Raw genomic sequence first — 224,890 nt, forward strand, 5'->3', positions numbered from 1 at the left:
CCGATCCCCTAGGGAACCCCGGGGCCGGGCCTCAGCTCTCCGGTGGAGAGAAGACCACCAGAACCCGCAGGTCCTCGCTGATGTGGTGGAACTTGTGGGCGACCCCGGCCGGGACGTAGACCACGCTGCCGCGGGCGACCTGGGTGGTCTCCATGCCCACGGTGATCGCGGCCCGGCCGCTCACCACGAAGTACACCTCGTCCTGCGCGTGCGGCTTCTGCGGGTCTGTCGTCCCCGCGTCGAGGGCGTACAGGCCGACCGACATGTTCCGCTCCCGCAGGAACTGCAGATAGGCACCGTCGTTGGCGGCGCGCTCCGCCTCCAGTTCGTCCAGCCGGAATGCCTTCATCGCCTCGTCCGCCCCTGCCTCACCGCTCGTGTCCGATCGCGTCTGCCACGATCAGACACATGAAGAATTTCCTAGTCAAGACGATCGCCAACGCGGGCGCCCTCGCGGTCGCCGTGTGGCTGCTCGACAAGATCACCCTGACCGGGGGCAGCACCGGGGAGAAGGCGGTCACCCTGATCGTGGTCGCCCTGGTGTTCGGCCTGGTCAACATGGTGGTCAAGCCGATCGTGCAAGTGCTGACCTTCCCGTTGTTCATCCTGACCCTCGGCCTGTTCACCCTGGTGGTCAACGCCCTGATGCTGTTGCTCACGTCGTGGGTCGCCGACAAGCTCGACGTGAGCTTCCACGTCGACGGGTTCTGGACCGCCGTCCTGGGCGGCCTGATCATCTCGATCGTCTCCTGGGCCCTCAACGCGTTCCTGCCCGACGGGGACTGATTCCGATGACCTACCGCGTCTGTTTCGTGTGCACGGGCAACATCTGCCGCTCCCCGATGGCCGAGGCCGTCTTCCGCGCGCGCGTGGAAGACGCCGGGCTCGACGACCTCGTCGAGGCCGACAGCGCCGGTACCGGCGGCTGGCACGAGGGCGAGGGCGCGGACCCGCGCACCGTGGCCGTCCTGGCGGCGAACGGTTACCGTCTCGACCACACCGCCCGGCAGTTCCAGCAGTCCTGGTTCTCCCGTCTCGACCTGGTCGTCGCCCTCGACGCCGGGCACCTGAGGGCCCTGCGGCGGCTCGCCCCCACGGAGCGGGACGCGGCCAAGGTGCGCCTGCTGCGGTCGTACGACCCCGCTGCCGAGGACGGTGACCTGGACGTCCCGGACCCGTACTACGGGGGCCAGGACGGCTTCGAGGAATGCCTTGAGATGGTGGAGGCGGCGAGCACCGGACTGCTCGCCGCGGTACGCGAGCAAGTGGAAGGACGGGCGGCATGAGCGATTCCGCTACGAACGACAGGGCCAACGCGGGCACGGAGAGATCCGCTTCCGGCCCCGGTGACGGCACACGCGCGGTGCGGGCCGGGCTGCCCGAACCCGTCAAGCACGAGCCCACCCTGCCCGGGCCGGTGTTCGCCGCCCACTTCCACCTGCCGGGCGACCCGACCGGCCCGTACACCTACGGCCGCGACGAGAACCCGACGTGGACCCGTCTCGAGAGCGCCATCGGCGAGCTGGAGGCGCCTGGAGAGGCCGGCGTGGAGACACTGGTCTTCGCCTCGGGCATGGCCGCGATCTCCTCGGTGCTCTTCTCCCAGCTGCGCGCCGGCGACACCGCCGTCCTGCCCGACGACGGCTACCAGGCGCTGCCGCTGGCCCGCGCGCAGCTGGAGGCGTACGGCATCGAGGTGCGCACCGCGCCGACCGGCCAGGACGCCCAGCTGGACGTCCTGGACGGGGCGAAGCTGCTGTGGATCGAGACGCCGTCGAACCCTGGGCTCGACGTGTGCGACGTACGGCGGCTGGTCGAGGCGGCGCACGCGCGTGGCGCCCTGGTCGCCGTCGACAACACCCTCGCCACCCCGCTCGGACAGCGCCCGCTGGAGCTCGGCGCCGACTTCTCGGTGGCCAGCGGCACCAAGCAGCTCACCGGCCACGGTGACGTCCTCCTCGGCTACGTGGCCGGCCGCGACCCCGGGGCGATGGCCGCCGTACGGCGCTGGCGCAAGGTCGTCGGTGCGATCCCCGGCCCCATGGAGGCCTGGCTCGCGCACCGCTCGATCGCCACCCTCCAGCTGCGCGTGGACCGGCAGGACGCCACCGCGCTCAGGGTGGCCGAAGCGCTGCGGGCGCGGCCCGAGATCACCGGCCTGCGGTACCCCGGGCTGCCCGACGACCCGTCCCACAAGGTCGCCTCGCAGCAGATGCTGCGCTACGGCTGTGTCGTCTCGTTCACGCTGCCCTCGCGCGCGCGTGCCGAACGGTTCCTCGACGCCCTGCACCTCGTCGAGGGCGCGACGAGCTTCGGCGGGGTGCGGTCCACCGCGGAGCGGCGTGGACGCTGGGGCGGCGACGCGGTGCCGGAGGGCTTCATCCGGCTCTCGGTCGGCGCGGAGGACCCGGACGACCTCGTGGCGGATCTGCTGCGTGCCCTGGACGAAACGGCGGACTGAGGCCGGCGCACGGACGGTCCGAGCCTCCCCCCTCGTGGCTCGGACCGTCCTCCGGTTCCGCGCGCGAAGAACCGCGCGACCAAGGCTAGTTGACTCAGTGTCAGTGTCCAATCACAGTAGCGACAGCGACCTATCGACATATTTATAGTTGGGCGCGGCTGGGGGCGGGAGAAGAACGGAAGAGAAGAACGGAAGAGGGGACGGGTAGCCGTGGATCTGGCCTTGCTCCGCACCTTCGTCACCGTGCACCGTGCCGGTTCCTTCACCCGCGCCGCTGCTCTGCTCGGCCTCTCCCAGCCCGCCGTCACCTCGCAGATCCGCACACTGGAGCGCCAGCTCGGCCGCCCGCTGTTCCTTCGGCAGGCCCGCGGTGTGACCCCGACGACCATCGGTGACGAGCTCGCCCACAAGACCGCACCGCATCTCGACGCCCTGGTGGAGATCGCCGAGACCGGGCTGACGGACGACTCCTCCCTGCGCACCCTGCATCTGGCCGGACCACCCGAGTTCACCGCCGAACGGGCGCTGCCCGTGCTCACCGAGCTCACCGGCGACGACGGCCGCGCCTTCGCCCTGCGCGCCTCGTTCGGGACCGCCGAGGAGACCCTGGAAGGACTGTCTGCCGGACATCACGATCTGGCCATCGGCACGGCCCGCCCCCGCGGCGCGCTGCTCACGGCGACTCCGCTCTGCGACGAGGTGCACGTCCTGGTGGCGGCGCCCCACTGGGCGGAGCGGGCGGGCGTCGAAAAGCTCCGCGACACCGATGCGCCCGCTCTCCGGCACGTCCCCGTGGTGGAAGTGCACGAGTCGCTGCCCTTCGTGGCCCGCTACTGGGCCTCCGTCTTCGACGCCCGGCCGTCCGCCCCGGCCACGGTCGTCGCCCCCGACCTGCGTGCGGTCCTCGCCTGCACGGTCGCGGGCGCGGGGCTCGCCGTCCTGCCCCGCTATCTGTGCGCTGATGTGCTGGAGCGCGGGGACGTCGTCGCCCTGCACGATCCGCCGGTGCCGCCGCTGCGGACGTACTTTCTGGTGGTGCGCACCGGCACGTTGGCGATGCCGCACATCGCGCGGGCCCACGAGTGGCTGCTGCACGCGGCCGCCGACTGGAACTGAGTCTGCGCACTCTCGAACCGGGCACGCGTCACGATGTTTCACGTGGAACCAGCCGGGCCACATTTCTCCCATGACCGTCCGACCCGTGGTCAAGCGCACCGCTCGTGCCGTCCTGCTGGACGGCGACCACCTGATCCTGATCAAGCGGACCAAACCCGGCGTCGATCCGTACTGGGTCACTCCCGGCGGCGGGGTGGAGCCGGACGACACCACCGTCGTGGACGCCTTGCACCGCGAGGTGTACGAGGAACTCGGCGCCAAGATCAGCGACGTGGTCCCCTGCTTCGTGGACACCGTGGAGCACATCGGTGAGGACGGCGGCGCGACCGGCGTGAAGGTGCAGTACTTCTTCGTCTGCCACCTGGAATCCATGGACCCGTCCCTGCGGCACGGTCCCGAGATCGAAGAACCCGCCGGTGAGTACGAGATCGTCAGAGTGCCGTTCACCCGGGTCGGGATCGCCTCCGTCCACCTCGTTCCGCTGTCGCTGCGGCATTACCTGGACGGCAACATCGAGGGTGTGCGCGCCCTGCACGCCCCCGACCTCGGCTGAACCGGCATGGCCGAAAGCCCGCATGTTTCCCGGGAAAGCGGTGGACGCGGACGGCCACCGTCGGACAGCCTGACCTGCGTGCCGACACCTTTCCTCGCCTCTGCTCCGATCCGCCGTCTGACGCTCCGCGATCTCACCGCCTGCGCCGACCTGTCCGAGGACCGGGGGTGGCCACGCGAGGAGCACAAGTGGGGGTTCCTCCTGACGGCCGGGAAGGGGTACGGCATCGACGACCCCGGCGGTGGTCTCGTCGCCGCCTGCACCGTCACCGAGTACGGACCGCAGGAGCGCCCCGCGCTCGCCGGCATCGGCATGGTACTGGTCGCCGAACGGCACGCCCGCCAGGGCGTCGGACGCCGTCTGATGCGCCACATCGTCTCCGGCCTGGGCACCGTTCCGCTGACCCTGCACGCGACGCCTTACGGCCGGCCGCTCTACGAGGAGCTCGGCTTCAAGGTGACGGGCGGGGCGGAGATGGTGCGCGGCCGTTTCGTCCCGGGCGGGCCGGAACCGAAACCCTTCACGCGTGCGGCCACCGCCGAGGATCTGCCCGCGATCCTCCGGCTCGACGAGGAGGTGTTCGGCGCGGACCGCACCCACATCGTCACGCGGCTGCCCGCCTTCGCCGACCAGCTGCGCGTCGCCGAGGCGGACGGCCGGATCATCGGGTACGCCGCGGCCTGGCCGAACATGGACACCCACGTGGTGGGCCCGCTGATCGCCCGTGACACCGAGACGGCCAAGGCCCTGATCGGCTCGCTCGCCACCCGCACCGACCGACCGCTGCGCACGGACATCGACGTACGGCACGAGGAACTGCTGGCGTGGGTGAAGGAGCGCGGCCTCGCCGGGGTCTCACGCAACGCGGTCATGACCTATGGGATCACCGAGCTGCCCGGGGACTGGTCCCGGCGCTTCGCCCCGCTGACGGTGGCGGCGGGCTGACCCCGGGACAGCCCCGCCGTCGGCGAAAGCCGCGGGTCAGGCGAGCGCCCGCACAGCGGCCGAGGCGAAGCCGTGGTCCTGCTCGGGCGCGCCGCCGCCCACTCCGATCGCTCCGATCAGTCGGCCCTCCCGGTGCACGGGCACGCCGCCGGCGATGAACAGCAGCGGCCGGTCGAGGGCGGTGGGCAGGGTGTGGAAGGGACCTCCGGGCTGCACGGCGTCGACGAGGTCAGCGGTGGGAGCGTTCAGCTGGAGCGCCGTGTAGGCCTTGCGCGTGCTGGTCTCGCCGGAGATCAGCACGGCGCGGTCGTCGCGCCGGAAGGCAAGCAGGTGGCCACCGGCGTCGAGGACGGTGACACTGACGGTGACGTCGGCCGCCTCGGCGGCGCGGTGGGCCGCGGTGACGAGGTCTTCGGCGTCCTGGATCGTCAGCGGGGCGACGGCGGTGGTGCTCATGGGTGCGGCGGTGCTCATGGGTCTTTCTCCTTGGTGATGGTTCAGTGGTGGAGGGCGGCGGCCCGCTCCTCGGCGGGCACGGAATCCGCGACGACCGTGCCCGGAGCACTCCCGCGCCGTTCCAGGGCGGCCGAGAGGACGGCGAGGACCAGCGCAGCCGCGGCAAGTACGGCGCCGACCCAGTTGGGTGCGGTGTAGCCGAAGCCCGCGGCGATGACGACGCCGCCGAGCCAGGCGGAGAGCGCGTTGCCCAGGTTGAAGGCACCGATGTTCACCGCGGAGGCCAGCGTCGGAGCGCCGTGGGCGTGGTCCAGGACGCGCTTTTGCAGCGGAGGAACGGTGGCGAAGCCCAGGGCCCCGATCAGGACGACGGTCACGGCGGACGCGATCTTGTCGTGCGCGGTGAGGGTGAAGAGGGCGAGGACGACGGAGAGCGCGCCCAGGGAGATGTACAGCATGGGCATCAGGGCACGGTCGGCGAACCGGCCGCCGACGAGATTGCCGCCCACCATGCCGAGGCCGAAGAGGACCAGCAGCCAGGTGACCGAGCCATCGGCGAAGCCGGCGACATGGGTCATCATCGGCGCGATGTAGGTGATGGCCGCGAAGACCCCGCCGAAGCCGAGGACGGTCATGGCCATAGCGAGCAGGACCTGCACGTTCTTGAACGCGGCCATTTCGTGGCGCAGCCGTACGCCTTCGGCCCTGGGCACGTCGGGGACCAGCTTGGCGACTCCGGCCAGGCCGACCACTCCGAGCGCGGCGACGAGGGCGAAGGTGACGCGCCAGCCGGCGGACTGCCCGATCAGCGTGCCCAGCGGGACGCCGACGACATTGGCGACGGTCAGGCCGGTGAACATCATCGCGATGGCACCGGCCTTCTTGTGCGGAGCGACCAGACCGGCCGCGACGACCGACCCGATGCCGAAGAAGGCGCCGTGGGCGAGCGAGGCGATCACGCGGCCGATCAGCATGACGGAGAAGGCGGGGGCGAGGGCGGAGACCAGGTTGCCGACGATGAACAGCCCCATCAGCAGCATCAGCATCCGCTTGCGAGGAACCTTGGTGCCGAGCACGGTCATCAACGGGGCGCCGAGCATGACACCGAGCGCGTATCCGGTCACCAGATAACCGGCGGTGGGGATGGAGACCCCGTAGTCGCTCGCGACCTCGGGCAGCAAACCCATGATCACGAACTCGGTCGTTCCGATCCCGAAGGCCCCGATCGCGAGGGCCAGAAGCGCGAGAGGCATGGAGGGGTACACCTTCCCAGGTAATTGCAGGGGCGCTTTACGATCGGCCACAATACTTGCATACGCGGGTTATCTGCAAGCGCTGACAATTGCGGCGCTGGTCTACCCTGGTCTCAGCCGCTCCTGGACGGAGGAACCACATGACAGCGACAGACCCCGCGCTCACCGCCCTCTCCCAGGGCTGGTGCGCCCTCTCCCTGCTGCACGGAAGGATCGAGGCTCACATCGAGCGCGCTCTGCAGGCTGGGCACGACCTGAGCGTGCGCGAGTACTCCCTGCTCGACGTGCTCAGCCGACAGCACGACGGCGACGGGGGGCATCTGCAGATGAAGCAGGTCGCCGACGCCGTCGTCCTCAGCCAGAGCGCGACCACCCGGCTGGTCACCCGGCTCGAGGACCGGGGCCTGCTCGAGCGCTACCTGTGCCCCACCGACCGGCGCGGCATCTACACCAACGTCACCGCGGCGGGCCTGCGGCTGCTGGACGAGGCGCGGCCCACCAATGACGCCGCCCTGCGCGAGGCCCTCGACGAGGCGGCCACCAACCCCGACCTGGCACCGCTGGTCCGGGCGGTGGAGACCCTGAAGGCGCCGGTGCCCGCCTAGAGCGTATCTAGAGTGCAGGCATGGGAGATCTCGAAATACGCCCCACTGCCGCCGAGGACATTCCGGCGGTCGTCGCGATGCTCGCCGACGACCCGCTGGGCGCACAGCGCGAATCACCGGACGATCTGGAGCCGTACCTGGCCGCGTTCGAACGACTCAGGGCCGACCCGAACCAGCAGCTGGTGGTGGCCGTCCGCGACGACCGTGTCGTCGGCACGCTCCAGCTGACGGTCGTCCCGGGACTGTCCCGACGCGGCGCCGTCCGTTCGATCATCGAAGGTGTGCGCATCCACGGCGACGAACGTGGCAGCGGACTGGGTACCCAGCTCATCGAGTGGGCGATCGAGGAGTCCCGGCGGCAGGGATGTCACCTCGTGCAGCTCACCTCCGACAGGACCCGTACCGACGCCCACCGTTTCTACGAGCGTCTCGGCTTCGCCGCCTCGCACACGGGCTTCAAGCTCCAGCTCTGAGTGCGGGGGCTGACGCCGCCCTCCCCCAACGGCGCGCGGCCCTGTTTCACGTGAAACAGGGCCCGCTTTTCTGTGGGCGGCTGCTAGCCGATCCCCCGCCACCCCTGCGGGTCCACTCCTCCCGGCACAGCAGAACCCTCCTCGTACGGCTGACGCGTGAAGACGAACGACCCGAGGTCCAGATGACTCACGCTGCCGTCCGGACGCCTCACCGCACGCAGCGACTCACCCGCGTAGTACCCCTCCAGTCCCGTCCAGCTGCCGTCACCGTTCGCCCGAAAACGCGAGCGGCGCCCCTGCCCCGACAACGGTCCCAGTGAGATCCCTCCCTCGGGCGTCAGGCGCAGCGCGAAGGCGTGCGTCCCCCAGTACCACTGCCCTGCCAACTCCAGTACGGAGGAGTCGACCTCTCGCAGTGGCCGCCACGGTTCGGGGATCCGGGGTTCCGCCTCGGCGACGATGCGTACGAGGTCGGCCCCGACCCCGGCCAGCAGCGGTCCCGAGGTGCAGTTGGTCAGGACGACCGCGGCCACGTCGTCCTCCACACCGATGGTGAGGTTGGCCAGGAAACCCGGCAGGGAGCCGGAGTGCCCCACGAGCAGCCTTCCGCGCTGGCTTTGGATCTGCAGGCCGAGCCCATAGGCCGCGCCGTCCACGACGTCCGCGGCCTCGGCCGGTGCGGCGGGCGCCCGCATCTCCCGCACGGTCTCCACTCCGAGCACCTTGTCGTCCCCCTGCGTCAGAAAGACGGCGAACCGCGCCAGGTCCCCGGTGGTCGACCAGAGCTGGCCGGCCGGGGCCATCCGCCCGAGGTCCTCGGCGGGCTCTGCCAGCATCACGTCGGCCCATGGATGCACCGCCCAGCCACCGGCATGCGGGGCGCTCGGCCGAGTGGCCGTACGCTCCAGCCCCAGCGGGTCCAGCACCTCCCGCTGCAGCACCTCTTCCCACGGAGCGCCCCGCAGCTTCTCGACCAGCGCGCCAAGCAGGGTGTAGCCCGGGTTGGAGTAGTGGTGGCGGCGGCCCACCGGGTGCAGGAGCGGCCGATCGCCCAGCACATCGGCCAGCTCGGGGCGCAGCGAACCCGGTGTCCTCTCCCACCAGGGCGCCGGCGACTCCGCGGCCAGCCCGCCCGAGTGCGCGAGCAGCTCGGCGATCGTGGCCTCGCCCGCCCCGGTGCCCGGCAGATGCTTCTCCAGTGGGTCCCCGAGATCGAGCAGGCCCTCGTCGCGCAGCCGGAGGACCAGGACGGCGGTGAAGGTCTTGGTGATCGAACCGATCCGGTACTGCACGTTCTCGTCCGGACCGTGCCCGTCGACCGAGGTCCGCGCACCGTGCCACACGGTCCGCCCACCCCTGACCACCGCCGCGACGAGCGACGGCGTACGCCCTTCGGCCTGGGCCACAGCGATCCGGTGCGTCAGCGCCCGACGGGTGGCGGGAAGCAACTCTTCCTGAGGTGTCGTCATGTGCTCAGTCCATCGGCCGGCGCCCCTCCCGTCGAGCCGATTTCGCCGTGGCACCGTCTCCGGTCAGGGGGAACAAGCCCACCTGACCGACTGTCAGGTCTGAGCCATGTCCACGAAGCGTGAGTAGTGGCCCTGGAAGGCGACCGTGATGGTCGCCGTCGGACCGTTACGGTGCTTGGCCACGATCAGGTCAGCCTCGCCCGCGCGCGGCGACTCCTTCTCGTAGGCGTCCTCACGGTGCAGCAGGATGACCATGTCCGCGTCCTGCTCGATCGAACCGGACTCACGCAGGTCGGAGACCATGGGCTTCTTGTCGGTCCGCTGCTCCGGACCACGGTTCAGCTGGGAGAGCGCGATGACCGGGATCTCCAGCTCCTTCGCCAGGAGCTTGAGGTTACGGGACATGTCCGAGACCTCCTGCTGCCGGCTCTCGGCACGCTTGGAACCGCCGGACTGCATCAGCTGGAGGTAGTCGATGACGACCAGCTTGAGGTCGTTGCGCTGTTTGAGGCGGCGGCACTTGGCGCGGATCTCCATCATCGACAGGTTCGGGGAGTCGTCGATGTAGAGGGGCGCGGCCGACACGTCGGGCATCCGGCGCGCCAGCCGGGTCCAGTCGTCGTCCGTCATCGTGCCCGACCGCATGTGGTGCAGCGCGACGCGGGCCTCAGCGGACAGCAGTCGCATCGCGATCTCGTTGCGTCCCATTTCGAGCGAGAAGATGACGCTCGGCAGGTTGTTCTTGATCGAGGCGGCCCGCGCGAAGTCCAGCGCGAGGGTCGACTTGCCCATCGCGGGACGTGCGGCGATGACGATCATCTGTCCAGGGTGCAGGCCGTTGGTCAGCGAGTCGAAGTCCGTGAAGCCCGTCGGCACACCGGTCATCTCGCCGCTGCGCGACCCGATGGCCTCGATCTCGTCGAGCGCGCCCTCCATGATGTCGCCGAGCGGCAGGTAGTCCTCACTGGTGCGCTGCTCGGTGACCGCGTAGATCTCGGCCTGGGCGCGGTTGACGATCTCGTCGACGTCGTCGTCGGCCGCGTATCCCATCTGGGTGATCCGGGTGCCGGCCTCCACCAGGCGGCGCAGGACGGCCCGCTCGTGCACGATTTCCGCGTAGTACGCGGCGTTCGCGGCCGTCGGCACGGTCTGGACGAGGGTGTGCAGATACGAGGCGCCGCCGACCTTGTTGATCTCACCGCGCTTGGTCAGTTCGGCGGCGATGGTGATGGGGTCGGCCGGCTCGCCCTTGGCATAGACGTCGAGGATGGCCTGATAGACCGTCTCGTGGGCCGGTTTGTAGAAGTCGTGGCCCTTGAGGATCTCGACGACGTCGGCGATGGCGTCCTTGGACAGGAGCATCCCGCCGAGGACGGACTGCTCGGCGTCCAGGTCCTGCGGCGGCACCCGCTCGAACGCGGCGCCCCCGCCGTCCCATCCGTTGTCCGGGCCGCGCTCGTGCTGCTCGTCCCGACTGCGGCCCCCGTCGCCGCGTCGGCGGGAAGCAGGCAGACGATCACTGGGGCCGCTGTCGGCCCACGGGTCGTCCAAGGGCTCGGAAATGCTCACCGAGCCACCTCCTCCCGTCCGCCGAGCGGACCTCGCCGTGCCCTTCATTTCTACGGCACGGCACTGACAAATAAGACGCCCAACTCCGGTTCTGGCGCGTCGGTTTTGTGATGGTTCACCGGCCGACGGACGGAGCGGGCGCCGGATAACCGTAGGCCCGCGGGCACCGTCAGCCAATCTGGTTATCCACAGGCCATGTGGACGACTGGCCAGATGCTGTGGAGAACTCCGCCAAACCTGTGCACGACCCGGTGGACAGCCCTGTGAACAAGCCTGCCCCCTGATTCGGAAAGCGCTTCTGAACTGCACCTTTACCGTCCACCGCCTGTGCAGAAGAAAAACTTTCCCGGTCGGATCAAGATCACTTCGAACCGTACCCAGAAGTACACGGCGCGAGAGCAATCGTAAGGGTTGCCATGGCTTTGCATCTCTTACCTGTGGACGATTAGATTGGTGCTCATGACACAGGCCCCCGCGCGTACCCGGACCGACCGGCGCCGACACGACCGAGAGATCGTCGCGCTGGCCGTCCCGGCCTTCGGCGCGCTCGTCGCCGAGCCCCTTTTCGTCATGGCCGACAGTGCCATCGTCGGCCATCTCGGAACCGCTCAGCTCGCCGGGCTCGGCATCGCCTCGGCCCTGCTCACCACAGCCGTCAGCGTTTTCGTCTTCCTCGCCTACGCCACCACCGCGGCCGTCTCCCGGCGCGTCGGCGCGGGTGATCTGCAAGCAGCGATCCGCCAGGGGATGGACGGCATCTGGCTCGCACTGCTGCTCGGCGCCGCCGTCATAGCGGTCGTTCTGCCCACCGCGCCCTCTCTCGTGGAACTCTTCGGCGCCTCCGAGACCGCGGCCCCCTACGCCACCACCTATCTGCGGATCTCCGCCCTCGGCATCCCCGCCATGCTCGTGGTGCTCGCCTCGACCGGCGTACTGAGGGGACTGCAGAACACCCGGACCCCCCTCTACGTGGCCGTGGCCGGCTTCATTGCCAACGCCGTCCTCAACGTCGTGCTCGTCTACGGCGCGGGACTCGGCATCGCGGGCTCCGCCTGGGGCACCGTCATCGCTCAGTGCGGCATGGCCGCGGTCTATCTGTGGGTGGTCATCCGCGGAGCCCGACGACACGGCGCCTCCCTGCGCCCGGACCTGGGCGGGATCAGGGCTTCGGCCCAGGCCGGGATGCCGCTGCTCGTGCGCACGCTCTCCTTGCGGGCGATTCTCATGATCGCCACGGCCGTGGCGGCCCGGCTCGGCGACGCCGACATCGCCGCGCATCAGATCGTCCTGTCCCTGTGGAGCCTGCTCGCCTTCGCTCTCGACGCCATCGCCATCGCCGGGCAGGCCATCATCGGGCGTTATCTGGGTGCGGGCGACGCCCAGGGGGCACGCGATGCCTGCCGCAGGATGGTGGAGTGGGGCGTCGCTGTCGGAGTCGTACTGGGCCTGCTCGTGGTGCTGTCCCGTCCGGTGTTCCTGCCCCTGTTCACCGGCGACTCCATGGTCAAGGACGCCGCGCTGCCCGCCCTGGTGATCGTGGCCGTCGCACAGCCGATCTGCGGCGTGGTCTACGTCCTGGACGGTGTCCTCATGGGTGCGGGTGACGGCCCCTACCTTGCCTGGGCCATGCTGCTGACCTTGGTGGTCTTCACTCCCGTGGCGCTCCTCGTCCCGACGCTCGGCGGTGGGCTCACCGCCCTGTGGGCATCCATGACGCTGATGATGACGATGCGACTGGTGACGCTCTGGCCGCGTACCCGATCGGGCCGCTGGATCGTCACGGGCGCGACGCGCTGACCGTTTCACGTGAAACGGTGAAGGTGAACGGTGACGTACGACGTTCCACGGGAAACACGGCTGCGCAGACGGTAACGAAGAGGGGCCGCATCTCCCGTCGGGAGATGCGGCCCCTCTCATCGTCTCAGCGAGAGCAGTGCTCAGGCAGCGACGACCTCGATGCTGACCTTGGCGTCAACCTCGGGGTGCAGACGCACGGACGTCTCGTGGGCGCCCAGGGTCTTGATCGGCGAGCCCAGCTCGATGCGGCGCTTGTCGACCTCGGGACCACCGGCGGCCTTGATCGCCGAAGCGACGTCGGCCGGGGTGACGGAACCGAAGAGACGACCGGCGTCGCCGGAGCGGACGGCCAGACGGACCTTCACACCCTCGAGCTGGGCCTTCACCTGGTTGGCCTGCTCGATGGTCTGGATCTCGTGGATCTTGCGAGCACGACGGATCTGCTCGACGTCCTTCTCGCCACCCTTGGTCCAGCGGATCGCGAACTTCCGCGGGATCAGGTAGTTGCGAGCGTAACCGTCCTTGACGTCGACGACGTCGCCCGCGGCACCGAGGCCGGTGACCTCGTGGGTGAGGATGATCTTCATGTTTCGGTCACCCTTCCCTTATCGCGCGGTGGAGGTGTAGGGCAGCAGCGCCATCTCACGGCTGTTCTTCACAGCCGTGGCGACGTCACGCTGGTGCTGGGTGCAGTTGCCGGTCACGCGGCGGGCACGGATCTTGCCGCGGTCGGAAATGAACTTCCGCAGCATGTTCGTGTCCTTGTAGTCCACGTACGTGACCTTGTCCTTGCAGAACGCGCAGACCTTCTTCTTCGGCTTGCGCACAGGCGGCTTAGCCATGATGTTTCTCCTGTGTGATCAAGAAGTGTGGGTAGAGCCCGCCTAGAAGGGGGGCTCGTCCGAGTAGCCGCCACCGCCGCCGGAGCCGCCGCCCCAGCCGCCGCCACCCTGGCCGCCACCGCCCTGCTGGCCACCGGCGGGAGCACCGCCGGTCGCCCAGGGGTCGTCGGCCGGAGCACCGCCGCCCTGCTGGCCGCCACCGGGGCCGCCGCCCCAGCCGCCGCCACCCTGGCCGCCACCGCCGCCGTAACCGCCCTGGCCTCCGCGGCCCTGGCCCGAGGTCTTGGTGACCTTGGCCGTGGCGTTGCGCAGGCTGGCACCGACCTCGTCGACGTCCAGCTCGTAGACCGTGCGCTTGACGCCCTCACGGTCCTCGTAGGACCGCTGCTTCAGCCGGCCCTGCACGATGACGCGCATGCCTCGCTGGAGCGACTCGGCGACGTTCTCCGCCGCCTGGCGCCAGACCGAGCAGGTGAGGAAGAGGCTTTCGCCGTCCTTCCACTCGTTCGTCTGGCGGTCGAAGGTGCGGGGGGTCGACGCGACGCGGAACTTCGCGACGGCCGCACCGGACGGGGTGAAGCGCAGCTCGGGGTCGTCGACAAGATTGCCGACGACCGTGATGACGGTCTCGCCTGCCATGGGGAACCTCTCGGCGGGTTTGCTGCTCTGGCTGCTTGGTTGCTGCTACTCGAATCCCGGTATCAGCTGAGCGGGAGTGCTCAGTGGGTCTCGGGACGGAGGACCTTGGTCCGGAGGACCGACTCGTTCAGGTTCATCTGGCGGTCGAGCTCCTTGACGACCGCAGGCTCGGCCTGCAGGTCGATGACCGAGTAGATGCCCTCGGGCTTCTTCTTGATCTCGTACGAGAGACGACGACGGCCCCAGGTGTCGACCTTCTCGACCTTTCCGCCGCCGTCACGGACGACAGAGAGGAAGTTCTCGATCAGCGGGGAGACAGAGCGCTCCTCGAGATCGGGGTCGAGGATGACCATCACCTCGTAGTGACGCATGTGGAACCCACCTCCTTTGGACTCAGCGGCCACGGTCGTTCCGTGGCAGGAGGGTTGCGATGCGTTCGCACCGGCATCAATGAGTAAACCAGGACCCACTGACAATCGGGCCTCCTCCGAGGAGGTGGCCCGGTCATGGCCGGCAACAGACACCGGTGCGGAAGGTACAGCGTACCCGGCCGCGCCCTTGCGGTTGAAATCCGGCCCCGAGGGGACACAATCGGTACTCAGGGATGTGAGGGCTAAAACACACTGCCTTCGGCAGGAGGTTCTCCATGGCACAGATCATGCGACCCGCCAGGCCCCGGACCGGCCTGCTGGCCACCGACGGCAAACGACACCCCCTCCAGGACTCGCTTCTGGCCGTGACCGCGGTGCTGGGAGTGCTGGCCCTCGCCACGGCGAGCTTCCGCGGGCTGCACGTCCTGACCTCCTGGGCGGGGCTCATCGGTGTCCTGACCGGCGGATACGGCCAGTACGTGTCCGAGACGACACGGGAGCGCTTCGGCCTGGTACTGGGACTCGGCGCCTCCGCACTCGGCCTGTTCTTCGGGATCTACCACGGTGGCCTCGTCGGCTGATCCGCGCCGCCGGCCGCCCGCCGGAGAAGCCCTTCCAGCCGTACGCCGGACGGGGCGCTCACAGGGCGCAGTAGGCTTCGCGCGAGAGCCGGAGCCCCTGTACCCATGGGGACACACCAGCCCGAGGAGCGCCCCGAATGAGCCTGACCCTGAGGACCATCAGTCGCGAGCAGCATCTGGCCTACATCCAGAGTCTGCCGGCGGCGAGTCACATGCAGGTCCCGGCATGGGCGGACGTCAAGGCGGAATGGCGCTCGGAGAACCTCGGCTGGTTCGACGACCGGACCGGCGAGCTGGTCGGTGTGGGGCTCGTCCTCTACCGGCAGCTGCCCAAGATCAAGCGTTACCTCGCCTACCTGCCCGAGGGTCCGGTCATCAACTGGTTCGCGCCGAACCTCCAGGACTGGATGGAGCCGATGCTGGCGCACCTCAAGCAGCAGGGCGCCTTCTCCGTGAAGATGGGCCCGCCCGTGATCATCCGGCGCTGGGACGCGACGTCCATCAAGAAGGGCATCCAGGACCCCGACGTCAAGCGCCTGCGGGACATAGAGGCGGACCACATCGAACCGCGCGCCTTCGAGGTGGCCGACAAGCTGCGCCGCATGGGCTGGCAGCAGGGCGAGGACGGCGGCGCCGGCTTCGGTGACGTCCAGCCCCGCTACGTCTTCCAGGTCCCGCTCGCCAACCGCTCCTTGGAAGAGGTCCACAAGAACTTCAACCAGCTGTGGCGCCGCAACATCAAGAAGGCTGAGAAGGCCGGTGTCGAGGTCGTCCAGGGCGGCTACCACGACCTCGAGGAGTGGCAGCGCCTGTACGAGATCACGGCCGTGCGCGACCACTTCCGGCCGCGCCCGCTCTCGTACTTCCAGCGCATGTGGGCGGCGCTCAACAACGAGGACCCCAACCGCATGCGGCTGTACTTCGCCCGGCACAACGGGGTGAACCTGTCGGCGGCCACCATGCTGGTCGTCGGCGGGCACGTCTGGTACTCCTACGGCGCCTCCGACAACATCGGCCGCGAGGTCCGGCCGTCGAACGCCATGCAGTGGGCCATGCTCCGCGACTCCTACGCCCTGGGCGCCACCGTCTACGACCTGCGCGGCATCTCCGACTCGCTGGACGAGAGCGACCACCTCTTCGGTCTGATCCAGTTCAAGGTGGGTACGGGCGGTCAGGCGGCCGAGTACCTCGGCGAGTGGGACTTCCCGCTGAACAAGCTGCTCCACAAGGCGCTCGACATCTACATGTCGCGCCGCTGACCGCACAGCCCCTCCCCGATCCGCACCTCTGACAGCCACGAGAAAGGTTCCAGGTCCGGCCATGGCGCTCACGCTCTACGTCGACACCGCGCGCTGGCGGGCGCACCACAAGCACGTGCAGGAGCAGTTCCCCGGGCTGGTCCCGGTCTGCAAGGGCAACGGCTACGGATTCGGCCACGAGCGGCTGGCGGAGGAGGCCACGCGGCTGGGCTCGGACGTGCTGGCCGTCGGCACCACCTACGAGGCCGCCCGTATCAAGGACTTCTTCGGTGGTGACCTGCTGGTCCTGACGCCGTACCGGCGCGGTGAGGAACCCGTACCGCTGCCCGACCGGGTCGTGCGCTCGGTGTCCTCGATCGACGGCGTGTACGGCCTGGTGGGCGCGCGCGTGGTCATCGAGGTGATGTCCTCGATGAAGCGGCACGGCATCAGCGAGCAGGACCTGCCGCAACTGCACGCCGCCATAGAGAACGTCCGGCTGGAGGGCTTCGCCATCCACCTGCCGCTGGACCGCACCGACGGCTCGGACGCCGTCGAGGAGGTCATCGGCTGGATGGACCGGCTGCGCGCGGCCCGGCTGCCGCTGCACACCATGTTCGTCAGCCACCTCAAGGCCGACGAACTGGCCCGGCTCCAGCAGCAGTTCCCGCAGACCCGCTTCCGCGCCCGGATCGGCACCCGGCTGTGGCTGGGGGACCACGAGGCCACCGAGTACCGCGGCGCGGTCCTGGACGTCACGCGCGTCGCCAAGGGCGAGCGTTTCGGCTACCGGCAGCAGAAGGCCGCCTCGGACGGCTTCCTGGTGGTCGTGGCGGGCGGTACGTCGCACGGGGTGGGACTGGAGGCTCCGAAGGCGCTGCACGGCGTCATGCCGCGCGCCAAGGGTGTCGCCCGGGCCGGTCTCGCCACGGTCAACCGGAATCTCTCGCCGTTCGTCTGGAGCGGCAAGCAGCGCTGGTTCGCGGAGCCGCCGCACATGCAGGTGTCGATCCTGTTCGTTCCCTCGGACGCGTCGGAGCCCAAGGTGGGTGACGAGCTGGTGGCCCATCTGCGGCACACCACCACGCAGTTCGACCGCATCCTCGATCGCTAGCGAGCGGTCCATACCCGCGACAAGGCCGTACACGACGTCTTCCTGACCCTCGTGTACGGCCCTTTCACTCGTTGGCTCAGATCGAACCGTTCGGCTGCCGGCTCTTGCCCCAGTGCACCGGTGGCCCTTCGAAGTGGGCCGCGGGCTGCTCGGTCCGGGCCGCGGGGCCCAGGACGAAGACGTCCTCCGCGCCGTCCAGCACACCGCCCGACGGATCGTCGTCGCCCGTGCGTCGGACCGGGTCCCGGTCCGGCATCAGGATGTCGCGCACCACCATGGCGCAGAGGAACAGCGTTCCCAGCAGGTGCAGGCCGATGGCCCAGTGGTAGCCGTCCGTCGGCAGGCCCTTGTGGGCGTCGCCGCTGGTCGTGTACGCGAGGTACATCCAGATGCCGAGGAAGTAGGCCACCTCGCAGGCCTGCCAGATCAGGAAGTCCCGCCACTTCGGCCGGGCCAGCGCGGCCAGCGGCACCAGCCAGAGCACGTACTGCGGCGAGTAGACCTTGTTGGTGAGAATGAACGCCGCGACGATCAGGAAGGCCAGCTGGGCGAAGCGCGGGCGCCGGGGTGCGGTCAGTGTGAGCGCCGCGACGGCGCCGCAGCACAGCAGCATGAGCAGCGTGGCGAGGGTGTTGACGGTCTCGGTGCTGAGCGGGTTGTCGGAGTTCTGCCCCAGGATCAGCCAGAAGGACCCGAAGTCCACGCCGCGTTCCTGACTGAACGTGTAGAACTTCGACCAACCGTCGAAGGCGAAGAGCATCACCGGCAGGTTCACCACGAGCCAGGCGCCGGCCGCCCCTCCCAGCGCTGCCCCGAACGCCCGCCATTTGCCCGCACGCCAGCACAGGACGAGCAGGGGGCCGAGGATCAGGAAGGGGTAGAGCTTGGCGGCCGTGGCCAGGCCCAGCAGCACGCCGAAGGCCAGCGGACGCTCCCGGGACCACATGAGGACGGCGGCGGCCGTCAGGGCGACCGCCAGCAGATCCCAGTTGACGGTGGCGGTCAGCGCGAAGGCGGGGGCCAGAGCGACCAGCAGACCGTCCCAAGGGCGTCGGGTGTGCGTCCGGGTCACGCAGACGGCGATCACGGCCGCACAGACCATGAGCATCCCGGCGTTGACCATCCAGTACCACTGCTCCTGGTCCTGGATGGTGCCGCTGCCCGGCGTGAGCCAGGACGCGACCTCCATGAACAGGCCGGTCAGGACGGGATACTCCAGGTACTCCATGTCGCCGGGGAGCTTGTCGAAGTACGGCACGAGTCCGTCGACGAACCCGCGGCCCTGGTAGAGGTGCGGGATGTCCGAGTAGCACGCGTGCGTGTACTGGGAGCTGGCTCCGAAGAACCACGCGCCGTTGTAGCAGGGTGCCTTCTGGACCAGTCCTAGGGCGAACATGCCGATCGACACGAGCGCGATCACCCGCACGGGGGTCCACCAGGACGTGCCGAGCAGGGCGCGTCGGCCCAGCGGGCCGCCGATCAGCTCGCTGCCGGCCGCAGCGACCGTGTCCTCCCTGGTCGGCCGTACCGGGTCCGGCTCGTGCACGCTCGCTGGCGTCGATTCTGCACTGGGCATGGGGCACATCCTGCCGTACGTACCTGGGAACACGCCGGGGCCGCCGCACCCTCGTGGATGCGGCGGCCCCTGTTTCACGTGAAACGTGCGGGCGTTTCACGTGAAACGCCCATTCGCAGCGACTCCGGCCTGGCTAGCCGTTCGGGCCCAAGATGGTGTTGCCCCGGCTGTTTCCGTTGTTGCCGCCGTCTCCCTCCGTCTCGGTGGCCGACGGTGATGGCGATCCGCTGCCCTCCGAGCCACCTGGGCCGCTGCCGCCGTTGTTGTTGCCGGCGTTGTTCCCGTCGTCGCAGTTCCAGTCCCAGACACCGCAGGTCTCGGTCACGGAGGGGGAAGGACTGGGCCCGGTGTCGCTGGGCGACGGCGACGGTGACGGGCTGGTCTCCTTGGTCTTGGAAGCGGAGGGCGAGGGGGAGGGCGTGGGAGTCGGCGGCGGGGTGTCGTTGATGACCTCGCCGATGGGCTCCGGCTTCGGGAACTTCTCCACCTTCATGTTCTTGACCGCATCGGACATGTAGTCCTGCCAGATCGTGGACGGGAAGGAGGCACCGTGGATCTTCTTCTCGCCACCGGTTCCGAACATCTCCAGGAACGTGCGGTTCTTGATGGTCTCGTCGTCCGGGTAGCGGTACATGCTGATCGCGGTCGACAGCTGCGGGGTGTAGCCGACGAACCAGGCGGACTTGTTGCCGTCGGTGGTACCGGTCTTGCCGGCCACCTCACGACCGGGGAGCCTGGCGTTCTTACCCGTTCCCTTCTCGACGACTGTCTTCAGGACGTCCGTGACGTTGTCGGCGACCTTCGCGGTGAATGCCTGCTTCTCCTCGACCTTGTGCGTGAAGATCGTGCCGTCCTTGTTCGTCACCTTCGTGACGGAGTACGGCTCGCGCTGCTTACCGCTGTCGGCGAAGGTGGCGTACGCGCCGGCCATGCGGATGGCGCTCGGGTCCGAGACACCGATGGAGAAGGACGGATAGCCGGAGCCGGCCAGGCTGTCCTCCAGGAGCCCGGCGTCGACGGCGGACTCCTTCACCTTGTCCAGGCCGACGTCCATGCCGAGCTGCACGAAGGCGGAGTTCACCGACTCCCGCATGGCCTCACGGAGGTCGATCTTGTAGTCCGGCGGGCTACCGACGTTGTCCTGACCGTCGTTCTCCTGCCGCCACTGCTCGCCCTTCTCGTTCTCCCAGATCGACCCGTCGTAGTTATTGATCTTGAGGTCGTTCTTGCCGCTGTAGAGGCTCTTCGGAGAGACGACCGTGCGCTCGTCCTGCGCCTGGACCTCACCGAGGTCCGGGTCGCGCACACCCCACTTCATCGCGGCCGCGAGCACGAACGGCTTGAAGGTCGAACCGACCTGGGCACCGGTCACGTCGGCGTTGTTGGTGAAGTGCTTGGTGGCGTCCTCGCCCCCGTAGATGGCCTTGATCGCCCCGGTCTGGGTGTCGATGGACGCACCGCCGAACTGGACGTGGGTGTCCGTCTTGGGGCGCTTCTTGGGGTCGATCTTCTCCTTGTAGACCTTCTGGACCGCCTTCTCGAGCTCGTCGACCTTCTTCTTCTCGAAGGTCGTGTAGATCGAGTAGCCGCCCTTCTCCAGCTGCTGCTCCGTGACCTTGCCGCTCTTGAGCACGGAAGACTTCGCGAGCCTGACGAGGTAGCCGATCTGGCCGCCCAGCTTCGCGTTCGACTGCGGGTTCTGGGTGGCGGGGAGCTCGGTGTACTTGGCCCGTTCCGTCTGACTCAGATGCCCGTATTCCACCATCTTGTCGAGGGTGTCCTGCATCTGGGAGTGGGCCCGCTTCCTGTTGGCCTCGGGCGTGGCTCCCACCGGATCGATCGAGACCGATCCCGCCGGGTCGTAGTAGGTGGCGCCCTTGAGCACCGCCGACAGGAAGGCACACTGTCCCGGGTTGAGGTCGACGGCGTCGACGTTGAAGTACGCCCGTGCGGCGGCCTGGATGCCGTAGGCGCCGCGGCCGTAGTAGGCGGAGTTCAGGTAGCCCTCGAGGATCTTGTCCTTCGGCTCCTCGGCGCCGACCTTGATCGATACGAAGATCTCCTTGACCTTGCGGGAGATCGTCTGCGACTGGTCGTTGAGCATCGCGTTCTTCACGTACTGCTGGGTGATGGTGGAGCCACCCTGCGTCTCGCCGCCCTTGGCCATGTTGAACACGGCACGGGCGATGCCCTTGGGGTCGACGCCGCTGTCGGAGTAGAACGTCTTGTTCTCCTGCGAGATCACGGCGTTGCGCATCGCCTTGGGGATCTGCGAGAGATTGACGTTCTGACGGTTGCGGTCACCGCCCGTGGCCACCATCTGGGTGTTGTCGGCCCAGTAGTAGACGTTGTTCTGCGCCGTGGCGGAATCGTCGACGACTGGCACGCTCACCATGGCGTACGCGAGACCGGCGGCACCGACCAAGCAGCCGAAGAACGCGATGCACAGCCCGGAGACGAGCCTCCAGGACGGCACCCAGCGGTGCCACCCGTCCTTGTCGTGGCGCGGGTAGTCGATCATCCGCTTCTTGCCGGGCGCCGCGGCTCGTCCTCGTCCAGGCCCTGCCGAGCCGCCGGGTGCCCCTCGCCGGCCACGGCCCGGCTCGGCCGCTCTGCGACGGCCGCCCCCGTTCCGCTGTGCCGCGCGCCGGGCTTCGGCGCGACTCGCGTACGGCCGCTGCTCCTCGTCCGGACCGTACGAGCCGGACGGAGACCCTGTGGCGCCTCGCGGTGCCGCACGGCGGCCGGAGGACGAGCCGGACTGACCACGTCGGGCCGCGGCACGTCCGCCTCCCTGCGGCTGCGGCGGTTTGCGACGGTGCTCGCTCATCGAACGACTACTCCTCGGGCAGGCGCACCTTTGCGCGCCTGGTAAAGGCGGCTGGTTTCCGGTCCCCCCGAAGTACGGATGCGGCCCCTTCCGCATTCACCCGTACTGCACCGGGGACAGGGACGCCCCCAGACGTCACTCGGTTCCCGGTGGTCTGCATGGCGCACACACTACGCACCGTCAAAACCCCCGCGGCCCGAAGTTCACCTCAAATCAGGCAACTTGCTCGCGATGAAACCCTGATGTGACCCCGTTCACCAGTTCCCCCCTTGTCGCACGCAGAAGCTCGTTCTATCGTGCTGATGTATCGAGTCGATACATCAGCGCGGCATAAGGGCGAGAGGAGGCGACGATGAGCCGGAGATCCGGCATCCTCGAGTTCGCCGTACTCGGCCTGCTCCGCGAGTCCCCGATGCACGGCTACGAGCTGCGCAAACGGCTCAACACGTCACTGGGTGTGTTCCGGGCGTTCAGCTACGGGACGCTCTACCCCTGCCTCAAGACGCTGGTCGCCAACGGCTGGTTGATCGAGGAACCTGGGAACGTCGGCGAGGCCGCCGCTTCCCTCACGGGACGCCGCGCCAAGATCGTCTACCGGTTGACGGCCGACGGTAAGGAACATTTCGAGCAGCTCCTCTCCCAGACGGGCCCGGACGCGTACGAGGACGAGACCTTCGCCGCTCGCTTCGCGTTCTTCGGCCAGACGTCGCGAGACGTACGCATGCGCGTGCTCGAGGGCCGGCGCAGCCGGCTGGAGGAGCGCCTGGAGAAGATGCGGTCCTCACTGGCCCGCACCCGGGAGCGACTCGACGACTACACGCTTGAGCTGCAGCGCCACGGAATGGAGTCCGTGGAGCGCGAAGTGCGCTGGCTGAACGAGCTCATCGAGAGCGAGCGGGCGGGGCGGGACCTGAGGGGTTCCGCCGCCGAGGGGACCGCTCAACAGGACACGACATCTGGAGCGACGGGCGGCCTGCCCCGGCCGGGGGACGACCCCCGACCGGATACGCCCGGCGACACCGCCACGTGAGCGCCCAGTCAGGGCCTCACTCGTACACACAGGGAGCAACCGGAATGGGTTCGGTTCGCGTAGCCATCGTCGGTGTGGGCAACTGCGCCGCATCGCTGGTGCAGGGCGTCGAGTACTACAAGGACGCCGACCCGGCGGCCAAGGTCCCCGGCCTGATGCACGTCCAGTTCGGCGACTACCACGTCAGTGACATCGAGTTCGTCGCCGCCTTCGACGTGGACGCCAAGAAGGTCGGCCTGGATCTCGCGGACGCCATCGGCGCCTCCGAGAACAACACCATCAAGATCTGCGACGTGCCGAACAGCGGCGTCCAGGTCCAGCGCGGCCACACGTACGACGGTCTGGGCAAGTACTACCGCCAGACCATCGAGGAGTCCGACGAGGCGCCGGTCGACATCGTCCAGGTCCTCAAGGACAAGCAGGTCGACGTGCTCGTCTGCTACCTGCCCGTGGGTTCCGAGGCCGCGGCGAAGTACTACGCCCAGTGCGCCATCGACGCCAAGGTCGCCTTCGTCAACGCCCTTCCGGTCTTCATCGCCGGCACCAAGGAGTGGGCCGACAAGTTCACCGAGGCGGGCGTCCCGATCGTCGGCGACGACATCAAGTCGCAGGTCGGCGCCACCATCACGCACCGCGTCATGGCGAAGCTGTTCGAGGACCGGGGCGTCGTCCTGGACCGCACGATGCAGCTGAACGTCGGCGGCAACATGGACTTCAAGAACATGCTCGAGCGCGAGCGCCTGGAGTCCAAGAAGATCTCCAAGACGCAGGCCGTCACCTCCCAGATCCCCGACCGCGACCTGGGTGCGGACAACGTCCACATCGGCCCGTCCGACTACGTCGCCTGGCTGGACGACCGCAAGTGGGCCTACGTCCGCCTCGAGGGCCGCGCCTTCGGTGACGTCCCGCTGAACCTGGAGTACAAGCTCGAGGTCTGGGACTCGCCGAACTCGGCCGGTGTCATCATCGACGCCCTGCGCGCCGCGAAGATCGCCAAGGACCGCGGCATCGGCGGTCCGATCCTGTCGGCGTCGAGCTACTTCATGAAGTCCCCGCCGGTTCAGTACTTCGACGACGAGGCCCGCGCCAACGTCGAGAAGTTCATCGCGGGCGAGGTCGAGCGCTGAGCAGCCGCTGACCCCGGTCTGCCGAGGGGTCCCCGGGTCGCATGACCCGGGGACCTTTCCCGTATGTGAGGCTGTGCCCCATGGCCGTCGTCCGTGACCTGCGCGTCCTGCTGCGCCTGAAGGGGTTCCGGCGCCTGCTCGCCGTCCGCCTGCTCTCCCAGGGGGCCGACGGCGTCTACCAGGTCGCGCTCGCCACCTACGTCGTCTTCTCGCCGGAGAAACAGACCTCGCCCGCCGCGATCGCCTCCGCGATGGCGGTGCTGCTGCTCCCCTACTCCCTGGTGGGCCCCTTCGCCGGGGTCCTCCTGGACCGCTGGCGCCGCCGTCAGGTCTTCCTGTACGGCAATCTGCTGCGCGCCGGGCTGGCCTCGGTGACCGCGGTGCTGATGATCGCTTCCGTCCCCGACTGGCTCTTCTACGTCTCGGCGCTCTGCGTCACGGCCGTCAACCGCTTCGTCCTCGCGGGCCTGTCCGCCGCGCTGCCCCGGGTGGTCGACGCCGATCGCCTGGTGATCGCCAACTCGCTCTCCCCGACAGCCGGCACCCTGGCCGCCACCGCGGGCGGCGGCCTCGCCTTCGTCGTGCGCCTCGTGGTCTCGGACTCCGACGCCGCCGTGGTGCTGCTCGGCGCCACCCTCTACCTGTGCGGGGCACTGGCGTCGCTGCGGATCGCCGTGGAACTGCTCGGTCCCGACCCGGCTCGCGTACCGCCCAGGCTGGCCTCGGCGCTCACCGGCGCCGCCCGCGACCTGGTGGCGGGCGTACGCCACCTCGCGGCACCCGCCCGCCGGGAAGCGACCTGGGCGCTCGCGGGCATGACGCTGATGCGGTTCTGCTACGGCGCCCTGCTGGTCATGCTGTTGATGCTGTGCCGGTACTCCCTGACCTCGGACACGGAGGAGGGGCTCGCCTTGCTGGGGCTGGCGCTGGGGGTCTCCGGGGCGGGCTTCTTCGCGGCGGCGGTGGTCACCCCCTGGGCGGCGGGACGGCTGGGGCCCGGCCGCTGGATGGCCGTGTGCGCGGCGGTCGCCACCGTGCTGGTGCCGGCGCTGGGCCTGCCGTTCGCCACGGCGCCCCTGCTCGCCGCCGCGTTCGTGTTGGGCCTGACCACACAGGGGGCGAAGATCGCGACCGACACGGTCGTGCAGTCCTCGGTCGACGACAGCTTCCGGGGCCGGATCTTCTCCGTCTACGACGTCCTGTTCAACGTGGCCTTCGTCGGCGCGGCCGGGGTGGCCGCGCTCATGCTGCCGCCCGACGGCCGGTCGGTACCGCTGGTCCTGACAGTCTCCGTGATCTACGGAGTGGTTGCGGCAGCTATGGCCCGGTTTGAGAGCCGGCAACTGTCACATCAGTGACACAGAGCCCCACCGGGCTACGGAGTTGTCAGTGGGACCCGGTAGCTTACGTGCGTCTTATCTCGCGGCATGTCCGCGACACGCATCTATTTCAGGGGGACCCCCAGTGACCACCCAGCCGCCGCCTCAGGGCAACCCGTTCGCGCAGAACCAGCCGCAGGCTCCGCAGCAGCCCCAGGGGCAGAACCCCTACGCCCAGGGGCAGCCGGGCTTCCCGCAGCAGGCCGGCCAGCCCGGTCAGCCCGGTTTTCCGCAGCAGGGTGCCCCGTACGCTCCGGTGCCGCCGCAGCCGGCCCGCCGCAAGCCGAGCTTCAAGACGATCAAGAACATCGTCATCGCGGTGGTCGTCGTGGGTGTCGCGGTCGGCGGTTACATCGCCAGTCGGGACGACGCCGACACGGCCGCGGTCGGCGACTGCATGCACCGCGGCAGCACCAGCGACACCGACCCGGACCTCGAGGTCGTCGACTGCGGCGACTCGAAGGCCCAGTACGTGGTGCTGGCGAAGATCAAGGGGTCCTACTCCGCTCTCACCGCTGAGAGCAAGTGCACGGAAGCGGCCAAGGACTTCCAGTACTCCTACACCGAGAGCGGCAGCGGCAGTGACTTCCTGCTCTGCCTGAAGGACAAGTAGGGCGCAGTCTCACACGGCGAAGGGGCAGCGATGTTTCACGTGAAACATCGCCCCTTCGCCTGTCCGTCACCTCCGGGTCACGACGCCTGAACGGCCCACCACTCCTTCAGCGCCGCCACCGCCGCGTCGTACTCCATCGGCCCGTGTTCCAGGCGAAGCTCCAGCAGGTGCTTGTACGCCTGCCCGACGGCCGGCCCGGGGCGGATGCCGAGGATCTCCATGATCTGGTTGCCGTCCAGGTCCGGACGGATCGCGTCCAGCTCCTCCTGCTGCTGAAGCTGCGCGATCCGTTCCTCCAGGCCGTCGTACGCACGGGAGAGGGCCGCGGCCTTGCGCTTGTTCCGCGTCGTGCAGTCCGACCGCGTCAGCTTGTGGAGACGGTCGAGCAGCGGTCCTGCGTCCCGGACGTAGCGGCGGACCGCGGAGTCCGTCCACTCACCCGTGCCGTAGCCGTGGAAGCGCAGATGCAGCTCGACCAGGCGCGAGACGTCCTTCACCAGCTCGTTGGAGTACTTGAGCGCGATCATGCGCTTCTTCGTCATCTTGGCCCCGACCACCTCGTGGTGGTGGAACGAGACCCTGCCGTCCTTCTCGAAGCGACGGGTGCGCGGCTTGCCGATGTCGTGGAGCAGCGCGGCCAGCCGGAGGGTGAGGTCGGGCCCCTCGCTCTCCAGGGCCATCGCCTGCTCCAGGACGATGAGTGTGTGGTCGTAGACGTCCTTGTGCCGGTGGTGCTCGTCACGCTCCAGCCGCAGGGCCGGCAGCTCGGGCAGGACCCGCTCGGCGAGGCCCGTCTCCACCAGCAGACTCAGTCCCTTGCGCGGGTGGGGGGAGAGGATGAGCTTGTTCAGCTCGTCCCGGACCCGTTCGGCGGAGACGATGTCGATGCGCCCGGCCATGTCGTGCATGGCCTTGACGACCTCCGGCGCCACCTCGAAGTCGAGCTGTGCGGCGAAGCGCGCGGCCCGCATCATCCGGAGCGGGTCGTCCGAGAACGAGTCCTCGGGGGTTCCGGGGGTGCGCAGCACGCGGGCCGCGAGGTCGTCGAGTCCGCCGTGCGGGTCGATGAACGCCTTCTCCGGAAGCGCGACGGCCATCGCGTTCACCGTGAAGTCACGCCGGACGAGGTCCTCCTCGATGGAGTCCCCGTAGGACACCTCGGGCTTGCGCGAGGTGCGGTCGTACGCTTCCGACCGGTAGGTGGTCACCTCGATCTGCCAGCCGTCCTTCTGCCCCCCAACCGTGCCGAAGGCGATCCCGACCTCCCAGACCGCGTCCGCCCAGGGACGCATGATCTTCAGTACGTCCTGGGGGCGGGCGTCGGTCGTGAAGTCCAGGTCGTTGCCGAGCCGCCCGAGCAAGGCGTCCCGGACCGAGCCGCCGACCAGGGCGAGCGAGAACCCGGCCTCCTGGAAGCGGCGGGCGAGATCGTCGGCGACAGGGGCGATCCGCAGCGGCTCACTCACCGTGCGCTGCTGCTCCTGGCTCAGGGCGCTGGGGCTGACTTCGTTGGCGTTGGGCACAACAGAACAGGGTACGTGGCCCGGGCGGAGACAGGCGCCCCGTTTGATCGCGCACCGAATCCCCCGCTTCCGTACCGCTCCCTTTATAGACGCACATAGCGGGAAGCCCGGCCCGGCCGCGGATCTTGTGGCGTACTCCGCGGCACTTCCCCTCGGCGCACATCGTTACCATGCGTGGACGCACATTCCGACGACCACTGATCACGACGAGGGACGGGCGAGCGCGTGGCCGAGGCGGCAGACTTCCAGGGGACCAGTGCCTCACCTGCCCGCCGGTGGCTGCGGCGCACCACGGCACTGCTCGCCGGGGCGCCGCTGCTGGCCGGCCTGGTCCAGCTGCCCGCCGCCGGCGCGGCGCACGCCGAAGAGGCGACCGCCGCCCTGACCGAATCCGACTCGGGTTCGGTGGCCGTGGCCGTCGACTCGCTCACCCCCTCCGCGCCCACGGACGGGGACACGGTGACCGTGTCGGGCACCGTGACCAACCGCGGCAAGCAGGCCGTCACCGACGCCCATGTGGGCCTGCGCGTGGGCCCACCGGTGGACACCCGTTCTTCGGTCGACGCGATCGCCAAGGACAGCGACGATCTCCAGGGTTCCATCTCCCCGGAGATCGACGACAAGTACACCGAGAAGTTCTCCAAGCTCGCCCCCGGTGTCGCCGAGCACTTCAACATCTCCGTGCCGGTCGACGATCTGAACCTCGGCAACGACGGCGTCTACGAATTCGCCGTCTCGCTGTCCGGTGAGACCTCCGCGCAGCCGTGGGAGCAGATCCTCGGCATCCAGCGGACCTTCCTGCCGTGGCAGCCCGACGAGGCCGACACCCGGACCAAGACCACGGCGCTGTGGCCACTTGTCTCGACGACGCACATGGCCGCCGAGACGGGACCCAACGAGGAGCAGACCCCGGTCTTCCTCAACAACGACCTGGCGAAGGAGATCTCCCCCGGCGGCCGCCTGAACCAGATGGTGGCACTGGGCAAGGACCTCGACATCACCTGGGTGGTCGATCCGGACCTGCTGGCCTCCGTCGACGCCATGACGGGCAGCTACCGCGTCCGGGACGGGGACAAGACCACCGCCGGCACTCAGCAGGCGGTCGCCAAGCAGTGGCTGGCCGACCTGCAGGACGCGGTGGCCGACAAGGAGGTCGTCGCCCTTCCGTTCGCCGACCCCGACCTGGCGTCCCTGGCCCACAACGGCACGGATGTCACCGGTTCGCTGAGTCAGCTCAAGGACGCGACGGACGTCGTCGACAACACGGTCGAGCCGATCCTCCATGTGAAGCCGAACACCGACTTCGCCTGGCCCGTGGACGGCGCGGTCGACCGCTCGATCGTCAAGGTCGCCACCTCCGCGGGCGCCGACAAGGTGATCGCGCGCAGCGACAGCCTCCAGGAGACCAACGGCCTCTCCTACACACCGTCCGCCGCCCGTCCCATCGGCGGCGGCACCACGGCCGTCGTGGCGGACGCCCGGATGTCCACGGCCTTCGAGGGCGACCTGACGAACGCGTCCGCGTCCACGCTCGCCGTGCAGCGCTTCCTCGCCCAGAGCCTGGGCCTGGGTCTGCAGACCGGCAAGCAGCGCAGCGTCGTCATCGCCCCCCAGCGGACACCCACCGGGAGTCAGGCACGGGCGATGGCCGAGGGGCTGCGGGCCCTCCAGAGCGGCACCTGGTCCCAGTCCCAGAAGCTGACGGAGGCCTCCGCGGCCAAGCCGGACCCGGACGCCACTACCAAGATCCCGGGAACCTCCTCCTACCCGTCGGCGCTGCGCAAGAAGGAGCTGCCCCGGTCGGCCTTCGTGGAGAGCGCGCGGACGCAGGACGCGCTGGACAGCTTCAAGGTCGTGCTCTCGGACCCGTCCCGGGTGGTGACCCCCTTCGGACGCGCCCTGAACCGGGAGATGTCCGTGTCGTGGCGCGGCCGGGCCGCCGAGGCGCAGTCGTTCCGCGCCGGAGTGAAGTCGTACCTCGACGGACTGGCCGGCCGGGTCAGACTGATCGACAAGTCGGAGACGAAGCTCTCCGGCCGCAGCGCCACGATCCCGGTCACGGTCCAGAACAACCTCGTGCAGGACGTGGGGCCTCTGGTCCTGCGGCTCACCTCGATGAATCCGACCCGTCTCGAGATCGACGGCGCCGACTACGAGGAGCAGCCGATCTCGGTCTCCGGCGGCCACAGCCAGTCGGTGAAGTTCACCACGTCGGCCAACGCCAACGGCCGGGCGACGGTGATCGCCCAGCTGTACACGAAGGACGGGCGGCCGTACGGCGAGCCCGTCACCTTCGACGTGAAGGTCACCGAGATCACGGCCACGGTGATGCTCGTCATCGGCGGCGGCGTCCTGCTGCTCGTCCTCGCCGGGTTCCGGATGTACACGCAGCGCAAGCGTGCCGCGGCCCGTGCCGCCGAGAAGGGCGAGGACGGCGACTCCGATGAGCCGGAGGCCTCGGACGACTCCGAGAACGGCCCGGAGAACCCGGAGGGGCCCGAGGGGCGTCTCAGGGAGGAGTCCGCGGCACCGGCCCGGGCAGGCGACCCCGAGCAGCCGAGTGACCCGACACCGGACACCGCAGCGGAAAGCACCGACCCGTCCGGCACGGGTGAGAGAGTGGACCGTTGAGGATGTCGTGGCCGGTCGGCCCGGGACGATGAGGTGGGGTAACCATGAACGCGCCGTACGACGGTGACCGCGGTCAGGCCGTGGACGGCTCGGGTCACCCCCAGGGTCCGCCGCCGGATCCCGGACAGACGCCGCCGCAGCAGCCCGCGGACATGTACCTCCAGGACGCCTACGACCAGGATCCCTACCGGGCGCAGGACCTCTCCGCCCAGGACCCGGTCACCGAGGCGCTCTACGACCGCGCCGCGCATCCCCCTCCGCCCCCGGGCACCTACCCGCCTCAGCAGCCGCTGTACTCCCAGCCCTCCCAGTCGCCCTACGCCCCCGACCCCCGCGTCTGGGCCCCGCCCCCGGCCCCCGAACCGGAGGGCCCGACGCAGTACCTGCCGTACGGCGACGACCCTCGGACCACCCAGTTCGTGGGCGTCGACGACCTGGTCGGCCAGGCCGGTGAGCAGCGTCACGAGCCGGACGCCTTCGCGCACCTCTTCCGCGACCAGCAGCAGGGCGGCGGCCACCCCTCGTACGACGACCAGGCGGCCGTGCCCGCCCCGGCCCCGGCGCCGGGACCGTACGGCGGTCCGACGGGGCCGGGGCAGTACGGCACGACGCCGGCCCCGGGGCAGTACGGCGGGCACCAGGGGCCCGGCCCGTACGGGAACGCTCCGGCACACGGCCAGTACGGCGATCCCGCTCCGGCACAGGGGCAGTACGGGAACGCTCCGGCGCACGGACAACACGCGGCGCCCGCACCCGGCCAGTACGCGATGGCACCCACGCCCGAGGCGGCCGAGGCTCCGCTCCAGGAGCCCGCGCCCGCAGCCACCCCGGCCGCGCCCAAGAAGGGCGGGCGCGCGGGGGGCCTGCTGAAGTCGAGCGCCGTGATGGCGGCGGGCACGATGGTGTCGCGGCTCACCGGGTTCATCCGGTCGGCGCTGATCGTCTCGGCTCTGGGCGTCGGGCTGCTCGGCGACACTTTCCAGGTCGCCTACCAGTTGCCCACGATGATCTACATCCTCACCGTCGGCGGCGGCCTCAACTCGGTCTTCGTTCCGCAGCTCGTCCGCGCCATGAAGGACGACGAGGACGGGGGCGAGGCCTACGCCAACCGTCTCCTGACCCTCGTCATGGTTGCGCTGGGCGCGCTGACGGTGATCACGGTCTTCGCCGCGCCCCTGCTGATCCGGCTGCTGTCCAACCCCGTCGCCAGTGACCCGGCCGCCAACGAGGTCGGCATCACGTTCGTCCGCTACTTCCTGCCGTCCATCTTCTTCATGGGTCTGCACGTGGTGATGGGGCAGGTCCTCAACGCCCGCGGCAGGTTCGGCGCGATGATGTGGACTCCGGTCCTGAACAACATCGTCATCATCGTGACCCTCGGGATGTTCATCTGGGTCTACGGCACCGCGGAAAGCTCGGGGATGAAGGTGACGAGCATCCCGCCGGAGGGCGAGCGTCTGCTCGGCATCGGGGTGCTGCTGGGCCTCATCGTGCAGTCCCTGGCCATGATTCCCTACCTGCGGGAGACGGGCTTCCGGCTCCGGCTGCGCTTCGACTGGAGGGGACACGGGCTGGGCAAGGCCGTCACCCTCGCCAAGTGGACGGTCCTGTTCGTTCTGGCCAACCAGGCGGGCGCCATGATCGTCATCCAGCTCTCCACCGCGGCGGGCAAGGCCTCGCCCGTCGACGGCACCGGCTTCGCGGCCTATGCCAACGCACAGCTGATCTGGGGACTGCCGCAGGCCATCATCACGGTCTCGCTGATGGCCGCCCTGCTGCCCCGTATCTCACGCTCGGCATCGGAGGAGGACGGGGGAGCGGTCCGGGACGACATCTCGCAGGGCCTGCGCACGACGGCCGTGGCGATCGTTCCCGTCTCCTTTGGCTTCGTCGCGCTCGGCATCCCGATGTGCACGCTGATGTTCGGCTCCTCGGGCACCAGCGAAGCCACCAACATGGGCTACATGCTGATGGCCTTCGGCCTCGGTCTCATCCCGTACTCCGTGCAGTACGTCGTCCTGCGCGCCTTCTACGCCTACGAGGACACCCGGACGCCCTTCTACAACACCGTCATCGTGGCCGTGGTCAACGCCGCCGCCTCGGGCCTGTGTTACCTCCTGCTGCCCTCGCGCTGGGCCGTCGTCGGCATGGCGGCCAGCTACGGCCTGGCCTATGTGATCGGCGTGGGCATCGCCTGGCGCAGGCTGCGCAAGCGGCTGGGCGGGGACCTGGACGGTGCCCGGGTGCTGCGGACCTACGCCCGGCTGTGCATCGCATCCGTACCGGCCGCCCTGCTCAGTGGCGCCGCCTGCTACGCGATCAGCCGCGCGCTCGGACAGGGCGTCTTGGGATCGTTCGCCGCGCTGCTGGCCGGCGGGGTGCTGCTGTTCGGGGTCTTCTTCGTCGCCGCCCGCCGCATGCGCATCGAGGAAGTCAACTCTCTGGTCGGCATGGTGCGCGGACGCCTGGGACGCTGAGACCCGGGGTAGGCGCACAACCATCGTCCGCCGCTGTGTGTCGTGCATAGCGGCGGACTGTGGGCACAATTGGGTTCGGCGTCGGACGCGCGGATCGGGACTCGGCCGACGCGCACGGATTGGGGAGGCAGGAACGACGGTGGCGGAACGGAGCACAGCTGCCGTCGACGTGGCAGACAACGGCGGCGATGAGCCGCTGACCGCACAGGCGGACCAGTCCACGGCCGACGGGGTGGCCAACAACCGGGAGCGGGACACGGACAGCGACGAGGCACAGGGGAACCCCACGAGCGAGGTATCCGGCAAGGCCTCGTCTCCCGATCTGCACAGCGGGCACAAGCTCGCCAGACGCTACCGCCTCGAGGAGTGCGTCACCCGTCTGGACGGCTTCAGCAGCTGGCGGGCCGTCGACGAGAAGCTGCGCCGCGCCGTGGGAGTCCACCTCCTCCCGGCGGACCACGCGCGAGCCCGGTCCGTGCTGGCGGCGGCACGCTCGTCCGCCCTGCTCGGCGACCCCCGCTTCGTCCAGGTACTGGATGCCGTCGAGGACAACGACCTCGTCTACGTCGTGCACGAGTGGCTCCCCGATGCCACCGAGCTGACCGCGCTCCTCGCCTCCGGACCGCTGGAGGTCTACGACGCCTACCAGATGGTCACTCAGGTCGCGTCGGCCATGGCGGCCGCCCACCGCGAGGGCCTCGCCCATCTGCGTCTCAACCCCAACGCCGTGCTGCGTACGTCGACGGGCCAGTGGCGGATCCGCGGGCTCGCCGTCAACGCCGCGCTGCGCGGCATCAGTTCCGACACTCCGCAGCGCACCGACACCGAGGCCATCGGCGCCCTGCTGTACGCCACGCTCACCCAGCGCTGGCCGTACGAGAACGACGCGTACGGCCTGGCGGGGCTGCCCAAGGACATCGGGCTGATCCCGCCGGACCAGGTGCGGGCCGGTGTCCACCGCGGCCTGTCCGAACTGGCGATGCGGGCGCTGGCCAACGACGGCGCCACCGCCTCCCGTCATGAGTCCCCGTGCACCACGCCGGAGGAACTGGTGAAGGCGATCGGCGAGATGCCGCGCATCCGCCCGCCGGAGCCGGCGTACACCGCACCGCCCCAGTACCAGCGCACGGCCTACCAGCAGGGCGCGTACGGCCGCCCGGCACCGCGTCCCGGTGTCACCCAGCCGGTGCCGACGCCGCCGCCCCCGCTGCAGAGCCGTACCGGCAAGGCCCTGAAGTGGAGCGTCTCGGCCCTGCTGATCGCCGCGCTCGGTCTCGGAAGCTGGCAGCTCGCGGACGCCCTCATGGAACGGGGCGGCAAGGCGGACGACCCGAACAAGACGCAGACGGTGGACGGCGACAACGACAAGAGCCCGAAGCAGCCGGCCAGCCAGCCGATCGCCATCGCGGGAGCACATGACTTCGACCCGTTCGGGTCCGACGGCTCCGAGTACCCGGAGAACGTCGGCAAGGCCTACGACGGCGACCCCGCCTCCTACTGGCAGACGAGCCACTACGCGAGCGCCGACTTCGGCCGGCTGAAGCCGGGCGTGGGCATCGTGGTCGATCTCGGCAAGGTGCAACAGGTCGGCAAGGTGGCCGTCTCGTTCGGTGGGGACACCTCGGTGGAACTCCGCGCCGGCGGAGACACGGACTCGGAGCCGCAGTCCTTTGAGGGCTACACGAAGGTCACCGAGGCGAACGGCACGTCTGTGGAGCTCAAGCCGGACAAGGCACTTCGCACCCGCTACCTTCTGGTCTGGTTGACCAAGCTTCCGGTGACGGACGGGCAGTTCCGGGGCCGTGTCGCCGACATCAAGGTGACCAGCTGAGGGTCGTCGGCCGCAGAGGGGAGGATCCGATGGCGGAGGGCGCCGGATGTGACGGAGTGACCGACCAGGACCTCCTCGCCCGCCACGTCGAAGGCGACCCCGATGCCTTCGGTGAGCTCGTGCGGCGGCACCGGGACCGTCTGTGGGCAGTGGCCCTGCGAACGCTGGGGGATCGTGAGGAGGCCGCCGATGCCGTCCAGGACGCGCTCGTCTCCGCCTACCGGGCCGCCCACACCTTCCGCGGTCAGGCAGCCGTCACGACCTGGCTGCACCGGATCACGGTGAACGCCTGTCTCGACCGTGCCAGAAAGGCGGCCTCGCGGAAGACCGCGCCCGTCGATGACACCGAACGCCTGGAGCAGCTTCTGGAGCCGCACGAGTCGGCCTCCGCTCCCGCCGAGCGCAATGATCTGCACCGCCAGCTGCTGGAGGCCCTGGGTACCCTGCCGGCCGACCAGCGGGCCGCTCTCGTACTCGTCGACATGCAGGGCTATCCCGTCGCGGAGGCCGCCCGTGTCCTCGACGTACCGGCCGGAACGATCAAGAGCCGATGCGCCCGGGGCAGAGCCAGACTCCTGCCGCTGCTCACCCACCTGCGCCCGGACGGCAGTGGCGAGGGCAGGAAGCCCGGCCCGGAGCGGAACCGGACGCAGGGGGCATCCGTCCCACCCGCAGCGGGACCGTCGGAAGCGAAGCCGACGGAAACAGGGCCGAGCGATTCGACCGCAGTGAAGGGCGGAGGTGGACGAGCGTGACGTCGTCGACGACAGACATGACCGGGCACCCTGACGTTGCGGAGATCGCCGACCTCGCCGAAGGCATCCTCCCGGACGCACGGACCGCCGACGTACGGCAGCACCTGGAGCACTGCGCGCTCTGCGCGGACGTCTACGCGTCGCTGGGGGAGATCCAAGGGCTGCTCGGCACTCTGCCTGGGCCAGAGCGCATGCCGGACGACGTGGCCGCCCGCATTGACGCCGCACTGGCAGCCGAGCCGCTACCGGACACCACCACCCGGGAACCACAGCCCGCGGGCGACGGGCCCCGCAGCGACGGCGCGCGTGTTTCACGTGAAACATCGGCACCGGCCGACCGTCCCGCCGGGCACGCTCGCTCCTCCTCCACCGGTCCCGGCCGCAAGGACCGCCGAGGCGGGCGACGCAGGATCGCCGTACTCGGCGCGGTGGCCGCCGCTGCCGCCATCGGGCTCGGCTCGGTCATCGTGTCCTCACTCACCGGGGAGAGTCCCTCCGGCGACACCGCCCACGAGCAGCAGACCGCACTCGCGGACACCTTCTCCGAGGGTCGGCTCAAGGACAAGGTGTCCACCCTCATCGCGGACGGGAGCCCCCAGAACGGGTCCCGCACCCCGCGCAGCTTCGGCATGGAGTCCGAGAACGGTGGCGAGACCACCGAGAACCATGTCTTCAAGCAGCCGACCGTTCCGGAGTGCATCCGGAAGGGAATCGGCCGCGACGACGCGGTGATCGCCACGGAACCGGGCGTCTACCAGGGCAAGGAAGCACTGCTGGTGGTACTGCCCGACGCCGCCCACGACACCCGGGTCACCGCCTATATCGTCGAGTTGGCGTGTGTGGATCAGCCCGCGGTCGGCAAGGCCAAGATCCTTCTGAAGCATTCCTACGCACGCTAGTAGCGCCCTGGACCCCTCCTCTTAAGGCAGGCCGGTCCTGACGCCGTGTGCCCGGGCACAGCGGGAATGCGCGCCCCGTAGGATCCGTTAGGTGGGGTGAGAGTTCCGAGTGCAGCTCCACCCGGCCCTGAAGACGCAGTCCAGAGACGAGGAATGAAGCCGTGAGCGACGTCCGAAACGTGATCATCATCGGCTCCGGGCCCGCCGGCTACACGGCGGCGCTCTACACCGCGCGAGCGTCGCTGAAGCCGCTGGTGTTCGAGGGAGCCGTCACCGCGGGCGGAGCACTGATGAACACCACCGAGGTGGAGAACTTCCCTGGCTTCCAGGACGGCATCATGGGTCCCGAGCTCATGGACAACATGCGCGCCCAGGCGGAGCGCTTCGGTGCCGAGCTGATCCCGGATGATGTCGTGGCCGTCGACCTCAGCGGTGAGATCAAGACCGTCACCGACACCGCGGGAACGGTCCACCGCGCCAAGGCCGTCATCGTCACCACTGGTTCTCAGCACCGCAAGCTCGGTCTCCCGAACGAGGACGCGCTGTCCGGCCGCGGTGTCTCCTGGTGCGCGACCTGTGACGGCTTCTTCTTCAAGGACCAGGACATCGCCGTGATCGGCGGCGGTGACACCGCGATGGAGGAGGCCACGTTCCTCTCCCGCTTCGCGAAGTCCGTGACGATCGTGCACCGCCGGGACACCCTGCGCGCCTCCAAGGCGATGCAGGAGCGTGCCTTCGCCGACCCGAAGATCACGTTCGTCTGGGACAGCGAGGTCGCCGAGGTGCTGGGCGAGCAGAAGCTGGCGGGTCTGAAGCTGCGCAACGTCAAGACCGGCGAACTCTCTGATCTTCCGGTGACCGGCCTGTTCATCGCGATCGGCCACGACCCGCGCACCGAGCTCTTCAAGGGCCAGCTCGACCTGGACCCGGAGGGCTACCTGAAGGTCGACGCGCCCTCGACCCGCACCAATCTGACGGGTGTCTTCGGGGCGGGCGACGTGGTCGACCACACCTACCGACAGGCGATCACCGCTGCGGGCACCGGCTGCTCCGCCGCTCTCGACGCCGAGCGCTACCTCGCCGCCCTCAGTGACGAGGACAAGGCGGAGCCCGAGAAGACCGCCGTCTGACCACCCCATCCCCCGCACCAACCAGTTAAGGAGCCCGCCGTGGCCGGCACCCTGAAGCATGTGACCGACGACTCCTTCGAGCAGGACGTCCTCAAGAACGACAAGCCCGTCCTGGTGGACTTCTGGGCCGCCTGGTGCGGTCCGTGCCGTCAGATCGCGCCGTCCCTCGAAGCGATTGCCGCCGAGTACGGCGACAAGATCGAGATCGTCAAGCTGAACATCGACGAGAACCCGGGTACGGCTGCCAAGTACGGCGTCATGTCCATCCCGACCCTCAACGTCTACCAGGGCGGCGAGGTCGCCAAGACCATCGTCGGTGCGAAGCCGAAGGCCGCGATCGTCCGCGACCTCGAGGACTTCATCGCCGACTGACGATCGTCGACTGACGTTTCACGTGAAACACGAATGGGCCGGCCCTGACGGGTCGGCCCATTTGGATGAGTGCACTCCCCGGTGCCGTCATTACAGCGGACGCAACGCCGGTTCCTTCTGAACGGCGCCGAGCAGACGGTCCAGCGCCATCTCCACGTCTTCTTTCCAGGAGAGCGTGGACCTCAGATCCAGCCGCAGTCGCGGATGCCGGGCATGCGGCCGGACCGTCTTGAAACCCACCGCCAGGAGATGGTCCGCCGGCAGCACACAGGCAGGCTCCTTCCAGCGGGCATCCCCGAACGCCTCGATTGCCTTGAAACCACGGCGCAGTAGATCCTTGGCGACCGTCTGGACCATCACCCGGCCCAGTCCCTGGCCCTGGTACCCCGGCATCACGAACGCGGTCATCAGCTGGACGGCGTCAGAGGAAACCGGACTGGTGGGGAAAGCAGCCGAGCGCGGTACATACGCGGGAGGCGCGTAGAGAACGTAGCCCACCGGCACGTCATCGACGTAGACCACCCGCCCGCACGACCCCCAGTCCAGCAGAACGGCGGAGATCCATGATTCCTTCTCCAGGGCCGGTGTGCCCGCCTTTACCGCGGCCTCGCCACTGACGGGGTCCAGTTCCCAGAAGACGCACGAGCGACAGCGCTGGGGAAGGTCCTGAAGGTTGTCCAGCGTGAGCGGTACGAGCCGGCGCCCCATGAAGGCTGTTCCTCGCTTCCTTCCCCTGCCGCGTCGCGGGCGGCTGTCAGAGCGCTCCGTTCCCTGAGCAGGCTGCCGATGAACCCACCGACCGCGCCCAGCCCCAAGCCCGCGCTCACTAGTCCGGTGCGGCTCATCGTTCGCATGGCCCCTGCCTTCCTCTCAGAGGTACTGCCAGGTGACAACGCCATCTCGATCGCATCGTATCCACGATGCGGTGGACCCGACACCGACGCACAGCAAAGGGCGGACCGTGTTCCGGTATACACCGGACACGACCCGCCCTTGAGGCACCCGAAGCACCCCTGGGTGCTCCCGCTGCCGAGCATCAGGACTCGGCGTCGCCGTCCTCGTCCTCGTCGTCCAGAAGACCCTTCTGCAGGACGGGGCCTTCGCCGGGGGCGAGACTTCCGAGGATCCGCTCAAGATCGTCCATGGAGGCGAACTCGACGGTGATCTTGCCCTTCTTCTGTCCCAGGTCGACCTTCACACGGGTCTCGAAGCGATCGGACAGCCGCGTCGCCAGCTCCGAGAGGGCCGGGGACACCAGAGAGCCGGCCCTCGGGCCCTTGGCTCGCTGCGGCTTCTGCGGCCGGGAACCCATCAGGGTCACGATCTCCTCGACCGACCGCACCGAGAGACCTTCGGCCACGATGCGATGTGCCAGCCGATCCTGCTCCTCCGGGTCGTCCACGGACAGCAAGGCTCGCGCGTGGCCCGCGGAGAGCACACCCGCGGCCACCCGGTTCTGCACCTTCGGAGAAAGCTTCAGCAGACGCAGTGTGTTGGACACCTGCGGGCGGGAGCGACCGATGCGGTCCGCCAGCTGGTCATGCGTGCAGTTGAAGTCCTTCAGCAGCTGGTCGTAGGCGAACGCCTCCTCCAGCGGGTTCAGCTGAGCACGGTGCAGGTTCTCCAGGAGTGCGTCCAGGAGGAGCTTCTCGTCCTCCGTCGCCCGCACGATCGCCGGGATGGCGTCCAGTTCCAACTCTCGGCAGGCACGGAAGCGGCGCTCACCCATGATGAGCTCATAGCGCCCGGGCTCCGTCGGCCGTACGACAACCGGCTGGAGAAGGCCAACCTCCCTGATGGAGGTGACCAGCTCGGCCAGTGCGTCGTCGTCGAAGTCCTTGCGTGGCTGCTTCGGGTTCGGCGTGATGGCGTCGAGAGGGACTTCGGCGAAGTGCGCCCCCATGGGCGGCCGGAGGCCCTCCGTGCCGTGCAGCGCGGTCGGCTCTTCCGTTTCACGTGAAACATGCGGCAGCGTGGCCACCTTCGCCGCAGCCACTCCGCGCTCGTTCGGCAGCAGCGGCATGGCCCCGGGGGACGCGGAAGCCGCCGTCCCCAGCGCCGCCGAGGCAACCGACTTCTCGGTCGGGGCGTTGGGGATCAGTGCGCCCAGACCACGGCCCAACCCCCTCCGTCGCTCACTCACTGGATCCCCTCCACCATGTTCGGATCATTCTGGGCGCCGAGGTGAGCGTGGGTCGCGTCATAGTTGACGCCCACACCCCTCAGCGCGATCTCACGGGCCGCCTCCAGATAGGAGAGGGCTCCACTTGATCCTGGATCGTAGGTCAGTACCGTCTGCCCGTAGCTCGGGGCCTCGGAGATACGGACCGAACGGGGAATGCTCGTCCGCAGCACCTCCTCGCCGAAGTGGCTGCGCACCTCGTCCGCGACCTGCGACGCGAGCCGAGTCCGCCCGTCGTACATGGTGAGGAGAATCGTCGACACATGCAGCGTGGGGTTGAGATGTCCCCGGACCAGGTCGACGTTACGCAGTAGCTGTCCCAGCCCTTCCAGGGCGTAGTACTCGCACTGGATCGGGATCAGCACCTCTTGGCCCGCAACGAGGGCGTTGACGGTCAGCAGACCCAAGGAGGGCGGGCAGTCGATGAGAATGTAGTCCAGCGGCTGTTCATATGCCGTGATCGCCCGCTGAAGACGGCTCTCGCGTGCGACCAGAGAAACCAGTTCGATCTCCGCACCGGCGAGATCGATCGTGGCGGGCGCGCAGAACAGGCCCTCGACATCGGGGACCGGCTGGACCACTTCCGAGAGCGGTCGGCTCTCGACCAGCACGTCGTAGATGGAGGGGACATCGGCGTGATGGTCGATACCCAGCGCGGTGGAGGCGTTGCCCTGCGGGTCGAGGTCGACGACCAGGACTCTCGCTCCGTGCAGGGCGAGTGAGGCGGCAAGATTGACGGTCGTCGTCGTCTTGCCCACACCACCCTTCTGGTTGGCCACGACCATGACCCGGGTCTGCTCGGGTCGCGGCAGCCCCTCGCCGGCGCGGCCCAGAGCCTCCACCGCGAGTTGGGCAGCACGACCGATCGGAGTGTCGTCCATCGGAGGCGGTGTTTCACGTGAAACATCCGCTCCCATCGACTCGGTACGGGGACCGGGGACCGGATCGGTCATCGGTCCCGCGATATTGGCGTCGGACCGCAAGGATTCACTCTCCTCGACTTCAGGCTCGCAATGAACAGAGCCTCCCATGCCTTCGGGGTCATGAACCAGTGAGGCCTGGTCTTCTGTGGAGAAATCCACCTCTGTGGACAACTCCGTACCCTCTCCGAGCGACCCGAGAGGCTTTCGGTCGCGGGGGTCAGCCGCGGCGCGGCCGCGGCTGATGATGCCGTGCAACAGTGAGCGACGTTTCACGTGAAACACGATGCAGCGCAGCCGACGCCTAGCTGCCGCGACACTCCGGCATACGCAAGCAGGGCAGCTTGTGTGGAGTACGGCGGATCATCGGGGCTATCCGCGACGTCGGCGTGTCCGTCCGGTCCGGGCGGCCTTGGCTCGCTTGGCGGCGAAGCGCACACCACCGGGGCTCTCGCCAACCTCGACCCGCACCACGGTGGACATGGGGTCCACGACACCCTCTCCGACATGGAGGATGGACGTCTCCTCCGCACCGAGCTTGCTCAGCGCAGCGGTCGCCGCCTTCAGCTCTTCCTCGGCCGTGTCGCCCTTGAGAGCGAGCATCTCGCCGTACGGGCGCAGCAGCGGAATGCCCCAGGTGGCGAGGCGGTCCAGCGGAGCGACGGCACGGGCCGTCACCACATGTACCGGCGGCAGCTTGCCCATGACCTCCTCGGCCCGGCCGCGCACGACGGTGACATGATCCAGGCCCAGCAGCTCCACGACCTCGGTGAGGAAATTCGTGCGGCGCAGCAGTGGCTCAAGAAGGGTGATCTTCAGGTCCTCCCGGACCAGCGCCAGCGGGATCCCGGGAAGGCCGGCTCCCGAGCCGACGTCGCACACCGTCACTCCCTCGGGCACGACCTCGGAGAGCACGGCGCAGTTCAGCAGGTGCCGCTCCCAGAGCCGGGGAACTTCACGCGGACCGATCAGGCCGCGCTTCACCCCCGCCTCGGCAAGCAGTTCCGCGTAGCGGACCGCGTCCGCGTAGCGATCACCGAACACGTCACGTGCCTGCTCGGGTACAGGGGGGAGCTCCGCTGCCTCCGACACGGGGACCGTCCTTCCGTACGGCACCGGCGCCCCGGGCGTCGGTACCAGAACCACCAGAACTATCAGGCTGACAAAATTCGGCCCCGCCTGCGCAACAGACGGGGCCGGAGAACCAGAGAACCGATCAGGCGGGAAGCACGACGACGAAGCGCTCCGGCTCCTCGCCCTCGGACTCGCTGCGCAGTCCGGCGGCCTTGACCGCGTCGTGCACGACCTTGCGCTCGAAGGGCGTCATCGGCTTCATCCGCACGGCCTCGCCGCTGCTCTTGACCTCGGCCGCGGCCTTGGCGCCCAGCTCGGACAGCTCGGCGCGCTTGTCGGCCCGGTAACCCGCGATGTCGAGCATCAGTCGGCTGCGGTCACCGGTCTCCCGGTGCACGGCCAGGCGCGTGAGCTCCTGCAGAGCCTCCAGCACCTCGCCATCCCGGCCGACCAGCTTCTGCAGGTCCCTGCTCTGGCTGTCGCTGATGATCGAGACGGAGGCGCGGTCGGCCTCGACGTCCATGTCGATGTCGCCGTCGAGGTCGGCGATGTCGAGCAGACCCTCCAGGTAGTCCGCGGCGATCTCGCCCTCCTGCTCGAGGCGGGTGAGGGTGTCTGCACCCTCGGCAGCGGCGGAGGTGATGCCTTCCGTCACGGGATGGACTCCTTCTTACTTCTTCGACGGGGACTTGGGCCGCTGCGGGCCCTTGCGCTGTCCGGACTGGGCCTTGCTGCGGCCACCGCCGCCGGACTTCTGAGCCGGCTTCTTGGCACCGGAGGCAGGCTTGGCGTCCTGCTCGCCGGCCGGCTTGGCGTCCTGCGGCTCGTCCGACTTGGTCAGCGACGTCTTCGGCTCGGCCTCGCCGGCGGGCTTGGCCTGGCGCTGGGACTTGCTCTGCCGCTTGGGCTGCTGGCGCTTGGGCTGAGCCGCGGTCGTCACGGTCGAGCCGTCCGCGCTCTGGGCGGCCACGGCGGTGTCGCTCTTCACCACGTTGCCGTCGGCCTGAGCCGCCAGGCCCGCCTTGTTCAGACCGTTGATGAACTTCCGCTCGGCCTCGTTGCGGTCCCGGCCCTTGGCGACGATGGCCTTCACGATGGCCTTCTCGCCCCGGCGACGGGTCTTGCCGTGCTCGGTGACGCTCTTGTGCAGCCGCTCCAGGTAGGCGGCCTGCGCCTTGGAACCCGGCGTCGGGTTGTTGCGGATGACGTACATCTGCTGGCCCATGGTCCACACGTTGGTGGTCAGCCAGTAGACGAGGACACCGACGGGGAAGTTGACGCCGAAAACGGCGAACATGACGGGGAAGACGTACATCAGCATCTTCTGCTGCTGCATGAACGGCGTCTTCACCGTGGTGTCGACGTTCTTCGTCATCAGCTGGCGCTGGGTGAAGAACTGCGAGGCCGACATCAGCACGATCATGATCGCGGTGACGACGCGGACGTCGGTCAGGGAGGCGCTGAGGGCGGCGACGTCGCTCTCGCTGCTGAAGAACTTGGAGGCCAGCGGGGCCCCGAAGATGTGCGCCTTCTGCGCGCTCTCGAGCAGGTCCTGGTTGACCGCGCCGATGGTGTCACCGGACGCGATGCCGTTGAGCACGTGGTACAGGGCGAAGAAGAACGGGGACTGCGCCAGGATGGGAAGGCACGAGGAGAGCGGGTTGGTACCCGTCTCCTTGTACAGCTTCATCATCTCTTCGGACTGACGCTGCTTGTCGTTCTTGTAGCGCTCCTGGATCTTCTTCATCTCCGGCTGGAGCGTCTGCATTCCGCGCGTCGCCTTGATCTGCTTCACGAAGAGCGGGATCAGGCAGATACGGATGAGGATCACCAGGGACACGATGGACAGGCCCCAGGCCCATCCGGTGTCAGGTCCGAAGATCGCCCCGTACACCGTGTGGAACTGGACGATGACCCAGGAGACGGGCCAGGTGATAAAGCTGAAGAGGCTGGCAATCGTGTCCACTAATCATGCTCCTTGGGCATGGGGCGAGGTCTCTGCGGCCGGGCCCGAAGGATCGGACGAGCTCGGATGAGCAGGCCTTCCTTCGGTGGCCGGTTCGGCGGCGGAGGTCCCGCCCTTGCGTGCCCGCCAGGCGGCACGCAGCATTTCGTGCCACCGCGGGCGCTTGCGCGGCGGAACATGGTCCACGCCGCCCAGCGACCACGGATTGCACCGCAGGATGCGCCAGGCGGTGAGTGCCGTGCCCTTGACGGCTCCGTGCCGGTCGATGGCCGTGTAGCCGTAGTGGGAACACGACGGGTAGTACTTGCACACCGGCCCCAGCAGCGGACTGATCGTCCACTGGTAGAGCTTGATCAGAGCCAGCAGCGGGTACTTCATCGCGCGCCCCCTCCCAGTAGCCGCGCCAGGGCGGCGTCCAGGTCTCGGGCCAGCTGTGCATGGTCGGCGTCACCCGCACCGGGCAGCGCTCGTACGACTACCAGGCTACCGGGGGGCAACAGGTCGATCCGGTCGCGCATCAGATGGCGAAGCCTCCGCTTCACCTTGTTGCGCACGACCGCACCGCCCACGGCTTTGCTCACGACGAAACCCGCACGTGTCCGGGGAGCGCTCTCCCCAGGCGCGTGCGGGTCCGTGGCACCGCTTCGAAGGTGGACGACGAGGGCCGGACGGCCGGCCCGGCGTCCTCGTCGTACCGCGGTCGCGAAGTCCTCGCGCCGCCTCAGCCGGTTCTCGGTGGGCAGCACGATGTCATGACCTGACCGGGATCAGGCGGACAGACGGGCGCGACCCTTGCTGCGGCGGGTCGCGAGAATCGCGCGGCCGGCACGGGTACGCATACGCAGCCGGAAGCCGTGGGTCTTCGCGCGGCGACGGTTGTTCGGCTGGAAGGTGCGCTTGCTCACTCGGGGGCTCCAGAAAGAATCGGGGTTGGCGGGGTGCCGTCCTGGCTGTCACCGTGCGCCCACGAGTAGCTCGCGTTACGCCCGAGTGCACCGCTTTTCGATCACCTTGGACGTGACCTGTGCCCATCGGAGGCAGGCGGCAGCAGCCATCGACAACTCGACCTGGTTACGGTACGTGCGACTGCGCCATTCGGTCAAACCAGCGGTGACCGGGAGACACTTGTCCACAGGCTGGGGACAACAACTTGAACCCTACCCGTTGCGCTGACTACCGTGACTGGACTCCGATTCGTTCCCTTATCCCTGCCCCACCCGAGTTTCATCCCGACCCGTCCCCGAATCACACCTTCGAGGGACTCGTGAGAGAGCGTGCCCTGTGGCTGACGTACCTGCCGATCTTGCCGCAGTGTGGCCACGCGTATTGGAGCAACTTCTCGGAGAGGGCCGCGGGCAGGGCGTCGAGTCGAAGGACGAGCACTGGATCCGCCGCTGCCAGCCGCTCGCGCTGGTCGCCGACACCGCCCTGCTCGCCGTACCGAACGAATTTGCGAAGGGCGTACTGGAGGGCCGTCTCGCACCGATCGTCAGCGAGACCCTGAGCCGCGAGTGCGGGCGACCGATCCGCATCGCGATCACCGTCGACGACACCGCGGGCGAACCGGCCGGGCCCGCCCCCCAGGCACCGCCCTCCCGCCCCCAGCCCCGCTACGAGGAGCCCGAGCTTCCCGCCCCCGGCCAGGGCGGCCGCGAGGAGTACCGCGACGAGTACGAGGGGTACGGCCGCAACCGCGCCGACCAGCTGCCCAGCGCCAGGCCCGCCTACCCGCAGGAGTACCAGCGCCCCGAGCCCGGCTCCTGGCCCCGCCCCGCGCAGCAGGACGACTACGGCTGGCAGCAGCAGCGCCTCGGCTTCCCCGAGAGGGACCCCTACGCCTCCCCGTCGCAGGAGCCGTACGGCCAGGAGCCGCCGCCCTACTCCCGCGAGTCCCAGGCCCCCTACCAGCAGGACTACCGGCCGCAGCCCCCGGAACGCCCCTCGTACGACAGCCAGCGCGGCGAGTACGAACAGTCCCGGGGCGACTACGACAAGCCCCGCGGCGACTACGAACAGTCCCGGGTCGAGTACGACAATCCGCGCGGGGACTACGACCAGCAGCGCGGCGACTACGAGCAGCGCGGTCCGCGCCGTGAGTTGCCCGAGCCCCCGGCCGGGTCCGGACACGTCCACCGCGGCGGCCCGGTCGGCCCCGGGCCCGCGACCGGGGCGCCCGGACCGCTGGCCGCACAGCCCGCGCCGGCGACCGGCCCCGGCGAGCCGACCGCGCGCCTGAACCCGAAGTACCTCTTCGACACCTTCGTCATCGGCGCCTCCAACCGCTTCGCCCACGCGGCGGCCGTCGCCGTCGCCGAGGCGCCCGCGAAGGCCTACAACCCCCTGTTCATCTACGGGGAGTCGGGACTCGGCAAGACCCACCTCCTGCACGCCATCGGGCACTACGCGCGCAGCCTCTACCCGGGCACGCGCGTGCGCTACGTCAGCTCGGAGGAGTTCACCAACGAGTTCATCAACTCCATCCGCGACGGCAAGGGTGACAGCTTCCGCAAGCGCTACCGCGAGATGGACATCCTGCTCGTCGACGACATCCAGTTCCTCGCGGACAAGGAGTCGACGCAGGAGGAGTTCTTCCACACCTTCAACACCCTCCACAACGCCAACAAGCAGATCGTGCTCTCCAGCGACCGGCCGCCCAAGCAGCTGGTGACCCTGGAGGACCGGCTCCGCAACCGCTTCGAGTGGGGGCTGATCACCGACGTCCAGCCGCCGGAGCTGGAGACGCGCATCGCGATCCTGCGCAAGAAGGCGGTCCAGGAGCAGCTCAACGCCCCGCCGGAGGTACTGGAGTTCATCGCCTCGCGGATCTCGCGCAACATCCGCGAGCTGGAGGGCGCGCTGATCCGGGTGACGGCGTTCGCGTCGCTCAACCGGCAGCCGGTGGACCTGGGCCTGACCGAGATCGTCCTCAAGGACCTGATCCCCGGCGGCGAGGACTCGGCCCCCGAGATCACGTCCACGGCCATCATGGGCGCGACCGCGGACTACTTCGGCCTCACGGTCGAGGACCTGTGCGGCACCTCGCGCGGGCGGGCGCTGGTGACGGCCCGGCAGATCGCCATGTACCTGTGCCGTGAGCTGACGGACCTCTCGCTGCCGAAGATCGGCGCGCTGTTCGGCGGCCGGGACCACACCACGGTGATGCACGCCGACCGCAAGATCCGCAATCTGATGGCCGAGCGGCGCTCGATCTACAACCAGGTGACCGAGCTGACCAACCGCATCAAGAACGGCTGACGGCCGCCGGCACCGGCCACGAAGGCGCCTCCGGGACTCCCGGGGGCGCCTTTCGCATGGGCCCCGCACGTCTCCCGCACGTCTCCCGCACGTCTCCGGCAGCTCTCCGCGCCCTCCCCGCACGTCCCGGCGGCGCCACCGGCTCGTACGGCTGTCCTGGCCGCTGTTCGAATACCTGCCGGGTTACGGGCGTCCTCCACAGATTGGGCCGGTTTTTTCCGTCCACACCTTGGGGACTGGGAAGTTGTCCCGATCCTGTCCACAGGCCAGGCCGATGAGGGATCATCAGGGCAGGTCAGCTCCCTGTGGATTCGTGGACGAACGATCTCCACAGGCTGTGGACGAAGAAATGATCCACAGGCTGTGCATTGAGTTGTCCACGGGCAACCCACAGGCTGGACGGGGTTGTCCCCAGCGATCCCCAGCTTCTCCACATGGCTGTCCACTGTTCGGCAACGTGACGCGCCCCGTCACCGCGTCGAGTGAAAGGCGTCACACCAGGCTGCCTGGTTGGGCTGTGGGAAACGTGGGTAAAGCTGGGGACGGCGCTGGGGAGAAGTCGCCTCTCCCTGTGCACGGTGTGTGCAGAACTTTCCGTTCTCCACAGAAGGGCTCGGTTGTCCACCGGCTCCGCCCACAGGCACGGTGGACAAAATTCCCGGCCTGACCTGGGCAAACGAGGTTATCCACGGTATCCACAGGCCCTACTACTACTGACGACTAGAGAGAGAGCGGAATTCGTTTCGAAGCGGGTCCTGTGCACAACTCGCCCTCTCGAGCCCGACCGCCCCTCGTCACGACTTGACCCCGAACGGCACCTACTGTCAGTGGGGTGCGTCAGACTGGTCCCCGGTGTTCTGCCCCTCACAGCGGCGGACGACACCGGTCAGACGACGAAGGCGAAGCAGGGCGAGCAGCGCCGGCAACAGCAGGAGGCGGCAACAGTGAAGATCCGGGTGGAACGCGACGTACTCGCGGAGGCAGTGGCCTGGGCGGCTCGCAGCCTCCCGGCCCGTCCGCCGGCGCCGGTCCTCGCGGGCCTGCTGCTGAAGGCCGAGGAAGGGCAGCTGAGCCTGTCCAGCTTCGACTACGAGGTCTCGGCGCGGGTCTCGGTCGAGGCGGAGATCGAGGAGGAGGGCACGGTCCTCGTCTCGGGTCGGCTGCTCGCGGACATCTCCCGCGCCCTCCCCAACCGGCCGGTGGAGATCTCCACAGACGGTGTACGGGCGACGGTGGTCTGCGGCTCCTCGCGGTTCACCCTCCACACCCTGCCGGTGGAGGAGTACCCGGCGCTGCCGCAGATGCCGGAGGCGACGGGCACGGTCCCCGGCGAGGTCTTCGCCTCGGCCGTGCAGCAGGTGGCCATCGCCGCGGGCCGTGACGACACGCTGCCCGTCCTGACCGGTGTGCGCATCGAGATCGAGGGCGACTCGGTCACGCTGGCCTCCACGGACCGCTACCGCTTCGCGGTCCGCGAGTTCCTGTGGAAGCCGGAGAACCCTGACATCTCCGCGGTCGCCCTGGTGCCCGCCAAGACGCTCCAGGACACCGCCAAGGCGCTGACCAGCGGTGACCAGGTGATCCTGGCGCTGTCCGGCTCGGGCGCGGGCGAGGGTCTGATCGGTTTCGAGGGTGCGGGCCGCCGGACGACGACGCGTCTGCTGGAGGGCGACCTCCCGAAGTACAAGACGCTCTTCCCGACGGAGTTCAACAGCGTCGCGGTGATCGAGACCGCCCCGTTCGTGGAGGCCGTCAAGCGCGTGGCCCTGGTCGCCGAGCGCAACACCCCGGTGCGGCTCAGCTTCGAGCAGGGCGTGCTCATCCTGGAGGCCGGCTCCAGCGACGACGCACAGGCTGTGGAAAGGGTCGACGCCCAGCTGGAGGGCGACGACATCTCGATCGCCTTCAACCCGACCTTCCTGCTGGACGGTCTGAGCGCGATCGACTCCCCGGTCGCCCAGCTGTCCTTCACGACGTCCACGAAGCCGGCCCTGCTCAGCGGCAAGCCCGCGGTGGACGCCGAGGCGGACGAGGCCTACAAGTACCTGATCATGCCGGTGCGGCTGAGCGGCTGAGCCAGGCTTCGCACCGTCGGTCGCCGTCCACAGGGTGGGGACGAACCCGCAGGTGGGGGCGTACGTCTGAGCGCGTATGCCCACAGCTGTGCACGGGCGGGCGGGTTTAGGCTCGACGCGGGTACGAAAGTGCCGCGGCACGCATCCGGCGGGTTCGGAGGTGCCGCCTTGCCACCTCGCACACCTAAGGAACGCAACTGATGGAGCTCGGTCTCGTCGGCCTCGGCAAGATGGGCGGCAACATGCGCGAGCGGATCCGCCGCGCGGGCCACACCGTCGTCGGATACGACCGCAATCCCGACCTCGCCGACGTCCACAGCCTGGAAGAGCTTGTGGGCAAGCTCAGTGCCCCGCGCGTGGTCTGGGTGATGGTCCCGGCCGGGGAGGCCACCCAGGCCACCGTCGACCGGCTCGGCGAGCTGCTGGAGCCCGGCGACGTCGTCGTGGACGGCGGCAACTCCCGCTGGACGGACGACGAGAAGCACGCCGAGGAGCTGGCCGCCAAGGGCATAGGCTTCGTCGACTGCGGCGTCTCCGGCGGCGTGTGGGGCCTGGAGAACGGCTACGCGCTGATGTACGGCGGGGACGCGGAGAACGTCGCCAAGGTGCAGCCGGTCTTCGACGCCCTCAAGCCGGAGGGCGACTTCGGCGCCGTGCACGCCGGCAAGGTGGGCGCGGGCCACTTCGCGAAGATGGTCCACAACGGCATCGAGTACGCGATGATGCAGGCCTACGCCGAGGGCTGGGAGCTGCTGGAGAAGGTCGACTCCGTGGAGAACGTCCGCGAGGTCTTCCGTTCCTGGCAGGAGGGCACGGTGATCCGGTCCTGGCTGCTCGACCTGGCGGTCAACGCGCTCGACGACGACGAGCACCTGGACGGGCTCCGGGGTTATGCACAGGACTCCGGTGAGGGACGCTGGACTGTGGAGGCGGCGATCGACAACGCGGTGCCGCTGCCCGCGATCACGGCCTCCCTCTTCGCGCGGTTCGCGTCCCGGCAGGACGACTCGCCGCAGATGAAGATGATCGCCGCGCTGCGCAACCAGTTCGGCGGCCACGCGGTCGAGAAGAAGTAGGCAGCACCCGAGGGCCACGCGCCCGAGGGACGAACACCCGGGAGGTCGGCGCACGACCATGCACGTCACGCATCTGTCGCTGGCCGACTTCCGTTCGTACGCCCGGGTCGAGGTGCCCCTGGACCCGGGCGTCACCGCCTTCGTCGGTCCGAACGGGCAGGGCAAGACGAACCTGGTCGAGGCGGTCGGCTACCTCGCCACCCTCGGCAGCCACCGGGTCTCCTCCGACGCGCCGCTGGTGCGCATGGGCACCGAGCGCGCCGTGATCCGGGCCCAGGTCCGGCAGGGCGAGCGGCAGCAGCTGATCGAGCTGGAGCTGAACCCGGGCCGGGCCAACCGCGCCCGCATCAACAGGTCCTCGCAGGTCAGACCGCGTGACGTGCTCGGCATCGTGCGCACTGTGCTGTTCGCGCCGGAGGACCTCGCGCTGGTGAAGGGCGACCCCGGTGAGCGGCGCCGTTTCCTGGACGAGCTGATCACCGCCCGTTCCCCGCGGATGGCCGGGGTGCGCTCCGACTACGACCGGGTCCTCAAGCAGCGCAACACCCTGCTGAAGTCGGCCGCGCTCGCCCGCCGGCACGGCGGCCGCACGATGGACCTGTCCACGCTCGACGTCTGGGACCAGCACCTCGCGCGCGCGGGCGCCGAGTTGCTCGCCCAGCGGCTGGACCTGATCGCGGCCGTGCAGCCGCTGGCCGACAAGGCGTACGAGCAGCTGGCCCCGGGCGGCGGCCCCGTCGCCCTGGAGTACAAGCCGTCGGCGCCCGGTGAGGCGCACACGCGCGAGGACCTGTACGAGCAGCTGATGGGGGCGCTCGCCGAGGCGCGCAAGCAGGAGATCGAGCGGGGCGTCACGCTGGTCGGTCCGCACCGGGACGACCTCCTGCTCAAACTCGGCTCGCTGCCCGCCAAGGGCTACGCCTCCCACGGCGAGTCGTGGTCGTACGCGCTGGCGCTCCGGCTGGCCTCCTTCGACCTGCTGCGGGCGGAGGGCAACGAGCCGGTGCTGGTGCTGGACGACGTCTTCGCCGAGCTGGACGCGCGGCGCCGGGAGCGGCTGGCCGAGCTGGTGGCGCCCGGGGAGCAGGTGCTGGTGACGGCCGCGGTCGACGACGACGTACCGCATGTGCTGGCGGGGGCGCGGTTCACGGTGGCGGAGGGGACGGTGGAGCGCGTATGAGCGCGGACGCGCCGGACCCGGGTCCCGGACAGTCCCCGGGCGGGCCCGAGGGAGGCCAGGAGCCGTCGGGGGTCGACCTCGCGCGCGTGGCGCTCAGGGCGGCGCGGGAGGCGGCACGCGCGCGTGGGGACGCGGCCCAGCAGAAGAAGCAGGCGCGGCGCGGGGGGCTGCGCTCCGGGGCGCGGGCCGACGGCCGTGACCCCATGGCGCTGGGTTCCGCGATCAACCGGCTGATCACAGAGCGCGGCTGGGAGACGCCGGCCGCGGTGGGCGGGGTGATGGGCCGCTGGCCGGAGATCGTCGGCGAGGACGTGGCGAAGCACTGCGTGCCGGAGCGGTACGACGAGGACGAGCGGGTGCTGGTCGTGCGCTGCGACTCGACGGCGTGGGCGACGAACCTGCGCTTGCTCGCGCCGACGCTGGTGGCCCGGCTCAACGAGGACCTGGGGCACGGGTCGGTGCGGATGATCAAGGTCCTGGGACCTGGTGGCCCGGATGGTCCGGGCCGGCGTTACGGACCGTTGCGGGCGCCCGGCAGCCAGGGCCCGGGCGACACCTACGGGTGACGTGCGGGCGTTCTGGCACCCCGTCAGTGATGCGTGATGTACCTCACAAAAATGTGCGCCCCCGGTCGAAGTGAGCCGTCGGGGCGCCCTGTGCCGTACCCCTCTGCGAGGCGTCGGAGCGGGATCTGACTCCCAAGTAGCAAAGGGTTGACGCCTCGAAGCGCTGAGTGCCGTTGTGAGCCTCCTGGGGCCCCCATCCGCATATCGGGAGTCGGACGAGCCTCGTTCAGGGCGGCACATGCGGACTCAGGTACCGGCAAACCCCCATCAGTGTCAGTGGTACCGGTAGAATGAGAGAGAATCCCGCCCCGAACGTGGGGACCGTCCGGGACTAGCTGAGCAACGCTGATCAAGGCTTACCAACGCAACATGCCGCAGCCGCTCCGGCAACCTGCCGACGAGCCCGGCTCGTGCTGTGCCAGAAAGGGCGCTTCGTGGCCGATTCCGGCAACCCCAACGAGAACAACCCGTCCACCGACACCGGCGTGAACGACGCGGTGAGCACCCCGCACGGCGATGCTGCCGCGTCGTACGACGCCAGTGCCATCACCGTCCTCGAGGGTCTGGACGCGGTCCGCAAGCGACCCGGTATGTACATCGGCTCGACCGGTGAGCGGGGCCTGCACCACCTGGTGCAGGAGGTCGTGGACAACTCCGTCGACGAGGCGCTGGCCGGTCACGCGGACACGATCGACGTGACGATCCTCGCCGACGGCGGCGTCCGGGTCGTCGACAACGGCCGTGGCATCCCGGTGGGCATCGTCCCCTCCGAGGGGAAGCCCGCAGTCGAGGTCGTGCTGACCGTGCTGCACGCGGGCGGCAAGTTCGGCGGCGGCGGCTACGCGGTCTCCGGTGGTCTGCACGGCGTGGGTGTCTCCGTCGTCAACGCCCTCTCCACGAGGGTCGCGGTGGAGGTCAAGACGGACGGCTACCGCTGGACGCAGGAGTACAAGCTGGGTGTCCCCACGGCGGCGCTCGCCCGGCACGAGGCCACCGAGGAGACCGGCACGTCGGTCACCTTCTGGGCCGACGGCGACATCTTCGAGACCACCGACTACTCCTTCGAGACGCTCTCCCGGCGCTTCCAGGAGATGGCCTTCCTCAACAAGGGCCTCAGGATCAACCTCACCGACGAGCGCGAGTCGGCGAAGGCCACCGCCGGCGCGGACGAGGCGGGCGAGGACGAGAAGCACGAGGACAAGAGCGTCTCGTACCACTACGAGGGCGGCATCGTCGACTTCGTGACGTACCTCAACTCCCGCAAGGGAGAGCTGGTCCACCCGACGGTGATCGACCTGGAGGCCGAGGACAAGGACAAGAGCCTGTCCCTCGAGGTCGCGATGCAGTGGAACGGCGGCTACACGGAGGGTGTGTACTCCTTCGCCAACATCATCCACACGCACGAGGGCGGCACCCACGAGGAGGGCTTCCGCGCGGCGCTCACCTCGCTGATCAACAAGTACGCGCGGGACAAGAAGCTGCTGCGCGAGAAGGACGACAACCTCACGGGGGACGACATCCGCGAGGGTCTGACCGCGATCATCTCGGTCAAGCTGGCGGAGCCGCAGTTCGAGGGCCAGACCAAGACGAAGCTGGGCAACACCGAGGTGAAGACCTTCGTCCAGAAGGTCGTCTACGAGCACCTGACGGACTGGCTCGACCGCAACCCCAACGAGGCCGCGGACATCATCCGCAAGGGCATCCAGGCGGCCCACGCGCGCGTGGCGGCCCGCAAGGCCCGCGACCTGACGCGCCGCAAGGGCCTGCTGGAGTCGGCCTCGCTGCCGGGCAAGCTGTCCGACTGCCAGTCGAACGACCCGACCAAGTGCGAGATCTTCATCGTCGAGGGCGACTCCGCCGGCGGCTCGGCCAAGTCCGGCCGTAACCCGCAGTACCAGGCGATCCTCCCGATCCGCGGCAAGATCCTCAACGTCGAGAAGGCGCGCATCGACCGGATCCTGCAGAACCAGGAGATCCAGGCGATGATCTCCGCGTTCGGCACGGGTGTGCACGAGGACTTCGACATCGAGAAGCTCCGCTATCACAAGATCATCCTGATGGCGGACGCCGACGTCGACGGCCAGCACATCAACACCCTGCTGCTGACCTTCCTGTTCCGCTTCATGCGGCCGCTGGTCGAGTCCGGGCACGTGTACCTGTCCCGCCCGCCGCTGTACAAGATCAAGTGGGGCCGGGACGACTTCGAGTACGCGTACTCCGACCGGGAGCGCGACGCGCTGATCGAGATGGGCCGCAACGCGGGCAAGCGCATCCGTGAGGACTCCGTGCAGCGCTTCAAGGGTCTCGGCGAGATGAACGCCGAGGAGCTGCGCATCACGACCATGGACCAGGAGCACCGCGTGCTCGGCCAGGTCACGCTCGACGACGCCGCGCAGGCCGACGACCTGTTCTCGGTGCTGATGGGCGAGGACGTCGAGGCCCGGCGCGCGTTCATCCAGCGCAACGCCAAGGACGTCCGCTTCCTCGACATCTGAGTCGGTCTCAGCTGACCGCACCAGGAAGGACCTTCACCAGCAATGACCGACGAGAACACTCCTGTGACCACGCCCGAGGGTGACGCCCTGGCGATGCGTGTCGAGCCCGTCGGGCTCGAGACGGAGATGCAGCGCTCGTACCTCGACTACGCGATGTCCGTCATCGTCTCGCGTGCGCTGCCCGACGTCCGCGACGGCCTCAAGCCCGTGCACCGCCGGGTGCTGTACGCCATGTACGACGGCGGCTACCGCCCCGAGCGCGGCTTCTACAAGTGCGCCCGCGTCGTCGGCGACGTCATGGGCAACTACCACCCGCACGGCGACAGCTCCATCTACGACGCCCTGGTGCGCCTCGCGCAGCCCTGGTCGATGCGGATGCCGCTCGTCGACTCCAACGGCAACTTCGGCTCGCCGGGCAACGACCCGGCGGCGGCCATGCGCTACACCGAGTGCAAGATGGCGCCGCTGTCGATGGAGATGGTCCGTGACATCGACGAGGAGACCGTCGACTTCACGGACAACTACGACGGACGCTCCCAGGAGCCGACCGTCCTGCCCGCGCGCTTCCCGAACCTGCTGATCAACGGCTCGGCGGGCATCGCGGTCGGCATGGCGACCAACATCCCGCCGCACAACCTGCGCGAGGTCGCGGCCGGCGCCCAGTGGTACCTGGAGAACCACGAGGCCTCGCACGAGGAGCTGCTCGACGCGCTCATCGAGCGCATCAAGGGCCCCGACTTCCCCACCGGTGCCCTGGTCGTGGGCCGCAAGGGCATCGAGGAGGCCTACCGCACCGGCCGCGGCTCGATCACCATGCGCGCGGTCGTCGAGGTCGAGGAGATCCAGAACCGCCAGTGCCTGGTGGTCACGGAGCTGCCGTACCAGACCAACCCGGACAACCTCGCGCAGAAGATTGCCGACCTGGTGAAGGACGGCAAGATCGGCGGCATCGCCGACGTCCGCGACGAGACCAGCTCCCGCACCGGTCAGCGCCTGGTCATCGTGCTGAAGCGGGACGCGGTCGCCAAGGTCGTCCTGAACAACCTCTACAAGCACACCGACCTGCAGACCAACTTCGGCGCCAACATGCTGGCCCTGGTCGACGGCGTGCCGCGCACCCTGTCGCTGGACGCGTTCATCCGCCACTGGGTGAACCACCAGATCGAGGTCATCGTCCGCCGTACGCGCTTCAGGCTGCGCAAGGCGGAGGAGCGGGCGCACATCCTGCGCGGTCTGCTCAAGGCGCTGGACGCCATCGACGAGGTCATCGCGCTGATCCGGCGCAGCGACACCGTCGAGATCGCGCGCGGGGGCCTGATGGACCTCCTGGAGATCGACGACATCCAGGCCAACGCCATCCTGGAGATGCAGCTGCGCCGTCTGGCGGCCCTGGAGCGGCAGAAGATCGTCCGCGAGCACGACGAGCTCCAGGCGAAGATCACCGAGTACAACGAGATCCTCGCCTCCCCGGTCCGCCAGCGCGCGATCGTCGGCGAGGAGCTGACCGCCCTCGTCGAGAAGTACGGCGACGACCGCAAGACGAAGCTGATCCCCTACGAGGGCGACATGTCCATCGAGGACCTGATCGCCGAGGAGGACATCGTCGTCACGGTCACGCGTGGCGGTTACATCAAGCGCACGAAGACCGACGACTACCGGGCGCAGAAGCGCGGCGGCAAGGGGGTGCGCGGCGCGAAGCTCAAGGAAGACGACATCGTCAACCACTTCTTCGTGTCCACCACGCACCACTGGCTGCTGTTCTTCACCAACAAGGGCCGCGTCTACCGCGCGAAGGCCTACGAGCTGCCGGACGCCGGCCGGGACGCGCGCGGCCAGCACGTGGCGAACCTGCTGGCCTTCCAGCCGGACGAGACGATCGCCCAGATCCGTGCGATCCGCGACTACGAGGCGGTTCCGTACCTGGTCCTGGCCACGAAGGCCGGACTGGTGAAGAAGACGCCGCTGAAGGACTACGACTCCCCGCGCTCGGGTGGTGTCATCGCCATCAACCTGCGGGAGCAGGCGGACGGAAGCGACGACGAACTGATCGGGGCCGAACTCGTCTCTGCCGAGGACGATCTGCTGCTGATCAGCAAGAAGGCGCAGTCGATCAGGTTCACCGCGTCGGACGACACGCTGCGTCCGATGGGACGTGCCACCTCGGGCGTCAAGGGCATGAGTTTCCGCGAAGGGGACGAGCTGCTCTCGATGAATGTTGTTCGAGCCGGTACGTTCGTGTTCACTGCCACCGACGGCGGTTACGCGAAGCGGACCTCCGTCGACGAGTACCGCGTCCAGGGTCGCGGTGGCCTCGGCATCAAGGCCGCCAAGATCGTCGAGGACCGCGGGTCGCTCGTGGGCGCGCTGGTGGTCGAGGAGCACGACGAGATCCTCGCCATCACACTCTCGGGCGGTGTGATTCGTACGCGAGTCAACGGGGTCAGGGAGACCGGCCGTGACACCATGGGCGTTCAACTGATCAATCTGGGCAAGCGCGATGCCGTCGTCGGCATCGCACGCAACGCCGAGGCGGGACGCGAGGCGGAGGAGGTCGACGGCGATGTGGCCGTCGACGAGACCGCCGAGGGTGCCGCGACCACCGGCACGGACGAGGGTGAGGCGCCCTCGGCCGAGTAGCACGAGGAGAGAGTCATCGTGAGCGGAGCCACGGGCGCCGGATCGGCCGGTACCCCCACGGGTACGGAAACGGGCGGCGGTGGCCGTGGCTCGGCCGCGCGTGCGACGGATTCGCACACGACTCAACTGCGCAAGATCGACGACGGAGCGACCGACTCGCACTCGGGGAGCTCGTCCACAACGCATGGATCCCAGGGGGGAACTGTGACGGACACCCGAGGCCAGCAGACTCAGCAGGCTGCCTCGCCGCTGCCGGGAGAACGGCAGCCCCAGCAGCCCGGTGGGCCCTACCACCCGCCGCAGGCCTACCAGACCCACGGCGGCAACGCGTCGGCCGTGCGCCGCCCGCGCACCGGCGCCCGCACCACGCCCCGCGTGCGCAAGGCGCGCCTGCGCGTGTCGAAGGCCGACCCGTGGTCGGTGATGAAGGTCAGCTTCCTGCTCTCCGTCGCGCTGGGCATCTGCACCATCGTCGCGTCCGCCGTGCTGTGGATGGTCATGGACGCCATGGGCGTCTTCTCGACGGTCGGCGGCACGATCGCCGAGGCCACCGGCTCCAACGAGTCCAACGGCTTCGACCTGCAGTCCTTCCTGTCGCTGCCCAACGTGCTGCTCTTCGCGACGGTCATCGCGGTCATCGACGTCGTCCTGGCGACGGCCCTGGCCACGCTCGGCGCGTTCATCTACAACCTGTCCGCCGGCTTCGTCGGCGGTGTGGAGCTGACGCTCGCCGAGGACGAGTGATCCTCGCCCCGAGGCCCCGCGACAACCGATTTTGGGACTGCCCGCCTCGTGCGCTAATCTTCAGGAGTCAGCGCGCGGGACATACACCGCAGAGCGCGGCGGGGCTATAGCTCAGTTGGTTAGAGCGCATCCCTGATAAGGATGAGGCCACAGGTTCAAATCCTGTTAGCCCCACCAGCACGAAGACCCCCAGCCGAATTCGGTTGGGGGTCTTCGGCGTTCGTGGGTGGGGGTTCGCGGGTGTCTGTCCGGCGGGGCTCTGGGGTGGGCAGGAAAAGACCCGACCGCTGGCGACGGGGGATGCGCCAGCGGTCGGGCTGTGGTCAAGGCTAACAAGGCCCGGTGTCCGGTGGGTGCCGACTGGTCGGTCGGGTGTCGATGATGTGACAGGGATCACGTGTGCGGTGGTGGTTTCACCGGCCGCAGGGCGGTTCGTAGTCCAGGCGCGGCAGGTACTCGTGCCACTTCTCCTCGGTCAGCACTCCGCGGGTGGCCGAGCAGATGCGCTCGATGGCGTCGTCCACGCCCAGGCTCCACAGCCGGACCGTGTCCGTGCCGCTGGAGACGCCGAGCATGTGGTGCACGGGGCTGAAGGACAGGAAGCTGCCCGCCTTGGCGTTGGGGCTCATCGCCTGGCCGATGGGGGCGGCCTCGGCGGGGTCGGTGACGCTCCAGATCCGGACCGTGTTGTCGTTGGCGCCGCTGGCCAGGGTGGAGCCGTTCCGGCTGAACGTCAGCGACACCACCGAGTCGGTGTGACCGGCGAGCGTGGTCTCGGCCCCGGATGCGCCGCCCGGCCCGGTGGCATCCCAGAGCCGGACCGTGCCGTCGTCGCTGCCGCTGGCCAGGGTGCGGCCGTCGGGACTGTAGGCGAGGACGTTGACGGGGCCCAGGTGCCCGGTGCGGGCCGCACCGAGGCGGGTGGCGTGCGCGGGGTCGGTGACGTCCCAGAGGCGTACGGCGTCGTCGGCGCCGCCGCTGGCGAGGGTGCGGCCGTCCGGGCTGAACACGAGCGTGTTGACGTATCCCGTGTGGCCGGCGAGCGGCTTGCCCAGACGGCGGGGGTGGGACGGGTCCTCGGCGTTCCACAACTGGATGGTGCGGTCGTCGTGGGCCGTGGCGAGGGTGCGCCCGTCGGGGCTGAACGCCAGCGTGTCGGGGCCCGCGTACCGGGTGCGCAGCGCCACGGGCGGTCCGTGGGCCTTGGGCCGGGCCGGGTCCGTGACGTCCCACAGCTGCAGCGCACGGCCCGCCACGAGCACCGCGAGCGTGTCGCCGTCCGGGGAGAACACCAGTGACCGTATGTCTCCCTCCCCCGGCTTGAAGGGGGCGCTCAGCGACACGGGCCGGGAGGGGGACGTCACGTCCCACAGTCGGACCCGGCCGTCGCGGGCCGCCGTGGCCAGTACCCGCCCGTCCGAACGGAAGGCTCCCGTACGGCCGATCACGTCCGACGTCGGCAGCGACCACAGGCGGACCTTGCTGTCACCGCTGCCGGTGGCGAGGGTGTGGCCGTCGGGGCTGAAGCCGAGGGCGTACATCTCGCCGCTGCCGCCGGCGAGGGGGACGCCGACCTGCGAGGGGTAGGCCGGGTCGCTGACGTTCCACAGGCTCGCCGTGCTGTCCGCGCTGCTGGCGGCGAGCATGGCGCCGTCCGGGCTGAACGTCACCGCCCAGACGGGTCCGCTGTGACCGGTCAGCGGTGCGCCGACGGGCTTCGCCCCGGCGGGATCGGTGACGTCCCAGAGCCGTACGGTGTCGTCCGCGCTGCCGCTGGCCAGGGTGCGGCCATCGGGGCTGAAGGCCACGGAGTGCACCAGGCCGCTGTGGCCGGCCAGCGGTGCGCCGACCGGCTCCGGGCGGCGCGGGTCGGCCACGTCCCAGAGCCGGACCTTCTCGTCGTCGCCGCCGGCCGCGAGCGTGTGCCCGTCGGGGCTGAAGGCCACCGAGCGCACCGCCGCGGTGGGGCCGGTCAGGGTGTCGAGCGCCTCGGGGCGGCGCGGGTCGGCGACGTTCCACAGGCGGACGGCGTGGTCGTCGTGGGCGGAGGCCAGGGTGCGGCCGTCCGGGCTGAAGGCGAGCAGGTAGACGGTGCCGCCGTGGCCGGTCAGGGGGGCGCCGAGCGGGCGCGGACGGCTGGGGTCCCGCACGTTCCACAGCCGGATCGTGCCGTCGTCCGAGGCGCTGGCCAGGGTGCGGCCGTCCGGGCTGAAGACCGCGGTGCTCACCCAGCTGGTGTGCCCGGTGAGGGGCTTGCCCAGCTGCTTCGGACGGCCGGGGTCCGAGACGTCCCAGAGCCGGACGGTGCGGTCGTAGCTGGCCGTCGCCAGGATCCGCCCGTCGGGGCTGAACGAGGTGAGGTAGACGGCGCCCGTGTGCCCGAGGAGCGGGGTGGCCAGGGGCGCGTTCACGATCGAGACCAGCCGGTTCCTGACGTCCTCGTCGTCCGGGCGCAGGCGGTGCGCGGCCAAGTCGAGCTGGGCCGACAGGGAAGGGTCGGTGTCCTCGACCCGGTCCGCCTCGGCGACCACCTGCTCGAACACGGCGTCGTTGCGCTGCTGCCAGGCGAGCACCGCCGAACCGACGGCCACGAGGGCCAGGACGACCAGCGCGGACACCGCGGCACGGCTGATCATGACGGTGCGCCTGCGCAGCCGGACCGCGGCGGCCAGGAACTCCACCGCGCTGCGGGTCAGGAAGGTGTCGCCGGCCGACTTCGCCCAGCCGCTGGCCTGCGCCAGCCGGGAGCCCCGGTAGAGCAGCGCGCTGTCGCGGTCCGACTCCTCCCAGGCCAGGCCGTCCTCCTCCAGCCGCTGGCGCAGCAGGTTTCCGGCGCGGTCCTCGTCGATCCAGTCGCGCAGCCGGGGCCAGGCGTGCAGCAGCGCCTCGTGGGTGATCTCCACGGTGTCCGCGTCGAGCGTCACCAGCCGGGCCCGCACCAGCGCCTCGAGTGACTCCTCGGTCTTCTCGGGGTCTCCCGACTCCTCGGCCAGCCGGCGTCGCGTGCTGCGCCTGCGGGTGGCCTGGGTGTCCTCGCTCAGCCGGACCAGCCTGAGCAGCAGCAGTCGCGCGGCCGTGCGGGCCGCCGGGTCCAGGCCGGACCAGGCCCGTTCGGCGGTCGCGGCCACCGCGCCCTGGATGCCGCCGGCCGCGCGGTATCCGGCCAGGGTCAGCCGGCCCGCCTTGCGGCGCTGCCAGGTCGCGAGCAGGGCGTGGGAGAGGAGCGGCAGTACGCCCGCGTCGTGCGCCCCGCGCGGGCTGTCGTTGCTCACCTCGCGGATGATCAGCTCGGCGAGTCCGGGTTCGAGCTCCATGCCGACGGCCCGGGCGGGAGCGGTCACCGCCTCGCGCAGCTCCGCGGTGGTCAGCGGCCCGAGCACCATGTGCCGGTGCTGGAGCGCGTCGGCCAGCTCGGGGTAGCGAAGGCACCGGTCGTAGAAGTCGGCGCGTACGCCCAGGGTCACCAGCACCGGGGGCGGGTCGCCGTCGGCGCCGGGCGTGCAGGCGGCCTGGAGCAGCCGGATGAACACGCGCCGGTCCGCCTCTTCGGTGCAGAGGGTGAAGAGCTCCTCGAACTGGTCCACGATGACGACCGGGCAGGCGCCTGCCGGGGCAGATGGGAGTGCCCGGGGGGCTCGGCCGGTCGGGCCTTTCCGGCCGTCCTGGCTGTCTCGGCCGTCCGGGCTTGTCCGCCCTGACGTGATCGCTTGGCCGGTTTGTTCCTGTTGGGTGGATTGTTCGGTGGGGGTGACCCGGCTTGCCTGGGGGAGCCGGCTTGTCTGGCCCGCCTGGCCCGCCTGCCCTGCGGGGCCGTCCGGGGCGCCCGGATCCCCAGAACCGCCCGGACCTTCTGGATTCCCTGAATCATCTGGGCCGTCCGGGCCGCTCGGACCTGGTCGATTTGCCTGATATGTCAGGCCGTCCCGGTCCTCTCGGTCGTTCGGGTCTGCCTGGCCGTTCCGGCCGTTCCGGCCGTTCCGGCCGCTCCGACCGCTCGGATCTGCTCGGTCGTACTGGCCGAACGGGCCGGGTGGGCCGACCTGGCCTTCCTGGTCGGCCTGACCGTCCTCGCCTGCCGGGCCGCTCCGCCCGACCTGGCTCCTGTCCGCCCCGTCCGGCCCCTTCGCTTCGCCCGTCCTGTCCGCCCCCGCCGCCCCCTCCGGGCGTTCCACGGAGGCCGCCCAGGTCGCGAAGGCTGCCCTCGCGGCGCTCTCCGCCCGCGGGTCGCCCGTGGGGCGGGGCTCGGGGGAGCCCGGCACCGGGGTTGCCGTCTCCTGGGCCGCCGCTTCCCTTATGGCGCCGACGACGGGTGCGAGTTGCGGTACCAGGCGGGTCAGCTCGCCGAGTGGATCGGCCCCCGGCACGAACTGGAGCACCCGCCTGGGCGGATCGTCCCCGGAGTCCGGCGTGCCGGCGCGCAGGGCGGGCACCAGGCCGGCGTTGAGCAGTGAGGACTTCCCCGCTCCGGAGGCGCCCACGAGCATGATCAGGCCGCCGGTGTCCCGCGTCGCGTGGAGCTGGGCGACCAGGGCCCGCGTGCTCCGCTCGCGCCCGAAGAACCAGTCGGCGTCCTGCCGGCGGTAGGCGGCCAGCCCCCGGTAGGGGCAGACTCCGCCGGGGGCCGCCGGACCCTCGGCGGAGGGCTGCTCCGCGGCCGAGGTGGGCGCAGGGCGTTCACCGGTCGGGTCGGCCACCGCCCGCTCCCACAGGAGCTGCCACTGGGCCAGGTCGTACAGACCGGCGGAGACCGGTACCGGCCGTGCGCGCCGGGCCTGGGGTATGAGGACGTGCAGGACGGCCGCGAGGGCGGGGAACTGGGCGGGCACGTTCTTGGCCCGCCGCCAGTCGCTGATCCGCTGGGCGGAGACCCGGACGGGACGCCCTCGTTCGTCGACCCGCTGGAGCCGGACGACGGCTTCGGACACCCGTTTGAGGGGAGGGTTGCCGGCCTCCCTGTACAGCAGTGCGAGGCGTTCTGCGAAGGCCGTGCGTGCCCCTGAGTCGAAACTCAAGGTCTCCACTCCTTACTTCCCCCGCACCTGGACGTCCGGACCGGAAAACTCACTCTATACGGCTGACCTGCGGCTACAGCGGGCTTCGGGTTCCGGAACCTCCTCCGGGGCCACCTCGGGTGGCAGGATCGCGTCGCAGTGGCGAGGCGGCCCCGCGGTACCCGGACAGGTCAGCGGCTCAGCACTCGGAGAGCCACCCCATGAGGCCGCATGTTCTCGGTCAGCTTTCGGTGGCCCGTCCCCGACGACCCGGTCCGGTACCGCACGCGAAAACGGCGCCGGCATGGTTTGGCACCGGTCCCCACGAGGGGAGGGACCGGAGCCAAACCATGCCGACGCGCACGGGTGGACGACGCGGCCTGGCCGTCAGTCCCCGGCGGCCGACCGGCGTGCGGGCGGGACCAGCAGATCGCGCTCCGGGTGCTTCTCCCCGGTGACGCCGCCCCGGATGCCGAGATCGGCCCTGGCGTCCTCGTGGAAGGCGTTGATGGCGCGGAACGCCGCCCGGTGCCGCTCCCGCCACTCCTCCAGGCTGCCCTCTATACGGCCGGTCGCCTGCCAGTCGATCTCGGCGAGCACCACGTTCAGCTCGTGCCCGGATTCGATGGCCTCGTCGCCGCCGAGCAGCATGACCCGCTCGAAGGCCGCGCCCCAGCGCAGGGTCGCCCCGGCCAGGTCCTCGCGCAGCTCCTCCTCGCTCCGGTGGCTCTCGCGCAGCCCCTCCCGCACCTCGTACAGCGGCACGGACGCGGCGATCCTCATCTTGGCGGCGTCCACGTACTCCCCGTAGGCGTCGACCTTCTTGTCGTCCCACCGCGTGAGCAGCCGGTGGCGGTTCCTGCTCCGCTCCATCAGGTGATTCGTGACGTGTGTGGTCAGCGCGCCGAGCAGTACGGCCGCGATCGTCACGAGTTGCTCGCCGGTCCCCAAACCGTCCCCCAGTCACAACTCCGCGCTGCGTACCGCGCGTTCCGCACTCCGCAGGTGTGTGCGGACGATCTTATGAGGACCGGGACGGACGGGCCAACAGGCGGGCGGGCAGGGCGGATTCAGTGGGCCCGTCCGTGGGCAGGCAGGTCGTGAAGGCCTCGAAACCGACCGCCGCTGGAGTGCGCATGAGGATCTCCGTCGACCCCGAGCAGTGTTACGGCTCCGGAGACTGCGTCCACCGGGCCCCCGCCGTCTTCACCCAGGTGGACGGCCTCGGCGCCGTCATACCCGGCCGGGAACACGACGTGGACGCCCCCCGGGTGCGCGAGGCGGCCGAGGGGTGCCCGTCCGCCGCGATCACCATCACGCTCACGGAAGCGGAAGGGGCCCGGGGCTGAGTACCCGGGGCGAGCCGGGCGCCGCCGTCGCCGAGGCCCTGGCCGGGCTCGCCGCCCGGTACGTGCGCAACGGCCCCGGCACCTTCGGCAAGGCCGCGCTCGCCACGCGCTGGCTGAACCGGCGGCTGCGCGAGCACCCTCGCCGGGCGGTCGTCGAAGCGCGTTCCGGTGATCTGTTCGCCGTGGACACGCAGGACCTCATCCAGCGGTACCTGTACCTGTTCGGCGCCTGGGAGCCGCACCTGGCGGGCTGGCTGCGGCGCAGGCTGCGGCCGGGGGACGGCTTCGTGGACGTGGGGGCCAACATCGGCGTCTTCAGCGTCCTGGCCGCCCGGCTCGTCGGTGACGGGGGCCGGGTGGTGGCGATCGAGGCGTCGCCCGACCTCCACCGCCACCTGGTACGGAACGTCCGGCTCAACGCCCTCGGCAACGTCCGCGCGCTCAACGCCGCCGTCTCGGACCGCGCCAGGACGCTGACCTTCGCGCTCGCCAGCTCACGGAACACGGGGGCGAACAGCATCGTCCCGTACGACGGCCCGGTGGAGTCCAGCTTCCGGGCGCGGGCCCAACCGCTGCCGGAACTCCTCGACGCGGCGGAGACCGCGGCGGCCCGGGTGATCAAGATCGACGTCGAGGGCGCCGAGGGGAGCGTCGTGCGCGGTCTCGCGCCGATGCTGGGGGCTCTGCGGCCCGACGCGGAGATCACGGTCGAGGTGTCGCCCGAGCGCATGGCCCGGCTCGGGGACCGTGTCGACGACCTGCTGGCGGTGATGCGGGACGCCGGGTTCCACGTCTACCGCCTGGCCAACGACTACGCGCCCGGCAGCTACCCCCCGGCGCTGAGCGGTGGGCCCCGGGCGCCCGTCCGCCTGCGCGGGCCGGTGACCGAGGAGAGCGACCTGATCTTCTCGAGGGTGGACGCCGAGCGGCTGCCCTGACCGCCGGGCGCCGCTCCCGTCTGCCTCAGGGGCGCTCGCGCGGGTCGCCGGAGCGGTCGGAGTCGCCGGAGCGGTCGGAGCCCCAGGAGCCGTTGGATTGCTCGGCGCCCTCCGGCAGGCGCCACCCGAAGGACGCCAGAGCGCGCGCCCTGGCCTCCACCACCGCCATCCGCGCGTCGCGTTCCGCGGGGTCCGCGTGGGCCGCCTGGCCGGTCTCCTGGCCCTCCCACTTGCGGTAGAGAAGGCCGACCTCCGCCGAGAACCAGCCCCGGCTCACGCCGCCCAGCGCCAGCAGCAGGCCGGTGTCCTCGGAGGCCGGCAGGGCCATCCAGCCGCCGAGGGCGAGCAGCAGGTCGCGCCGGACGAAGAGGGTCGCCGGGTGGACCTGGGCGCGGAAGCCGTTCGCCTTCCAGAAGTCGAGCACCGCCCCGCGCTCGACCGGCCCGTGCGCCGGGTCGCCGGGGAAACCGGCCGTCGAACCGTCGGGCAGCAGGTCCAGGACCCGCGAGGTCGCCCACCCGATCGACGGGTCGGCCTCCAGGGCGGCCAGGTCGCGGGCCAGGGTGCCCGGAGTGAGCCGGTCGTCGGCGTCCAGGACCTTCACGTACACGCCGTCCGCGTGGGCCAGGGCCATCGTGCGCGCCACCCCGGGCCCGCCCTGCCGGCCGGGGCGGCCCTGCCGGAACACGACCCGCGGGTCGTCGGGCACGTACGGCCGGACGTCCCGGGTACGGCCGTCCTCCTGGATCACCCATCGCCACTCCCAGCCGTCGGGCAGTTCCTGGGCGCACAGCGAGGCGTAGGCCTCGGGGAGGAAGGGGGCGGAGGGGCCGTGGACGGCCGTGACGACGGTGACGCGCCGGTTCACGACGGCACTCACCACCTTTCCAGACGGGTCGTGAAGAGCAGTTCGGTGCGGTCGCCGGGCAGCGTGACGTCGGAGACGTCGACCACCCGGCCGTCGGTGTCGTACGAGGTCTTGCGGAGCAGGATCACCGAGGTGCCCGGCGGCAGGTCCAGGGCCGCGGCCTCCTCCGGTGTCGGCGGGCGGGCGGTCAGGCGCTCCTCCACGCGGTCCAGCTCGATGCCCACGGTGCTGAGCTGGTGCTGGGTGCCGCCCGGCCAGGGCTCGTTGGCCGCGTCCAGGAGGTCGGGGTTGGCCGCGATCATGTCGCGTACGAGGTAGGACGTCACGAGGTTGAACGGGGCGGGCTCGGCCGAGTACCGCGTCCGGTAGCCGCGTTGGAGGAGCACGGTGCCCTCCGGGACGCCGAAGGCCTCGGCCAGTTCCGCGGACGCCTTCCGCTCGCGGTACTCCGCGTGGAAGACGAGGTCGTCGGCCCGTAGGCCGGTGTCGCGCTCCGTGGCGCCCGTCTCGGCCCGCGTGGCCAGTGGGCGCCGGGCCCGGTCCTTCTCCCACTGGTGCCGGAGGTTGTCCCGCACCGCCGGGGTGCGGGGCCGGCGGACGAAGGTGCCGAGGCCGTGCCGCTTGTCGATCAGGCCCTCGTCGCTCAGCAGCCGGAGCGCGTTCTGCACGGTCGGCACGCTGCGCCGGTAGTGGTGGGCGAGGTCGGCCTCCGAGGGCAGCCGGTCGCCGGGGCGCCGCTCACCCGCGCGGATGGAGCGGCGCAGATCGTCCGCGATCACTTCGTAGGCCTTGGGCATGGCCGCAGGCTACAACTCCTCAAGAGGTCTTGAGGAGTTGAGGGGGCTGGGAGCCCTGATTGATCCGGTATCGCCATGTTTCCGCACACACGGCGGCGGCCCGGCTGCTCTGTCGAGCGGCCGGGCCGTTTCTCGCGTGTGGTGCCTACGCAGATCGCCGTGACGTCGGGGTCGGGGGTGGTGCGGGCCGCTCAGCGCTGGAGCGGGATGGTGTGCCGGGCGCGGGGCTCGTCGGCGGTGTCGTCGCAGCGGAGGTCGGTGGCCGTGGCCGTGGTCGTGGTGGTGGGGCCGGCTGCGGCCTGGGCGGTGGACGTGGTGCCGGCGAGCGGGCGGTGGCGGCAACTCGGGGCCGTGCCGTGGGCCTCGGCGCGGATGCGCTGCTTCATCGTGGGGGGCAGGGAACCGGTTCGGGACCAGGACCAGGGAAGTGCGGCCGCGGGTGCCGCCTCGGGGGAGGCGCTCTCGGTGTTGCTGTGCGTTCCGGTCTGCGGTACGGCCGCGGCGGCCGTCGTCGTGATGAGTCCGAGCGCCGTGCACAGCGCGAGGAAAGCGGTGACGATGGTGGTCCAGAGCGTCAGGACCTTGTTCCGGGCCATGGCCCCTCACTTTCGGGTTGGGCGATTTGCGTACTTTCCTCATGATGTGTATGAGGGCCGCGAAGTGGTGGACCGACGCCCGTGGCGCGTCGATGTTCAGATGAACACCACCCGAATAGCCGCAAGAGGCTGGAAAAGGTGCCGAGACGGGAGGGAGGCGGGCAAAAGTCACCGCCCGTGAGGGTGTGATCACCCTCCGATCAGAATGGGTTCGTCCGCTTCTAAAGGGCTCGGGCGACGGGCAGTTGACCGCCGACGCAGGTCACCGATCGGTATCGGCCGGTGTGTATAGTCGGGCGCCAGAAGTCCCCAACGTCAAGGAAAGACGAGGTCGCGCGGTGAAGAAGCTTCTCCTGGTCGCACTGGCCGCCATCGGCGGGCTCCTCGTGTACCGCCAGATCCAGGCGGATCGCGCCGAGCAGGATCTGTGGACGGAGGCGACTGACTCCGTGCCCACGGGTTCGTGAGAACGACCGACATCCGGTCCTGAGCAGGCCCCGGCCGTCAAACGGTCGGGGTTTTGTGTTGCCCCGACGGGGCACGGTCCGCTGGGGGCGGGCGGCTACGGCGCCGGTGAGTGCGAGGGGTGGCGGGTCATGGGACGGTGGTGTACGGCTCGGCGGCGCGCGGGAACGGGGCGGGCGCGGCCGACGGTGACGGTACGGCCGACGGCGTCCGGGCGGGTGGCCGTGGTGGCCGCCGTACTGGCACTGGCCACGACCGCCGCCCTGCCCGGGGCCACCGCCGTTGCGGCCGGTGAGTTCGGCTCGGCCGGTGCGACCGCCGGGTACGACTTCGCCGGTGACGCCGTGCGGATCGCGGGCGCGGGTGCCCCCGCAGGCGCCGAACCGCTGGAGGCCGGCTCCACATACCGCAGTGCCCTGCCGAGGAACGGCGTCCTCTATTACCGCCTCGAACTCGACGACGCCTCCGACGCCTACGTCTCCGTCACCGCCGTACCCGGCGCCGACGGCGAGGTCACCGCTGTCGACGGCATCCGGGTCTCCGTGCAGGACGCCGACGGCGGCTCGTGCTCCGTGCAGAGCGCGACCTTCGGCGCCGCCCGCAGCCCCCGCCCGGTCACCGCGTGGGGCATGCGCGAGATCGACTCCGGCGCCAGTAGGTGCCAGGACCCCGGCACCTACTACGTCGGCGTCGAGCGGACCCGGCCCCAGGACTCCCCGCCGGACGACTGGGACCTGGAGCTCACCGCCGCCACCGAACCCCGCCCGCGCCAGGCCGGTGCCACCGAGGCGCCCGAGACCTGGGACTCCGCCTCGCCCGAACCGCTCGCCGGTGAGCCGGAACGCCGGGCGGGCGGCAACGGCTTCGCCCACGCCACCCCCGTCGGGCAGGGCGTCTGGCGTGACGACATCCGGCCCGGGGAGACCCTCTACTACAAGGTGCCGGTCGACTGGGGCCGCCAGGTGTACGCCGGCGCCGAACTCGCCGGTTCCGCGGACGCCTCCGGCTATGCCACCGGGGCCCTGCGTCTGGCCCTCCACAACCCCGTCCGCGGCGAGGTCGACGCCGCCGCCAGGGGCTACACCGGGCGCCGGACCACCGTCGGCCTCGCCCCCCTGCCGCCCGTGGCGTACCCCAACCGGTACGCCACCGCCGGACAGGTCGGCGCGCTGCGGTTCGCCGGGGACTACTACGTCGTGGTCCACCTCGCGGCCCAGGTCGCCGACGACTTCGGCCAGGGCCCGTTCGGACTGACGCTGCGCCTGCGACTGGGGGGAACGGCGGGCACCGGCCCCGACTACGCGGGGGAGTCCCGGCCGAGGGGCCTCTTCGAGGTCTCCGCACAGGACCGTGCGGCCGCGCCGGGGAGCGCGCCCCCGGACGACGACCTCACCATGAAGGCGGTCGCCGTCGGCGGGATCGGCACCGGCAGCCTGCTGCTCCTCGGCCTCGGCGTGTGGACGGCGGCGGCCCGGCGCAGGGCCTGAGCCCCTTCCGGCGCCGGGCTCAGATACGGGTCAGCGCCCAGAAACCGACGGCGTAGCAGGCCAGCGCGAGCAGCAGCAGCGGCAGGGCCACCCGGGCCGGCGGACCGGGACGGCGGCGCCGCCGTGCCCCACGGTGCTGGGCGGGAGGTGCGGACCGCGGGTTCCGGGCGGTGTACGCGGCGGTGGGGACGTCGGCGCGCTGCGGCGGGGAGGGCGTGAGGGCCCGGGCGGGAAGCGGCAGGTGCTGTGGTGCGCCCGTGAACGCCGGTTGTTGCGCGGGCGGTTGCGCCGCGTCGGCCGTCGAAGCCGACGCGGCGGTGTCGGCCGGGCGTGGGGGCGGCAGGCGGAAACTGCCGGTCTCCGACATGTCACCCGCCCGCCGTGTGCCGTCCGTGGCCGACCGTGCCGTCCCGGGCACCGACGGCGGCGCGGTGGGGACGGAGGGTGTCCAGCCCTGGCCGGCCGGGGAGGGCGTGTGCCCGGTCGCCGTCGACGGTGCGCCGGGTGGTGTGGACGCCGGTGCCGAGGCCGCGCCCGGCATGGCGGGGGACGGCCGGTGCCGGTCGGCCTGCGGGCCGGCCGGTGGCGTGGGGGGTGTGCGGTCGGGGGTCGGGGTCGGGGACGGCCCGGGCGGGGGCGTGGTCGGCCAAGGGGGCGCCGGCGGCGTGGCGTGCGGCGACGGGGTCACGCCTGGAGGGCGTCGTCGCGGGTCCGTCGGTACGTCGTCCACACCGGAGGCCCGCTTGAGCGGGCCCGCGGGGCCGAACCCCGTGGGCAGCGGGCCCACTTGGTCGAAGATCTCGATCAGTTCGTCGTCGGGCCCGGGCTCCGGCAGCAGTTCCACCGCCGCGGCCAGCGCCTTGCGCGCCCCCGTCGCGGTACGGAACCTCGCCGACGGATCCGGTTGCAGCAGCGTCGCCACGACCTGCCACAACGGCTCGGGTATCCCCCGCGGCGCGGGCGGCGTACCGTGCTCGGCGAAGTGCTGCACGAGTGCCCTGGCGTCCGGCTTGGCCCCCTCCAGCAGATACAGGGCGACCAGACCCACCGCGAACAGGTCCGCCGGGAAGTCCGGCTCCGCCCCCATCATCTGCTCCGGGGCGAGATAACCCGGCGTCCCCACCACGAGGTCGGTCTCCGTCAGCCGGGGCTCACCCAGCCGCATCGCGATGCCGAAGTCGGACAGCCTGAGGCGCGGACGGCCCGTCCCCGTCGCCTCGAGGAGCAGGTTGGCGGGCTTGATGTCCCGGTGCACCACGCCCTCCCCGTGCACCGCGGCCAGCCCCGACAGGAGCTGGTCGAGCACCGTGCACACGAAATCGGGCGGCAGGGGCCCGTAGTCCCCGACCAGGTGGACCAGCGAGCCACCCGTGACCAGGTCCATCGTGAACAGGACCTGGTCGTCGTCGGCGGCCCAGCTCGCGGGCGCCAGCACATGGGGATGATCGATCCGCAGCGCCTGCTCACGGACGAACCGCAGCAGCGAGTGCGCGTCCCGCTGCTGAAGCACTTTCGCGGCCACATAACGCCTGCGCCGGTGGTCCCAGGCACGCCAGACGGCACCCACCCCGCCCCGGCCGATCGGGTCGACCAGCTCGTACCGGCCCGCGAAGACCTCACCCATGGCTGTGCGCCGCTCCTCCCCTGGGACCTGTCGCGCCACTCCCGCCGGCCCGGCCGCCGACCCCCTCGGCGACCGGGACCGCGGGATCAGTTCTGGTGGGACTGGTAGTGCGCGACCGCGTCCGAGGTGCGGCCCGCGCCGTACACCCGCAGGAACTCCGCCAGCTCGGGGTGCGAGGAGGAGAGGGAGTCCGCCGCGTCGATGATGTCCCCGGCGGCCGCCACCGAGCGCAGCAGCGACTGGATCTCCCGGACCACCCGCTTGACCGTGGGCGCCCCCGAACTACCGGTGGACGTCGTGGTGTTGCTGAGCACCGAGCCCCCCTGCGACTTCTTGATCTCGTCCATGCGCTCGGTGGCCTCGGCCGCGCTCACACTGCCGTCGGCGACCTGCCCCGCCAGGTCCTGCAGCAGCTGCACCCGCTGGACCACCGCGGGATTGCCGATCTTCGCCCGCTGGCCGCTCATCAGCTGCGACAGCATCGGTGCGGACAGCCCCAGCACCCCCGCGAGACGAGCCTGGTTGAGACCGAGATCGTCGATAAGCCTGCGGAAGAGCGCCCCCAGCGGCTCCCCGTACCAGTTCCGCTGCAGTTCCCGCGCTCTTGCGGTGGCTTCCTGCTGTGCGGCGTCCATTGCGTCTCCCCATCGCTTCCCCAAAAACCGCAGTTCGCTCCAGCGAACCACGCCGAGCATCTTACGGAGCGTGGTCGTTCCCCGGGACCCCCAATCATTTGTGAGATACGGGGGGCGACCCGGTACTCTTGTCCGCGGCACCCGACGGTCCGCGACACCAGGACCGGCGACGCCTCCGAGGGGCCTTAGCTCAGTTGGTAGAGCGCTGTCTTTGCATGGCAGATGTCAGGGGTTCGACTCCCCTAGGCTCCACCCTCAAGACGCCTCCGACCTGCGGAAACCCAGGTCGGAGGCGCTCTGTTCTCTCCAGGCGGGCCGCAGTGGCCAGGCCCTCCGGGGCCCCGGCGGACGGAGACGTTGCTCACCGTCGTCACCTCCACACCGTGCCCGACACCGCCCGCACGGACCGGGTGATCACCAACAAGCGCAGGGAAAGGGCCAGTTGACCACGTGGAACATCGCTCCGGTGCCCGCGCCGGCACCGGAACGGGCTCACGGACGGGCCTCTCTCGGCGCCCGGGCGGCGCTGTCCGCTCTTGATATCGTCACCCCACAGGGCACCAGCGCCACACCCCCGCGGGGCGGTGCCAGGTGGCTCGTCGCCGTCGGAGCCGTCCGATCGCTACCGACGAGGTGGAAGGGATAGACCATGCGGGCGAAGGTACGAGCCGCTCTTGACGCGCTCTACATGAAGCGGCTGGTCAGGGAGTTGGAAGGACGCCCACGCCCCCAGCACATCGGCATCATGCTCGACGGCAACCGCCGGTGGGCCAAGATGTCGGGCATCGACGACCCCCGCGAGGGCTACCGGGCCGGCGGCGCGAAGGTGCTGGACTTCCTGCGCTGGTGCGACTCCGCACAGATCGAGCACGTCACCCTGTTCATGCTCTCCGACGACAACCTCCACCGGCCCGAAGAGCAGCTGAACCCGCTGATCGACATCATCGCCGAGGTAGTCGAGCAGCTGGCCGCGCCGGGCAACCCCTGGCCCGTCGAAGCCGTCGGCGCCCTGGACCTGCTGCCTGCCGAGTCCGCGAGCCGCCTCAAGACCGCCACCGCCGCCACCCAGGGCCGCAAGGGCGGCACCAAGGTCGACGTCGCCGTGGGCTACGGAGGCAGGCGCGAGATCGTCGACGCCGTGCGCTCCGCCCTGATGGAGCACAGCTCCCAGGGCGGCGACATCGACGAGTTCATCGAGACCTTCACCATGGAGCACATCTCCAAGCACCTGTACTCCAAGACACGGTCCGAGTCCGACCTCATCATCCGCACCTCCGGCGAGCAGCGGCTCTCCGGGTTCCTGCTCTGGCAGTCCGCCTACGCCGAGGTCCACTTCTGCGAGACCTACTGGCCGGACTTCCGCGAGATCGACTTCCTGCGGGCCCTGCGCTCCTACTCCCTCCGGGAACGCCGCTACGGCCGCTGAGCACCGTTCGTTTCACGTGAAACATCACCGCCGCGGGGCGGGAGACCACTGGTCTCCCGCCCCGCGGCGGTGAGGAGACGACAGGCAGGCGTCCGACGCCGTGACGGCGAGCGAGGGTCAGCGGGGCTCGTCGCCCTCCGCCGCCTCCTCCTGGGCCTGCTTGGCCTGCACCTCGGGATCGAGGATCGCCTCGCCGGTACCGTCCACCGACGTCAGCCGGCCCGACTCGGGAACCTCCGTCGCCTCCGGCGGCTCCACCAGCCAGTCCGGGTTGGCCTGCTTGTCCCACCACTTCCACGCGGCGAAGGCGCCGCCCGCGACGATGCCGACCACCGCGAGGACCTTGGCGACCCGACCGGCCTTGGCCCGTCGCTGGTGCTTGCGCGTCAGCCGCTGGATCTCCTTCGCCGTGACCTGACCACGCAGCGCGGCCAGCGCGGCCGCACCACGCGCCGTGGCCTCGTCGCGCACGGGACCGGCCGCGGCCACCGCCTGCTCAATCCTCGGTCGTGAATAGTCGGCCGCCTGCCGAGCGGCCAGACGCGTACGGACCGCGGCCTCCTGCGCGGCCGCGTCCATCTTCGGCGGCACATGCGTACGGGCCTGCTCCAGCCGCGGCGCGACATGCGCGCCGTACTGAAGACGGGCCTGGTCTGCGGCCTGCGACACCTTGGGCGCCAGCCGTACGCGCGCCTCCTGTGCATAGTGAGCGGCCCTGTCCTTGGCCGTGTCGGCGTAGGGCGCCACCACTTCCGCGGCGTGCAGCACGCTGTCCTTCGCCGAACCGGTCGCGGCGCGCACGCTGTCGATGCGGGTCACGGGTTCCTCCTCCTCGGTGGCGTACGGTAATTCGACTTTCCACCCTTTTACGGATCATGCCTGGGGACGCACCACCAGGCATGTGAGGGCGGGCATCCGGGTCACGGACGATGCGGCCGCGCCCTCTGGGACAACTGGTGATGAAGTTGCGAACAAGAGCTGATCGACATCAAAAGCGGATGAATACCGGGCAACACACGCCTGCCCACGACCATGCCACGGATCGGCGTCCCACGCTCGTGACCCAGCGGGATGAGCGACGAACGCGCCCCCGACCGTGCGAGTATCGATGCGCACAACAGGACGAGGGAAGGCACATCGTGGCCGAGCAGCTCTACGCCACCCTGAAGACCGGCCAAGGTGACATCGAGGTCCGGCTGCTGCCGAACCATGCGCCCAGGACCGTCAAGAACTTCGTCGAGCTGGCCCGCGGCGAACGGGAGTGGACCCACCCCGCCACCGGCGAGACGTCCATGGCCAGGCTCTACGACGGCACCGTCTTCCACCGGGTCCTCAGCGGCTTCATGATCCAGGGCGGCGATCCGCTGGGCAACGGCACCGGCGACCCGGGTTACCAGTTCCCGGACGAGTTCCACCCCGACCTCGCCTTCGACAGGCCCTATCTGATGGCCATGGCCAACGCCGGTCCCGGCACCAACGGCTCGCAGTTCTTCATCACCGTCTCCCCGACGACCTGGCTCAACCGCAAGCACACGATCTTCGGCGAAGTGACCGACGCGGCCAGCCAGAAGGTCGTCGACGCCATCGCCGCCGCCCCGGCCAACCCCCGCACCGAGCGCCCCCTCACCGACATCGTCCTCGAGTCGGTCGTCATCGAAACGCGGAACGCCTGACGCACCCGCGCACCGGGCAGGAACCAAACGCCCCGCCCATCCGTAGAGAAGGGCGGGGCGGTGCATCTGCACACACCGCCCGCAGGGACGACCGAGGGGATGCCATGGACCACGCGGCCGCCGGCCGACCGGACGCCCAGAGCCTGCCCGGTTGCTATCGCCACCCCGACCGCGAGACCGGCATCCGCTGCACCCGCTGCGAGCGCCCCATCTGCACGGACTGCATGGTCAACGCCTCCGTCGGCTTCCACTGCCCCGACTGCGCCGCGGGCCGCACCCCCGGGGGCGGTGGACCGGCCCCGAGTGCCGCTCGCCCCCGCACCCTCGCGGGTGGGACGGTCGCGGCCGACCCCCACCTCGTCACCAAGATCCTGATCGGGATCAACGTGGCGGTGTTCATCGCCGTCCAGGCGCTCCCGTCGTCCTTCCTCGGCGACATGGTGCTCATCGGACGCTGGCCCCCCGCCCCCTTCGTCCCGACCGAGGGCGTCGCGGAGGGCGAGTGGTACCGCCTGGTGACCACGATGTTCACCCACGAGGAGATCTGGCACATCGGCTTCAACATGATCAGCCTCTGGTTCCTCGGCGGCCCCCTGGAAGCGGCCCTCGGCAGAGCCCGCTACCTCGCGCTCTACCTCGTCTCCGGGCTCGCCGGCAGCGTCCTCGCCTACCTGCTCGCGTCACCCACCACGGCCACCCTCGGCGCCTCCGGCGCGATCTTCGGCCTCTTCGGCGCCACCGCCGCGCTCGTCCGCCGGCTCAACGCCGACATGCGGCCGGTCGTCATCCTGCTGGTGATCAGCCTGATCTTCACCTTCACCCGGAGCAACATCTCCTGGCAGGCCCACGTCGGCGGCCTCGTCGCGGGTGCCGTGATCGGCTACGCCATGCTCCACGCCCCGCGCGAACGGCGCACGCTCGTCCAGTACGGCACCTGTGCGCTGGTCCTCCTGGTCGTCGTCGGACTGACCCTGTTGAGGACGGTCCAGCTCACCTGAGCGCCCGTTGTCCACAGTAGGTGGCGGATCTTGTGCACAGCGTGCGGGAACATGTGTGCCCCCTGTCACTGACCAGTGTTTTCGCAGGTCAGGCAAGGGGCGAACATGCTTTCGGAACCTGGGTCCAGCCGGTACTTCGGTCACACTGGTGTCAATGTCCGGCAGGTTATCCACAGATCGTCTTTCTTTTTCCCCACCATGTGGACAGCGCCTGTGGATAACTCCGTGAATACCCCTGGGCAGAGCTACCGGGGAGTCGCCGCCGGGGCTACTTCCACTGCGTGGAGACGCCGAATCCCGCGGCGATGAAACCGAAGCCCACCACGATGTTCCAGTTGCCCAGGGAGTCGATCGGCAGCGAACCGTCGGTGACGTAGAAGACGACGATCCAGGCCAGGCCGATGACGAACATGGCCAGCATGACCGGCGCCACCCAGCCGCGGTTGGTCAGCTTGATGCTGGTCGCCTGCTTCGAGGGCGGCGGCGTGTAATCGGCCTTCTTGCGGATACGTGACTTCGGCACGAGGGTCTCTCCTGTCGATGCGCTGCGTGGCCGCGCAGGGAACGGGGCTCGGTCTCGGGGTGCGGCGTACATGGGGACAAGGGGACTCTGAGCGCTCCCCGGGCGTCCGTTAGCGTAGTCCTTCCGTGGCGCCGAAGGAGATAAGGGTACGTTGAGCAATTCTGCCGACTCCCCCGGGACCGGATCCAGCCCTGTCCGCCGGCGCCGTTTCCGGCCCGTGCGGGTACTCACCGCGGCCGTCTTCGCACTCGCGGGACTTATTTTCTTCACCAGCTTCAATACCGCGAAGGGCACCAATATCCGTACGGACGCCTCTTTGCTCAAGTTGTCCGATCTCATCCACGAGCGCAGCCGGGAGAACGGAGATCTGGAGGAGTCCAACGGGACCCTGCGCGAGGACGTCGAATCGCTCGCCGAGCGCGACGACGGCCGGACCAAGTCGGAGGACGACAAGCTCGCGGCGCTGGAGGAGAAGGCGGGCACGCAGAGGGTGAAGGGCGAGGCGATCACCGTCACGCTCGACGACGCCCCGCCGGACGCCACCGCGAAGCTCCCCGGCTATCCGGAACCCCAGCCCGACTACCTGGTGATCCACCAGCAGGATCTGCAGGCCGTGGTGAACGCGCTGTGGCAGGGCGGCGCGGACGGCATCAAGGTCATGGACCAGCGGCTGATCTCCACCAGCGCGGTGCGCTGCGTGGGCAACACCCTGATCCTCCAGGGCCGCGTCTACTCACCGCCGTACAAGATCCAGGCGGTCGGTGATCCGGAGCGGCTGAAGAAGGCGTTGGCGAAGTCACCGGCGATCCAGAACTACATGGTGTACGTCAACGTCTACGGGCTCGGCTGGAAGGTCGAGGACGACGGGCGGGTGACGCTGCCGGGCTACTCGGGCACGGCGGACCTGCACTATGCCCAGCCTGTGGATTAGGGCCGTTCCGCGGGGCCCGGCGCCGCTAGTCTGGTGCGGTACGGCGTGAGTCTGGCGCCGTGTGCGACGGAAGGGACGGCATGTACGGCTGGATCTGGCGGCATCTGCCGGGGAACGCGTGGGTGAAGGCGCTGCTCTCGCTCATGCTGGCGATGATCGTGGTCTACGTCCTCTTCCAGTACGTCTTCCCGTGGGCGGAACCGCTGCTCCCCTTCAACGATGTGACGGTGGACAACCAGTGAGCGCGCGCATCCTCGTCGTCGACAACTACGACAGCTTCGTCTTCAACCTGGTCCAGTACCTGTACCAACTCGGCGCCGAGTGCGAGGTGCTGCGCAACGACGAGGTGTCGACGGCCCACGCCCAGGACGGCTTCGACGGCGTACTGCTCTCGCCCGGCCCGGGTACGCCGGAGCAGGCCGGGGTCTGCGTCGAGATGGTGCGGCACTGCGCGGCGACCGGGGTGCCGGTCTTCGGCGTGTGCCTGGGCATGCAGTCGATGCAGGTGGCCTACGGCGGTGTGGTGGACCGGGCGCCGGAGCTGCTGCACGGCAAGACCTCGCCGGTCGAGCACACGGACAAGGGCGTCTTCGCGGGCCTGCCTTCGCCGTTCACCGCGACGCGGTACCACTCGCTGGCGGCGGAGCCGGCCACGGTGCCGGCGGAGCTGGAGGTGACGGCCCGTACGCCCGACGGGATCGTGATGGGCCTGCGTCACCGGGAACTGCTCGTCGAGGGCGTGCAGTTCCACCCGGAGTCGGTGCTGACCGAGCACGGGCACCGGATGCTGGCCAACTGGCTGGTGGAGTGCGGCGACCAGGACGCGGTGGCGAGGTCGGCGGGGCTCGCCCCGGTGGTGGGCAGGGCCACGGCGTGACCGCCCTGCGCCCCGAGCGCGACTCCGGCACGGCCGGTGACCAGGGATCCCCGTACGGGCAGCCGTACGGGGATTCCGGTGCGTTCGGGGAGCAGTACCGGCCGCCGCTCCTCGACGACGAGACGGTGGCGCTGCGGGTCCCGGAGCCCCCGGTGCGCCGGACGGCCGCCGAAAGCGGCTCCGCCGCCCCTGCTGGGGATGGCCCCGTGGGCGAGGGCCGCGCGGCCCGCAGGAAGGCCGCGAAACGGCGTCACGGGCGCCGTGGGGCGCCCAGGGGCCAGTCTCCGGAGCGGGATGCCGAGGAGGCCCCGAAGGCGCCCCTGTCGCGCGTGGAGGCCCGTCGGCAGGCCCGTGCGCGCAAGCCCGGCGCCGCGGTGATCGCCAGCCGGGCGATCGGTGAGATCTTCATCACGACCGGTGTGCTGATGCTGCTGTTCGTCACCTACCAGCTGTGGTGGACGAACGTGCGGGCGCACGCGCAGGCGGACCAGGCCGCGAGCAACCTCCAGGACGACTGGGCGAACGGCAGGCGCAATCCGGGATCGTTCGAACCGGGCCAGGGGTTCGCGCTGCTGCACATTCCCAAGCTGGACGTGGTGGTGCCCATCGCGGAGGGCATCAGCAGCAAGAAGGTGCTGGACCGGGGCATGGTCGGGCACTACGCGGAGGACGGGCTGAAGACGGCGATGCCGGACGCGAAGACGGGCAACTTCGGGCTGGCGGGGCACCGCAACACGCACGGCGAGCCGTTCCGGTACATCAACAAGCTGGAGCCGGGCGACCCGATCGTGGTGGAGACGCAGGACAAGTACTTCGTGTACAAGATGGCGTCGATCCTGCCGGTGACGTCGCCGAGCAACGTCAGTGTGCTGGAACCGGTCCCGAAGCAGTCCGGCTTCAAGGGACCCGGCCGCTACATCACCCTCACCACCTGCACGCCGGAGTTCACCAGCAAGTACCGCATGATCGTCTGGGGCAAGATGGTCGAGGAACGGCCGCGCAGCAAGGGCAAGCCGGATGCGCTCGTCAGTTAAGGGCGGATGACCAGTGGCAGCGACCACCGACACGGAGCACCAGGAGCACGCCGGCGAGGACGGTCCACCGGACACCGGGGCGGACCGCCGCGGGCGCGGACGCGGCCCCCGGCGGATCGTCGCGCAGGCGGTCAGCGTCTTCGGCGAGCTGCTCATCACCGCGGGTCTGGTGATGGGCCTGTTCGTCGTCTACTCGCTGTGGTGGACGAACGTGGTCGCCGACCGGGCGGCGGACAAGCAGGCGGAGAAGGTCCGGGACAACTGGGCCCAGGACCGGGTGGGCTCGGACGGCCCGGGGGCGCTGGACACCAAGGCGGGCATCGGCTTCCTGCACGTCCCGGCGATGGGCGAGGGCGACGTCCTGGTGGAGAAGGGCACGTCGATGAAGGTCCTCAACGACGGCGTGGCCGGCTACTACACCGACCCGGTCAAGGCGACGCTGCCCACCTCGGACAAGAAGGGCAACTTCTCGCTCGCCGCCCACCGCGACGGGCACGGCGCCAAGTTCCACAACATCGACAAGATCGAGAAGGGCGACCCGATCGTCTTCGAGACGAAGGACACCTGGTACGTGTACAAGGCGTACGCCGTCCTGCCCGAGACGTCGAAGTTCAACGTCGACGTCCTGGACGCGGTCCCCGGCGAGTCCGGCAAGAAGAAGGCCGGCCACTACATCACCCTGACGACCTGCACCCCGGTCTACACGAGCCGCTACCGCTACGTGGTGTGGGGCGAACTGGTTCGCACGCAGAAGGTGGACGAGGACCGGACGCCGCCGGAGGAACTGCGCTGAGGCCCACCGCACCGGCGCCGACGACGGAGCCCCGGTCCCCCCGCTGAGCTGGGGGGCCGGGGCTCCGGTCGTCCTGGCGGGCGGGTCAGTCCCGGCCTCCGGTGAGGCCGGCGATGACGCCGCCGCCATTGTTGCCGCCGCCGTTGTTGCCGCCGTTTCCGCCGTTGCCGCCCACCGTGGTGAGGGTGATCTGCGTGCCGGCCGGGTCGTCGACCTCGCTGTTGGCCGGCGGGTTCTGCCCTATGACGACCGCGTTGCCGTCGCTGGGACCGTTGACCTGGATGTTGGTGAAGCCGGCCTGCTGCAGGGTCTGCTGGGCCTGGGAGAGGGGCGTACCGAGCCTGATCTCGGGCACCTTCTTCTTCTCCACGGCCTTGCCGACCACGATCGTGACCTTCGAGCCCGGGTCGACCTGCTGGTTCGCCTGGGGTGTGGTGGAGATGACCTTGTCCACCTGGTTCGGGTCGTTGGTGGGCTGGTCGGTGCAGGTGGCGTCGAGGCCGTTGCTCTCCATCTGGGCCTTGGCCTCGTCACAGCTGCGCCCGACGACGTCCGGCACCGTGGCCTTCTCCTCGGCCTTGGCGACCTCCAGGGTCACCGTGGAGCCCTTCTCCAGCTCCTTGCCCGGGTCCGGGTCCTGGCTGAGCACCGTGCCCTCGTCCTGGGAGGACTCGGTCTGCTTGGTCTCGACCTTGAAGCCCTTGTCCTCGAGCTGCTGGGTGGCGTCGTCGACGTTCTTGTCGATGACGTTCGGGACGGCGACCTTGGGCGCGCCCGTGGAGACCACCAGGTTGACGGTGGACTGCTTGTCGACCGAGGTGCCCTGCTTGGGGTCCTGGTCGCAGACGCTGCCCTTCTTCTGGTCCTCGCAGGGCTTCTGCTCGACCGTGCCCAGCTTGAGGTCGGAGTTGGTGAGTAGTTGCTCGGCGTCGTCCTGCGTCTGACCGATCAGGGCGGGCACGTCGACCTTGCCGCCGCCCGGGTCCCCGCCCCCGCTGAAGGCGTACTTGCCGATCAGGATGGCGCCGACGAGGACGAGGATGCCGGCCAGGACCAGGAAGATCGTGGCCGTGTTCTTCTTGCGGGGCTGCTGGCGGCGCCGGTCGGGGCGGTCGTCGTAGCCGTAGCCGCCGTCGTCCGGGTTCATGGGCGGCAGCATGGTCGTGGCACCGGCACCCGCGTCGGAGCGCAGCGCGGTGGTCGGCTGGTCGTCGGGGTAGGCGCCGTAACCGCCGGCGGCCATGGCGCCCATCGCGGCGGTGGCGCCGACGGGCTGGCCGTCGAGGCATGCCTCGATGTCGGCGCGCATCTCGTCGGCCGACTGGTAGCGGTAGTCCGGGTCCTTGACCAGGGCCTTCAGCACGATCGCGTCCATCTCGGGCGTGATCTCGGGGTCGAAGACGCTCGGCGCCTGCGGTTCCTCGCGCACGTGCTGGTAGGCGACGGCCACCGGCGAGTCGCCGACGAACGGCGGACGCACCGTGAGCAGCTCGTAGAGCAGGCAGCCCGTGGAGTACAGGTCGGAGCGGGCGTCGACCTGCTCGCCCTTGGCCTGCTCCGGGGAGAGGTACTGGGCGGTGCCGATCACGGCGGCGGTCTGCGTCATCGTCATGCCGGAGTCGCCCATGGCGCGGGCGATGCCGAAGTCCATGACCTTGACCTGGCCGTTGCGGGTGAGCATGACGTTGGCCGGCTTGATGTCGCGGTGGACGATGCCGGCCCGGTGCGAGTACTCCAGCGCCTGGAGGATGCCGATGGTCATCTCCAGCGTCCGCTCCGGCAGCAGCTTGCGGCCGGAGTGGAGCAGCTCACGGAGCGTGGAGCCGTCGACGTACTCCATGACGATGTACGGGATCGACACGTTGTCGATGTAGTCCTCGCCCGTGTCGTAGACCGCCACGATCGCGGGGTGGTTGAGCGAGGCGGCCGACTGGGCCTCCCGGCGGAAGCGGGCCTGGAAGGACGGATCGCGCGCGAGGTCCGCGCGCAGCGTCTTCACCGCCACCTGGCGTCCGAGCCGGGTGTCATGAGCGTGGTAAACCTCCGCCATGCCACCACGGCCGAGCACCGGGCCCAGCTCGTACCGGCCGCCGAGGCGACGCGGCTCTTCCATGGTTACTACCAGCCCTCTCCGTCGGTCCCGACCGGCATGCTTGTACGGTCGGAGGCTGCCGTCCGGCCTACCGTACCCGGCTTGCTCCGGGCCCCTTGGCCGAGCCGGACAGCCGATACAGGACCGGTATCGCAACGTGCGCCGATGTGAAGGGGACGTGACCGGAGTCACGTCCCGTTCATGGCGCGGTCACTTCTTGCTGTCGATGACGGCCTCCATGACGTTCTTCGCGATCGGTGCCGCGAGGCCGCCGCCGGAGATGTCGTCGCGGCTGGCGTTCTCGTCCTCGATCACCACGGCCACGGCGACGGGCGAGCTGCCGTCGTCGGTCTTGGCGTACGAGATGAACCAGGCGTAGGGGTTCTCGCTGTTGTCGACGCCGTGCTGTGCGGTACCGGTCTTGCCACCCACCGTGACGCCGTCGATCTGGGCGTTGGTTCCCGTGCCGTCCTTGACGACGGTCTCCATCATGGACTGGAGGATCTGGGCGTTGTCCGCGGACAGCGGCTTGCTCATCTCCTCGGGGTCCGTCTTCTCGATGGTGTCGAGGTTGGGGGCCTGCAGCGCGTCGACCATGTACGGCTTCATCAGGGTGCCGTTGTTGGCGATGGCCGAGGTGACCATGGCCATCTGCAGCGGGGTGGCCGCGGTGTTGAACTGGCCGATGGAGGAGAGCGCGACCTGCGAGTCGTTCATGTCGTCGGAGAAGACCGAGGCGCTGGACCGGACGGGGACGAACTGCTCCTTGGTGAAGCCGAACTTCTTGGCCGTCTCGAGCATCTTGTCGTTGCCGAGGTCGTAGCCGATCTTGCCGAACACGGTGTTGCAGGAGACGCGCAGTGCCTCGCGGAGGGTGGCGTTCTCGCAGGGGAGGTCGCCCTCGTTCGGCAGGGGCGTGGTGGTGCCGGGCATGGTCCACGGCAGCGGGGAGTCGGTCTTCTCGTCGGCCGAGGTGTACTTGCCGTGCTCCAGTGCCGCCGCCGCCGTGACCACCTTGAAGGTGGAGCCGGGCGGGTAGGCCTCGCGCAGGGCGCGGTTGAGCATCGGGTCGTCGGGGTTGTTCTTCTTCTGGAGCCTGTTCCACGCCTCGCCGGCCGCGTCGTTGCTGCCCGCGATGGAGGTGGGGTCGTACGAGGGGTACGAGGCCATCGAGAGGATCTTGCCGGTGGACGGCTCGATCGCGACGACGGCGCCCTTGGCGCCCTGCTTCTTCAGACCGTTGTAGGCGGCCTTCTGGGCGGCGCTGTTGAGGGTGGTGACGACGTTGCCGCCCTCGCGCTTCTCGCCCGTGATCATGTCGAGGGTGTTGCGGAAGAAGAGCCGGTCGTCGTTGCCGGTGAGGATGCCGTCGTCGATGGACTCGAGCTGGGTGGCGCCGAAGGCCTGGGAGACGTAGCCGGTGACGGGCGCCCACATGGCGCCGTCCTTGTAGGTGCGCTTGTACTTGAAGTCGCCCTCGGTGGTGGCGTGTCCGGTGATGGCCTTGCCGTCGACGATGATGTCGCCGCGGGGGCTGGCGTACCGCTCGATGGCGACCCGGCGGTTGTGCTCGTCCTCCTTGAGCTCGTCGGCCTGGACGTACTGGAGCCAGTTGTCCCGGATGAGGAGGGTGAGGACGAGGAGGCCGCAGAAGATCGCGATCCGGCGCAGTGGCTTGTTCACGGTCGGACCACCTGGGTCATCTCGGCGTCGGGGTTGGCGGGCGCGGCGGGTGCCGGTCTGCGCGCGGTGTCGCTGATGCGCAGCAGAATGCCGATCAACGCCCAGTTGGCGATGACGGAGGAACCGCCGTAGGCCAGGAAGGGCATGGTCATACCGGTGAGCGGGATGAGACCCATGACACCGCCGGCGACGACGAAGACCTGGAGGGCGAAGGCGCCGGAGAGGCCGATGGCGAGGAGCTTGCCGAAGGGGTCGCGGGCGGCGAGGGCGGTGCGCACGCCGCGTTCCACGATCAAGGCGTAGAGCAGGAGCAGGGCCATCAGGCCGGCGAGGCCGAGTTCCTCGCCGAAGGTGGCGAGGATGAAGTCGGAGTTGGCGGCGAAGCGGATCAGCTCGGAGTGGCCCTGGCCCCAGCCGGTGCCGAGGGTGCCGCCGGAGCCGAAGGCCCACAGGGCCTGCATGGCCTGCTCGGAGTGGCCGACCTGGTTGGCGCGGGAGAGCATGAACTCCCGCATCGGGTCGAGCCAGGCGTCGACGCGCTGCTGGATGTGGGGCTCGAAGGTGGCCACGCCGACGGCGCCGACGGCGGACATCAGCATGCCGAAGACGATCCAGCTGGTCCGCTCGGTGGCGACGTACAGCATGATCACGAACATGCCGAAGAACAGCAGCGAGGTGCCGAGGTCGGTCTCGAAGACGAGGATGAGGATCGAGACGATCCAGACGACCAGGATGGGGCCGAGGTCGCGGCCACGGGGCAGGTAGAGGCCCATGAAGCGGCGGCTGGCCAGGGCGAGCGCGTCGCGCTTCACCATCAGGTAGCCGGCGAAGAAGATCGCGAGGACGATCTTGGCGAACTCGCCGGGCTGGATGGAGAAGGAGCCGACCTGGATCCAGATTTTGGCGCCGTAGATGTTCTTGCCGAGGCCCGGTACGAGCGGGAGCAGCAGCAGAAACAGGGCGCCGACCATGGAGATGTAGGTGTAGCGCTGCAGGACGCGGTGGTCCTTGAGGAAGACGAGTACGGCGACGAACAGGGCGATGCCCATCGCGGTGTAGATCAGCTGGCGGGGTGCGGCGGTGCCGGCCTGGTGGATGCTCTGGAGCAGCTCGGACTGGTCCAGGCGCCAGATGGCGACGAGTCCGAGGCCGTTGAGCAGGGTGGCCAGCGGCAGCAGCAGCGGGTCCGCGTACGGCGCGAACTTGCGTACGACGAGGTGGCCGACGCCGGCCAGCAGGCCGAGGCCGAAGCCGTAGCTCAACAGGCCCGCGGGCACCTCGTCGTTGATGGCCAGGCCCACGTTGGCGTAGGCGAAGACCGGGATCAGGACGGCGAACACGAGCAGAGCCAGCTCGGTGTTGCGCCGGCTCGGGGCGCCGATGGCGCCGATCGTGGACGTGTGGTGCGTCGACGGGTTGGTAGTACTGCTCATCGTGTGACAGGGCCTCTCACGGCTTGCCTACTGCTTACCGCACAGCGAGACGACCTTCTGCTCTTCCTCCGAGAGGGTCGGTCCTGAGCCTGGAGTGGGTGCGGTCGTGGACGGGGACTCGGACGATTCGGGTGCCTCGGGCGAGCCCGACGGGTTCGGGCTGGGTGAGGCCTTGGACGTGAAGGAGGCGGGAGTGGTTCCCGTGGTGCCTCCGGCCTCGCCCTCGCCCGTCTTCGCGTTCTTCTCGGTCTCCGCGGTGCGCCGGTCGGCCTGCTTCTTGCAGGCGGAGGCCTGTACCGCCAGTTCCTCGATCTTGGCCCGGGCGTCGTTGAGGTCGCCTTCGGGGATGGTGGCCTCGACCAGTTTCTGCTGGTAGGGCGGCAGGTACTTGAGTTCGATCTCGGGGTGGTCCTTCTGGACCTTCGAGAGCGAGACCCAGGCGAGGTCCTGGCTGATGCCCCGGTACAGCGCGAGGTGGTCGTCGTTGGTGCCGACGTAGTACTGGGTCTGGGTCCAGCGCCAGCCGCCGTAGGTGCCGCCGCCGATGACGGCGAGGGCGAGGGCGGTGTAGAGGGACCGCTTGAGCCACTTGCGGTTCTTGCGGGGTTTGACGAAGTCGTCGGGGCCGTAGTCGTCGAAGCCACCGGCCGGGATGAAGCCGGTGGTGTCGCCGCTGCCCGGCGGGCCGAACTCGCCGCCCCCGCCGCGCTGGCCGCCCTGCCGGCCGAGGCCCGCGGCGCGGCCGGCGGGGGTCTGCATGATGCCGTTGTCGCCCATCTGGGCCTGGTTCTCGGCGACGGCGCCGACGACCACGGGGGTGTCGGAGAGCTGTCCGGCGAGGGTGTCGCCGGTGTCGAGGTCGAGGACGTCGGCGACGATGACGGTGATGTTGTCGGGGCCGCCGCCGCGCAGGGCGAGCTGGATCAGCTCCTGGACGGTCTCCTGGGGGCCCTGGTAGCTGGCGAGGGTGTCCTCCATCGTCTGGTGGGAGACGACGCCGGAGAGTCCGTCGGAGCAGATCAGGTAGCGGTCGCCGGCCCGGACCTCGCGGATGGACAGGTCGGGCTCGACGTGGTCGCCGCTGCCGAGGGCGCGCATCAGCAGGGAGCGCTGCGGGTGGGTGCCCGCCTCCTCCTCGGTGATGCGGCCCTCGTCGACGAGGCGCTGCACCCAGGTGTGGTCCTGGGTGATCTGGGTGAGGACGCCGTCGCGCAGCAGGTAGGCGCGGGAGTCGCCGACGTGGACCATGCCCAGGCGCTGGCCGGTCCACAGCAGGGCGGTCAGGGTGGTGCCCATGCCCTCCAGGGCGGGGTCCTCCTCGACCATCTGCCGCAGCTGGTCGTTGGCACGCTGGACGGCGGCGCCGAGGGAGGTGAGGACGTCGGAGCCGGGCACGTCGTCGTCGAGGGCGACGATGGTGGAGATCACCTCGGAGGAGGCGACCTCACCGGCGGCCTGGCCGCCCATGCCGTCGGCGATGGCGAGCAGGCGGGGCCCGGCGTAGCCGGAGTCCTCGTTGCCCTCCCGGATCATGCCCTTGTGGGAACCGGCGGCGAAACGCAGTGACAGACTCATGCGCACCTCGCCCGTCGGCTCCGACTGCAGCCGGTCGTGTCGAGCCACACTGCCCACCCTCCGGTCGGGAGCGCGCCGGGGCCCGGGGTGCCGGCCGCCGCTGCGTGCTCGCTCCGCTCGCGCTCATTCATTGGTGTAGCACTACTTCCGCAGCTCGATGACGGTCTTGCCGATGCGGATCGGCGCCCCGGGGCCAATCGGGGTGGGGGTCGTCAGCCGGGCCCGGTCCAGGTAGGTGCCGTTGGTGGAGCCCAGGTCCTCGACGATCCACTGACCGTTCTGGTCCGGGTAGATCCTGGCATGGCGGCTGGAGGCGTAGTCGTCGTCCAGCACGATCGTCGAGTCGTGTGCCCGGCCGAGCGTGATGGTCTGGCCCTGGAGGGCAACGGTGGTGCCGGTGAGCGTGCCCTCCGTCACGACCAGTTTGGTGGGCGCGCCCCGGCGGCCGCGGCCGCCGCCGGACTGCTGGCGCTGCGGTGGAGGCGCCTGGCCCTGGCGCGTTGCGGTCTGCTGCGGTCGGGCGGCGTCGCGTCGCGCGCCGCGCTGGGTGACCCGCGTACCGAAGAGGTCGCTGCGGATGACCTGCACGGCCACGATCACGAACAGCCACAGTACGGCGAGAAAACCCAGCCGCATGACCGTGAGGGTCAGCTCTGACATTGCCCCCGGATCACCCTTCGGCTTGCCTGTAGATAACGGTGGTGCTGCCCACGACGATCCGCGAGCCGTCGCGGAGCGTAGCGCGGGTGGTGTGCTGCCCGTCCACCACGATGCCGTTGGTGGACCCGAGATCCTGGATCGTCGAGGGCGTTCCGGTCCGGATCTCGCAGTGCCGGCGGGAGACGCCGGGGTCGTCGATCCGCACGTCGGCCTCGGTGCTGCGGCCCAGCACGAGCGTCGCGCGGGAGATCTGATGGCGGGTGCCGTTGATCTCGATCCAGTGGCGGGTGCGTCCGCCGGGTGCGGGTGCGGCCGGGGGCTGCTGGCCGCCTGCGGGCTGCGGGTAGCCGTAGCCGCCGGGACGGCCGGGTGGCGGCGCGGACGGCATGGGCGGGGCGCCCGCGGGGGCGGCGGCCGGCGGGTAGCCGTACCCGCCGCCCGGGGCGGCGGGCCGCGCGGGCGGGGCCGGGGGCGCGGCGGGCCCTGGTCCGGCCTGGTGGCTGGTCGAGGAGGCGAGCGTACGGCTGCGCACCCGGTACAGACCGGTGTCGAGGTCGTCCGCCTTCTCCAGGTGGACCTTGATCGGTCCCATGAAGGTGTAGCGCTGCTGCTTGGCGTAGTCGCGGACCATGCCGGCCAGCTCGTCGCCGAGCTGCCCGGAGTAGGGGCTGAGGCGTTCGAAGTCGGGTGTGCTCAGTTCCACGATGAAGTCGTTGGGCACGACGGTGCGGTCGCGGTTCCAGATGGTCGCGTTGTTGTCGCATTCGCGCTGGAGCGCTCCCGCGATCTCCACGGGCTGCACCTCGGACTTGAACACCTTCGCGAAGGTGCCGTTGACCAGACCTTCGAGACGCTGCTCGAACTTCTTCAGGACTCCCATGGGGCACCTCCTCCGTCGCTGCCGTCCTGTCCACTGCCTTGCGTACTGCTGCCTTGCGTACCGCTGTCCCGCGTCGTGCTGTGCCGCGTCGTGCCGCCTCGCGCAGTGCCGTGCGGTCCTGCACTGCCCACCTGGTACTGCTTACTGATCGTATCCACGCGCCGGTCGATCGGCTGGTTCCCCCTGTCGGCCCGGTCGACGGGTGTCGACGCCTCTCGGAGTTCCCGCCGGAGTTCCCCTTCGAACTCCCGCGGACCTTCGGGATGTGCTCCCGCGGGTACTCATGCCCAGGATCGTAGAGGCGGCCGCAGACCAGTGTCCCGCACCTGACCGCGGTCCCCCACCGGCTCCTGGGGAGACGGGCCGGACCGGTACGAGGTTGATACGTGAACGGCCAAGGACCGGGACGAGTGCCCGAAGGAGGGCGGGCGCCCCGGTCCGCCGGGGGAAAGGGATGTGAATCGACCCCTTCCAGCGTGCTAATGTTCTCGTGTCGGAAGGCGCCGGACCGCAAGGAAAAGCTCGGAAGACACACCCAATGCGCGGGTGGCGGAATAGGCAGACGCGCTGGATTCAGGTTCCAGTGCCCGCAAGGGCGTGGGGGTTCAACTCCCCCCTCGCGCACCAGCCGGAAGCCCCCCAGGTCTCGGACCTGGGGGGCTTCCGCGTGTCCGGGCGCGGCGGCCTGCGACGGGTGCGCTGTGAGGAAGGTCTCAGGACTCCGGCCGCCACAGGGCCGGCACGTTCGGCGGCTCCCAGCCGGTCATCGAGGTGTGCGCCTGGAGGCAGCGGTAGGCGCGGCCGCCGTAGGTCACCCGGTCGCCGGCGGTGTAGGCGTGGCCGCTGGTCCAGGTGCCGCCCGGCGGGTCGGTGGGAGGGTCGGTGGGCGGATCCGTGGGGCCTGTGTCGCCGTCCACGTTCAGGACGAAGTCGAAGGTGCCCTCCTTGCCGCCGCCGGCGCCGCGGACGTTCATCAGCAGGGCCGGGTCGAAGATTGTGTCCGTGCTGTTGCGGGGCTCGCCGGGGAAGTAGAGCTGGGTGGTCAGCACGGGCTCGCCGGGGGCCTGTGCCTTGACGTGGATGTGCCGGGTGCGGCCGGGATAGAGGCCGGGCACGATCGTCTTCAGGGCGAACGCACCGGTGGCGTCGCTGAACTGGTGGCCGCGGAAGGTGTACCCGGCCATGTCGTAGTCGCCGTCGTCGTCGGCCTGCCAGAAGTCGAGGAGCACGCCGGACAGAGGGACGCAGTTCCGGCCGAAGACGTAGCCGCTGACGGTCAGCGGGGTGCCCCGGGTGCCGGGGGTGACCAGGTCGGTGCGCAGCGGGGAGCTCGGCTTGAAGTACGGGCCCTCCATCTGGTCGGGCGTCAGGTCGTCGCCGTCGTCGCAGTACGGGGTAGGCGTCAGGCTCCGGTCGTCGGAGGAGCGGGCGGCGTCCCGGGCCAGCGCGATACCGCCGGTGGCGAGCAGCGGAACGGTGGCACCGGCGGCGACGGCCGCCCTGAGCAGCGTCTTGCGGCTGATCCCGCGGTCGGCGCCGGAACCCGGGCCGGGGCCGGGCCGGGGCCCGGGTCCGGGCTCTTGGGGGGTGGTGGGGGTGTCGGAGGTCATGGCGGTTCCTCGGTCTCCTCGGTGGGTGGTCCCTGGGGAAGGTGTGCCGGGACGTGCGTCATCCGGGACGTCGGGGACAGGGAGCGCGCCCGCCGGCGCGGGGCAGGCTGCTTGGTACGGCGGGCGCGCTCCGTGGTGATCGCTGGCCACCGTAGGCGCGCCGGGCGGGGCGGGGGCACCCCCTGTTTCGCCCCCTGCCCGGCGTTATGCGGGCGGCGGACGGGGCCCGTGTACGGGCGGTGCCGCCGGGGGTACGGTCGTGGCGCGCCGGCGCGGCGCGGCGCACGGGTGCGCCGCGCGGGTACGGCGAGGCACGGCACGGCACGACGCGGTGCGGCACAGGGGCACGGACGAGTACGGGGAGGGCGGCCGGGATGACCGGGGCGACGGTGGGGGCGGGCACGGAAGCGGCGTCCGGAGAGGCGGCGGGGGTGGTGGCGCCGGCGGCGCGTGCGGACGGCAACGCGACAGAGCCGGGCGGGGCGGTGCGGGGCGGGCGGCTGCCGGTCGTGCCCGGGTTCGCGCGGTGGCCCGCGGCCGGCTCGCCGAAGGCGGAGGGCAAGGCGCTGCGCACGCGCGTCCCGCGGTCCGCGCACGCCGCGCTCGACCTGGACGCCGGCCGCCCGGACGCGGTGAGCGCGGTCGAGGAGTCCCACTGCGGCCGGATACCGGGGCTCACCCCGATCCGCGCCGGGCGGATGGCGGCCACGCCGTTCGCGTTCCTGCGCGGGTCGGCGGGCCTGATGGCGTACGACCTGGCGCGCACGCCGGTGACCGGGATCGGCGCCCAGATCTGCGGGGACGCGCACGCCGCCAACTTCGGCCTGTACGGCGACGCCCGCGGCGGCCTGGTCATCGACCTGAACGACTTCGACGAGACGGTCCACGGCCCCTGGGAGTGGGACCTCAAGCGGCTCGCCGCCTCCCTCGTCCTCGCGGGCCGGGAGGCCGGGGCCGACGAGGACACCTGCCGCGAGGCCGCCCACGACGCGGCGGGCGCCTACCGGCGCACCATGCGGCTGCTGGCGAAACTCCCCGCGCTGGACGCCTGGAACGCCATCGCGGACGAGGAACTGGTCTCCCACACCGACGCCCACGACCTGCTCGGCACGCTGGAGCGGGTCTCCGAGAAGGCGCGGGCCAACACCAGCGGGCGCTTCGCCGCGAAGTCCACCGAGTCCACCGAGGACGGCGGGCGGCGCTTCGTGGACGCGGCGCCGGTGCTGCGCCGGGTGACGGACGCCGAGGCGGCGGCGGTCGCGGGCGCCCTGGAGGCGTACCTGGCCACGCTCTCCGAGGACCGGCTGCCGCTGCTGGCCCGGTACGCGGTGCACGACGTGGCCTTCCGGGTCGTCGGCACCGGCAGCGTGGGCACGCGGTCATACGTGGTGCTGCTCCTGGACCACCGGGGCGAACCGCTCGTGCTCCAGGTCAAGGAGGCCCGGCCCTCCGCCCTGCTGCCGCACCTGGCGACCGCCGGGTTCGACGCCCCCGAGGCCGCGCACGAGGGCCGCCGGGTGGTCCTGGGGCAGAAGCGGATGCAGGTGGTCAGCGACATCCTGCTCGGCTGGACCTCGGTCGACGGACGGCCCTTCCAGGTACGGCAGTTCCGCAACCGCAAGGGCAGCGTCGACCCCGCGGCCCTGGCCGCCGACCAGCTGGACGACTACGGCCGGATGACCGGCGCCCTGCTGGCCCGGGCCCACGCGCACAGCGCAGACCCGCGGCTGATCGCGGGCTACTGCGGCAAGAACGGCGAGCTGGACGAGGCGGTCGCCGCCTTCGCCGTCGCCTACGCCGACCGCACCGAGGCGGACCACGCGGAGCTGGTGGCCGCGGTGCGCGCGGGGCGGGTCGCGGCGGAGCTGGGGGTGTGAGGGGCGTCCGGCGCACCGTGCCCGGGCCGGCGTCCGGGGCACGGTGCGCCGGACAGGCCCTAGGCTGGTCGGGTGACGACGCCGCAAGCTGAGCCCGAGCAGGGGGGTGCGCCGCGTCCCGAGGAACGGCTGGAACAGGCCGTACGGGCCGCCGAGCAGGCACTCATCGAGTACGAGATCGCCCTGGAGACCTTCCGTGTGGAGGTCGAGAACTTCTCGCGGCTGCACGAGCAGCGGCTCGGCCCGGTGTACGCCCGGCTGGAGGAGCTGGAGGCGCAGATCCTCGAGGCCAGGGCGGCCCGTACGGGCGACGCCGACGACCTGCGCCGGGCCGACGAGGCGCGGGCCCGGCTGATGCCGATCCCCGGGGTCGAGGAGCTGCTGAACGGCTGGATGGACGGGGACGGGCTGTTCCCGGAGGCCACGGCGATGCTCACGGACCAGGCGGTACGGCCCCCGCAGCGGGTCAGGCCCGGCGAGGAGGCCCGCAAGCTCTACCGCGAGCTGGCCCGCAAGGCCCACCCCGACCTGGCGCAGGAGGAGGCCGAGCGGGTCCGGCGCGAGGAGTTCATCACCCGCGTCAACGCCGCCTACGCCCGCGGCGACGCGGCCCAGCTGCGCGAGCTGGCCGAGGAGTGGGCCGCCGGTCCGGTGCCCGAGCGGCGCCCGAGCCGCGGCGAGGAGCTGTACGCCCGCCTCGAATGGCTCGACCGGCGCAAGGAGCTGCTCACCGTGCTCGCCAAGGAGCTGGAGGAGAGCGCGATCGGCGCCATGCTCAGGCTCGCCCCGGACGACCCCGACCGGCTGCTGGACGAGATCGCCGAACAGCTGGCGGCCCAGGTGCGCGAGCGGGAGGCGGAGCTGGCGGGGGTGCTCGGGCAGGACTGAGCCGCCGGGTGGCGGCTCGGGTAGCGTCTGGGGCATGAGTTTCGGAGCTGGTGTGCCCACGGTCGGGATCGAGGACCTCGAGGACGGTGACTTCCTGCTGGACGTCCGCGAGGACGACGAATGGCAGGCGGGTCATGCCGCGGGGGCGCTGCACATTCCCCTCAGCGAGTTCGTGGCCCGGTACGGTGAGCTGGCCGAGGCCGCTCCTCAGGACGGCCGGGTGCACGTGCTCTGCCGTGTCGGCGGCCGCTCGGCGCAGGTCACCATGTACCTGGTCCAGCAGGGCGTCGACGCGGTGAACGTCGACGGGGGCATGCAGGAGTGGGCCGCGGCCGGGCGTCCCGTGGTGGACGACAAGGGCCAGCCGGGGCACGTTCTCTAGGCTGTCCCCGCCCGATGTGGTGAGGGCCACGGGGCGGCGGTCCGCCGGGGGCTGTGCGGGCGGCCGGTCCTGAGTACCGTTCCCGTTCGAACGTCGCCGAGCAGCCGCACGGGCGCGTGGGCGCCCGTGGCGGGGCGGGCGGCTAGACGGATCGGGACCGAACGGGGCGGAATGGACGCGTACGACAAGGGCTCGGGCGCCCGGCAGGGGCAGGCCGGGCCGGACGGCGAGGCGGACCCGGCGGACACCGGCGGGTCGGCCGGGGCCACCGACTCCGCCGAGCGTCCCGCCGCCGAGGGGACTGCGGGGGCTGCGAGGGCCATGGGGGCCACGGGGGGTGCGGCGGCTTCCGGTGCGGCCGGGAGGTCCGAGGGCGCCGTGGTCACCGCCCGGGAGGAGGCCGCCTCTGAGGAGGCCGCTGCCGCACCTGCCGCGCAGGACCCCGGGCAACCCCCCGCCCCGCGTACCGGGGTCGCCGCGCTCTCCCCGCGCTACCAGGTCGGTGCCGTGGTCGCCCTCGCGGTGGTCGCGGTCGCCGTCTGTGCCCACCTGGGCCTGGTGTTCCTGCACGTGGCCCCGTCCAACACCCTCACCAAGCAACACGGCTCCGCGGTGGACGAGTGGGTCTTCCCGGAGTTCGAGCAGAACTGGAAGCTCTTCGCGCCCAACCCCCTCCAGCAGAACGTCTCCGTCCAGGTCCGCGCGGAGGTCAGCACGGCCGGCGGCGAGATACGGACGACCCGCTGGTACGACCTGTCCGCCGAGGACGGCCGGGCCATCGACGGCAATCTGCTGCCGAGCCACACCCAGCAGAACGAACTGCGCCGGGCCTGGGACTTCTTCGTCGCCAGCCACGACTCCGAGGACCGCCCGGTGGGTCTGCGGGGCACCCTCGCCGAGACGTATCTGCGGCGCATCGCCCTTCTCCGTCTGGACCGCGACGGCGCCGTCGGAAGCGGCGGTGTCGTCGAGCGCGTGCAGTACCGTTCCCGGACCACGAACGTGGAACCGCCCCCGTGGAGCGGTGAGAAGGTCTCCGGCCGGCCGACCGTCCGCGAACTGCCCTGGTGGTCCGTGGCCGCGGAGAACCGGGGTGCGAAGGCCGGACGGGCCGCGCGGGAAGGGGGCGCCGCGTGAACGCCGCCGCCCTCTGCGTCTCCCGCGGCATCGCCCGCGTCACGGGCGCCGCGCTCGGCCCGTACCAGACCGCCGTGATCCGCATCGGCTTCAGCGCCACCTGGCTGCTCTTCCTGCTGCGCGAACTGCCCCACCGCAGCGAGCTGTACGGTCCGGACAGTCCCTGGAGCCACGACCTCGCCGAGCAGCTGATCGCGGACAACGGCGCCTTCACGGCGCTGATGTGGTCGGACGGGCGGGCCTGGTTCGAGGTCGTCTACGCGCTGGCCGTCCTGAGCAGCGTGCTGCTCCTGCTGGGCTGGCGCACCCGGACCATGTCCGTGCTCTTCATGGTCGGCGTGCTCTCGCTGCAGAACCGCAGCGTCTTCATGGGGGACGGCGGCGACAACGTCGTGCACCTCATGAGCATCTACCTGGTCCTCACCCGGTGCGGCCAGGTGTGGTCGCTGGACGCCCGCCGTGCCCGGCGCGCGGCGGCGGCACGCGCGCGTGGTGAGCGGGTCGCGGACCGGGTCGGGCCGGGGCTGTGGTGCGCCTCGGGGTTCCTGCTGCTCACGGTGACGCTGGCGGGCGGTCTCGACGGCGACTGGTTCGTCCCGGCCCTGCTGTGGGCGGTGTGGGCCGCGCTGGGACTGTGGTGGGCCGTGGAGCGGGGCGCGGAGGGCAGCCAGCCGCGGGTCCTGCTGGACGTGGTCACGAACATCGTGCACAACGGCGCGCTGGTCGTGATCATGGCCGAGGCGTGCCTGATCTACGCGACGGCCGGCTGGTACAAGATCCAGGGGTCCCGCTGGCAGGACGGCACGGCCGTCTACTACCCGCTGCACCTGGACTACTTCTCGCCGTGGTCCGCGCTCTCCGACGCGCTGACCGCCAACGGCACGATGGTCATGCTCATCACGTACGGCACGGTCGCCGTGCAGGTCGCCTTCCCGTTCACGCTGTTCAACCGGCGGGTCAAGAACGTGCTCCTCGCCGCGATGATGACCGAGCACGCGGTGATCGCCGTGACGCTCGGGCTGCCTTTCTTCTCGCTGGCGATGATCGCCGCCGACGCGGTCTTCCTGCCGACCTCGTTCCTGCGCCGGCTGGGCGGCTGGGCGGCACGCGCGCGCGGCCGGCTGTCCGGCCGGGGACCCGCCGGTGGCCTGGCCAAGGCGCCGGACGGGGACGGTCGTACGGCGACGGTGCCCGGGCCCCGGACCCGGCAGGCCGAGGGGGCGGCGGCCGGAACGGGCGCGGCGGACGGGAAGGACCCCGAGCACACGCACGTAGGCTTCCGGGCATGACCTCCCCCGGACCGGACCCCGCCCCGGGCCCGCCGGCGGCCTGGCACCTGCACGCCGACCGGTGCGTGCTGCTGGACGGCTTCCACGCCCTCAAGCACGCGCTGCGCTTCGGCGCCGAGGTGCCGGTGGCGGTCACCAGCGACCGCGCGGGCGCGCTGGCCCTCGCCGACGAGCTGGCGCCGGACGTGCGCGAGGCGCTGGCGGGGCTGCTGACCGAGGTGTCGCCCGAGGCGTACGCGTCGCTCGTCGCGCGGCCGCACCCCACCGCGGTGGCCGCCCTGGCCGTACGGCCCTCCCGGGCCGCGGGCCTGGAGGCGCTGGCGCGCATGCCCCGCCCCACCCCCGTCGTGGTCCTCGACCAGCCGCGCAACCTCGGCAACGCGGGGGCGGTGATCCGGCTGGCCGCCGGTTTCGGGGCGACCGGCGTGGTCACCACCGGCACCCTCGACCCCTGGCACCCCACGGTGGTGTGCGGCGGGGCGGGGCTGCACTTCGCGACCGTAGTGGAGCGGCTGGAGGTCGCCGTGCTGCCGCCGGGCCCGGTGTTCGCGCTGGACCCGGAGGGCGAGGACATCCGGGGGCTGAAGCTGCCGGACGAGGCGCTGCTCGCGTTCGGCTCCGAGCGCAGCGGGCTCTCGCGCGAGCTGCGCGCGCGGGCCGACCACTTGGTGGCGCTGCCGATGCGCCCCCAGGTCTCCAGCTACAACCTCGCGACCAGTGTGGCCATGACGCTGTACCACTGGAGCGCCGGCGGGGGCGCACCCCAGGTGCCGTAGCGTCCTGGCTCAGGCCGGGCGGCGGACCTCCACCACCCGGAAGCGGTTCGCCACGAACGCGCCGTCGCACAGGGCCGCGTTGGCCGCCGGGTTGCCGCCGGAGCCGTGGAAGTCGGAGAAGGCGGCCGTCTGGTTGACGTACACCCCGCCGGTCAGGTTCAGGGAGAGCTGGGCGGCCTCGTCCAGGCAGACCTCCTGCACGGCCTCCTCGACCTCTGGGTCGGTCGTGTACGCGCCCACCGTCATCGCGCCCTTCTCGCGGACGCTGCGGCGCAGCAACTCCAGCGCGTGGCCGGCGGAGTCGACGGCGACGGCGAAGGAGACCGGGCCGAAGCACTCGCTGGTGTAGGCGGCCTCGTCCTCGGGCTTGGCGCCGTCCAGCTTGACGATCACCGGGGTGCGCACGACCGCGTCCGGGAAGCCCGGGTGGGTCACCTCGCGGGAGGCGAGGGCCACCTCGCCGAGACCGGCGGCGGCCTCCAGGCGGGCCTTCACGTCCGGGTTGACGATCGCGCCGAGCAGGGCGTTGGCGCGGGCGTCGTCGCCGAGGAGGCCGTCGACGGCGCGGGCCAGGTCGGCGGTGACCTCGTCGTAGGACTTGGCGCCCTGGTCGGTGCGGATGCCGTCGCGGGGGATCAGCAGGTTCTGCGGGGTGGTGCACATCTGGCCGCTGTAGAGGGAGAGCGAGAAGGCCAGGTTGGCGAGCATGCCCCGGTAGTCGTCGGTCGACTCCACGATCACCGTGTTGACGCCGGCCTTCTCCGTGTACACCTGCGCCTGGCGGGCGTTGGCCTCCAGCCAGTCGCCGAAGGCGGTGGAGCCGGTGTAGTCGATGATCCGGATCTCCGGGCGGGTGGCCAGGGCCTTGGCGATGCCCTCGCCGGGGCGCTCGGCGGCCAGCGCCACCAGGTTCGGGTCGAAGCCGGCCTCGGTGAGGACGTCGCGGGCGACCTGGACGGTGAGTGCGAGCGGCAGCACCGCGCGGGGGTGCGGCTTGACCAGGACCGCGTTGCCGGTGGCGAGGGAGGCGAACAGGCCGGGGTAGCCGTTCCACGTCGGGAAGGTGTTGCAGCCGATGACCAGGCCGATGCCGCGGGGGACCGGGGTGAACCGCTTGGTGAGCGCGAGCGGGTCGCGCTTGCCCTGGGGCTTGGTCCACTCCGCCGTCTCCGGCGTGCGGGACTGCTCCACGTACGCGTAGGCCACGGCCTCCATGCCGCGGTCCTGGGCGTGCGGGCCGCCCGCCTGGAAGGCCATCATGAAGGCCTGTCCCGAGGTGTGCATGACCGCCTGGGCGAACTCCATCGTCCGGTCGGCGATCCGCCGCAGGATCTCCAGGCAGACCATCGCGCGCAGCTCCGCGCCCGCCTCCCGCCACGCCTTCTGGCCGGCCCGCATGGCGGGGAGCAGCACGTCGAGGTCCGCGTGCGGGTACTCCACGCCCAGCTCGATCCCGTACGGGGAGACCTCGCCGCCAACCCAGCCGTCGGTGCCGGGCTGGCCGAGGTCCAGGCGGGTGCCGGACAGGGCGTCGAAGGCGGCCTTGCCCGCGGCCGTGTCCAGGCTGCCGTTCTCCCCGTAGGCCTTGGGGTGCTCGGGGTGGGGGGACCAGTACGCGCGCGTGCGGATCGTCTCCAGCGCCAGGTCCAGGGTCGGCCGGTGCCGGGCGATCAGCTGGTGTGCGGTGAGTTCGGCGGCCATGCGGGACCAACTCCTCGTCGTCGAGTCCGTGGACCTGGGGGAAACCTGGGCAGAGACAGGCGGACACGGCTAGAGTAACCGAACGATCGGTCGGGACAAGAGGGACCGCCGCATCTGTGGAAAACCCCGTGCGGGAGGATCGCGCACATGACAGCACTCGACCTCAGCAGCCCCGTGGCCGTCGTCGGCACCGGCACCATGGGCCAGGGCATCGCCCAGGTGGCGCTGGTCGCGGGCCATCCCGTGCGGCTGTACGACGCCGCCCCGGGCCGGGCCCGGGAAGCGGCCGACGCGATCGGCGCCCGGCTCGACCGGCTCGTCGAGAAGGGCCGCCTCACCGGCGCCGAACGGGACGCCGCCCGCGCCCGGCTGACGCCCGCCGGGACCCTCGACGGGCTCACCGGCTGCGCGCTCGTCGCCGAGGCGGTCGTGGAGCGGCTGGACGTCAAGCAGGAGCTGTTCCGCGCGCTGGAGGACGTCGTCGGCGACGACTGCCTGCTCGCCACCAACACCTCCTCCCTGTCCGTCACCGCCGTCGGGGGCGCGCTGCGCGTACCTGGCCGCCTCGTCGGCCTGCATTTCTTCAACCCCGCGCCGCTGCTCCCGCTGGTGGAGGTGGTCTCCGGGTTCGCCACCGATCCCGCGTCGGCCACGCGCGCGTACGAGACGGCCCGCGCCTGGGGCAAGACCCCGGTCGCCTGCGCCGACACCCCCGGCTTCCTGGTCAACCGCATCGCCCGGCCCTTCTACGCCGAGGCCCTCGCGGCGTACGAGGCGCGCGCCGCCGACCCGGCCACCGTCGATGCCGTGCTGCGCGGTTCCGGCGGGTTCAGGATGGGCGCCTTCGAGCTGACCGACCTCATTGGGCAGGACGTCAACGAGTCCGTCACGCACTCCGTGTGGCAGGCGTTCTTCCAGGACGTGCGCTTCACTCCGTCCCTGGCCCAGCGCCGCCTGGTCGAGTCCGGCCGGCTCGGCCGCAAGAGCGGACAGGGCTGGTACGACTACCGGGAGGGTGCCGAGCGCCCCGCGCCGCACACCGCCGAGCCCGCCGAACGGCCCGCGTACGTGCTCGTCGAGGGCGACCTGGGCCCGGCGGCCGAGCTGGTCGGGCTGATCCGTGAGGCGGGCATCGAGGTCCGTGAGGCGGACGGGTACGGCGCGGGGAGGATGGTCCTGCCCGGCGGCGGCACGCTGTGCCTCACCGACGGTCGGCTGCCCGTGTCGAAGGACCTCGTCCACTTCGACCTCGCCCTCGACTACCGCGCGGCCACCCGGATCGCCCTGTCCGCATCCGAAGGCGTCCGTACGGGCCTCCTGTCCGAGGCCACCGGCCTGTTCCAGGCGCTCGGCAAGGAGGTCAGCGTCGTCGGCGACGTCCCCGGCCTGATCGTGGCCCGGACCGTCGCCCGGATCATCGACCTGGCGTTCGACGCCGTGGCCAAGGGCGTGGCCGCCCCTGAGGATGTCGACACGGCGATGCGCCTGGGTGTGAACTACCCCCTCGGGCCCTTCGAATGGAGCCGTCGGCTCGGTGACACCTGGGCCTACCACCTGCTGGCCAACGTGCACGAGTGGGAACCGTCCGGACGCTGCGCGCCGTCCCTGGCACTCCACCGCCACGCAGCGGCCGCCGAGGACCGGGAGGGTGCAGCCTCATGACCACCGCCAAGCGCGACACGTACACGCCCGAGACGCTGCTGTCCGTCGCCGTGCAGGTCTTCATCGAGCGCGGCTACGACGGCACCTCCATGGAGCATCTGTCCAAGGCGGCGGGGATCTCCAAGTCGTCGATATACCACCACGTCACGGGCAAGGAGGAGCTGCTGCGCCGGGCCGTGAGCCGGGCCCTGGACGAGCTCTTCGGGATCCTCGACGAGGAGCACGCGCGCGTGGGGACCGCCGCAGAGCGCCTCGAGTACGTCGTGCGGCGCATGGTCGAGGTGCTCATGGCCGAGCTGCCCTACGTGACACTGCTGCTGCGGGTGCGCGGCAACACCGGCACCGAGCGGTGGGCGCTGGAGCGGCGGCGCGAGTTCGACCACCGGGTCGCCGCCCTGCTGAAGAACGCGGCGGCCGAGGGGGACGTGCGCGCGGACGTGGAGGTGCGGCTCGCGACCCGCCTCGTCTTCGGCATGATCAACTCGATCGTCGAGTGGTACCGGCCCGAGGGTCCCGACGGCCGGGGCGGTGCCGGTGAGCGCGAGGTGGTCGACGCGGTGGCGCGGCTGGTGTTCGGCGGCCTGCGCAAGGCGTCCTGAAACGGGTCCGGTCCGGTCGGGTCCGGTCCGGCCGCCCCCGGTCAGCCCTGCGGTTCGAGGTCCTCGGTCTCGAAGACCAGCAGGGTGCGGGTGCTGAGCACCTCCGGGATGGCCTGGAGGCGGGTGAGTACCAGCTCGCGCAGGGCCCGGTTGTCCGGGGTGTGCACCAGCAGCAGGACGTCGAAGTCGCCGCCCACCAGGGCGATGTGCGAGGCCCCGGGCAGCAGGCGCAGCTGGGAGCGGACCGTCCGCCAGGAGTTCTGGACGATCTTCAGGGTGATGTAGGCCGAGGTGCCGTGCCCGGCGCGCTCGTGGTCCACGCGGGCGCCGAAGCCGCGGATGACGCCGTCCTCGACGAGCCGGTTGATCCGCGCGTAGGCGTTCGCGCGCGAGACGTGCACCCGCTCCGCGACCGACCGTATCGAGGCCCGGCCGTCCGCCTGGAGCATGCGCAGGATGTCCTGGTCGATGGCGTCCAGCGGGCGCGGGGGCGGCGGGGCGCCGGGCTCGTCCGTGCCGCCGCCCTCCCCGGGGCGATCGGCCATTTGTTCAGATGCCACCTGCCCCCGCCTTCCCCTCATGGACGTACTGCGTCCATCTCAGGCTGTGGAGAACCGTTTGTCCACAGCCTGGGGCCGCATGTAGCCAAAATGTGCCGACGACCGAACAATCGGTAGGTGAGGCCCGTCACACCCGTGACGAGCCCGGAGCCGTCTCCCACGAGGAGGTGCCGTCATGACGGTCATGGAGCAGCGGGGCGCGTACCGGCCCACACCGCCGCCCGCCTGGCAGCCCCGAACCGACCCCGCGCCGCTGCTGCCCGACACGGAGCCCTACCGCGTCCTCGGCACCAAGGCCGCGGACCGCGCCGACACCGAGCTGCTGCGCACCCTGTACGCCCGGCTGGTGTGCGGCCGGCGCTACAACGCGCAGGCCACGGCGCTGACCAAGCAGGGCCGGCTGGCCGTCTACCCCTCCAGCACCGGCCAGGAGGCCTGCGAGGTCGCCGCCGCGCTGGCCCTTCAGGAGCGGGACTGGCTCTTCCCCAGCTACCGCGACACCCTCGCCGTCGTCTCGCGCGGCGTCGACCCCGTCGAGGCCCTCACCCTGCTGCGCGGCGACTGGCACACCGGCTACGACCCCTACGAGCACCGGGTCGCCCCGCTGTCCACGCCGCTGGCCACCCAGCTGCCGCACGCGGTGGGTCTCGCCCACGCCGCGCGCCTCAAGGGCGACGACGTGGTCGCGCTGGCCATGGTCGGTGACGGCGGCACCAGCGAGGGCGACTTCCACGAGGCGCTGAACTTCGCCGCCGTCTGGCGGGCCCCGGTCGTCTTCCTCGTGCAGAACAACGGCTTCGCGATCTCCGTCCCGCTCGACAAGCAGACCGCCGCCCCGTCGCTGGCCCACAAGGCCGTCGGCTACGGGATGCCCGGCCGCCTGGTCGACGGCAACGACGCCGCCGCGGTGCACGAGGTCCTGTCCGACGCCGTGCGGCACGCGCGCGCGGGGGGCGGCCCCACGCTGGTGGAGGCGGTGACGTACCGCGTCGAGGCGCACACCAACGCCGACGACGCCACGCGCTACCGGGGCGAAGCCGAGGTGGAGACCTGGCGCCGGCACGACCCGGTCGAGCTGCTGGAGCGGGAGCTGACCGAACGCGGCCTGCTCGACGAGGACGGCATCCGGGCGGCCCGCGAGGACGCCGAGACCATGGCCGCCGACCTGCGGGCCCGCATGAACCAGGACCCGGCGCTGAACCCGCTGGACCTGTTCGCCCACGTCTACGCCGAGCCCACACCGCAACTGCGCGAGCAGCGGGCCCAGCTGCGCGCGGAGCTGGAGGCGGAGGCCGAGGCGGAATCCGCGCCGGCACCTCAGGGGGGACACCGATGACCACCGTCGCCGCCAAGCCGGCCACCATGGCGCAGGCCCTCACCCGCGCGCTGCGCGACGCCATGGCCGCCGACCCGGGGGTGCACGTCCTCGGCGAGGACGTGGGCACCCTCGGCGGCGTCTTCCGGGTCACCGACGGGCTCGCCGCGGAGTTCGGCGAGGACCGCTGCACGGACACCCCGCTCGCCGAGGCCGGCATCCTCGGCACCGCCGTCGGCATGGCGATGTACGGGCTGCGCCCGGTCGTCGAGATGCAGTTCGACGCCTTCGCCTACCCGGCGTTCGAGCAGGTCGTCAGCCATGTCACCAAGATGCGCAACCGCACGCGCGGAAAGATGCCCCTGCCGCTGACCATCCGCGTCCCGTACGGCGGCGGCATCGGCGGCGTCGAGCACCACAGCGACTCGTCCGAGGCGTACTACATGGCGACTCCGGGGCTCCATGTCGTCACGCCCGCGACGGTCGCCGACGCGTACGGGCTGCTGCGCGCGTCCATCGCCTCCGACGACCCGGTCGTCTTCCTCGAACCGAAGCGGCTCTACTGGTCGAAGGACACGTGGAACCCGCAGGAGCCGGCGTCCGTTGAACCGGTGGGCCGCGCGGTGGTGCGGCGCTCCGGCCGGAGCGCCACACTCATCACGTACGGGCCGTCGCTGGCCGTCTGCCTGGAGGCGGCCGAGGCGGCCCGGGCCGAGGGCTGGGACCTCGAAGTCGTCGATCTGCGCTCCCTGGTGCCGTTCGACGACGAGACGGTGTGCGCTTCGGTGCGGCGGACGGGACGCGCGGTCGTCGTCCACGAGTCGGGTTCCTTCGGGGGCCCGGGCGGGGAGATCGCGGCCCGGGTCACGGAGCGCTGCTTCCACCACCTGGAGGCGCCGGTGCTGCGTGTGGCCGGGTTCGACATCCCGTATCCTCCGCCGATGCTGGAGCGTCACCACCTGCCTGGTGTGGACCGGATCCTGGACGCCGTGGGGCGCCTGCAGTGGGAGGCCGAAAGCTGATGGCACACGCTTCTGACGGGCGCAGCCTGGAGTTCAAGCTGCCCGACCTCGGTGAGGGGCTCACCGAGGCGGAGATCGTGCGCTGGCTGGTCGAGGTCGGCGACGTGGTCGCCGTGGACCAGCCGGTCGTCGAGGTCGAGACGGCCAAGGCGATGGTCGAGGTGCCCTGCCCCTACGGCGGCGTGGTCACCGCACGCTTCGGCGAGGAGGGCACGGAGCTGCCCGTCGGGGCGCCGCTGGTGACCGTGGCGGTGGGCGAGGGCGACACGGCGGCCGACGGCCCGGCGCGGGAGGCGGGCCCGGGCACCGGTACGGCTGCCGCCGGGACACCGGCCGCCGAGACGCCCGCCGCGGAGCGGAAGGCGGAGGGCTCCGGCAACGTCCTGGTCGGCTACGGCACCTCCGAGGCACCCGCGCGGCGCCGTCGGGTGCGCGCCGACCGGCAGTTGGCCACCGGCGCGTCCGGGCGGGCGAACGGCCGGGTCCCCGGCGCCGGGCCGGTGGAAGCCCCGGCCCGTGCCGCGGAGCCGGTGGACGGTCCGGTCCCGGTCATCTCCCCGCTGGTGCGCAGGCTGGCCCGGCAGCACGACCTGGACCTGCGGGAGCTGACCGGTTCGGGCCCGGACGGGCTGATCCTGCGGGCGGACGTGGAGTACGCGCTGCGTGCCGCCGCCGCGCAGGGCGGCCGTACGGCGGTCCGGGAGGCCGGGACGGGCCGGGTGCCGGACGCTTCGTCCGCGTCCTCCGCCCTCCCCTCCGCTTCCTCCGCCCCGCGTTCCGACGGCACCCGCGTCCCCCTCAGGGGCGTGCGCGGCGCCGTCGCCGACAAGCTCTCCCGCAGCCGGCGGGAGATCCCGGACGCGACCTGCTGGGTGGACGCCGACGCGACCGAGCTGATGCGGGCGCGCACCGCGATGAACGCGTCCGGGGGGCCCAGGATCTCCCTGATCGCCCTGCTGGCCCGGATCTGCACGGCAGCCCTGGCCCGCTTCCCGGAGCTGAACTCGACCGTCGACACGGAGGCCCGGGAGATCGTCCGGCTCGAACAGGTCCACCTCGGCTTCGCCGCCCAGACGGACCGCGGGCTGGTCGTGCCGGTCGTCCGGGACGCGCACGCGCGGGACGCCGAGTCGCTCACCGCGGAGTTCGCCCGGCTGACTGAGGCGGCCCGCGCGGGCCGGCTGACGCCGGGCGAACTGACGGGCGGCACCTTCACACTGAACAACTACGGCGTCTTCGGCGTCGACGGCTCCACGCCGATCATCAACCACCCCGAGGCGGCCATGCTCGGCGTCGGCCGCATCGTCCCCAAGCCCTGGGTGCACGAGGGCGAGCTGGCGGCGCGTCAGGTGGTGCAGCTCTCGCTCACCTTCGACCACCGGGTGTGCGACGGCGGCACGGCGGGCGGTTTCCTGCGGTACGTGGCGGACTGCGTGGAACAGCCGGCGGTGCTGCTGCGGACCCTGTGACAGGGGCGATGACGCCCACAAGGTGACGGTGTGTCCGCAGGTGTGTCCGCACCCCGTCCGATCGCGCGGGCTCCGCCGCGTTCCCTGTGATCGCCCAGAGCCCCATACTCGGGGGGTGACCGCGTACGAGCCCGCCGGCGACCCAGGCGCCGGCACCGACCCCGCGCCGGGTACCGGCCCCGGCCCCACCGGGTACGACGTCGTCGTGCTCGCCGGCGGGGCCGCCCGGCGGCTCGGGGGCGCGGACAAGCCCGGCTTGCGGGTGGGCGGACGCGCGCTCCTCGACCGGGTGCTCGCCGCCTGCGCCGGAGCGCGGACCACCGTCGTCGTCGCCGACCCCCGTCCCACCGCGCGCCCGGTGACCTGGGCCCGCGAGGACCCGCCCGGCGGGGGACCGCTCGCCGCACTCGCCGCCGGACTGCGGCGCACCACCGCGGAACACGTCGTGGTGCTCTCCGCCGACCTGCCGTTCCTCGCCGGGCCGACCGTCGGGCGGCTGCTGTCGGCCCTCGCCGCGGGCGGCGCCGACGGGGCGCTGCTCACCGACGCCGACGGCCGCGACCAGCCCCTCGTCGCCGCCTACCGCGCGTCCGCGCTGCGCCGCGAACTGGCCGCGCTCGCCCGTGACCGGGAGGAAGGGACAGACCGGCCGGACCTCACCGGGCTGCCCCTGCGCCGCCTGACCGGCGCTCTGCGCCTCACTCGCGTCCCGGACGCCGTCGCCTCCTTCGACTGCGACACCTGGGACGACATCGCCACCGCAAGGGCACGCATCAGGGAGCATGGTCACGTGTTGGATGAATGGATTTCCGCAGCCAAGGACGAGTTGGGCATCGACCTGGACGTCGACACCAAGGTCCTGCTCGATCTCGCGCGCGACGCCGCCCACGGGGTGGCCAGGCCGGCCGCCCCGCTGACCACCTTCCTGGTCGGTTACGCGGCCGGGCGGGCCGGGGGAGGCCCCGAGGCCGTCGCGGAGACCGCCCGCAAGGCCGCGGCCCTCGCCCTGCGCTGGGCCGAGGAGGCCGCCGGCACCGGGGCCGGCCCCGCGAAGGGCAAGCCCGGCGTGGCGCCCGACGCCACCCCCGACACCCGCCCGGACGCGTGATGCCCTCCCCCGGCACGCGGGCCGACACGGAGGCCGAGGACGACCTCGACGTCGAGGAGGCGCTCGCCCTCGTGAAGGAGAACCCCGGCCCCGCCCACCGCGGTCCCGCCCACCCGGGCCGCGGCGGACACGGCACACCCGTCCCGCACCATCCGGCGGACGCCCACCACCGCGCGACCCCCTGGCCCGAGGCGCGGGCGACCGCCGAACGCGCCGCCCGCGCCGCGGCCCGTGCCGCCCGCCGCACACCGGTCGCCGTGCCCCTCGACGCGGCCCTCGGCCTCACCCTGGCCGCACCCCTGGCCGCCCTCACCGACCTGCCCTCCTTCGACTCCTCCGCGATGGACGGCTGGGCCCTCGCCGGCCCCGGCCCCTGGGCGGTGCGCGACGAGGGCGTCCTGGCCGGGCACGCGGAGCCCGCGCCCCTCGCCGACGGCGAGGCCGTCCGCATCGCCACCGGGGCGCGGATCCCCGCGGACACCACCGCCGTACTGCGCTCCGAGCACGGCCGCACCGATGAACACGGACGCCTGCATCCCACCCGCGAGGTCGTCCACGGTCAGGACATCCGCCCGCGCGGCCAGGAGTGCCGCAGCGGCGACCAGTTGCTGCCCGTCGGCACCCTCGCGACCCCGGCGGTACTGGGCCTCGCCGCCGCCGCCGGGTACGACACACTCACCGCGGTCCCCCGCCCCCGCGTCGACGTCCTGGTCCTCGGCGACGAACTGCTCACCGCGGGCCTCCCGCACGACGGCCTCATCCGGGACGCGCTCGGCCCGATGCTGCCCCCGTGGCTGCGCGCGCTGGGCGCCGAGGTCCGCGCCGTGCGCCGGATCGGCGACGACGCCAAGGCGCTGCACCGCGCCGTCACGTCCTCCGACGCCGACCTGATCGTGACGACCGGCGGCACCGCCGCCGGACCCGTCGACCACGTCCACCCGATCCTGCGCCGGATCGGTGCCGAACTCCTCGTGGACGGTGTCCAGGCACGCCCCGGCCACCCGATGCTGCTGGCCCGTCTCAAGGACGACCAGCACCTCGTCGGACTGCCCGGCAACCCCCTCGCCGCCGTCTCCGGCCTGCTCACCCTCGCCGAGCCGCTGCTGCGCACCCTCGCCGCCCGGTCGGCGCCGGAGCCGTACACGCTGCCGCTGCGGGACGCCGTGCACGGGCATCCGCACGACACCCGGCTGGTGCCGGTCGTGCTGCGCGACGAGGGTGCCGTGCCGCTGCACTACAACGGTCCGGCGATGCTGCGCGGCATCGCGGCCGCCGACGCGCTGGCCGTCGTACCCCCGGGCGGCGCGCGGCCGGGGCAGGAGACCGAGCTGCTCGACCTGCCCTGGGCGGCCGGCGGGATCGGGGTGTGTTTCACGTGAAACTTCCGGGCCAGGACGCGATCGCGCGCCAGGCGGACGAGCACTTCGTGACCCACAAGGTGAAGCTCCCCAGGAAACTGGTGGAGCACCCGTTCCGGCAGGTCGCCAAGCGGCTGTCCATCGCCCTGGTGGTCCTCGTGGTGACGGCCTTCATCGTGTACGCGGACCACGACGGCTACACCGACAACTCCGACGGTTCCGTCGATCTCCTCGACTCGTTCTACTACGCCACCGTCACCCTCTCCACCACCGGATACGGTGACATCACGCCCGTCAGCGACGCCGCCCGGCTGACCAACATCTTCGTCATCACGCCGCTGCGCGTGCTCTTCCTGATCATCCTGGTCGGCACCACGCTGGAAGCCCTCACCGAGCGCACTCGGGAGGAGTGGCGCCTGAACCGCTGGAGGTCCGCCTTGCGCGATCACACCGTCGTCGTCGGCTTCGGAACCAAGGGGCGGTCGGCGATCCAGACCGTCTGCGCGACCGGGCTGCGCAAGGACCAGGTGGTCGTGGTCGACCCCAGCGGCAAGGCCATCGAGGCGGCGACGGCCCACGGCTACGCGGGCGTGGTCGGTGACGCGACCCGCAGCGATGTGCTGAACCGGGCCGAGGCGTTCCGGGCGAAGCAGATCATCATCGCCACGCAGCGCGACGACACGGCCGTGCTGGTGACGCTGACGGCCCGGCAGCTCAACCGCGGCGCGAAGATCGTGGTCGCGGTCCGCGAGGAGGAGAACGCGCCCCTGCTGAAGCAGTCCGGCGCGGATGCAGTGATCACCAGCGCCAGCGCCGCCGGCCGGTTGCTCGGGCTCTCCGTGCTCAGCCCCGCCGCCGGCATGGTCATGGAGGACCTGATCAGCCAGGGCAGCGGACTCGACCTCGTCGAACGGCCCGTCATAAAGGCCGAGGTGGGCAGGAAGCCGCGCGAGACGGACGACCTGGTGGTGAGCGTGCTGCGCGGGCATCGGGTGCTGGGCTACGACGACCCGGCCGTCGGCGGACTGGAACTGACGGACCGCCTGATCACGATCGTACGGGCGACGCCGGCCACCCATGTGACGCCCGACGCCCGCCCGCTCCCCCGCGACTGAGCCGTTCCCAGCGGTCCGGTCGCGGGGCCCGCTCCCCGGGGCCGGCTACTTGCGGTTGTAGAGCCGCATCGTGACCGGGCCGAAGACCAGCAGGAACAGTCCCGCCCAGCCCAGCGTCCAGGCGATCTCGGCGCCGGGCCAGCCGCCCGCCAGCAGGCCGCGCACCGCGGACGCCAGATGGGTGATCGGGCTGTTGTTGACGAAGGCCTGCAGCCAGCCCGGCATGGTCTTCGGATCGACGAAGACGTTGGACAGGAAGGTGAGCGGGAAGATCACCATCATGCTGACGCTCATCACCGACTTCTCGGTGCGCAGCATCAGCCCGAACATCGTCCAGATCCACGAGAAGGCGAACGAGAAGATCAGCAGCAGCGCGATCCCGGCGACCACGCCGACGAACCCGCCGTCGGGCCGGTAGCCGAGCAGCAGTCCGACCGAGAGCATCACGACGGACGCGATGGTGTAGCGCAGCGCGTCGCCGAGGAGATAGCCGACCATCGCCGAGGGCCGCCAGATCGGCAGCGAGCGGATGCGGTCGAAGAAGCCCTTCTCGATGTCGATGTTCACCGAGACGCCGGTGTACATCGTGATCATCACGACCGACATCACGAGGATGCCCGGCAGCACGAACTGGATGTAGTCACGGGGCGAACCCGCCAGCGCACCGCCGAAGAGGTACGTGAACATCAACAGGTTCATGATCGGGAAGGCGGTGACGTCGAAGAGCTGCTCCGGCACGTGCTTGATCTTGAGGATCGCGCGCCAGCCGAAGGTCAGGGACGTGGACAGGGCGCTGGGCCGCGGCGGCCGCTCCCTGGTCACCAGCAGGGCCGTCAGCGACTCGGTGCTGACCGGGGACAGTTCCTTGTCCGCGGTGCTCGTGGCCGTGCTCATGCCGCCACCTCGCCCTTCGTGTCGGTGCCGGTGCTGGAGCCGCCGCCGGTGCTCTGGCCGGTGTCGTGCCCGGTCAGCGCGAGGAAGACCTCGTCGAGGCTGGGCTGTCCCAGGGAGAAGCTGTCGACGGTGATGCCGGCCCCGGCCAGCTCACCGAGTGCCTTGGCGGCCTGGTCGGCGGCGGTGTCACCGGCCGCCACCCCGAGGCGCGCGGTCAGCGCCACCGGATCGGGCTCCCGCTGCACCTCGGCCACCAGCAGGCTCCGCAGCAGGCGCTCGGCCTCGGGCCGCTCCTGGGCGTCCCGCAGCCGCAGATGGACGGAGCCGGCGCCGACGGAGGCCTTCAGCTCGCCCTTGGTGCCCTCGGCGATCACCCGTCCCTTGTCGATGACGGCGATCCGGGACGCCAGCTGATCGGCCTCGTCCAGGTACTGCGTGGTCAGCAGCACCGTCGTGCCCTGGGCGACGACCGCGCGCACGATGTCCCACACCTGGTTGCGGCTGCGCGGATCGAGTCCGGTGGTGGGCTCGTCGAGGAAGAGCAGGTCGGGGGTGTTGAGGATGGAGGCGGCGATGTCGATGCGCCGCCGCATGCCGCCGGAGTAGTGCTTGACCTGCTTCGCCGCGGCGTCCGTCAGCCCGAAGGCCGCCAGCAGCTGCTCGCCGCGCTCCCGTGCGGCCGCCTTGCCGTGCCCGAGCAGCCGGCCCAGCAGGACCAGGTTCTCGGTGCCGGTGAGGTCCTCGTCCACGGACGCGTACTGCCCGGTGAGGCTCACCCGCCCGCGTACCTCGTCCGCATCGTGCACCACGTCATGGCCGAAGACGCGGGCATGGCCGCCGTCCGGCCGCAGCAGGGTGGCGAGCATCTTCACCGTGGTGGTCTTGCCGGCGCCGTTCGGACCGAGAGCGCCGTAGACCGTGCCGGCGGGCACCGCGAGGTCCACCCCGTCCACGGCCCGGGTCTCACCGAACGTCTTCACCAGGCCCGCGGTCTCGATCGCGAGTCCGGACGTGTGCGTGCTGTTCCTGCTCATGGTCACTCCGCGTTCATGGGCTCCGCGTTCTTGGGCTCCGCGTTCATGGGCTCCGCGTTCTTGGGCTACGCGTTCTTGGGCTACGCGTTCTTGGGCTACGCATGGGGAGACCTTTACCGTCGCGCAAACTCATCGCCGACGCACGGGGATTTTCCGGCGGGAGAGGACGGGGGACACAGGAGTAGCGTCGGGCCCATGCATGCGATCACGATTCCCGAACCCGGAGGCCCCGAGGCGCTGGTGTGGGCCGAGGTCCCCGACCCGCAGCCCGGCGAGGGCGAGGTCCTGGTCGAGGTGGCGGCCAGCGCCGTCAACCGCGCCGACATCATGCAGCGCCAGGGCTTCTACGACCCCCCGCCCGGCGCCTCCCCCTACCCGGGCCTGGAGTGCTCCGGACGCGTGGTGGCGCTCGGCTCCGGCGTGTCCGGCTGGGCCGTCGGCGACGAGGTGTGCGCGCTGCTCGCGGGCGGCGGTTACGCCGAGAAGGTCGTCGTCCCGGCCGGACAGCTGCTGCCGGTGCCGCAGGGCGTCGACCTGAAGGCGGCGGCGGCGCTGCCCGAGGTGGTCTGCACCGTCTGGTCGAACGTCTTCATGGTCGCCCACCTGCGCCCCGGCGAGACGCTGCTGGTCCACGGCGGCTCCAGCGGCATCGGCACCATGGCGATCCAGCTCGCCAAGGCGGTCGGCGCGAAGGTGGCGGTGACGGCGGGCACGAAGGAGAAGCTGGAGCGCTGCGCCGAGCTGGGCGCGGACATCCTGATCAACTACCGGGAGCAGGACTTCGTCGCCGAGGTGAAGGACGCGACCGGCGGCGCGGGCGCCGACGTCATCCTCGACAACATGGGCGCCAAGTACCTGGACCGCAACGTTGAGGCCCTCGCCGTGAACGGCCGGCTCGCGATCATCGGCATGCAGGGCGGCCGGAAGGGCGAGCTGAACATCGGCACGCTCCTGGCCAAGCGGGCCGCCGTCAGCGCCACCTCGCTGCGGGCCCGGCCCCTGGAGGAGAAGGCGGCGATCGTGGCGGCCGTGCGCGAGCATGTCTGGCCGCTGTTCGCCGGGGGACACGTCCGCCCGGTCGTCGACCGCGAGATGCCGATGAGCGAGGCCGCCGAGGGCCACCGGGTGGTGGAGGAGAGCGGCCACATCGGCAAGGTGCTGCTGGTCGCCTCGTAGGCGGCGCACGGCCGGTGCGCGGCGGCGGGGCCCTACACCCGGCGCAGGCGCAGTCCCACCAGGCCCAGGGCCAGGCCGAGGCCGATGAGCACCAGCCCGCTGCCCAGCGGGAGGACCCGCAGCAAGGGCTCGGCGGCCGCCCGGGTGGGCGTGCCGCTCTGCGCCGGGGACCGGGACGGGGCGGCCGGGGACACCTCGGCGGCCTCGGTCCGGCCGGACGGCGGGGCGGTGGCCGGGTCCTCGGGGACGCCGCCGCCTTCGTCGTCGCCACCACCGTCGCCTTCGTCGTCGCCGTCCCGGTACCGACCGCCGTACTCGTCCCTGCCGTCGTGCTCCGGCTCACGTTCCCCGGTGCGACCGGGCCGCTGCCTCCCCTCACCCGGCGGGTTCCCGCCCCGCGAGGGCTCTGGGCCGGGCGTGGTGCGGGATGCCGACGGCGAGGGGGAGGAGGGCGAGGGCGTGGGCGAACCGTGCCCCGCGCCGTCCGCGGGCGCGGATTCCGCCGGGGGCCGCGGGTCGGGCCGGGCATCCGGGCGGTCGCGGCCGTCGGGGTGCCGGGGACGTTCGTGCCCGCCCCGCCCGTCATGCGTACCGGAGCCGTCCGGCACGCCGGCCGCCCCGGGTGCGGAGGGCGCCGGTGACGGTGCCGACCCCACCGCGTACGGCGCCGTCGGCCACCCGGCGCCATGGGCGGGCTGCGCCCCGTACGGCGCCACCACCGCGCCGGCCCCCAGCGCTCCCAGCAGCCCCGTCGCCCGCAGTGTGCGCAGCCATGGAGTCACGTCCGTGGCCCCCTCCCGGTGATGAGCGGTAGTGGAGAACGTCGGAGAAATCGACGGAACAAGCCTCACACCGGCGGGCGACACCGGCATTCCGGACGCCGCCGAACGCGGCGGAGCGGTTCCCGCGGGGGCACCGCCCGTCCGGGGCCCGGGGGTGCGAGACAATGGCGGCATGGAGATGCCGAGGAACGACAGGTCGCCGGAGAACCCCCAGATCCTGGTCGTCGGCCAGGACGGAATGGCGCTCAGCGGCGGCGGGGACGACGACTCCCGCGAGATTCCGGTGACCGAGCAGGTGGAGCAGCCCGCCAAGGTCATGCGGATCGGCAGCATGATCAAGCAGCTGCTCGAAGAAGTGCGGGTCGCGCCCCTGGACGAGGCGAGCCGGGTCCGGCTCAAGGAGATCCACGCCAGCTCGGTGAAGGAGCTGGAGGACGGTCTGGCCCCGGAGCTGGTGGAGGAGCTGGAGCGGCTCTCGCTGCCCTTCACGGACGACGGCACCCCGACCGACGCCGAACTGCGGATCGCGCAGGCACAGCTGGTCGGCTGGCTGGAGGGCCTCTTCCACGGCATCCAGACCACGCTGTTCGCCCAGCAGATGGCCGCGCGGGCCCAGCTGGAGCAGATGCGCCGCGCGCTTCCGCCGGGCACCGCCCCGGAGGGCGAGGAGCCCCCGCACCCGGGCGGCCGTTCCGGCGGCCCCTACCTGTAGACCCATGGACCTGTAGACCCAGGGACCGGTAGACCCGGGGACCGGTAGACCCGGGGACCGGTAGACCCGTGGACAGGGCGTCCACCGACATCGCGAAGGGCCCGGCAGCACGCGCTGCCGGGCCCTTCGGCGTCAGCCGCCGGTCATGTCACGGGGCTCATTCGGACGGCGGGTTGCCCGTCGAGACCTTGAGCTGGATCTCCGGCATGTTCTCCGGGTCGACGTCCGTGCCGGCGGTGGGGAACTGGTCCCGGATCGAGCCCTCGCCGTAGGTGTTCTCGTCGACCTCGACGACCTTCATCCGCCAGCCCGCGGCGTTGAAGCACTCCTTGACCGAGCCGATGTACTTGAACGTGAAGTCCGGCACCTTGATCTTGTCGGGGTCGTTGTACGACTCCTCCGGCTCGGTGCACTTGTCCTTCTCGATCGTCTTCGTCTTGTCCGGCCCCCGGTAGCCCGCCGCCTTCGAGGGCGACGCGGACACGCTCGCGGTGCCGCCGCCGCCGGCCTCCGGGTCCTCGTCCCCGCCGCCGTTCATCAGCAGCGCGCCGACCAGCGCGCCGACGGCCACGACGGCGACCACGATCGAGCCGATGATCACCGGCTTGTTCCTGCCGCCGCCCGAGGAACCGGAACCCTGGGCGGAGGGCGTCAGGTTGTACGGCGGCGGCGTGGACGCGCCCTGCTGCTGCGCGTACGGCGACGGGGCCGGCGTCTGGTAACCGGCCTGCTGCGGATAGCCGTACGCGGGCGAGTGCGCCGCCTGGGCCGGGGTGTTGTACGGGTTCGGGCCGGGGGACGGCGTCGGCTGGTACGGCGTCTGGACGGGACCGGTGGGCGCCGGGGTGCCCTGGTCGACCGGCGGGAACACCGCGGAGCCGACGCCCGCGCCGCTCGACGTCTGGGCGCCGGGCACGATGCTCGGCGGGGCCGCCTGGAAGGAGGCCGCCACCCGCAGGCACTCGTCGCGCATGGCCTCGGCGCTGGGGAAGCGTTCGTTGGGGTTCTTCTTCAGCGCGCGGGCCACCAGCGCGTCCACCGCCGGGGGCAGGGCGCGGTTGACGGCGGACGGGGCGACCGGCTCCTCCTGCACGTGCGCGTAGGCGATCGCCAGCGGCGAGTCGGCGTCGAACGGCAGGCGCCCGGTGACCAGCTGGAACAGCATGATGCCGACCGAGTACAGGTCGGAGCGGGCGTCGACGCCCCGGCCGAGGGCCTGCTCCGGCGAGAGGTACTGCGGGGTGCCGACGACCATGCCGGTCTGCGTCATCGACGTGACGCCGGACTGCATGGCGCGGGCGATGCCGAAGTCCATGACCTTGACCACGCCGCGCTTGGTCATCATCACGTTGCCCGGCTTGATGTCCCGGTGGACCAGGCCCATCTCGTGGCTGATCTCCAGCGCGGCCAGCACGTCCGCGGTGATCTTCAACGCCTTGCCGGCGGGCATCGCGCCCTGCTGCCGCACGTCCTCGTCGAGCACGGAGCCCAGCGGCCGGCCCTCGACGTACTCCATGACGATGTACGGCGTCGTCATGCCGTCCAGATCGTCCTCGCCGGTGTCGAAGACCGAGACGATGTTGGTGTGCGTGAGCTTGGCCACGGCCTGGGCCTCGCGGCGGAAGCGCTCGCGGAAGGCCTGTTCGCGACCCAGCTCGGTGTGCAGCGTCTTGATCGCGACCTGGCGGTCGAGGACCGAGTCGTACGCCAGGTGCACGGAGGCCATGCCGCCCTCGCCGAGCAAGTCGCGCAGCTGGTAACGGCCGCCGGCGAGCGCCCGCCCCGCGTACCGTCCCTGTCCGGCGGCGTCCTGGCTCATGTCTCTGCGTCCCCCATAGACGGCGGGCGCCGGTGGCAGCGGCACGCGCGCTCGTGATCGAAAGTGCTATTCCCGGCCAAGTCTGCCCCAGGGCACTGACACGTCAAGCGCGGTGCCCGTTCCGTGACCGTACGCGAAAGAAGCGTCGCGGAAGCGTTACAGCCGGCGTACCGCCGGTACACGGAATTTGCACGAGAGTACGGAACCAGGGTTTCATGACCGGTCCGTCTCATGTCCGGTCCCGGCGCCCATCTCGGACCGGAGGCCCCCGCGAAGGCTGTAGCGTGGCCGACGGAGACCGTAACAACACCGCGCGTACCGCGGGCAGAAACGACGGCGAGGACTGATGGCACAGCAGCAGCGCGCCCAGGGCCCGTCCGAACCCGAGGCATCTGGCGGCGGTATGTCTGACGCGCCGGAGAACTGGGGCAACGGCGGCCTGGTCGGCGACGGCCGGTACCGGCTGACCCGCAGGCTCGGGCGGGGCGGCATGGCCGAGGTGTTCGCCGCGGAGGATGTCCGCCTGGGACGCACCGTGGCGGTCAAGCTGCTGCGCGCGGACCTCGCCGAGGACCCGGTCTCCAAGGCCCGCTTCACCCGCGAGGCACAGTCGGTGGCCGGGCTCAACCACCACGCCATCGTGGCCGTGTACGACTCGGGCGAGGACGTCGTCGGCGGCCAGTCCGTGCCGTACATCGTGATGGAGATCGTCGAGGGGCGCACCATCCGCGACCTCCTCCTCAACGCCGAGGCGCCCGGCCCCGAGCAGGCGCTGATCATCGTCTCCGGTGTGCTGGAGGCGCTGGCCTACTCGCACCAGCACGGCATCGTGCACCGCGACATCAAGCCGGCCAACGTCATCATCACCAACAACGGCGCGGTGAAGGTGATGGACTTCGGCATCGCGCGCGCCCTGCACGGCGCCCAGTCGACGATGACGCAGACCGGCATGGTGATGGGCACCCCGCAGTACCTCTCCCCCGAGCAGGCCCTCGGCAAGGCCGTCGACCACCGCTCCGACCTGTACGCGACGGGCTGCCTGCTCTACGAACTCCTCGCGCTGCGCCCGCCGTTCACCGGGGAGACCCCGCTGTCGGTGGTCTACCAGCACGTGCAGGACATCCCGACGCCGCCGTCCGAGGTCTCCGACGCCACCCCGCCGGAGCTGGACGGCCTGGTGATGCGCTCGCTGGCCAAGGAGCCCGACGACCGCTTCCAGACCGCCGAGGAGATGCGCGGCCTGGTCCAGTACGGCCTGCAGATGCTGTACGAGCAGGGCGGCCACACCGGCACCTGGAACACCGGCCCGGTCGCCGCGCACGACGGCCGGCACACCCCCTCGGCCGGGCTCGCCGGCACGACGGTGCTGCCGCACTCCGACCACCACGGGGCGTCGGGCACCCAGCAGATCCCCCAGCCGATCCTGCCGGGCCGCTACGACGGGGACGACGGCGGCTTCGAAGGCGGCGGCAACAAGGGCAGCGGCCGCGGCAAGCTGTGGATACTGGCCGTCCTCGCGGTGATCGCCATCGCGGCGGGCGTCGCGCTGGCCCTGAACAACGACGACGGCGGCAAGGGCGGCACCGAGACGGACAAGAGCCCGTCGGCGACCACCTCGCAGAGCACCGGCGAGGAGTCGCCGAGCTCCTCGCCCAGCGACGAGGCGACGCAGGAGACCACCGACCCGGGCACCGAGCAGGGCTCGGGCGGGGGCGGCACCGGCGACGGGGGCTGGCAGCAGCCGGACACGCCGTCGTGGACGCCGTCGCACACGCAGACGAACGACCCGACCGGCGACCCGACGGGCGACCCGACGGGTGACCCGACCGGCGATCCGACGGGTGATCCGACCGGTGGCGGTGAGCCGACCGGTGGTGGTGAGCCGACCGGCGGCGGCGAACCCACGGGCGGCGGCGAGCCGACGGGCGGCGCCACCGGTGCCCCGGGCGGTTCCGAGGGCGGCGAGGGCTGACCCGTACCGCGACCCCTACGCGCGCGTGTGGCCCGGAAGCGGGCTCCACGCGCGCGTCGCGTTGCGGGGACGTCGCCGACGTCGTCGCGGCGAGGTCAGAGCGGCCCCGCCGACCCGTCCGTGAAGTGCACCGTGCCGAACTGCGGGTCGACGCGCAGATAGGCGGGCTCGAACGGCTCGCCGTCCACCCGGTCCGGCGTCGGACCGAACCGCTCCAGCTCGGCCGCGCTCGGCTCGTGGGCCTCGCACCGGCCCACGACCTGCACGGTCCACAGGCTCTCGCCGGGCCGCGCGGAGGTCAGGTTGTCCGCCCCGTACGCGACGACGCTCCCGGCGCACATCCGGTGGTACCCCCAGCTCCTGGGCATGCGCAGCAGGACCCGGCCGTCGGCCACGATGTGCCGCGCGTGGGCGAGGAAGGGCAGGGCGCGCAGGGTGGTGGCCGCCCGGCCGTAGGCGGTGCGGCCGAGCAGGCCGACGGCGAGCTGTTCGTCGGAGGGCATGGACTCACTGTGCGCGAGCGCGGGACGCGGGGCCAGGGTCGCCCGCCCCGGCGGGAGGGGACGTAAGTCCCGAGTAAGTGCGGAGCACCGCCGGGGAGGGGCCGACCCGTCAGCGGTTCTCGGCCTCCAGCCGGGCCACGAAGGCCGCGGCCTGGGAACGCCGCTGCATCCCGAGCTTGCCCAGCAGGCTCGACACGTAGTTCTTGATCGTCTTCTCCGCCAGGTGCAGCCGTTCACCGATCGCGCGGTTGGTCAGCCCCTCGCCGATCAGCTCCAGGATGCGGCGCTCCTGCTCGGTGAGCCGGGCCAGCCGGTCGTCGGGCTTCGCCCCGCCGTCGCGCAGCCGCTCCAGCACGCGCGCGGTGGCCGCCGGATCGAGCAGCGACTTGCCGGCCGCCACCTCCCGTACGGCGCCGAGCAGCTCGGCGCCGCGGATGTCCTTGAGGACGTAGCCGGAGGCGCCCGCCATGATCGCGTCGAAGAGGGCCTCGTCGTCGGCGAAGGAGGTCAGCATCAGGCAGCGGACGGACTCGTCCCGGGAGCGGATGTCCCGGCAGACCTCGACGCCGCTGCCGTCCGGCAGCCGCACGTCCAGCACGGCGACGTCCGGACGGGTGGCCGCGACCCGGGCCTGCGCCTCGGCGGCCGTACCGGCCTCGCCCACCACCTCGATGTCGGGCTCGCCGGCGAGCAGATCGTGCACCCCGCGCCGGACCACCTCGTGGTCGTCGAGGAGGAATACCCGGATTTTTCCGTCTTCGCGCACGCGGTCAGTGTCACACACCGACTCTTCCCGTGCCCGGGGTGGCCGGGATAACGTGCCGTTGTTCCGGCCCCCTGCAAGGCTGTGACCAGTAAAACTTCCGCCCTACGCCGATTTACTTGGAAATCCGAGTAAAAACGCAGGTCAGGAGGGGTTTCACAGAAATGTGGAGCACTGGGTAACGTGCTGTTCGCAGGGCGCTCGCCGGGGCACCTGTCACGCCTGTTCCCGATCGGGCCGCACCCACCCTTGTGCGTCCGCCGGGCCGCAGGTGAGCCGCACTGGCTTCCGGCGAACCCGGGGGCCGGACCGACGGAGGAGCACACGTGACCGAGAGCACTGCCGCGCGCAAGCCGCGACGCAGCGCCGGAAGCAAGGCGGCCGGCACCACCGGCACCAAGGCGGCCGGGACCACCGGCAGCAAGGCCGGCACCGGCGCAAAGCGCACCACTCGCACCACCAGCACCACCCGTACCGCTGCGAAGAAGGGCTCCGAGACGGAGCTGGTGCAGCTGCTGACGCCCGAGGGCGAGCGCGTCGAGACCGCCGAGAACTCGCCCTACGCCGAGTACGCCTCGTACGTCGCCGACATCACCCCCGACGAGCTGCGCGACCTGTACCGCGACATGGTGCTCACCCGGCGCTTCGACGCCGAGGCCACCGCCCTGCAGCGCCAGGGCGAGCTGGGCCTGTGGGCCTCCCTGCTGGGCCAGGAGGCCGCCCAGATCGGCTCCGGCCGGGCCACCCGCGAGGACGACTACGTCTTCCCGACCTACCGCGAGCACGGCGTCGCCTGGTGCCGCGGGGTGGACCCGACCAACCTGCTCGGCATGTTCCGCGGCGTGAACAACGGCGGCTGGGACCCCAACAGCAACAACTTCCACCTCTACACCATCGTCATCGGCTCCCAGGCGCTGCACGCCACGGGCTACGCGATGGGCGTGGCCAAGGACGGCGCGGACTCGGGCGTGATCGCCTACTTCGGCGACGGTGCCTCCAGCCAGGGCGACGTCAGCGAGGCGTTCAACTTCGCGGCGGTCTACAACGCCCCGGTGATCTTCTTCTGCCAGAACAACCAGTGGGCGATCTCGGAGTCCAACGAGAAGCAGACCCGCGTGCCGCTGTACCAGCGCGCCCAGGGCTTCGGCTTCCCCGGCGTCCGCGTCGACGGCAACGACGTGCTGGCCTGTCTGGCGGTCACCCGGTGGGCCCTGGAGCGCGCGCGGCGCGGCGAGGGACCGGCGCTGATCGAGGCGTACACGTACCGCATGGGCGCCCACACCACCTCGGACGACCCCTCCCGCTACCGGCACGACGACGAGCGCGCCGCCTGGGAGGCGAAGGACCCGATCCTGCGCCTCCGCCGCTTCCTGGAGTCCGCAAACCACGCGGACGAGGGATTCTTCGCGGAACTGGAGGCGGAGAGCGAGACGTTGGGCAAACGAGTGCGCGAAGTGGTCCGTGCCATGCCGGACCCGGACCGGTTCGCCATCTTCGAGAACGTGTACGCGGACGGGCACGCGCTCGTCGACGAGGAGCGCGCCCAGTTCGCCGCCTACCAGGCGTCGTTCGCAGAGGCAGAGGGGGTCTGACATGGCAGCCGAAAAGATGGCGCTGGCCAAGGCGATCAATGAGTCGCTGCGCCGCGCGCTGGAGTCGGACCCCAAGGTCCTGATCATGGGCGAGGACGTCGGCAAGCTCGGCGGTGTCTTCCGGGTCACCGACGGTCTGCAGAAGGACTTCGGCGAGGACCGGGTCATCGACACCCCGCTGGCCGAGTCCGGCATCGTCGGCACCGCCATCGGCCTGGCCCTGCGCGGCTACCGGCCGGTGGTGGAGATCCAGTTCGACGGGTTCGTCTTCCCGGCCTACGACCAGATCGTCACCCAGCTGGCGAAGATGCACGCCCGCTCGCTGGGCAAGGTCAAGATGCCGGTCGTCATCCGCATCCCCTACGGCGGCGGCATCGGCGCGGTCGAGCACCACTCCGAGTCCCCCGAGGCGCTGTTCGCGCACGTGGCGGGCCTGAAGGTGGTCTCCCCGTCGAACGCGGCGGACGCGTACTGGATGATGCAGCAGGCCATCCAGAGCGACGACCCGGTGATCTACTTCGAGCCCAAGCGCCGGTACTGGGACAAGGCCGAGGTCGACGCGGAGGCCATCCCGGGCCCGCTGCACACCGCGCGGGTGGTGCGCGAGGGCACCGATCTCACGCTGGCCGCGTACGGGCCGATGGTGAAGCTCTGCCAGGAGGTGGCCGACGCGGCGGCCGAGGAGGGGCGTTCCCTGGAGGTCGTCGACCTGCGCTCGATCTCGCCGCTCGACTTCGACACCGTGCAGGCGTCGGTGGAGAAGACCCGGCATCTGGTCGTGGTCCACGAGGCGCCGGTGTTCCTCGGCTCGGGTGCGGAGATCGCGGCGCGGATCACGGAGCGCTGCTTCTACCACCTGGAGGCCCCGGTGCTGCGGGTCGGCGGCTATCACGCCCCGTATCCGCCGGCCCGGCTGGAGGAGGAGTACCTGCCCGATCTGGACCGGGTGCTGGATGCCGTCGACCGCTCGCTGGCGTACTGAGGAGGGGAGCGTGACGACGATGACGGACAGCTCCGTGCGTGAGTTCAAGATGCCCGACGTGGGCGAGGGGCTCACCGAGGCCGAGATCCTCAAGTGGTACGTCCAGCCGGGTGACTCGGTCACCGACGGGCAGGTGGTGTGCGAGGTCGAGACGGCCAAGGCCGCCGTCGAACTGCCCATCCCCTACGACGGCGTGGTCCGGGAGCTGCACTTCCCCGAGGGCACCACGGTCGACGTGGGCACGTCGATCATCGCGGTGGCCGTCGGCGACGGTGCCGCGGCCGCGGCGGAGCCGGTGCAGGAGGCCGTGGCGGACACGCCCGCCACCGCCGAGGCGGAGGAGCCCAAGCCCGAGGGCCGTCAGCCGGTATTGGTCGGGTACGGGGTCTCCACCTCCGCGACCAAGCGCCGCCCCCGCAAGGGCGCTCAGGCCCCGGCCGCCGCCCAGGAGGCGTCGGCGGCGATCCAGGCCGAGATGAACGGCCACGGGCCGGCGGCACCGGCCGCACCCGTCACCGGCGCCCGGCCGCTGGCCAAGCCTCCGGTGCGCAAGCTCGCCAAGGACCTCGGCGTCGACCTGGCGACCGTGGTCCCGTCCGGCCCGGACGGGATCATCACCCGCGAGGACGTGCACGCGGCGGTGTCGGTGCCCGAGCCGGCACAGGAGGCCCCGCGGTCCGAGAAGCCCGCCCCCGTCCCCGCAGCGACCGCGACCGCCCCGACCTCGTACGACACGACGCGCGAGACCCGCGTCCCGGTCAAGGGCGTGCGCAAGGCGACGGCGGCGGCGATGGTCGGCTCGGCCTTCACCGCGCCGCATGTCACCGAGTTCGTGACGGTCGACGTGACCCGCACGATGAAGCTGGTCGAGGAGCTGAAGCAGGACAAGGAGTACGCGGGCCTGCGCGTGAACCCGCTGCTCCTGATCGCCAAGGCCCTGCTGGTCGCGATCAAGCGCAACCCGGACATCAACGCGTCCTGGGACGAGGCCGCCCAGGAGATCGTGGTCAAGCACTACGTCAACCTGGGCATCGCCGCCGCCACCCCGCGCGGCCTGATCGTCCCGAACATCAAGGACGCCCACGCCCAGACGCTGCCGCAGCTGGCGGGGTCCCTGGGCGAGCTGGTGTCGACGGCCAGGGAGGGCAAGACCTCCCCGGCCGCCATGCAGGGCGGCACGGTGACCATCACCAACGTCGGCGTCTTCGGCGTCGACACGGGCACGCCGATCCTCAACCCGGGCGAGTCCGCGATCCTGGCGGTCGGCGCGATCAAGCTCCAGCCCTGGGTCCACAAGGGCAAGGTGAAGCCGCGTCAGGTGACCACCCTCGCCCTGAGCTTCGACCACCGCCTGGTCGACGGCGAGCTGGGCTCCAAGGTCCTCGCCGACGTGGCGGCGGTCCTGGAGCAGCCCAAGCGGTTGATCAGCTGGGCCTGAGAGGCACGAACCGGGTAGATTCATGACGGAGGGGCGCCGCAAGTTGCAGTTGCGACGCCCCTTCTGCCGTGGCGGGGTCAGACCTGGTGCAGCACGTACACAGGAGCCCCGTCCTCGGCCCCGCCCCGCGAGCGGATGCAGGCGTGGGTGCGCAGCAGCCGGAGGCATTCGTTGACCCGCCGCACGGAGAGCCCCGTACGGGCGGCGATCGACTCCAGCGGCTCCCGCAGCTCGCCCTTCTCGACGAGCACCGGCGCGATGACCAGGGCGACCGTCCACACGTCCTCGGTCACGGACAACCGTTGCCGCCAGCCGGCCAGTACGGACTCCGTGGTGGGCACCGGGGCGAGGTGGCCGCGGGACGCCCCTTGGTGGAGCACCAGGGTGTCGAACCGGTCCGCGATGCGCTCCAAGGCGTGCACCATGGCCTGTTGCACGGCGAGGGTGGCCTGTTGGGCGGCGAGAGTGGCCTGCTGCGTGGACAGCATCTCCCTCTGCAACGCGATCGAGGCACGTTGTCCTTCGGCCAACTCCTCGTCCAGCTTCAGGTTGTGCGCCTCCAGCCGGACGATCGCCTCGGCCACCTGGTCCGGCATGGCGTAGGCGACGGGGGCGCCGGGTGCGGCGGGCTGCACCTCGGCCTCGTCCAGAGAGTACGAACCCTCGCGCTGCACGGTCTCGATGACTTCGGCGACCCACTGCTTGAAGGGGGCGCAGGCCGGTTTGGTGCAGGCGTTGACGAGCAGGATGAGACCTTGCAGAGAGATGACGTGCAAGTCTCGACGCCACTCCCTACCTGCGGGAACGCCGAGACCGTAACTTCCAGTTACGGTCTCGAGCAATTCTCGGTGCTCGTCGGGAACGTGATCTGCGAGAGCCTTTCGGGAGTTGCTGTGCCCGAGTTCCTTGCACACGTCCACCGCCGGGAACCAGTGGCTTCCGTCCGGCATGGTCAGCCGTCGCACCCGGGCCCCGGTGGCCGCGTACACGAAGTCGCTTGCGTCGATCGCCTCGTGCCGCGCGCCGGAGTTCTTTCGTTCGCTCGGTTCGTTCATGTGAACCACCTCCGCCGCGGAACGTAGGGCGAAGCCAAGGGCATATGCCAGCCAAAGGGATGATGTTCACGACTGCGAGCGAAGATGATCGAAAGCCCTGGCGGAGGCCGACGCGTGCGTGTACGACGACGGCCACCGGAGGCCGCAGGCTCAGCCCCGGGGCCGGCCCGTGCGCAAGGCGTTGAGGAGGGCCGCGCCCCGCTCGGCGTCGTCGACGCTCACCGCGAAGTCGGTTCGGCGGCCCCGGGGCCGTATGACCAGGCACTCGCCGGCGCGCAGCATGACCGTGGTGCCGAGGCCGCTGAGCCGGTAGCCCCAGCCGCCGACCTCGGCGGGCCGCCGGACCTCCATCCGCGCCGTGTCGATGTCGCCGGGTGCCCAGCGGCGTCCGGGCCAGCCGAGCGGGCCGAAGGAGACCTCCAGGCCGCGCTCCGAGACGCGGGCCTGGACGGAGGAGAACACGGCGCAGGCGAGGGAGCCGGACGCGCACCCGGCGAACACCGCCCACAGGCCGCCGGGGGCGGCCAAGCCGCCGACCAGGGCCACGAGCGCGCCCACGGCCACCAGGCCGATCGCGGCCGCGAGCAGCTGGAGCCAGGGGTTGGCGGTGCGGGAGAACCAGACCAGCCGCCGGCCCTCCGGGATGTCCAGCGCGGGGGAGCCTTCGCCGGGCGTCGTCTCGTCGCCCGGGGCGCCGCGCCGCCGGGTGACGTGCAGCCATCCGGCCACTCCCGCGAGTAGCGCAGCGACGAGGATCGCGACGACCCAGGCGGTGGGCTGACGGGCCTCGTGCCAGTCCGCGCGGTCCAGGTTGGCCCGGATGACCGCGGCCTGCGCGCCGGTGAGGACGATGCCCATCGGGAGCAGGGCCACGGTGGTCCACGGACGGGCCGCCGGGCTCGCCCGCATCGGCGGAAGGGTGACCGCGGCCGCCGTCACCAGCCAGATCAGCGCGGGGACGAGGGACGCTGCCCACAGGGGCATCGAGCCGTCGGGGGCTTCGCCGTTCAGGCCCCAGTGGGTCGCCAGCCGGTCGGGCAGCCGGTCCCGCGCAAGGAGCGGCATCGCGGCGAGCACCGCCGTGACCCCGGCCGCCCAGACCGCCGCCGTCGTACGCCGCGCCGCTGTCGTGTCCCTCATGGCATCCCCCTGATCATGTCGATGAGATCGGTCCTGCTGTAGCCCAGCCGGGCCGCCTCGGTGAGCAGTTCCCTGACCCGGATCTGCAGCTCGGAGTGGGGCCGGGCGCCGTCGGCCACCGTCACCCCCCGGCCCCGGCGGAACTCCAGCAGGCCCTCGTCGCGCAGGCCGCGCAGTGCGCGCAGCACGGTGTTGACGTTGACGTCCAGGGCCTCGGAGAGGTCGCGGGCCGAGGGCAGGCGGTCCCCTGGGGCGCACTCCCCCTCGGCGATGGCGCGCCGGACGGCGCCGGCCACCTGTTCGTGCAGGGGGCGGGTGTCGGTCTTGTCCAGACTCAGCAGCATGGTGCTAATGAAACTATCACCATGTCGTTTATCCGTACAGCGCGAAGGGCCCGTCGCGGCCGGCGACGGGCCCTTCGTGGCGTTGCGGTGGTGGTGTGAGGGTGGCGGGGCGTCAGGTCTACTTCGCGAAGCCGTAGTTCATGAGCTTCGTGGCGTCCTTGGCGCGCTGCGTGGACGACGAGGACGCCAGGACAGTGCCGATGACGGTCTTCCCCTTCCGGGTCGCGGCGAAGACCAGGCAGTACTTGGCCTCCGGGCCCGAACCGGTCTTCACGCCGATCGCGCCGCTGTAGCTGCCCAGCAGCGTGTTGGTGTTGGTCCAGGGCGCCATCGTGCGGGTGCCGCCCTTCTTGGTCTTGGTCTTCGCCGTGTACTTCTTGGTCTTCACGATGGTGCGGAAGGTGGAGTTCTTCATCGCGTTGCTCGCGAGTTTCGTGAGGTCGCGCGGTGTGGAGTAGTTCTTGCCGTGGCCGATGCCGTCGAACGAGTCGAAGTGCGTGTTCTTCAGGCCGAGGCTCTTGGCGGTCGAGTTCATCTTGCCGATGAACGACTTCACCCGTGCCGCCCGCGTCTTGCCCGAGCCGAACTTGTCGGCCAGCGCGTACGCGGCGTCGCAGCCGGACGGCAGCATCAGCCCGTAGAGCAGCTGGCGGACCGTCACCTTGTCGCCGACGATCAGCCGGGCGGAGGAGGCGTTCTTCGACACGATGTAGTCGCTGTACGCCATCTGGATCGTGACCTTGGCGTCCAGGTTCAGCTTCGGCTGGGAGAGCACGACCTTGGCCGTCATGATCTTGGTCGTGGAGCCGGTGGAGCGCTTGGTGTCGGCGGCCTTGGTGTAGAGCGACTTGCCGGTCGCGTTGTTCATCACGAAGCCGCCCTTGGCGGCGATCGAGGGCACGGCGGGGGCCCGCAGGGGTGCCGCGAGGGCGCGCTCGGGTGCGGCGGCCTGTGCGGGTGCGGTGGCGAGTACCCCGGTGGCGAGGACGGCGCCGCCGGTCAGGGCGACGGCGACGGCCTTGCGCAGACGGACGCCCGAAATGTTATTCATTGAGTCAATTACCCCGATTGTGGTGAATTCCCCTGGAGTGCGGCCGAGTTGTGGTCGGCAGAGCGGTGGCCGCGTCAGTGCGACACCCGAGGGGGGTGAAAGGTTGCGCGGTGAAGCGGGGGCAGTTCCCGGCTCCCTCCTCAGGGGTGAGCGGGCGTCCGGATACTGGACCGGATCCCTCTTGTGTCCCTGTTGTATCTATCCTGTCGGCATGACCACGGCAGTGAAGCAACCCCCCGCGGCGGACCGCGTCTACACCCACGTCAAGCAGGGCGTCCTGGAGCGCCGTTACGAGGGCGGGACGCTGCTCACCGAGGGCGAGCTGGCCGAGGCCGTGGGCGTCTCCCGCACCCCGGTGCGCGAGGCGCTGCTGCGGCTGGAGGTGGAGGGGCTGATCCGGCTCTACCCCAAGAAGGGCGCGCTGGTCCTGCCCGTCTCCGCGCAGGAGATCGCGGACGTGGTGGAGACCCGGCTGCTGGTCGAGGAGCACGCGGCCAGGAAGGCCGTACCCGCCCCGCCGGGGCTCGTCGAACGGCTGGAGGAGCTGCTCGCCCGGCAGCAGGAGCAGGCCGCCGCCGGTGACTTCACCGCCGCCTCCGTCACCGACCGCTGTTTCCACGCCGAGATCGTCCGCAGCGGCGGCAACGAGATCCTCTCCCGCCTCTACGACCAGCTCCGCGACCGCCAGTTGCGCATGGGCGTCGCGGTCATGCACTCCCACCCCGACCGGATCGCCAAGACCCTCGCCGAGCACGGGGAGCTCCTCGACGCGCTGCGCGCCGGGGACGCGGAGACGGCCGTCGCCGTGGTGGGCCGGCACGTGGGCTGGTTCTCGCACCTGGCCCGGGGGGAGGTCCGATGAGTACGGCCACCTCGGCCGGCCGTGCCCTGCCCGGCGACCCGCCGGGCGGCCGCCGTGCGATCGCCGTGTGGAGCATCGGCGTCTCCGTCTACTTCGTCGCCGTCATCTTCCGTACGTCCCTCGGGGTCGCCGGCCTCGACGCGGCCGACCGCTTCCACGTGAACGCCTCGGCCCTGTCCACCTTCTCCATCCTCCAGCTGCTGGTCTACGCCGGCATGCAGATACCCGTCGGCCTGCTGGTCGACCGGCTCGGCACCAAGAAGGTGCTGGGCATCGGCGTCGTGCTGTTCACGGCGGGGCAGCTGGGCTTCGCCTTCTCCCCGTCGTACGGCATGGCGCTGGCCTCGCGGGCGCTGCTGGGCTGCGGGGACGCGATGACGTTCATCAGCGTGCTGCGGCTGGGCACCCGCTGGTTCCCGGCCCGGCGCGGGCCGATGGTCGCCCAGCTGGCCGGCCTGGTCGGCATGGCGGGCAACCTGGTGTCCACCCTGGTCCTGGCCCGGCTGCTGCACGGCATCGGCTGGACGGCGGCGTTCGCGGGCAGCGCGCTGGCGGGCGCGGTCGTCTTCGTCCTGCTCCTCCTCTTCCTCAAGGACCACCCCGAGGGGCACGACCCGGAGCCGACGCAGCACCAGGGGGCCGCGTACGTGCGGCGGCAGATCGCGCTGTCCTGGCGGGAGCCGGGGACACGGCTCGGACTGTGGGTGCACTTCACCACCCAGTTCCCGGCGATGGTGTTCCTGCTGCTGTGGGGGATGCCGTTCCTGGTCGAGGCGCAGGGGCTGTCCCGGGCCACGGCCGGCACGCTGCTCACCCTCGTGGTCCTGTCCAACATGACGGTCGGTCTGGTCTACGGCCAGGTCATCGCCCGGCACCACGCGGCGCGGCTGCCGCTGGCGCTCGGCACGGTGGGCGCGACGGCGCTGCTCTGGGCGGCGACGCTGGCGTACCCGGCCGAGCACGCGCCGATGTGGCTGCTCGTGGTGCTGTGCACGGTGCTGGGTGCCTGCGGGCCGGCGTCGATGATCGGTTTCGACTTCGCGCGGCCGGCGAATCCGCCGGAGCGGCAGGGGACGGCGTCCGGGATCACGAACATGGGGGGCTTCGTGGCGTCGATGACCACGTTGTTCGCGGTGGGGGTGCTGTTGGACGCGACGGGGGACGACTACGGGGTGGCGTTCTCGTCCGTGTTCGTGCTCCAGGCGCTGGGGCTGACGCAGATTCTGCGGTTGCGCAAGCGGGCCGCGCTGCGGGAGCGGGAGCGGTTGGTGGCGAGCAGGGTCGAGAAGGTGCACGTGCCCGCGTAGGGCACCTGGCGGGGGGCGGGCCGGGCTGGGGGCTGCCGCCCCCAGGCCCCCGCTTCGGCCTGAACGGCCTCGTCCTCAAACGCCGGACAGGCTGGAATCACTCACCTGCGTCACTGGGTAACCGCGAAGTTCCGCAGGATCGCCGCCGTCAGGTCCGGGTCGCCCTCCGTCTTGATGCGGTCCGCCGCCGCCTCCGGGGTCACGCGGCCGCAGGCCAGGCGGAAGTACGTCTCCCAGTCGAGGGTGAGGGTGGCGGCGGGGCCGAGGGCCGGGGACGATTCGAGGGTGCCGCGGCCCTGGATGTCGACGCGGATGGTGCGCAGGAACTCGACCGGGCCGTGCACGTCGAAGACGACGGCCGAGCTGCGCGGCGCGTCCGCCCGCTCGGCGACGACGGCGGGCAGCTCGCCGAGCAGCACGTCCCGCGCGACGTGCGCGCCGGGGGAGTCGAGGTTGCCGGGGCGGCCGAGGGCCGTGCGCAGGTCCTGCTCGTGCGCCCACACGTCGAAGGCGTGCCGGCGCATCGCCTCCTCCAGGGTCAGCTGGGTGCCGAGCGGGCCGCGCACCTTCGTGCCCGGGTCACGCGACTCGTTCCGCAGCTGGCGGTTGCGCCGGATGATCATGTACTCCAGCTCGGACGTCATCTCCGGTGCCGTGTGGTGGCGGCGGACGTCGACCTGCATCTCCATGTAGCGCTGGTGGTCGTTGGTGACGTGGAAGAGGTCGCGCGGCAGGGTGTGGATGGGGCGCGGGTCGCCGAGCATCTCGGAGTCCAGGCCCAGGACGTGCGAGACGATGTCGCGCACCGACCAGCCCGGGCACGGGGTCCGGCGGTTCCACTCTGCCTCCACAAGCGGCTGGACCAGCTCGGATATCGCCTCGATGGAGTGAGTCCAGGCGTCGGCGTAGGGCTGGAGGGCGGGATGCAGACTCACGGAACGGGACCCCTCGGCGGTCGGTACACGGGCGGTTGGTGGCGGCGGTGCCAGTGGCGGTGGCGGCAGTCGGCGGGCGTCTTGGGACGCTAAGTTACGCTGCTGTGCGGCACCCCGGCAGTGCTTTCGTGTGACGATCGTAGGCCCGTGTGGACGGCTCGAATGCCAGGACGGTGGTAGTGTGCGCGCCTCTTTGATCCAAATCGCCGTGAACGAGGACGAAACCGTCGAAGCGCGTCGCCGGCGGGCGGCGGCTCTGGTGACGGAGCAGGCGGGCGCCGATCTCGTCGTGCTGCCGGAGCTGTGGACCACGGGCGCGTTCGCCTTCGAGGAGTTCGACGCGGCGGCAGAGCCACTGCGCGGACCGACGTACGAGGCGATGGCGAAGGCGGCGAGCGACGCGGGGGTGTGGCTGCACGCGGGGTCGGTCCCCGAGCGCGGCCCGGACGGACGGCTCTACAACACCTCCCTCGTCCTCTCCCCCTCCGGCGAGCCGGCCGCTTCCTACCGCAAGATCCACCGCTTCGGCTTCGACAAGGGCGAGGCCGTGCTGATGGGCGCGGGGCGGGAGCCGGTGACGGTCCGGCTGCCGGACACCACCCTCGGCCTGGCGACCTGCTACGACCTACGCTTCCCCGAACTCTTCCGCTCCCTCGTCGACGCCGGTGCCGAGATCCTCGTCGTCCCGGCCGGCTGGCCGGAGCGCCGCCGGTCCCACTGGACGCTCCTGGCACAGGCCCGGGCCGTGGAGAACCAGGCGTTCGTCCTCGCCTGTGGAACGGCCGGGACGCACGCGGGGGTTCCGCAGGCCGGTCACTCGATCGTGGTGGACCCCTGGGGCGAGGTGCTCGCGGAGGCGGGTGCGGACGAGGAGGTGCTCACGGTGGAGTTCGACCCGGAGCGGGTGGCGCGGACCCGGGAGCAGTTCCCGGCCCTGAAGGACCGGGTGCTGGGCTTGGAGCCGCCCCGCCGGTAGCCGCGGCGACGGCCTCGCGACGGCATCCCGACGACATCAGGACGACGCCGTGACGGTACGGCGGCGGGCACGGCGGCGCGGAGCGCTGTGGAAGGCCCGCGCCGCCTCCTACACTCCCGCGCATGGCATCAACCGGTACCCCTGACATCCGCCGCGTCCGGGTCCCGTCCGACGGCGCCCACTTCGCTTCGGCGTTCGCGCTCCCGCTGTCCGGACTGCCGCGCCGGACGGCCGAGGAGTGGGCCCGGGTCACCTTCGAGGACACTCCGGTGCTGCTGCGCACCCTGCTCCGGGCGGGCTGGTCGGGCGTCCTCGGGCTGCGCCTGGGACCGAGGGTCTCCGCGCGGCACGTGATCGGCTGGCGCACCGTGGAGAACGGGCCGGACCGGATCGCCGTGGAGGCCCGCGCCCCGTCGCTGACCGCCCGCAACGTCGTGACCGTCGACGACGCGCGGCTGGTCTGGGCGACGTATGTGAACTTCCGGCGCCGGACCGGCCGGGTGCGCTGGTCGCTGGCCGCGCCGGTGCACCACCTGGTCGTGCCGTTGCTGCTCGGCCGCGCCGTCCGCCGCGGGGCGTGAGGCGCGGCCGGGTCGCCGCCGGTCCGTCGCCGGCCGTCCCTCAGCCGTCCTCCCGCTCCTTCTCCGCCAGGTGGATCACACACACCGTCAGGGCGATCAGCAGCGCCGGGTCGGCGTCGTCCCGGACGACGTCCACGCCGTAGGTGTCCCGGAGGGTCAGCCAGCGCCGGGAGATGACGGCCAGCAGTTCGCCGTCGTACTCGATGGCGAACTCCCGGTCGAGGATCTTGCCGCTGACGTCCAGTTCGGTGCCGTCGGCCAGGGTGACCCGGTAGTGGTTGCGCAGCAGGGAGAGACGTTTCCGCTTGATGCGCGCCAAGGGCTCGCCGGCCCGTTCGATCACCATCGTGTCGCGCAGGGCGAACATCTTCTGGTGGATGTCGATGAGCACGCGCCCCTGGGCGTCCTTCAGCTCCCAGGTGTCCCGCAGCCGCATCGCCTTGCCGTCGACGAGGAACACCTTGTTGCCGCGGTCGTCCTCGATCCAGTAGTCGTCACCGATGCCGAGGAGCCGGTCGTACACGAGGAATCTCATGTTCTGACCGCTTCCCCGCCGGCCGTCCCGGGACGCGGCCGGTAGGCCGACAGGCTGAGTGCGCCGGGTGTGCGCGGACGGCTCAGGCGCCGTAGCCGTTGTGGTAGCCGTCCTGCGTGTGGTGGGGCCGGTCCTCGACGACCGGGGTCGACGGCGGCATCACGACGCGGCGGCGCCGGGCGATGCTGCTGAACGTGGCGACGCCGATCAGGCCGACGACCATGAAGATCACGCCGACCAGGTCGAGGTTGACGCCCTGCATGTCCCAGTCGGTCGCGAACGTGAGGATGGCTCCCACGGCGATGAGGATGATGCACCCGCCGAGGCCCATGAGTGTTGCCTCCCTGTCAGAGCCGGTCGGTTCCGGGTTTCCGGTCGATCCGGTTCCGTGCGGGTACCCCCGGCTTCAACCCTCATGCCGTGGGGCGGCGTTGTGCGGTCCGGTCTACGGCTGGAGGAACGCCACCAGCGCGTTGGCCAGCAGGTGCGGGTCGTCGGCGCCGCACAACTCCCGGGCGCTGTGCATCGACAGGATCGCCACGCCGATGTCGACGGTGCTGATGCCGTGCCGGGCCGCGGTGATCGGGCCGATGGTCGTGCCGCACGGCATGGAGTTGTTGGAGACGAAGGTCTGGAAGGGGATGTCCGCCTTCTCGCAGGCGGCGGCGAACACCGCGCGGCCCGAACCGTCGGTGGCGTAGCGGTTGTTGACGTTGACCTTGAGGAGGGGACCGCCGTTGATGCGCGGGTGGTGCGTCGGGTCGTGCCGTTCCGCGTAGTTGGGGTGGACGGCGTGGCCCGTGTCGGAGGACAGGCAGACGGTGCCGGCGAAGGCGCGCGCCCGGTCCTCGTAGGAGCCGCCGCGGGCGAACACCGAGCGTTCCAGCACGCCGCCGAGCAGCGGTCCGTCGGCGCCGGTGTCCGACTGGGAGCCGGTCTCCTCGTGGTCGAAGGCGGCGAGCACGGGGATGTACGGGAGGTCGCCGCCGGAGGTGGCGACCGCGGCCAGCGCGGCCGTCCCGGCGTGCACGGACAGCAGGTTGTCCATCCGCGGGCCCGCCACCAGCTCCCGGTCGCGGCCCAGGTACGCCGGGGGCTCCACGGAGTGGGTCATCAGGTCCCAGCCGGTGACCTCGCCGCGGGCGAGGCCCGCCTCCTCCTCCAGGAAGGCGATCAGGTCGCCGTCGCGCACGGTGTCGCCGAGGCCCCAGACGGGCTGGAGGTGGCGCTGCTTGTCGAGTTTGAGGCCCTCGGTGGAGACGTTGCGGTCCATGTGGATGGCGAGCTGCGGGACGCGCAGCAGCGGGCGGTCCACGTTCACCAGGCGGGTGGAGCCGTCGCGCAGCGAGAGGCGGCCGGCCAGGCCCAGGTCGCGGTCCAGCCAGGAGTTCATCAGCGGGCCGCCGTAGATCTCCACGGCGACCTGGCGCCAGCCGTGCGCCCCGGTGTCCGGGCGGGGCTTGACGCGCAGGTTGGGGGAGTCGGTGTGGGCGCCGACGATGCGGAAGGGGGTGTGGGCCGCGGCGCCCTCCGGGACGTACCAGGCGATGATCGCGCCGCCGCGCAGCACGTACTTGCCGCCGCTCGTGGCCTCCCAGGCGTCGGTCTCCGCGACCTGGCGGAAACCGGCCTTCTCCAGCCGTTCGGCGGCACTCGCCACGGCGTGGTACGGGGTCGGGCTCGCCGACAGGAAGGTCATCAGGTCGTCGGTGTGGCCGCGGTCGAAGCGGGAGGGTGCGCTCATGGGGTTCACCTTAACGACGTACGAGGGCCCGCTTCCCGTCCGGCGGGAGCGGGCCCTCGCGGGGCTGTGCGGAACGTGGGGCCGGTGCGGGGCCCTCCTAGAACGCGGCCTCGTCCAGCTCCATCAGGTCCAGCTCGACGCCCTGGGCGACCTTGCGGGCAAGGGTGAGGCCGGGCAGGACGTTCGCGGCGAAGAACTTCGCGGCGGCGATCTTGCCGGTGTAGAAGGCCTTGTCCTTGGCGGAGGCGGTCGGCAGCTTCTCGGCGGCGACGGCGGCGCCCTTGAGGAGCAGGTAGCCGACGATCACGTCGCCGGAGGCGAGCAGCAGGCGGGTGGTGTTGAGGCCCACCTTGTAGATGTTCTTGACGTCCTGCTCGGTGGCGGCGAGGTCGGTGAGCATCAGGCCGACGATGGCCTCCAGCTCGACGGCGGCCTTGGCCAGGTGCTCGCGGGCGCCGGACAGCTCCTCGCCGCCGGTGGCGAGCGCCAGGAACTTCTTGATGTCCTCGGCGAGCGAGTTCAGCGCGGCGCCCTGGTTGCGGACGATCTTCCGGAAGAAGTAGTCCTGGCCCTGGATCGCCGTGGTGCCCTCGTACAGGGTGTCGATCTTGGCGTCGCGGATGTACTGCTCGATCGGGTACTCCTGGAGGAAGCCGGAGCCGCCGAAGGTCTGGAGCGACTGGGCGAGCTGCTCGTAGGCCTTCTCCGAGCCGTAGCCCTTGACGATCGGCAGGAGCAGGTCGTTGAGGGCGTGCTCGGTCGAGGCGTCCTCGCCGTTCGCCTCCTTGATCTGGATCTCGTCCTGGACCGAGGCGGTGTACATGACGAGGGCGCGCATGCCCTCGGCGTACGCCTTCTGCGTCATCAGGGAGCGGCGCACGTCCGGGTGGTGCGTGATGGTGACCTTGGGGGCCGACTTGTCCATGAAGTTGGCCAGGTCGGGGCCCTGGACGCGCTCCTTGGCGTACTCCAGGGCGTTGAGGTAGCCCGTGGAGAGGGTGGAGATCGCCTTCGTGCCGACCATCATGCGGGCGAACTCGATGATCCGGAACATCTGGCGGATGCCGTCGTGCTTGTCGCCGATCAGCCAGCCCTTGGCGGGGTGGCGGTCGCCGAAGGTCATCTCGCAGGTGTTGGAGGCCTTCAGGCCCATCTTGTGCTCGACGTTGGTGGCGTAGACGCCGTTGCGCTCGCCCAGCTCACCGGTCTCGAAGTCGAACTCGTACTTCGGGACGAGGAACAGGGACAGGCCCTTGGTGCCGGGTCCGGCGCCCTCGGGGCGGGCGAGGACGTAGTGGAGGATGTTCTCCGACATGTCGTGCTCGCCGGACGTGATGAAGCGCTTCACGCCCTCGATGTGCCAGGAGCCGTCCTCCTGCTGCACGGCCTTGGTGCGGCCCGCGCCCACGTCCGAACCGGCGTCCGGCTCGGTGAGGACCATGGTGGAGCCCCACTGCTTCTCGACGGCGATCGAGGCGATGTGCTTCTGGACCTCGTTGCCCTCCTCGAAGAGGATGCCGGCGAACGCCGGGCCCGAGGAGTACATCCACACGGCCGGGTTCGCGCCGAGGATCAGCTCCGCGTAGGCCCAGATCAGGGAGCGCGGCGAGGTGGTGCCGCCGATCTCCTCGGGCAGGCCGAGCCGCCAGTACTCGGAGTCCATGAAGGCCTGGTAGCTCTTCTTGAAGGACGCCGGGACGGGCGCGGTGTTGGTCTCCGGGTCGAAGACCGGCGGGTTGCGGTCGGCGTCGGCGAAGGACTCGGCCAGCTCGTTCTCGGAGAGGCGGGTCAGCTCCTCCAGGACGCTCTTGGCGGTGTCCGTGTCCATCTCCGCGAACGGGCCGCTGCCGTAGACCTTGTCGCGGCCGAGCACCTCGAAGAGGTTGAACTCGATGTCCCGGAGATTCGGCTTGTAGTGCCCCATGGCGACGGCTCCGTTGAGAGATCGGCGAGGCACTCGCTCCTCGCATCCGTACACGTACCAACTAGTAGCTCCGATGATGCTACCCGTCGGTAATAAGAAGCAACCCCGAGCCGCCCATCTGTGACTCGTTACTCGTTACGCTGTGCGGCATGTACGGCTACGACCAGACCGCGGGCCAGCAGCAGCAGTACGCCCCGCCGCAGCAGCCGATGGGCGGCGGATACGGGCAGCAGCCGCCGCTGTACCCCGAGCCGTCCCCGCCCTCGCTCGCGGACGCGGTGCGCGCCTTCACCACCGGCCAGATGTCCGCCGAGGACTTCCAGCAGATCTTCGCGACCTCGAAGGTCTACTGCCCCCGCGGCGACAACCCCGGCTTCCTCGCGCTGCACAACACCCAGCAGCCGGTGATCCCCATGTTCACCGGCCTGAAGGAGCTGCGCCGCTACGCGGGCAAGGAGTCGAAGTACTTCGTGATCACCGGTGCGGAGGTGATCGACCTGCTGCCGACCGGCTACGGCTTCGTCCTGGACATGGAGGGCGAGCACCGGATGGTGTTCGACGCGAAAGCCGTCGAACAGATGGTCGATTTCGCCATGCGCCGCATGTACGGCTAGACGCCGCCGGACGGATGCTCGTGAGCCCGGAGGGAATGCCCTCCGGGCTCTCGTGGTTCCAGGTGGCAAGAAGTTCAATGCTCAACTAAAGTGGGCGTACGCCGCCCGAGGAGGTCGACATGCCCGCCGTGACCGTCGAGAACCCGTTGACGCTGCCCCGCGTATCCGCGCCCGCCGACGCCGTCGCACGTCCCGTGCTCACCGTCACGACCGCGCCCAGCGGTTTCGAGGGCGAGGGCTTCCCGGTGCGCCGCGCGTTCGCCGGGATCAACTACCGCCACCTCGACCCGTTCATCATGATGGACCAGATGGGTGAGGTGGAGTACGCGCCGGGCGAGCCCAAGGGCACCCCCTGGCACCCGCACCGCGGCTTCGAGACCGTCACCTACATCGTCGACGGGATCTTCGACCACCAGGACTCCAACGGTGGCGGCGGCACCATCACCAACGGAGACACCCAGTGGATGACGGCGGGCTCCGGCCTGCTGCACATCGAGGCGCCGCCGGAGCAGCTGGTGATGTCCGGCGGCCTCTTCCACGGGCTCCAGCTGTGGGTGAACCTGCCGGCCAAGGACAAGATGATGGCCCCCCGCTACCAGGACATCCGCAGCGGCAGCGTCCAGCTGCTCACCTCCCCCGACGGCGGCGCGCTGCTGCGCGTCATCGCCGGTGAGCTGGACGGGCACGACGGCCCCGGCATCACGCACACGCCGATCACCATGGTCCACGCGACGCTCGCACCGGGCGCCGAGGTCACCCTGCCCTGGCGGGAGGACTTCAACGGCCTGGCGTACGTCATGGCCGGGCGCGGGTCCGTGGGCGCCGAGCGGCGTCCGGTCCACCTCGGGCAGACCGCCGTCTTCGGCGCGGGTGGCTCGCTGACCGTCCGCGCGGACGAGAAGCAGGACTCGCACACCCCGGACCTGGAGGTCGTACTGCTCGGCGGCCGGCCGATCCGGGAGCCGATGGCCCACTACGGCCCGTTCGTGATGAACACCAAGGACGAGCTGATGCAGGCCTTCGAGGACTTCCAGAAGGGCCGCCTCGGCACCGTCCCGGCCGTGCACGGCATGTCGGGCGAGGGCCCCGGAGCCTGACAGCGCGTCACCCGGGCGGGCCGTCCGCACAGGACAGCCCGCCCGGTGCGTGATCGGGTGGAGGCGTGCAGCTGCTCCCCGGTCCGGTGCGCCGGTTCGCCGCCTGGTGCGCCGTCGTCCTGCTCGCCAGCGGTGTCGTCTACGTCGCGATCCGGCTCTGCGTCGAGTTCCGCACCGCGGTGACGCCGGCGCTGCTCGCGCTGCTCGGCACCGCCCTGCTCCGGCCGCTGCACGTGCGGCTGGTGAAGGCCCATGTGCAGCGCTCGCTGGCCGCCGGGCTGACCTGTGTGGCCGTGCTGGCCGTGGTCGGCGGGGCCGTGTACATCGTGGTCTCCGCGCTCGTGGAGACCGGCGACCAGATCGTCGCCTCGCTGCGGGACGCGGCCAGGGGTGTCGCCGACCACTTCGGCGCCGCCGGGACCTCGCTGGACGACGTGGCCTCCAACGCGCGCGAGCTGCTGGGCAAGTTCGGCGGTACTGCTGCCTCCGGTGTGGTGACCGGGATCAGCGTCGTCGGCGAGATGCTGGCCATGGCGGTGCTCGCCCTGCTGCTCGTCTTCTTCTTCCTGCGCGACTCCGACCGCGCCGTCACCACCGTGCGCGCCCTCGCCCCGTCCGGCGCCGCCGACACGGTCGAGGCCGTGGCCCGGCGGGCCTTCGGGGCCGTCGAGGGCTTCATGCGGGGCACGACCCTGATCGCCCTCATCGACGCGCTCTGCATCACCGTCGGGCTGCTCGTCCTGCGCGTCCCCGGCGCGGTCGGGCTCGGGGCGCTGGTCTTCGTCGGCGCCTACATCCCCTACCTCGGCGCGTTCATCTCCGGGGCCGTCGCCGTGCTGGTGGCGCTGGCCGACCGGGGGTTCGTCATCGCGCTGTGGGCCCTGGGCGTGGTGCTGGCCGTGCAGGTGCTGGAGGGACACGTGCTCCAGCCGATGATCCAGAGCCGGACGGTGCAGATGCACCCGGCCGTCGTGCTGCTGGCGCTCACCGCGGGGGCGTCGGTGGCGGGCATCCTGGGGATGCTCCTCGCCGTGCCGCTGACCGCGGCGGCGTTCGGGGTCGTGCACGAGTTGCAGGGACGCTACGGGGCTTCGAGCTCCAGGGCGTCCGGGCCGGCCGCGGGACCGGCGCCGTCCTCCGGGGCCGGGGACTCGTAGAGCTCGTACCAGATGCTCTTGCCCTCGCCGCGCGGGGCGACGCCCCAGGCGTCCGCGAGCAGTTCGACCAGCATCAGCCCGCGTCCGGAGGACGCCATCTCCCCCGGCCTGCGCTTGTGCGGGAGGTCGTCGCCGTTGTCGGTGACCTCCACCCGGATCCGCCGCTCGCCCGGCTCCCCGGCGACCTCGGCGACGAGCAGGGCGTCGGTGTCGGTGTGGACGAGGACGTTCGTCAGCATCTCGGAGAGCAGCAGGACCGCCGCGTCCCGCTGCTCCTCGACCGGCCAGTCGTGCAGCAGGTCGCGCAGGTGCTGCCGGGCGGTGGCGATCCGGGCGGGCTCGGACTGGGCGACCGACAGCATCGTGCGGCGCACCGGTGCGTGGGTCACGGTGCTCTCGCCGCAGCCGCAGCCCTCGCCCTGCCGGCACAGCAGGACCAGCGCGATGTCGTCCTCCCGGCGGTCGGACAGCGGGCCGACGGTGTGGTGCGAGGAGGGGCCGTGCACGGCCCCTACCAGCGCGTCGGCCAGTTCCTCCAGGCCCCCCGTGTGCTCCTCCAGGATCACGCGCAGCCGGTGCCAGCCGCTCTGGAGATCATGGCCGCCGGTCTCGACCAGGCCGTCCGTGCACAGCATCAGGGTGTCCCCGGGCTCCAGGGCGAGCCGCGTCGTCGGGTAGTCGGAGTCCGGGTCGATGCCCAGCGGCAGCCCGCCCGCCGTGGCGAGGATCAGCGCCGTCCCGTCGGCCATGCGCACCACCGGGTCCAGGTGCCCCGCGCGGGCGCTCTCCACGGTGCCGGTGGCAGGGTCCACCTCGGCGTAGTAGCAGGTCGCGAAGCGCAGGTCGCCCGGGTCGTGCTCGGAGGCGGCGAGGCCGTGGAAGAAGTGGGAGGCGCGGGCGAGCACCGCGTCGGGGCGGTGGCCCTCGGAGGCGTAGGCGCGCAGGGCGATGCGCAGCTGGCCCATCAGCCCGGCCGCGCGCACGTCGTGCCCCTGGACGTCGCCGATCACCAGGGCGAAGCGGCCCCCGGGCAGCGGGATCATGTCGTACCAGTCGCCGCCGACCTGGAGGCCGCCGCCGGTGGGGACGTAGCGGGCGGCGATGTCCATGCCGGGGATCTCCGGGCCGAGCATGGGCAGCAGCGAGCGTTGCAGCCCCTCGGTCAGCTCCCGCTGGTTCTCCGCGGCGCCCGCCCGGGACAGGGCCTGGGCCAGCATCCGAGCCACCGTGGTCAGCACGGAGCGCTCGTCCGGCGTGAAGGCGACCGGATAGGCGAAGGCGGCCATCCAGGCGCCCATCGTGCGGCCCGCCACGGTCAGCGGCAGATAGGCCCAGGAGCGGCGGCCGAAGCGCTCGGCGAGCGACCACGTCATGGGGTAGCGGGACCGGTACTGCTGCGGGGAGGAGAGGTAGACCGCGCGGCCGGTGCGGACCACCTCCGCCGCCGGGTAGGGGGTGTCCAGGGACATGTCCACGAACGGGTTGGCCTCGTTCGCCGGCTGCCCGTGGTGGCCGATGACGGTGAGGCGGTCGCCCGAGACCCCGAAGACCGCGAGGCCGTCCGGGGAGAAGCCCGGCATCGACAGCCCGGCCGCCACCCGCAGCACCTCCTCGGTGGACCGCGCCTCGGCCAGTGCCCGGCCCGCGTCCAGCAGGAAGGCCTCCCGCGAGCGGCGCCACTCGCCGGTGACCGCGCTGCGCCCGGCGGGCGTGCCCGGCCGCGGCTCGGCGACCTCCTGAAGGGTGCCGATCAGGTCGTACGCCTTGCGTTCGCGGTCGAAGGAGGGCTTGGAGCGGCTGCGTACGACCCGGACGACATGGCCGTACTCGTCCATGATCCGGATCCGGACCTCGGCAAGGGTGCCCTCGGCGACGGCGAGCTGGACCACGCCGGTGATCTCGTTCCAGTCCACCGGATGCAGCCGGGCCCTCACCTGCGCCTCCCTGAGGCAGGCCCGTTCCGCGGGCAGCCCGAGCAGGCGGGCGGCCTCCGCGTCCACCTGGACCTCACCCGTGGCGGTGTCCCAGTGCCACAGTCCGGTCGCGAGGGAGGCGAGGACGTCCCCCACCTCGGGCAGGGGCTCACCAGTGCGCATTGCCCCACTTTAAGAAGAGGTCGTCGGACGCTGCCACCGCTCGCCGGGGCGCCGGAGCGGGCCGGAAGCATACCGACGGCGGGCTCGTGGCGGGCCCGTGGGGCGTCAATGGGGAGGAGGGCAGCCCCGGCTGCCCGGTACGCTGGGGTTGTTTCACGTGAAACGCGAAACAACTTCCCCGATCCGCGAAGGCTGGATGAACGACGATGCATCGGTACAGGTCCCACACCTGCGGCGAGCTCCGCTCCTCTGACGTCGGCACCGACGTCCGGCTGAGTGGCTGGCTGCACAATCGGCGCGACCTGGGCGGCATCCTCTTCATCGATCTGCGCGATCACTACGGCATCACGCAGCTCGTCGCCCGTCCGGGCACCGAGGCGTACGAGGCGCTGGACAAGCTGACCAAGGAATCGACCGTTCGGGTCGACGGCCGGGTCGTCTCCCGCGGCGCCGAGAACATCAACCCCGACCTGCCCACCGGCGAGGTCGAGGTCGAGGTGGGCGAGGTGGAGCTGCTCGGCGCCGCCCAGCCGCTGCCCTTCACCATCAACACCGAGGACGGGGTCAACGAGGAGCGGCGCCTGGAGTACCGCTTCCTGGACCTGCGCCGCGAGCGCATGCACCGCAACATCATGCTGCGCACGTCGGTCATCTCCGCGATCCGCAGCAAGATGGTCGCCCTCGGCTTCAACGAGATGGCGACGCCCATCCTCACCGCCACCTCCCCCGAGGGCGCGCGGGACTTCGTGGTCCCCTCCCGCCTGCACGCGGGCCGCTTCTACGCGCTGCCCCAGGCGCCGCAGCAGTTCAAGCAGCTGCTGATGATCTCGGGCTTCGACCGGTACTTCCAGATCGCGCCCTGCTTCCGTGACGAGGACGCCCGCGCCGACCGCTCGCCGGGCGAGTTCTACCAGCTCGACGTCGAGATGAGCTTCGTCGAGCAGGAGGACGTCTTCCGCCCGATCGAGCAGCTCATGACGGAGCTGTTCGAGGAGTTCGGCAACGGCCGCCACGTGACCTCGCCGTTCCCGCGGATCCCGTTCCGCGAGGCGATGCTGAAGTACGGCTCCGACAAGCCCGACCTGCGCGCCCAGCTGGAGCTGGTCGACATCACCGACGTCTTCGAGGGCTCGGAGTTCAAGGCCTTCGCCGGCAAGCACGTGCGCGCGCTGCCCGTCCCGGACGTCTCGGCGCAGCCCCGCAAGTTCTTCGACCAGCTCGGCGACTACGCCGTCTCGCAGGGCGCCAAGGGCCTGGCCTGGGTCCGCGTCGGCGAGGACGGCAAGCTGTCCGGCCCGATCGCGAAGTTCCTCACCGAGGAGAACGTCGCGGAGCTGACCAAGCGGCTCTCGCTGGCCCCCGGCCACGCGGTGTTCTTCGGCGCGGGCGAGTTCGACGAGGTCTCGAAGATCATGGGCGCGGTGCGGGTCGAGGCCGCCCGCCGCGCCGGGCACTTCGAGGAGAACGTCTTCCGGTTCTGCTGGATCGTGGACTTCCCGATGTACGAGAAGGACGAGGAGACGGGGAAGATCGACTTCTCCCACAACCCCTTCTCGATGCCGCAGGGCGGCATGGACGCCCTGGAGAACCAGGACCCGCTGGACATCCTGGCCTGGCAGTACGACATCGTCTGCAACGGCGTCGAGCTGTCCTCCGGCGCCATCCGGAACCACGAGCCGGAGATCATGCTCAAGGCCTTCGAGATCGCGGGCTACGACGCGGAGACGGTCGAGCGCGAGTTCGCCGGCATGCTGCGCGCCCTCCGCTTCGGCGCCCCGCCGCACGGCGGCATCGCCCCCGGCGTCGACCGCATCGTCATGCTGCTGGCCGACGAGCCCAACATCCGCGAGACCATCGCCTTCCCGCTCAACGGCAACGCCCAGGACCTGATGATGGGCGCCCCGACCGAGCTGGACGAGACCCGGCTGAGGGAGCTGCACCTGACGGTGCGCAAGCCGCAGCCGAAGTAGTCCGCCGACGGCACGCACAGGGGCCCGGCACCGGATCGCTCTCCGGTGCCGGGCCCTTCGCCGTCTTCACCCCTGGTCCTGGCCTTCCTCCTGGTAGAGCGGCAGGTTCTGGGTCGAGATGGTCCAGTCGGCGATGGTGACGTCCTCGCCGTAGACGAAGTCCTTGCGGGTGGCGTAGCGGGGGCCGTCGGGGGTGATGTGGATGTTGGTGAGGACGGCGCCCTCGCCCGTGCGCGGGTCGAAGATCGCGTAGACGGGGACGCCCATGAGGGGGTAGTCGCGCGTCTTGGTCACCCAGTCGTTGTCCGGGTTGGAGCGGAAGACGATCTCGACGGCGGCGATGAGCGTTCGAGGGTCGAAGGCTCCTTCTCCCTCCATGTCCGCCTCGGCGATCACCATGATGTCGGGGCGGCGCATGATGCCTTCCGGCACCATCTCGACATCCGGCTCGCCCGTGTGCGCCACGATCTCCTCGGGCATGACCCTTTCCAGGCGTTTCCGGAGCCGGAGCGCGGTGAGTTCGTGCGGCCGCACTGGCCACATCATGTCGAGGACGATTCCCTCTTTGGTGATCTCGAACTTGCCGGGGAGGGTGCCGTCCGTGGACTCCACGAAGTCGCGCATGGCCCGGTAGAGGTGGGAAGCGCCCTGCTGCGTGTTGTCGGGTGCGATGGTCATGGCGCTCGCTCCTCGTCGTGTGTGCCCACGGGCTCAGGCAAGGATCGTCGACTTCATGCTAGGCGTCCTCCAGGTGAGGGTGACGGTGATCGGTTCGGCAGTCGCGGCAGCGGCCGGGATCCGGTCCCCGGAAGGCGCGGTCGCAGTCGTCGCAGGTCTGGAGGGGGTGCCGGGGCTCAGGGGCGGCCGACGGGACCGGTGGCCGGAACGGCGGTGGGGGCGGCAGCTGGGCGGTCAGGCGGTGGGCGAGGAAGGCGGCGGGCCGGACCAAGGGCTCGTTGGGCAGGTTCTCGGTCAGGGCGTGCCGTACGGCGGTGGGGGCGACCTCGCGCTCCAGCCAGGCGGCGACGCCCGGGGCGAGGTGTTCGGCGTCGGTGGCGGACAGGAGCAGGCGGGGATCGCGGCGGCGCAGGCCGGTGAGGACGTCGACGGCCGCCTGGAGGAGCGCGGGGGCGGGACACGACGGCTGGGGCACGGCGGGGAGACGCTTTCGCGGTGGAGGCTTCTCCTGGGCCGCGCGCCGGGCGGCAGGGCGGGATGCCGTCTCCCGTGCGCCGCCGCTGCCGCTGTGACCGGGCCTGTTGCGGGAGACCGTACGGGTGACGATCCGGCCGGTGGGCGTGCGCGTACACGTGCGCTGGAGGTAACCGTGCTTCTCCAGCTCGCGCAGCCCGGCGGCGATGCGGGTGGGGCCCTCGGGGAAGCGGGCGGCGAGGGTTTTGATGTCCACGGAGGGGCCCTGACGCACGGACTGGATGTAACAGGCGAGCCCGATGGCGAGCAGGGACAGGTCCTTGTGCTGGACGAGGTGGTTGCCGACCACCGTGAAGCTCTCGGTGTGGCGGACGTTGTCGTGGACGACGCCCGCGAGTGGCTGCTCGTGGGGGTGGTCTTCGTCCGGGGTCCGGGACGGGGCGGGCGTGAGGGCGTTAGGGTGCTGGGCAGCCATCGGGAAGAGGTCCTGTCTTCCTTGGTGGTCAGGCCCTCGCATTGGGAAGCCACTCCCGGCGGGGGCCGTCGCATGTCTGGTGGTGGTCGTGTCGCCGCTGAGCGTAGGCCACGCAACCGGACCCGAATCACGCCAAGTTGGCATATTCACCCGCGGGAGTGACTGCGACCGACGGGAGGGAGGGGTGGGGCTTGGTGGGGTGCTTTTCTCCCTGGTGAGTGGTTCTTAGGGGGCGCAGGTACGACCGGAGCCCGCCCCTTCGGGTTGCGGGTGGTTGTCCGGTGGTGTCCGGGCTCTCCGGGTGGTGCGTGTGGGTAGGGCGTGGCTGGTACGACGCGGTACGACGGAGGGGTGCGCATGTCGGTGGACGGTGAGGTTCGGCAGCTCAGGACCGAGGCTGACGAGCCGGGTTGGGAGGTGGACCCGGACGACGAGTGGGGCGTGGCGGTGGTCGCCACCGTGGGGCGGCAGCTGAAGCTGCGCCGGGAGGCCGTGGGGATGCGGGCCGGTGAGTTCGGCGAGGCCGTGGGGTACGGAGAGGATCTCGTCTACAAGATCGAGGGCGGCAGGCGGATTCCGCGGCCGGAGTATCTCGACAGGGCGGACGAGGTGTTGGGGGCGGGCGGGCTGCTCGCCGCGATGAAGGAGGATGTGGCCAAGGTCCGGTATCCGAAGAAGGTTCGGGACCTGGCGCAGATGGAGGCGCGGGCGGTCGAGATCGGTGTCTACGTGTGCCACAGCATCAGTGGCCTGTTGCAGACACCTGAACATGCCAGGGCAGCCTTCGAGTCACGGCAACCCCGTACTCGGAAGAGGAAGTCGAGAGGATGGTCGCTGCTCGCATGGCCAGGCAGTCGGTCTTCGAACGGGACCCTGCCCCTGCAATCAGCTTCGTCCTGGAAGAGGCACCGCTCCAACGACCTCTCGGAGGCACAATGGTGTGGCGACGGCAGCTCGAACGTCTGTTGGAGGTGGGGCGGATGCGTCATGTCGCCCTTCAAGTGATGCCGCTGCACCGTGAGACCCATCCCGGACTGGACGGCAAGATCGAGTTGCTGAAGTTCGAGGACGGAACGGCCGTGGGACGCTCCGACGGCGCATTCAACGGGCGGCCGATTCACGACCCCAGGCATCTCCGCATCCTTGAGCTGCGCTATGGCACCATCCGGGCGCAGGCCCTCCCGCTTGGGGAGTCGCTGGCCTTCATCGAACAACTGCTGGGAGAAACATGATCCGCAAGGCCTCCGCCGGGGATGCCTCCGAACTGGCGTGGTTCAAGAGCAGCTACAGCGACGGTAACGAAGGCGACTCCTGCGTCGAGGTGGCCACCAGCCCCGGCTCCGTGCACGTCCGCGACTCCAAGTACCGCGACGCGAGCCCACGCCTCGCGCTGGCGGCGCAGGCGTGGGCGGGGTTTGTGGCGTACGCGGCCGGGAGCTGACGGCCGGGCGCGGGTCTAGCGCGCCACGAACTGGGTCAGGATCGCCTGGACCTCGTAGATGTCGACGCCCTTGGTGAAGGTCTTCTGGATGGGGGCCTGGGAGCCGGACAGCCAGATCTTCAGTTCGGCGTCGAGGTCGAAGTGCCCGGCCGTCTCCACCGCGAAGTGCGTGATGCTGCGGTACGGGATCGAGTGGTACTCGGTCTTCTTGCCGGTGATGCCCTGCTTGTCGACCAGGATCAGCCGCCGGTCGGTGAACAGGATGGTGTCGCGTATCAGCAGGTACGCGGCGTGGACCTGCTCGCCCTGGCCGAGCAGACGCGCGTACTCCTGCTGTGCCTGACCGGGGTCGATGCTGTGCGCGTTGCCGAAGAGTGCCATGGATGTCCCCCCACGTGAGCCGGTTGTCTGTTCGATCTTCGCAAAGCGAAGGACCCGGGAGAAGCTCCTGCCTCCCCCGGGCCCTTCGCTGTAGCGAGCGCGTTACGCGGTCGGCTTCTCTTCGAGACGTGGGAAGAGGACCGCGCCCTTGGTGACCGTGGCACCGGCGGGCAGCCGGCCCCAGTCCGCCGCGTCCTGGACCCGCTGGTCCGCGAGGGCGCCGAGGGAGGGCTCGGCACCGAGGGAGTCCCAGAGCTTCTGGGAGGTGTCCGGCATGATCGGGTTGAGGAGGACCGCCACCGCCCGCAGGGACTCCGCGGCCGTGTAGAGGATCGTCGCCAGGCGGGCCTTGCCCTCGGGCGAGTCGTCCTTGGCGACCTTCCAGGGCTCCTGCTCGGTGATGTAGCCGTTGACCTGCTTGACGAAGTCGAAGACCGCCAGGATGCCGCCCTGGAAGTCCAGCTCCTCGCCGATCTTCCGGTCGGCCTCCGCGACGGCCTTGGTCAGACCGTCGTGGATCGCCTTCTCCGCGTCCCCGTCGGCCGTCGCGGCCGGCAGCCCGCCGCCGAAGTACTTGTTGACCATGGCCGCTACGCGGGAGGCGAGGTTGCCGTAGTCGTTGGCCAGCTCGCTGGTGTAGCGGGCGGAGAAGTCCTCCCAGGAGAACGAGCCGTCCTGGCCGAACGCGATCGCGCGCAGGAAGTACCAGCGGTACGCGTCCACGCCGAAGTGCGTGGTCAGGTCCTGCGGCTTGATGCCGGTCAGGTTGGACTTGCTCATCTTCTCGCCGCCGACCATCAGCCAGCCGTTGGCCGCGATCTTCCCGGGCAGGGGCAGGCCCTGCGCCATCAGCATGGCCGGCCAGATGATCGCGTGGAAGCGGAGGATGTCCTTGCCGACCAGGTGCACGTCGGCCGGGAACGTCGACTCGAACTTCTCCGGGTTCTCGTTGTAGCCGACCGCCGTGGCGTAGTTCAGCAGGGCGTCGACCCACACATAGATGACGTGCTTGTCGTCCCAGGGGACCGGCACGCCCCAGTCGAAGGTCGAGCGGGAGATGGAGAGGTCCTGGAGGCCCTGGCGGACGAAGTTCACCACCTCGTTGCGCGCGGACTCGGGCTGGATGAAGCCCGGGTTGGCCTCGTAGTGGGCGAGCAGCTTCTCGCTGTACTCGCTCAGCTTGAAGAAGTAGTTCTCCTCGCTGAGGATCTCCACCGGCTTCTTGTGGATCGGGCACAGCTTCTGGCCCGCGTACTCGCCCTCGCCGTCGAGCAGCTCGCCGGGGAGCTTGTACTCCTCGCAGCCCACGCAGTACGGGCCCTCGTAGCCGCCCTTGTAGATCTCGCCCTTGTCGTACAGGTCCTGCACGAACTCCTGGACGCGGTCGGTGTGCCGCTTCTGCGTGGTGCGGATGAAGTCGTCGTTCGCGATCTCCAGGTGCTCCCACAGGGGCTTCCAGGCCTCGGTGACGAGCTTGTCGGCCCAGGCCTGCGGGGTGACCCCGTTGGCCTCGGCCGTACGCATGATCTTCTGACCGTGCTCGTCCGTGCCGGTGAGGTACCACACCTTCTCGCCGCGCTGGCGGTGCCAGCGGGTGAGCACGTCGCCTGCGACGGTCGTATAGGCGTGGCCCAGGTGAGGAGCGTCGTTGACGTAGTAGATGGGGGTCGAGACGTAGTACGCCTTCGCCCCCTGCTTCTCGGTTCCAGTGGCCGCCATGGTCGAAATCCTACTGGGCTCGCGGAGATCGACTCACACGCGTTTCGGGGGGTGGACGCGGGGGTTCCCCTTCGTCCACCCCCCGAAAGGGCCGATAGTGCGGCTGCTGTGCCCTGCTACGGGCGCCAGGCGGCCAGTACGCCCTCGTAGAGCTCCTTGTCGGTCAGCTCCTTGGGGGTCTCGCCGGCCAGGAAGTGCGAGGCGTTGCCCGTCTTGAGCTTGCGGAGGTAGTCGAAGGCCTTGTTCTCCGGGTCACCGAAGGCGACGAAGGAGAAGTGGACGTTCGGGTGGTCCGCGGCCGCCTTGGTGAGCGCCTGGGTGGCGGGCGTCTTGGCGTCGGGGGCGCCGTCGGTCTGGAAGACCACGAGGGCGGGGGTGCCAGGCGCCTCCTTCTCGTGGTGGGCGAGGACGGCCTCGACGGCGGCGTGGTAGCTGGTGCGGCCCATGCGGCCGAGCGCTGCGTGCAGCTCGTCGATCTTGTTCTCGTGGTCGGTGAGGGTGAGGTCGCCGGTGCCGTCCACTTCCGTGGAGAAGAAGGTGACGTGGACCGTCGCCTCGGGGTCGAGGTGCGCCGCGAGGGCGAGGGTCTGCTCGGCGAGGGCCTGGGCGGAGCCGTCCTTGTAGTACGGGCGCATGGAGGCGGAGCGGTCGAGGACGAGGTGGACCTTGGCGCGGGCGCCGGTGAGGTCGTGTTTCTTGAGGGCGGTGGCGGCGGCCTTGTAGGCGGTGGTGAGGGTGGGGGCCTGGGTGCGGAGGCGGGCGGCGGGTGTTGCGGGCTTTGCCGCCTCGGCGTGTGCCTCCGGCGGGGTGGCCGTCTCTGCCGCCTCGGCGTGTGCCTCCGGCGGGGTGGCCGTCTCTGCCGCCTCGGCTTCGCCTTCGGCGTCCGTGTTCCCACCCGCACCGCCCGTGCTGGTTTCGTCGTCGGGTGCGGGTGGCCCCTGTGGGGGCTCCGCGCCGTCGGCGGCCGCGGGTACGGGAGAGGGCTCGGGGGTGGGGGCCGGGTCCGGGTCCGGGGTCTTGGTCGGTTCCGGCTTCGGCTCGGACTCAGCCTGCGGCTCCGCCTTGGCTTCCGGCTCCGCCTTGGCTTCCGGCTCCGCCTTGGCTTCGGGCTTCGGCTCCGCCTCGGGGTCCGTCTGGGCTTCGGGCTTCGGCTCTGCCTCGGGGTCCGTCTGGGCTTCGGCCTGCGGTTCGGGCTCGGTTACGGACGTGGGGTTCGTCTTCGGCTCGGCTTCCGGTTTGGGCTCTGCCTCTGCCTTCGCCTGCGCGGGTGCCTTCGGTTCCGCCTCCGCCTCCGCCTCTGCCGGCGCGGGTGCCTTCGGTTCCGCCTCCGCCTCCGCCTCTGCCGGCGCGGGTGCCTTCGGTTCCGCCTCCGCCTCTGCCTTCGGTTCCTGCTCCGGGGTCGGGTCCGTCGGCTTGGGGACCGTGACGTTGGCGAAGGCGGCCTTGACGAGGTCGTGTTCGTCGGGGGTGGGTTCCGAGCGGGGCTCGGGGATCTGGGAGGCCTCCGGCTGGTCCGGGGTCTCGGCCGGCTCCGGGGGCGCGGTGGGCTGGGACGGGAGCTTCGGCTCCGGCGCGGTGACCGGTGGTGCCGTTTCCTGCGTCACACCCTCCGCCTGGGCGGCCTGGTCTTTGCGTGACCGGCCGAACGCGTTCCGCAGGAGAGTGAGAATGCCCATGAGCGCAACCCTTCGAGTGAGTTGGTGCCGTCAATCCCTGGCCAGGACGGACACGTAAGGTTAGCGGTCCCGGCTTGTGATCTTGTGCAGGGTCTGACATGCGGGCGGCGACGCGTCAAGGCGGGATCGAGACGTAGCCGCAATTCCCCCACGGATTCCGCGGGTTCACCCTCCGTTCACCGCGACGCCCGGTCCCCGCACGTATGTGCACCTACGGTCGCGCTGACACCAGGGCATACAGGGATTCTCAAGGGGAGAACACAGTGCGCAAGCTCCTGCCGTTGATCGGGACGCCGTCCGGTTCGCATCCTGGCGGCCGGTCCGCGATGACCTGCCGTTTCCGGTGTGGTGACGCCTGCTTCCACGAGGTGCCGAACACCAGCTCCAACGAGTACGTCGGCGATGTCATCGCCGGTGCGCTCAGCCGCCGTTCCATGATGCGGGCCGCCGCCGTCGTGACCGTCGCCGCCGCCGGCGCCGGGGCCGTCGGCGTGGCGGGGGCACCGTCGGCGCAGGCCGCGCCCGCGGCCGGAAAGGGTCACGGGGGGCCCGCTAAGGCGTCCGGTGCGCGCGGGCTGCGGTTCACGCCCGTCGCGCCCAACACCGACGACGCCGTGACCGTCCCGGAGGGGTACCGGCAGGACGTCGTCATCCGTTGGGGTGAACCCATTCTGCGCGGGGCGCCCGCCTTCGACGCCGAGAAGCAGACCGCCAGGGCGCAGGCCGGGCAGTTCGGGTACAACAACGACTTCCTCGCGCTGCTGCCGCTGCGGGGCGAGCGCGACCGCCAGCTCCTCGTCGCGAACCACGAGTACACCGACGAGGTGCTCATGTTCCGCGGCTACGACCCGGAGAACCCGACCCGCGAGCAGGTCGAGATCGCCTGGGCCGCGCACGGGCTGTCCGTCGTCGCCGTGGAGGAGGAGCGCAGGAGCGGCCGCCTGACACCCGTCCCGCGGCACCGGCTGAACCGGCGGGTCACCGCCACCACCGAGTTCCGGCTGACCGGACCCGCCGCCGGGTCCGACCTGGTGAAGACCTCCGCCGACCGCACCGGCCGCAAGGTGCTCGGCACCCTCAACAACTGCTCGGGCGGCACCACCCCGTGGGGCACCACGCTGCACGGCGAGGAGAACTTCAACCAGTACTTCGCCAACGCCTCCAGCGCCACCGACAAGCGGTACGGCATCGGGACCGGGGCCACCGAGCGCAAGTGGGAGCGGTTCGACAAGCGGTTCGACGTCGCTCAGGAGCCGAACGAGGTGCACCGGTTCGGGTACGTGGTCGAACTCGACCCGTACGACCCGGACTCCACCCCGCGCAAGCACACGCTGCTCGGCCGGTTCAAGCACGAGGCCGCGACCGTGCGGCTGACCTCCGACGGGCGGCCGGTCGTCTACACCGGCGACGACGAGCGGTTCGACTACTTCTACAAGTTCGTCGGCAGCAAGCGGATGCGGCACGGGAACTCCCGCTGGGCGCGCGAGCACAACCTCTCGCTGCTCGACGAGGGGACCCTCTACGTCGCCAAGCTCAGCGGCGACTCCCCGGCGATCGAGATCGACGGATCGGGGACGCTGCCGGACGACGGCGAGTTCGACGGCAGTGGCCGGTGGATCCCGCTGGTCACCGCCACGGAGCGCGGCGCCGTCTCGCACGTCGAGGGGATGAGCGCCGAGGAGGTGTGCGTCTTCACGCGGCTCGCCGGGGACAAGGTCGGCGCCACCAAGATGGACCGGCCCGAGGACATCGAGCCGTCGCCGACCACCGGCAAGGTGTACGTCGCCCTCACCAACAACACCAACCGCGGCAAGAGCGGCTACGCGGGCCCCGACGAGGCCAACCCGCGCAACTCCAACAAGCACGGCCACGTCCTGGAGCTGACCGAGCGCTGGAACCGGGCCGACGCCACCAGCTTCGGGTGGTCGCTGTTCCTGGTCGCCGGTGACCCCGAGGACCCGGCGACCTACTTCGCGGGTTTCCCGAAGGAGCGGGTCAGCGCGATCTCCTGCCCCGACAACGTCGCCTTCGACGATCACGGCAACCTGTGGATCTCGACCGACGGCAACGCGCTCGGCAGTCACGACGGGCTCTTCGGCGTGGCGACCAAGGGGGACCGGCGCGGTGAGCTGAAGCAGTTCCTGACCGTGCCGACCGGCGCGGAGACCTGCGGCCCGCTCGTCCAGGACCGGCGCGTGCTGGTCGCCGTGCAGCACCCGGGCGAGGTCGACGGCGCCTCCGTGGAGCAGCCGGCCAGCACCTGGCCCGACGGACCCGGGAAGATCGTGCGCCCGGCGGTCGTGGCGGTGTGGCGCGCGGACGGCCGGGACATCGGCGTCTGAGCCGTCGCGTAGGGGCAGGAGAGGGCCGGCCGTGCGCCGCGTGCGGGGTCAGGTCGACGGCCAGCGCGCGGTGGCCGGTGCCGGCCGGGCCCAGGAACCGGGCGTCGCGCGTGGCCGGGTCGCGTGGCCCGGTGCCGACCCGGCATCTGCCTACGCCCGCGCGTGGAACTCCCGGACGACCTCGATGCGGCCCACGATGTGCCGGTTGAACTCCGTCAGCTCCTCCGCCGGGACCCACAGCTCCAGGATGGTCTCGCCGCCCGCCCGGCGTACGGGGTACCGCGCCAGGAAGGCGGTGTCGGCCTCGAAGCGGGTGACGTAGCCCGAGCCGGACGCGGGGACGTTCCAGTCGCGGGCGATGCGGACGGCGTAGTCCTCGTCGAGGACCGGGTAGAAGATCGGCTGCTCGGGCAGGCGCGGGGGCCAGGCCGCCCAGCCGGAGGCCTCGACGAGGGCCAGCTCCTCGGGGCCGGTGGGCCGCCACAGGGTCGTCGTCTCGGTCTCGGTCTCGGTCCGGGTCATGGTCGGCGACGCTAGCCGCCCTCGCGCGGGCCACGCGAGGCGGTTTCAGAGCCGGGTGCGGGTCGGCCGGGGCGGGGTGGGCCCGGGGGCGGGCTCCGCGGGGGTCCGGCGGCGCGGCGGGCGTCCGTAGCGCCCCGTGAGCCAGGAGGCCAGGGCGACCGTGAGGCCGAGGGCGACGAGGAGCCAGGAGGCGGTGCGCAGGGTTTCGGTGAGGGCGTCGTACACGGCGCCCGCGGCGGGGCCGTCCACCGGGCCGGGGAGTTCGGCGACGGTGAGCCGGCGGCCGACCAGCACGGCGAGGGCGAGCAGGGCGCCGCCGAGGGCGGTGCCGATCCCGGCGGCCGTGACGGCGCGGCGGCGGCGGGCGGCGACGGCGATGCCGGTGACCGCGAAGACGACGGCTGCCAGCGGCAGCCAGAACGCGGCGACGTCGAGCACGTGGTAGCCCTTCCTGAGCCGGTCCGCGTCCTGGGCCGGGAGCACGGTGACCGCGGTGTGCCGGACCGGGATGCGCCGGGCGAAGGGCACGTGGTCCTCGGCGAGCCGGTCCTTCACGCGTTCGGTGACGGGGGCCAGGTCGACGGTGACCGCGTGTCCGGCCGTGCCGTCGTCGCGCAGGGCGCGCAGCACGGCGGCGTGGACGGTGCGGTTGGCCGCGTCCCAGCCCTCGTGGAAGGCCTCGGTGCGGGTGAACGACCGGGCCGCGTCCCGCACGAAGAGCCGCACGGTGCCGTTCACGGGGCCGGCCGTGGCCTCGTCGACGAAGCCCGCGAACCCGGCGCCCAGCGTGTCGGCGGCCGCGTCCCGCACGTCCGGGTCGTCGGCGAGCGGGGCCATGGCCGCGACGTAGCGGCCCGTGTCGGCCGGCCCGTGCATCGCCCAGCCCGCCAGCGTGGCGCACGGTGCGAGCAGGCTGGCGAGGACGATCAGGACGGCCGACAGGGCGCTCCGGATGCGGGGGGACACCCTTCCAGGCAAACCCCCGCGCCCCGGCCGGGCGACCGGCGTGACTGCATATGGCCCCCGGGGACGAGCCGGTCAGGTGGTCGTGCGGGTGAGGGTGCGGTGCCTGGCCGCCCGCGCCTCCTCGGCGTCCTGGTGGGTGGCGTAGTGGTAGTACAGCCCGGCCGTCACCGCCGCCGCGAGCAGCAGGGACACCAGGACGCAGGTGAACATGGCCACGCCGCTGCCCGAGTACAGGAACCCCAGCGCGCTGCCCGCGAACGCCCCCCACAGCACCGCGTGGCCCTCGCGCGGCAGCCGGTCGGCCACGGCGCGGACCACGTACCAGAGGAGGGCGAACGCGAGCACTGTCATGAAGCCGAACAGCAGGTTCCAGCCGGTGATGGGGCCGCCGTGGCGGCGGATGGACGCGGCCCAGTAGCCGTAGACCAGGCCGATCGCGAGGGGCATCGCCCACTTCGCCAGCAGGTGGGTCCGCTCGCCGAAGACGGCGGGCGCGTGTCCGGGCGCGTCCCTTCCCGTGCCGGTGCCGCGGGCGCCGCCGGACCTTCCCCGTGTGGGTACCGCGTGAGCCATGAGAGCACTCCTCTCGCCTCGCCCCCTCTGCCCCCGTCTACCAGGGCACACCTGGGTCCGCCGGCCGGCAAGTCGGGATGCGGGCGGGTCGGGCGCGTGTTTCGCTGGGGCCCGTGAGGGGTCGTGTCCGCAGCCCGGTGCGCGCCCGGTGGCGGCCGCTCGGGCGGCTCGTGCACGCCGCCGGCCGGGGGGACGCCGTGTCCCGGCACGAACTGCTCAGCGTGCGCGGCCGCACGGTGGCCTGGGTGTTCCCGCTGCTGCTGCTCATCGGCATCACCGCGGGCGACATCACCACCGGAGCCTTCGAGATCATCTCCTGGACCGTGCTGGTGCCTGGGGTCGCCGCCGCGATCTGCGGGGTGCGCGGGACGGCCGTCTTCGCCCTGCTCGCGGTCGGCGTCTACGTCTGCGCCGACACCGTCTGGCAGCACCGTGACGAGACCGGGCTGCCGGGTCTGGTCCTCGTCGTCCTCGGCGGTGCCATCGCCGTGGTGGCCGCCGCGTTCCGGGTCGGCGGCGAGCGGCGGATGCTGCACATGCGGGACATCGCCGACACCACGCGCCGCACGGTGCTGCGTCCGCTCCCGGTGGGCTTCGGCGGCCTCGACCACGCCGCCGTCTACCTCTCCGCGGACAGCGAGGCCCGCGTCGGCGGCGACTTCTACGACATCCAGCCCGGACCGCACGGCACCCGGGTCCTCGTCGGCGACGTGCAGGGCAAGGGCCTCGGCGCGGTCGAGACGGCCGCCGCGCTGCTCGGCACCTTCCGCGAGGCCGCCTATCACGAAGCGGACCTCACGACGGTCGCCGAGCGCCTGGAGATCCGCATGGTGCGCCACCGCTCGCACACCGCCGCCCTCGGCCGGTCCGACGGCGACCGGTTCGCCACCGCCGTGCTGATCGGTTTCCCGCCCGGCCTGCCGGACGCGGTGGACGCCGTCGTCTTCGGCCACGAACCCCCGATGGCGGTCGGTCCCCGCGGGGTGCGCGTACTGCCGGTCGTGGGCGGGCTGCCGCTGGGCATGGCCGAACTGGCGCCCGGCCGGTCCGGGACGCCGCCGGTGCACCGGCTGCGGCTGGCCGCCGACGAGACGCTGCTGCTGGTCACCGACGGGGTGACCGAGGCCCGCGACCCGGCCGGGGTCTTCTACCGGCCGGCCGACGACATCGCCCCGGCCCTCGCCGTCGACCCGCGCAGCGCCGTGCCCGCGCGGCTGGTGTCCCTGGTACGGGACGGCACGCTGCGGCACTGCCGGGGGCGGGTGGCCGACGACACCACGGTCTTCGCGGTACGGCGGACTCCGGCCGGCTGAGTGCTCCGCTTCGCGGCCGCAGCGGTTACGGTGCTGGCGTACGTGATCGACAGGGGGAGGGGACATGCCCGGAACCGTGCTGCTGCTCGCGGCGTCGCCCGTGGGCCGTGGGTGCCTGGTGGACGCCGCCTCCGTGCTCCCCGTGCTCGCGGCGGTGCCGCCCGCCGTGCTCTCCGGCACGGACACGGCGAACGTCGTGGAACTCGCCGACCCGCTGGAGCCACAGGCGGTCCTCACCCGGCTGCGGGCCGCGGCGGCGGCCCCCGGGCCCCTCACGGTCTACGTCGCCGGGCAGCTCCAGCTGGACCGGCGCCAGCGCCTGCCGCACCTGGCGCTGGCCCGCACCACGCCGTCGACCGTCCGCTACACCGCGCTGCCCTGGCACTGGATCCGCGAGGAGCTGCGGCTGCGGCCGAGCGGTGCCACGACGCTGCTGCTCGATCTGCACGCCGACCACGAGACCTGGCAGTGGCTGCGGACCAGCCCGCTGGACTCCGGGCGCAACAACGCCGTTTACGGACGCGTCGCGCCGCCGCCCGCGCGGCGCACGGTGGCCGCCCCCTCGTACATGCGGGGTGTCGCGACGATCCTGCGCAGCGGGCACCGGCCACCGGCGGACGAGCTGCACCAGCAGGCGCTGGCCCGGGCCGCGGCCGACGCCGCGGGCAGTGGCGCGGTGGCCGGCGCCGACCTGGTGTTGACGGCGCCGGGGCCGGTGGCGGGCGATCCGCACGCCGTCATCGCCGCGGCCGTGCGGTCCGGGCGGCACGGTGACGCCGACGCGCTCGCCGCCCGGCACGAGCGGGCCGCGGCCCACGCACACGGGCCCGCCTCCGAGGACGCGCTGCACTGGACCGAGGTCCGGGCCGACCTGGCGATGTTCGCGGGGGACCCGGTGCGCAGCTGCCGGACCTGGCTGACGGTGGCCGAGGCACGGCTCGGCGCCGGGCAGCCCCCGCAGGCGCCCGCCGTGGAGGCGGCCGTCGACCGGGCCCACCACCAGTGGGGGCTGATCCGCGACGCCGGCCGGGCCCGCGAACTGGGCGCGGCCCTCGCCGCGTTGCGCGGCCGCGTACCGGGGCGCCGCGAGGGTGCCCTGGACCACGTCCAGCGCGAACTGAGCCGCTTGCAGACGCAGGGCTGAGCGGGGCGGACCTGAGCGGGGCCGGCCCTGGCCGGGTGCGGCGGCCCGTCTCCAGGATGCCGTCGATGATCCGGGTGTGCCGGCCCTTGAGCGCGGCGACCGGTACCTCGATCTTCCGGTGTTCCTCGTGCTCGCTCTGCCGTTCCTTCACGCTGTCCTTCTCGTGCCGGCGCGGTTGCGGGCCGCCCGCCTCGACGTACGGGATGTCCGCGGCCTGGACCACCACACGCGCGCCGGTGTTCGGATCGGGCAGCTCGATCCAGAAGTGGTCGGGAGCGGCGACACCGGCGCTCACCTTGTATTGGCACACGATCCAGGCCGCCGGGCGGTCGGTGGCGATCTGCAGGCCGTGGGAGGTCACGAGCGGCCGAGCCGCTCCCGGGTCCTGGTCGGGGTGGCGGACGGTTCGCCGTGGTGCGGCGGCCGACTCCCGTTCTTCGTCCCGGTGGTGCACGTCCGTTCCTCTCCGCACCGCATCCCGTCAGGGCCCGACCTGTCTGTCTTTCGGGGTGCGACCGGGGAGAGGAGTGGGCAAGGGGCACGATCCGTGGCCGTCGGGGCAGTGTCCGTCGCCCTCGGTGGCGCCTTCACGGCCCCTCAGCGGTCCACCGAGGCCGGTCCGCCCAGGTTCGGGGCGCTCTCGTCGGCCGGTGCGGGGGCGGGGGAGCCGGCCGCGGCCGTCGGGCCCGCGTTCCCGGCCAGCAGCAGGCAGGCCACGGCGACGAGGGCCGCGGCGAGGGCTCTGGCGTAACGTTCGGCGGTGCGGGAGCGTACGGGCACGGTGTCCTCTGGGGGATGAGGGATTGTGTCAAGCGCGGTTAAGCGCGCTTAATACACCGTTTAACCTAGAGCCGTCCGAGCCGAACGGCAAGAGCCTCATGGGGAGTTGGCAGTGGGGGACCGTGACGACCGAAACGCCATCGGACGCCGGGTGCAACGGCTGCGCGCCGAGCGCGGGATGACCCAGCGCCAGCTCGCGGAACCGGCGTACACACCCGCCTACATCTCCACCCTGGAGGCCGGCCGCGTCCGCCCCTCCGACGAGGCGCTGCGGCACCTCGCCGACCGGCTCGGCGTCGGCTACGAGGAGCTGGCCACCGGACGCCCCGCCCACCTCGCCACCGACCTGCGCCTGAGGCTCACCGAGGCGCAGCGCGCCCTCGCCACCGAGGGCGCCGAGCAGGCGGCCGGCCAGTACGCCGCGCTGCTCGCCGAGGCCGAGGCGTACCAGCTGGCCGAGGAGCGGGCCGCCGCGCTGCTCGGACTCGGGGAGTGCGCCGTGGAGACCGGCGAACTGGCCGCCGGACGCCAGTACTTCGAACGGGCCGAGCAGTGCCTCGTGGACGCCGGTGCCCCGTTGCCCGCGCGCGTCCCGGCGCTGCGCGGACGGGCGCTGGCCCACTACCTCGCCGGTGAACTGCGGTACGCCGTCTACCTGCTGGAGTCCACCCTCGACGAGCTGAACCGCGGCGGTCTGCACGACCCCGACGCGCTGCTGCTGCTCTACGCCAGCGCGATCGGCCCGTACATGGACATGGGCGCCCACGCGCGCGCCGCCCAGGCCGCCGAACTCGCCCTCTCCCTCGCCCCCAGCGCCGGCGACCCCGCCCTGGTGGCCCGCATGCACCGCTCCGTCGCCCGCACCCTGCTCGCCGAGGGCCGCCTCGCCGACGCCGACGCCTCGCTGGCCAAGGCGGCCGAGCTGTACCGCACGCTGCAACTGCGCACCGAGCTGGCCAACTGCCACTGGATGCGCGGCTACGTCTGTGCCCAGAACGGCGAACTCCCGCGCGCGGAGGAGGAGATGCGCGAGGCGCTCGGCATGCTGTCGGCCAACCGCGCCGCCCTCTACAGCAGCCAGGTCGCCGTCGAACTGGCCGACGTACTGCACCGGCGCGGCAAGTCGGAGGAGGCTGCGGACCTGCTGCACGGTGTCCTCGACGACCTCTCCTCCGAGCGCGGCGCCGTGCACGCCGCGGGTGCCCACCGGCTGCTCGGCATCATCGCCGAGGACGCCCGGGACACCGAGGCCGCGGAGGAGCACTACGTCCGTGCGCTGAGCCTGCTGGAGCGGGCCGGCGCGGCCGGTGACCTGGCCGACCTGTGCCGGCTCCTCGGCGACCTGCTGCGCCGCACCGGCCGCGTGGAGGCGGCCCTGGACGCGTACCGCACCGGCCTCGGGCACCGCACCGCGCCCGGCACGACCACCCTGGGCCCGGCGCCCGCACAGCCGCCGCTGTAGCCCCGCCCGCGAGCGCCCCGACGTGGCGCTACACCAGGGCCCGGCCCTGTCGCCGGGCCTCCGTCAGCCGCCCGGTGCCGGCCTCGACGGACGTGCGGGTGGCGTCGTCGGCCGGTTGGCCGAGGGTGCCGTTGGTGAGGCTGAGCGCGTCGTCGCCGACGCGGACGGCGGCGAGGTCCACGGTGAGGACCCCGCCCCGGGTGTCCGTCCCGGGGTCCGTCCCGTCGTCCGACGCCGCGCCGCCCACCGTCACCCGCAGGCCCCGGCGGGCGTCCCCCGACTCCGGCAGGGGCAGGGCGGTGACCCGGACGTCCCGGACGGTGCCGCGGGCGGCCCGCGCCTCGAAGCGCCCGCACGTGTCCGGCAGTGTCCCGAGCCAGGCCAGCGTCCGGTCCAGGTCGGCGGCGCGGTACGAGGTGACCCGGTAGTGCAGCTGGGCCCCGCCCTCCGTGTCGTCCAGGGCGGCCGTGGCCCGGGGCGCGGTGGCGGCGTCCGCGCCGAAGAGGTCCTCGGTGTAGAGGACGTCCAGCAGGCGTCGGCAGTCGGACCGGTCGGCGGTGGCCTTGAGCAGTTCGTCGCGCCAGGTCGCGGCGCCCCGCGTCGGCTCCCACGCCTCCCCCAGGTCGGCCGCCGTGACCAGGGCCGCCCGCGCCTGCCCCCGAGTGAGCACCGGCGGCAGGCCGGGGGACGGCAGCGCGGCCGGGGACCGCGCGGTCGGCGGCACCGGGCCGGACGGCCGGTCCGCCCCCCGCCCGCCGGCGGCACAGGCGGTCGCCGTCAGCGCCAGCACCGCCGCGAGCGCGGCGCCGGTCAACGCTCGGGCGGCGGGGGCCGACGACGGACGGGCGGCGGGGGCCGACGACGGACGGGCGGCGGGGACGGGTGACGGACGGGCGGCGGGGGCGTGCTGCATCGGTGCCTCCTGGAGGGCCGGTGCGACCGGCGCCGTTCAGGATCGGTCACCCCTCCACGGCACCACCGTCCCCGCCCCGCCACCAGCGTGCGCGGCCGTCCGGGTGAGAGCGCCGGCGGCCGCGGGCAGTCCGGCTACAGACCCAGCCACACCGTCGTGTCCGGGCCCAGCCGGCCGTCCTCCAGCGGCGCGCTGCTCAGCAGCACCTCACCGGCCGGCAGGTCGACCGCGGTGCCGGAGAGGTTGGTGACGCACCGCCAGCCGTCCGAGCGGTCGAACCGCAGCACCCCCGCCGGCACGTCGTCCGACCAGGTCAGCGACTCGCCGTCGAGCAGCTTGCGGCGCAGGCGCAGGGCCGTGCGGTACAGCTCCAGCGTCGAGCCCGCCACCCCGTCCTGGGCCTGGACGGCGTACTCCGCGAAGCCCGGCGGCTGCGGCAGCCACGCCCCGCCCGCGCCGAAGCCGTACGAGGGCCCCTCCGTCGTCCAGGGCAGCGGCACCCGGCAGCCGTCGCGGCCCTTGCGGACGTGGCCGGTCTGCTCCCAGATCGGGTCCTGGAGGACCTCGGTGGGCAGGTCGGCCACCTCGGGCAGTCCCAGCTCCTCGCCCTGGTAGAGGTAGGCCGAGCCGGGCAGCGCCAGCATCAGCAGCGTCGCCGCGCGGGCCCGGCGCAGCCCGGCCGCCGGGTCGACGGCGGGCGCGTGGCCGCCGGACAGCAGCCAGGCGTCGGTGTCGGTGTCCGGCGGCAGCACCAGGCGGGTGGCGTGCCGGACGACGTCGTGGTTGGACAGCACCCAGGTCGCCGAGGCGCCGGCGGCACGGGCGTCGGCCAGCGAGCCGGTGATGACCTCGCGCAGCTCGGCCGCGTCCCAGCCGGTCTGGAGGTACTCGAAGTTGAAGGCCTGGCCGAGTTCGTCCGGGCGGGCGTACAGCACGCGCCGGGGGCCCGGGACCCAGGCCTCGGCGACGGCCGTGCGGGGCGGGGTGTAGGCGTCGAGGATCTTGCGCCAGTCGCGGTAGACCTCGTGGACTTCGTCGCGGTCGTAGAAGGGATGGGTGCCCGGAGCGAACCGGGAGAGGGCCGCCTCGCCGCTCAGTTCGGGGGCGCCGAGGTCGCGCAGCGGCTCGGACAGGTCCTTGACCAGCGCGTGCGCGACGTCGACGCGGAAGCCGTCGACACCCCGGTCGCACCAGAACCTCAGCGTGGTGCGGAAGTCGGCGCGGACCTGCTCGTTCTCCCAGTTCAGGTCGGGCTGCTGGGGTGCGAAGAGGTGCAGGTACCACTGACCGTCGGGCACCCGCTGCCAGGCGCTGCCGCCGAAGACGGACTGCCAGTCGGTGGGCGGGAGTTCGCCGTGCGCGCCGCGGCCGTCACGGAAGACGTACCGGTCGCGGGCGGCCGATCCCGGACCGGCGGCCAGCGCCTCCCGGAACCAGGCGTGGCGGTGCGAGGTGTGGTTGGGAACCAGGTCGACGATCACCTTCAGGCCCAGCCGGTGGGCCTCGGCGGCCATCGCGTCGAAGTCGTCCAGGGTGCCCAGGCGCGGGTCGACGTCGCGGTAGTCGTCGACGTCGTAGCCGCCGTCGGCGAGTTCGGAGGGGTAGAAGGGGCTGAGCCAGAGGGCGTCGACGCCGAGGGCGGCCAGGTGGGTCAGGCGCTGGGTGACGCCGCGCAGGTCTCCGAGCCCGTCGCCGTCGGCGTCGGCGAAGCTGCGGGGATAGACCTGGTAGATGACGGCCTGCCGCCACCAGTTGGGGTCCTTGGACGACAGATCGGGGGTGCTGGCGGTGCTGCGTACGGTCACGCGGCCTCCTTCGCGGTATGTGCGGGCGACACGGACTGATCTGGTACGTCTGTCCAGATCACCCGAAAAGCGAACCCGTGCGCCCGCGACGCGCCGGTGACTACGCCTCCGTGCGCTCGACCGTGCGGAGGTACAGCTCCACGTACCGGGTCACGTCCACGTCCAGGGCCACGTCGACGAGGGGCTGTTCGCGCATGCCGTCGTGCAGCTCGGACTCGCCGACGCGCAGCCGGCGGTCGACGAGGGTCTGGCCGCGGGCCGGGCCGGGGGCCAGGGACACCTCGACGGGCAGCCGGTGCGTGGTCAGGCCCGCCGGGTCGATCACCGCGCAGACCGCGCCCGCGTCGCCGAGCCCGCCGCCGGGGTCGCCGGCGTCGGTGGCGGGGCCGCGGTGGGCGAGCAGCTCCCCGGCGAGCCGGGTGCCGGGCTCGGCGCTCGCGCGCAGCCGCCGCACGTCCGCGCCGGGCACGATCACCCGTTCGAACACGTCGAGGCCGTACATCGTGATCGGCACCCCGGCGGTGAGCAGGATCGCGGCGGCCTCCGGGTCGTGCCACACGTTGAACTCGGCGACCGGCGTAGCGTTGCCAGTGGCCACCGCGCCGCCCATGAACACGATCCGCTCGATGTTGCCGGTGACCTCGGGGTGGGTGCGCAGCAGCAGCGCGATGTTGGTCAGCGGCGCGGTGGGGATCAGGGTGACCGGGCGCGGGGAGGCGAGGATCTCCCGGCGCAGCAGCGTCACCGCGTCCACGTCGGCGGGGGTGCGGGTGGGCGCGGGCAGCCCGAGGTCGCCCATGCCGTCGGCCCCGTGCACGTGCCGTGCGGTGCGCACGCCCTCGATCAGCGGCCGCTCGGCACCCCGGGCCACGGGAACGTCCGGGGCACCGGCCCGCTCCAGCACGGTCAGCGTGTTCCGGACGACCCCCGCCACGTCGGTGTTCCCGGCCACGCAGGTGACCGCGCGCAGGTCCAGACGCGGGTGGCGGACCGCCAGCAGCAGGGCCAGGGCGTCGTCGACGCCGGTGTCGCAGTCGATGATCACCGGGATGGGCTGCTGCTGCTCGGAGACGGTGCTCACGGCGGGGACTCCTTGTACTTCGCGGGGACACCGATGCGGCGACCCTACGCGCACGCGATCGGATCCCCGCGGGAGGCGGGGGTGGCGGCCCCGTGCCGGGAGCGCGGGGTCAGTCGGACGGCCACAGGGCGGGGCCGCGGGCCTCGACCCGGCCGGTGATGCGGTGCAGGAGTTCGGCGGCGGGCAGCCGGCCCGGGCGGCGGCCGTCGCGCAGGCGTACGTCGACCAGGTCGCCTTCCCGCGCCTCCCGCGCACCGATCACCGCCTGGTACGGCACCTTCCGCGCCGCCCGGACCCGGGCGCCGAGGCTGCCGCGCTCCGGTTCGGCGACCTCGGCGCGCAGGCCCAGGGCGGTGGCCCGCCGTACGAGGGCGTGCGCCGCATCCCGCTGCGCCCCGGCCACCGGCAGCACCACCAGCTGCACCGGGGCCAGCCACGCCGGGAACGCGCCGCCGTGCGCCTCGATCAGGTGGGCGACCGCTCGCTCCACGCTGCCGATGACGCTGCGGTGCACCATGACCGGGCGGTGACCGGTGCCGTCGGGGCCGATGTAGCGCAGGCCGAAGCGTTCGGGCTGGTGGAAGTCGATCTGGACGGTCGACAGGGTCGACTCACGGCCCGCCGCGTCCTCGATCTGCACGTCGATCTTGGGACCGTAGAAGGCCGCCTCGCCCTCCACCGCGTCGTACGGCAGTCCGTCCAGGGCGTCCCGGAGCAGCGCGGTGGCCCGCCGCCACAGCTCCGGGGCGGCGACGTACTTGCCGCCGGGACCCGGCAGGGACAGGCGGTAGCGGGCGGCCCGGATGCCGAGGTCGGCGTGGGCGCGGCCGATGAGTCGGAGGGCGGCGCGGGCCTCGTCGGCGGCCTGGTCCGGGGTGCAGAAGATGTGCGCGTCGTTGAGGTGGATGGCCCGCACCCGGGTCAGCCCGCCGAGGACGCCGGAGGGCTCGGAGCGGTACATCGCGCCCAGCTCGGCGATGCGCAGGGGGAGTTCCCGGTAGCTGCGGGAGCGGGAGCGGTAGACCAGGGCGTGGTGCGGGCACAGGCTCGGGCGCAGCACGACCTCCTCGGCGCCCAGCTCCATCGGCGGGAACATGTCGTCGCGGTAGTGCTCCCAGTGCCCGGAGATCTCGTACAGCTCGCGTTTGCCGAGGACGGGTGAGTAGACGTGCCGGTAGCCGGCCCGGCGCTCCGCCTCGCGGACGTACTCCTCCAGGGTGTGGCGCACGACCGCGCCGTCGGGCAGCCAGTACGGCAGGCCCGCGCCCATGAGGGGGTCGGTGTCGAACAGCGCCAGTTCGCGGCCGAGCCGCCGGTGGTCGTGGTTCTGGTCGTGCATGGTGGTCTCCCTCGGAACCGTCCACGGGACGAGCACCACGCGACGAAGCCCCGGGGCGCTCGCCCCGGGGCTTCGGACTTCTGGTCAGCAGTCAGCGCGCCGGGACGGTCCCCGGCGTCGTCATCAAGGACGGACAGGCGCGCTTCATGCAGGCGACGGTACGGGGGCCGGGCGCGGGACGCGAGCGAGTTTCGGCCGGGCGGGAGGGTCACGGCGTTCGGCGAAGCCGGGGTCGGCGTCACCCGGGCCCTCAGACGTGTCCGGGTCCACCACTGCCGAAGGCTCCGCTCGACCCGGGCTGCCAGCGGCGCCGTTTCTGGTCGTCGCCGCGGCGGCTGCCCGAGTGGTGCAGCTCGTAGGGCATGAGCCGCGGGCTCCCGTCGCTGTTCAGGGGGATCTCGTCGGGTTCGCGCATCTCCCGCTCCTCGTGGACCGCACCGGTGTCCGGGAGGTGCGGCTGTTCGTCGGCGCGGGGGCGGTCCGGCTCCCGGTCCATGACCCGCATGCCGATGCGTACGGCCCAGACCAACGCCCCGGCGATCACCAGCCCGATGATGAAGACCACCGCCACCTTCAGCCCGCCCGAAGGCGCGGCCAGCACTACATACGTTGCCGTACTCATGTTCTGATTATGTACCCCCAAATGAGATAAAGCGCCTGATATGTCCTCGCGGATGTTCTGACGTCCCTGCCGTCGTACGGGCGATTGGGACGGGCCGGTGGCTGGTACCCGGTCGGCACGGGGCGGTGCCGGCCCCCTGCCGCCGTCCCTCCCGCGTCACCGGTGGAAGGAGCAGCCCATGACCGCGCCGTTGACGGCGGACGCCCATGAGTACGGCCTGGTCGGGGACGGCACCGCCGACGACCGGCCGGCGCTGCAGAAACTGGTGGACGTGCTGGGCGACGCCACCGCCGAGGACGGGCGGCCGCGCACCGTGCGGGTGCCCGCCGGGCGCTACGTGATCCGGGACAGGCCGGTGCGCTGGCGCAGCGGCGTCTCGCTGGTCGGCGCCGGGCGCGGCGCCACGTGCTTCGCCCTCGCCAACCCGGGCGCCCCCGCCCAGCCGGTGCCGCTGGCCTGGTTCACCACCGCGCAGCACGGCGCGGGGCGGGAGCACCACATCGCGGACGTCACCTTCGCCCACTTCGAGATCGACGGGCTGGGGGTGGCGACCGAGGACTACGAGGTGCTGGCCAAGGGCCTGGGCCTGCAGTACGTGCTGCGCGGGCGCTTCAGCGACCTGTACATCCACGACACCGCCGCCACCGGCTTCGGGTGCGACTTCCTCCAGGACACGGTGGTGGAGGGGGTGCTGGCCGAGCGGTGCGGGCGGCAGGACCCCGGCGAGAAGATGGGCGGCGCGGGCATCGGCATCGGGGTCGGCGGGTGGGGGCCGGTCGAACGGCTGGCGGTGACCGAGTGCACCGCGCGCGGCAACGGCACCAACGGCATCTTCCTCGAACTCCAGCAGGAGAAGTGGGTCCCGCCCCGCGGCATCCGCCTCACCGCCTGCCACACCGAGGACAACCGCTACGGCATCTCCGACTGGGGCGCCGACGGCCTGCTCGTCACCGGCTGCACGATGCTCGGCAACCACGTCGCCGGGTTCGACGTGTCGGCGCAGGGCACGACGAGCGTCGGCGGGCGCGGCGGTCTCGTCACCGGATGCGTGATCGACGGCAACGCGGGGGACGGGATCGCGCTGGGCAACACGCCCGGACCGTACGGCTTCCACGGCAACCGGGTGAGCAACAACGGGCGGTACGGCTACTGGGAGCACAACCTGTCCGGCGGGGACCAGGAGCCGGCCACGGACATCGTCCTGGAGTCCAACGACATCCACGACAACGCGCTGGACGGCATCCGCTTCGACGCCCCGCTGCACGAGCCCGCGATCTTCGGCAACCGGATCCGCGGCAATGGCCGCCGCGCGGCGCCGCCGGGGCGCGGGGGCGGCGAGGGCGTCCGCTGCGGGCCGCTGTCGCTGACCGACGAGCGGGCCGACTGGCCGCCGGGCGGCCACCGCGGCAAGGAGCTGACGGTCGGCGGGCCCGGCGGCAGCGTGGACGGTTCCGCCGACGTCACTGGAGAGGTCACCGCCGTGGTCATCGACAACACCGCCACCCGGCTCACCCTCGCACCCGTGCGCCCCGGCGCCGGCACCGCCTGGCCCGACGGCATCCCCGCGCCCGGCACCGCCTACCGCCTCCCGGACTCCCCGGCCCCGCGCGCCGGTCTGACCGCCGCCGCTGCCGTGACCCACCCGTACGTGCACGGGAACCGCGTCCGGGACGACGGGCATCCCCGCACCCAGATCAACGCCGTGTGGATCGCGGACGCGGCCACCTGGACGGGTGGCCGGGTCTCCGGCAACGACTTCAGCGGCAACGGCTCGGCCTCGACCCGTTTCGACTCGGCGCCCAGCGGCGGGCGCTGGCGGGACAACGCGGGCTGAGACGGGTGACGCCGTGTGACGCGGTGCCGCGCCCCGGCCGTCAGGGTGCCCGCAGGGCGTCCACCGCGATCCGGGCCGCGGTGCCGATCACCGCGTCGGCCGCCGGGAGCACGGCCGCGGTGTGGGCCGTGCGGGTGAAGACGGCCACGGCGTAGCGGCCGCCGTCGGGGTACTCGACGACGCCGACCTCGTTGCGCAGGGTCGGCAGGCTGCCGGTCTTGCCGGCCACGTGCACGTCGTCGAAGGGGAAGCCCGAGGCCAGGCGGTGCGGCCACACCTGGAGACCCATGATCCGGCGCATCGCGGCGCCGTACTCGCGCGGGCAGGTCTCGTCCCGCCACAGGGCGCCGAGCAGGCGGGTCATGTCTCGGGGGGTGCTGTGGTTGGTGCGGGCCGGGTCCAGGGCGCGCAGCCGGGTGATGACGTGCGGATCGGTCAGCGCCCGGGCACCGGCGGGCCCGGCGTCCTCGCGCATGGTGCCCAGCATCTCGCCGAAGCCGTACACCGCCCGTGTCCGGGTGAGGCCGAGCCGGGCCGTGGTGCGGTTGACGGCGTCCAGGCCGACCCGGCGCAGCAGCAGGTCGGCGGCGGTGTTGTCGCTGACGGACATCATCAGGAACGCCGCGTCGCGCAGCGACAGCCGTACCGGGTCGAGCATGGCCGCGAGCCCGGTGGGCCCCGGGGTGCGTCCGGCGGGCGGGCACTCCACCTGCTCGGTGAGGTCCAGCTCCCCGGCCGCCGCCAGTTCGTGCAGCGTCACCAGTACGCACAGCTTGTGGACACTGGCCGTGCAGACCGGCTGGTCAGCCCCGGCCCCGACCTGGGCCCCCGAGTCGATGTCCACGGCGTGCAGCCACCCGGTGACCCCGGCATCGGCGAAGGCCGCGTCCAGCCGGGCGGCGGTCACGGTCTCGGTCATGACCGGACCTCCGGTACCGGGGGTGCACCCACCGGGCGAGCGGCGGCTCGCGTGTGCCTGGCCTGCGGGGCGCCGCCGAGCGGGTGCGGGGCGGGGCGGTTGGGGGGTGGCGTGCGTCGGTGGTCCTCGCGGGCGGGGGCGGCGGGTGGTGCGGGTCGGTGGCCGGGGGCGGCGGTCGTGGCCGTGCTTCCGGTGCCGAGTCGGGGGTCCGCCGGGCGAGCGGCCGGTGTGAGGCACGCACCGGCTCGGGTGTGCGCGGCCTGTAGGGCGTCGTCAAGCGCGGGGCGGCTGGGAGGCGGCGTGCGTCGGTGGTCCTCGCGGGCGGGGGCGGCGGGTCGTGCGGGTCGGTGGCCGGCGGTGGCGGGTCGTGCCGGTCGGTGGGTGAAGGCGGCGGTGTCGGTCACAGCCAGTACTCCGATGCCGGGCGAAGGTGCAGGGGCCGGGCGGGTGCCTCGGAGTGGGCGCCGGCCGTGGCGCGCAGGGCGTGGGTGGCCGCGTCCGCGAAGGCGCCGACGGCGGCGTCGCCGCGCCCCTTGGGCCAGGCCGCGGAGTGCCGCCAGGCGGGCGGCGCCCCGGCCAGCGGGCGCCAGACCAGGTCCTGGTCGCCGGGGGTCACCAGCCGGGTGTCGCGGGGGCCGAGGGCGACGGCCCCCGACGACAGCACCAGGCCGCGGACGAAGCTGGCGCCCTGCCCGTGCCGTACCGCGGCGGGCGTGTAGCCGCCCCGGGCGCAGGCGGTGAGCAGGTCGTCGTAGACCGCGGGGGCGTCGGCGCGCGGGAAGAGCACCAGGTCGTAGCCGGTGAGGGCGGCGAGCGGCACCTCGTCCAGCTCCGTCTGGGGCGCGCCGCGCGGCAGCAGTACGCCGAGGTCGCGGCGGAGCACCGGGCCCAGCTCCAGGCCGGTGACGTCGCACGGGTGGTGGATGAGGCCGACGTCCAGCTCATGGGCGGCGAATCCGGCGAGCTGCTGGGCGGTGGTCAGCTCGTGCAGCTCCAGTTCGAGCCCCGCGTGCCGGCGGCGGAAGCCGGCCAGCAGCGCGGCGACGGTCTCGCCGGAGATGTCGGGGGACAGGGCGGCGCGCAGCAGGCCGCTCTCGCCGTCCCGGATGCGGCGCGCGGCGGTCCGCAGCGCCTCGGCGCGGGCCAGCAGCTCACGGGCCTCGGCGAGCAGCAGCGTGCCCGCCTCGGTGATCGCCACCTGGCGGCTGGTGCGTTCGAAGAGACGGACCCCCAGCTCCTTCTCCAGCCGCTGGATGCGCTGGGACAGGGGCGGCTGGGCCATGCCGAGCCGGGCGGCGGCACGTCCGAAGTGTGACTCTTCTGCAACAGCCACAAAGCACTCCAGGTGCCGCACCAGGTCCACGACCAGTAATCATATCGGTGATTGATCGATCCGACATCCATATCGGTCTTGGACAGGGAGTCGGCGGGGTTGCTCTCCTCGGGCCATGCGCTCCTTCCGTGCCAGTGCCAGTGCCACTGCCACTGCCAGTGTCAGTGCTCGTGCCCGTGCCCGTGCCCGTGCCCGTGATCGTCTCCTCGCGCACCGCGTCCGCCGGTGGCCCGGCGCGCTGGCCCTCGCCCTCGCCCTCCCCCTGGCCGGCTGCGCCACCGGCTCCGACTCCGGCCGTCCGGGAGCGGTGTCGTCCAGCGCCCCCTCCCCCACCGCCACCGCGGCGCCGGAGGTCCGCGCACAGCTCCGGGTGGACGGTGGCGTCCGTCAGTACCTCCTGCACCGGACCCCCGCCCACGACGGCCCGAGGCCCCTCCTCATCGCCTTCCACGGCCGTGGCGCCGACGCCGCCGAACTGCGGGCGAAGACCCGGCTGGAGCGGGCCGCCACCGCGCGCGGCATGCTCGTCGCCTTTCCCGAGGGCCTCGGCCACGGCTGGGGAGCGGGCACGCGGGCGACGAAGCAGCGCCCGGACCCCGGCCTGGACGTGCGGTTCACCGAGGCGCTGATCAAGCACCTGGTCCGCACCGAGCGGGCCGACCCCGACCGGGTCTACGTCGCCGGGTTCTCCAACGGCGGCTCGATGGCCCTGCGCATGGCCGCCGAACGCCCCGCACTGCTGGCCGGCGCGGCCTCGGTCTCCGGCCAACTGCCCACGGGGAACGCCGCGGTGGAGCCCACCGGGCCCGTGCCCGTCATGGTCGTCTACGGCGCCGACGACCCCGTACGGCCGCTCGCGGGCCTGCCCTCCCCGCCGCCGGACCCGAAGGAGCCGATCCTGCCGACCCGGTCGGCCCGGGACAGCGCGGCGGCGTTCGCGGCGGCCGGGGGCGCGGGCGAGCCGGTCACGCGGAAGGAGGAGGGCTACGACCGGACGGTGTGGCGGTTCAGGAGCGACGCCGACGACGCCCCCGGCGGCGACCGGCGGCCCGACGGCTCCGTGCAACTCCTCGTCGTAGCCGACGCCGGTCACACCTGGCCGGGCTCGACCGTCCCCCCGCCCGAGGGGTTCGGCCCCGTCAGCAAGGCCCTCGACGCCACCGACACGATCCTCGACTTCCTCACCGGCCCCGGCCGCTGACCGACAAGGAGCCTGCCATGCCCGACGCTCCCCACCTCACCTCTGCCCACCCCGCCCCTCCCCGCCGTCGCGGGCCCCGCAACGGTGTCCGGGCCGTCGCCGCCGTGGGTGTCGTCCTCGCGATCGCCGCGGGCGGCTCGTACGCCGCCGGGTTCGGCCCCTTCGCGCGCGGCGACGACGGACCCGACCCCGCCGCGATGAAGCAGGCCCGCGCCTTCCTCGCCGACTGGGCCGGCGGGCGGCTGCCGAGCGCGGCCGGACGCACCACCGAGCCCGGCAAGGCGCAGGAGGTGCTGCAGAGCTTCACCGCGGGGCTCGACATCGAGAAACCGAAGCTGACGGCCGAGGACGACGGCGTGAAGGAGGAAGAGGACGGCACCCTCGGCGTCCCCTTCACCGCCCGGATGCCGGTCACGGGCCTCGGCACCTGGACGTACGAGTCACGGCTGCCGCTGCGCGAGCAGGACGACGGCAGTTGGAAGGTGGACTGGCGGCTGTCCCTGGTGCATCCGCGGCTGAGCGGGACGGAGAAGTTCCGCCTGGAGCGCGAGGAGACCGCCCCGCCGGAGGTCACCGACCGCCAGGGGGTCTCCCTCGTGGGCGACGCGTACCCGTCCCTGGCGCCGCTCCTGGGGCGGCTGGCCGGTGACGCGGGCGGCGGCGGACCGCGCGGCGCGGTCCAGCTGGTCGACCGGGCCAGCGGCGAGACCGTGCGCACCGAGGCGTCCTTCGGCGAGGAGCCCGACCCGGCGACGGCGGACCGGCCGGTGCGCACCACCCTGGACGCCGGCTGGCAGTCCGCGGCGGAGCGGGCCCTCGGGGAGGCCGACGGCAAGAACGCCGCTCTCGTCGCCCTGCGCGTCGACAACGGTGAGGTCCTCGCCCTCGCCAACTCGCCCTCCTCCGGCTTCAACCGCGCCGCCTCCGGCACCTACGCGCCCGGCTCCACCTGGAAGATCGTCACCAGCAGCGCCCTGCTGCTCAAGGACGCGGTCGCGCCCGACGACGTCGTGGACTGTCCCAAGTACCTGACGGTGGGCAAGGAGTTCCACAACGTGGAGACGTCCGAGCACCCCGGCGCCACCTTCCGCAAGGACTTCACCGAGTCCTGCAACACCGCCTTCATCGGCCTGCGCGGCAAGCTCGACGACGGGGAGCTGGGAAAGGTCGCGCGCACCTACTTCGGGGTCGGCCAGGAGTGGCACGTCGGCATCCCGACGTACGACGGCTCGGTGCCGGTGCCGAAGGACGAGACGGAGAAGGCCGCGTCGATGATCGGGCAGGGCCGCGTCCAGGCCAACCCCCTGATCATGGCGTCCGTGACGGCCACCGCGGTGTCCGGGGAGTTCCACCAGCCGTCCGTCACCGCGGGCAACGAGGACGCGACCCGCACCGAGCCGCTCCCCGACGAGGTCGTCACCCAGCTGCGCGGGCTGATGCGGGCCACCGTCACCGACGGCACCGCGCGCGTCCTGGCCGACCTGCCCGGTGAGATCGGCGCCAAGACCGGCACCGCCGAGGTCTCCGACGACCAGGACAACAACGGCTGGCTGGTCGCCCACCGGGGCAACGTCGCCGTCGCCGCGGTCGTCGAGGAGGGCGTCACCGGCGGCGGCTCGGCGGGGCCGATCGTGCACAGCCTGCTGTCTGCCGTACCGGAGGACCCGTCCTGATCCCGCCTGCCCCCGCCTGTCCCCGTTCTGATCCCGTTCTGATCCCGCGCGGTCCGGTGCCGGTGCCGCCGGCACCGGCACCGGCACCGGGCTGCGGCTCAGCCGAGGCGCACCGGCAGTTCCGTCAGCCCCCGCAGCAGGGTGCCGGTCCGCCAGGTGAGCGACGCCGGATCGGCGGCGAGGGCGAGCGCGGGGTGCCGTTCGAGAAGCAGGCGTACGGCGACGGCGGCCTCGACGCGGGCCAGCGGTGCGCCCAGGCAGTGGTGCGGGCCGTGGCCGAAACCGAGGTGGCCCTGTGGGCGGCGGCCGATGTCGAAGCGGTCGGGGTCGGGGTGGTGCGCCGGGTCGCGGGAGGCGGCGGCGAGGGAGACGAGCACCGAATCGCCCGCCGCGATGGCGGTGCCCGCCAGCTCCAGCGGCTCGGCCGCGAAACGGAACGCGGAGGCGTGGACGGGGGAGTTGTAGCGCAGCGACTCCTCCACGGCGCTCCCGGTCAGCTCCGGCTCGGCGCGCAGGCGGGCGAGCTGGTCGGGGTGGGTGAGCAGGCTGTGGACGGTCGCCGAGATCAGGTTGACGGTGGTCTCGTGCCCGGCGACCAGGATGAGGAAGGCCATGCCGAGCAGCTCCCCGGCGGTGAGCGAGCCGCTGTCGGCGGCGTCGGTCAGGTCGCTGAGCAGCGTGCCGTCCGGGCTGCGGCGCTTGGCGTCGGTCAGCTCGGTGAGGTAGCCGGTCAGGGCGCCGGCCGCCGACTCGGCCGCCTCCGGCGAGGTGGGCGTGACCAGCTCGTTCGACCAGACGTGGAAGCCGTCGTGGTCGCTCTCCGGCACGCCCAGCAGCTCGCAGATCACCGTGACCGGCAGCGGCAGCGCGTACCGGGCGACGAGGTCGGCCGTGCCCGGTCGCGGCAGCGCGTCCAGCAGCTCGTGCGCGATGCGCTCGACCCGCGGGCGCAGGGCGGCGGTCCGGCCCGGTGTGAAGTGCCCGGCGACGAGGCGTCGCAGGCGCGTGTGCTGCGGCGGGTCGCTCTGGAGCATGTTGTGGCCGATGGCGTGCCCGCCGTCGCTCCGCCAGGACGCGGAGTGCCGGATGTCGTTGCGCAGCCGCGGGTCGGCGAGCGCGGCCCGCGCCGCGTCGCGCGTCACCACCAGCCAGCTCTCCCCGCTGCCCGGTACGAGCACCCGGTGCACGGCACCCTCGGCGCGCAGGGCGGCCAGTTCGTCGGGGGAGGGCGCGGTCATGGAGCCTCCTGGGGGAAGAACAGTGAAACGGGGAGCAGTCCCCATTTTCTCGGCCGACGATAGCATCGGCACCCGGAGCACGGGGAGCACTCCCCGGTTCGTACGACCCGGAGGATGAGGATGACCGTCGGCGCACGCGACGGAGCGCCCCGGCAGCGACGTGATGCGCGGCGCAACCGGGAGCTTCTGCTGGAGGCGGCCCACGAGGTGTTCACCGAGCAGGGGCTGGACGCGCCGCTCGACGTGATCGCGCGCCGGGCGGGGGTGGGAAACGCGACGCTCTACCGCCACTTCCCCACCCGTGCCGCCCTGGTGGACGCCGTCTTCCGGGACTCGCTGACGGGCACGATGGACGCCGGTGAGCGGGCCAGGAAGGCGCCGGACGCGTGGGCGGGGCTCACCGCCTACCTGGAGGTGGTCTTCCGCACCCTGGCCGCCGACCGCGGTTCCAACGACCTCATGACCACGCATCTGCGGGGCGTCGAGAGCCTGGAGGCGGTGCACGAGCACAACCGGCGGACCGTGGACGCGCTGCTGTCCCGCCTCCGCGACGAGGGCACCGTCCGTGCCGACGTCACCACCGAGGACGTGCTGTTCGCGCTCGCGGCACTCGGCCGCGCCGTCCCGGCGCTGACCGCGGCGACGACGGCCCCGGGCGCGGCGGCCACGGCGGAGGTGGCGTACGCCGCGCATGCGACGGTCACCGCGCCGGATGCCTGGCGACGCCCCCTCGCCCTGTTCCTGGCGGGGCTGCGCACCGAACCGGCCGCCGGAGCCCTGCCCGCTCCCGCGCTCACCGCCGCCGAACTCGGCGAGGTGCTGCGTGAACTGGGCCCGCACCGTACCCGTGCCGGGGACCGCGGGCCCGGCGCGTGACGCGGGCCCGCTCAGCCCCGGGGGCCGGTGCCGGGGTCCTCGCGCTCGACCGTCTCCCCCCGGATGACGCGCGGCGTCCCCGGTTCGTCCGCGTCCCTCGCCGCGCGGGCCTCGGCCTTGAGGATGCGGGCCGACTTGCCCGCCGAGCGGGTCAGCTCGGGGAGCTTCTTCGCGGCGATGACGGCCGCGACGACGATGAGAATGATCGCGAGCTCGCTGAGTCCGAACACGGCGCTCCCCTGGTGGACGTACGGTGCGGCCCCGCGGCACGGGCCCGCACCCGGAATCTACGGCAAGGACGGCGGGCCCGGCGCGGGCGGGGCCCGGGGGGTCTCAGAGGTCGAACTCGTGCGGCGGCAGGTCGAGGGCGTAGCACGCCTCGCGGACCACGGCGCGCTCGTCCTTGTCGAAGTCCCCGTCGGCGCCGCCGATCACGATGCCGATCTGGACCACGGCCCGGGCCTCGGCGGGCTTCTTCTTCGCCTTGGCGATCTCCTGGAGGATGCCGACCTTGCCGAAGGCGAAGTCGGCGGTCAGCTTGTTCAGGTTGTCCTCGAAGCGGCGGCGCAGATCGTCGGCGGGGAAGTTCTGCAGCACCTCGTTGGCCGCGATCAGCTGGGCGACCCGCTGCCGCTCCGAGGGGTCGACGGTGCCGTCGGCCGCGGCGACCAGCGCGCACATCGCCATGCTCGCGTCGCGGAAGGCGCCGCTCTTGAGGTCGTTCTTCTTCGCCACGAGCTGCGTCTGCATCTGCGACGCGGACTCCTTGAAGCGGTCCCACAGGGCCATGAGAACTCCGTACTCCGTACCGGTCGGACGGGGAAAGGTCGATCGAGGACGATCGGGGACGAACGGGGGGCGGGGGCCGGGGCGGACCTCCGGAGCGCACCCGCCCCTCTACAACACTGTAGAAGTTATCAGTCTTCCCCGTCGTCGGAGTCGCCCTCGAAGAAGTCCCCCACCTCGTCGACGACTTCCGCCGCGACCAGCCCTCCGGCGATCCCCGCGGCCCCGGCCACCACGGCGGCGCCGGTCCCGGAGCCGCCGTCCGACGGCCCCGGCCCGTGACCGGCGTACCCGGACTCGTGGCCGTACACCGCGTGGGAGCCGTACGACGCGCGGTGCTCGACCAGCTCCTGGATCCAGCCGTCGACGAGGGCAGTCCAGTCCTGCGGCCCGGCGGGGCCCTCGTGCGGGACGGTGAAGCGGCTGAGCGCGTCGTGGCCGCCGTGGCCGCCGTGGCCGTCGGGGAAGGGGTCGCCGCGCTTGTCCGCCTCCAGCACCACTTCGAGCGCGCCGGGCACCGCCAGGAAGGTCAGCTCGATCTCGCTGACCTGGTGGGCGTAGCGCGGGGGCGGGGTCAGCTCGATCTCCTGGTAGAAGGGCAGCCGCTGCCCGGTGCCGCCGATGCGGCCGTACTCCAGGTCGGCGGAGCGGAAGCCGAAGCCGAGCCCGCCGAGGGCCTCCAGGACGGCCTCCTGGGCCGGGAGCGGCGCCACGGCGAGCGGGTCCAGGTCCCCCTTGTCCCGGGCGCCGGCGACCGCCACCTCGGTGCGCACGCCGAGCACGATCCCCAGCGGCTGCCCGTGCAGCTCGGTGGCCGGGGTCTCCCAGGGCAGCGTCACCGCGAAGGGGAGGCTCGTCTCCTCGCCCGCCGCGAGCCGGAAGGCCCCGCCGACGGTGTGCCGGTCGAAGACGACCACGCCCTCCCCGTCGCCTTCCCCGGTGGCCTCCAGGTGCTCGGTCTCGACGCGGGCCACCAGCTCCAGTGCGACGTGCTCGACGTCGTGGTCGGCGGTGCCGCCGACCAGGTGGACCCGGCCCGACAGCGTGCCTCCCGGCCGGGCGGCGCCCGGGTCGAGGACCGTGTCCACTGTGGGTCCGCCCACGCCGAGGGAACCGAGCAGCCGCTTGAACACCATCGAGGCGTTCACTCCTTCGCTTTCGTCCGGGGGAACAACCGGAGCCGTCCGGCCGTTCTCTACAGGCGAGTAGAAGCATAGGGGTCTCAGGACTCCCCTTCTCTTTGCTCGTCCTTTACCATGAGGGAGAACCCTCGGGCGCCCGGCTGGTACCGGCGCCCGCCACCCCGTTAAGGAGTCCCGTTCCGTAATGGAGCCTCCCAGTACCGGCCGTGCCGCGGCCGGCCCGCCAGTGCCCCCGTATGCGCGTGAGGGAAGCGGGGTGGCACGGTGACCGAGGTCCTGCTGCTCCTGCTGGCCCTCCTCCTCACCCTGGCCTGCGCCCTCTTCGTCGCGGCCGAGTTCTCCCTCACCACCGTCGAGCGCTCCGACCTGGAGCGTGCCGCCGAGTCCGGTGAGCGCGGTGCCGACGGCGCCCTGAAGGCCGTGCGGTCCCTGACCCTCCAGCTGTCCGGCGCCCAGCTCGGCATCACGGTGACCTCGCTGGTCATCGGCATGCTGGCCGAGCCGTCGATCGCGGTGCTGCTGCGCGGCCCGCTGACGGCGATCGGCCTGGGCGGCGCCTCCTCGACGGTGGCGACCGTGCTCGGCGTGGTGCTGTCCACCGTCGTCCTGATGGTCGTCGGCGAGCTGGTCCCCAAGAACTGGGCGATCTCCCGCCCGCTGGCCGTCGCGAAGGTCGTCGCGGGTCCGCAGCGCGGCTTCACCACCGCCTTCGGCCCCTTCATCCGGCACCTGAACAACACGGCGAACCGCTTCGTGCGCCGCTTCGGCCTGGAACCGGCCGAGGAGCTCGCCTCCGCCCGCAGTGCCGAGGAACTGGTCGCCCTGGCCCAGCACTCGGCCGCGGAGGGCGCCCTGGAGGCCGACTCGGCGGAGCTGTTCGTCCGTACGCTCCACCTGAGCGAGCTGACCGCGGAGAACGTCATGACGCCGCGCGTGGACGTCAAGGCCCTGGAGGCCCACGCCACCGCCGCCGACGCCGCGAACCTCTCGCACGCCACCGGCCTGTCCCGCTTCCCGGTCTACCGGGACAGCCTGGACGAGGTCGTCGGCACCGTCCACATCCGCGACGTGCTGGCCCTTGAGCCGGACAGGCGCCGGGCCACCCCCGTCACCGAGCTGGCCACCGCGCCGCTCCTGGTGCCCGACAGCCTGCCCGCGGACCGCCTCCTGGAGCGCATGCGCGCCACCCGCACCATGGCCGTCGTCATCGACGAGTACGGCGGTACGGCGGGCGTGGCGACGGTCGAGGACATCGTCGAGGAGGTCGTCGGCGAGGTGCGCGACGAGCACGACCCGGTCGAGGTGCCGGACCTGCTGCCCGCCCCGGCAGATGCGGACGGCCGCGCGGCCTGGGAGGCCGACGGCTCGCTGCGCCTGGACCACCTGGAGCGCATCGGCCTGACCGCGCCGGAGGGTCCGTACGAGACCCTGGCCGGTCTGGTCGCCACCCACCTGACGCGCATCCCCGCCAAGGGTGACGTGGTCGCCCTGGACGGCTGGCGCATCGACGTCCTCGACGTCGACCACCACCGCGCCGACCGCCTGCGGGTCACGGCCCCCGCGCCGGACGGCGACGCGTCGGCGCACGAGCGGCCGGAGCGTGATCGGCCGTCGCCCGACCGGTCGGCGCACGAGGAGCGGGAGCTGGCCCGATGACCGTCGTACAGCTCTTCATCGGCGCGCTGACGCTGCTGACCAACGCGTTCTTCGTGGGCGCCGAGTTCGCCATGATCTCGGTGCGCCGCAGCCAGATCGAGCCGCGGGCCAAGACGGGCGACAAGCGCGCCCGGATGACCCTGTGGGGCCTGCAGCACATCTCCCAGATGATGGCCACGGCCCAGCTCGGCATCACCGTCTCCTCCCTGGTGCTCGGCGCGGTCGCGGAGCCGGCCATCGCGCACCTGATGGAGCCGGTGTTCGAGGCGGTCCACATGCCGCACGCGCTGGTCCACCCGGTCGCCTTCGCGATCGCCCTGGCACTCGCGACGTACCTCCACATGCTGATCGGCGAGATGATCCCGAAGAACATCGCGCTGGCCGCCCCGGCGACCACCGCACTGCTCCTCGGCCCGCCGCTGGTCGCCCTCACCCGGGCCCTGAAGCCGGTCGTCTTCGGCATCAACGCCTTCGCCAACACGCTCCTCAAGCTGCTGCGGGTGGAGCCCAAGGACGAGGTCGAGGCCGTCTTCACCGACGACCAGCTGGCCCGCATGGTGGTCGACGCCAGCGAGGCCGGACTGCTCACCCCGGCCGACGGCGAACGCCTGCGCGACGCGCTGGAGCTGGGCACCCGGCCGGTCGGCGAGATCCTGGTCCCGGCCCAGAAGATGCGCACGGTCCCGCACACGGTCACCCCGGCCCAGCTGGAACGCATGGCCGCCGACGCGGGCTACTCCCGCTTCCCGGTCACCGGCCCCGGCGGCACCGTCCTCGGCTACCTGCACATCAAGGACACCCTGGGCCTGACCGACCGCGAGAGCCCCTTCCCGCGCACGGCCCTGCACCGCGTCACCCGTGTCCGCATCGACACCCCCCTGGACGACACCCTCACCGCCCTGCGCGCCGAGGACAGCCACCTGGCCGCCGTCACCGGCGAGGCCGGCTCGGTCCTGGGCTTCGTGACGATGGAGGACGTCCTGACCGAACTGGTGGGCCCGACGACACCGGTGGCGTCGTAACACGGAGCGACCGGCCGCCCCTCCGGCCGGCCGGTCGCGCCCCGTTCCCCTCTGTCTTCAGCACGAGAACTCCGGCCGCCACGGCTGCCGGAACATGGGCGCCGGCCTGACCGGCCCCGGGGCATCGGGATCGAATGCCGCTGCGCGCCCCCGTAGCGGTGCGCGATGCTCTGCCCATGTCCGAGACGATCCAATGGCGTTGCCACGTACGCGCCCATCACCGTCGTGGGGCCGAGCGTGTGGTCGGCCGGATTGCGGCTCGGCTGGACCGGGCTCTCCGGATCGAGACCTACGAGCGGTACTGGAAGTACCCCGAGCTTGCCGAACTGCGTCTGACCTCGCCCCTCGAGCCGGTCGGTCCGGAGGCGGCTCTTCTCGCTGTCCTGCGGAGCGCGTGGCTGATCGCCACGCCCTGGGCGCTGGGAGCCCCGGACGCGGAGGGCGAGTTCCACGGCATCGCCTCCTTGCCCGGCTCCCACTTCACCGTTCCGGGAGTCGAGTGGATGCAGTTCCAAGTCGACGGCCGACGGTGGGGAACCTCTGCGTGATCACGTTCGTACCACCCACGACAACGACATCCGTACCGTCGGGGGAGAGACGCCCGGTGTGAGGCCGACCGAGGGCGGGGTGGAGATCCTGGGGGACGGGCAGGGTGGCCGGTCCTGGGACTGGGAGGAAGCAAGCGGGCTGGACGTGTGCGACGTGGCCGTGCGGTCCGCCGGGCGACGGCCGGCGTCCCTCGCATCCGACTCGGTCGTCGTGCTGATCACGGGGGACGGCGAGCACCCGCCGCTCTTCACGGTGCGGGTGGAGACGCGGGACGACGGCCCGGCCGAGGCGAGCGCCCTGGCCGCCGTCACCGGTGGTATCCACACCCCGGACGAGTACGAGCTCTCCCGCATCCTTCTCGCACGCCTCGCCGACGGCGGCACCACCGTCGGGGAGCTGCTCGGCCGGCGCCGGGACGAGCCCGAGGACTTCGCCCCCACCAAGGACCAGCGCCTGGCGCTGCCGCGGGAGTGGACGGCGGCGTCCGTCTGACCGACGGGCATGCCGGGCACCGGCGTAACCGACCCCCTACCGGGGTATCACCTCCGGCTTGGCTCCCCAGGGTGACGTGCCGGCTCGCGGCGTCGGCCAAGCTTGTCTCTGTCAGCGCCACGACGGGACCCAGGGAAGGCGGACGGATGGCCGCGCTGCTGGTCAAAGCCTCTGTGCCGTGCGCATCCGGGGGCGTGGGCCCCGTGGACGCCGCCCCTTCGGGCGCCGTCGAGGTGGGCGGCGGGCGCCTAGGGTGGTGCCCATGACGGCAGTGGAGGAGGGACGTCCGCGTGCGCTGCTCGCGGGGGCGTCGCGGCGGTGGGTGCGGGTGCTGCCGTGGGCCTTGGCGTTCGTGCTGTGCGTCGCCCTGCTGCCCACCACCATCGTGGTCCTCACCGCCGACTACGGCCTGAACGGCGGGGTCGCGAGCGCGCTGGCCGTGGCGCAGGCCGCGCCGCTGCTGCTCGCCGTCGTACGGCCGCTGCAGGCCTGGTACGTGGTCTTCGTCGCGGACGTGGCCGGGGCGCTCGCCCTGCTCGCCGTCGACTTCCAGGAGCGGCTGCTGTGGCCCTTCCCGCCCATGGAACTCGTCGGGTACGTCGGCCTCTGCCTCGCCCTGGGCCTGCGCGAGCGGCGCCGGACGCTGGTGCTGGTGTGGCTGGCGACGGCGGGTGCGAACGTCGGCCTGGGGTTCGCCGCCCCGCACGGCACCGGCGCCAAGGACCTGCTGCTCACCATCCTCGGTGGCGTCGCGCTCCTGCTGGGCGGTGTGCTGCGCGAGCGGTACGAGGTGCAGCGCAGGCTGGCCGAGCAGGAGACGATCAGCGAGGCCGAGCGGGGACGGCGGACGCTGCTGGAGGAACGCGCCCGCATCGCGCGCGAGTTGCACGATGTGGTGGCGCACCACATGTCCGTCATCACGGTGCAGGCGGACACCGCCGAGTACCGCCTCGCGGGGCTGCCGCCCCAGGTGCGGGAGGAGTTCACGTCCATCGCGGCGACCGCCCGGGAGTCGCTCGGCGAGATGCGACGCCTCCTCGGGGTGCTGCGCAACGAGGAGTCGCACGGCGAACTCGTCCCCCAGCCGGGCCTCGGGCAGATCGGGCAGCTGGTGGAGGCGACCGCGCGGACGGGCGGGCCGGTGGAGTTCACCCCCTGCGACGCCGAGGTGCCCGAGACGGTGGGTCTCTCGGCGTACCGGATCGTCCAGGAGGCCCTCGCGAACGTCGTACGGCACGCGCCGGGCGCCACGACGCACGTGTCGCTGTCGGTGTCGGCACCCGCAGGCGAGCAGGGCGGGGAGCGGCTCACCGTCCTGGTCGTCAACGACCCGCCGCCCGAGCCGCCCGCCGGGCCGCTCGAAGTGGGCGGCACCGGACACGGCCTGGTCGGCATGCGCGAGCGGGTGCGGCTCGTCGGCGGCAGCCTGGACGTGGGGCCGCTGCCGGACGGCGGCTTCCGGGTCGCCGCTCAACTCCCCCTGACGGAAGAGGACTTCACGTGACGACGCGCGTCATCATCGTCGACGACCAGGCCATGGTGCGGGCGGGCTTCGCCGCGCTGCTGGCCGCCCAGAGTGACATCGACGTGGTGGGCGAGGCCCCCGACGGCGCGCAGGGCGTCGAGCTGAGCCGGCGTACGCATCCGGACGTCGTGCTGATGGACGTGCGGATGCCCGAGATGGACGGCCTGGAGGCCGCGCGCCGACTGCTCGCGCCACCGCCGGGGGTCACGCATCGGCCGCGGGTGCTGATGCTCACCACCTTCGACGTCGACGACTACGTGTACGAGGCGCTGCGCGCGGGCGCCAGCGGCTTCCTGCTGAAGGACGCGCCGCCGGCCGACCTCATCGCGGCGGTACGCGTGGTGGCCTCGGGCGACGCGCTGCTCGCTCCCTCCGTGACGCGCCGCCTCATCGCCGACTTCGCCCAGCAGCGCCCCGCCTCACGGGGCAAGCCCGCGCTGCGGCTCAAGGGCCTGACGGAACGCGAGACCGAGGTCCTCACCCTGGTCGCCCGCGGCCGGTCCAACACGGAGATCGCCCAGATCCTGGTGCTGGCCGAGCAGACGGTGAAGACGCACGTGAGCCGCGTCCTGACCAAGCTGGACCTGCGCGACCGCGCCCAGGCGGTGGTCTTCGCGTACGAGTCGGGGCTCGTGGCCCCGGGGGACTAGCCCCTCCTCCCACCCCTACCGCGGTAGGGGGCCCACATTGGCTCCCGGGTATGACGCCCGGCGCCGAGCCGTCCCCGCACTCTTCACCCCGTCACACAGGAGCACCTGATGTACGGGTGAGACGGATGAGGGAGACGGCACCATGAGGCTACGCAAGGGCAAGCGGCGGCAGGCGGACGACCGGACGGGAGTGGACCACCGCCCCGAGGCCCCGGCCGCCACGCCCGGGCTCGCCGTCGAACTGCGCGGGGTCCGGCGGCAGTACGGCCGCGGCGCGGGCACGGTGCACGCGCTCGCGGGCGTCGACCTCGGCCTCCCGCACGGCACCTTCACCGCCGTCATGGGCCCGTCCGGGTCGGGCAAGTCGACGTTCCTGCAGTGTGCCGCCGGGCTCGACCGGCCGTCCGCGGGATCGGTGCGCCTCGGCGGCACGGAGATCACCGGCATGAAGGAGAACGAGCTGACCGAGCTGCGTCGCAGCCGCCTCGGCTTCGTCTTCCAGGCGTTCAACCTGCTGCCGTCGCTGACCGTGGAACAGAACGTCCTGCTGCCCATGCGCCTGGCCGGGCAGCGTCAGGACCGCGGCCGGGCGGCGGCGGTGCTCGCGCAGGTCGGACTCGCCGACAAGGCGCGGCGCCGCCCCGGCGAGCTGTCCGGCGGCCAGCAGCAGCGCGTGGCCGTCGCCCGCGCCCTGGTCACCGCACCCGACGTGATCTTCGCGGACGAGCCCACCGGCGCCCTCGACACCGGCACCGCCGCCGAGGTCCTCGGACTGCTCCGGCACGCGGTGGACACCCTCGGCGCCACCGTCGTCATGGTCACCCACGACCCGGCCGCGGCCGCCTGGGCCGACCGCGTGCTGTTCCTCGCCGACGGGGCCTTCGCCGACCACCTCGAACGGGGGTCGGCGGAGCAGATCGCGGCCCGGATGACCGCGCTCACCGGACGTACGCGGGCGATGGCCGGGGCGGGAGCGGCGGCATGAGCTTCAAGCCCAACGGACTCGCCCGCGCCGCCGTGCGCTTCAAGCCCGCCTCGTTCGCGGGCACGTTCGTCGCGCTGATGATGTCGGCGCTGGTCGTGGCGGCCTGCGGCGTCCTGCTGGAGACCGGCCTCCGTGCCTCGGTGCCGGCCGAGCGGTACGCGAACGCGCCGGTCGTCGCGGCGGCCGACCAGTCCGCGCGCGTCGTCGCCGACACCGTCGACGGTCCCGAGGAGACCGCGTACCCGTTGCCGGACACCGCGCGCGTGGACGAGGGGCTCGCGGCGAGGGCCGCCGCGGTGCCGGGCGCGGCCACCGCCGTAGCGGACTTCACCTTCCCGGTGCACCGGGGCGGGTCCTCGCCGGGCTCCGCTCCGGACGCGCTCACCGGCCACGGCTGGGGCTCGCACGCCTTCACCGGCACCGCCCTGGCGCAGGGCGCCGCGCCGCACCCCGGCGAGGTGGTCCTCGGCGCCGACGCGGCCCGCACGGCGCGGCTCGGCGTCGGCGACACCGTCGCGCTGGAGACGGCCGACGGACCCGCCGACTTCCGGGTGTCCGGGCTGGCCCGGGCCGGTGCCGGGGACACCGCGGGCGAGGCGGCGGGCGGTGCGGGCACGGCCTGGTTCGCCGACGCCGAGGCGGCCGTGCTGGCCGGGCACCCCGGCAGGGCGGACGCCGTCGCCGTCCTGGCCGAGGAGGGCGTGGACCCGGACGCCCTCGCCGCCGCCGTGGGCAAGGCCCTCACGGGCTCCAGCGCGCGGGTGCTCACCGGTGACGACCGCGGTGAGGTCGAGGACCACGGGCTGGCGTACGCCAAGGAGACGCTCTTCGCGGTCGGCGGCTCCTTCGGCGGGATCGCCACCCTCGTCGCGGTCTTCACCGCGGCCGGCACGGTCGCGCTCTCCGTCGGCCAGCGCACCCGCGAGTTCGCGCTGCTGCGGGCCGTCGGCGCCACCCCGCGGCAGATCCGCCGCGCGGTGGCCGCCGAGGCGCTGCTCGTCGCCCCGCTCGCCGGGCTGCTCGGCTGCCTGCCGGGGATCGGGCTCGCGCACTGGTGGTTCGGCCAGATGCGGGACCGGGGGGCCGTCCCGGAGGCGGTCGACGTGCACGTCTCGGGGTTCCCGCTGCTGGCCGCCGTCGGGGTGGTGCTGCTCACGGCGCTCGGTGCCGGCTGGGCGGCCGGGCGCAGGCCCGCGAGGATCAAGCCGGGTCAGGCGCTCGCCGAGGCCTCGGTGGAGCGGCTGCGGCCGGGTGTCGTCCGTACGGTCCTCGGTCTCGCCGCGGTCGGGGGCGGTTCGGTGCTCGCCGGGGTGGCGGCCTCCGCCGCCGGTTCCGACGCGGCCAACGCCTCCCTCGGCGTCGTCATGCTCTTCATGCTGGCCGTCGCCCTGCTCGGGCCGGTCCTGGCGCGGCTGTGCGCGGGGCTCTTCGGGCTGCTGCTGCGCGGCGGCGGGGCCTCCGCGTCGCTGGCCGCCGCCAACTCGCGCGCCAACGCGCGCCGGCTGGCCTCCGCGATCACTCCGATCGTGCTGGCGATGGCCTTCGCCTCGACGCTGGTCTTCATGCACACCAGCGAGAGCCACGTCGCCTCGGAGCAGCTCCGCGAGGGCGTCACGGCGGACCACGTCGTCACGAACCCGGCGGGCCTGTCCGCCGACGCCGCCGACCGGGCCGCCCGCGCCCCGGGCGTGGACGCGGCCGTGAGCCTGCTGGACACGCAGGTGCTGGTGCCCGTACGCGGGGGTGGCGAGACCTCGTTGCAGGGGACGGCGACGCAGGGTGTCCGGGGCTCCGGCGCGCAGCTCGCGAAGGTCCAGGACCTGGACGTGCGCGAGGGCAGCCTGGACCGGGTGGGGCCGGGCCGCATCGCCGTCGACAAGACCCTCGCCACCGCCACGGACGTCGGCCTCGGCGACAAGCTGTCGCTCTACCTCCCCGACGGCACGAGGGCCGCACCGGAAGTGGTCGCCGTCTACGGCCGCGGCCTGGGCCTGCCGGCCGTGACCATGGACCGTGCGTCCCTGGACGGGCACGTCACGTCGGCCTTCGCCGACACCCTGCTGGTCAGCGGTGGCGACGCCGAGCCGCTCACCGCGCTCGGCGAGGTCACCGACGCCTCCGGCTACGCGCTCGCGCAGAACGTGGACCGCGAGTTCGGCGCCTGGGCGAACTACATGATGGCTGCCGTCCTGGGCGGCTTCGCCGCCGTCGCCGCGGTCAACACCCTGGTGATGACGGTCCTGGACCGCCGCCGCGAACTGCACACGCTCCGCCTCGTCGGCTCCACCCGCCGCCAGGTGCTGCGCATGCTGGGCTGGGAGAGCCTGCTGGTGTCGGCGGCGGGCGTGGCCCTGGGCACCGCCATCGCCATGATCACGCTGACCCCGATGATGCGCGGACTGACCGGCGAGTTCCCGCACGTACCCCCACTCCTGTACGCCGCCTTCGCCGCCACCGCGGCGACCCTCGCCCTCGCCGCGGCCACCCTCCCGGCCCGCACGGCACTGCGCGACCGGGGCGCCTGACCCCCCGGGCCGCGCGGACCCACCCGGGCCACCGGTGAGCGACCTGACGGGTCGCGAGGACCGCCCGGCCACGGGAGCCGTCAGCCGTGCAGGTCCCGTCCGGTCGCGCCCCCGCCTGCCGCGGGGGCGCCCGGTCGTGCGGCTCACCGGCCGCGGGGTCCGCCTGCCGCGAGGGCTCGCCCGACCCCGGCGGGCCGCCCGGCCGTAGCGACCCGGTCGCCAAGGCCGTACGGCCGCGGGGTCCCCCGGCCGTCGGTCCGCGGCCCGTCCGGCCCCGGGGCCCGCTCGCCGTGAGGGGGCTCGCCCAGCGTGGGGGCCGGCCCGGTCGTGAAGGCTCGCTCGGTCGAGGTTCCGTCTGCCGGGGGGACCGGCCGTCCGGTCCGTGCTCCGGGATCCGCGTCAGCCCGTTCGCAGGCCGTCCGCCGGAGGGGTGCGCAGGGCGTGGCGGGTGGGGAGTTCGATCGTGAGGCAGGACGTCAGCACCACCGTCGCCGCCACCGCAGGGAGGAGCCAGGCCGGGCCCGCCGGCCAAGGGTGGCCGAGGAAGCCCTGGCCGAGGAGGGCCAGCGGGACGGCGGACAGCAGGAGGCCGGAGGCGAGGGCCGCGGCGGCGATCACCGCGGCCTCGCGGCGCATCATGGCGCGGATCTGCCGCGGGGTCGTGCCGACCAGGCGCAGCGCGGCGATCTCCGACCGGCGCTGGGCGGTGGCGGCGACCAGCTTGTTGGCGATGCTCAGCAGCAGATAGCCGAGCAGCACCACGACCACCGCCAGGTTGACCCACACCTCGGGCGGCGTGTCCGCGCCGGTGGCGTCCGGGCCGGTGCCGGCGACCGCGAGGCCGGGACGGCCGGCGGCCAGCGCGGCGAGCGCCCGCCCCGCCTCCCGGGTGCCGTCGGTGCGGACCAGCGCCCGCTGGTCGAGGCCGGCCGTGGTGTGCCCGGCGGCCAGTTCGCGGGAGAGGACGACCGGGCCGAAGCCCAGCCCCCGGTCGTACACGGCGACGACCCGGGCCTCGACGCGCGCCCCGTCGCCGAGCACCAGGCGGACCCGCTTCCCGAGCCCGGCGTCGCGCGTGCGGGCGGCCTCGTCGCTGACGGCGACCGTCGCCCCGGTCAGCCGGTCCAGGCCGCCGTCGGTCACGCCGAGGTCCACGACGTCCCGGGCGCCCGGCGCCAGGATCATCGCCGAGGCCGACTCGGCGGCGGGCTCGCCCAGTTCCTCGTACTCCCACACCACCGTGGTCGTCCCGGCCGGTTCCGCCGCCCGTACGCCGGGCACGTCCCGCACGGCGGACAGGGTGCCGTCGGGCAGCCCGCCCAGGGCGGGTGCCGTCAGCTCGTACTGGGCGAGCGTGCCGGTGCGGGTGTCCTCGGAGGTGGCGGCCAGCACCGTGGTCTGGGTGAGGGTGTAGGTCAGCACGAAGACGACGCCCATGGCCAGCGGGCTGACCACGCCCGACAGGCGCAGCGCGTAGGCCCGTACGTTGGACAGCGCCAGCCACGTCGGCGCCGCCACACCGGGCCGCAGCCGCCGTACGACGGCCTCGCCCGCGCTCCTGACCAGCGCGGGGCCGGACAGCGCCAGGCCGATCGCGGCGAGGATGCCCGCGATGGACGTGACCGATGCCCCGAGGACCGTCCGGGACAGCAGCGGCACCACCGAGAGCGCCAGGGCGCCGAGGATCAGCAGCAGCCCGGCCGTGGTCCGCGCCCGCGACGGTGTGCGCGGCTCGCTGCGCGACTCGGCGACCGCCTCCGTGGCCGGCATCCGCGAGGTCCGCCAGGCCGCGCACCGGGCGGAGAGCCGCACCGCCCCCACCACCAGGAGCAGGGTGGCGAGCGCGGGCAACGGGCCGAGGGTGAGCGGGAGTTCCTCCGGGAGGACGCCGCGGTCGGCCAGCAGGTCCCGGAAGCGTCCCGCGAGCAGGTAGCCCGCCGCCACGCCCGGCACCAGGACGACCGCCGCGACCAGGGTGGACTGTGCGGCGGCCAGGCGGCGGATCTGCTTCGGGGTCGCGCCGACGGCCCGCATCAGCGCCAGGTCGCGGCGCTGCCCGGCGATGGTCACGCCCAGCGCGCCCGCGACGACGAACCCGGTGATCAGCAGCACGATCCCGCCGAGCGACCCGGCGAGCAGGATCAGCAGCGAGCGCGCGGAACCCACGCCGGGTGCCACCGCCTCGCCCCGGTCCGCGCCGGTGGCCACCCGCAGGCCGGTGTCCGCCACCTCCTCGCGGACGGCGGCGGCCACCCGCGCCTCGGCACCGTCGACGGCCCGCAGTCCGATCAGGTCGACGGTCCCGGCGCGCGGGCCGCCTCCGTTCCCGGCGCCGCGCCCGGCCAGCGCCGCGGCCGTCCCGTCGGCGAAGTAGACGCCGCCGCCCGCGCCCGGGGCGTCGACCAGCGCGGAGACCCGGTAGAAGGCGGCGGGGCGGCCGTTGGCCATGACCCGGACCCGGTCGCCCACCGCGAGGCCCGCCGCGTCGGCCGTCGCCGCGTCCACGGCGATACCCTTCGCACCGGACGGCGCCCGCCCCTCGACCCGCGCACCCGCCAGCAGCCGGGTGGAGGACCAGCCGTGACCCGCCGTCACCGGGTCCCCGGCGACCGGGACGGGCCGTCCACGCCCGTCGACCAGCGCGGCCGGGAAGCCGATGTCGCCGACGGCCGCGGTGACGCCGGGCAGGGCGGCCAGCCGGTCCACGAGCCGGGCCGGGACCGTGGCCCGCTCGGGCAGCGCGACCGGCAGGTCACCGCTCGGGTGGAGCTCCTGGCCGGCGGCGACCACGACGTCCGCGCCGCCGAGCCGCCCGGGCGGCAGCTGCGAGCGCAGCCCGGACTCGGCGAGTACGCCGGTGGCGGTGATCAGGGCCGCGCCGCCGAGCACCGCGCACGCCACGGCGAGCAGTGCGGTGATCCGGTGCGCGGCCATGCGCAGGGCGAGATGCAGCATGTCTACCGCTCCCCCAACGCGACGAGCCGTTCGGCCAGTCGGGGGGCCGTCGGCCGCTCCAGGGCCTCGACCACCCGGCCGTCGGCCATCACCAGCGCACGGTGCGCGCGGGCCGCGGCGGCCGGGTCGTGGGTGACCATGACCACCGTCTGGCCGAGGTCGTCGACGAGCGCGCGCAGCAGGCCGAGCACCTGGTGGGCGCTGCGCAGGTCCAGCGCGCCGGTCGGCTCGTCCGCGAAGACGACGGCGGGCTTCGCGGCCAGCGCCCGTACGACGGCGGCCCGTTGCTGCTGGCCGCCGGACAGCTCGGCCGGGCGGTGCGACAGCCGGTCGGCCAGCCCCACCCGCTCGGTCAGCGTCCGCAGCCACTCGCGGTCCGGGCGCCGCCCGGCCAGGCGCAGCGGCAGCGTGATGTTGTCCTCGACGCTGAGCGAGGGGATCAGGTTGTACGCCTGGAAGACGAACCCGACGCGCTCGCGGCGCAGTTCGGTGCGCCGCGTCTCGTTCAGGCCGGAGATCTCCTGCCCGTCGATGCGGACGCTGCCGGACGTGGGCGAGTCCAGCCCGGCCGCGCAGTGCATCAGGGTGCTCTTGCCGGAGCCCGAGGGCCCCATCACGGCGAGGAACGTGCCGTGCTCCACGGTCAGCGACACCTCGTCGAGGGCCCGGACGCCGCCCGGGTACGTCCGGGCGACCCGGTCCAGCGCGATGGCGGGCGCCCGGCGCGCGGTGACGGCAGGGAGGGCGGCGGTGCTCATCGCCGCCCCCGCAGCCCGCGCACGACGAGGGTCCCGGCGGCGAGCACGGTGACCACGCCGCTGGCCAGGTGGAGCGCGGTGGCGGCACCGGTGAAGGAGAGGGCCATGTTGGCGACCGCGCTGAGCACCACCACGGCCCACAGCAGCGTCCGCAGGACGTCACCGCGGGAGACGGCGTCCGGGCCGTCGCCGTCGCCGGGGAAGGGGGCGGGGACGGCCCGGGGCGCGCTCAGGCGGTAGGGGTCCTGGTGGTGGTGATCGGGGCCCTGGTGGATCTTCTGAGCCCGGCGGTCCTGGTGGTCCTGGCGGTTCTGGCGGTCCTGCTGAGTCACGGCTGCGGCCTCCGTCGGCGTCGCTCTCGGTGGTCTCCGACGCTAGGGACCGGGGCCCCCGGCGGCCGATCCCGTGGGCCGCCCGGTCCGAGGTACAGCAGGCTGTACTTTCTGGCTCCGCACCCGTCACCTGCCCGCCCGGCCGCATAGGGTCGGCCACGCCGGAGCGGTCCCACGGCCGGGGCCCACGGCCCGGAGGGAGGCAGGCGGATGACGGTGCCGATCACGTCCGTGCGGGAGACCGCCGTACGGACCCTGCGGGCCGCCGGTGCGGCGACGGGGCAGCTCGTCGGCGGGCTGGGCACGGCGTTCCTGGCGCTGGGCGTGCTGCTGCTGGTGGCCCTGGCCGCCGTGACCGCGCCGGCCGGCGTGGGCCTGCTGCTCGCCCCCGCCGCCCTGAGCGCCCTGCACGCGCTCGCCCGCCGGGAACGCGAACGCCTGTCCCGCCGGGGCCCCGAGATCGTCCCGCCCGACCCGCCGCCCACCCGGCTGCGCCCCGCCCTGGCCGACCCCACCACCCGGCGCGAGCTGAGCTGGCTGGTCCGGCACGCCACCCTGGGGTTCCTGCTGGGCCTGCTCGGCTTCCTGCTGCCGCTCTGCGCCGTCCGGGACACCACCTTCCCGCTGTGGTGGCGGCTGAGCCCCGGGGAAGCCACGACCACGTCCATCGGTGTCGGCACCGCGCACAGCTGGCCGGACGCGGTCGCGGCGACCCTGCTGGGCGTGGGCTGGATCGCGATCGTCCTGGGCCTGGGTCCCGGCATGGCACGGCTCCAGGCCGCCCCGGCCCGGCGGCTGCTGGCGGCGGGCCCGGACACGGACCTGTCGCTGCGGGTGGCGCAGCTGACCGCGACCAGGGCCGCCGCGCTGGACGCGCACGCCACCGAGCTGCGCCGGATCGAACGGTCCCTGCACGACGGCGCGCAGAACCGGCTGGTGTCGGTGACGGTGCTGCTGGGCGCGGCCCGGCGGATGGCGGCGCGTGACCCCGCCGGGGCGGACGAGCTGCTGGAACGGGCGCAGTCCGCGGCGGAGCAGGCGCTGGCGGAGCTGCGTTCGGTGGCGCGGGGCATCCTGCCGCCGGTCCTGGCCGACCGGGGGCTCGCGGGCGCGCTGTCGGGACTGGCGGCGGACTGCGGGGTGCCGTGCCGCGTCGAGGCCGACGTACCGGAGCGGTGCGCGGCGTCGGTCGAGGCGACGGCGTACTTCGTGGTGGCCGAGGCGCTCACGAACGTCGCGAAGCACAGCGGTGCCGCACGGGCCTCGGTCACGGTGCGGGCCCGCGGGGGCCGGCTGCGCCTGCTGGTCGAGGACGACGGCCGGGGCGGCGCCGACGAGGACGGCGGCTCGGGGCTGACCGGCATCCGCCGGCGCGTCGCGGCACTGGACGGCACCCTCCGCCTGACCAGTCCGCCCGGCGGCCCCACCACCCTGGAGGTGGACCTCCCCCGCGGGAGCTGAGCCACCGGGACGGGGCCCGGAGTACGGTGGAAGGACCGGGGGCATGCCGTGCACCGGCCCCGACACCGGTGCCGCTCCCGGGGATCGACGACGCCGGGCCGGAACCGCCCGAGCCCGGGGCAGGACTCGCCTCATGACGGTGCACGTGCCGGTGCGGCCGGCGACCCCGGAGACTCTCGAGCGGCCCGCCGGTGACCACCGGCCGGGCCCGCGGCGTCGGGGCCCGGCGCACGGCTCCTCACCGCAGGCCGGCGAACGGCTGCGGCCACTGACCCGGCGTCAGATCGAGGACCGGTTCGCCGAGCTGGGCGACCTGTACGCGCAGACCTCCGGCGGCGGCCCCCGGGCGTGGAACGCGGCCCGCGGCGCCTTCCTGCGCCAACTGGGCGCCGACGTACGGCGTCCGGGCTTCTGTCTGCTGATAGCGGAGACCACCGTCCTGACCGGCTGCGCCTACGGCTACCCCGTGCCCGGCGGCGATCCGCGCGGCGTGCGCGGCCTGGAGCCGTACCTGCCCGGGACCGTGCTGTCCGTCGCCGCGTCGGGCCGGCTCTTCCTGGTCTCCGGGATCGTCGTCCCGGCCCGCGTGCGCAGACAGCACCAGGACGGTGCCTGGAACCTCGCCCGGCGCATGCAGACCCGCCTGCTCGCCGAGCACGACGCCGCCCTCGGCATCACGCTGGTGGACCGCACCGACGGCGCGACCGTGCAGGCGCTGCGCTCCTGGGGCTGGCGCTACGCCCAGGGCGAGACCCTCCAGTCCTCCGTGCTCGGCCGGTACGGCGTTCTGGTCCTCGGGCGCTGAACAACACCGCCGCATACGGAAATCTATTCTCGCTGAAACAGTTATTGGCGCAGCGCGGGAATAATTGTCCGACGGGGAAAAGGGTAGATCTTTGTCGGCGATTTCTTCCCGGGCCGTCCATGAATTACGTGCTAGGCTGGACATCAGTTGCAGTTGTGGTTGCCATTTGTGTTACCGGTTTTTCCGGGCGGGTGATCATCGCGGCGATGGGAGGGCCCGCGCGGTGTGGGCCTTCAGCACTTGCCTAGGAGAAAAAAGCATGGCTTCCGGTACCGTGAAGTGGTTCAACGCCGAAAAGGGCTTCGGTTTCATCGCGCAGGACGGCGGCGGCGCCGACGTCTTCGCCCACTACTCGAACATCGCCACCCAGGGCTTCCGCGAGCTCCAGGAGGGCCAGCGGGTGAACTTCGACGTCACGCAGGGCCAGAAGGGCCCGCAGGCGGAGAACATCGTTCCCGCGTAACACCCGCGCAGTACGTCTCGACGTACGTCGACGTACCCGCCGAGGGCCCGCACCGCACGGTGCGGGCCCTCGGCGCGTGTGCGCTCCCAGCCGTCCTCACCAGCCGGTCGCCAGCAGATGGTTGAGGAGCAGGGCCACGACCGCCTGCGCCGTCAGCCATCCGCGCGGACGGGTGAGGAAGGCGCAGGCCGCCAGGAGCCACAGGGCGAAGGGCAGCCAGATGCGTTCCGTCTCCGCCTTGCTCATGCCGGACAGGTCGGCGGCCAGCAGGGCGAGCAGTCCGGCGGCCACGAGGAACGCCAGCCGGACCTCCGCGCCCCGCTCGCCTCCGGCGCGCCCGCCCTCCGCCCGCACGCCCCCGGGCCGCCACCGCAGCAGCACGCCCCCGGCCCGCCGCAGTCCCGCCGCCGTGGCCAGGCCCGTGATGAGCACCGTGCAGGCGAGGTTGGCCCACACCCAGTAGCCGTACGGGCGGACCCCGCCCGCACCCTCGTAGTAGCGGGTCACCAGCAGGCGGTACGCCTCCCACCAGTCGAACCCGGCCGCCGTGAACGCCACCGGCACCACCGCCGCGCCCGCCAGCAGCGGCACCAGCAGCACCGGCCGCTCCCGCACCCCGCGCCGGCCGAGCAGCAGCACCGCCGCCGCGATCACCGCGAACAGCGTCAGGCCGTACGAGAGGTAGCAGGTCAGCCCGAACAGCAGTCCCGAGCCGGCCGCCCATCCCGGTGAGCGCCCGGTGACCGCGAGGGCCAGCAGCGCCACCGCCCACGCGGCGACCGCCGCGAAGCAGCCGTCGGCGGACGTGCCCAGCCACACCGCGGCCGGTGCCAGCACCAGGAAGGGCGCCGCCCGCCGGGCGAGCCGCTCGCCCGCCACGGCCCGCGCCGCCACCAGCACCGCCACGCCCGCCGACGCGCCCACGGTGATGGTGAACGCCCCGGCCCAGCCCCCACCGCCCAGCCCGATCCGGTCGAGCAGCACGTAGGTGAGCGTGGCCGCCGGGGGATGTCCGGCGACGTGCGCGGGCCAGTTGTCGGGGGAGTGCAGGAGGATGTGCCCGGTGAAGTCGCGCAGGGTCGCCGGGACGTCCTGCCAGCGGTCGATGACCGAGAGGTACTCCTGACGGGTGGTGAGCCGCCCGGCGACCCCTCGCCGCCAGCCGTCGATCAGCGCCAGCGACCAGATCCAGGCCAGCGCCGCGCCCCAGGCCGCGGGCAGCAGCGCACGCCACGGCAGCCGGGCGGCGACGGCCGGGCCGTACGCCACGACCGCCGCCGCGACCACGAGCGCGGCCGGGGTGCCGGGCCCCAGGTGCGGGTCCCAGCGGCCCAGCAGGGGCGGCCAGCCGACGATCAGGTCGTCGTAGGTGTACGCGTACCGGCCGACCAGGACGGCGGCGGTCACGAGCAGCACGGCGGCCGCTACGGCGTACAGGTCGCGGGGGACGGGGCGCGGGCGGGTCGGGGTCACCCCGGCACCGTAGGCCGGGAGATCACGCATCGGGCGGTGCGCACGGTGGACGTCAGCGTTTCGTCATGGGTCGCGGACCGCCGCGGCGGCCGGTCCCGGCCTACGGTCGGGACATGCGCGACCTCGCCCCACGGCTTCCCTCCTCCCCGGGTTTCTGGCGCAGCCCGCTGCGCGGGCCCTGGTTCACGTCGGTGCTCGGCCTCGTCCTGCTCGCCGGCATCACCGTGCTGTTCCTGACCGGGCTGCTCTCGTACGCCGCCTACAACCCCGACCTGTCCCCGGTCAACGACAAGACGCCGGACAAGGGGATCCTCGGTTTCTACCTCTTCGCCTGGCCGACCGACCCGCCCTGGCTGTACCGCCTCACGCAGGGCGTCCACGTCACCCTCGGACTGGTCCTGATCCCGGTGCTGCTGGCCAAGCTGTGGTCGGTGGTGCCGAGGCTGTTCACCCTGCCGCCGGCCCGCTCGCTCGCCCACGCGCTGGAGCGGATCTCGCTGCTGCTGCTGGTCGGGGGCGCGCTGTTCGAGTTCGTCACCGGGGTGCTCAACATCCAGCTGGAGTATCTGTTTCCCGGCTCCTTCTACCCGCTGCACTTCTACGGCGCCTGGGTCTTCTTCGCCGCGTTCGCCGCGCACGCGGTGCTGAAGACGCCGATCGCGCTGCGCAACCTCCGGGCGATGCGCGAGGAGCGCGACGACCTGGTCTCCCCGCGGCCGGCCCCGCCCACCGTCTCGCGGCGCGGGGCCCTGTGGTTCGTCGGCGGCGGCTCACTCCTGATGTTCGCCGCGAACGCGGGGCGCAGTTTCGACGGGCCGTTGCGGGCCACCGCCGTGCTCTCCCCGCACGGCGGGCCCGAGCCGGGCGACGGACCGAACGGTTTCCAGATCAACAAGACCGCCGCCCACGTGGGCATCGACCCGGCCGAGACCCGCGACGACACCTGGCGGCTCGTCGTCACGGGACGCTCGGGGACCGTCCGGTTCAGCCGGGCCGAGCTGCTCGCCATGGAGCAGCACAGCGTGGCCCTTCCCATCGCCTGCGTCGAGGGCTGGTCGACGTCCGACCAGTGGTGGCGCGGGGTGCGGCTGCGGGACCTGGCCGCGCGTGTGGGCCACGAGGACGACCCGCCGGACGTGTTCGTCGAGTCGCTCCAGCGGCGCGGCGCTTTCCGCAGCGGGGCCCTGCGCGCCAACCAGGTGGCCGACCCGCGCTCCCTGCTCGCCCTGTTCGTCAACGGCGAGGAGCTGAGCCCGGACCACGGCCACCCGGCCCGGATCATCGTGCCCGCCGCGCCCGGCGTGCTGAACACCAAGTGGGTGGCCCGGATGACGTTCGGGGAGCAGCGATGAACCTCGTACGCGGGTCGCGGCCCCGGATCGGCAGCCCCTTCCAGATCCTCGTGCTGGTGTGCTCCTTCGCCCTCGCGGGCTGGGCGGGCGTGCGGCTGCTCGCCGACGACTGGCTCGGCGTGGCCCTCTGGTTCGTGGGGGCCGCGCTCCTGCACGACCTGGTGCTGCTGCCGCTGTACTCGGTGGTCGACCGGGCACTCACGCGCGGGCTTGGCGCGGTGCACCACCGGGAGTGGATCTCGTACGTCCGGTTCCCGGCGGCCTGCTCCGGGCTGCTCCTGCTGGTGTGGTTCCCGCTGATCGGCGGCCGGGTCGACGCGAGCTACGCGGGGGTCACCGGACTGTCGGCGGACGGCTTCCTCACCCGCTGGCTGCTGATCACGGCGGTGCTGTTCGGCGGTTCGGCGGTGCTGCTCGCCGGGCGGCTGCTGCGCAGCGCGACGAAGCGGCGCCCGCCCGACGTCCATTGACCGGCGGTCCGCCAGCCGGCGGCACCCGCGCGGCGCAGCAGGGCCCGGGTGCCGATCCGCGCCCAGGGGAAGGGGCTGCCGGCGGTGTGGGTGTCGGTGACGCCGACGAGCTGGACGTGGGTGCGTTCGTCGACGTCGACCGGAGCCGTCTCGGCGATCAGCAGGCCGCCGGGTGCCAGCAGGGCGGCGACGCGGGCCAGCAGGGCGCGGGGGTCGCCGCCGATGCCGACGTTGCCGTCCATGAGGAGGACGGTGTCCCAGCGGCCCTCGCCGGGCAGCGGCTCGAACACGGAGCGCCGCAGGCACTGCCCGCCGAGCCGTACGGTGCGGGCCACGGCGGCCTCGCTGACGTCGATGCCGAGGACGGTGCGGCCCCGGGCGGCGAGTTCGGCCACCAGGCGGCCGGGTCCGCAGCCCACGTCGAGCACGGCGCCCTCGCAGCGGTCCAGCACCTCCAGGTCGACCGTGTCGGCCCGGGCGCACCAGCGCTCCACCTCCAGCGGCAGCAGCCAGCCGTCGGCGCGGCGCAGGAACAGCGGCCCGTGTCCCGACCGCAGGGCGGCGGCGTAGGGGTCGGAGGCGTCCCAGGCGGGGGCGGGGGCCTTCCGGGCGGGGCCGGGGCGCGTGGCCGCCTTCACCGACTCGCCCGCCGGTCCGCGGCCGGTGCGCAGGCCGCCAGCCGCGCGGCGAACCGGCCGCCCGGGGCCAGGGCGGCGACGGCGTGGGCGTCGGCGGCGGTGTCGACGTCGCGCAGGCGTGGCAGGTCGCGCACCCGCAGTCCCGCCGTCAGAAGCCGCTCGCGCTGCACGGCTCCCGTGACCGGCGTCGACATGGGCACGCCGCGCAGCAGCGCGGGCTCCGGCCGGGCCAGGCCCAGGGCCCAGAAGCCGCCGTCCTCCGCCGGGCCGAAGTACGCGTCGCAGTCGCCGAAGTCCACGTCGAGCAGGTCCGGCGCCACCTGCGGGGTGTCCATCCCGATCAGCAGGGCGGGCCCCGCGCACCCGGCGAACGCGTCCGCGAGGCGCGCGTCGAGACCGCCCGCGCCCTGCGGTACGACGTCGAAGCCGGGCGGCAGCCAGGGGCCGGGGTCGCCGTCGAGCACCAGGACCCGGCGGCGCGCGGGCGTCGCGGCCACGGCGCCCAGGGTGTCGGCGAGGGCCGCCTCGGCCAGCGCGGCCGCCTCGGCGGGGGTGAAGGGCGGGGTGAGGCGGGTCTTGACCCGGCCGGGACGCGGTTGCTTGGCGATGACGAGGAGGGTGGTCGTGGCGGTCACCGGGTGACGCTCCTCTCGCCGTTCCCCGCACGGACGGCCGGCGGCTCGGCGAGGACGCGGCGCATGTCCCGTACCGCGTGCCAGGTGCCGCGCCAGGTTCCGGTCACCTTCGAGGCGCCGGTGCGGGGCAGGTACGGGACGTCGTGCTCGGCGATCCGCCAGCCCGCGTCGGCGGCCCGCACCACCATCTGCAGCGGGTAGCCGCTGCGCCGGTCGGTGAGGCCGAGGCCGAGCAGCGGCTCGCGGCGGGCGGCGCGCAGCGGGCCGAGGTCGTGCAGCCGCAGGCCGGTGCGGCGGCGCAGCATCCGGGCCAGGGCGAGGTTGCCGGCGCGGGCGTGGACGGGCCAGGCGCCCCTGGCCCGCGGTCGCCGACGGCCGAGCACGAGGTCGGAGGTGCCGGCGCGGATCTCCCGTACGAACGGTGCCAGCAGGCCCGGGTCGAGGGAGGCGTCGCAGTCGCAGAAGCAGACGATGTCGGCGGTCGCGGCGGTCAGCCCGGCGTGGCAGGCGGCGCCGAAACCGCGGCGCGGCTCGGTCACGACCGTGGCGCCGAGCGAGCGGGCGAGGTCCGCCGAGCCGTCGGTGGAGCCGTTGTCGACGACGAGCGCACGCCAGCCGGCCGGCACGCGGGCCAGGACCCAGGGGAGGGCCCCGGCCTCGTTCAGGCAGGGGAGTACGACGTCGACGTCCGGAGCGGGCGAGGTGGTCACGGCGTTCACCCTACGAACCGGAACCGGACGAATCGGGCTTCCAGTCCTTACGAAACACGGACGTCGGCAGCCCGGCCGCCCGCGCGGGGGACGCCGACGGCCCCCCGATGCGACGCTGACCCCATGCACCAGCACCCCCACCAGCCCACCCCACCGCCCCCGGCCCCGGGCGGGCCTCCGGTCCTGGCCGCGGGCGAGGCACCGGTCCTGGCCCCGGGCGGGCCTCCGGCCGAAACCGGGGCCGTTCCTGGGACTGGGCCCGCGGTCGTCTCCGGGGGCGCCCCTGACGTTGGGTCCGAGGCCGTCTCCGGGACGGCTCCTGCGGGTGGGCCTGAGGTCGTCTCCGGGGGTGGATCTGCCGCGGTTCCTGCGGCGGGGTCTGGGACCGGACCCGAGGGCGTCCCCGTGGCGGGGGCCGGGGCCGTCTCCGGGGGTGAGGCCGTTGCCGAGGGTGGATCAGGGGGTGGCGCCGCACGGGTGCTCGTCGTGGACGACGACCCCACCGTTGCGGAGGTCGTGGCCGGGTATCTGGTGCGTGCCGGTTATCGGGTCGACCGGGCCGGTGACGGTCCGGGCGCGCTGGGCCGGGCCGCCGCGCACCGTCCCGACCTGGTGGTGCTCGACCTGATGCTGCCCGGCATGGACGGCCTGGAGGTGTGCCGACGGCTGCGCGCCCAGGGGCCGGTGCCGGTCATCATGCTGACCGCCCGGGGCGAGGAGGACGACCGCGTCCTCGGTCTGGAGGTCGGCGCCGACGACTACGTCACCAAGCCGTTCAGCCCGCGGGAACTGGTGCTGCGGGTGGAGTCCGTCCTGCGCCGCACCCGGCCGGTACCGGCCCCGGCGCCGCGCCCGCCGTCCGCGGCCGGTCTCACCGCCGACCCGGCCGCCCGCAGGGCCACCAAGGACGGCACCGAACTGGCCCTCACCCTCCGCGAGTTCGATCTCCTCGTCTTCTTCCTGCGCAACCCCGGGCGGGCGTTCGCCCGGGAGGAGCTGATGCGCGAGGTGTGGGGCTGGGACTTCGGCGACCTGTCCACCGTGACCGTCCACGTCCGGCGGCTGCGCGGCAAGGTCGAGGACGATCCGGCCCGCCCCCGGCTGATCCAGACGGTGTGGGGCGTGGGCTACCGCTTCGACCCGGCCGGCCGGGAGGCGGACTGACCGTGCACGCCACCCTCCTCATCGCCCTCTACGCCTTCGCGGGCGCCGCCGCCACCGGCCTGGTGGGCGCGGGCGTGCTGCGGCTGATCCGGCGGCGCTCGCTGACCGCGTCGCTCGCCGTGGTGGCGGCGGTCGCCGTCCTCGCGATGCTCGCCGGCACGCTGGCCGTCGCCTGGGCGATGTTCCTGTCCCCGCACGACCTGTCGGTCGTCACGACCGTCGTGGCGATGGCCGCCGTCGTCTCCCTGGCCACGGCGCTACTGCTGGGCCGCTGGGTGGTCGCCCGCAGTCGTGAACTGGCGGCGGCGGCACGCTCGTTCGGCGACGACGGGGACTACGCGGCCCCCACCACCCCGGCGACCGCCGAACTGGACGCGCTCAGCCGCGAACTGGCGGCCACCAGCGCCCGGCTCGCGCAGTCCCGGGAGCGGGAGCGGGCCCTGGAGACCTCCCGGCGCGAGCTGGTCGCCTGGATCTCGCACGACCTGCGCACCCCGCTGGCCGGGCTGCGCGCCATGTCCGAGGCGCTGGAGGACGGGGTCGCCGCCGACCCCGACCGCTATCTGCGGCAGATCCGGGCCGAGGTGGAACGCCTCAACGACATGGTCGGCGACCTCTTCGAACTCTCCCGCATCCACGCCGGCACGCTCGTCCTCGCCCCGGCCCGGATCTCGCTCTACGACCTGGTCGGTGACGCCCTCGCGGGCGCGGACCCGCTCGCGCGCCGGCACGGCGTACGGCTCGTCGGCGACGCGGTGGCGGCCGTACCGGTCGAGGTGGACGGCAAGGAGATGAGCCGGGTCCTGGGCAACCTGCTGGTCAACGCGATCCGCCGCACCCCGGCCGACGGCACGGTCGCGGTCGCCGCCGAGCGGTCCGGCGACGGCGTGGTGGTCTCCGTGACCGACGGCTGCGGCGGCATCCCCGAGGAGGACCTGCCGCGGGTGTTCGACACCGGCTGGCGCGGCTCCCACGCCCGTACGCCCCCCGCCGGGGCGGGTCTGGGCCTCGCCATCGTCCGCGGCATCGTCGAGGCCCACCGCGGCCGGGCCACGGTCCGCAACATCCCCGGCGGCTGCCGCTTCGAGGTGACCCTGCCGCTGGCGGAGGCCTGAGCCCCGGGGGGGGGCGGGTCACTCCCCCCGCAGGCCCGCCCGCGCGAACTCCCGCATGCCCTCGGCGAACCCCACCCGGGGCCGCCAGCCCAGGTCGGTGCGCAGCCGGGTGGAGTCGGCGGTGATGTGGCGGACGTCGCCCAGCCGGTACTCGCCGGTGACGACGGGCTCGGGTCCGCCGTGGGCGGCGGCCAGCGCGGTGGCCATCTCGCCCACCGTGTGCGGCTCACCGCTGCCGGTGTTGTAGACGCCGAGCGCACCCTCCGGCGGCCCGGCGGCCTCCAGCGCCGCCACGTTCGCCGCGGCCACGTCCCGCACGTGCACGAAGTCCCGGCGCTGGCGGCCGTCCTCGAAGACGCGCGGGGCCTCACCGCGGGCCAGCGCGGAGCGGAAGAAGGAGGCGACACCGGCGTACGGGGTGTCGCGGGGCATCCGGGGGCCGTACACGTTGTGGTACCGCAGCGACACCGCCGTCGCGCCGGTCGTCCGGGCCCAGGCGGCGGCCAGGTGCTCCTGGGCCAGCTTGGTCGTGGCGTACACGTTGCGCGGGTCGGCCGGGGCGTCCTCGCCGACCAGTCCGGGGGCCAGGTCCGCGCCGCACTGCGGGCACACGGGCTCGAACCGGCCCGCGTCCAGATCGGCGACGGCGCGCGGCCCCGGCCGCACCACCCCGTGCCGGGGGCACGCGTACCGGCCCTCCCCGTACACGACCATCGACCCGGCGAGCACCAGCCGCCGGACGCCCGCACCGGCCATCGCGGTGAGCAGTACGGCGGTGCCGAGGTCGTTACGGGAGACGTACTCCGCCGCGTCGGCGAACCCGTTGCCGAGGCCGACCATCGCCGCCTGGTGGCACACGGCGTCCGCACCGGCCAGCGCCCGGGCGAGGGCCGCCGGATCGCGCACGTCGGCGCCGGGGTCCTCGCGGAGGTCGTAGCCGACGGGCTCGTGCCCGTGCTCCCGCAGGGCCTCGACGACGTGGGACCCGATGAAACCGGCGCTGCCGGTGACCAGTACGCGCATGGGCGACACGCTAGGCCCGCGGGAGCGCCGGAACGGGCCGGCCGGCCGGCACGTCACGGGTTCGTAAGGGGCGGGGAGGCACGGCCGCCGAAGGTGACTTTGCCATTCCTTTACAACCTGCCCGGTCCCCGCCTCGTCTCTCCGTCCGACCCGCATCACCACCCGCGGTGTGCCGACGCGCCGACGCGTGGACGCGCCGACGACGAGAGAGAGCGACCCGATGCGCCGAACGATCCTCACCGCCGTGGCCCTGGCCTGCACCGCCGTACTGGCGGGCACCGCGCCCGCATTCGCCGACGACCCCTCCCCGGTCCCCTCCGCACCCGCCGCCAGCACCCCGAGCCCCGGCACCGGACCGAGCGAGGCAACCCCCGCGCCCTCCGTCAGCGTCCCGGCCGAGCCGACCCAGGCACCGGCCCCCGCGCCCGCCGACGGCCAGGTCTCCGTCGTACCCGAGGGCGCGGCCGACACCGGGGTGGCGGCGCCCTCCGACCCGGCCGGGACCGACGGGACCGCGGTCGGCGCGAGCACCGGCGGGGTGCTCCTCGCGGGCGGCGCGGTCCTGTTCGTCGTCCGCCGCCGACGGGCGGCGGCGACCGGCGCATGATCCCGCGCCCCGGCCGCGCCCTCGCCGCCGCCGCGCTGGCCGCGCTGCTGGCGGGCTGCGGCGGTCAGGGGGACGGCGACGCCGCCCCCGCCCGCCCGGCGCCCGCGACGACCCCGGCGGCACCGCCCGAGCGGGCCCCCGCGAAGCCGGTGCGGCCCCTGGCGCGTTCGGTGCCGGTGGGGCTGCGCATCCCCGCCATCGGCGTCGACACCCCGGTGATGGGCCTCGGGCTGGCCTCGGACGGCACGGTGGAGGTGCCGCCCGTCGCGGACGACGACCGCGCCGGCTGGTACCGGCACTCGCCGACCCCGGGTCAGGCGGGTCCTTCGGTCCTCCTCGGCCATGTCACGGTCGGCCGGTACGGCGACGGGGTCTTCCGCCACCTCGCGCGGCTGCACCGCGGCGACCGGATCGAGGCCCGCCTGGCGAACGGCACCGCCGCCGAGTTCACGGTCACGGCCGTACGGACGGTGGCCAAGGCCGACTTCCCCACGCACGACGTCTACGGCGACGTGGCCGGGCCTGAGCTGCGGCTCATCACCTGCGGCGGCCCGCGCGACGGCGAGGAGTACCGGGACAACGTGATCGTCTTCGCCGGACTGAGCGCCACCAGGGGCGCCCGGGGCCCGTCCGCCTGACCGGCCCTGGTGCGCACCGCACACCCTCACGACCATGGAGAGCGTTGAAACGGTCCCGTGACAGGGCGGCGTCCGAACTGTTCGCCGCCCTGTATCCGCGCCTCGCCGGCTGGTGCCGTCGGCTCGTCGACGACGACGAGACCGCCCACGAGATCGCCTCGGAGGCGTTCACCCGGCTCTGGGCCCGCTGGACGTCCGTGGAGGAGCCCCGCGGCTTCCTCTACGTCACCGCCGCCAACCTCGTGCGCGACCACTGGCGCAAGCTGGAGCGCGAGCGCCGGGCGGTGCGCCGGGTCACCGCGGAGGTCGCCGTGCGCCCGCACCCCGAACAGGCCGACCCCTCGGTGCGGCTGCTCGTACAGTCCCTGCCGGAGCGACTGCGCGTGCCGATCCTGCTCCACTACTACGCCGACATGCCGATCCGGGAGGTGTCCGCGCTGACCGGACGCAAGGAGGGGACCGTCAAGGCCGACCTGCACGCGGCCCGCGAACTGCTCCGCGTCCATCTGAGGAGAAGCCTTGACCACACGTCTTGAGGACGAGATGGACGAGCCCGGATTCGACCACGACGATCCGCTGCTGGTCGTCCTGCGTCCGGGCGCCGATCTCCTGGGCGCGCCGCCGGGCCGTTACGAGGCGGTCCGCCGCGCCGCGTCCCGCCGGCGCCTGCTGCGCGCCGCCGCCGGTGCCGCCGCGACCGCTGCCGCCGCCGCGCTGATCGCGCTGCCGCTGCACTGGGCGGCCCCCGCCCAGCCCGCGCGCCCGGCGCCGCCCATGGCCCCCGCCCCGGCCGCCCCCGCGCCGGAGGCGTCGCCGAGCCCGGCCCCGCCGAGCGACTCCACGCGGGCGCCCGGTCCCGGCCCCGCGCTGCCGACGGAGGCCCCCGCCACGTCCGCCGCCACGCCGTCGCCGTCCGAGCCGTCGGCCGCACAGCCGTCGCCCGAGCCGAGCGACCCGCCGGTGCGGCAGGTACCGTCGGGCGCGCCCGGCACCGTGGTGCCCACGCCCTCGGTGCACGACCCCGCGGAGCAGGACGGCCCGGCGACCGTGGACGGTACGGCTGCTACAACAGGGTGATGATCTATCACGTGGTGCCGCTCGCCGAGTGGAACGCCGAGCCGGGGCGGCCGTACGCGCCCGCCTCCCTCGCCGAGGACGGGTTCGTCCACTGCTCGCCCGACGAGGAGACCACGCTCGCCGTCGTCAACGCCTTCTACCGCGGCGCTCCCCGGCCGCTGGTGGCACTGCTCGTCGACGAGGACCGGCTCACCGCGAGGTGCCGGTGGGAGGCGGCCGACCCGGCACCGCCGCCGGGCGTCGCCGAGGGCACACTCTTCCCGCACGTGTTCGGCCCCCTCGACCGTGCGGCCGTCCAGCGCGTGCTGGAGGTCCGCTGGGACGACGGGGGCCGGGCCGCGGGACTGTCCTGACCTCAGTGCTCCTGGGGGACGATGGCGCCGCCGAGCAGCGCGGACGCCGTCTCGACCGGCGTGGCGACGGGCGCCGACGGCGCGGGTTCGACGCCGGGGGCCGGGTGGCAGGTGAAGCCGAGGCGGGCCATGGCCCGGGTCACCTCGCCGCCGGAGAAGTCGCGCCGGTCCTGCCGGGTGATGACCTCGCCCACCTGCTTGACGGGGTAGCGACGGCGGCCGATGGTGACCGACTCACCGGTGACCGGCTCGGGCGTGATGCCCTTCATCGAGTCCAGCACCCCGCCCTTGGTGAGGTCGAACGGGTACCGGGCGATGACACAGCGCATGATGCCTCCAAAAGGGGGATGGAGCGGGTGGGTCCGGGCGGTCCCGGGGCGGGGCGTCCCAGGGGTGTTCCAGAGTGTTCCAGAGTGGTCAGGGCGCTCCGGTGCTGTCCGGGGCGCCCGAGCGGGCCTAGGCCGCCGAGCCGGTCGAACCGGCGGAGCCGCCCGTGGACTGGCGGCGCGGCCTGCGGCGCGGGGACTCACCGGTGGGCCGCCCCTGGCCGGCGCGGCCCTGGCCGGTGCGCGGCTGCGCGGTGCCGGCACCCTGGCCGCCGCCGCGCCCCTGCGAGGGACGGCTGCGACGGCCGCGGGACGAGGACCCCGCGCCGGAGGCGGCACGCCGGGGGCGCTCCACGACCGGTGCGGCGATGACGACGGGGACACCGGAGGGGGCCTGCGCACCGGTGATGCGGGCCAGCTCCGCCTCGCCCGAGCGGATCGGGGTGACCAGCGGGGTGATGCCGGCCGAGGCCATCAGCCGGGTCATCTCGCGCCGCTGGTCCGGCGTCACCAGGGTGACGACGCTGCCGGACTCGCCGGCCCGGGCCGTACGGCCGCCACGGTGCAGGTAGTCCTTGTGGTCGCCGGGCGGGTCGACGTTGACGACCAGGTCGAGGTTGTCGACGTGGATGCCGCGGGCCGCGACGTTGGTCGCCACCAGCGCCGTCACCTGCCCGTCCTTGAACTGGGCGAGGGTCCGGGTGCGCTGCGGCTGGGACTTGCCGCCGTGCAGTCCGGCGGCGCGCACCCCGCTCTTCAGCAGCTGCTTCACCAGCCGGTCCACCCGGTGCTTGGTGTCCAGGAACATGATGACCCGGCCCTCGCGCGCCGCGATCTCGACGGTCGCGCGCTGCTTGTCCTCGTCCTGCACGTGCAGGACGTGGTGCTCCATCGTGGTGACGGCACCGGCCGACGGGTCGACGGAGTGGACCACCGGGTCCGTCAGGTAGCGGCGGACCAGCCGGTCGACGTTGCGGTCGAGGGTGGCCGAGAACAGCATCCGCTGCCCGTCCGGCGCGACCTGGTCGAGCAGGGCGGTGACCTGCGGCATGAAGCCCATGTCGGTCATCTGGTCGGCCTCGTCCAGCACCGTGATGGTGACGTCGCCCAGGGCGCAGTCGCCGCGGTCGATGAGGTCCTTGAGCCGTCCGGGCGTCGCGACGACGACCTCGGCGCCGGAGCGCAGTGCCCCGGCCTGCCGGCCGATCGACATGCCGCCGACCACGGTGGCCGACCTGAGGCCCGCGGCGCGGGCGTACGGGCTGAGCGCGTCGGTGACCTGCTGGGCCAGCTCACGGGTGGGGACGAGGACGAGGGCGAGCGGACGCCGCGGCTCGGCGCGCTTGCCCGCGGTGCGGGCCAGCAGGGCGAGACCAAAGGCGAGCGTCTTGCCCGAACCGGTGCGGCCGCGGCCGAGCACGTCCCGTCCGGCCAGGGAGTTCGGCAGGGTCGCCGCCTGGATCGGGAACGGCACGCTCACGCCCTGGTCGCCGAGGGCGGCCAGCATGCGGGGCGGCAGGTCGAGTTCGGCGAAGGTCTCGACGGCGGGCAGCGCCGGGGTGACCGTCTTCGGCAGCGCGAACTCGCCGCCCTGGGGGGCGGCCGCCGGACGGCGGCCGGAGTTCTGGGGGCGGCCGGCCGAACGGGAGCGACGGGGGCCTTCGGTGGAGCGTCGGCGGTCGTTGGTGCGTGTGCGGTTCATGGGGAACCTTCCTTGATACGGCACGTATCAAGGGAGACCCGCAGCGGACGAGCGGCGCAGGGAATCGCAAGAACGAGCCGACCCGGTCGATTTCGGCGTGGTGCGCCGAGTGGACCGGGAGAATTGATGAATTGCGGAGAACGCGGGTGACGCGAACGCGCGGGACGCAGTCGGTGCCCCGCGCGGCGGGACGGGGCGCTGTGCGCCCGGAAACGCGGCGAGCTGGGGCCCGCACCCCAAGGTGCGGGCCCCAGCTGCGGAGTATGCGTGAGCGTCAGGCCGGGGTGATGTTCTCGGCCGTCGGGCCCTTCTGGCCCTGCGCGATGTCGAAGGTCACCTTCTGACCCTCGAGCAGCTCGCGGAAGCCCTGCGCGTTGATGTTCGAGTAGTGGGCGAAGACGTCGGGGCCGCCGCCGTCCTGCTCGATGAAGCCGAAGCCCTTTTCGGCGTTGAACCACTTCACGGTGCCGGAAGCCATGTTTTCTCCTTCGGTACGGTGCTCGGAGTCCACCCTGTGTGCACTCCGGTCGCCGCGATGATCACCCCGTCGGAAAAAACCTTCAGGCAACCACAACTGCAACTTCCCTCGACAGTAGCACGCCGTGATCGGCCGGGTGCCGGGGATAATCTTGGCCCGATCGGTCGCCCGGGGAATATTCCCGGCACGCCGGCCGACTTCTCCCGGCGCCCAGGCGGATGTCGCCCAGGGACCCACCGCCGACACCCCCGTATCGAGACAAAGGACACGTCCGTACGGGTGGCCGGGCCGGGGGAGGAACGGTTCGGCGTCCGGCTGCGTCGTCCCCTTCCAGGACACGGCGGCCGTGTCCCGGAGAGGGGCGGCGCGGTGGCTGCGGACGGGTTCGCCAAGTGGACACGGCGGTTCGAGGACGAGCGTGAGCGCAGAGCGGCGCAGGGCGATCCGGACTGGGCGCGCGGCGCCGTACTGCACCGGGCGGTGTGGGCCGGCATCCAGCGCTTCCAGGTCGGCGAGGACGGTGACGGGGCGAACCTCGTCGCCAAGGCGGACGAGGCGGGCGACGCCGACTACGCGCGGGCGGTGCGGCTGTTCGTCGCCGAGGAGCAGAACCACGCCCGGCTCCTCGCCCGGCTGCTGGAGGCCGGCGGCCGGCCGACGCTGAGCGGCCACTGGAGCGACACCGCCTTCGTGCGGCTGCGGCGGCTGCTGGGCCTGCGCACGGAACTGCTGGTGCTGATGATCGCCGAGGTCGTGGCGCTGCGCTACTACCGCGCCCTGCGGGACGGCACCGACGACGCGCTGACGTCGGAGGTGGCGGGCCGGATCCTGGCCGACGAACGGCGCCACGTCCCCTTCCACTGCGAGCGGCTGCACGACTCGCTGGCCGAACTCCCCGCCGTGACACGCCGCCCCGTGATGGCCCTGTGGCGGCTGCTCCTCCTCGCGGCCACCCTGGTCGTCGTCGCCGACCACGGCGCGGGGCTGCGCCGGCTCGGCGTCGGGCGGCGCCGTTTCGCGGCCGACGTGACGGCCTCGTCCGCCGAGGTGGTCCGCGCCGTGCTGGCCCCGCGACCGGACGCGTGGGCCGGCGGCGCGTGAGGACCCGGTACCGGCGGTGTGTGGGGCTCGGCTCCGGCGGCGGGGGCGGGCGTCCGCCGTCAGGCCGTACTACTTGCTGACGGCGAAGCGCATCAGGGCGTGCTCGTCGCCCTGCTTGATCTTGCCCGTCTCGTTGACGACCTCCAGCTTCCAGCTGCCCCCGGCCCGTACCGCCTTGGCCACGGCGCATCCGTTGTCCTGGCTCAGCAGGCTGGGCCAGATGTCGGCGACCTGCTCCGTGCTGCCGCCGGTGGCGTCGTAGACCTTGAAGCTGATGTTGCGCGCCTTCTGGAAGGAGCTCCCCTTCTTGTACGCGGCGGCGACGAAGACGATCGACGTGATGGCGCTCGGGAGCCGCGCGAACTCGACGGTCACCGTCTCGTCGTCCCCGTCCCCGTGGCCGGTCTGGTTGTCGCCGCTGTGCAGCAGCGAGCCGTTGCCCATCGGGTCGAGCGAGTCGAGGCCGGCGAGCCGTACCGGGTCCCCGCCCTGGAGGGCGACGGCGATCAGGTCGAGGTCGGTGCCGGTCTTGCGCCGCAGCTTGCCGAGCACTCCGCCGCTGCTGCCGGCCGTGGGGTCCCAGGAGACGCCGATGGACAGGTGGGTCACTCCGTCCAGGTCGGCGGGGCCGCCTTCCTTGGTGAGCGTGATCATGTGTGGTCATCCTCCGTGGGTCGTGCCTGTGCCGCAGAGTCTGCCTGGCGCCGGAACGTTTCGGCAGGGCGGGGCGGCCGGTCAGTTTTCGAGAAGCACCGCGGGCCCGGCCGCCCATACCGTCGAGGACATGAACTCCATCGACTCCGTCACCCTCGAGGTGGCCGACACCGAGGCCGCCGCCCGCTTCTACGCCGACGCCTTCGGACTCGACGGATCGCGGGTGCGGGTCCGCGCCTCCGCCTCCCCGACGAGCGGGTTCCGCGGCTTCACGCTGTCGCTCGTGGTGGCTCAGCCCGGCAACGTCGACGCGCTGTTCACCGCCGCCGTCGACGCCGGCGCCACCGTCCTCAAGCCCGCCGCGAAGTCGCTGTGGGGCTACGGCGGGGTCGTCCAGGCGCCGGACGGCACGGTCTGGCAGATCGCGACCTCGGCGAAGAAGGACACCGCCCCGGTCACCCGCGACGTCGACGAGATCGTGCTCCTCCTGGGCGTCGAGGACGTCAAGGCCACCAAGCGGTTCTACGTGGAGCAGGGCCTGACCGTGGGCAAGAGCTTCGGCGGGAAGTACGTCGAGTTCGCCACCGGCCCGGGCGCCGTCAAGCTCTCCCTCTACAAGCGCCGGGCCCTCGCCAAGGTCGCGGGCGTGTCCGCCGAGGGCACCGGCTCGCACCGTCTCGTCGTCTCCGGCGGCACCCGCCCGTTCGACGACCCGGACGGCTTCACCTGGCAGCCGGAACTCCGACACTGATGGGCTAGTTTCCTGTGCATGTCATCACGGGAAACTCCGCGAATACCCAGGGGCGGGACGCGGGCGGGACTCTGGGCCGTGGCGGGTGCGGCGACCCTCGCGTTCCTCATAGCCCTGGAGATCGCCGCGCGCCGCTACGGGCTGCCGGGGCCGATGACCAACCAGGCCAAGGAGCTGGTGTTCGCCCCCGCCTCGGGGCCCCTGCTCTACGCCGGTCTGGCGCTGACCATGGTGGTCCTGACCTGGCGGCAGCGGTTCGCCGCGGCGGCCGTCGCGGTCGGCATCGACCTCGCCGTCGCGCTGGTGCGGTGGGCAGCGGACGCCACCGCGTCCGGCAGCCACTCCTTCGGCAACGGCGCGCTGTGGGTGGTCCTGGGCTGCGGGGCAGTCGCCGTGACGCGACGCACCGGACCCGAGCGGATCCTGCTGCTGAAGGGCGTCGGGCTCGGTCTCCTGCTGGTGGCCGGGCGCAAGACGGGCGACGCCTGGCTGCTGATCACGTCGAAGACGCGTCCGGACGTGCTCGACCCGTACGTGGCGACCGCCGACCACGCGCTGGGGAACCCGTCGTGGCTGGTGGGACGCGCCGTCCAGGCCACGGGCCCGGTCGGTGAGCACATACTGGACTGGGTCTACGTCCAGCTCGCGGTGGCCGCGGTCGTGGTCGCGCTGTACCAACTGCGCAAGGTGGGTGCCGAGCGCCGGTTCCCGCGCCACCACCTGGTCCGCACCTTCCTGCTGATCGGTCTGCTCGGGCCGGGCATCTACATGGTCTTCCCGGTGGTCGGGCCGGTCTTCGCCTACGGCACCGGCGCCTTCGGCACCGGCGGCGCGGAGTGGGCCATCGCCGACCTGTGGCCGCACACGCTCCCGCCGATCGGCCCGCCGCACCCGTTCACGTACGACGGGGTCACCCCCCGCAACTGCATGCCCAGCCTGCACACGGCGTGGGCCACCGTGATCTTCATCCACTCCCGCAAGGGCCCGCGCGCCCTTCGCTGGGCAGGGACCTTCTGGCTGGTCGCCACGCTCACCGCGACGCTGGGGTTCGGCTACCACTACGCCATCGACCTCGTCGCCGGCGTGGTCTTCGCGGTCACGGTCGAGGCGGGGCTGCGCGCCCTGGACCGCGGCTGGGACCGGTCGGGCAGCCTGCTGGTCGCCCACGGGGCGCTGGTGTTCACCGCGATCCTGGTGTCGACGCGCTACCTGTCGCTGGAGATGGCCCGGCACCCGTGGGTCTTCGGGCCGCTCCTGCTGCTGGCGATGGCCTCGGTGATCCACGGCTACGTACGGACCGCGAAGGGCTGGGAACCGGCGACCGTGACGCCGCCGGCGCGGCCGGAACCGCAACTGGAGGCGGCCTGAGCGACCGGCCCGGCCCCGCCCGTCGGCCGATCGCGGGAGTTCGCATCTCGTCGGATGCCGCGGGCTCCGGACCCGAGGGCCGGACAGCCGCCCGCGCCGGGACCGCCACCGGCGTGGCGCCGAGGCACCCGGTCACCCGGTCACCCGGCCGGTACCGTGCACCCATGCCTGATCTGACCCCTTCCTCCCCCGCCGAGGCCTACGCGGCGCTGCTCCAGGGCAACGCCCGCTTCGTGAGCGGTGACCGCCTGCACCCCAACCAGGACGCCGACCGCCGGTCGGAGCTGGCCCCGCGTCAGCATCCGTTCGCGGTGCTCTTCGGCTGCTCGGACTCGCGGCTCGCGGCCGAGATCATCTTCGACCGGGGGCTGGGCGACCTGTTCGTGGTGCGGACGGCCGGCCATGTGGCGGGCGCGGAGGTGCTGGGCAGTGTCGAGTACGGCGTCGACGTGCTGGGCGCACCGCTCGTGGTGGTGCTCGGGCACGACTCCTGCGGCGCGGTCACCGCGGCCGCCGAGACCGTGCACGGCGGCACGGCGCCGGCCGGTTACCTCGGGGACGTGGTGGAGCGGGTGATCCCGAGCGTGCTCGCGGCGCGCGCCCTGGGGCGCACGGAGATCGACGAGTTCGTGGACGAGCACATCCGCCGGAGCGTCGACGGGCTGGTGGGGCGCTCGGCGCTGCTGGCGGCCGAGGTGGCCGCCGGCCGGTGCGCGGTCGTCGGCCTGTCCTACCGCCTGGCCGGCGGAACGGTGAAGCGCGTGGCGGCCCACGGGCTCCCGGAGTAGCCGACCTCACTGGTGCCGCCGCGATGTCACTGGTGGCATCGCGGCGGCACCACTCATTTGGGCGGCGTTTCCGCAGGTCGGAGGGCTGTCCTTCGGTGCCACGCGATTGTGGCGCCAGTACGGCTTGCGTATGACGCCATCGTGGTGCCATCATGGCGTCATGGACCTCACCCCGTACGTCGACACACTCCGCCGGGAACTCGCGGTGGCCGCCGAAGCCGGTGGCCGGGAATCCCGTGAGCTGGCCGAGCGGCTCATCGCTCCGCTGGACTCGGCGACCCGGCTGACCATGCTCAACGTGCTCTCCGCCGCGATGGACGAGATCACCCGCGAACTGGCCCCCGGTTCGGTCGACGTACGGCTGCGCGGGCTCGAACCCGACTTCGTGGTGACGCTGCCGCCCGCCGACACCGGCGCCGCGGAGCACGTCGCGCCGGTCGAGACGTTCAAGGCGCCGGCACCGGCACCCGCCGAAGGTGACGAGGGCGGCACCGCCCGGGTCAACCTGCGGCTGCCGGCCCACCTCAAGACGCGGGCCGAGGAGGCCGCGAGCCGCGAGGGACTGTCGGTCAACGCCTGGCTGGTGCGGGCCGTGTCGGCCGCCGTCGACGGCGGCGGCGCCCCACCCGCGCCGGAGCGGGCGCGCACCGTCGGGCAGAGCTTCACCGGCTGGGTGCGCTAGCCACCCGCACTCGCCCCCGGCCCGCACCGGGCCCGGAGAACCAAGCACAGCACAGCGCTCACGCCATGTCCCACCAGCGGGGACACCCCACGGACTCACGAGGACGGTACAGCCATGCCTTCTTTCGACACTCCCGGACCCATCGCGGTGACCGCCCACGTGGGCGCCGGTTCCATCCGGTTCAGCGCGGGCGACCGGCTCGACACGGTCGTCGAGGTGCGACCCGGCGACCCCCAGCGCGACAAGGACGTACGGGCCGCCGAGCAGACCGAGGTCTCCTACGCGAGCGGCGTCCTGACGATCAGTACGAAGGAGCGCCGCCTGATCGGCCCCACCGGCACCGTCGACGTGACGGTGGAACTGCCCGCCGGCTCGCGGGTCGACATGGACGGCTCCTGGGCCCAGGTCCTCGGCGAGGGCCGGCTCGGCGAGGTCCGGGTGAAGACCCCGGGCGGTGACGTCCGCCTGGACACGACCGGGCCGCTCCAGCTCAACGCCTCCCACGGCTCGGTCACCGTGGACCGGGTCGAGGGCTCGGCCGAGATCACCACCAGCTCCGGCAGCGTGCGCGTCGGCGTCATCGACGGTCCCGCGGTACTGAAGAACTCGCACGGCTCCACCACCGTGGGCGTCGCACTCGGCGACCTGCGGGTGAAGAACGCCAACGGCGACATCAACGTCACCCGCGCCGAGGCCTCGCTCACCGCCACCACCGCCCACGGCACCCTGCGGGTGGACGAGGTGGCCCGCGGCGAGATCCGGCTGGAGACCTCCTACGGTGCCATCCAGGTCGGCGTCCGCGAGGGCACGGCCGCCTGGCTCGACGCCCAGTCCAGCGGCGGGCAGGTGCGCAACACCCTCACCGCGTCCGGCGGCCCCGCCGCGACCGAGGAGACCGTGAAGGTCCACGCCCGCACCCGCTACGGCAACATCGACGTCCGCCGCGCCAAGGGCTGAGCGCTCGCCCTTCCCACCGGGCACCTCACACCCGTCCCCCTCTTGTCGTCCCTCTGCCGCCTCTGATCCGTCACCCCTCGAACGGGAGGGCTCCATGCCTTCATCTGTCATGCCCACGACCAGCTCAGGAGCCGGTCCGCAGGCGTCCGCCGCCGTCTCCGCTGTGGGTCTGCGCAAGTCGTACGGCGACAAGACCGTCCTCGACGGCATCGACCTGCGCATCCCGGCCGGGTCCGTGTTCGCGCTGCTCGGACCGAACGGCGCCGGCAAGACCACCACGGTCCAGATCCTCTCCACCCTCGTCTGCGCCGACGGCGGAGAGGTCCGGGTGGCGGGCCACGACCTCGCCACCGCCCCGCAGGCCGTGCGCGGCGCCATCGGTGTCACCGGGCAGTTCTCGGCCGTGGACGGTCTGATCACCGGCGAGGAGAACATGCTCCTCATGGCGGACCTGCACCTGATCCCCCGGCGCGAGGGCAAGCGGATCGCCGCCGACCTGCTGGAACGCTTCGGCCTCACCGAGGCCGCGAAGAAGCCCGCCTCCACCTACTCCGGCGGCATGAAGCGCCGCCTCGACATCGCCATGACCCTGGTCGGCAGCCCCCGGGTCATCTTCCTCGACGAGCCCACCACCGGCCTCGACCCCCGCTCCCGCCACAACATGTGGCAGATCATCCGCGAACTCGTCACCGGCGGCGTCACCGTCTTCCTCACCACCCAGTACCTGACGGAGGCCGACGAACTCGCCGACCGCATCGCCGTGCTGCACGACGGGCGGATCGCCGCCGAAGGCACCGCCGAGGAACTCAAGCGGCTCGTCCCGGGCGGGCACGTCCGGCTCCGCTTCACCGACCCCGACGCCTACCGCGACGCCGCCACGGCACTGTCCGACGGCACCGGCGACGACGACTCCCTCACCCTCCGGATCCCCAGCGACGGCAGCCAGCGCGCCCTGCGGTCCGTCCTCGACCGCCTCGACGGCGCGGGCGTCGAGGCCGACGGGCTGACCGTGCACACCCCCGACCTCGACGACGTCTTCTTCGCCCTCACCGGCGGCGCCGGCGTTCCCGCCCGCTCCGACTCGACCAAGGAGACGGTCCGATGAGCAGCCTCACCCTCGCCGCGCGCAACTCCTCCACCATGCTGCGCCGCAACCTGCTGCACGCCCGCCGCTACCCCTCTCTCACCCTCAACCTCCTGCTCACGCCGATCATGCTGCTGCTCCTCTTCGTGTACATCTTCGGAGACACGATGAGCGCCGGCATCGGCGGCGGCGCCGACCGGTCCGCCTACATCGCGTACCTGGTGCCGGGGCTGGTGCTGATGACCATCGGCAGCACCACGATCGGCACCGCCGTCTCCGTCTCCACCGACATGACCGAGGGCATCGTCGCCCGGTTCCGCACCATGCCCATCCACCGCGGCTCGGTGATCACCGGGCACGTCATCGGCAGCGTGCTCCAGTCGGTGATCAGCGTGGTCCTCGTCGGTGCCGTCGCCGCGGCCATCGGCTTCCGCTCCACCGACGCCACCGTCCTGGAGTGGCTCGCGGCCTTCGCCCTGGTCGCCCTGTTCGCCACCGCGCTCACCTGGATCGCGGTCGGCATGGGTCTGATCAGCCCGAACGCGGAGGCCGCCGGCAACAACGCGCTGCCGTTGATCTTCCTCCCGCTGATCTCCAGCACCTTCGTGCCGATCGACGCCATGCCGGGCTGGTTCCAGCCGATCGCCGAGTACCAGCCGTTCACCCCCGCCATCGAGACCCTGCGCGGCCTGCTCCTCGGCACGGAGATCGGCCACAACGGCTGGCTCGCCCTCGCCTGGTGCCTGGCCCTGTGCACGCTCGGCTACTTCTGGTCGAAGTCGGTCTTCGACCGCGACGCCAAGTAGGCGGCCGCCTCCGCGGGTGGCACCCGCGACCCGTTCCACCCGAGGGCGGCGCCCCGACATCTCGTCGGGGCGCCGCCCTCGGTGCTGCCCCGGGCGATGGCGCAGATGGTGCCGAAAATGGCTCTCCATGACGCCAAAGATGTGCCATAGTGGTGCCATCGATGGCGCGACGGAGGGGGCCGACAGATCATGGACACAGCGCAGAGCAGCCGACGGGCCACGCCCGGCGCCCTCGCGGCCTTCGCCCGCTTCGTGCTCTGCGGGGGCGGGCTGGGCCTCGCCTCCAGCTTCGCGGTGGCCGGCCTCGCCTCCTGGATTCCCTGGGCCCTGGCCAACGCCCTGGTCACCGCGGCGTCCACCCTCCTCGGCACCGAGCTGCACGCCCGCTTCACCTTCGGCGCGGGCGGGCGTACGACCTGGCACCAGCACGCCCAGTCGGCCGGGTCGGCGGGGGCCGCGTACGCGGTGACGTCCGCGGCGATGCTCGCCCTGCACCAGGTGGTGGCGACGCCCGGTGCGGTGCTCGAACAGGCCGTCTATCTGTCCGCCTCCGCACTCACCGGTGTCGCGCGCTTCGTGATCCTGCGCCTCGTCGTCTTCACGCGGTCCGGGGGCGTCCCGTCGGCCCCGTCGTCAGAGAGGTGTCAAGGGCGTTCACGCCGCCGTATGGAAGCCGTCAACGGTGGCCGGAACCGGTCGGAAGGGGGCTCTCATCTCCTTGTCAGCTTCTCTTCCGCACCTCACTAGGAGCTCGCGATGGCCGACGTGGCCTTCGTCGTCACCACGATCGCGGTGTTCGCGCTCGTCGCCCTGGTCGCCAAGGGGGTGACGAAGCTGTGACCGCGGAGAACATCGTCGGCCTGATCGTGGCCGTCGCCCTGCTCGGTTATCTCGTCCTCGCCCTGATCCACCCGGAGAGGTTCTGAGCACCGCATGAGCCCCGTCCTCGCCGGCGTGCTCCAGCTGCTCGCGCTCGTGGCCGCGCTGGCGCTCGCCTACGTCCCCCTCGGCAACCACCTGGCCAAGGTCTACTCCTCGTCCACGCACCTGCGGGTCGAGAAGTGGATCTACAAGGGCATCGGCGCCGACCCGGACACGGAGATGCGCTGGCCCGCGTACCTGCGCGGCGTCCTCGCCTTCTCCCTCGCCGGAGTCCTCTTCCTCTACCTGCTCCAGCGGCTCCAGGGCGTCCTGCCCGGCTCGCTCGGCTTCGCCTCCATCGATCCGGACCAGGCGTTCAACACCGCCGCGTCCTTCGTGGCCAACACCAACTGGCAGTCGTACTACGGCGAGCAGGCCATGGGCCACGTCGTGCAGACCGCCGGTCTTGCCGTGCAGAACTTCGTCTCGGCGGCCGTCGGCATCGCCGTGGCCGTCGCCCTGGTCCGCGGCTTCGCCCGGTCCCGCACCGGTGACCTGGGCAACTTCTGGGCCGACCTGGTCCGCGGTGTCGTCCGCGTCCTGGTGCCCCTCGCCGTCGTCGGCGCGGTGATCCTGGTGGCCTGCGGGGTCATCCAGAACTTCTCCGGCATCCACGAGGTCGGCCAGTTCACGGGCGGCCCGCAGCAGTGGAACGGCGGCGCGGTCGCCTCCCAGGAGGTCATCAAGGAGCTGGGCACCAACGGCGGCGGCTACTTCAACGCCAACTCGGCCCATCCCTTCGAGAACCCGACGCCGTTCACCAACCTGTTCGAGATCTTCCTGATCCTGGTGATCCCGGTCGCCCTGACCCGGACCTTCGGCGTCATGGTCGGCTCGGTGCGCCAGGGCTACGCGATCCTCGGCACGATGGCCACCATCTGGGTCGGATTCGTCGCACTGATGATGTGGACCGAGTTCGCCCACCACGGCCCGGCACTGCAGGCGGCCGGGGGCGCCATGGAGGGCAAGGAGGTCCGCTTCGGCATCGGCGGCTCGTCGATCTTCGCGGTGTCGACCACCCTCACCTCGACCGGCGCCGTGGACTCCTTCCACTCCTCCTTCACCGGTCTCGGCGGCGGCATCACGATGCTCGGCATGATGCTCGGCGAGATCGCGCCGGGCGGTGTGGGCTCCGGGCTCTACGGCATGCTGGTCATGGCGGTCATCGCGGTGTTCATCGCGGGGCTCATGGTCGGGCGCACGCCGGAGTACCTCGGCAAGAAGATCGGCAGCCGTGAGATCAAGTTCGCGGCCTGCTACATCCTGATCACCCCGGCGCTGGTCCTGACCTTCACCGCCGCGGCGACGGCCCTGCCCACCCCCGGCGACTCGATGACCAACAGCGGGGCGCACGGCTTCTCCGAGATCCTGTACGCCTACACCTCGGCCGCCAACAACAACGGCTCCGCCTTCGCGGGCCTGAACGCCGACACCCAGTGGTTCAACACCACCCTGGGCCTGGCCATGCTGCTCGGCCGTTTCCTGCCCATGGTGTTCGTCCTGGCGCTGGCGGGCTCGCTCGCCGGGCAGAAGCCCGTCCCGGCCACCGCGGGCACCTTGCGCACCGAGAAGCCCCTGTTCACCGGGCTGCTGGTGGGCGCCGTCCTGATCATCACCGGTCTGACCTACTTCCCGGCCCTCGCCCTGGGCCCGCTCGCCGAGGGGCTGGCATGACCACCGACACGCAGAAGCACGAGGACTCCATGTCCACAGCCACCCCGAACCGGGCGTCGCACGGCGACGCACCCGCCGGGCACCAGGGGGAGGAGGGCCGCGTCGGCGCGGGCCTCTTCGACCCGAAGCAACTGGTCAAGTCAGTGCCCGACGCCTTCCGCAAGCTCGACCCGCGGGTGATGGTGAAGTCGCCCGTCATGTTCGTCGTCCTCGTCGGCTCCGTCCTGACCACCGCCTTCTCCGTCAAGGACCCCGGCGACTGGTTCGGCTGGACCATCAGCGCCTGGCTCTGGCTCACCGTGCTCTTCGCCAACCTGGCGGAGGCGGTCGCCGAGGGCCGCGGCAAGGCCCAGGCCGACACCCTGCGCAAGGCCAAGACCGACACCGTCGCCCGCCGTCTCGTCGGCGGGCGCGAGGAGCGGGTGCCCGGCACCGGGCTGAGCGTCGGTGACCTGGTGGTCTGCGAGGCCGGCGACATCGTCCCCGGCGACGGCGACGTCGTCGAGGGCGTCGCCTCGGTCGACGAGTCGGCGATCACCGGGGAGTCGGCGCCCGTCATCCGCGAGTCCGGCGGCGACCGGTCCGCCGTCACCGGCGGGACGAAGGTGCTCTCCGACCGCGTCGTCATCAAGATCACGACGAAGCCCGGCGAGACCTTCATCGACCGGATGATCAGCCTGGTCGAGGGAGCGGCCCGGCAGAAGACGCCCAACGAGATCGCGCTGAACATCCTGCTGGCCTCGCTGACCGTCGTCTTCCTGCTGGCCTGCGCCACCCTCCCGCCGTTCGCCGATTACGCCGGCACCGAACTCACGATGGTCGTGCTGGTGGCGCTGCTGGTCTGCCTCATCCCGACCACGATCGGCGCCCTCCTCTCCGCGATCGGCATCGCGGGCATGGACCGCCTGGTCCAGCGCAACGTGCTGGCCATGTCGGGACGCGCCGTCGAGGCCGCCGGCGACGTCTCCACGCTGCTGCTGGACAAGACCGGCACGATCACGCTCGGCAACCGGCAGGCGGCCGGGTTCGTGCCGGTGCGCGGCACCACCGCGGCCGAGGTCGCCGACGCCGCCCAGCTCTCCTCGCTCGCCGACGAGACACCGGAGGGCCGCTCGGTCGTCGTCCTGGCCAAGGAGGAGTACGGGCTGCGCCACCGCCACCAGGGCGAACTGGCCGGCGCCGTATGGCTACCGTTCACCGCGCAGACCCGCATGTCCGGCGTGGACGTGGACGGCCGGCGGATCCGCAAGGGCGCGGCCGGTTCGGTGACCGCGTGGGTGCGCGAGCGCGGCGGCGAGGTCGCCGAGGACGCGCAACGGCTGACCGACGCCATCTCCGAGGCGGGCGGTACGCCGCTGCTGGTCGCGGTCGAGGACGAACGGGGCGCCCGCGTCCTGGGGGTGATCCACCTCAAGGACGTCGTCAAGCAGGGCATGCGCGAGCGGTTCGGGGAACTGCGCCGCATGGGCATCAAGACCGTCATGATCACGGGTGACAACCCGCTGACGGCCAAGGCCATCGCCGACGAGGCGGGCGTCGACGACTTCCTCGCGGAGGCGACGCCCGAGGACAAGATGGCGCTGATCAAGCGCGAGCAGGCCGGCGGCAAGCTGGTCGCGATGACCGGCGACGGCACCAACGACGCCCCCGCGCTGGCCCAGGCGGACGTCGGCGTGGCCATGAACACCGGCACGTCGGCCGCCAAGGAGGCCGGCAACATGGTCGACCTCGACTCCAACCCGACCAAGCTCATCGAGATCGTCGAGATCGGCAAGCAGTTGCTGATCACGCGCGGGGCGCTCACGACGTTCTCCATCGCCAACGACGTCGCCAAGTACTTCGCGATCATCCCGGCCCTGTTCGCGGCCGTCCACCCGGGCCTGGACAAGCTCAACATCATGGGCCTGTCCTCCCCGTCCTCCGCGATCCTGTCCGCGGTGATCTTCAACGCGCTGATCATCGTGGTGCTGGTCCCGCTCGCCCTGAAGGGCGTGCGCTACCGGCCCATGAGCGCCGACCGGCTGCTGCGCCGCAACCTCGCCGTCTACGGGCTGGGCGGCCTGATCGCCCCGTTCATCGGCATCAAGCTCATCGACCTGATCGTCTCGCTCGTCCCCGGGATCGGCTGACCGACATGAACACTTCCCTGACCAACGGCGCCCGGCTGCTCGCGGCGGGCCTGCGCGCCCTGCTCGTCCTGACCGTGGTCACCGGCATCGTCTACCCGCTCGTCGTCACCGGCGTCGCCCAGGGGCTGTTCCCCGGCAGGGCCAACGGCTCCGAGACCAGGGCCGACGGCAAGGTCGTCGGCTCCACCCTCATCGGCCAGCAGTACAACCTCCCCCTGAAGGACGGCCAGGAGACCCCGGAGCCGGACCTGAGGTGGTTCCAGGGCCGCCCCGCCAACGGCCTCGGCACCAACAGCGTCAACACCCAGTACGACCTCATCCTGTCCGGGGCCACCAACCGCTCCGCCGACAACCCGGAACTCGTCGAGTGGGTGAAGGACGCCAAGGCCGCCGTGGTGAAGGACAACTCCGTGCCCGGCCACCCCGTGCGGCCCGAGGACGTGCCCGCGGACGCCGTCACCTCCTCCGGGTCGGGCCTCGACCCGGACATCTCCCCGCGGTACGCCGGCCTCCAGGTGCACCGGGTCGCCGAGCGCAACGGCCTGCCCGTAGACCGGGTCCGCAAGCTCGTCGACGAGCACACCACCTCCCGCACCCTCGGCTTCATCGGCGAACCCCGGGTCAACGTGCTCGCCCTGAACATCGCGCTCAAGGAGCTGGTGGCCCCGGAGGCCGGGCGTTGAGGCGCGGTCTAGAATCCGGGCCATGGCCCTGACCGTCGGCGACGTGGAACGGTTCGAGGCCTCCAGGCCCCGTCTGGAGGCCATCGCCTACCGCCTCCTCGGCTCCGCGAGCGAGGCGGAGGACGCCGTGCAGGAGACGTTCCTGCGCTGGCAGGCGGCCGACGTCGAGCGCGTCGAGGTCCCGGAGGCCTGGCTGACCAAGGTCCTCACCAACCTGTGCCTCAACCAGCTCACCTCCGCCCGCGCCCGGCGGGAGACCTACGTGGGCCAGTGGCTGCCCGAGCCGCTGCTGGCCGGCGACCCGATGCTCGGCCCGGCGGAGACCGCCGAGCAGCGCGAGTCGGTCTCCTTCGCGGTCCTCGCCCTGCTGGAGCGGCTGTCACCGAGCGAGCGCGCGGTGTACGTCCTGCGGGAGGCGTTCGCGTACGCCCACCGGGAGATCGCCGAGATCCTCGACATCACGGAGGACGCCAGCCAGCAGATCCTGCATCGCGCCAGGAAGCACGTCGCACAGGGCCGGGCCCGTACGGAGGTCGACGAGGCCGCGGCCCGGCGGATCATCGACGAGTTCCTCGCGGCGGCCACCAGCGGCCGGACCGAACCGCTGGTCCGGCTGCTCACCCAGGACGCCGTGTCGATCGGCGACGGCGGCGGAAAGGTCCCGGCCCGCGCCAAGGCGTTCGAGGGCGCCCGCGCCGTGGCGACCTTCCTGCGCGGCCTGTTCAAGCCCGGCAAGGCCAAGCGCGCGCTGACCGGCGGTCCCGCCGAGATCTACGCCACCACCGCCAACGGCGACCCCGCCGTCGTGGCCGTCGTGCACGGCCGGGTCATCGGGATCATGTGCCTGGAGGTCACGCCCGAGGGGCTCGCGGGCTTCCGCAACCAGGTCAACCCCGACAAGCTCGAACGCGCCACCCGCCGGTGGACGGCCACCGATCACGGGGAACCCCTGCTCCAGGCCTTCTGACCGGACTGTGGCGCACGTCACTCCCCGCCCCTGTCAGGAATCGGCGCCCTGCCCGGTTCAAGGGGCGAGTCCCGCTGGAGAGAGCCCTCAGCGGCCGGAGACAAGGGAGCACGCCATGCAGCACCGCATCGTCGTTCTGGGCGCCGGATACGCCGGAGCCGTCGCCGCCGGTCGTCTTGCCAGGCGACTGCGCCGCGAGGACGCGGCCATCACCCTGGTCAACGCCGAGCCCCACTTCGTCGAACGGGTCCGGATGCACCAGCTCGCCGTGGGCCAGGAACTCAGGGCCCGGCCGCTCGACGAGATGTTCGCGAACACCGGGGTCGACGTGCGGATCGCGCGGGTCACCGGCGTGGACGCCGACCGGAAGACCGTCTCCGTCACCGACCAGGAGGGCGCCGGTGAACTGGCCTACGACACCCTCGTCTACGCCCTCGGCAGTGCCTGGAACCCGCAGGACGTCCCCGGTGCCGCCGAGCACGCCCACGAGATCGCCGGCCGTCCGGGAGCGCTGCGGCTGCGCGAACGCCTTGCGGGGCTGGCGGCCGGGCGGTCCGTGGTCGTGGTCGGCGGCGGGCTGACCGGCCTGGAGGCCGCGTCCGAGATCGCCGAGGCGCGCCCGGACCTGGAGGTGTCGCTCACGGCGAGCGGCGGCCTCGGCGACTGGCTCTCCCCCAAGGGCCGCCGCCACCTGCGGAAGGTCTTCGCCGCCCTCGGCGTCACGGCGTACGAGAACGCCGCCGTCACGGCCGTGGCCGCGGACCACGTCGTCACCGCCGACGGCACGGCCGTCCCGGCCGACGTCACGGTGTGGACCACCGGATTCGCCGTGCACCCCCTGGCGAAGGCCACCACGCTGGACGTCACCGACACGGGCCGCATCGTGGTCGACGCGACCATGCGCTCGGTGTCCCACCCGGACGTGTACGCCGTCGGCGACGCTGCGCTGGCGGCGGGCCCCGGCGGGAAGCCGCTGCGGATGTCCTGCGCGTCGGGCGTCCCCACCGCCTGGCAGGCCGCCGACGCCATCGCCGCCCGGCTGACCGGCGGGAAGCTGCCGACGGTGACACCGCGCTACTTCAACCAGTGCATCTCCCTGGGCCGCGGCCAGGGCCTGATCCAGTACGTGACCGCCGACGACCGTGCCGTGCGCGGAGCCCTGACCGGACGGCTCGCCGCCGTCTACAAGGAGTTGGTCTGCAAGTCCGCGGCCTGGGGCGTCGCCAACCCGACCCTCGGCATCCCGACCCGGCGCCGTCCGGTCACGGCCCCCGCCCCGGAGCCGGCCCCGACCGTATGAGCGGCCGCCGTGCTCAGCGCACCGGGAACCCGAAGGCGTAGCCCTGCTCCTTCAGCCAGGGCAGGACCTGCCGCAGGGCTTCGACGGTCTGGGTGCGGTCGCCCCCGGCGTCGTGGAAGAGGATCGTCGGACCGTTGGACAGCTCCCGCTGGACGGTGGCGACGATGGCGTCCGTGCCCGGCCGTTCGAAGTCCTTGGTGTCCACGTTCCAGCCCAGCGGACGCATGCCGTGGGAGGCGGCGAGCTTGCGGCTGTAGGGGGTGAACGCCCCGCCGGGGGCCCGGTAGTACATCGGCCGGACGCCCCCGGACGCCTTGATGATCATGCGCTCGGCGTCGAGGATCTCCTTGGACTGGTAGGCCTCGGACTTCTTGTCCATGGCGGTGTCGTGCGACACGGTGTGGTCGCACAGCCGGTGCCCGGCGGCGACGACGTCCTTCACGAGGTCCGGGTGGGCCTGCGCCTGAATGCCCGTCATGCAGAAGGTGGCCTTCACCCCGTACTCGTCCAGCAGGTCGAGCACCTGGGGCGTCCACGCCGGGTCGGGACCGTCGTCGATGGTGATGTTCACGCCGCGGGCCCCCGCGTCCGAGGCGTGCGCGATGCTGATGTCGACAGGCTTGGTGCCGGCGCCCGGCGTGGCCGACGCGGACGCCCCGGACGCCGCGCCGCCGACCGAGTCGGCCTGCGCGGTCCACACCGAGGCGCCGACGGCGAGCATCGTCACACCGAGCGCCGCCCCGACCACCTTGCCGTACCAGCCCCGTCCACCGCCGTGCCGTGCCATGTCCGCCGCCCCGCCTTCGCGTAGTTCCTCGCCGCCGTCCCCGAACACGCCGGGGACCACATGACAGGACGGCGGAACCCGGCCGCGGGATCCCTCCGTTACGGATCACGGACAATCCCGGGGGAGTTCGCGGACAACTCGACGGACGCCGCCGGGGCCGGCCCCACCTGACGGCCCGCCAGCTCCGCGGGCCTGCCGGAGACCGCCCACCGCTCGGGGTGCCGCACGGCACCGTGGACGGCGGGTCGGGGTCACTTGCGCCAGAAGAGATGGTGCGTCACGCCGCTCGGGCTGGGCACGACCTCCCGGTGGAACCGGTCCAGCAGCTCGTCGGACGAGTCCCACAGACGCAGCCCGGATCCCAGCCTCACCGGCGAGACGACCACGTGCAGGGTGTCGACGAGGTCGGCGTCGAGGAACTCCCGGACGGTGGACACGCCCCCGCCGAGCCGGACGTCCTTGCCCTGTGCGGCCTCCCGTGCCCGCGCGAGCACGGTGGCGGGGTCGCCGTCCACGAAGTGGAACGTGGTGTCGGAGAGCGTGAATGACGGACGCGTGTGGTGGGTCAGGACGAACACCGGCGTGTGGAACGGCGGCTCGTCACCCCACCAGCCGCGCCAGTCGTGGTCCTGCCACGGGCCGCGCTGGGGCCCGAACTTGTTGCGGCCCATGATCTCGGCGCCGATGTTGTGGCTGAAGTCCCGGGTGAAGTAGTCGTCGAGGCCCCGGCTCCCCCCTGGCTCGGTGCGGTTGGGCCAGCTCGCCGTGGCGCCGGCCCAGGCCATGAGCCGCCCCGGGTCGACGGCGTGACCGAAGGGCCGCTCCAGACTCTGGTCCTCGCCGGCGGCGACGCCGTCGCTCGAGACGGTGAAGTTCTGCACTCGCAGCAGCTGATCCATGCGTTCCCTCATCAGGTCCTGTCGGTTCCGGGCGATGCGTCCTACATCAAGATGTCGAACGGGAGGCGACCGGATCGACAGCGGCGCGCGACTTCTTTCGACGCGTGTCCCGCGCGCGACCATGTGCGGTCTTCACTTGTCCCTCACATGTCATACGCTGCGTGCTCGGCAGCGCTCGAACACCCGTCGTCGGGTGCGGGGGGACGCGCGGCCTTTCGTTCTCGCCCGGTGGGAACCGGGCTTCCTCTGTGGGGGTTCACATCACTGTGCGCACGCGCAGCATCGCGACCGCGACGGCACTCGCGGTCGTCCTCAGTTCCGCCGCCCTGGTGGGGGGCACGGCGGGTCCGGCCGCGGCCGACTCCGCGAAGACCCTTCCGGTGAAGTCGGTCGGCGACGTCGTCGTGGACGGCGCCCACCAGCGGGTCTACCTCTCCGATCCGACCGGTGGCAAGATCGTCGTCACCGACTACGGCGGCACCGTGAAGGCGACGCTGACCGGGCTTTCCGGGGTGACCGGCCTGGCGCTGTCCGCCGACTCCGGGCAGCTGTACGCGGCCGTGACGGGCGGCAACCGGATCGTCTCGGTGGGGACGAGCACGTACACCCAGACCGCGAGTTACCCGGTGGGCGCGGCTCCCGGCGACCTGGAGGTGGTGGACGGCCGGATCTGGTTCGCCCACGGCACGGACTTCGGCTCGCTGGACACCTCCGGCCCGGAACCCGTCGTCCACCTCGCCCAGCGCGGCGACGTCGACTTCTTCGGCGCCTTCGGGATGTTCCTGGCGTCCGACTCGGCCGTCCCGGGTGTCCTGGTGGCAGGCAACGGCGGCGACCTCGCCGTCTACGACGTCTCGGCGGACGGGGCCGCACTGCGGGTCAAGGGCGGCATGGACACCGCCGTGAAGCAGCTGGACCTGACGCCCGACGGCAAGCAGGTCCTCACCTCGTGGGGCGCCCCGGGCCACGGCTACGCCCTCGGCTCCTACTCGACGGCCGACCTCACGGAGCAGCCGGGCTATCCGATCGACTCCTACCCGAACGCCGTGCGGATCGCGCCGGACGGCAGTGTCGCGGGCGGCAGCGACTCCGCGTACGGCCCCGACGTCCACATCCACCGGCCCGGTGACAAGGTGCCCGTGCGGGAGTACGACTTCCCCAACACCGGCAACAGCAGCGGCGGTGACTCCCTGGTGGACGGGGCTCTCGCCTGGGCGCCGGACTCCAGCCGGGTCTTCGCCGTCTCCGTGAACACCTACGGCACCTACACCCTGCGTGCCCTGACCGACCCGACCAAGGAACTGCCCGCTCTCAAGGTGTCGGCCCCGGCCAAGTCGGAGCGGGCCAAGAAGCTCACCGTCACCGGCAGGCTGACCTCCAGGAAGCCCCTCGCCGCCGGCACCGGCCTGAGGGTGATCCGTACCGACGTCGAGTCGCCGAAGGGCAAGGCGCTGGCCGCCGTCAGGACGAAGGCGGACGGCAGCTTCTCCTTCACCGACACACCACCCGCCGGCGGCAGGGTCACCTACAAGGTCTCCTACGGGGGCGACGCCACGCACGCCCCGGCCTCCGGTTCGGACGCGGTGGACGTCTCGCGCAAGGCGACCGTGCTGAGCCTGAACAACAACGGCAAGGTGTACTCGTACGGCAAGAAGGTCACCTTCACCGCACACCTCGGCACGACGTACAAGAACCGGACCGTCGCGATCTACGCGGACCCCTTCGGCACCGACAAGCCGAAGAAGCTGATGAAGTCGGCCAAGGTCAACTCCAAGGGCAACGTGTCGGCGACCGTCACCATGACCCGCGACACCACCGTCTTGGCGGTCTTCACCGGTGACGCCCGCTACGCCCCGAAGACCGTCAAGTCCACGGGGTACGCCCGGGTCAAGGTCTCCACCGCCGTCGCCAAGCACTACAAGACGGGAAAGATCGGCTCCACGACGTACTACTACTTCCACAAGAAGACCGACCCGGTGTTCACCACCACCATGAACTACTACAAGGGCCGCAAGCAGCGCCTCCAGCTCCAGGTCCACTACCGGGGCGCCTGGCGCGACTCCGGCTCCGACTACTTCGCCCTGGGCACCAGCGGCAGGTCGTCCGTGCGCCTGGGGGCACCGGGAGAGTCCGGCATCCGTGCCCGCGTGCGCTCGTCGTACGTCAACGGCTCCTCCGGCGACACGATCAACTCCACGACGCACGGCGCCTGGAAGTACTTCACCTTCACCAAGTAGCCCGCCCCGGCTGCCGCCCAGCAGGCCCAGGTCATCGGCCTGGGCCTGCTCGGGCCGTGTCGTCCGGGATCGTTCCGGGGCGCGTGTGGAGGATCTCGCGGGCCTGGTCCGCGGCGCGGGCGATGCTCTCGGAGACGAAGTCGACGAAGCGGGCGATGTTCTCCAGGCGGGCGGCGGCCGGGGTGTCGGGGCCGAGGATGCCGACGCCCTGCCGGGCGACCTCGCCGAGGTGGGCGGTGGCGCGGGCGCTGGCCATCATGGACTGGTACATGACGTCGTCGTCGACGACGTAGCGCTCGCGGCGGCGTTCGTCGCGTTCCCGGCGGATGAGGCCCTGGTTCTCGAGGAACGCGACCGCCTTGGAGACGGACGCCGGGCTGATCCGCAGGCCTCCGGCGAGTTCGGCGGCGGTGAGGCTGCCGGCGTCGGTGGTGTAGAGGCCGGCCAGCACCCGGGCCGTCATCCTGGGCAGGCCCGACCGCATGAAGACCGTGGTGAACAACTCCTCGTACTCGCGTACGGCTTCGGCGTCGCGTCCGTGGGCCTGCGGGGGCGTGCCGGGCTCCCGGGAGGCGCCCTTCCCGCGGCGGCGGGCGCGGTGTTCGGCGGCGCGGTGGGCGAGATCGGCGCGGTAGGCGGTGGGGCCGCCGTTGCGCATCACCTCGCGCGTGACCGTGGAGGTCGGGCGCTCCAGACGCCTGGCGATCTCCGCGTAGGCGAGACCGTCGGCCAGCCCCAGCGCGATCTGCCGGCGCTCCTGCTGGGTGAGTCTGCCTCCCGGCATCGCGGTCTCCTTCGGGGTCCGTGGGGTCTCCAGGATAGCGTTCACGCTTGGTTCATTGCAACGATCGCGCAGGAGCCGTTGCGTTAGATTCTGAAGTCGTTGCAATGAAATGCTTGCATCTACCTGCATAAACAGCCGAGTTGAGCAACGACGTGATTGCCGTATCGGGAAATGCAACGTAGCTTTTCACTCATCGGAAACAGTGAGTCGAAGGAGAGCACGATGCAGAAGTTCGACACCTCCGCGCCGGTGACCGCCGTCCTCGACATCCCCGCCGGCCGCGTCCGGTTCATCGCCGCCGACCGGTCCGACACCGTGGTCGAGGTCCTCCCCGCGAACGTCTCCAAGAGCCGTGACGTGCAGGCGGCGGAGGAGACCGAGGTCACCTACGGCGACGGCGTCCTGCGGATCGAGGCCCCCGAGGCGAAGAACCAGCTCCTCGGATCTTCCGGGTCCATCGAGGTGACCGTCCAACTGCCCGCCGGTTCCCGCGTCGAGGCGAAGGCGTCCCTGGCCGAGTTCCGGGGCGTCGGACGGCTCGGTGACGTCTCCTTCGAGGGCGCACAGGGTTCGGTGAAGCTCGACGAGGCCGCGA

206 protein-coding genes, 3 tRNA genes and 1 pseudogene (1 of these 210 cut by a window edge) are annotated in these 224,890 nt (G+C 72.0%); 120 read left to right on the forward strand and 90 right to left on the reverse strand.

What is annotated here, in order from left to right:
- Positions 1-31: 31 nt before the first annotated feature.
- Positions 32-349: a cupin domain-containing protein gene (locus ACZ6IM_RS22000; RefSeq protein ID WP_003975009.1), complete on the reverse strand. Its 318-nt coding sequence runs from the start codon at positions 347-349 to the stop codon at positions 32-34.
- A gap of 59 nt (positions 350-408) precedes the next feature.
- On the opposite strand from ACZ6IM_RS22000, the gene ACZ6IM_RS22005 reads away from it, so the two are divergent.
- The 6 genes from ACZ6IM_RS22005 to ACZ6IM_RS22030 all read left to right on the forward strand — a co-directional run bounded on the left by ACZ6IM_RS22005 (position 409) and on the right by ACZ6IM_RS22030 (position 5,075).
- Entirely contained in the window at positions 409-786 is a 378-nt protein-coding gene (locus ACZ6IM_RS22005; RefSeq protein WP_030189029.1) for a phage holin family protein, read from the forward strand.
- A gap of 5 nt (positions 787-791) precedes the next feature.
- Positions 792-1,286 carry a low molecular weight protein-tyrosine-phosphatase gene (locus ACZ6IM_RS22010; RefSeq protein WP_052836815.1) on the forward strand — a complete coding sequence of 165 codons (495 nt, stop codon included), beginning with the start codon at positions 792-794 and terminating at the stop codon, positions 1,284-1,286.
- A complete protein-coding gene (locus ACZ6IM_RS22015) occupies positions 1,283-2,461 on the forward strand; it encodes a cystathionine gamma-lyase (RefSeq protein WP_052836814.1) in 1,179 nt (392 codons plus the stop codon). The genes ACZ6IM_RS22010 and ACZ6IM_RS22015 overlap by 4 nt, the downstream gene beginning before the upstream one ends.
- 210 nt (positions 2,462-2,671) lie before the next feature.
- Positions 2,672-3,577 (forward strand): LysR family transcriptional regulator, encoded by a 906-nt coding sequence (locus ACZ6IM_RS22020; RefSeq protein ID WP_052836813.1) that lies wholly within the window; start codon positions 2,672-2,674, stop codon positions 3,575-3,577.
- 70 nt (positions 3,578-3,647) lie between these two features.
- Entirely contained in the window at positions 3,648-4,130 is a 483-nt protein-coding gene (locus ACZ6IM_RS22025) for an NUDIX domain-containing protein (RefSeq protein WP_052836812.1), read from the forward strand.
- Between the two features lie 78 nt (positions 4,131-4,208).
- A complete protein-coding gene (locus ACZ6IM_RS22030; protein WP_052836811.1) occupies positions 4,209-5,075 on the forward strand; it encodes a GNAT family N-acetyltransferase in 867 nt (288 codons plus the stop codon).
- Between the two features lie 36 nt (positions 5,076-5,111).
- Here ACZ6IM_RS22030 and ACZ6IM_RS22035 read toward each other — a convergent pair whose 3' ends face one another.
- Together ACZ6IM_RS22035 and ACZ6IM_RS22040 are read right to left on the reverse strand one after the other, a co-directional pair.
- Positions 5,112-5,531, reverse strand: coding sequence for a heme-binding protein (locus ACZ6IM_RS22035; RefSeq protein WP_052836928.1), 420 nt, complete (start codon positions 5,529-5,531; stop codon positions 5,112-5,114).
- A gap of 41 nt (positions 5,532-5,572) precedes the next feature.
- Positions 5,573-6,784: an MFS transporter gene (locus tag ACZ6IM_RS22040; RefSeq protein ID WP_052836810.1), complete on the reverse strand. Its 1,212-nt coding sequence runs from the start codon at positions 6,782-6,784 to the stop codon at positions 5,573-5,575.
- Positions 6,785-6,924: 140 nt separating this feature from the next.
- Between ACZ6IM_RS22040 and ACZ6IM_RS22045 the strand changes: the two genes are divergently transcribed.
- Both ACZ6IM_RS22045 and ACZ6IM_RS22050 read left to right on the forward strand, forming a co-directional pair.
- Positions 6,925-7,389 (forward strand): MarR family winged helix-turn-helix transcriptional regulator, encoded by a 465-nt coding sequence (locus ACZ6IM_RS22045; protein ID WP_052836809.1) that lies wholly within the window; start codon positions 6,925-6,927, stop codon positions 7,387-7,389.
- A gap of 20 nt (positions 7,390-7,409) precedes the next feature.
- Positions 7,410-7,862, forward strand: coding sequence for a GNAT family N-acetyltransferase (locus ACZ6IM_RS22050; protein WP_052836808.1), 453 nt, complete (start codon positions 7,410-7,412; stop codon positions 7,860-7,862).
- Between the two features lie 83 nt (positions 7,863-7,945).
- Here the strand turns inward: ACZ6IM_RS22050 and ACZ6IM_RS22055 are convergent, their stop codons facing one another.
- Complete coding sequence (locus ACZ6IM_RS22055; protein WP_469558379.1) at positions 7,946-9,331, reverse strand: serine hydrolase domain-containing protein; 1,386 nt, start codon at positions 9,329-9,331, stop codon at positions 7,946-7,948.
- A 93-nt stretch (positions 9,332-9,424) separates the two neighbouring features.
- Positions 9,425-10,900, reverse strand: coding sequence for a replicative DNA helicase (dnaB, locus tag ACZ6IM_RS22060; RefSeq protein WP_052836806.1), 1,476 nt, complete (start codon positions 10,898-10,900; stop codon positions 9,425-9,427).
- Between the two features lie 459 nt (positions 10,901-11,359).
- Between dnaB and ACZ6IM_RS22065 the strand changes: the two genes are divergently transcribed.
- Positions 11,360-12,697, forward strand: a complete 1,338-nt coding sequence (locus ACZ6IM_RS22065; RefSeq protein WP_052836927.1) for an MATE family efflux transporter — start codon at positions 11,360-11,362, stop codon at positions 12,695-12,697.
- Between the two features lie 140 nt (positions 12,698-12,837).
- On the opposite strand, the gene rplI is transcribed toward ACZ6IM_RS22065, so the two are convergent.
- From rplI to rpsF, 4 genes are all read right to left on the reverse strand, one after another.
- Positions 12,838-13,284 (reverse strand): 50S ribosomal protein L9, encoded by a 447-nt coding sequence (gene rplI, locus ACZ6IM_RS22070; protein WP_052836805.1) that lies wholly within the window; start codon positions 13,282-13,284, stop codon positions 12,838-12,840.
- A gap of 18 nt (positions 13,285-13,302) precedes the next feature.
- Positions 13,303-13,539 carry a 30S ribosomal protein S18 gene (gene rpsR, locus ACZ6IM_RS22075; RefSeq protein ID WP_003949403.1) on the reverse strand — a complete coding sequence of 79 codons (237 nt, stop codon included), beginning with the start codon at positions 13,537-13,539 and terminating at the stop codon, positions 13,303-13,305.
- 42 nt (positions 13,540-13,581) lie between these two features.
- Positions 13,582-14,178, reverse strand: a complete 597-nt coding sequence (locus tag ACZ6IM_RS22080; protein ID WP_052836804.1) for a single-stranded DNA-binding protein — start codon at positions 14,176-14,178, stop codon at positions 13,582-13,584.
- Between the two features lie 80 nt (positions 14,179-14,258).
- Positions 14,259-14,549, reverse strand: a complete 291-nt coding sequence (rpsF, locus tag ACZ6IM_RS22085) for a 30S ribosomal protein S6 (RefSeq protein ID WP_019324683.1) — start codon at positions 14,547-14,549, stop codon at positions 14,259-14,261.
- A gap of 275 nt (positions 14,550-14,824) precedes the next feature.
- Here rpsF and ACZ6IM_RS22090 point away from each other — a divergent pair, with 275 nt between their 5' ends.
- The 3 genes from ACZ6IM_RS22090 (at position 14,825) to ACZ6IM_RS22100 (ending at position 17,482) form a co-directional block, all read left to right on the forward strand.
- On the forward strand, positions 14,825-15,130 hold the full coding sequence (locus ACZ6IM_RS22090; RefSeq protein WP_052836803.1) for a hypothetical protein: 306 nt from the start codon (positions 14,825-14,827) through the stop codon (positions 15,128-15,130).
- A 137-nt stretch (positions 15,131-15,267) separates the two neighbouring features.
- Positions 15,268-16,389 carry a peptidoglycan bridge formation glycyltransferase FemX gene (gene femX / locus ACZ6IM_RS22095; RefSeq protein WP_003975027.1) on the forward strand — a complete coding sequence of 374 codons (1,122 nt, stop codon included), beginning with the start codon at positions 15,268-15,270 and terminating at the stop codon, positions 16,387-16,389.
- Positions 16,390-16,450: 61 nt separating this feature from the next.
- Positions 16,451-17,482, forward strand: coding sequence for an alanine racemase (locus ACZ6IM_RS22100; RefSeq protein WP_052836802.1), 1,032 nt, complete (start codon positions 16,451-16,453; stop codon positions 17,480-17,482).
- A gap of 76 nt (positions 17,483-17,558) precedes the next feature.
- Here the strand turns inward: ACZ6IM_RS22100 and ACZ6IM_RS22105 are convergent, their stop codons facing one another.
- Complete coding sequence (locus tag ACZ6IM_RS22105; protein WP_052836801.1) at positions 17,559-19,067, reverse strand: glycosyltransferase 87 family protein; 1,509 nt, start codon at positions 19,065-19,067, stop codon at positions 17,559-17,561.
- Between the two features lie 124 nt (positions 19,068-19,191).
- The gene (locus tag ACZ6IM_RS22110) at positions 19,192-21,579 is read right to left on the reverse strand and encodes a transglycosylase domain-containing protein (protein WP_052836800.1); all 2,388 of its coding nucleotides are present in this window, start codon (positions 21,577-21,579) and stop codon (positions 19,192-19,194) included.
- Between the two features lie 661 nt (positions 21,580-22,240).
- Here ACZ6IM_RS22110 and ACZ6IM_RS22115 point away from each other — a divergent pair.
- From ACZ6IM_RS22115 to ACZ6IM_RS22130, 4 genes are all read left to right on the forward strand, one after another.
- Positions 22,241-22,918: a PadR family transcriptional regulator gene (locus tag ACZ6IM_RS22115; RefSeq protein WP_052836799.1), complete on the forward strand. Its 678-nt coding sequence runs from the start codon at positions 22,241-22,243 to the stop codon at positions 22,916-22,918.
- Between the two features lie 44 nt (positions 22,919-22,962).
- On the forward strand, positions 22,963-24,045 hold the full coding sequence (locus tag ACZ6IM_RS22120; protein ID WP_052836798.1) for an inositol-3-phosphate synthase: 1,083 nt from the start codon (positions 22,963-22,965) through the stop codon (positions 24,043-24,045).
- 80 nt (positions 24,046-24,125) lie between these two features.
- Positions 24,126-25,403, forward strand: a complete 1,278-nt coding sequence (locus ACZ6IM_RS22125) for an MFS transporter (protein WP_052836797.1) — start codon at positions 24,126-24,128, stop codon at positions 25,401-25,403.
- 106 nt (positions 25,404-25,509) lie between these two features.
- Positions 25,510-26,037, forward strand: a complete 528-nt coding sequence (locus ACZ6IM_RS22130; protein WP_469558391.1) for an LppU/SCO3897 family protein — start codon at positions 25,510-25,512, stop codon at positions 26,035-26,037.
- A 77-nt stretch (positions 26,038-26,114) separates the two neighbouring features.
- Here ACZ6IM_RS22130 and ACZ6IM_RS22135 read toward each other — a convergent pair whose 3' ends face one another.
- Positions 26,115-27,560 carry a CCA tRNA nucleotidyltransferase gene (locus ACZ6IM_RS22135; protein WP_052836795.1) on the reverse strand — a complete coding sequence of 482 codons (1,446 nt, stop codon included), beginning with the start codon at positions 27,558-27,560 and terminating at the stop codon, positions 26,115-26,117.
- 225 nt (positions 27,561-27,785) lie between these two features.
- Here ACZ6IM_RS22135 and ACZ6IM_RS22140 point away from each other — a divergent pair, with 225 nt between their 5' ends.
- From ACZ6IM_RS22140 to trxA, 7 genes are all read left to right on the forward strand, one after another.
- Positions 27,786-30,191, forward strand: coding sequence for a DUF6049 family protein (locus ACZ6IM_RS22140; RefSeq protein ID WP_469558394.1), 2,406 nt, complete (start codon positions 27,786-27,788; stop codon positions 30,189-30,191).
- Positions 30,192-30,235: 44 nt separating this feature from the next.
- Positions 30,236-32,668: a murein biosynthesis integral membrane protein MurJ gene (murJ, locus tag ACZ6IM_RS22145; protein WP_052836793.1), complete on the forward strand. Its 2,433-nt coding sequence runs from the start codon at positions 30,236-30,238 to the stop codon at positions 32,666-32,668.
- A gap of 139 nt (positions 32,669-32,807) precedes the next feature.
- A complete protein-coding gene (locus tag ACZ6IM_RS22150) occupies positions 32,808-34,499 on the forward strand; it encodes a protein kinase family protein (protein ID WP_052836792.1) in 1,692 nt (563 codons plus the stop codon).
- Positions 34,500-34,528: 29 nt separating this feature from the next.
- A complete protein-coding gene (sigM, locus tag ACZ6IM_RS22155) occupies positions 34,529-35,254 on the forward strand; it encodes an RNA polymerase sigma factor SigM (RefSeq protein WP_052836791.1) in 726 nt (241 codons plus the stop codon).
- Between the two features lie 17 nt (positions 35,255-35,271).
- Complete coding sequence (locus ACZ6IM_RS22160) at positions 35,272-36,153, forward strand: anti-sigma factor family protein (RefSeq protein WP_469558399.1); 882 nt, start codon at positions 35,272-35,274, stop codon at positions 36,151-36,153.
- A 161-nt stretch (positions 36,154-36,314) separates the two neighbouring features.
- The gene (gene trxB / locus ACZ6IM_RS22165) at positions 36,315-37,283 is read left to right on the forward strand and encodes a thioredoxin-disulfide reductase (protein WP_052836789.1); all 969 of its coding nucleotides are present in this window, start codon (positions 36,315-36,317) and stop codon (positions 37,281-37,283) included.
- Positions 37,284-37,322: 39 nt separating this feature from the next.
- On the forward strand, positions 37,323-37,655 hold the full coding sequence (gene trxA / locus ACZ6IM_RS22170; RefSeq protein ID WP_003975042.1) for a thioredoxin: 333 nt from the start codon (positions 37,323-37,325) through the stop codon (positions 37,653-37,655).
- Positions 37,656-37,745: 90 nt separating this feature from the next.
- On the opposite strand, the gene ACZ6IM_RS22175 is transcribed toward trxA, so the two are convergent.
- The 9 genes from ACZ6IM_RS22175 to rpmH form a co-directional block, all read right to left on the reverse strand.
- Positions 37,746-38,363, reverse strand: coding sequence for a GNAT family N-acetyltransferase (locus tag ACZ6IM_RS22175; protein ID WP_052836788.1), 618 nt, complete (start codon positions 38,361-38,363; stop codon positions 37,746-37,748).
- Between the two features lie 328 nt (positions 38,364-38,691).
- Complete coding sequence (locus tag ACZ6IM_RS22180) at positions 38,692-39,798, reverse strand: ParB/RepB/Spo0J family partition protein (protein WP_052836787.1); 1,107 nt, start codon at positions 39,796-39,798, stop codon at positions 38,692-38,694.
- Positions 39,795-40,868, reverse strand: coding sequence for a ParA family protein (locus ACZ6IM_RS22185; RefSeq protein WP_469558681.1), 1,074 nt, complete (start codon positions 40,866-40,868; stop codon positions 39,795-39,797). The genes ACZ6IM_RS22180 and ACZ6IM_RS22185 overlap by 4 nt, the downstream gene beginning before the upstream one ends.
- Before the next feature lie 261 nt (positions 40,869-41,129).
- Positions 41,130-41,849: a 16S rRNA (guanine(527)-N(7))-methyltransferase RsmG gene (rsmG, locus tag ACZ6IM_RS22190; RefSeq protein WP_052836785.1), complete on the reverse strand. Its 720-nt coding sequence runs from the start codon at positions 41,847-41,849 to the stop codon at positions 41,130-41,132.
- A 124-nt stretch (positions 41,850-41,973) separates the two neighbouring features.
- The gene (locus tag ACZ6IM_RS22195; RefSeq protein WP_052836784.1) at positions 41,974-42,486 is read right to left on the reverse strand and encodes a Jag family protein; all 513 of its coding nucleotides are present in this window, start codon (positions 42,484-42,486) and stop codon (positions 41,974-41,976) included.
- A gap of 15 nt (positions 42,487-42,501) precedes the next feature.
- On the reverse strand, positions 42,502-43,797 hold the full coding sequence (yidC, locus tag ACZ6IM_RS22200; protein ID WP_052836783.1) for a membrane protein insertase YidC: 1,296 nt from the start codon (positions 43,795-43,797) through the stop codon (positions 42,502-42,504).
- A gap of 3 nt (positions 43,798-43,800) precedes the next feature.
- Positions 43,801-44,175 (reverse strand): membrane protein insertion efficiency factor YidD, encoded by a 375-nt coding sequence (yidD, locus tag ACZ6IM_RS22205; protein WP_052836781.1) that lies wholly within the window; start codon positions 44,173-44,175, stop codon positions 43,801-43,803.
- The gene (gene rnpA, locus ACZ6IM_RS22210) at positions 44,172-44,543 is read right to left on the reverse strand and encodes a ribonuclease P protein component (RefSeq protein WP_037922188.1); all 372 of its coding nucleotides are present in this window, start codon (positions 44,541-44,543) and stop codon (positions 44,172-44,174) included. The genes yidD and rnpA overlap by 4 nt, the downstream gene beginning before the upstream one ends.
- Before the next feature lie 21 nt (positions 44,544-44,564).
- Positions 44,565-44,702, reverse strand: coding sequence for a 50S ribosomal protein L34 (gene rpmH / locus ACZ6IM_RS22215; protein ID WP_003975051.1), 138 nt, complete (start codon positions 44,700-44,702; stop codon positions 44,565-44,567).
- Positions 44,703-45,078: 376 nt separating this feature from the next.
- Here rpmH and dnaA point away from each other — a divergent pair, with 376 nt between their 5' ends.
- The 9 genes from dnaA to ACZ6IM_RS22260 all read left to right on the forward strand — a co-directional run bounded on the left by dnaA (position 45,079) and on the right by ACZ6IM_RS22260 (position 58,002).
- Complete coding sequence (gene dnaA, locus ACZ6IM_RS22220) at positions 45,079-47,052, forward strand: chromosomal replication initiator protein DnaA (RefSeq protein ID WP_052836780.1); 1,974 nt, start codon at positions 45,079-45,081, stop codon at positions 47,050-47,052.
- A 944-nt stretch (positions 47,053-47,996) separates the two neighbouring features.
- Positions 47,997-49,127, forward strand: coding sequence for a DNA polymerase III subunit beta (gene dnaN, locus ACZ6IM_RS22225; RefSeq protein WP_052836777.1), 1,131 nt, complete (start codon positions 47,997-47,999; stop codon positions 49,125-49,127).
- Positions 49,128-49,327: 200 nt separating this feature from the next.
- The gene (gene gnd, locus ACZ6IM_RS22230; protein ID WP_011029286.1) at positions 49,328-50,203 is read left to right on the forward strand and encodes a phosphogluconate dehydrogenase (NAD(+)-dependent, decarboxylating); all 876 of its coding nucleotides are present in this window, start codon (positions 49,328-49,330) and stop codon (positions 50,201-50,203) included.
- Between the two features lie 58 nt (positions 50,204-50,261).
- A complete protein-coding gene (gene recF / locus ACZ6IM_RS22235) occupies positions 50,262-51,383 on the forward strand; it encodes a DNA replication/repair protein RecF (protein WP_052836775.1) in 1,122 nt (373 codons plus the stop codon).
- Complete coding sequence (locus ACZ6IM_RS22240; RefSeq protein ID WP_469558412.1) at positions 51,380-51,949, forward strand: DciA family protein; 570 nt, start codon at positions 51,380-51,382, stop codon at positions 51,947-51,949. The genes recF and ACZ6IM_RS22240 overlap by 4 nt, the downstream gene beginning before the upstream one ends.
- Before the next feature lie 434 nt (positions 51,950-52,383).
- Complete coding sequence (gene gyrB, locus ACZ6IM_RS22245) at positions 52,384-54,444, forward strand: DNA topoisomerase (ATP-hydrolyzing) subunit B (protein ID WP_469558415.1); 2,061 nt, start codon at positions 52,384-52,386, stop codon at positions 54,442-54,444.
- Positions 54,445-54,486: 42 nt separating this feature from the next.
- Positions 54,487-57,081 (forward strand): DNA gyrase subunit A, encoded by a 2,595-nt coding sequence (gene gyrA / locus ACZ6IM_RS22250; protein ID WP_052836769.1) that lies wholly within the window; start codon positions 54,487-54,489, stop codon positions 57,079-57,081.
- Between the two features lie 18 nt (positions 57,082-57,099).
- Positions 57,100-57,825, forward strand: coding sequence for a DUF3566 domain-containing protein (locus ACZ6IM_RS22255; protein ID WP_469558419.1), 726 nt, complete (start codon positions 57,100-57,102; stop codon positions 57,823-57,825).
- 100 nt (positions 57,826-57,925) lie between these two features.
- Positions 57,926-58,002 (forward strand) — tRNA-Ile (locus ACZ6IM_RS22260).
- 236 nt (positions 58,003-58,238) lie between these two features.
- Here ACZ6IM_RS22260 and ACZ6IM_RS22265 read toward each other — a convergent pair.
- A complete protein-coding gene (locus ACZ6IM_RS22265; protein ID WP_469558422.1) occupies positions 58,239-62,846 on the reverse strand; it encodes an nSTAND1 domain-containing NTPase in 4,608 nt (1,535 codons plus the stop codon).
- Positions 62,847-63,203: 357 nt separating this feature from the next.
- Positions 63,204-63,746: a hypothetical protein gene (locus ACZ6IM_RS22270; RefSeq protein ID WP_052836923.1), complete on the reverse strand. Its 543-nt coding sequence runs from the start codon at positions 63,744-63,746 to the stop codon at positions 63,204-63,206.
- A 206-nt stretch (positions 63,747-63,952) separates the two neighbouring features.
- Between ACZ6IM_RS22270 and ACZ6IM_RS22275 the strand changes: the two genes are divergently transcribed.
- Positions 63,953-64,165, forward strand: coding sequence for a ferredoxin (locus ACZ6IM_RS22275; RefSeq protein WP_052836746.1), 213 nt, complete (start codon positions 63,953-63,955; stop codon positions 64,163-64,165).
- A 62-nt stretch (positions 64,166-64,227) separates the two neighbouring features.
- Entirely contained in the window at positions 64,228-65,103 is an 876-nt protein-coding gene (locus ACZ6IM_RS22280; RefSeq protein ID WP_052836744.1) for an FkbM family methyltransferase, read from the forward strand.
- 25 nt (positions 65,104-65,128) lie between these two features.
- Here the strand turns inward: ACZ6IM_RS22280 and ACZ6IM_RS22285 are convergent, their stop codons facing one another.
- The 3 genes from ACZ6IM_RS22285 to ACZ6IM_RS22295 all read right to left on the reverse strand — a co-directional run bounded on the left by ACZ6IM_RS22285 (position 65,129) and on the right by ACZ6IM_RS22295 (position 67,364).
- The gene (locus ACZ6IM_RS22285) at positions 65,129-65,983 is read right to left on the reverse strand and encodes a glycosyltransferase family 2 protein (RefSeq protein WP_469558427.1); all 855 of its coding nucleotides are present in this window, start codon (positions 65,981-65,983) and stop codon (positions 65,129-65,131) included.
- On the reverse strand, positions 65,980-66,768 hold the full coding sequence (locus ACZ6IM_RS22290; protein ID WP_052836742.1) for a GntR family transcriptional regulator: 789 nt from the start codon (positions 66,766-66,768) through the stop codon (positions 65,980-65,982). The genes ACZ6IM_RS22285 and ACZ6IM_RS22290 overlap by 4 nt, the downstream gene beginning before the upstream one ends.
- A gap of 191 nt (positions 66,769-66,959) precedes the next feature.
- Positions 66,960-67,364: a DUF6344 domain-containing protein gene (locus tag ACZ6IM_RS22295; RefSeq protein ID WP_052836741.1), complete on the reverse strand. Its 405-nt coding sequence runs from the start codon at positions 67,362-67,364 to the stop codon at positions 66,960-66,962.
- A gap of 338 nt (positions 67,365-67,702) precedes the next feature.
- On the opposite strand from ACZ6IM_RS22295, the gene ACZ6IM_RS22300 reads away from it, so the two are divergent.
- A complete protein-coding gene (locus ACZ6IM_RS22300; protein ID WP_003999697.1) occupies positions 67,703-67,831 on the forward strand; it encodes a DLW-39 family protein in 129 nt (42 codons plus the stop codon).
- A gap of 129 nt (positions 67,832-67,960) precedes the next feature.
- Positions 67,961-69,316, forward strand: coding sequence for a hypothetical protein (locus ACZ6IM_RS22305; protein WP_052836739.1), 1,356 nt, complete (start codon positions 67,961-67,963; stop codon positions 69,314-69,316).
- Between the two features lie 19 nt (positions 69,317-69,335).
- Here ACZ6IM_RS22305 and ACZ6IM_RS22310 read toward each other — a convergent pair whose 3' ends face one another.
- Both ACZ6IM_RS22310 and ACZ6IM_RS22315 read right to left on the reverse strand, forming a co-directional pair.
- Entirely contained in the window at positions 69,336-70,940 is a 1,605-nt protein-coding gene (locus ACZ6IM_RS22310; protein ID WP_469558432.1) for a serine/threonine-protein kinase, read from the reverse strand.
- A gap of 86 nt (positions 70,941-71,026) precedes the next feature.
- Complete coding sequence (locus ACZ6IM_RS22315) at positions 71,027-71,575, reverse strand: helix-turn-helix domain-containing protein (RefSeq protein ID WP_052836734.1); 549 nt, start codon at positions 71,573-71,575, stop codon at positions 71,027-71,029.
- 179 nt (positions 71,576-71,754) lie between these two features.
- Between ACZ6IM_RS22315 and ACZ6IM_RS22320 the strand changes: the two genes are divergently transcribed.
- A tRNA-Ala gene (locus ACZ6IM_RS22320) sits at positions 71,755-71,827 on the forward strand.
- 397 nt (positions 71,828-72,224) lie between these two features.
- Positions 72,225-73,001: an isoprenyl transferase gene (locus tag ACZ6IM_RS22325; protein WP_052836731.1), complete on the forward strand. Its 777-nt coding sequence runs from the start codon at positions 72,225-72,227 to the stop codon at positions 72,999-73,001.
- 117 nt (positions 73,002-73,118) lie between these two features.
- Here the strand turns inward: ACZ6IM_RS22325 and ACZ6IM_RS22330 are convergent, their stop codons facing one another.
- Entirely contained in the window at positions 73,119-73,820 is a 702-nt protein-coding gene (locus ACZ6IM_RS22330; RefSeq protein WP_052836729.1) for a DUF5324 family protein, read from the reverse strand.
- Positions 73,821-74,140: 320 nt separating this feature from the next.
- Here ACZ6IM_RS22330 and ACZ6IM_RS22335 point away from each other — a divergent pair, with 320 nt between their 5' ends.
- Complete coding sequence (locus ACZ6IM_RS22335; RefSeq protein WP_469558438.1) at positions 74,141-74,674, forward strand: peptidylprolyl isomerase; 534 nt, start codon at positions 74,141-74,143, stop codon at positions 74,672-74,674.
- Positions 74,675-74,778: 104 nt separating this feature from the next.
- Entirely contained in the window at positions 74,779-75,672 is an 894-nt protein-coding gene (locus tag ACZ6IM_RS22340) for a rhomboid family intramembrane serine protease (protein ID WP_469558441.1), read from the forward strand.
- Between the two features lie 268 nt (positions 75,673-75,940).
- On the opposite strand, the gene crgA is transcribed toward ACZ6IM_RS22340, so the two are convergent.
- Positions 75,941-76,195 carry a cell division protein CrgA gene (crgA, locus tag ACZ6IM_RS22345; protein ID WP_052836723.1) on the reverse strand — a complete coding sequence of 85 codons (255 nt, stop codon included), beginning with the start codon at positions 76,193-76,195 and terminating at the stop codon, positions 75,941-75,943.
- Between the two features lie 151 nt (positions 76,196-76,346).
- Between crgA and ACZ6IM_RS22350 the strand changes: the two genes are divergently transcribed.
- The 5 genes from ACZ6IM_RS22350 to ACZ6IM_RS22370 are packed head-to-tail and all read left to right on the forward strand — an operon-like array spanning position 76,347 to position 79,830.
- The gene (locus tag ACZ6IM_RS22350; RefSeq protein ID WP_052836721.1) at positions 76,347-77,126 is read left to right on the forward strand and encodes a DUF881 domain-containing protein; all 780 of its coding nucleotides are present in this window, start codon (positions 76,347-76,349) and stop codon (positions 77,124-77,126) included.
- 59 nt (positions 77,127-77,185) lie between these two features.
- Positions 77,186-77,368, forward strand: a complete 183-nt coding sequence (locus ACZ6IM_RS22355; protein ID WP_469558690.1) for a hypothetical protein — start codon at positions 77,186-77,188, stop codon at positions 77,366-77,368.
- Positions 77,365-78,003, forward strand: a complete 639-nt coding sequence (locus ACZ6IM_RS22360; RefSeq protein WP_052836719.1) for an aminodeoxychorismate/anthranilate synthase component II — start codon at positions 77,365-77,367, stop codon at positions 78,001-78,003. Before ACZ6IM_RS22355 ends, ACZ6IM_RS22360 begins: the two co-directional genes overlap by 4 nt.
- Positions 78,000-79,037 (forward strand): class E sortase, encoded by a 1,038-nt coding sequence (locus ACZ6IM_RS22365; RefSeq protein WP_052836716.1) that lies wholly within the window; start codon positions 78,000-78,002, stop codon positions 79,035-79,037. Before ACZ6IM_RS22360 ends, ACZ6IM_RS22365 begins: the two co-directional genes overlap by 4 nt.
- A gap of 13 nt (positions 79,038-79,050) precedes the next feature.
- Complete coding sequence (locus ACZ6IM_RS22370; protein WP_052836715.1) at positions 79,051-79,830, forward strand: class E sortase; 780 nt, start codon at positions 79,051-79,053, stop codon at positions 79,828-79,830.
- 85 nt (positions 79,831-79,915) lie between these two features.
- Here the strand turns inward: ACZ6IM_RS22370 and pknB are convergent, their stop codons facing one another.
- The 6 genes from pknB to fhaA all read right to left on the reverse strand — a co-directional run bounded on the left by pknB (position 79,916) and on the right by fhaA (position 88,153).
- Positions 79,916-81,943, reverse strand: a complete 2,028-nt coding sequence (pknB, locus tag ACZ6IM_RS22375) for a Stk1 family PASTA domain-containing Ser/Thr kinase (RefSeq protein WP_469558446.1) — start codon at positions 81,941-81,943, stop codon at positions 79,916-79,918.
- 189 nt (positions 81,944-82,132) lie between these two features.
- Positions 82,133-83,605, reverse strand: coding sequence for a peptidoglycan D,D-transpeptidase FtsI family protein (locus ACZ6IM_RS22380; protein WP_052836711.1), 1,473 nt, complete (start codon positions 83,603-83,605; stop codon positions 82,133-82,135).
- Positions 83,602-85,038, reverse strand: a complete 1,437-nt coding sequence (locus tag ACZ6IM_RS22385; RefSeq protein ID WP_052836709.1) for an FtsW/RodA/SpoVE family cell cycle protein — start codon at positions 85,036-85,038, stop codon at positions 83,602-83,604. Before ACZ6IM_RS22385 ends, ACZ6IM_RS22380 begins: the two co-directional genes overlap by 4 nt.
- Before the next feature lie 27 nt (positions 85,039-85,065).
- The gene (locus tag ACZ6IM_RS22390) at positions 85,066-86,613 is read right to left on the reverse strand and encodes a Stp1/IreP family PP2C-type Ser/Thr phosphatase (protein ID WP_052836922.1); all 1,548 of its coding nucleotides are present in this window, start codon (positions 86,611-86,613) and stop codon (positions 85,066-85,068) included.
- Between the two features lie 141 nt (positions 86,614-86,754).
- Entirely contained in the window at positions 86,755-87,273 is a 519-nt protein-coding gene (gene fhaB / locus ACZ6IM_RS22395; RefSeq protein ID WP_003975090.1) for an antibiotic biosynthesis regulator FhaB, read from the reverse strand.
- A gap of 10 nt (positions 87,274-87,283) precedes the next feature.
- A complete protein-coding gene (gene fhaA, locus ACZ6IM_RS22400; RefSeq protein WP_052836707.1) occupies positions 87,284-88,153 on the reverse strand; it encodes an antibiotic biosynthesis regulator FhaA in 870 nt (289 codons plus the stop codon).
- A gap of 540 nt (positions 88,154-88,693) precedes the next feature.
- Here fhaA and ACZ6IM_RS22405 point away from each other — a divergent pair.
- Positions 88,694-88,780, forward strand: a tRNA-Leu gene (locus tag ACZ6IM_RS22405).
- An 86-nt stretch (positions 88,781-88,866) separates the two neighbouring features.
- On the opposite strand, the gene ACZ6IM_RS22410 is transcribed toward ACZ6IM_RS22405, so the two are convergent.
- Complete coding sequence (locus ACZ6IM_RS22410) at positions 88,867-89,763, reverse strand: carbohydrate-binding protein (RefSeq protein WP_052836705.1); 897 nt, start codon at positions 89,761-89,763, stop codon at positions 88,867-88,869.
- 374 nt (positions 89,764-90,137) lie between these two features.
- Here ACZ6IM_RS22410 and ACZ6IM_RS22415 point away from each other — a divergent pair, with 374 nt between their 5' ends.
- The 6 genes from ACZ6IM_RS22415 to ACZ6IM_RS22440 all read left to right on the forward strand — a co-directional run bounded on the left by ACZ6IM_RS22415 (position 90,138) and on the right by ACZ6IM_RS22440 (position 96,112).
- Positions 90,138-91,640 (forward strand): DUF2252 domain-containing protein, encoded by a 1,503-nt coding sequence (locus tag ACZ6IM_RS22415; RefSeq protein WP_469558454.1) that lies wholly within the window; start codon positions 90,138-90,140, stop codon positions 91,638-91,640.
- A gap of 72 nt (positions 91,641-91,712) precedes the next feature.
- A complete protein-coding gene (locus tag ACZ6IM_RS22420; protein WP_052836700.1) occupies positions 91,713-92,528 on the forward strand; it encodes a hypothetical protein in 816 nt (271 codons plus the stop codon).
- A 52-nt stretch (positions 92,529-92,580) separates the two neighbouring features.
- A complete protein-coding gene (locus ACZ6IM_RS22425; protein ID WP_052836698.1) occupies positions 92,581-92,910 on the forward strand; it encodes a rhodanese-like domain-containing protein in 330 nt (109 codons plus the stop codon).
- Positions 92,911-93,081: 171 nt separating this feature from the next.
- On the forward strand, positions 93,082-94,047 hold the full coding sequence (locus ACZ6IM_RS22430; protein ID WP_469558457.1) for a DUF5819 family protein: 966 nt from the start codon (positions 93,082-93,084) through the stop codon (positions 94,045-94,047).
- A complete protein-coding gene (locus ACZ6IM_RS22435; RefSeq protein ID WP_469558460.1) occupies positions 94,044-95,336 on the forward strand; it encodes an HTTM domain-containing protein in 1,293 nt (430 codons plus the stop codon). The genes ACZ6IM_RS22430 and ACZ6IM_RS22435 overlap by 4 nt, the downstream gene beginning before the upstream one ends.
- Positions 95,333-96,112 carry a TrmH family RNA methyltransferase gene (locus tag ACZ6IM_RS22440; RefSeq protein ID WP_469558463.1) on the forward strand — a complete coding sequence of 260 codons (780 nt, stop codon included), beginning with the start codon at positions 95,333-95,335 and terminating at the stop codon, positions 96,110-96,112. Before ACZ6IM_RS22435 ends, ACZ6IM_RS22440 begins: the two co-directional genes overlap by 4 nt.
- A 9-nt stretch (positions 96,113-96,121) precedes the next feature.
- On the opposite strand, the gene paaN is transcribed toward ACZ6IM_RS22440, so the two are convergent.
- Complete coding sequence (gene paaN / locus ACZ6IM_RS22445) at positions 96,122-97,813, reverse strand: phenylacetic acid degradation protein PaaN (protein WP_469558466.1); 1,692 nt, start codon at positions 97,811-97,813, stop codon at positions 96,122-96,124.
- A gap of 147 nt (positions 97,814-97,960) precedes the next feature.
- Here paaN and ACZ6IM_RS22450 point away from each other — a divergent pair, with 147 nt between their 5' ends.
- The gene (locus ACZ6IM_RS22450; RefSeq protein ID WP_469558468.1) at positions 97,961-99,475 is read left to right on the forward strand and encodes a 3-hydroxyacyl-CoA dehydrogenase; all 1,515 of its coding nucleotides are present in this window, start codon (positions 97,961-97,963) and stop codon (positions 99,473-99,475) included.
- The gene (locus ACZ6IM_RS22455; protein ID WP_052836685.1) at positions 99,472-100,074 is read left to right on the forward strand and encodes a TetR/AcrR family transcriptional regulator; all 603 of its coding nucleotides are present in this window, start codon (positions 99,472-99,474) and stop codon (positions 100,072-100,074) included. The genes ACZ6IM_RS22450 and ACZ6IM_RS22455 overlap by 4 nt, the downstream gene beginning before the upstream one ends.
- Before the next feature lie 41 nt (positions 100,075-100,115).
- Here the strand turns inward: ACZ6IM_RS22455 and ACZ6IM_RS22460 are convergent, their stop codons facing one another.
- Positions 100,116-100,619, reverse strand: coding sequence for an Lrp/AsnC family transcriptional regulator (locus ACZ6IM_RS22460; RefSeq protein ID WP_052836684.1), 504 nt, complete (start codon positions 100,617-100,619; stop codon positions 100,116-100,118).
- Between the two features lie 190 nt (positions 100,620-100,809).
- Between ACZ6IM_RS22460 and pdhA (ACZ6IM_RS22465) the strand changes: the two genes are divergently transcribed.
- The 6 genes from pdhA (ACZ6IM_RS22465) (at position 100,810) to ACZ6IM_RS22490 (ending at position 108,021) form a co-directional block, all read left to right on the forward strand.
- A complete protein-coding gene (gene pdhA, locus ACZ6IM_RS22465; RefSeq protein ID WP_469558472.1) occupies positions 100,810-101,970 on the forward strand; it encodes a pyruvate dehydrogenase (acetyl-transferring) E1 component subunit alpha in 1,161 nt (386 codons plus the stop codon).
- Positions 101,967-102,971 (forward strand): alpha-ketoacid dehydrogenase subunit beta, encoded by a 1,005-nt coding sequence (locus ACZ6IM_RS22470; protein WP_052836680.1) that lies wholly within the window; start codon positions 101,967-101,969, stop codon positions 102,969-102,971. The genes pdhA (ACZ6IM_RS22465) and ACZ6IM_RS22470 overlap by 4 nt, the downstream gene beginning before the upstream one ends.
- Complete coding sequence (locus ACZ6IM_RS22475) at positions 102,971-104,440, forward strand: dihydrolipoamide acetyltransferase family protein (protein ID WP_052836677.1); 1,470 nt, start codon at positions 102,971-102,973, stop codon at positions 104,438-104,440. The genes ACZ6IM_RS22470 and ACZ6IM_RS22475 overlap by 1 nt, the downstream gene beginning before the upstream one ends.
- Before the next feature lie 115 nt (positions 104,441-104,555).
- Complete coding sequence (locus tag ACZ6IM_RS22480; RefSeq protein WP_469558476.1) at positions 104,556-105,548, forward strand: NTP transferase domain-containing protein; 993 nt, start codon at positions 104,556-104,558, stop codon at positions 105,546-105,548.
- Positions 105,548-106,927, forward strand: a complete 1,380-nt coding sequence (locus ACZ6IM_RS22485; RefSeq protein ID WP_469558478.1) for a molybdopterin molybdotransferase MoeA — start codon at positions 105,548-105,550, stop codon at positions 106,925-106,927. The genes ACZ6IM_RS22480 and ACZ6IM_RS22485 overlap by 1 nt, the downstream gene beginning before the upstream one ends.
- Positions 106,924-108,021 carry a potassium channel family protein gene (locus ACZ6IM_RS22490; RefSeq protein WP_052836673.1) on the forward strand — a complete coding sequence of 366 codons (1,098 nt, stop codon included), beginning with the start codon at positions 106,924-106,926 and terminating at the stop codon, positions 108,019-108,021. The genes ACZ6IM_RS22485 and ACZ6IM_RS22490 overlap by 4 nt, the downstream gene beginning before the upstream one ends.
- A gap of 45 nt (positions 108,022-108,066) precedes the next feature.
- On the opposite strand, the gene ACZ6IM_RS22495 is transcribed toward ACZ6IM_RS22490, so the two are convergent.
- Together ACZ6IM_RS22495 and ACZ6IM_RS22500 are read right to left on the reverse strand one after the other, a co-directional pair.
- Positions 108,067-108,915: an ABC transporter permease gene (locus ACZ6IM_RS22495; protein ID WP_052836671.1), complete on the reverse strand. Its 849-nt coding sequence runs from the start codon at positions 108,913-108,915 to the stop codon at positions 108,067-108,069.
- Positions 108,912-109,949, reverse strand: coding sequence for an ATP-binding cassette domain-containing protein (locus ACZ6IM_RS22500; RefSeq protein WP_052836920.1), 1,038 nt, complete (start codon positions 109,947-109,949; stop codon positions 108,912-108,914). Before ACZ6IM_RS22500 ends, ACZ6IM_RS22495 begins: the two co-directional genes overlap by 4 nt.
- A 195-nt stretch (positions 109,950-110,144) precedes the next feature.
- On the opposite strand from ACZ6IM_RS22500, the gene ACZ6IM_RS22505 reads away from it, so the two are divergent.
- On the forward strand, positions 110,145-111,125 hold the full coding sequence (locus tag ACZ6IM_RS22505; protein ID WP_052836669.1) for an NAD(P)H-quinone oxidoreductase: 981 nt from the start codon (positions 110,145-110,147) through the stop codon (positions 111,123-111,125).
- Positions 111,126-111,157: 32 nt separating this feature from the next.
- On the opposite strand, the gene ACZ6IM_RS22510 is transcribed toward ACZ6IM_RS22505, so the two are convergent.
- Complete coding sequence (locus ACZ6IM_RS22510; RefSeq protein ID WP_052836666.1) at positions 111,158-111,907, reverse strand: hypothetical protein; 750 nt, start codon at positions 111,905-111,907, stop codon at positions 111,158-111,160.
- Between the two features lie 172 nt (positions 111,908-112,079).
- Between ACZ6IM_RS22510 and ACZ6IM_RS22515 the strand changes: the two genes are divergently transcribed.
- Positions 112,080-112,619 carry a bacterial proteasome activator family protein gene (locus tag ACZ6IM_RS22515; protein ID WP_052836664.1) on the forward strand — a complete coding sequence of 180 codons (540 nt, stop codon included), beginning with the start codon at positions 112,080-112,082 and terminating at the stop codon, positions 112,617-112,619.
- Between the two features lie 157 nt (positions 112,620-112,776).
- On the opposite strand, the gene ACZ6IM_RS22520 is transcribed toward ACZ6IM_RS22515, so the two are convergent.
- Positions 112,777-114,438: a Stk1 family PASTA domain-containing Ser/Thr kinase gene (locus tag ACZ6IM_RS22520; protein WP_469558485.1), complete on the reverse strand. Its 1,662-nt coding sequence runs from the start codon at positions 114,436-114,438 to the stop codon at positions 112,777-112,779.
- 346 nt (positions 114,439-114,784) lie between these two features.
- Here ACZ6IM_RS22520 and ACZ6IM_RS22525 point away from each other — a divergent pair, with 346 nt between their 5' ends.
- Complete coding sequence (locus ACZ6IM_RS22525) at positions 114,785-116,410, forward strand: protein kinase domain-containing protein (protein ID WP_052836659.1); 1,626 nt, start codon at positions 114,785-114,787, stop codon at positions 116,408-116,410.
- Between the two features lie 95 nt (positions 116,411-116,505).
- Here the strand turns inward: ACZ6IM_RS22525 and ACZ6IM_RS22530 are convergent, their stop codons facing one another.
- Positions 116,506-116,913 (reverse strand): pyridoxamine 5'-phosphate oxidase family protein, encoded by a 408-nt coding sequence (locus tag ACZ6IM_RS22530; protein ID WP_052836657.1) that lies wholly within the window; start codon positions 116,911-116,913, stop codon positions 116,506-116,508.
- A 109-nt stretch (positions 116,914-117,022) separates the two neighbouring features.
- Positions 117,023-117,679 carry a response regulator transcription factor gene (locus tag ACZ6IM_RS22535; RefSeq protein ID WP_052836655.1) on the reverse strand — a complete coding sequence of 219 codons (657 nt, stop codon included), beginning with the start codon at positions 117,677-117,679 and terminating at the stop codon, positions 117,023-117,025.
- A 323-nt stretch (positions 117,680-118,002) separates the two neighbouring features.
- On the opposite strand from ACZ6IM_RS22535, the gene pdhA (ACZ6IM_RS22540) reads away from it, so the two are divergent.
- Genes pdhA (ACZ6IM_RS22540) through ACZ6IM_RS22550 form a run of 3 tightly spaced genes read left to right on the forward strand, consistent with a single transcriptional unit; the run spans position 118,003 to position 121,688 of the window.
- Positions 118,003-119,268, forward strand: coding sequence for a pyruvate dehydrogenase (acetyl-transferring) E1 component subunit alpha (gene pdhA, locus ACZ6IM_RS22540; protein WP_052836652.1), 1,266 nt, complete (start codon positions 118,003-118,005; stop codon positions 119,266-119,268).
- Positions 119,269-119,284: 16 nt separating this feature from the next.
- On the forward strand, positions 119,285-120,250 hold the full coding sequence (locus ACZ6IM_RS22545; protein WP_469558686.1) for an alpha-ketoacid dehydrogenase subunit beta: 966 nt from the start codon (positions 119,285-119,287) through the stop codon (positions 120,248-120,250).
- Between the two features lie 10 nt (positions 120,251-120,260).
- Positions 120,261-121,688, forward strand: a complete 1,428-nt coding sequence (locus ACZ6IM_RS22550) for a dihydrolipoamide acetyltransferase family protein (protein WP_469558490.1) — start codon at positions 120,261-120,263, stop codon at positions 121,686-121,688.
- A 77-nt stretch (positions 121,689-121,765) separates the two neighbouring features.
- On the opposite strand, the gene ACZ6IM_RS22555 is transcribed toward ACZ6IM_RS22550, so the two are convergent.
- The 4 genes from ACZ6IM_RS22555 to ACZ6IM_RS22570 all read right to left on the reverse strand — a co-directional run bounded on the left by ACZ6IM_RS22555 (position 121,766) and on the right by ACZ6IM_RS22570 (position 125,278).
- Positions 121,766-122,743 (reverse strand): BRO-N domain-containing protein, encoded by a 978-nt coding sequence (locus ACZ6IM_RS22555; RefSeq protein WP_052836647.1) that lies wholly within the window; start codon positions 122,741-122,743, stop codon positions 121,766-121,768.
- A 150-nt stretch (positions 122,744-122,893) separates the two neighbouring features.
- Positions 122,894-123,883, reverse strand: coding sequence for a DUF1648 domain-containing protein (locus ACZ6IM_RS22560; RefSeq protein WP_469558493.1), 990 nt, complete (start codon positions 123,881-123,883; stop codon positions 122,894-122,896).
- On the reverse strand, positions 123,880-124,227 hold the full coding sequence (locus ACZ6IM_RS22565) for a GntR family transcriptional regulator (RefSeq protein WP_469558495.1): 348 nt from the start codon (positions 124,225-124,227) through the stop codon (positions 123,880-123,882). Before ACZ6IM_RS22565 ends, ACZ6IM_RS22560 begins: the two co-directional genes overlap by 4 nt.
- Before the next feature lie 118 nt (positions 124,228-124,345).
- A complete protein-coding gene (locus ACZ6IM_RS22570; RefSeq protein WP_052836639.1) occupies positions 124,346-125,278 on the reverse strand; it encodes a D-alanyl-D-alanine carboxypeptidase family protein in 933 nt (310 codons plus the stop codon).
- A 211-nt stretch (positions 125,279-125,489) separates the two neighbouring features.
- Between ACZ6IM_RS22570 and ACZ6IM_RS22575 the strand changes: the two genes are divergently transcribed.
- Together ACZ6IM_RS22575 and ACZ6IM_RS22580 are read left to right on the forward strand one after the other, a co-directional pair.
- Complete coding sequence (locus tag ACZ6IM_RS22575; RefSeq protein ID WP_052836637.1) at positions 125,490-126,140, forward strand: GntR family transcriptional regulator; 651 nt, start codon at positions 125,490-125,492, stop codon at positions 126,138-126,140.
- Complete coding sequence (locus ACZ6IM_RS22580) at positions 126,137-127,447, forward strand: MFS transporter (RefSeq protein ID WP_469558499.1); 1,311 nt, start codon at positions 126,137-126,139, stop codon at positions 127,445-127,447. Before ACZ6IM_RS22575 ends, ACZ6IM_RS22580 begins: the two co-directional genes overlap by 4 nt.
- A 110-nt stretch (positions 127,448-127,557) precedes the next feature.
- Here the strand turns inward: ACZ6IM_RS22580 and ACZ6IM_RS22585 are convergent, their stop codons facing one another.
- A complete protein-coding gene (locus ACZ6IM_RS22585; RefSeq protein ID WP_469558501.1) occupies positions 127,558-128,382 on the reverse strand; it encodes a maleylpyruvate isomerase family mycothiol-dependent enzyme in 825 nt (274 codons plus the stop codon).
- A gap of 181 nt (positions 128,383-128,563) precedes the next feature.
- On the opposite strand from ACZ6IM_RS22585, the gene ACZ6IM_RS22590 reads away from it, so the two are divergent.
- Complete coding sequence (locus ACZ6IM_RS22590) at positions 128,564-129,358, forward strand: carbon-nitrogen family hydrolase (RefSeq protein WP_469558504.1); 795 nt, start codon at positions 128,564-128,566, stop codon at positions 129,356-129,358.
- Between the two features lie 122 nt (positions 129,359-129,480).
- Positions 129,481-129,939, forward strand: a complete 459-nt coding sequence (locus tag ACZ6IM_RS22595) for a DUF2867 domain-containing protein (protein WP_052836630.1) — start codon at positions 129,481-129,483, stop codon at positions 129,937-129,939.
- A gap of 40 nt (positions 129,940-129,979) precedes the next feature.
- Here the strand turns inward: ACZ6IM_RS22595 and ACZ6IM_RS22600 are convergent, their stop codons facing one another.
- From ACZ6IM_RS22600 to ACZ6IM_RS22615, 4 genes are all read right to left on the reverse strand, one after another.
- Positions 129,980-130,474 carry an LURP-one-related/scramblase family protein gene (locus ACZ6IM_RS22600; RefSeq protein ID WP_469558508.1) on the reverse strand — a complete coding sequence of 165 codons (495 nt, stop codon included), beginning with the start codon at positions 130,472-130,474 and terminating at the stop codon, positions 129,980-129,982.
- Positions 130,475-130,556: 82 nt separating this feature from the next.
- The gene (locus tag ACZ6IM_RS22605) at positions 130,557-130,805 is read right to left on the reverse strand and encodes a DUF6458 family protein (protein WP_052836626.1); all 249 of its coding nucleotides are present in this window, start codon (positions 130,803-130,805) and stop codon (positions 130,557-130,559) included.
- A gap of 114 nt (positions 130,806-130,919) precedes the next feature.
- Complete coding sequence (locus ACZ6IM_RS22610; protein WP_469558511.1) at positions 130,920-132,218, reverse strand: M18 family aminopeptidase; 1,299 nt, start codon at positions 132,216-132,218, stop codon at positions 130,920-130,922.
- Between the two features lie 97 nt (positions 132,219-132,315).
- Entirely contained in the window at positions 132,316-134,142 is a 1,827-nt protein-coding gene (locus ACZ6IM_RS22615; RefSeq protein ID WP_052836623.1) for an acyl-CoA dehydrogenase, read from the reverse strand.
- A 149-nt stretch (positions 134,143-134,291) separates the two neighbouring features.
- Between ACZ6IM_RS22615 and ACZ6IM_RS22620 the strand changes: the two genes are divergently transcribed.
- The 3 genes from ACZ6IM_RS22620 (at position 134,292) to ACZ6IM_RS22630 (ending at position 137,010) form a co-directional block, all read left to right on the forward strand.
- Complete coding sequence (locus tag ACZ6IM_RS22620) at positions 134,292-134,756, forward strand: SseB family protein (RefSeq protein WP_052836622.1); 465 nt, start codon at positions 134,292-134,294, stop codon at positions 134,754-134,756.
- 119 nt (positions 134,757-134,875) lie between these two features.
- Complete coding sequence (locus tag ACZ6IM_RS22625) at positions 134,876-135,853, forward strand: pirin family protein (protein ID WP_052836621.1); 978 nt, start codon at positions 134,876-134,878, stop codon at positions 135,851-135,853.
- A 65-nt stretch (positions 135,854-135,918) separates the two neighbouring features.
- Positions 135,919-137,010, forward strand: a complete 1,092-nt coding sequence (locus tag ACZ6IM_RS22630) for an AI-2E family transporter (protein ID WP_052836620.1) — start codon at positions 135,919-135,921, stop codon at positions 137,008-137,010.
- On the opposite strand, the gene ACZ6IM_RS22635 is transcribed toward ACZ6IM_RS22630, so the two are convergent.
- Complete coding sequence (locus tag ACZ6IM_RS22635; RefSeq protein ID WP_469558516.1) at positions 136,935-139,106, reverse strand: SpoIIE family protein phosphatase; 2,172 nt, start codon at positions 139,104-139,106, stop codon at positions 136,935-136,937. The two genes, ACZ6IM_RS22630 and ACZ6IM_RS22635, sit on opposite strands and share 76 nt — an antisense overlap.
- Positions 139,107-139,312: 206 nt before the next feature.
- On the opposite strand from ACZ6IM_RS22635, the gene aspS reads away from it, so the two are divergent.
- The gene (gene aspS, locus ACZ6IM_RS22640) at positions 139,313-141,076 is read left to right on the forward strand and encodes an aspartate--tRNA ligase (protein ID WP_469558519.1); all 1,764 of its coding nucleotides are present in this window, start codon (positions 139,313-139,315) and stop codon (positions 141,074-141,076) included.
- A 66-nt stretch (positions 141,077-141,142) separates the two neighbouring features.
- On the opposite strand, the gene ACZ6IM_RS22645 is transcribed toward aspS, so the two are convergent.
- Together ACZ6IM_RS22645 and ACZ6IM_RS22650 are read right to left on the reverse strand one after the other, a co-directional pair.
- Positions 141,143-141,754, reverse strand: a complete 612-nt coding sequence (locus ACZ6IM_RS22645) for a Uma2 family endonuclease (protein ID WP_469558521.1) — start codon at positions 141,752-141,754, stop codon at positions 141,143-141,145.
- Positions 141,755-141,812: 58 nt separating this feature from the next.
- Positions 141,813-142,703, reverse strand: a complete 891-nt coding sequence (locus tag ACZ6IM_RS22650) for a helix-turn-helix domain-containing protein (protein WP_469558523.1) — start codon at positions 142,701-142,703, stop codon at positions 141,813-141,815.
- A 357-nt stretch (positions 142,704-143,060) separates the two neighbouring features.
- Here ACZ6IM_RS22650 and ACZ6IM_RS22655 point away from each other — a divergent pair.
- Positions 143,061-143,935: pseudogene (locus ACZ6IM_RS22655) on the forward strand (helix-turn-helix domain-containing protein).
- The gene (locus ACZ6IM_RS22660) at positions 143,932-144,144 is read left to right on the forward strand and encodes a DUF397 domain-containing protein (RefSeq protein ID WP_052836614.1); all 213 of its coding nucleotides are present in this window, start codon (positions 143,932-143,934) and stop codon (positions 144,142-144,144) included. Before ACZ6IM_RS22655 ends, ACZ6IM_RS22660 begins: the two are co-directional and overlap by 4 nt.
- Before the next feature lie 15 nt (positions 144,145-144,159).
- Here the strand turns inward: ACZ6IM_RS22660 and ACZ6IM_RS22665 are convergent, their stop codons facing one another.
- The 3 genes from ACZ6IM_RS22665 to ACZ6IM_RS22675 form a co-directional block, all read right to left on the reverse strand.
- Positions 144,160-144,525 carry a PH domain-containing protein gene (locus ACZ6IM_RS22665; protein ID WP_052836613.1) on the reverse strand — a complete coding sequence of 122 codons (366 nt, stop codon included), beginning with the start codon at positions 144,523-144,525 and terminating at the stop codon, positions 144,160-144,162.
- A gap of 102 nt (positions 144,526-144,627) precedes the next feature.
- The gene (gene metG / locus ACZ6IM_RS22670; RefSeq protein WP_052836612.1) at positions 144,628-146,244 is read right to left on the reverse strand and encodes a methionine--tRNA ligase; all 1,617 of its coding nucleotides are present in this window, start codon (positions 146,242-146,244) and stop codon (positions 144,628-144,630) included.
- Positions 146,245-146,360: 116 nt separating this feature from the next.
- Complete coding sequence (locus ACZ6IM_RS22675) at positions 146,361-147,920, reverse strand: VWA domain-containing protein (protein ID WP_469558528.1); 1,560 nt, start codon at positions 147,918-147,920, stop codon at positions 146,361-146,363.
- A 263-nt stretch (positions 147,921-148,183) separates the two neighbouring features.
- Between ACZ6IM_RS22675 and ACZ6IM_RS22680 the strand changes: the two genes are divergently transcribed.
- Positions 148,184-150,262, forward strand: a complete 2,079-nt coding sequence (locus tag ACZ6IM_RS22680) for a PhoX family protein (protein ID WP_052836610.1) — start codon at positions 148,184-148,186, stop codon at positions 150,260-150,262.
- A gap of 150 nt (positions 150,263-150,412) precedes the next feature.
- Here ACZ6IM_RS22680 and ACZ6IM_RS22685 read toward each other — a convergent pair whose 3' ends face one another.
- The 3 genes from ACZ6IM_RS22685 to ACZ6IM_RS22695 form a co-directional block, all read right to left on the reverse strand.
- Positions 150,413-150,784 (reverse strand): hypothetical protein, encoded by a 372-nt coding sequence (locus tag ACZ6IM_RS22685; RefSeq protein ID WP_052836609.1) that lies wholly within the window; start codon positions 150,782-150,784, stop codon positions 150,413-150,415.
- A 45-nt stretch (positions 150,785-150,829) separates the two neighbouring features.
- Positions 150,830-151,750, reverse strand: coding sequence for a hypothetical protein (locus tag ACZ6IM_RS22690; RefSeq protein ID WP_052836608.1), 921 nt, complete (start codon positions 151,748-151,750; stop codon positions 150,830-150,832).
- Positions 151,751-151,822: 72 nt separating this feature from the next.
- Positions 151,823-152,323, reverse strand: coding sequence for a hypothetical protein (locus ACZ6IM_RS22695; RefSeq protein ID WP_052836607.1), 501 nt, complete (start codon positions 152,321-152,323; stop codon positions 151,823-151,825).
- Positions 152,324-152,400: 77 nt separating this feature from the next.
- Between ACZ6IM_RS22695 and ACZ6IM_RS22700 the strand changes: the two genes are divergently transcribed.
- Positions 152,401-153,636, forward strand: a complete 1,236-nt coding sequence (locus tag ACZ6IM_RS22700; RefSeq protein ID WP_469558532.1) for a PP2C family protein-serine/threonine phosphatase — start codon at positions 152,401-152,403, stop codon at positions 153,634-153,636.
- Positions 153,637-153,700: 64 nt separating this feature from the next.
- Positions 153,701-154,780, forward strand: a complete 1,080-nt coding sequence (locus tag ACZ6IM_RS22705; RefSeq protein ID WP_052836605.1) for a hypothetical protein — start codon at positions 153,701-153,703, stop codon at positions 154,778-154,780.
- A gap of 597 nt (positions 154,781-155,377) precedes the next feature.
- On the opposite strand, the gene ACZ6IM_RS22710 is transcribed toward ACZ6IM_RS22705, so the two are convergent.
- A complete protein-coding gene (locus tag ACZ6IM_RS22710) occupies positions 155,378-155,560 on the reverse strand; it encodes a hypothetical protein (RefSeq protein ID WP_469558535.1) in 183 nt (60 codons plus the stop codon).
- 112 nt (positions 155,561-155,672) lie between these two features.
- On the opposite strand from ACZ6IM_RS22710, the gene ACZ6IM_RS22715 reads away from it, so the two are divergent.
- Positions 155,673-157,022: a helix-turn-helix domain-containing protein gene (locus ACZ6IM_RS22715; protein ID WP_052836603.1), complete on the forward strand. Its 1,350-nt coding sequence runs from the start codon at positions 155,673-155,675 to the stop codon at positions 157,020-157,022.
- 28 nt (positions 157,023-157,050) lie between these two features.
- On the opposite strand, the gene ACZ6IM_RS22720 is transcribed toward ACZ6IM_RS22715, so the two are convergent.
- From ACZ6IM_RS22720 to ACZ6IM_RS22740, 5 genes are all read right to left on the reverse strand, one after another.
- A complete protein-coding gene (locus tag ACZ6IM_RS22720) occupies positions 157,051-157,935 on the reverse strand; it encodes a hypothetical protein (RefSeq protein ID WP_469558538.1) in 885 nt (294 codons plus the stop codon).
- A 134-nt stretch (positions 157,936-158,069) separates the two neighbouring features.
- Positions 158,070-159,740, reverse strand: a complete 1,671-nt coding sequence (locus ACZ6IM_RS22725) for a glycoside hydrolase family 13 protein (protein WP_469558541.1) — start codon at positions 159,738-159,740, stop codon at positions 158,070-158,072.
- A 100-nt stretch (positions 159,741-159,840) separates the two neighbouring features.
- Complete coding sequence (locus tag ACZ6IM_RS22730) at positions 159,841-160,821, reverse strand: nucleoside hydrolase (protein ID WP_052836601.1); 981 nt, start codon at positions 160,819-160,821, stop codon at positions 159,841-159,843.
- Positions 160,822-160,930: 109 nt separating this feature from the next.
- Entirely contained in the window at positions 160,931-162,160 is a 1,230-nt protein-coding gene (thrS, locus tag ACZ6IM_RS22735; RefSeq protein ID WP_052836600.1) for a threonine--tRNA ligase, read from the reverse strand.
- A gap of 250 nt (positions 162,161-162,410) precedes the next feature.
- Positions 162,411-162,782 carry a DUF6479 family protein gene (locus tag ACZ6IM_RS22740; protein ID WP_052836599.1) on the reverse strand — a complete coding sequence of 124 codons (372 nt, stop codon included), beginning with the start codon at positions 162,780-162,782 and terminating at the stop codon, positions 162,411-162,413.
- A gap of 178 nt (positions 162,783-162,960) precedes the next feature.
- Between ACZ6IM_RS22740 and ACZ6IM_RS22745 the strand changes: the two genes are divergently transcribed.
- Positions 162,961-164,616, forward strand: coding sequence for a right-handed parallel beta-helix repeat-containing protein (locus tag ACZ6IM_RS22745; protein ID WP_469558546.1), 1,656 nt, complete (start codon positions 162,961-162,963; stop codon positions 164,614-164,616).
- 40 nt (positions 164,617-164,656) lie between these two features.
- On the opposite strand, the gene ACZ6IM_RS22750 is transcribed toward ACZ6IM_RS22745, so the two are convergent.
- Together ACZ6IM_RS22750 and ACZ6IM_RS22755 are read right to left on the reverse strand one after the other, a co-directional pair.
- Positions 164,657-165,535 (reverse strand): serine hydrolase, encoded by an 879-nt coding sequence (locus tag ACZ6IM_RS22750; RefSeq protein ID WP_469558549.1) that lies wholly within the window; start codon positions 165,533-165,535, stop codon positions 164,657-164,659.
- A gap of 400 nt (positions 165,536-165,935) precedes the next feature.
- Positions 165,936-166,868 carry a LysR family transcriptional regulator gene (locus ACZ6IM_RS22755; protein ID WP_469558552.1) on the reverse strand — a complete coding sequence of 311 codons (933 nt, stop codon included), beginning with the start codon at positions 166,866-166,868 and terminating at the stop codon, positions 165,936-165,938.
- 115 nt (positions 166,869-166,983) lie between these two features.
- Between ACZ6IM_RS22755 and ACZ6IM_RS22760 the strand changes: the two genes are divergently transcribed.
- Both ACZ6IM_RS22760 and ACZ6IM_RS22765 read left to right on the forward strand, forming a co-directional pair.
- Positions 166,984-168,069, forward strand: coding sequence for a CE1 family esterase (locus ACZ6IM_RS22760; RefSeq protein WP_469558555.1), 1,086 nt, complete (start codon positions 166,984-166,986; stop codon positions 168,067-168,069).
- Positions 168,070-168,086: 17 nt separating this feature from the next.
- Positions 168,087-169,742 (forward strand): penicillin-binding transpeptidase domain-containing protein, encoded by a 1,656-nt coding sequence (locus tag ACZ6IM_RS22765; protein WP_469558558.1) that lies wholly within the window; start codon positions 168,087-168,089, stop codon positions 169,740-169,742.
- Between the two features lie 98 nt (positions 169,743-169,840).
- On the opposite strand, the gene ACZ6IM_RS22770 is transcribed toward ACZ6IM_RS22765, so the two are convergent.
- Positions 169,841-170,980 (reverse strand): cytochrome P450 family protein, encoded by a 1,140-nt coding sequence (locus tag ACZ6IM_RS22770; protein ID WP_469558561.1) that lies wholly within the window; start codon positions 170,978-170,980, stop codon positions 169,841-169,843.
- A gap of 120 nt (positions 170,981-171,100) precedes the next feature.
- Between ACZ6IM_RS22770 and ACZ6IM_RS22775 the strand changes: the two genes are divergently transcribed.
- Positions 171,101-171,856, forward strand: coding sequence for a TetR/AcrR family transcriptional regulator (locus ACZ6IM_RS22775; protein WP_052836593.1), 756 nt, complete (start codon positions 171,101-171,103; stop codon positions 171,854-171,856).
- 11 nt (positions 171,857-171,867) lie between these two features.
- Here ACZ6IM_RS22775 and ACZ6IM_RS22780 read toward each other — a convergent pair whose 3' ends face one another.
- The 3 genes from ACZ6IM_RS22780 to ACZ6IM_RS22790 form a co-directional block, all read right to left on the reverse strand.
- On the reverse strand, positions 171,868-172,086 hold the full coding sequence (locus tag ACZ6IM_RS22780; protein WP_052836592.1) for a twin-arginine translocase TatA/TatE family subunit: 219 nt from the start codon (positions 172,084-172,086) through the stop codon (positions 171,868-171,870).
- Between the two features lie 103 nt (positions 172,087-172,189).
- Positions 172,190-172,645, reverse strand: coding sequence for a tellurite resistance TerB family protein (locus ACZ6IM_RS22785; protein ID WP_052836591.1), 456 nt, complete (start codon positions 172,643-172,645; stop codon positions 172,190-172,192).
- Positions 172,646-172,773: 128 nt separating this feature from the next.
- On the reverse strand, positions 172,774-173,778 hold the full coding sequence (locus tag ACZ6IM_RS22790; protein WP_469558565.1) for a sporulation protein: 1,005 nt from the start codon (positions 173,776-173,778) through the stop codon (positions 172,774-172,776).
- Between the two features lie 270 nt (positions 173,779-174,048).
- Here ACZ6IM_RS22790 and ACZ6IM_RS22795 point away from each other — a divergent pair, with 270 nt between their 5' ends.
- From ACZ6IM_RS22795 to ACZ6IM_RS22830, 8 genes are all read left to right on the forward strand, one after another.
- Complete coding sequence (locus tag ACZ6IM_RS22795; RefSeq protein WP_052836589.1) at positions 174,049-175,440, forward strand: hemolysin family protein; 1,392 nt, start codon at positions 174,049-174,051, stop codon at positions 175,438-175,440.
- The gene (locus ACZ6IM_RS22800) at positions 175,437-176,462 is read left to right on the forward strand and encodes a hemolysin family protein (RefSeq protein ID WP_052836588.1); all 1,026 of its coding nucleotides are present in this window, start codon (positions 175,437-175,439) and stop codon (positions 176,460-176,462) included. Before ACZ6IM_RS22795 ends, ACZ6IM_RS22800 begins: the two co-directional genes overlap by 4 nt.
- Before the next feature lie 176 nt (positions 176,463-176,638).
- A complete protein-coding gene (locus tag ACZ6IM_RS22805) occupies positions 176,639-177,010 on the forward strand; it encodes a hypothetical protein (protein WP_469558569.1) in 372 nt (123 codons plus the stop codon).
- Positions 177,011-177,068: 58 nt separating this feature from the next.
- Positions 177,069-177,503: a hypothetical protein gene (locus tag ACZ6IM_RS22810; protein WP_469558572.1), complete on the forward strand. Its 435-nt coding sequence runs from the start codon at positions 177,069-177,071 to the stop codon at positions 177,501-177,503.
- A gap of 262 nt (positions 177,504-177,765) precedes the next feature.
- A complete protein-coding gene (locus tag ACZ6IM_RS22815) occupies positions 177,766-179,007 on the forward strand; it encodes a sensor histidine kinase (protein ID WP_469558575.1) in 1,242 nt (413 codons plus the stop codon).
- On the forward strand, positions 179,004-179,678 hold the full coding sequence (locus tag ACZ6IM_RS22820; RefSeq protein WP_052836585.1) for a response regulator: 675 nt from the start codon (positions 179,004-179,006) through the stop codon (positions 179,676-179,678). Before ACZ6IM_RS22815 ends, ACZ6IM_RS22820 begins: the two co-directional genes overlap by 4 nt.
- A 142-nt stretch (positions 179,679-179,820) precedes the next feature.
- Complete coding sequence (locus ACZ6IM_RS22825) at positions 179,821-180,663, forward strand: ABC transporter ATP-binding protein (RefSeq protein ID WP_052836584.1); 843 nt, start codon at positions 179,821-179,823, stop codon at positions 180,661-180,663.
- Positions 180,660-183,188 (forward strand): ABC transporter permease, encoded by a 2,529-nt coding sequence (locus tag ACZ6IM_RS22830; RefSeq protein WP_052836583.1) that lies wholly within the window; start codon positions 180,660-180,662, stop codon positions 183,186-183,188. Before ACZ6IM_RS22825 ends, ACZ6IM_RS22830 begins: the two co-directional genes overlap by 4 nt.
- A gap of 399 nt (positions 183,189-183,587) precedes the next feature.
- On the opposite strand, the gene ACZ6IM_RS22835 is transcribed toward ACZ6IM_RS22830, so the two are convergent.
- The 3 genes from ACZ6IM_RS22835 to ACZ6IM_RS22845 are packed head-to-tail and all read right to left on the reverse strand — an operon-like array spanning position 183,588 to position 187,233.
- Positions 183,588-186,143: an ABC transporter permease gene (locus ACZ6IM_RS22835; RefSeq protein ID WP_052836582.1), complete on the reverse strand. Its 2,556-nt coding sequence runs from the start codon at positions 186,141-186,143 to the stop codon at positions 183,588-183,590.
- A 2-nt stretch (positions 186,144-186,145) separates the two neighbouring features.
- On the reverse strand, positions 186,146-186,901 hold the full coding sequence (locus ACZ6IM_RS22840) for an ABC transporter ATP-binding protein (protein WP_052836581.1): 756 nt from the start codon (positions 186,899-186,901) through the stop codon (positions 186,146-186,148).
- Complete coding sequence (locus tag ACZ6IM_RS22845; RefSeq protein WP_469558581.1) at positions 186,898-187,233, reverse strand: hypothetical protein; 336 nt, start codon at positions 187,231-187,233, stop codon at positions 186,898-186,900. Before ACZ6IM_RS22845 ends, ACZ6IM_RS22840 begins: the two co-directional genes overlap by 4 nt.
- A gap of 210 nt (positions 187,234-187,443) precedes the next feature.
- Between ACZ6IM_RS22845 and ACZ6IM_RS22850 the strand changes: the two genes are divergently transcribed.
- From ACZ6IM_RS22850 to ACZ6IM_RS22860, 3 genes are all read left to right on the forward strand, one after another.
- Entirely contained in the window at positions 187,444-188,694 is a 1,251-nt protein-coding gene (locus ACZ6IM_RS22850) for a sensor histidine kinase (RefSeq protein WP_052836580.1), read from the forward strand.
- 133 nt (positions 188,695-188,827) lie between these two features.
- Positions 188,828-189,499, forward strand: coding sequence for a hypothetical protein (locus ACZ6IM_RS22855; protein WP_052836579.1), 672 nt, complete (start codon positions 188,828-188,830; stop codon positions 189,497-189,499).
- Positions 189,500-189,758: 259 nt separating this feature from the next.
- The gene (locus ACZ6IM_RS22860; RefSeq protein ID WP_003975194.1) at positions 189,759-189,962 is read left to right on the forward strand and encodes a cold-shock protein; all 204 of its coding nucleotides are present in this window, start codon (positions 189,759-189,761) and stop codon (positions 189,960-189,962) included.
- Positions 189,963-190,058: 96 nt separating this feature from the next.
- Here the strand turns inward: ACZ6IM_RS22860 and ACZ6IM_RS22865 are convergent, their stop codons facing one another.
- Entirely contained in the window at positions 190,059-191,465 is a 1,407-nt protein-coding gene (locus ACZ6IM_RS22865; RefSeq protein ID WP_469558585.1) for a hypothetical protein, read from the reverse strand.
- 83 nt (positions 191,466-191,548) lie between these two features.
- On the opposite strand from ACZ6IM_RS22865, the gene ACZ6IM_RS22870 reads away from it, so the two are divergent.
- Positions 191,549-192,787, forward strand: coding sequence for a molybdopterin-dependent oxidoreductase (locus ACZ6IM_RS22870; protein ID WP_052836578.1), 1,239 nt, complete (start codon positions 191,549-191,551; stop codon positions 192,785-192,787).
- A gap of 322 nt (positions 192,788-193,109) precedes the next feature.
- Here ACZ6IM_RS22870 and ACZ6IM_RS22875 read toward each other — a convergent pair whose 3' ends face one another.
- Genes ACZ6IM_RS22875 through ACZ6IM_RS22885 form a run of 3 tightly spaced genes read right to left on the reverse strand, consistent with a single transcriptional unit; the run spans position 193,110 to position 195,249 of the window.
- Positions 193,110-193,895 (reverse strand): class I SAM-dependent methyltransferase, encoded by a 786-nt coding sequence (locus tag ACZ6IM_RS22875; protein ID WP_052836577.1) that lies wholly within the window; start codon positions 193,893-193,895, stop codon positions 193,110-193,112.
- Positions 193,892-194,530 carry a TIGR04282 family arsenosugar biosynthesis glycosyltransferase gene (locus ACZ6IM_RS22880; protein WP_052836576.1) on the reverse strand — a complete coding sequence of 213 codons (639 nt, stop codon included), beginning with the start codon at positions 194,528-194,530 and terminating at the stop codon, positions 193,892-193,894. Before ACZ6IM_RS22880 ends, ACZ6IM_RS22875 begins: the two co-directional genes overlap by 4 nt.
- Positions 194,527-195,249 (reverse strand): glycosyltransferase family 2 protein, encoded by a 723-nt coding sequence (locus ACZ6IM_RS22885; protein ID WP_052836575.1) that lies wholly within the window; start codon positions 195,247-195,249, stop codon positions 194,527-194,529. The genes ACZ6IM_RS22880 and ACZ6IM_RS22885 overlap by 4 nt, the downstream gene beginning before the upstream one ends.
- A 396-nt stretch (positions 195,250-195,645) precedes the next feature.
- On the opposite strand from ACZ6IM_RS22885, the gene ACZ6IM_RS22890 reads away from it, so the two are divergent.
- Together ACZ6IM_RS22890 and ACZ6IM_RS22895 are read left to right on the forward strand one after the other, a co-directional pair.
- The gene (locus tag ACZ6IM_RS22890) at positions 195,646-196,404 is read left to right on the forward strand and encodes a response regulator transcription factor (protein WP_469558591.1); all 759 of its coding nucleotides are present in this window, start codon (positions 195,646-195,648) and stop codon (positions 196,402-196,404) included.
- A 2-nt stretch (positions 196,405-196,406) separates the two neighbouring features.
- Positions 196,407-197,519, forward strand: coding sequence for a sensor histidine kinase (locus ACZ6IM_RS22895; RefSeq protein WP_052836573.1), 1,113 nt, complete (start codon positions 196,407-196,409; stop codon positions 197,517-197,519).
- 18 nt (positions 197,520-197,537) lie between these two features.
- On the opposite strand, the gene ACZ6IM_RS22900 is transcribed toward ACZ6IM_RS22895, so the two are convergent.
- Positions 197,538-198,542 (reverse strand): NAD-dependent epimerase/dehydratase family protein, encoded by a 1,005-nt coding sequence (locus tag ACZ6IM_RS22900; protein ID WP_052836572.1) that lies wholly within the window; start codon positions 198,540-198,542, stop codon positions 197,538-197,540.
- A 220-nt stretch (positions 198,543-198,762) separates the two neighbouring features.
- Here ACZ6IM_RS22900 and ACZ6IM_RS22905 point away from each other — a divergent pair, with 220 nt between their 5' ends.
- Genes ACZ6IM_RS22905 through ACZ6IM_RS22925 form a run of 5 tightly spaced genes read left to right on the forward strand, consistent with a single transcriptional unit; the run spans position 198,763 to position 201,217 of the window.
- Positions 198,763-199,149 (forward strand): sortase-dependent protein, encoded by a 387-nt coding sequence (locus tag ACZ6IM_RS22905; protein WP_469558595.1) that lies wholly within the window; start codon positions 198,763-198,765, stop codon positions 199,147-199,149.
- Complete coding sequence (locus ACZ6IM_RS22910; RefSeq protein WP_469558598.1) at positions 199,146-199,787, forward strand: class F sortase; 642 nt, start codon at positions 199,146-199,148, stop codon at positions 199,785-199,787. The genes ACZ6IM_RS22905 and ACZ6IM_RS22910 overlap by 4 nt, the downstream gene beginning before the upstream one ends.
- Positions 199,788-199,831: 44 nt before the next feature.
- Entirely contained in the window at positions 199,832-200,323 is a 492-nt protein-coding gene (locus ACZ6IM_RS22915) for an RNA polymerase sigma factor (RefSeq protein ID WP_052836569.1), read from the forward strand.
- Positions 200,307-200,864 (forward strand): hypothetical protein, encoded by a 558-nt coding sequence (locus tag ACZ6IM_RS22920; RefSeq protein ID WP_469558601.1) that lies wholly within the window; start codon positions 200,307-200,309, stop codon positions 200,862-200,864. The genes ACZ6IM_RS22915 and ACZ6IM_RS22920 overlap by 17 nt, the downstream gene beginning before the upstream one ends.
- Positions 200,864-201,217 carry a DUF952 domain-containing protein gene (locus ACZ6IM_RS22925; protein ID WP_052836567.1) on the forward strand — a complete coding sequence of 118 codons (354 nt, stop codon included), beginning with the start codon at positions 200,864-200,866 and terminating at the stop codon, positions 201,215-201,217. Before ACZ6IM_RS22920 ends, ACZ6IM_RS22925 begins: the two co-directional genes overlap by 1 nt.
- A 2-nt stretch (positions 201,218-201,219) precedes the next feature.
- Here ACZ6IM_RS22925 and ACZ6IM_RS22930 read toward each other — a convergent pair whose 3' ends face one another.
- The 3 genes from ACZ6IM_RS22930 to ACZ6IM_RS22940 form a co-directional block, all read right to left on the reverse strand.
- A complete protein-coding gene (locus tag ACZ6IM_RS22930; RefSeq protein ID WP_052836566.1) occupies positions 201,220-201,546 on the reverse strand; it encodes an SCO5918 family protein in 327 nt (108 codons plus the stop codon).
- Positions 201,547-201,673: 127 nt separating this feature from the next.
- Positions 201,674-203,245, reverse strand: coding sequence for a DEAD/DEAH box helicase (locus tag ACZ6IM_RS22935; RefSeq protein ID WP_052836565.1), 1,572 nt, complete (start codon positions 203,243-203,245; stop codon positions 201,674-201,676).
- Positions 203,246-203,519: 274 nt separating this feature from the next.
- Entirely contained in the window at positions 203,520-203,723 is a 204-nt protein-coding gene (locus ACZ6IM_RS22940) for a cold-shock protein (protein ID WP_003975209.1), read from the reverse strand.
- A gap of 369 nt (positions 203,724-204,092) precedes the next feature.
- Between ACZ6IM_RS22940 and ACZ6IM_RS22945 the strand changes: the two genes are divergently transcribed.
- Complete coding sequence (locus ACZ6IM_RS22945; RefSeq protein ID WP_052836564.1) at positions 204,093-204,824, forward strand: ferritin-like domain-containing protein; 732 nt, start codon at positions 204,093-204,095, stop codon at positions 204,822-204,824.
- Positions 204,825-204,893: 69 nt separating this feature from the next.
- On the opposite strand, the gene ACZ6IM_RS22950 is transcribed toward ACZ6IM_RS22945, so the two are convergent.
- On the reverse strand, positions 204,894-205,478 hold the full coding sequence (locus ACZ6IM_RS22950) for a TerD family protein (RefSeq protein ID WP_469558606.1): 585 nt from the start codon (positions 205,476-205,478) through the stop codon (positions 204,894-204,896).
- Positions 205,479-205,608: 130 nt separating this feature from the next.
- Between ACZ6IM_RS22950 and ACZ6IM_RS22955 the strand changes: the two genes are divergently transcribed.
- From ACZ6IM_RS22955 to ACZ6IM_RS23020, 14 genes are all read left to right on the forward strand, one after another.
- Positions 205,609-206,229, forward strand: coding sequence for a VOC family protein (locus ACZ6IM_RS22955; protein WP_052836562.1), 621 nt, complete (start codon positions 205,609-205,611; stop codon positions 206,227-206,229).
- Positions 206,230-206,307: 78 nt separating this feature from the next.
- Positions 206,308-207,597 (forward strand): phosphatase PAP2 family protein, encoded by a 1,290-nt coding sequence (locus tag ACZ6IM_RS22960; protein ID WP_052836561.1) that lies wholly within the window; start codon positions 206,308-206,310, stop codon positions 207,595-207,597.
- 164 nt (positions 207,598-207,761) lie between these two features.
- Positions 207,762-208,385, forward strand: a complete 624-nt coding sequence (locus tag ACZ6IM_RS22965; RefSeq protein ID WP_052836560.1) for a carbonic anhydrase — start codon at positions 207,762-207,764, stop codon at positions 208,383-208,385.
- A gap of 160 nt (positions 208,386-208,545) precedes the next feature.
- A complete protein-coding gene (locus tag ACZ6IM_RS22970) occupies positions 208,546-209,067 on the forward strand; it encodes a type II toxin-antitoxin system HicB family antitoxin (protein ID WP_052836559.1) in 522 nt (173 codons plus the stop codon).
- 114 nt (positions 209,068-209,181) lie between these two features.
- Positions 209,182-210,024, forward strand: a complete 843-nt coding sequence (locus ACZ6IM_RS22975; protein WP_052836558.1) for a DUF4097 family beta strand repeat-containing protein — start codon at positions 209,182-209,184, stop codon at positions 210,022-210,024.
- Between the two features lie 109 nt (positions 210,025-210,133).
- The gene (locus ACZ6IM_RS22980) at positions 210,134-211,129 is read left to right on the forward strand and encodes an ATP-binding cassette domain-containing protein (RefSeq protein WP_052836557.1); all 996 of its coding nucleotides are present in this window, start codon (positions 210,134-210,136) and stop codon (positions 211,127-211,129) included.
- Complete coding sequence (locus tag ACZ6IM_RS22985) at positions 211,126-211,914, forward strand: ABC transporter permease (protein WP_052836556.1); 789 nt, start codon at positions 211,126-211,128, stop codon at positions 211,912-211,914. Before ACZ6IM_RS22980 ends, ACZ6IM_RS22985 begins: the two co-directional genes overlap by 4 nt.
- A 189-nt stretch (positions 211,915-212,103) precedes the next feature.
- The gene (locus ACZ6IM_RS22990) at positions 212,104-212,661 is read left to right on the forward strand and encodes a GtrA domain-containing protein (protein WP_469558611.1); all 558 of its coding nucleotides are present in this window, start codon (positions 212,104-212,106) and stop codon (positions 212,659-212,661) included.
- An 89-nt stretch (positions 212,662-212,750) separates the two neighbouring features.
- On the forward strand, positions 212,751-212,840 hold the full coding sequence (gene kdpF, locus ACZ6IM_RS22995; RefSeq protein ID WP_037922167.1) for a K(+)-transporting ATPase subunit F: 90 nt from the start codon (positions 212,751-212,753) through the stop codon (positions 212,838-212,840).
- A gap of 7 nt (positions 212,841-212,847) precedes the next feature.
- Positions 212,848-214,509 (forward strand): potassium-transporting ATPase subunit KdpA, encoded by a 1,662-nt coding sequence (kdpA, locus tag ACZ6IM_RS23000; RefSeq protein ID WP_052836555.1) that lies wholly within the window; start codon positions 212,848-212,850, stop codon positions 214,507-214,509.
- On the forward strand, positions 214,506-216,638 hold the full coding sequence (gene kdpB / locus ACZ6IM_RS23005; RefSeq protein WP_469558616.1) for a potassium-transporting ATPase subunit KdpB: 2,133 nt from the start codon (positions 214,506-214,508) through the stop codon (positions 216,636-216,638). Before kdpA ends, kdpB begins: the two co-directional genes overlap by 4 nt.
- 5 nt (positions 216,639-216,643) lie before the next feature.
- Complete coding sequence (locus ACZ6IM_RS23010; RefSeq protein ID WP_052836554.1) at positions 216,644-217,321, forward strand: potassium-transporting ATPase subunit C; 678 nt, start codon at positions 216,644-216,646, stop codon at positions 217,319-217,321.
- A gap of 22 nt (positions 217,322-217,343) precedes the next feature.
- Positions 217,344-218,288: an RNA polymerase sigma factor SigJ gene (gene sigJ, locus ACZ6IM_RS23015; RefSeq protein WP_052836553.1), complete on the forward strand. Its 945-nt coding sequence runs from the start codon at positions 217,344-217,346 to the stop codon at positions 218,286-218,288.
- A 115-nt stretch (positions 218,289-218,403) separates the two neighbouring features.
- Positions 218,404-219,588, forward strand: a complete 1,185-nt coding sequence (locus ACZ6IM_RS23020) for an NAD(P)/FAD-dependent oxidoreductase (protein WP_052836552.1) — start codon at positions 218,404-218,406, stop codon at positions 219,586-219,588.
- Between the two features lie 13 nt (positions 219,589-219,601).
- Here the strand turns inward: ACZ6IM_RS23020 and ACZ6IM_RS23025 are convergent, their stop codons facing one another.
- Complete coding sequence (locus tag ACZ6IM_RS23025) at positions 219,602-220,375, reverse strand: polysaccharide deacetylase family protein (protein ID WP_052836551.1); 774 nt, start codon at positions 220,373-220,375, stop codon at positions 219,602-219,604.
- A gap of 251 nt (positions 220,376-220,626) precedes the next feature.
- Positions 220,627-221,274 (reverse strand): dihydrofolate reductase family protein, encoded by a 648-nt coding sequence (locus ACZ6IM_RS23030; protein WP_052836550.1) that lies wholly within the window; start codon positions 221,272-221,274, stop codon positions 220,627-220,629.
- Positions 221,275-221,540: 266 nt separating this feature from the next.
- Here ACZ6IM_RS23030 and ACZ6IM_RS23035 point away from each other — a divergent pair, with 266 nt between their 5' ends.
- Complete coding sequence (locus ACZ6IM_RS23035) at positions 221,541-223,511, forward strand: YncE family protein (RefSeq protein ID WP_469558621.1); 1,971 nt, start codon at positions 221,541-221,543, stop codon at positions 223,509-223,511.
- Positions 223,512-223,542: 31 nt separating this feature from the next.
- Here ACZ6IM_RS23035 and ACZ6IM_RS23040 read toward each other — a convergent pair whose 3' ends face one another.
- On the reverse strand, positions 223,543-224,295 hold the full coding sequence (locus ACZ6IM_RS23040) for a GbsR/MarR family transcriptional regulator (protein WP_469558624.1): 753 nt from the start codon (positions 224,293-224,295) through the stop codon (positions 223,543-223,545).
- Between the two features lie 222 nt (positions 224,296-224,517).
- Between ACZ6IM_RS23040 and ACZ6IM_RS23045 the strand changes: the two genes are divergently transcribed.
- Positions 224,518-224,890, forward strand: partial view of a DUF4097 family beta strand repeat-containing protein gene (locus tag ACZ6IM_RS23045; RefSeq protein ID WP_052836547.1) — the 5' portion only. It continues 299 nt past the right edge of the window; 373 of the gene's 672 nt are visible here — the first part of the coding sequence; its start codon is at positions 224,518-224,520; the stop codon falls past the right edge of the window.

This window comes from Streptomyces sp. NPDC042336 (genome assembly GCF_055581985.1).

Excerpts from the sequence above, each read along its gene's own strand:
- ACZ6IM_RS22935 (WP_052836565.1), bottom strand. The coding sequence starts at position 203,245 with ATGAACCGCACACGCACCAACGACCGCCGACGCTCCACCGAAGGCCCC.
- ACZ6IM_RS22010 (WP_052836815.1), top strand. The coding sequence starts at position 792 with ATGACCTACCGCGTCTGTTTCGTGTGCACGGGCAACATCTGCCGCTCC.
- sigM (WP_052836791.1), top strand. The coding sequence starts at position 34,529 with ATGGCGGAGGGCGCCGGATGTGACGGAGTGACCGACCAGGACCTCCTC.
- ACZ6IM_RS22625 (WP_052836621.1), top strand. The coding sequence starts at position 134,876 with ATGCCCGCCGTGACCGTCGAGAACCCGTTGACGCTGCCCCGCGTATCC.
- ACZ6IM_RS22080 (WP_052836804.1), bottom strand. The coding sequence starts at position 14,178 with ATGGCAGGCGAGACCGTCATCACGGTCGTCGGCAATCTTGTCGACGAC.
- ACZ6IM_RS22770 (WP_469558561.1), bottom strand. The coding sequence starts at position 170,980 with ATGACCGCGCCCTCCCCCGACGAACTGGCCGCCCTGCGCGCCGAGGGT.
- ACZ6IM_RS23010 (WP_052836554.1), top strand. The coding sequence starts at position 216,644 with ATGAACACTTCCCTGACCAACGGCGCCCGGCTGCTCGCGGCGGGCCTG.
- ACZ6IM_RS22980 (WP_052836557.1), top strand. The coding sequence starts at position 210,134 with ATGCCCACGACCAGCTCAGGAGCCGGTCCGCAGGCGTCCGCCGCCGTC.
- ACZ6IM_RS22105 (WP_052836801.1), bottom strand. The coding sequence starts at position 19,067 with ATGTGCCCCATGCCCAGTGCAGAATCGACGCCAGCGAGCGTGCACGAG.
- ACZ6IM_RS23025 (WP_052836551.1), bottom strand. The coding sequence starts at position 220,375 with ATGGCACGGCACGGCGGTGGACGGGGCTGGTACGGCAAGGTGGTCGGG.
- ACZ6IM_RS22005 (WP_030189029.1), top strand. The coding sequence starts at position 409 with ATGAAGAATTTCCTAGTCAAGACGATCGCCAACGCGGGCGCCCTCGCG.
- paaN (WP_469558466.1), bottom strand. The coding sequence starts at position 97,813 with ATGGCCGCCGAACTCACCGCACACCAGCTGATCGCCCGGCACCGGCCG.
- ACZ6IM_RS22975 (WP_052836558.1), top strand. The coding sequence starts at position 209,182 with ATGCCTTCTTTCGACACTCCCGGACCCATCGCGGTGACCGCCCACGTG.
- aspS (WP_469558519.1), top strand. The coding sequence starts at position 139,313 with ATGCATCGGTACAGGTCCCACACCTGCGGCGAGCTCCGCTCCTCTGAC.
- fhaA (WP_052836707.1), bottom strand. The coding sequence starts at position 88,153 with ATGGGAGTCCTGAAGAAGTTCGAGCAGCGTCTCGAAGGTCTGGTCAAC.
- ACZ6IM_RS22325 (WP_052836731.1), top strand. The coding sequence starts at position 72,225 with ATGCGGGCGAAGGTACGAGCCGCTCTTGACGCGCTCTACATGAAGCGG.
- ACZ6IM_RS22610 (WP_469558511.1), bottom strand. The coding sequence starts at position 132,218 with ATGAGCGCACCCTCCCGCTTCGACCGCGGCCACACCGACGACCTGATG.
- ACZ6IM_RS22240 (WP_469558412.1), top strand. The coding sequence starts at position 51,380 with ATGAGCGCGGACGCGCCGGACCCGGGTCCCGGACAGTCCCCGGGCGGG.
- ACZ6IM_RS22410 (WP_052836705.1), bottom strand. The coding sequence starts at position 89,763 with ATGACCTCCGACACCCCCACCACCCCCCAAGAGCCCGGACCCGGGCCC.
- ACZ6IM_RS22830 (WP_052836583.1), top strand. The coding sequence starts at position 180,660 with ATGAGCTTCAAGCCCAACGGACTCGCCCGCGCCGCCGTGCGCTTCAAG.
- ACZ6IM_RS22910 (WP_469558598.1), top strand. The coding sequence starts at position 199,146 with ATGATCCCGCGCCCCGGCCGCGCCCTCGCCGCCGCCGCGCTGGCCGCG.
- ACZ6IM_RS22470 (WP_052836680.1), top strand. The coding sequence starts at position 101,967 with ATGACCACCGTCGCCGCCAAGCCGGCCACCATGGCGCAGGCCCTCACC.
- ACZ6IM_RS22520 (WP_469558485.1), bottom strand. The coding sequence starts at position 114,438 with ATGAGCCAGGACGCCGCCGGACAGGGACGGTACGCGGGGCGGGCGCTC.
- ACZ6IM_RS22790 (WP_469558565.1), bottom strand. The coding sequence starts at position 173,778 with ATGGTGTTCAAGCGGCTGCTCGGTTCCCTCGGCGTGGGCGGACCCACA.
- ACZ6IM_RS22545 (WP_469558686.1), top strand. The coding sequence starts at position 119,285 with ATGGCGCTGGCCAAGGCGATCAATGAGTCGCTGCGCCGCGCGCTGGAG.
- ACZ6IM_RS22160 (WP_469558399.1), top strand. The coding sequence starts at position 35,272 with ATGACCGGGCACCCTGACGTTGCGGAGATCGCCGACCTCGCCGAAGGC.
- ACZ6IM_RS22525 (WP_052836659.1), top strand. The coding sequence starts at position 114,785 with ATGGCACAGCAGCAGCGCGCCCAGGGCCCGTCCGAACCCGAGGCATCT.
- ACZ6IM_RS22940 (WP_003975209.1), bottom strand. The coding sequence starts at position 203,723 with ATGGCTTCCGGCACCGTGAAGTGGTTCAACGCCGAAAAGGGCTTCGGC.
- ACZ6IM_RS22965 (WP_052836560.1), top strand. The coding sequence starts at position 207,762 with ATGCCTGATCTGACCCCTTCCTCCCCCGCCGAGGCCTACGCGGCGCTG.
- ACZ6IM_RS22605 (WP_052836626.1), bottom strand. The coding sequence starts at position 130,805 with ATGGGCCTCGGCGGGTGCATCATCCTCATCGCCGTGGGAGCCATCCTC.
- ACZ6IM_RS22925 (WP_052836567.1), top strand. The coding sequence starts at position 200,864 with ATGATCTATCACGTGGTGCCGCTCGCCGAGTGGAACGCCGAGCCGGGG.
- ACZ6IM_RS22035 (WP_052836928.1), bottom strand. The coding sequence starts at position 5,531 with ATGAGCACCACCGCCGTCGCCCCGCTGACGATCCAGGACGCCGAAGAC.
- ACZ6IM_RS22665 (WP_052836613.1), bottom strand. The coding sequence starts at position 144,525 with ATGGCACTCTTCGGCAACGCGCACAGCATCGACCCCGGTCAGGCACAG.
- ACZ6IM_RS22620 (WP_052836622.1), top strand. The coding sequence starts at position 134,292 with ATGTACGGCTACGACCAGACCGCGGGCCAGCAGCAGCAGTACGCCCCG.
- ACZ6IM_RS22110 (WP_052836800.1), bottom strand. The coding sequence starts at position 21,579 with ATGATCGACTACCCGCGCCACGACAAGGACGGGTGGCACCGCTGGGTG.
- ACZ6IM_RS22860 (WP_003975194.1), top strand. The coding sequence starts at position 189,759 with ATGGCTTCCGGTACCGTGAAGTGGTTCAACGCCGAAAAGGGCTTCGGT.
- ACZ6IM_RS22385 (WP_052836709.1), bottom strand. The coding sequence starts at position 85,038 with ATGAGCAGTACTACCAACCCGTCGACGCACCACACGTCCACGATCGGC.
- ACZ6IM_RS22815 (WP_469558575.1), top strand. The coding sequence starts at position 177,766 with ATGACGGCAGTGGAGGAGGGACGTCCGCGTGCGCTGCTCGCGGGGGCG.
- ACZ6IM_RS22955 (WP_052836562.1), top strand. The coding sequence starts at position 205,609 with ATGAACTCCATCGACTCCGTCACCCTCGAGGTGGCCGACACCGAGGCC.
- ACZ6IM_RS22855 (WP_052836579.1), top strand. The coding sequence starts at position 188,828 with ATGACGGTGCACGTGCCGGTGCGGCCGGCGACCCCGGAGACTCTCGAG.
- ACZ6IM_RS22455 (WP_052836685.1), top strand. The coding sequence starts at position 99,472 with ATGACCACCGCCAAGCGCGACACGTACACGCCCGAGACGCTGCTGTCC.
- rplI (WP_052836805.1), bottom strand. The coding sequence starts at position 13,284 with ATGAAGATCATCCTCACCCACGAGGTCACCGGCCTCGGTGCCGCGGGC.
- ACZ6IM_RS23020 (WP_052836552.1), top strand. The coding sequence starts at position 218,404 with ATGCAGCACCGCATCGTCGTTCTGGGCGCCGGATACGCCGGAGCCGTC.
- ACZ6IM_RS22635 (WP_469558516.1), bottom strand. The coding sequence starts at position 139,106 with ATGCGCACTGGTGAGCCCCTGCCCGAGGTGGGGGACGTCCTCGCCTCC.
- ACZ6IM_RS22560 (WP_469558493.1), bottom strand. The coding sequence starts at position 123,883 with ATGAGGGACACGACAGCGGCGCGGCGTACGACGGCGGCGGTCTGGGCG.
- ACZ6IM_RS22985 (WP_052836556.1), top strand. The coding sequence starts at position 211,126 with ATGAGCAGCCTCACCCTCGCCGCGCGCAACTCCTCCACCATGCTGCGC.
- ACZ6IM_RS22175 (WP_052836788.1), bottom strand. The coding sequence starts at position 38,363 with ATGGGGCGCCGGCTCGTACCGCTCACGCTGGACAACCTTCAGGACCTT.
- ACZ6IM_RS22185 (WP_469558681.1), bottom strand. The coding sequence starts at position 40,868 with ATGGGAGGCTCTGTTCATTGCGAGCCTGAAGTCGAGGAGAGTGAATCC.
- ACZ6IM_RS22785 (WP_052836591.1), bottom strand. The coding sequence starts at position 172,645 with ATGGCCCTGTGGGACCGCTTCAAGGAGTCCGCGTCGCAGATGCAGACG.
- ACZ6IM_RS22485 (WP_469558478.1), top strand. The coding sequence starts at position 105,548 with ATGCCCTCCCCCGGCACGCGGGCCGACACGGAGGCCGAGGACGACCTC.
- ACZ6IM_RS22500 (WP_052836920.1), bottom strand. The coding sequence starts at position 109,949 with ATGAGCAGGAACAGCACGCACACGTCCGGACTCGCGATCGAGACCGCG.
- ACZ6IM_RS22825 (WP_052836584.1), top strand. The coding sequence starts at position 179,821 with ATGAGGCTACGCAAGGGCAAGCGGCGGCAGGCGGACGACCGGACGGGA.
- ACZ6IM_RS22950 (WP_469558606.1), bottom strand. The coding sequence starts at position 205,478 with ATGATCACGCTCACCAAGGAAGGCGGCCCCGCCGACCTGGACGGAGTG.
- ACZ6IM_RS22580 (WP_469558499.1), top strand. The coding sequence starts at position 126,137 with ATGAGTACGGCCACCTCGGCCGGCCGTGCCCTGCCCGGCGACCCGCCG.
- ACZ6IM_RS22430 (WP_469558457.1), top strand. The coding sequence starts at position 93,082 with ATGGACGCGTACGACAAGGGCTCGGGCGCCCGGCAGGGGCAGGCCGGG.
- ACZ6IM_RS22295 (WP_052836741.1), bottom strand. The coding sequence starts at position 67,364 with ATGGCCCGGAACAAGGTCCTGACGCTCTGGACCACCATCGTCACCGCT.
- ACZ6IM_RS22740 (WP_052836599.1), bottom strand. The coding sequence starts at position 162,782 with ATGAGTACGGCAACGTATGTAGTGCTGGCCGCGCCTTCGGGCGGGCTG.
- gnd (WP_011029286.1), top strand. The coding sequence starts at position 49,328 with ATGGAGCTCGGTCTCGTCGGCCTCGGCAAGATGGGCGGCAACATGCGC.
- ACZ6IM_RS22745 (WP_469558546.1), top strand. The coding sequence starts at position 162,961 with ATGACCGCGCCGTTGACGGCGGACGCCCATGAGTACGGCCTGGTCGGG.
- ACZ6IM_RS22905 (WP_469558595.1), top strand. The coding sequence starts at position 198,763 with ATGCGCCGAACGATCCTCACCGCCGTGGCCCTGGCCTGCACCGCCGTA.
- ACZ6IM_RS22835 (WP_052836582.1), bottom strand. The coding sequence starts at position 186,143 with ATGCTGCATCTCGCCCTGCGCATGGCCGCGCACCGGATCACCGCACTG.
- ACZ6IM_RS22990 (WP_469558611.1), top strand. The coding sequence starts at position 212,104 with ATGGACACAGCGCAGAGCAGCCGACGGGCCACGCCCGGCGCCCTCGCG.
- ACZ6IM_RS22575 (WP_052836637.1), top strand. The coding sequence starts at position 125,490 with ATGACCACGGCAGTGAAGCAACCCCCCGCGGCGGACCGCGTCTACACC.
- ACZ6IM_RS22840 (WP_052836581.1), bottom strand. The coding sequence starts at position 186,901 with ATGAGCACCGCCGCCCTCCCTGCCGTCACCGCGCGCCGGGCGCCCGCC.
- ACZ6IM_RS22495 (WP_052836671.1), bottom strand. The coding sequence starts at position 108,915 with ATGAGCACGGCCACGAGCACCGCGGACAAGGAACTGTCCCCGGTCAGC.
- rpsF (WP_019324683.1), bottom strand. The coding sequence starts at position 14,549 with ATGCGTCACTACGAGGTGATGGTCATCCTCGACCCCGATCTCGAGGAG.
- ACZ6IM_RS22685 (WP_052836609.1), bottom strand. The coding sequence starts at position 150,784 with ATGACCCGGACCGAGACCGAGACCGAGACGACGACCCTGTGGCGGCCC.
- ACZ6IM_RS22315 (WP_052836734.1), bottom strand. The coding sequence starts at position 71,575 with ATGGACGCCGCACAGCAGGAAGCCACCGCAAGAGCGCGGGAACTGCAG.
- metG (WP_052836612.1), bottom strand. The coding sequence starts at position 146,244 with ATGGCGGCCACTGGAACCGAGAAGCAGGGGGCGAAGGCGTACTACGTC.
- ACZ6IM_RS22760 (WP_469558555.1), top strand. The coding sequence starts at position 166,984 with ATGCGCTCCTTCCGTGCCAGTGCCAGTGCCACTGCCACTGCCAGTGTC.
- ACZ6IM_RS22120 (WP_052836798.1), top strand. The coding sequence starts at position 22,963 with ATGGGTTCGGTTCGCGTAGCCATCGTCGGTGTGGGCAACTGCGCCGCA.
- femX (WP_003975027.1), top strand. The coding sequence starts at position 15,268 with ATGAGCCTGACCCTGAGGACCATCAGTCGCGAGCAGCATCTGGCCTAC.
- ACZ6IM_RS22805 (WP_469558569.1), top strand. The coding sequence starts at position 176,639 with ATGTCCGAGACGATCCAATGGCGTTGCCACGTACGCGCCCATCACCGT.
- kdpB (WP_469558616.1), top strand. The coding sequence starts at position 214,506 with ATGACCACCGACACGCAGAAGCACGAGGACTCCATGTCCACAGCCACC.
- yidD (WP_052836781.1), bottom strand. The coding sequence starts at position 44,175 with ATGAAGTACCCGCTGCTGGCTCTGATCAAGCTCTACCAGTGGACGATC.
- kdpA (WP_052836555.1), top strand. The coding sequence starts at position 212,848 with ATGAGCCCCGTCCTCGCCGGCGTGCTCCAGCTGCTCGCGCTCGTGGCC.
- ACZ6IM_RS22015 (WP_052836814.1), top strand. The coding sequence starts at position 1,283 with ATGAGCGATTCCGCTACGAACGACAGGGCCAACGCGGGCACGGAGAGA.
- ACZ6IM_RS22450 (WP_469558468.1), top strand. The coding sequence starts at position 97,961 with ATGACAGCACTCGACCTCAGCAGCCCCGTGGCCGTCGTCGGCACCGGC.
- ACZ6IM_RS22275 (WP_052836746.1), top strand. The coding sequence starts at position 63,953 with ATGAGGATCTCCGTCGACCCCGAGCAGTGTTACGGCTCCGGAGACTGC.
- ACZ6IM_RS22025 (WP_052836812.1), top strand. The coding sequence starts at position 3,648 with ATGACCGTCCGACCCGTGGTCAAGCGCACCGCTCGTGCCGTCCTGCTG.
- ACZ6IM_RS22305 (WP_052836739.1), top strand. The coding sequence starts at position 67,961 with ATGGGACGGTGGTGTACGGCTCGGCGGCGCGCGGGAACGGGGCGGGCG.
- ACZ6IM_RS22570 (WP_052836639.1), bottom strand. The coding sequence starts at position 125,278 with ATGAATAACATTTCGGGCGTCCGTCTGCGCAAGGCCGTCGCCGTCGCC.
- ACZ6IM_RS22100 (WP_052836802.1), top strand. The coding sequence starts at position 16,451 with ATGGCGCTCACGCTCTACGTCGACACCGCGCGCTGGCGGGCGCACCAC.
- ACZ6IM_RS22515 (WP_052836664.1), top strand. The coding sequence starts at position 112,080 with ATGGAGATGCCGAGGAACGACAGGTCGCCGGAGAACCCCCAGATCCTG.
- ACZ6IM_RS22090 (WP_052836803.1), top strand. The coding sequence starts at position 14,825 with ATGGCACAGATCATGCGACCCGCCAGGCCCCGGACCGGCCTGCTGGCC.
- ACZ6IM_RS22695 (WP_052836607.1), bottom strand. The coding sequence starts at position 152,323 with ATGGCTCACGCGGTACCCACACGGGGAAGGTCCGGCGGCGCCCGCGGC.
- ACZ6IM_RS22870 (WP_052836578.1), top strand. The coding sequence starts at position 191,549 with ATGCGCGACCTCGCCCCACGGCTTCCCTCCTCCCCGGGTTTCTGGCGC.
- ACZ6IM_RS22505 (WP_052836669.1), top strand. The coding sequence starts at position 110,145 with ATGCATGCGATCACGATTCCCGAACCCGGAGGCCCCGAGGCGCTGGTG.
- ACZ6IM_RS22800 (WP_052836588.1), top strand. The coding sequence starts at position 175,437 with ATGACCGTCGTACAGCTCTTCATCGGCGCGCTGACGCTGCTGACCAAC.
- ACZ6IM_RS22115 (WP_052836799.1), top strand. The coding sequence starts at position 22,241 with ATGAGCCGGAGATCCGGCATCCTCGAGTTCGCCGTACTCGGCCTGCTC.
- murJ (WP_052836793.1), top strand. The coding sequence starts at position 30,236 with ATGAACGCGCCGTACGACGGTGACCGCGGTCAGGCCGTGGACGGCTCG.
- ACZ6IM_RS22065 (WP_052836927.1), top strand. The coding sequence starts at position 11,360 with ATGACACAGGCCCCCGCGCGTACCCGGACCGACCGGCGCCGACACGAC.
- ACZ6IM_RS22970 (WP_052836559.1), top strand. The coding sequence starts at position 208,546 with ATGGACCTCACCCCGTACGTCGACACACTCCGCCGGGAACTCGCGGTG.
- ACZ6IM_RS22565 (WP_469558495.1), bottom strand. The coding sequence starts at position 124,227 with ATGCTGCTGAGTCTGGACAAGACCGACACCCGCCCCCTGCACGAACAG.
- recF (WP_052836775.1), top strand. The coding sequence starts at position 50,262 with ATGCACGTCACGCATCTGTCGCTGGCCGACTTCCGTTCGTACGCCCGG.
- ACZ6IM_RS22675 (WP_469558528.1), bottom strand. The coding sequence starts at position 147,920 with ATGGGCATTCTCACTCTCCTGCGGAACGCGTTCGGCCGGTCACGCAAA.
- sigJ (WP_052836553.1), top strand. The coding sequence starts at position 217,344 with ATGGCCCTGACCGTCGGCGACGTGGAACGGTTCGAGGCCTCCAGGCCC.
- ACZ6IM_RS22440 (WP_469558463.1), top strand. The coding sequence starts at position 95,333 with ATGACCTCCCCCGGACCGGACCCCGCCCCGGGCCCGCCGGCGGCCTGG.
- ACZ6IM_RS22530 (WP_052836657.1), bottom strand. The coding sequence starts at position 116,913 with ATGCCCTCCGACGAACAGCTCGCCGTCGGCCTGCTCGGCCGCACCGCC.
- ACZ6IM_RS22415 (WP_469558454.1), top strand. The coding sequence starts at position 90,138 with ATGACCGGGGCGACGGTGGGGGCGGGCACGGAAGCGGCGTCCGGAGAG.
- ACZ6IM_RS22615 (WP_052836623.1), bottom strand. The coding sequence starts at position 134,142 with ATGGGGCACTACAAGCCGAATCTCCGGGACATCGAGTTCAACCTCTTC.
- ACZ6IM_RS22290 (WP_052836742.1), bottom strand. The coding sequence starts at position 66,768 with ATGCCCAAGGCCTACGAAGTGATCGCGGACGATCTGCGCCGCTCCATC.
- ACZ6IM_RS22765 (WP_469558558.1), top strand. The coding sequence starts at position 168,087 with ATGCCCGACGCTCCCCACCTCACCTCTGCCCACCCCGCCCCTCCCCGC.
- ACZ6IM_RS22125 (WP_052836797.1), top strand. The coding sequence starts at position 24,126 with ATGGCCGTCGTCCGTGACCTGCGCGTCCTGCTGCGCCTGAAGGGGTTC.
- ACZ6IM_RS23040 (WP_469558624.1), bottom strand. The coding sequence starts at position 224,295 with ATGCCGGGAGGCAGACTCACCCAGCAGGAGCGCCGGCAGATCGCGCTG.
- ACZ6IM_RS22310 (WP_469558432.1), bottom strand. The coding sequence starts at position 70,940 with ATGGGTGAGGTCTTCGCGGGCCGGTACGAGCTGGTCGACCCGATCGGC.
- rpsR (WP_003949403.1), bottom strand. The coding sequence starts at position 13,539 with ATGGCTAAGCCGCCTGTGCGCAAGCCGAAGAAGAAGGTCTGCGCGTTC.
- ACZ6IM_RS22340 (WP_469558441.1), top strand. The coding sequence starts at position 74,779 with ATGGACCACGCGGCCGCCGGCCGACCGGACGCCCAGAGCCTGCCCGGT.
- ACZ6IM_RS22750 (WP_469558549.1), bottom strand. The coding sequence starts at position 165,535 with ATGACCGAGACCGTGACCGCCGCCCGGCTGGACGCGGCCTTCGCCGAT.
- ACZ6IM_RS22720 (WP_469558538.1), bottom strand. The coding sequence starts at position 157,935 with ATGCAGCACGCCCCCGCCGCCCGTCCGTCACCCGTCCCCGCCGCCCGT.
- ACZ6IM_RS22600 (WP_469558508.1), bottom strand. The coding sequence starts at position 130,474 with ATGAGATTCCTCGTGTACGACCGGCTCCTCGGCATCGGTGACGACTAC.
- ACZ6IM_RS22555 (WP_052836647.1), bottom strand. The coding sequence starts at position 122,743 with ATGAACGAACCGAGCGAACGAAAGAACTCCGGCGCGCGGCACGAGGCG.
- ACZ6IM_RS22660 (WP_052836614.1), top strand. The coding sequence starts at position 143,932 with ATGATCCGCAAGGCCTCCGCCGGGGATGCCTCCGAACTGGCGTGGTTC.
- ACZ6IM_RS22930 (WP_052836566.1), bottom strand. The coding sequence starts at position 201,546 with ATGCGCTGTGTCATCGCCCGGTACCCGTTCGACCTCACCAAGGGCGGG.
- ACZ6IM_RS22775 (WP_052836593.1), top strand. The coding sequence starts at position 171,101 with ATGACCGTCGGCGCACGCGACGGAGCGCCCCGGCAGCGACGTGATGCG.
- ACZ6IM_RS22645 (WP_469558521.1), bottom strand. The coding sequence starts at position 141,754 with ATGACCATCGCACCCGACAACACGCAGCAGGGCGCTTCCCACCTCTAC.
- ACZ6IM_RS22045 (WP_052836809.1), top strand. The coding sequence starts at position 6,925 with ATGACAGCGACAGACCCCGCGCTCACCGCCCTCTCCCAGGGCTGGTGC.
- ACZ6IM_RS22650 (WP_469558523.1), bottom strand. The coding sequence starts at position 142,703 with ATGGCTGCCCAGCACCCTAACGCCCTCACGCCCGCCCCGTCCCGGACC.
- ACZ6IM_RS22000 (WP_003975009.1), bottom strand. The coding sequence starts at position 349 with ATGAAGGCATTCCGGCTGGACGAACTGGAGGCGGAGCGCGCCGCCAAC.
- ACZ6IM_RS22700 (WP_469558532.1), top strand. The coding sequence starts at position 152,401 with ATGCGGGCGGGTCGGGCGCGTGTTTCGCTGGGGCCCGTGAGGGGTCGT.
- ACZ6IM_RS22705 (WP_052836605.1), top strand. The coding sequence starts at position 153,701 with ATGCCCGGAACCGTGCTGCTGCTCGCGGCGTCGCCCGTGGGCCGTGGG.
- pknB (WP_469558446.1), bottom strand. The coding sequence starts at position 81,943 with ATGGAAGAGCCGCGTCGCCTCGGCGGCCGGTACGAGCTGGGCCCGGTG.
- pdhA (WP_469558472.1), top strand. The coding sequence starts at position 100,810 with ATGACGGTCATGGAGCAGCGGGGCGCGTACCGGCCCACACCGCCGCCC.
- ACZ6IM_RS22390 (WP_052836922.1), bottom strand. The coding sequence starts at position 86,613 with ATGAGTCTGTCACTGCGTTTCGCCGCCGGTTCCCACAAGGGCATGATC.
- gyrA (WP_052836769.1), top strand. The coding sequence starts at position 54,487 with ATGACCGACGAGAACACTCCTGTGACCACGCCCGAGGGTGACGCCCTG.
- fhaB (WP_003975090.1), bottom strand. The coding sequence starts at position 87,273 with ATGTCAGAGCTGACCCTCACGGTCATGCGGCTGGGTTTTCTCGCCGTA.
- thrS (WP_052836600.1), bottom strand. The coding sequence starts at position 162,160 with ATGCACGACCAGAACCACGACCACCGGCGGCTCGGCCGCGAACTGGCG.
- ACZ6IM_RS22050 (WP_052836808.1), top strand. The coding sequence starts at position 7,410 with ATGGGAGATCTCGAAATACGCCCCACTGCCGCCGAGGACATTCCGGCG.
- ACZ6IM_RS22040 (WP_052836810.1), bottom strand. The coding sequence starts at position 6,784 with ATGCCTCTCGCGCTTCTGGCCCTCGCGATCGGGGCCTTCGGGATCGGA.
- ACZ6IM_RS22900 (WP_052836572.1), bottom strand. The coding sequence starts at position 198,542 with ATGCGCGTACTGGTCACCGGCAGCGCCGGTTTCATCGGGTCCCACGTC.
- ACZ6IM_RS22865 (WP_469558585.1), bottom strand. The coding sequence starts at position 191,465 with ATGCGTGATCTCCCGGCCTACGGTGCCGGGGTGACCCCGACCCGCCCG.
- ACZ6IM_RS22850 (WP_052836580.1), top strand. The coding sequence starts at position 187,444 with ATGACGGTGCCGATCACGTCCGTGCGGGAGACCGCCGTACGGACCCTG.
- ACZ6IM_RS22055 (WP_469558379.1), bottom strand. The coding sequence starts at position 9,331 with ATGACGACACCTCAGGAAGAGTTGCTTCCCGCCACCCGTCGGGCGCTG.
- ACZ6IM_RS22475 (WP_052836677.1), top strand. The coding sequence starts at position 102,971 with ATGGCACACGCTTCTGACGGGCGCAGCCTGGAGTTCAAGCTGCCCGAC.
- ACZ6IM_RS22460 (WP_052836684.1), bottom strand. The coding sequence starts at position 100,619 with ATGGCCGATCGCCCCGGGGAGGGCGGCGGCACGGACGAGCCCGGCGCC.
- ACZ6IM_RS22595 (WP_052836630.1), top strand. The coding sequence starts at position 129,481 with ATGGCATCAACCGGTACCCCTGACATCCGCCGCGTCCGGGTCCCGTCC.
- ACZ6IM_RS23030 (WP_052836550.1), bottom strand. The coding sequence starts at position 221,274 with ATGGATCAGCTGCTGCGAGTGCAGAACTTCACCGTCTCGAGCGACGGC.